This is a genomic window from Acidovorax sp. Root267 (assembly GCF_001429215.1).
In the GTDB taxonomy this organism is placed as follows: domain Bacteria; phylum Pseudomonadota; class Gammaproteobacteria; order Burkholderiales; family Burkholderiaceae_C; genus Acidovorax; species Acidovorax radicis.
On the sequence record NZ_LMJC01000012.1, the window covers coordinates 1 to 228,784 of the forward strand.

Genomic DNA, 228,784 nt, shown 5'->3' on the forward strand with positions numbered 1-228,784 from the left:
ATTACGCGAGGATCTTGGCCACGACGCCAGCGCCCACGGTACGGCCACCTTCGCGGATAGCGAAGCGCAGGCCTTCTTCCATGGCGATGGGGTTGATCAGCTTCACAGTGATCGACACGTTGTCACCAGGCATGACCATTTCCTTGTCGGCTGGCAGCTCGATGGCACCAGTGACGTCGGTCGTGCGGAAGTAGAACTGAGGACGGTAGTTGTTGAAGAAAGGCGTGTGACGGCCGCCTTCGTCCTTGCTCAGAACGTACACCTCAGCGGTGAAGTGGGTGTGGGGCTTGATCGAGCCGGGCTTGCACAGCACTTGGCCGCGTTCCACGTCTTCGCGCTTGGTGCCGCGCAGCAGCAGGCCRACGTTGTCGCCAGCCTGGCCTTGGTCCAGCAGYTTGCGGAACATTTCCACGCCGGTGCAGGTGGTCTTGACGGTGTCCTTGATACCGACGATTTCGATTTCTTCGCCGACCTTGACAATACCGCGTTCGATACGRCCGGTCACCACGGTGCCGCGACCGGAGATCGAGAACACGTCTTCCACAGGCATCAGGAAGGCGCCGTCCACAGCGCGCTCTGGCGTGGGGATGTAGGTGTCCAGGGCTTCGGCCAGCTTCATGATGGCTTCTTCACCCAGAGGACCCTTGTCGCCTTCCAGGGCGAGCTTGGCRGAACCGCGAATGATCGGGGTGTCGTCGCCAGGGAAGTTGTACTTGTCGAGGAGCTCGCGCACTTCCATTTCGACGAGTTCCAGCAGTTCTTCGTCGTCCACCATGTCGCACTTGTTCAGGAACACGATGATGTAAGGCACGCCCACCTGGCGGGCCAGCAGGATGTGCTCACGGGTCTGGGGCATGGGGCCGTCAGCRGCCGAGCACACCAGAATGGCGCCGTCCATCTGGGCAGCGCCGGTGATCATGTTCTTCACATAGTCGGCGTGGCCTGGGCAGTCCACGTGGGCGTAGTGGCGGTTGGCCGTTTCGTATTCCACGTGGGCGGTGTTGATCGTGATACCGCGGGCCTTTTCTTCGGGCGCYGCATCGATCTGGTCGTATGCCTTGGCTTCGCCGCCGAACTTGGAGGACAGCACGGTAGCAATCGCTGCCGTCAGCGTCGTCTTGCCGTGGTCCACGTGGCCGATCGTGCCCACGTTGACGTGAGCATCGATCTGGTCGTATGCCTTGGCTTCGCCGCCGAACTTGGAGGACAGCACGGTAGCAATCGCTGCCGTCAGCGTCGTCTTGCCGTGGTCCACGTGGCCGATCGTGCCCACGTTGACGTGGGGCTTGGTCCGTTCGAATTTACCTTTTGCCATTTTGAATCTCCAAAGAGCAATGCCTGTGTTGGGGTTTAACGTCTGCACCCGATTGCTGGTTCGTCCCGCACAGGGCAACGGGACGGCACCGGGTCGCAGATTGCAAGAATATTGCTACTGTTTTAATAGCTGTTTGCGCTTGATAGACAAGCGCCAACGGCCATTTTTAATCAAAAATCAAGGATGAAAACCTGCCAGGGCAGGCCTTCATCCAAAGCGCATTACTTGGCGCGTGCAGCCATGATGGCTTCCGACACGTTGCGAGGCGCTTCGCTGTAGTGCTTGAATTCCATCGAGTACGTGGCGCGACCTTGCGTTGCGGAACGCAGCGTGGTCGAGTAGCCGAACATTTCCGACAGAGGCACTTCGGCGCGGATGGCCTTGCCACCGCCAGGAATGTCTTCCATGCCTTGCACCATGCCGCGGCGCGAGGACAGGTCGCCCATCACGTTGCCGGCGTAGTCTTCAGGCGTTTCCACTTCCACGGCCATCATGGGTTCAAGAATCACGGGACCAGCCTTGCGGCAGCCTTCCTTGAAGCCAAAGATGGCAGCCATCTTGAAGGCGAGTTCGTTCGAGTCCACATCGTGGTACGAACCGAAGTGCAGCGTGACCTTGACGTCCACCACGGGGTAGCCAGCCAGCACGCCTTGCGTGACGGCTTCGTTGATGCCCTTTTCGACCGCAGGGATGAATTCACGAGGAACCACACCACCCTTGATCGCGTCGACGAACTCGATGCCCTTGCCAGCTTCGTTGGGTTCGATCTTGAGCACGACGTGACCGTACTGGCCCTTACCGCCGGACTGGCGCACGAACTTGCCTTCGGCTTCTTCCACCGTCTTGCGGATGGTTTCGCGGTAGGCAACCTGGGGCTTGCCCACATTGGCTTCCACGCCGAATTCACGCTTCATGCGGTCGACGATGATTTCCAGATGCAGCTCGCCCATACCGGCGATCAGCGTCTGGCCCGATTCTTCATCGGTCTTCACGCGGAAGGATGGATCTTCAGCGGCCAGGCGTTGCAGGGCGATGCCCATCTTTTCTTGGTCGGCCTTGGTCTTGGGCTCCACAGCCTGCGTGATCACAGGCTCAGGGAACACCATGCGCTCCAGAATGATCTGGGAGTCGATGTCGCTCAGCGTTTCGCCAGTCGTCACGTCCTTCAGGCCCACGCAGGCAGCGATGTCGCCAGCGCGAATTTCTTCGACTTCCTGGCGCTCATTCGCGTGCATCTGCACGATACGGCCAATGCGTTCCTTCTTGCCCTTGATCGGGTTGTAGACGGTGTCGCCCTTGGTCAGCACGCCCGAGTACACGCGCACGAAGGTCAGCTGACCCACGAACGGGTCGGTCATCAGCTTGAATGCCAGTGCCGAGAACTTTTCGCCGTCATCCGCCTTGCGGGTCACGGGGTTTTCGTCTTCGTCGGTACCCGTCACGTCCGCGATGTCCGTGGGTGCTGGCAGGTAGTCGATGACGGCGTCCAGCATGCGCTGCACACCCTTGTTCTTGAACGCAGTGCCGCACAGCATCGGGTGGATTTCCGTGGCGATGGTGCGGGTGCGCAGACCGAACTTGATCTCGTCTTCGGAGAGGTCACCCTCTTCGAGGTACTTGTTCATCAGCTCTTCAGAGGCTTCAGCAGCAGCTTCCACCATCTTTTCGCGCCATTCCTTGGCCGATTCGAGCAGCTCAGCCGGAATTTCTTCGTAGCTGAACTTCATGCCCTGGGATGCTTCATCCCAGATGATGGCCTTCATCTTCAGCAGATCGACCACGCCGGTGAACTTGTCTTCCGCGCCAATCGGGATCACCACGGGCACGGGGTTGGCCTTCAGGCGCAGCTTCATCTGGTCATAGACCTTGAAGAAGTTGGCACCCGTACGGTCCATCTTGTTCACGAATGCCAGACGTGGCACCTTGTACTTGTTGGCCTGGCGCCAGACGGTTTCCGACTGGGGCTGCACGCCGCCCACGGCGCAGTACACCATGCAGGCGCCGTCGAGCACGCGCATGGAACGCTCCACTTCAATCGTGAAGTCCACGTGGCCGGGGGTGTCGATGATGTTGAAACGGTGCTCAGGGTAGGAGTTGTCCATACCCTTCCAGAAGCAGGTCGTGGCAGCCGAGGTGATCGTGATGCCGCGCTCTTGCTCTTGCTCCATCCAGTCCATGGTGGCAGCGCCATCGTGCACTTCACCAATCTTATGGCTCACGCCCGTGTAGAACAGGATACGTTCGGTGGTCGTGGTCTTGCCAGCGTCAATGTGGGCCGAGATACCGATATTGCGGTAGCGCTCGATGGGAGTCTTGCGAGCCATGGTGGATCCTTGGATGGGTCGTGTTATTCGGGGGACGGGGCCGCCATTGTGGCGCTGCAGCCCGTCAATTTTGTGACCGCCTCAATCGCCACAAGGCTGCAGGCAAAAATGCCGGCAGCCTTGCGCTTGACGACGAAGCGATGCGTCGATTTAGAAGCGGAAGTGGCTGAATGCCTTGTTGGCTTCGGCCATGCGGTGAACTTCGTCACGCTTCTTCATGGCACCACCACGGCCTTCGGTCGCTTCGAGCAGCTCGTTGGCCAGGCGCTGGGCCATCGACTTTTCGCCGCGCTTGCGGGCAGCTTCCTTGATCCAGCGCATCGACAGGGCCAGACGGCGCACGGGGCGCACTTCCACGGGCACCTGGTAGTTCGCACCGCCGACGCGGCGCGACTTCACTTCGACCATGGGCTTCACGTTGTTGATGGCAACGGTGAAGGCTTCCAGAGGGTCCTTGTCAGGGTGCTTCTTTTCGATCAGTTCCAGGGCACCGTAAATGATGCGCTCTGCAACAGCTTTCTTGCCGCCTTCCATGATCACGTTCATGAATTTGGACAGCTCTACATTGCCGAACTTAGGATCCGGCAGGATTTCACGTTTGGGGACTTCGCGACGACGTGGCATTTTTTCACCTCATATTGCTTCAGTTGGCATCTTTTCAGACACCGCGAGATTCATTCAGAACCCCACTTACTCGACCCACACGGAACACACCGCGCTTGGGGTCACTTCGTTTGACTGCGCCTGCCTGGCGAATCAAACACCGATGGAGACACAACCGCCAGGGCTTATTTGGCCTTTGGCTTCTTGGCACCGTACTTGGAGCGCGATTGCTTGCGGTCTTTCACGCCTTGCAAATCGAGCGAACCGCGCACGATGTGGTAACGCACACCGGGCAAGTCCTTGACACGACCGCCGCGAACCAGCACGACGCTGTGTTCTTGCAGGTTGTGGCCTTCGCCGCCGATGTAGGAAATGACTTCGAAACCGTTGGTCAGGCGAACCTTGGCGACCTTCCGCAGAGCGGAGTTAGGCTTCTTAGGCGTCGTGGTGTACACACGTGTGCACACACCGCGGCGCTGGGGAGAGTTTTCCATCGCAGGGCTCTTGGACTTGATCTTTTCGACCTCGCGCCCCTGACGGACTAGTTGATTGATGGTTGGCATGAATACGTCCCTAAACGTAAAAAACGAAAACGTGAAACCCTTCGGAATTTCCGAAAAGCCTTCTAATGTAGCAGCAAGGGTGTAAAGAGGCAAGCCGCAGCGGCTTTCTCAAAAAACCACGCCACACGGATGGCCTGAACCTGCCATTGCCGACGGCCGTCGAAAGCGCACGGCAAATGTGAGGGCAGCCGCGCAAGGGCCGCCCCGCCGCACTGGCTGCGTCCCTCTTCCCGAATGGCGCAGCCATTCGAGAGAAGGGGTGAAGGCGCGAAAGCGCCTCAGGGGGTTGCACCCTATTTAATCCAAAGCCGGATCGCGTCCCAGGCACGCCCCAGGATGCCCGCCTGCTCCACACCTTCCAGCGCCACCAGGGGCACTTCGGCCAGGGCCTGCTCGCCCAGGAGCACCTTCAGGGTGCCCACGGACTGGCCCTTGGTGAATGGAGCGACCAGCGGATCAGGGCGCGCGATCTGGGTGGTGATCTTGCCGGCGCTGCCCGCAGGCACCGCCACCACGATGGCATCCTCGCGCCCGATCTTGAGGGTGTTTTCCGTGCCCTTCCAGACGGCGGGCGTGGCCACGGGTTTGCTGGCGTCGAACAGCTTGACGGCTTCAAATGCGGTATAGCCCCAGTTCAGCAGCTTCTGGCTTTCGTTCGCGCGCGCGTTTTCGCTGGTGGCGCCGAGCACGATGGACAGCAGGCGGCGCTGGCCCACGCCCGGGAACTCACGCTTGGACGTGGCCACCAGGCAGTAGCCGGCGGCAGCAGTGTGGCCGGTCTTGAGGCCATCCACCGTCGGGTCGCGGAACAGCAGCGAGTTGCGGTTGCTGCCGTTCGACGCAGGGGTGCCCGGGTAGCTGTACTGCTTGGTGGAGTAGTAGTGCATGTACTCCGGGAAGTCCTTCATCAGCCGCGTGGCCAGCACCGAGAGGTCGCGCGCCGTGGTCGTGTGGCCGGGTTCAGTCAGGCCTTCTGGGTTCTTGTAGCTCGTGCCTTTCATGCCCAGGGCCTGGGCTTGGTCGTTCATGAGCTTGACGAAGTTCTCGGCCGTGCCGCCCACGCCCTCGGCCAGGGCCATGGTCGCGTCGTTGCCCGACTGGACGATCATGCCCTTGATGAGGTCTTCCACGGGGACCTGCATCTTGGGGTCGATGAACATGCGCGAGCCGGGCATCTTCCAGGCGCGCACGCTCACGGGCAGCTTCTGGTCCAGCGCGATTTTCTTGGCGCGCAGGGCGTCGAACACCAGGTAGCCCGTCATGAGCTTGGTCAGCGAGGCCTGCTCCACGGGGGCGTCGATGTCCTTGGCTGCCAGCACCTGATTGGCCGTTACGTCCACCAGCAGATACGTGCGCGCAGCAATTTCAGGGGGCTGGGGCGCCTGGGCAAGGGCTCCGAAGGCGGCTGTCGCCACGGCAGCAACGACGGCCAGGGATCGCAGCGCGGACAAGATTCGTTTCATGGGCAATAAGGGGCTGGAGAGGCTTAAAAAAGGAGAGGAAGAGAGGGAGGGGACGGGCCATGCGCACGGCGCGAGCGCCCGGCGAACCGGCATGGGCCAGGGCGTTCAGCCCCTCGATTGCAGGTGGCGCACCACCAGATTTTTCAAAAGCGGCAATTGTCCGTGAAAGAAATGCCCCCCTGCGGGAATGACTGTGACAGGCAGTATCTGGGGCCGTGCCCAGTCCATCACGGCGGCCAGCGGCACGGTGTCGTCGTGCTCGCCGTGCACGACCAGGGTGCGCAGATGCGCGTCGGGCGGCACGGGGGCAACGGTGAAACGGCTGGCGGCCGTGCCCACCAGCACTGCGTGGTCTACGCGGCCCTGCGGCCAAAGGGTGGCCAGCGCGTGGCTCGTGACAAACGCGCCAAACGAGAATCCCGCCAGCGCGATGCGCGGCCCGTCGGCGCCACCAGGCGCCACCTGCTCCACCACGGCCAGCAGGTCCTGCAGCTCGCCCTGGCCTTCGTCGTACACACCTTCGGTGCCACCCACACCGCGGAAATTGAAGCGCACGGCCGTCCAGCCACACTGCACAAAGGCGCGCGCCAGCGTCTGCACGACCTTGTTGTCCATGGTGCCGCCAAACAGCGGGTGGGGGTGCGCAATGATGGCCACGCCACGGGGCGCAGCAGCACCGTCAGCCAGCGTGGCAGCGTCACGCACGGCCTCGATGGCGCCTGCGGGGCCGGACAGGGTCAGGCGTTCGGTCTGGGCATTCACGGATTTACTACCAAATTAATAGCTGACAGCGCATTACAGATAAGCGCTGGGAGCCAAAATCATTCAAAAATGGAACGACGAGACGGATGGAGGCGCATTCAGCGGCCAAGTTCCGCCGGCGTGACCAGGCGCTCCACCACCTGGCCGTTCTTGAGGTGCGATTCGACGATCTCGTCGATGTCGGCGGTATCCACATAGGTGTACCAGGTGCCCTCGGGGTAGACCACCGCGACGGGGCCAGCCGCGCACCGGTCCAGGCAACCGGCCTTGTTCACGCGCACCTTGCCGGCCCCCGCCAGGCCTGCCGCCTTGACCTGGGCCTTGCAGCGGTCGAAACCCGCCTGGGCGTTGTGGTGGGCGCAGCTGTCCTCACCGTTGGTGCGTTCGTTTAGGCAGAAGAAGATGTGGCGCTGGTAGTAGCCGGGCGCTGCGGCCGGTGCGGGGGTGGTGTCGCTCATCCCTGCATTTTACGAACCCACGCCGCGAGAGAGGGGAAGGCGGCTCAGGGAGCGCCCTCTCTCCTCGACACGCGCAGCAGCACATAAAGCAGCGTGGCATAGGGCCACAGCCACCCCAGCCACTGGCCCAGGCCGTAAAAGCGGATGAACCGGCCCTGCTCCCAGATCTGCAGCGTCTGCGCAAAATAGGCGCTGGTGGGCGCCTGGTTGAGCAGCGCCAGGTGCCAGACCAGGGCCACCAGCAGCACGGCGGCGCAGGCACGCCGAGGCAGGGCCAGCAGCAGCACCGCCAGCGCCAGCGCGCCCCACACGCCCACCCGCGTGGGCAGGCCCATCCACTCCCAGGCATGCACGGGGCCCCAGCTCAGGGCCGCCGACAGCGCGGTCAGCGTGACCCCCACGGCGACAACACCCAGGGCAAACAGCGCGCGCCGGCCCACGGAGCGGATCACGCAGTAGCCCAGCAGGCACGGCGCCAGCAGGCCCAGCGTCACGCACAGCAGTTCTCCGCTGGGGGAAAGGGGGTCGAACACGGCCTCGCGCAGCGGCAGCCAGTCCAGAAAGGGGGTGTCTTCCAGCACCTCGATGAGCGCTGCCTCCAGCCGTTCCAGCACCTGCCCCAGCCCGAACGGCACGGCCGCCGGGAACAGCAGCGCCAGGGGCCACAGGGCCAGCAGCACGATGGCGCCGCTGGCGTCCTGCACAAACCAGCGCCCTCTGAAATCGCTCCAGCGGTCGATGGCGCCCAGGCGCTCCAGCAGCGCGGCGCTCAGCGCCCCCGCCAGGGTGCCCGCCGCGTTGAGCAGCAAGTCCAGATTGGAGGGCACGCGCCGGGGCAGGTAGATCTGCAGGAACTCCATGGCCAGCGACAGCAGCATGCCCACTAGCGTGGCCAGCAGCACGGCGCCACGCCCCCAGCCCGAGCGCAACATGGCCAGCACCAGCAAAAAACCCAGCGGCGCATAACCCACGACATTGGTGGCGATGTCAAAGCCCGTCCAATACGGCGGGGGCAACGGTGCCAGCAGGAACACCAGGGGGTCAATGCCCTGGGCGCGCCAACCGTCAAACGGAAACAGACTGGCAAAGACGATAAGCGCCGTGTAGATCAGCGCCAGGGGCCAGGCGGAGGTCTTGGGCACCGACACCGCTTTCAGGCTATGGGTTGTTCAGTGCGCACCGTGGCCCGCAGCGCATGCAACAGGCGCTGCACAAGCGCAGGACGCCAAGCAAGGGCCGCCCCGCAGCGAGGGCGTAGTCCCCCTGCCCGCAGTGCGCAGCGCTGCGAGAGCGGGGGGAAGTCGCACAGCACCTCAGGGGGGTGTTCCATGTCAGAACGGCTTGACCACCACCAGCACCACCGCAACCAGCAGCAGCACCACGGGCACCTCGTTGAACCAGCGGAACCACGCATGGCTCCTGCGGCTGGTGCCATCGGCCAGCTTGCGCAGCAGCACGCCGCAGGCGTGGTGGTAGCCGATCACCAGCAGCACCACCGCCAGCTTGGCGTGCATCCAGCCATTGCCAGGGCCCCGGCCGATGCCATAGCCCATCCACAGCCACGCGCCCAGCGCCAGCGCGGGCACGGCCAGCAGCGTGGTAAAGCGCAGAAGCTTCCTGGCCATGAGCAGCAGGCGGTCACGCTCGGCGGCCGAGCCCGGCGCCACCATCGCCAGGTTGACGAAGATGCGCGGCAGGTAGAAAAGACCAGCAAACCAGCTGGCCACGAAGACGATGTGAAAGGCTTTGACCCAGAGCATGGAGGCAGTTTAAGGGCCCGTGCCGGCCGCCCAGGGCCGCGCCAAAAAAAAGCCCGGCAAATCCGCCGGGCCGGGAAAGCCTGTTTTGCATCGCTGCAACCCGAGGCCCCGCTCAGGGAGGGAAAGCGGGGGGCGGCAAGCCGCCCGGCGCCAATTTAGCACCGGGCAAGGGGTGTTACAAGCGGCATTTTCAATGTGAGAGGGCGTCGCAATGATGTTTGAAACCGGCGCGCCCCATGCCAGCGCACCCGTGGATCCGGCTTCGCCGGTCCAGGGGGTGCGTCCCCCTTTGGGGGAAGCCGCGCAGCGGCTCAGGGGGATAATCTCGCGATGCATCTCCAAAGCCCTGCCCCCTTCCCCCAGAACCGCCCGCGCCGCCTGCGCCGCGATGCGTTTACGCGCAACCTGGTGCGCGAAAACGCCGTCACGCCACACGACCTGATCTACCCCGTGTTCGTACACGAGGGCCAAGGCCGCAGCGAGGCCGTGACCTCCATGCCCGGCGTGGACCGCCTGAGCCTGGATCTGCTGCTGGCGGTGGCCGAGGACTGCGTGAAACTGGGCATTCCGGTGCTGGCGCTGTTCCCGGCGATCGACCCGTCGCTCAAGACGCCCGATGGCAAAGAGGCGCTGAACCCCGACGGCCTGATCCCGCGCGTGGTGCGGGCGCTCAAGAAGGAATTCCCCGCCCTGGGCGTGATGACCGATGTGGCGCTGGACCCGTACACCAGCCACGGCCAGGACGGCGTGCTGGACGCCACCGGCTACATCATCAATGACGAGACGGTGGAGATCCTCACCGGCCAGGCACTCACGCATGCCGAGGCGGGCGTGGACATCGTCGCGCCCAGCGACATGATGGACGGCCGCATTGGCGCGATCCGCGAGGCGCTGGAGGTGCAGGGCCATATCCACACCCGCATCATGGCCTACAGCGCCAAGTACGCGAGCGCCTTCTACGGCCCCTTCCGCGACGCCGTGGGCACGCGCGGCGCCCTGGGCAAGGCCGACAAGAACGTCTACCAGATGGACCCCGGCAACAGCGACGAGGCCCTGCGCGAGGTGGCCATCGACATCGCCGAAGGTGCCGACATGGTGATGGTCAAGCCCGGCATGCCCTACCTGGACATCGTGCGCCGCGTGAAGGACGAGTTCCACGTGCCCACGTTCGCCTACCAGGTCAGCGGCGAGTACGCCATGATCAAGGCCGCTGCCGCGAATGGCTGGCTCGATCACGACGCCGTGATGATGGAAAGCCTGCTGGCCTTCAAGCGCGCAGGCGCCGATGGTGTGCTGACCTACTTTGCGCGCGATGCTGCGCGATTGCTCCGAAAATAATAGCAACTAGCGCTTAATGGACAAGCGCTAGAGGCATTTTTTATTGCTCAACCGGGGTTGCATGCGTATTTTTCACATCCACAGCGGCGGCGTCCAGGAGCTCACCGAGCTGCCCACGCAGATGCCCGCCCAGGGTTTTGTCTGGATCGCCTGCGCGCGCCCGGCCTTCCAGGCGCGGCTGGCCGAGATCCAGGCGAGCCTGCAGACCCTGGTGGGGCTGCAGCTGGTGGACCTGCACGTGTCCGACCTGCTCAACGCACAACTGCCCTCGCACTACGACTACACCTCGCAATACGACCTGCTGGTGTTCCGCCGCCTGGCCACCTTGAATGGCGACGCCCCGGACGCACCCAGCGCGGCGGGCGCCGGTGCGCCCCCATCGCTCAAACGCAGCGGCCCGCCCGTGCTGCGCCGCATCGACACCAGCCCGGTGGGTTTTGCCGTGTTCGACCAGCTGCTGCTGACCGTGCACCCCGCAGACTGCGCGGTGCGCGACGCCTATGCCACACGCCTGCTGGCCTCGCTGCCCACCAGCCCCAGCGAAGGCCGCAGCAGCCCCGTGCCCGGCGCCCGCGTGCCCACCAGCCCGGCCGACCTGATGCTGCGCGTGGTCAACCTGATGGTGGATGGCTACCTGGACCTGCGCCGCGAACTCACGCGCCAGCTCGACCACTGGCAAAACGAACTGCTCAAGCCCCGCGCACGCTACGTGAACTGGACATCGCTGCTCGAAGCCCGCCTGTCGCTGCACATGCTGGACGAGATCTGCGAAGACCAGCGCACCGCCGTGCAGGACTGGATCGACGCGCTGGAAACCTGGGCCCTGCCCGAGACCCCGCTCGGCCTGCGCGAGCTGGACCTGCTCAAGGTGCGCAGCCGCGATGTGCTGGAGCACATCGAACGTGTGGTGCACCACGTGCGCCGGCTGGAGCAAAGCACCGAAACCGCCGTGCAGATGCACTTCAGCGTGCAGAGCAACCGCACCAACGACATCATGCGCACGCTGACCGCACTGACGGCGGTGTTCCTGCCGCTCAATCTGATTGCGGGCATCTTCGGCATGAACTTCGAGTTCTTGCCGCTCATCCACAAGGCCGATGGGTTCTGGTGGGCGCTGGGGTCGATGGTGTTCATCGCCCTGTCGCTGGTGATGCTGTTCTGGCGCAAGCGGTATCTGGCGAGGACGAGGTGACCGTGCCAGCAAAAGCCCGCAGCTGACACAGCAGCACAAGCCCTTCCCGCCCGACGTTCACCGCACCAGCGGCCACGCAGCCGTCAACCTGCCAATGCCAGGGCCAGTGGTTGCCGTGCGCGAAAAGCCCATTTCGGCCCCAGACGGAAGGCCTCCAGCCTGCGCGAGGAAGCGGTAGCAAAAAAGAGGTCTTCGGACAAATGGAGGCGTTCAAATACCCGCCGCTGGCGCACCGAGCGGCGGCGCAGATCCCCCTCAAAGGCATTGCCGTCACCGCGCGATTGTTCGAACAATGCTGCCGCGCGCGCCAGGTTCTGCAGCGCTAGGGGTGTCAATGCCGGCACGGCACGCGGTGCGGACAAACGGGCCTGCGCGATAAACGGGTTTTGCCCCACCAGCAACCCCCATGGCCGACGGCCCTCGACGGGGTCGACACTCAAGGCCTCCAGCTTGGTCAAACCGAAGTCGCGCGCCAGCGTCAGCCGCACGGCCAGCCAGGGATCGGCTTGACGCACTTGCTCAATCGCCTCGCGCGCTACGGATTCACTCCCCTGCAGCGGCAGCACCAGTGAGCCCAACAGGCGCTGCGCGTGCGTATCGCCCTGGTTGGCAGCGGCATGCAGCCACGCAATGGCCTGCTCCGACTCCACCACCGAGTTCGACGCGCGCAGTATCAAAGCCCCCAGCTTGCGCTGCGCCTCGGATTGCCCAGCCATTGCCGCTTTCTCCAGGAAGAAGCGGGCCATCTGCGGGTTGGATACCGACGAGCGGTGGTCTGCATGCGTCGCGTACAGGGCAAGCCATGCATCGTCCCGGCCCGCGTCCGCAGCGCGCAACAACAAGGCCACGCCTTTGCGCAGGTTCAGCGACGTGGCCAGCCGCGCTGGCGCCAGCGTGCCGCTGTCAATTCCGCAACGCGCACGGCCCAGCAGGCACGCAGCGTCCCGATCCCCGCGTACGACAGCCAGCTCCAGACTGGCCTCAATCTGGTCAGGAGCCAGCCCGCGCAAGGAGTGTTTCTCGCGCTCGGCCCACAAGACCGCCGCCACGACCAGGTCCGACAGGGCGTGTGTCAAGCGCGGCGCCACCATCAGCGCCACCCGCAGGCAATCGACCAGTTGGTCCAGTCCCCCTTCTTCACGCGCCTGGCGCGCAGCGATCACCGCGACCTGCACCACGTCCACTGCGGCGCTGGATTGGATCGATTCCACCATCGCCTCCAGGGCGCGGTCCGAGCGTGCACCCTCCACGGCCGCCATGACCTGGCAGGCCTCGACGTGCCCGGCTGCGGCGGCGGTCTCCAGCCACGACTGCCCCGCCGTGACGGAGCTGCGCGTCAACGCCATCCACACGCCCAGCTTAAACTGCGCCAAGGGGCTTCCCGCAGCGGCAGCCTTGTGTAATGCATCTTCCTGTTTCAGGTCCAGCAAATCCTGCAGCGGCAAACTCTCTGCAATGGCACACGCGGTTTCTGGCAGCTCACGGACGCTGGGGTGTGAGAGGTACTCGATCCCCGTGGCCACATGGCGCGGGAAGCCATCGCCCCCCACCAAATAACGTCGGCCCGCTTTGCTGCGGGCGGCGGGATCGCCCTGGCGGGCCAGGGTCAGCAATTGAATGTCTTGTCGGCGCATGCTTGGCTCTCTTCAACGTGTTGCGGGGGCGGCACACCAAAGTGGCTTTTGGCACGCAAACTGGCAAACACCCCCTGCTTTGGACAGGTTTGAAGAATAGAAACGCACGCCTGACAGCGGGATTGCGCGCACATGACATCTCTGTAATGAACCGCCTGGCCTGCCCGCGACCCATGCAAAAAAGCCCGCATCCCCTGGGGGATGCGGGCCAATCGTTTACCTTGGAGACAATTGCCCATCGCAATGGGCAAGAGGAAGACCGCCTGGGGTCTTAGAACGTGTGGCGCAGGCCGAAGTCCAGGCCCTTGGAGTTGTCACCTGCACTGGTCTTGGCACCGTTCAGTGCAAGCGCAGAACCGTTCTTGTTCTTCAGGTACGCGAAGGTGGTGTACAGGGCAGTGCGCTTGGACAGGTTGTGCACGTACCCCACGGCAAACTTGTTCGCCTGCACATTGGTGTCCTGAACGCTGACGCGGGACCACGAAGCGCGGACCAGGCCAACGCTGCCCACGGGAGCCGTTGCGCCGATCATGTAGTGGCGAGCTTTCTCGTCGCGGGCCTTGGACTCATCCTGCCCAGCTTCAACCAGCAGCTTTGCCACACCGAAATCGTAAGAACCTCCGATGTTGGCATTCGTCACGTCGCCATACGCACCAAGGCTGGACACCGAGCCGTAGCTCACGCCCACATTGAGGGGGCCGTTTTCATAGCCAGCGCGCAACCCATAACCATTGCCGTCATTGGAGCCATTGGCGGCCTCGCCACGGTAGTACTGCACCTGGCCAAAGAACCCACCCAGATTCCTGGGCGTGAAGTACGACACGGAATTGCTGGTACGCGTCTGCATGGCATAGCCGTAGTTGCTGCCCAGCGAAGTCGTCTTCAGAAGAGCGCCGACGCCGTTGTCGCCGAATGCGTCGTAGATGTTGTTGTAGGTCGCAGTGAAATCACGGCCCAGGCGAACTTCGCCCCAGAGGTCATCCATCAGGCTGATGGTCGAGCGACGGTTGAAGTTGAAGGTGTTGCCGACGCCTGTACCGTCGTCCAGGTTGTAACCGGCTTCCAGCCAGAAGCCAGCCTTCATGCCACCACCAAGATCTTCAATACCTCGAAAACCGAGGCGGTTGGAAGCCAGACCGCCGCTGCCCACGCTGGTCCGGTTCGTCTCACTGCCGCGGCCCACCTGAACCGCCACGTCGGCCACGCCAAACAGCGTGACAGACGATTGTGCATAAGAGGTTGCGCTGATGGCTGCAAGCACAGCCAATGTGGCGAATTTTTTCATGGTCATCCTTGTTAAGTGGGTTCAATCGGAGTCATGTCCCACGCCTTGTTGGCAGGACATGGTGCAAGCGTAGGCATTGCACCCTCGTGCCCACAGACCGCAGAGCGCAATCACGGGGGACATGCATGCACCCCCCCCTCGGTTTGGGACAACGCCGTTTCACAGGTGCCACACTCCCTCCGAATTGAAAAGCTGTTTGCAATCCCCCGGGAGGCGTGCAGCGGTTTGGCGGGATGGGTACGCCAGACACGGTGTGCAGTAGATAGCTTGGACGTGCAAAACCGCTGCAACAGCAGAGACCGACTGCAAACACCACGGCCCGAAAGGTTGCCGCGAAATCGGGTGATGGGACACAACCGCTGATTGCACAAGGGCTAGCGCAAACGGCGCACCAGAAGCATCCGCGAGGATCATGGTCGCGCTCCAAACCAATCCTCCCGCGAGACCGCACACAAGCTCTCACGACTGTTCGTGAATTCGCAACAGTGCATTTCGATCCAGCAAGCTTCTCAAATCCACACGCACCTTCAACAATCCACCAAAGTCAATCCGCAGCTTCCCTCCGTCAGTCTGCACTCCACCTTTTTGTCCCTTGAGAAACCGCCGGGATCTCGTCACATGCGCTTGCTTTCTATTGAAGACGAACGATCAACCGCTGCTTACCTGTACAAGGGCTTGACCGAGCATGGCCATGTCGTAGACACGGCATTCGACGGGGTGGAAGGCCTGCACCTGGCCACCTCAGGGCACTACGACCTTATCCTGCTCGATGTGGGGCTGCCGGGCGCCAGCGGCTGGGATGTGCTGCAGGGCATTCGCACACAACAACAGACACCGGTGTTTTTCATATCGGGCCGCGACGAGGTCGAAGATCGCGTCAAGGGGCTGCTGCTGGGTGCCGACGACTACATGGTCAAGCCCTTTGCGTTTTCCGAACTGCTGGCACGCATCCAGGTGGTGGCGCGCCGCCGCGCCCCCATGTCCGCACCAGAGGGCGTGCTGCGCGTGGGCGAGCTGGAGGTCGATACCGCGCGCCGGCGCGTCAAGCGAGGCACGCTGCGCATTGACCTCACCACCCAGGAGTTCGTGCTACTGGACTACCTGGCCCGCCATGCCGGGCAGGTCGTGTCGCGCACCCTGATCGCGCAAAACGTGTGGGACATGCACTTTGACAGCGACACCAATGTGGTCGATGTGGCGGTGCGCCGACTGCGCGCCAAGATCGACGAGCCCTTCGCCGAGAAGCTCATTCACACCGTCAGGGGCGTCGGCTATGTCCTCGAACTCCGAAACAACGCCTAGGGCGAGGACTTTCCTGCGGCGCTCTCTGCCCCTGAAGATCGCGCTGGCGATTTCTTCGATCACCCTGCTGTTGATCACGGCCAGCTTCTGGATGGTGATCTACCTGCTGGGCCAGGATTTCAACGACCTCCAGCCTCTGCTCGCCAGCAACGGAGGCATGGTCCATATCCCTGCAGAGGATTTGCACGCGCGGGGCCATGCCTTTGCCCTGCGCTCATGGCGTGTTTTTGCCATCACGCTGGGCGTCGGCGCGCTGGCCGCGAGCCTCTTCGCTTGGTGCACGGCCAGGCTCATCCTGTCCTCGGCCCACCGCCTGGCCAACACGGCCAACCGCATCAGCGCCCACGCCTTGCACGAACGGCTGGCCCCCGAGAACAACATTGCCGAGCTGGAACCCGTGGCCCGCGCGTTCAACCACATGCTCGACCGGCTGCAGGATTCCTTCACCCGCCTGTCGGGTGTGTCGTCCGACATTGCGCACGATCTGCGCACTCCCATCCACCGCCTCCTGATGGTTGCCCAGGTGACGCTGGACCGCCCCCGCAGTGCGGAGGAATACCGTGCGGTGATCGAGTCGGCCGTGCCAGCGTATGAGCGCATGGGGCGGATGATCGAGAACATCCTGTTCCTCGCGCGCGCCGAGAGCCAGCAAAGCGCCGTTCATGCCACCTTCATCCCGCTGGAGCAACGGCTGGGGGCCACCGCAGCCTTCTTCGAACTGCTCGCCCAGGAGCGGGGTTTGGAGCTGGCGCTCCAGGTGGACCAGAGCGCCCATGTCTGGGCTGATGACACCCTGCTCACCCGCGCCACCGGCAACCTGCTGACCAATGCCATTCGCCATGCCCGCCCAGGCAGCACGGTTGCGCTCTCAGGATCGGTGGCATCGAATGGTGGCTGCCATATTTCGGTCTCCAACGAGGGCGAACCCATCGCCCTCCAGCACCAAGCCAGGATTTTTGAACGCGCATACCGGGTCGAAAGTCAGAGCAACGAAGAAGCACCCGGCGTTGGCCTGGGGCTGGCCATCGTAAAAAGCACAATGGAATTACATGGAGGCTTGGTCTACGTGCGCAGCGCCCCAGGCCATCCGACGGTGTTCACCCTGTGGTTCCCGCCACCGCCGCCGCGTGCACCGGGGGCTGGGCCATCGCGCGGGCGTATCAGCCGGTAGCACGGGGTGCGATCGGGGCTGGGACCGTGGGTCGCAAGATCAGCGCAGCGCCGTGACGCCAAACAACCCCACCCCGTTGTCCCACGCCACCTTGCGCGCCACATCGGTAGGCAGGCCGCCCAGCCACTGGCGGTAGCCCTGCATCAGGTTTTCGTAGTGCTGCCAGCGCTGGTTGACCCAGGTGTCCGAGCCGATCACGAAGCGCGTGGGGTACTTGAGCAGCAGCGCACGCCAAGCGGGGCACAACTGGTTGTCGTCGCACACCAAGCCGGGGCGGTACGAGAGTTCGCCCACCAGGCCGGGGTAGCGCGCCATCAGCGCATCCACCCGCTCCACCGGCGCGCCGCCGATGCCGGTGTGGGCCCAGATCAGGCGCGCCTTCTGGCCCTTCGACGGGGTGTGGGCCATCAGCAGGTCGATGGCGACATCATCCACATGGGCCAGCACCACCAGGTCACGCTCTTCGGCCAGGGCCATGAGCTTCTGGGCCACGGGGCCGTTGGCATTGGCGCTGTCGTACAGGTGGAACTCGCCAATGCCCCGATACGGCCCCGCCGCCGTGCCGCGCGCCAGCTCGGTCTGCACCATGGTGTAGATGCTCTCGTCGGCAAACCAGCCGGTGTAGTCCGCCCGGTTGCGGTACAGCCGCACAAAGGGCACGACGGTGACACCCGCCTCACGCGTCTGCGGCAGGCCCGCCAGGGTGAGCGAACCCGCGTTGGGCCGCGAATTGGCCACGATGGCGCGCACGCCGCTGGCCTTCATGCGCGCGAGCACATCGGCGGGCGGGTGGGGGCCGGTTTTGCCGTCCCACGCTTCCTCGTTGTAGTGCAGGTGCGCATCGAACAGGGGGCCGGTGTAGTCGGCCGCGTGGGCCTGAAATCCAAATGCTATTAAAACAATAGCTGCCATCGATTTACAGGCAAGCGGTAGCGGCCAAATTTGCCTCAAAACCTGGATATACGTCGAACTCGCCATGGCGGCCTCCAAACATTGAGCAGTTCATCGCTGCGCCCTGGCGCCTGCAATGGGCGCGCCCCCGCCAGAGACGCCAAACAAGGGCCGCCCCGCAGCGACGGCGTCGTCCCCCTTGGGGGAAGGCGCGCAGCGCCTCAGGGGGGATTCCAATTCATGCGAGGTGTTTGTCGAAGAACGCCAGGGTGCGATCACGCGCCGTCATGGCCGCAGGCTCGTCGTAGCTGCCGCGTTGGTCGCAGTTGAAGCCATGGTCGGCTGCGTAGATGTGCACCTCGGCACCCGGCTGTGCGCGGGCAAAAGCCTGCACGCTATCCACCGGGATCCAGTGGTCGCGCTCGCCAAAGTGGGCCAGCACGGGCACGCGGGGCTGGCGCGCGGCTTCGTCGGGGCTGGTCATGCCGCCGCCGTAGTAGGGCACGGCGGCCGACAGGCCGGTGAGCGTACAAGCCGCACGCCAGGTGAGCAGTCCACCCCAGCAAAAGCCCACGATGCCCACCTTGCGGCCGCTTTGCGCAGCGGCGTAGTCGATAGCGGCCTGGATGTCGGGCATCACGCCAGGGGCGGGCAGCGCCTCCACCGCCGTCTTCAGGCCCATGCCGGCCTGCATGTCGTCGCCGGTGTAGCCCAGTTCCACGCCGGGTTTCACACGGTGGAAGGTCGAAGGCGCCACCGCCAGGTAGCCACGTGCCGCGAAGCGGTCGGCCACGGCGCGGATGTGGGAGTTCACGCCAAAAATCTCTTGCAGCACCACTACGGCGCCACGCGGTGCGGCATCGGGCTGGGCCACCCAGGCCGGAAATACAAAACCGTCACCCGAAGTCAGATCGACAAACTGTCCCATGCTGCAATCTCCTTGATAAAAAATGCGCTGGAGTGGCGGTGCACCTGCTGCAAACCGCTGCCCGCAGCACCCAGAACCTGTTCCAATGCGCCATTCTTGCAGGAGACCCCGATTTCATGGACAAGATCGCCTTAATCACCGGTGCCAGCCGAGGCATTGGCGCTGCCACCGCCCTACTGGCGGCACGCCAAGGCTGGGCGGTGGCGGTGAACTACCAGGGCAACCAGGCCGCCGCCGATGCGGTGGTGCAGCAGATCCGCGCCGCAGGCGGCACCGCACTGGCCGTGCAGGCCGATGTGGCTGACGAAGCCCAGGTACTGGCCATGTTTGCCACCATCGACGCGCAACTGGGCCGCATCACCGCACTGGTAAACAACGCAGGCGTGGTGGACACCACCCAGCGGGTGGACGAGATGAGCGTGGCGCGCCTGCGCCGCATGTTCGACATCAACGTGATCGGCAGCTTCATCTGCGCCCGCGAGGCTGTGCGCCGCATGAGCACGCACCATGGCGGCGCTGGCGGGGCCATCGTCAATGTCTCCAGCGCCGCGTCACGCCTGGGTTCGGCCCACCAGTATGTGGACTACGCGGCGGCCAAGGGCGCCATCGACACCTTCACCGTGGGCCTGGCGCGCGAGGTGGCGGCCGAAGGCATCCGCGTGAACGCCGTGCGCCCGGGCCTCATCGAGACCGACATCCACGCCAGCGGCGGCCTGCCCGACCGCGTGCGCGACCTGGCCCACCAGGTGCCCATGTTGCGCGGCGGCACGGCCGAAGAGGTGGCCGAGGCCATCGTGTGGCTGATGTCGGATGCTTCGCCTTACACCACCATGTCCCTTTTAGAAGTCTCCGGAGGCCGTTAATGGATCTCAAACCGCTCATTACCTTGCTGGCCATCGTGAACCCGCTGGCCATCGTTCCGTTCTTCATCCACTACACCCAGGGCTTTTCGTACGCGCAGCGGCGCCGCACCATCCGGGTGGCCAGCTTCAGCGTGTTCTGCGTGATTGCGGCCTGTGCGCTGCTGGGCCTGCAGATCCTCGACTTTTTCAACATCTCGTTGCAGAGCTTTCAGGTGGGCGGCGGCATGCTGCTGCTCATCAGCGCGATGAACATGCTCAACGCCCAGCCCGCTGAGGCCAAGCCCAGCACCAATGAATACGAAGAAGGAGCCGAGAAGGCAGCAGCGGGCAGCAGCATTGCCGTGGTGCCACTCACCATCCCGCTGCTCACCGGCCCGGCCAGCATGTCCACCGTGGTGATCTATGCCGACCGCGCGCAAGGCGTGTGGCAGACCGCCACGCTGGTGGGCTACGGCGTGGTCATCGCGCTGGCCACCGCGGTGTGTTTTTCGCTGGCCGACCCGATTGCGCGCGTACTGGGCAAGACCGGCATCAACGTGATGACCCGGCTGATGGGCCTGATCCTGGCCGCGCTGGCGGTGGAGGTGATGGCCGACGGGCTGGGCAAGATTTTCCCCGTACTGATCGCGCGCTGACCGTCCATGTCTGCCCGGCTGCTGCTCCTCGAAGACGACCCCGCTATTGCCCGCACCGTGGCCTATGCGCTGGAACGCGACGGGCTGCTGGTGACGCACAGCCTGCTGGTGAACGATGCGCGCCAGCAGCTGCAGCGCGCACGTTTTGACCTGCTGGTGCTGGACGTGGGCCTGCCCGACGGCAGTGGACTGGACCTGCTGCGCGACGTGCGCAATGCGCCGCCCACCGCCGCCCTGCCCGTGCTCATGCTCAGCGCCCACGGCGAAGAAATCGACCGCGTGCTGGGCCTGGAACTGGGCGCCGATGACTACCTGACCAAACCCTTCAGCCCGCGCGAACTGGCCGCGCGCGTGAAGGCGCTGCTACGCCGCGCGGGTCACGGAAACGGCAACGGCCACCCGGCAGCGCCCGCCGCCACGGCCGCCGCACTGTTCCACGACGACGAGACGGGCCAGCGCATCAGCCTGCGCGGCCAGGCCCTGCCACTGACCCGGCGCGAGTACCGCCTGCTGTCCCACCTGCTGCGCGGCGCAGGCCGCATCCACTCGCGCGACGCCCTGCTGGCCGCCGCCTGGGGCGACGACAGCGAAAGCACCGACCGCACGGTGGACACGCACATCAAGACCCTGCGCGCCAAGCTGCGCGAGCTGGACCCAGCGCGCGAATACATCAGCACGCACCGGGGCATGGGGTATTGCATCGATCTTTGATTCCCAATGGGCCCGTCGGTTGAGTCCATGCAAATGCACGTACTTACGGGTGAAGGAAATGGAGCCCCGCGCACCACGCTGGAATGGAGCGTGACGATCCAAGTGACAACCTCACCGCATGGAACGTGGGCAACCCCCTCGGCACCCAAAGATGCAGTGCGCACCCAGACCGTGCCCTCAAGCGAGAGAGCGTCCAAGGCATCCCCTCAACAGGCATCCACAACTCCGCCGCTACTCACGACCCAGGGTGTGCAGGCCATATCCTGCCTGCCACTGAAAACTGTGCACGCTTGGGCAGCAGGCTGGACGGGCGGGTCACCCGGTGGGTTGGGGATGCAGAGGCTGAGCAACGCTGCGCCCTGAGCGCCCCAGCCCTGCAGGCCTCAGAAACGATGGCGAATCGACAGTGCCAGGCTATTGACGTCTTTTCCGGGCGCTGCCGCAACGCCACCCAGAAATCCGTTGCCGCCCAACATGTCTTGCGACGTGTTCTTGTTGTTCAGGTGTGTGAGTACGGCATTCAGGTCGGTGCGCTTGGACAGTGCATAGGTGTAAGCCACCCCATACGACGCACGATCCGCATTGAACGGGCGTTTGTCGTTCATGTTGTTGTACGCCACGGTCACTGCGTGCACGCCGCTGGTGATGCGGTAGCCAACCTGGAACAGGCGTGCGTCTTGCCGGAAACCTTGAATGAAGGCGTTTTGCACCAGGCCGGCCACTGGTGCCGTGGCAGGGTTGGCAGACAGGACTGCGGAAATGCCGGACAGGTTGGTGGGATGGTCGTCCTTGATGACGCTGAATTGGCCCGACAGGGTGCCCGGCCCGACATCCAGCGTCGCGCCGAGGACAGCGGTCGTCAGCGACTTTTCACCCAGTTCGTTGTTGCGTGTGTTGTAACCGCCGCCGAACGAATAGCCGTTGCCGTTGTACATGGCCATGGCACCCCACAGCCGCCCAGCGCTCGAACGGCCAGCGACTTCCCCGGCTGCGTACATCGCGGTGGCGGTGAATCCGTTCAATTGCAGACCGTACTGGAGTGAGTTGTTCACGCGGATATCGAACGAAGCCGGAATCGCCACCAACTGTCCCAGTGACAGGCTGGACTCGGTCTTCATCGCGTCAAAGTTGGCGTTGGCCAAGTAGCCCGGTGTGTACTGTCGCCCGAATGTGAAGGCACCGAACGGGGTGATCAGGCCGGTGAATACTTGCCGATCAAAGAAGTTGTTGCCCAAGTTGACGCCCACGGAACTACCGATCTGGGCGGCCACTGCGGACACAGCAGGCTGAAGCGCAGCGGGCAGGCCCAACGATCCAGCGTTGCTGAGTCGGTCCGGCAGCCGCCCTTGGGAAATGGGGCGGTTGCCCAGTGCGCCGGTGTCAGCTTCGAGCCGCGATTCGAGCGTGAAGACGGCGCGGTATCCACCGCCCAGGTCTTCATTTCCCTTGAATCCGAGGCGCGAACCTTGCATGTTCCCACTGGTAAGGCTGGTCTTAGAGCCGCCGGGTGCTCCGGTGACATGGTGGATGCCAACGTCGACGATGCCGTACATCGTCACACTGCTCCCGTCAGCCGCGCTTTGCGCCATGCCAAACGACGAAAAGCACCCAAGCACGGCCGCTGATAGGGCACGCATTTTGTTCATAACTTGTCTCCTGTTGCTGCATGAAATTGGCAGAAGCCCACGCCACACCGTGGGCAGCTCCGGGTTCAGCCTAGGTGACATGTCTCAAGCGGTAACAGCGGGTAGCACGGGATCGCTGGAGCAGCCCGGTCGTACCGACCTGTTTTCGAGCGAAAACGTTGCGCGCTTGCAACTTAGTTAGGCCACACAACAGGCTTTGCGTCCCCACGGTGCATCCCGTGCCAGATGGCAAGGACTGCGTCGCAGCATCACGCACAGGAAGCCCGCATCGCGCTTCCTGGCCAAATTCACCTTGCGATTCAACCGCCTGTACGATCTGAGCAGCATGTCCGCCAGGCGTGCTACGCACTACCCGTCCCCCACATCGTCTTGCTCCATACCGATACTCAGCGCTTCTGAAACGCTTTGCCGGTCAAGATTTTTTAAGAGAACTGCCCCATGCGCCTGGGCATCCGCCTGCTGTTCGCCTTCTTCCTGATCAACGGCATCGCCGCGTTTTTTGTGCTGCGCGTGTTCATGGCCGAGATCAAACCCAGCGTGCGCGAGGTGATGGAGGACATGATGGTGGACACGGCCAACATCCTGGCCGAGCTGGCCAGCGATGACCTGGCGGCCGGGCGGCTGGCGACGGGGGCCGACAACAGCAGCCACAGCCCGTTTGCGCAGCATGTGCGCCGCTATGCCACGCGGCCCATCGACGCAGCGATCTGGGGGTTTTCCAAGCAGTCGCTGGACTACCGCATCTACGTGACCGACACCACGGGACGTGTGCTGTTCGACTCCGAAAACCGCGCCATCGGCGCCGACTACTCGCAGTGGCGCGACGTGGCCCGCACGCTGCGGGGCGAGTACGGCGCGCGCTCCACGCGCGATGTGGAGGACGACGACACCAGCGGCGTGATGCATGTGGCCGCCCCCATCTATGTGCAGGCGCCCGAGGGCCGCAAGATCGCCGGTGTGTTGACCGTGGCCAAACCCACGCGCACCGTGCAGCGCTTCATCGACCGCGCCGAGCAAAAGGTGTTCATGGGCGGGCTGCTGCTGCTGGCCCTCTCGGCAGCCGTGGGCGTGGCGGTGACGCTGTGGATGGTGTGGAACGTGCGCCGCCTGCGCGACTACGCCTTGAGCGTGCAGGGCCCGGCCGATGGCGAGCGCCATGATCCCGGCACCCCGCCCACCACGGCGCTGGCCGTGCCCGAGGTGCCGGGCGAACTGGGAGACCTGGCCCGCGCCATGGACCGCATGCGCGCTCGGCTGGAAGGGCGCGACTACATCGAAGGCTATGTGCGCGCCCTCACGCACGAACTCAAAAGCCCCGTGGCCGCCATCCGCGGCGCGGGCGAGCTGCTGCAGGACGACCTACCCACCGCCGACCGCGCCGAATTCGCGACCCAGGTGGTGCAGCAAAGCGAGCGCCTGCAGCGCATCATCGACCGCCTGCTGGAGCTGTCCAAACTGGAGCAGCGCCACCACGCCGAGGGCCGCGCGCCCGTGGCCCTGCAGGCCTGCGCCGAGGCCGCCATCGGCCAGGCGCGCGCGCGCGCTGCGCAACGCGGCATCACCCTGGCCCTGGTGGGCGCGGGCCGCAGCGGCCCGTGGGAAGCCGAGCTGGTGACCATGGCGCTGACCAATTTGCTCGACAACGCCATCGACTTTGCGCCCGCAGGCAGTACGGTGCAGGTGGAACTGGACAGCGCCACCGTGGCCGTGCGGGACAGTGGCCCGGGCGTGCCCGACTACGCGCTGCCCCGGCTGGGCGAACGCTTCTTCACCACGGCACGGCCGGGCGGAGATCGCAGCGGATCGGGCCTGGGGCTGGCCATCGTCAAGCGCGTGATGGCGCTGCACGGGGGGCAGATGGTGGTGCGCAACACAGCGCCCGGACTGTGGGTGGCACTGGAGTTTCCCGCCAGCTAATGCGAGCGGCGCAGGTGCACGGCCAGGGCCACCACCAGCAAGGCCAGCGCCACCCCATCCACCCGCACGACCATCACCAGTGGAGCGCTGAGGCCGCTGCCCCGCTGCAGCCACGACAGCAGCAGAAAAGACACCACGCTCACCAGCCCCGCCACCAGGGCCAGCCGATGGAGTTCGGCTCGCGTGGCGGCATACCCCATGAAGGCGGCCAGCAGCCCGAAAAGGACGGCCCGGTGCCGCAGCAGCAACTCCACGCCTGCATCCTGCACCGGGGTGCCGTACAGCTGCGCCAGCTTGCCCGCCCCCAGCACGCCCACCAGCGGCAGGGCATGGACCACTGCCACCAAGACCAGAACCACCGGAACCACATGACGCATGCCGAACCCCTCGTTGCAATGCGCCGTTTGTAGGCGCAAGGGGCGCGGCCGTCGATGACCTGGCAGGTCATGGCGATACGGGCAGCCCCGACTTCACACTGGCCTCACAAACTTCATAGCGCCCTCACACCGGGCCACAACACTGCCCCCACAACATCATTTGTGGAGGATCTCTTGTTCAAACACCCCCTGTTCACCAAACTGGCCGCGCTGGCCGCCATCACCGTGCTGCTGCTCTTTGGCCTCGGCATGATCGAAGACGTGGTGCGCGACCGGCTGCGCTACCGCAGCATCACCGCGCAGAGCGTGGCCGAAAGCCTGGCCGGGCCGCAGACGCTGATGGGCCCGATGATCCACAGCGCCTGTGTGGAGAGCTGGGAGGTAGAGACCGGCAAGGGCGACGAGCGCCGCATGGTGGAGCAGCGCCGCGAGTTCCTGCTGACCGCCATGCCCGAGCAGCTCAAGCTCACCACCGGCGCCGCGATGGAGGAGCGTTCGCGCGGGCTGCACAAGGTGAACACCTTCAACCTCAAGGCCCACGTGACGGCGCAATGGGGGTCACTGGCAAGCCTGGTACCGCAGAGCAGCATGAAAAACTCGCGCATGCATTGCGGCGCCCCCATCGTCATGATGGCCGTGGGGGATGCGCGCGGCATCCGCACCGCGCAGTTCACCATGGACTCGCATGCCCTGGCCCTCAAGCCCGGCACCTTCCACCCCACTTACAGCCGGGGCCTGCACGCCGTGTTGCCTGAAGCGGTGCGCGGCAAGGCCGACGGGCTGACCGCCACGCTGGACCTGGAACTGGTGGGCACCGAGCGCCTGGCCTTCGTGCCGCTGGGCGGCAACACCGAAGTGCAGATGACCAGTGGCTGGCCCCACCCTTCGTTTGGGGGCCGCTTTCTGCCAGCGGAGCGCGAGGTCAAGAAGACCGGTTTTTCGGCCCAGTGGCGCTTGTCGTCGCTGGCCACCACGGCGCAGGCCGATATCGCCAACGGCAAGCGCATCTGCCTGGGGGGTTCGGACGACGGCAACCGCAGCGACTACGTGCCCGGCGAAGCCACCCCCGGCGACTGCGCCGACAGCTTCAGCGTGGCCTTCATCGACCCTGTGAACCCCTATTCGCTGTCTGACCGCGCCACCAAGTACGGCGTGCTGTTCATTGCCCTGACCTTCGTGGCCGTGGGCCTGTTCGAGCTGATGAAGAAGCTGCGCGTGCACCCGGTGCAGTACCTGCTGGTGGGCAGTGCGTTGTGCAGCTTCTTCCTGCTGCTGGTGAGCCTGTCTGAGCACCTGCCGTTTGGCATCTCGTACGCCGTCGCCGCCAGCGCCTGCGTGCTGCTGCTCGCCTACTACGCGAGCCACATGCTGGGCAGCCTGGCGCGGGGCATTCCGCTGGGCGGGGGCATCGCGGTGCTGTATGGGCTGCTGTACGTGCTGCTGCAGCTGGAGCAGACGGCCCTGGCGGTGGGTGCGATTGCGCTGTTCCTGGTGCTGGCGGCCGTGATGGTGGCGACCCGCAAGGTGAACTGGTACGGGTTGTCGCAGGGCACCACCCCGCCACGCCGCCCCACGGCCCCACCCGTTGCGCGCCCCACCACGCCCCCAGCGAGCGCCGTATGACAACACACACCACGCCCCGGTCTTGGGCGCAGCACCTGGCCGGCCCGGCGGCAGGCGCCGGAGCGCACCCACCTACCTTGACACTGGCAGAGGCCGAGCGCGTGCAGCGCCACCGCGACCAGCTGATGGCCGCCCTGCGGGCACAAGACCGGGTGGCGCTGGTCAGCGCCAAGCAGCAGGTGCTGGAGGCCGCGTTTTGCCCGCGCAGCGATCCCAGCCCTGTGGGTGTGCAGGATTCACCCGCCATGCGCCGGGCCCTGCGGGATCTGTCCTGGCGCATGGCGGCCCTGCTGCTGCCCCGCAGCCCGGGGCACTGAGACACTGAGGCAGTGCTGGAATTTTGATGAAAATTGGCTCCAGCGCTTTAGAGAAAAGCGCTATTAGCTATCAAAATGGAAGCAAATCGCTGCGCAGGGCCCTACACCACCACCGTTCGGTTGCGGCCTTCGCGCTTGGCGGCATAGAGCGCCGAATCCAGCGCGCACAGGGTGATGTCGAGCGGGCGCAGGGGATCAAAGTTGGACAGCCCCATGCTCACCGTCAGCATCAGCGGTGGCTCCACGCCAGGCACCGGGTGGGCAGCCAGCGCGGCATGCACGCGCTGCGCCACCGCCTGGGCCTGGTCGACCCGGGTGGCGGGCAACAGGGCCAGAAACTCCTCGCCACCCCATCGGCTCACCACATCGGCCGCGCGGAACACGTCGCGGCAGAGCGTGGCCACAAGCTGCAAGGCCTGGTCACCCACATGGTGGCCGTGCACGTCGTTGACACGCTTGAAGTGGTCGATGTCCATCATCAGCAGGCAGGCGGGTTCGCCGTCGCGCTGCAAAAGGGCCTGCTCCTGCACAAGGCGCGCGGTGAACGAGCGGCGGTTGGCCAGGGTGGTGAGCACGTCGGTATGGGCCAGCACGGCCATCTGGCGGCGCGCTTCTTCCAGCTCCACCAGCATCTGGCCCTGGCGGTCGTTGGCGCGCTTGAGCTCCAGCAGGCGGATCACCTGGCGCGCCAGCGCGGACAACATGTCCTGCGCTTTCTGGGACAGCTGGCGCGGCCGGTGGTCCAGCACGCAGAGCGTGCCCAGGGCATAACCATCGGGCGTGACCAAGGGCGCCCCGGCATAGAACCGCAAGGGGTTTTCCTGGGTCACGATGCTGAAGTGGGCAAAACGCGCATCCTGCGCGAGGTCGGGCACGATGAACACACCGGGCTGCCGCACTGCGTAGCGACACACGGACTGGTCCAGCGGGGTTTCCCGCAGCGGGAGCCCCACCGATGCCTTGAACCACTGGCGGTGGCTGTCCAGCAGGCTGATCAGGGCCACCGGGGCTTCGCACACATGGGCCGCAATCTCGGCCAACTCATCGTAGGCAGGCTCCATCGGCGTGTCGAGAATGCCGTAGCGCTGCAGGGCCTGCAGGCTTGCGGCGCCGTCGTACAGCGCCACCGTGGAAGAGATTTCGGCCATGGAGCAAAGCGGTCATGCCGCCCACCTTTGCCTAGAGACTTGGCAGCATGCCACACCGGCGCAGCCCACGCACGGGTGAAAGCACGCTTGCGCCGCGCCATGGCTGGCCGCGTGGGCGGACCGGCAGGCAGCGGCGCTGTGCGCCCGGCTCTCAAAACGTGTTCACGAGCTCAGGCCATTGCTGCGGGTTCGGCGGCGGCAACACCGGCCGAGGTATCGGAGCAGGTCGATCCACCACAACCCTGGATCAGTTCGCCCGGCAGCGCGTGCGGCGCATGCACCACGCCCGAGACCGGGTCAAACCCCACGCGGCGCAGGTGAAGGGCCAGCGCCGCGTCCATGCTCTGGGCGTGCTGCGGAAACCACAGCGCCAGCTCGCTGGCCATCACCCGCAGAACCTGGAGGTCGCCCTGCTCGGCCCGCACCACCCCTTCGCGCATGACCTGCAGCACCACCCTGTGCTGCATGCTGTGGCAGTTGCCCGAGGCAAAGCGGGTGGACGCCATCCAGGCATCCTCTTGCGCAAAATGGTGGTCGGTGTGCTCCACCAGAGCGTGCCAAGCGGAGAGCAACTGCCCATCCTCAGCCCGGCGCACGGCGGCCAGCAGATCCACGAATTCGCGGTGGGTGTCGTCCATCAGGGGCAGGTCCAGGGCCAGCGCGTCCGACCATTCGAGTTGTGCCATGCGAATCCCTTTGCAGCGAGACAAAAACAGGGCGCGAGCTTAGGCCGCCAGCCAACAGGGCGTGTTGATGCAGGTCAGTTCGGCGCCAACCGCGCGGCACCATTCGGCCCCCACAACAAAAAATGCCCCGCACGGGGCGGGGCATTTTTAAGACTGCCAGCGGCTGGGAGTACCGGCCACTGTGCGGTCCACAGGGGATCAGCTCTTGCCGTACATGCGCTTCATGTCGTCCACACACTTGGACTTGGCATCACCCGACAGCGCATCGCAGCGCTCCTTGGCGGCCTTGTAGTTGGCGTCGTTCTTTTCTGCGTTGGCATCCTTGCGGGCCTCCGCCACGGCAGCGCCCTTTTCGGCAGCGTTGTCCGCGGGCTTGGCCTGCACCGCGGCGACCTTGGCATCTTCCTTGGCCTTCACATGGGCAGCCTTGGCGTCCTTTTCACAGACATCCTTTTCATTGCCCTTCAGGTCATCGCATTTTTCCTTGGCGACGGAGTAGGCTGCATCAGCACGGGCTTCAGCGACCTTCTGGGTGGCTTTGGCGCTGGGCTTGTACTGGGCTTCGAGTTCGGCCTTGGCCACGTCTTCCTTGCCCTTGGCTTCCTTCACACAGATGTCCTTGGCGTTGGCCGACAGGGCATCACACTTTTGCTTGTCGGCCTTGTAGGCGGCCGAGATCTGGTCCTTGGCGGCCTTGTGTTCAGGGGCTGTCATGGCGAAGGCAGAGGTTGCCAGCAGGCCAGCAGCCACGGAAGCGATCAGAGTTCGTGCGAATTTCATGGGTTTCTCCTCGAATTGGATAGGTAGGGGATAGGGAGCAGGCCGGTGCGAAGGTGCGCCTGCCGCCTGCTGGTTGCCCGTGCGGCTCAGGCGCAGGGGGCTGGCCCCGGCACCAGACCCCGGTCAGTCGTTGAAGCGAAAGTCAGGGTGGCGGTCCTGCCACTCCTTGAGCTGCTTTTCGGCGGCGTCGCGGGCAATGCCCTGGCGCTCTTGCAGCTTGCCCAGGAACTGCTCGCGCTTGCCGTCGATGACGTCAAAGTCATCGTTCGTGAGCTTGCCCCACTGTTCAATCATCTTGCCCTTGAACTGCTTCCAGTTGCCCTTGACGGTGTCTTCATTCATGGTCTTCATCCTTGAGAGTGGCTCGCTGCGGCCATGCCACCGATATGGCGGTAAACGGTGCCGGACAGCGATGAGCCCACTGTAGAAACACTGCAGTGCGCCGCGCGTAGGCTCCCGGTGGCAGCGAACGTCGGCCTCTGGACTACACCGCTGCCGGACAAGCCGCCGCAGGGTGCGCAGCAAGATCCGGCGGGAATACGCCCTAGTCGAAACCAGCCTCTTTGCGTAAACCGTTGCATTTGGTGACTGTTGTAGTCATTCATAACGATTTAGCCCAACAGGCTCTCAGTTGCAAATCCATACACTTGGACCAGGCCTTGGCATCCATGGCAGAGCTACCGAAGCGCACCGTCCATGCATGCAGGGCGCCTGATAGCTCTGCGTGTGGTGTTGCTCCCGCTACCAACAACTAGCAGACCCACCATGACACTGATGAAAGAGGAACCTCGCGCAGCGGCGCCTGCCGAAGTTGCAGAGGGAATCGACACCGCGCAGGCGGCTCCACGCCCGGCCCCGTTGCCCAAGGAAGCCACGCTCGCCGCCCTGATGGCCAGCGTGGCGCTGGCAGCCTGCGGTGGCGGCGACGCAGCCGATGACACCGTGAGCCCGCCCGCCACGCCCGCTCCAGGGACCACACCGACCCCCACGCCAGGCCCGGCCCCTACCCCCGGCCCGGCCCCCACACCCAGCCCCACGACTCCCCCTTCCCCCGGGCCTGCACCGGCGCCCGGGCCCACGCCCGCGCCGGGGCCATCGACTCCACCGCCCCCGCCGCCTCCACCGGCCCCGGGTGCGGGCTCCTACACGTACACAAAGGCCGGCACCGATTCGGAGGCGGCCCGCTTCCTGCTGCAAGCGCAGTTCTCGGCCTCGACGGGCGAGATTGCCACCCTGCGCGCCGGCACCTACGACGGCTGGATCAACAACCAGTTCAGCCTGCCCGTTGGCACCAAGGGGTGGGACTGGCTGAACCAGCGCGGCTACAACACGGTGGACAACACTACGTCGTACTACGACAACACCTACCCGGGCGACTGCATGATCTGGCAGCAGCTCATGACGTCCACCGACGGGCTGCGCAAACGCGTGGCCCTCGCGCTGTCCGAAATCTGCGTGGTATCGCTCTCGGGCCTGGACTTCAGCTGGCGCAGCCACGCCATCGCCCACTATTGGGACCAGCTCGTGGCCAATGCCTTCGGCAACTTCCGCCAGCTGCTGGAGGACGTGACCCTCAACCCCGCGATGGGCTACTACCTCAACACGCGCGGCAACCAGAAGGAAAACCCCTCCACGGGCCGCCAGCCCGACGAGAACTATGCGCGCGAGATCCTCCAGCTGATGTCCATCGGGCTCGTGGACCTCAACCAGGACGGCACGGCCAAGCGCGATGGCTCGGGCCAAGTGGTCGACAGCTATACCCAAAGCGACATCACCAACCTGGCACGCGTGTTCACGGGCTACGACTACGACCAGTCGCAAAACGTGCAGACCACCGTGCCGGGTACCACGCGCACCGTGCCCAGCACCCATTTCACGCGGCTGCCCATGGCACTCACCGAGTCGCGGCACTCCACGCTGGCCGCCACCTTCCTGGGCACCACCGTTGCCGCCGGCACCCCCGGCGCGGCGGCGCTCAAGACCGCGCTGGACACCATCTTCAACCACCCCAACGTGGGGCCGTTCATCGGCAAGCAGCTGATTCAGCGCCTGGTCACCAGCAACCCATCGCCGGGCTACGTGAGCCGCGTGGCCGCCGCCTTCAACAACAACGGTGTCGGCGTGCGCGGTGACATGCGCGCCGTGGTCAAGGCGGTTTTGCTGGACAACGAGGCCCGCGGGCCCGCCGGGCTCACGGACTCCATGTTCGGCCGACTGCGCGAACCCATGTTGCGCTTCGTGCAGTGGGGCCGCACGTTCGGCATCGCTTCGCAATATGGCAGCTGGAAGATCGGCGACCTCAGCTCGGCGGGTTCGCGCCTGGCGCAGAGCCCGCTGCGCTCGCCGTCGGTGTTCAACTTCTTCCGGCCGGGCTATGTGCCGCCCTCGACCGCTCTGGCCACGGCGGGCGCCGTGGCGCCGGAGTTCCAGCTCGTCAACGAAAGCAGCGTGGGCGGCTACCTCAACTACATGCAGGGCGTGATCCGCAACGGCATCTTCGTGAACGCGCCAGACCTGCCCAACAACGGCAGCACCAGCAACAACGGCGTCGACATCAAGGCGGCCTACACCAACGAACTGGCCATCGTGGCCGATGCCGACGCGCTGGTCGACCGGGTCAACCTGCTCATGACAGGCGGCCAACTGTCTGCGGCCACCATCAAGCTCATCGCGGATGCCCTCAAGACCACGGCCGTCACGGCCGCGAGCGCGGACAACGCCAAGCGCGACCGCGTGGCGGCCGCGATTTTCCTCGTCATGGCCTCGGCCGAATACCTGATCCAGAAATAAGGCGCGCCGCCATGCATCTCCTCCAACCCGAACTCCACTCCCGCCGCGCTTTCCTGCGCCGCTCGGCCCAGCTGGGCATGGCGGGCACGGCCCTGCCCTTTGCGCTCAATCTCGCGGCCGTTGGCGAGGCCGCAGCCTTCACGGCCACGGATTACAAGGCGCTGGTCTGCGTCTTCCTGTACGGCGGCAATGACTACGGCAACACTGTCATCACCTACGACGACGACAGCTACAACAAGTACAACGCCATCCGTGGCGGCGGGGCCGGCCAGACGGCCGGTGGCATCGCCCTGGCCAAGTCCGCGCTCACGCCCACGCTGCTCACCCCCACCACGCCGCTGGCCGGGGGGCGCCAGTACGCACTGCACCCCGCGATGACCGGGCTGACGAACCTGTTCAACACCGGCAAGGCCGCCGTGCAGCTGAACGTGGGTCCCCTGGTGGTGCCACTCACCCGTGCGCAGTACAGCAGCAGCAACCGCACGCTGTACCCGCTGCCCCCCAAGCTGTTCTCGCACAACGACCAGCAGTCGGTCTGGCAGTCGTCTTCGCCCGAAGGCTCCACCGTGGGCTGGGGCGGCAACATCGGCGACCTGGCGCTGTCCTCCAACGGCAGTTCGCTGTTCACCTGCATCTCCGTCACGGGCAATGCGGTGTTCCTCTCGGGTGACTCCGCGCTGCAGTACCAGGTCAGCACCAACGGCGCGATCGCGATCAACGGCGTCAAGAACAACGTCTACGGCTCCACGGCCGTGCGCGCGGCACTCAGCTCGTTGATCCAGCAAAACAGCGGCCAGACGCTGGAAAACGAATACAACCGCGTCACCGCGCGGGCCGTGGGCGCAGAAGCCTCCATCACCTCGGGGCTGGCCGGGGTCAACCTGGCCACGGCCTTCCCCTCCAGCAATTCGCTCGCCGACCAGCTCAAGATGGTCGCCCGCCTCATCGGCGCGCGCACCACATTGGGCAGCAAACGGCAGGTCTTCATGGTGTCGCTCGGCGGCTTCGACCTGCACGACAACCTGATCTCGCAGCAGCCCACGCTCATGCAGCGCGTGAGCGAAGCCATGACCGCGTTCTACAACGCCACTGTCGAACTGGGCGTGGCCGACAAGGTGACGGCGTTCACGGCCTCGGACTTCGGCCGCACGCTCAGCTCCAACGGCGACGGCTCGGACCACGGCTGGGGCAGCCACCATCTCATGGTGGGTGGTGCGGTCAAGGGCAAGGCCTTCTACGGCAAGGCGCCACCGGTCAGCATCACCAACACCGCCGATGCCAACGACCAATGGCATGTGGGCCAGGGTCGCCTGCTGCCCAGCACCTCGGTGGACCAATACGCGGCCACGCTGGCCAGCTGGTTCGGCGTGAGCAACAGCGAACTGCCGGGTGTGCTGCCCAACCTGAGCCACTTCGGCGGGGCCGACTACCCGACCAACCTGGGCTTTATGGCTTGATGTGAAACATCCCCCGAGCGGCTGTGCCGCTCGGGGCGGGCCTTGGCTTGCTGCCCTTGCCCAAGGCGGCGCCAGTTTCACTGGCCGCCCGGAAGCTGCGAGCCCCAATAATGGGGGCATGACCACTTCCTCCGCTCCCTCGCCCCGTCCCCGTGTTGTCATCATCGGCTGCGGCTTCGGCGGCCTTGAAGCCGCCCGTGCGCTGCGTGGTGCCGCACTGGACGTGACGCTCATCGACAAGACCAACCACCACCTCTTTCAGCCCCTGCTCTACCAGGTCGCCACCGCCGGGCTGTCGGCCCCGGCCATCGCGGCGCCCATCCGCCACCTGTTTCGCCAGCAGCCCAACGTCACGACCTTGCTGGGCGAGGTCACGCACATCGATGTGGCGGCACGCACCGTACACCTGAAGGGCGGACCCCATCCCTCCGCACCCCAGCCCTACGACCACCTCATCGTCGCGGCCGGTGCCACGCACAGCTACTTCGGCCGGGACGCCTGGGCCACCCACGCGCCCGGGCTCAAGACGCTGGACGATGCCTTCGAGATCCGCCGCCGCATCCTGCTGGCCTTCGAGGCCGCCGAAAAAGAGACGGACCCTGTGCGCCGCGCCGACTGGCTCAACTTTGTGGTCGTCGGCGCCGGCCCCACGGGCGTGGAGATGGCGGGCACCCTGGCCGAGATCGCACGCCACACGCTGCCGGGCGAGTTCCGGCACATCGACCCGGCCAGCGCAAAAATCATCCTGCTCGAAGGCGGCGCCCGCGTGCTCCAGTCCATGCCGGAGACGCTGAGCCAGCGCGCCAGGGAGCAGCTGGAAAAGCTGGGGGTGGAAGTGCGCCTCAACGCCCGCGTTACCGCCATTGACGCCGAGGGACTGATGGTCGAATCGCCATCCAGCGCTGATTCATCAGGCGCAAATAGCTATCAAATCAAGAGCAAGTGCATTGTCTGGGCTGCGGGCGTGGCCGCTTCTGCGCTGGGCCGCCAGCTGGCCGAGGCCACCGGGTGCACCACCGACCGCGCTGGCCGCGTGGTCGTGGCGCCCGACCTCACGCTGCCCGGCCACCCCGAGATCAGCGTGATCGGCGACCTGGCTGCGGCCAAGAGCCACGCGCCCGGCCAGGAGCCGACGCCTGTCCCCGGTGTATCCCCCGGCGCCAAGCAGATGGGCCGGGCCGCCGCCGCCAACATCCTGCGCCGGCTCAGCGGCCAGCCCGCGCAGCCGTTCCGCTACAGCGACTACGGCAACCTGGCCACCATCGGCCGCAACTCCGCCGTGGTGGACCTCACCTCGCCCGCCGGGCCGGTGCGGTTCTCAGGCTACTTTGCGTGGCTGTTCTGGCTCTTCGCGCACGTCTACTTCCTGATCGGCTTTCGCAACCGCCTGGTGGTGCTGCTGGACTGGGCCTGGGCGTACTGGAGCTTTGCGCGCTATGCGCGGGTGGTGACGGGAATCGAGGGGCAGCCTTCGGTGGCCGCTGCGCCTGTGTCGAAGCCCCCCCAAAAACCCCAGCCGTAGGCCGCAGCACCACAGCGGGAGTGCGCCGTCCCGCCCCGCCTGCGTACCGACGTTCCAAGGACCTGATTCAGCCGCGCGCCCCGGCGGCGCCCTGCGGGCCCCGGATGTGCGCGATCAGTTCCGCCAGCTTGAGCTTGCTGGCCATCTTGTGCCGCAAGGTCTTGAGCTCTGCCATCACGGTCTGCAACTCGCCGGGTGTGGGCTGCAGGGGCCGCAGGCACTGGGCGAGCACCGGCACTACCTCGCGCCGCATGAACCGCCCGCCCGCCAGCACCATCTGCACGATCACGAGCAGCACGCCCAGGGCCATGAACACCAGCACCGCCAGGTCGGACGAGTCGGGAGACAGCTTGTGCACGATGGCGGGCCCTGCAATCATCAGGCCCAGCGCGACGAGGGCGGAGATGCCGACCTCCTTGTCGAAATGGGTGGATGCAAAACGCTTTTCGACCTTGGGCGACAGCAGCAGAAATGGGCTGCGGATTAGCGCCTTGCGGTCATCGGCGTGCAGGGCGCGCGGGTCTGCGCGCAACTGCCGCTCCAGGTCCAGCCGCTCCTTCCAGGCCTGCTCCAGGTCCGGAAAGGTCTGCCGGGCCAACTCGGGCAAAGGCGCGGGCTTGGGTGCCACTGCAGCGTAATGGGTGGGCTCGGCGCTGAACGAGGTGTCGCACCGCACGCAGGTGCGCTCGTAGCCCACCAGCTCTCCCTGGCTCACCGTGATGTAGTACACGTGCCCCGCAGACCCCAGGCGCCGCAGCACGAACGGGCGCGGCTTGCGGCAGATGGGACAAAAATCGGCCACATGGCCGAGTTTTCGATAGACGAGCTTCTTCCCCCAGACGATGAACATGGCGTCCCTCTCGATGTGTTGTGTGATTTTTGGATGCGGGAAGCGACATGGTACGCACTGCGGCGGCCGTTGGAAATGTGCCCGTGCCCACGCCAGCACACCACCCAGACATGCGCGATGCGCTGGACTTCGGTCCAGCGATTGGGGGGACTCCCCCCAAGGAAACACCCGCTCCATGGCCTGCGCCCCGCCGCGCTCCTTGGGGCAAGTCTGTGCAGCGTCTTGCGGCTCAGCCCGGCGGGCTGCTCCGCCGCGTCATTGGCGGACGTCGCCCACCTGTTCCACCCACGCGGCCAGTTCCTGCGCCACCTGGGTGGATGCCTCGGCCAGTGCGGCCACGCCGCCCGCAGCGTCGGCACTGCGCGCGGGGGTGCGCGCGATGAACACGCGCTGGCCGCGCAGCACTTCACCAGACAGCGTCAGGTCCACCACCGTGGCGCGCAGGCGCACCACGCCCGCACTCTCGGTCGGCTGGACGAAGATGTGGCTGAACTCTTCCAGCTCCACGCGCAACACCGAAGGCAGCCGGTTGCCCTGGGCCGTATCGCGTGCCTGGGCCGCAGCATCGTCGGCCTTGAGCACCGCACGCCGCTGGCCCAGGTGTTCACGCAGGCGCTGCTGCAGCAACTGCGCAGGCGGCTGGCTCCAGCGGGCCTGGCTGTACGGGCGCAGCTGCTGGGTGTCGGAATAGGCCAGGCGGTAGAGCACGGCATTGCTCCCTTCGGGCAGGCCGGGGGCCTCCACATCGGCCAGCGCCAGGGGTGGCAGGGGCGCGCGGCGGTCGGTGGGCACCGGGGCAAGTGCGCCGGGGCCAAAGTCATACAGTGCGGGGCGCGATGGCGGGCTGGGCAGCGCCGAGCAGCCTGCGATGCCGAGCACCACCACAGAAAAAATAGAGGCAAACAGACCTCTAGCGCTTGACTGATATGCGTTAGCAGCTATGTTTTTAATAGTATTGGTCATAAACGCTCCTCACGGTGCGGCAAAGCCCTGTTCACCCGGGCCGGGCGGGATGCGGCCAGACCCATAGATGAACAGCTGCGGGTTGTCAGTGACGCCGCCCGCTGTGCGGCTGAGCTGGCGCGCCGCGCGCGAGGTGTCGTCGGCGGCACGGTTCAGGCGCGGCAGCGTGGTGGTGCTGAACTGGTCGGCCGCGCGGGCGAGGGACTGCGTGCCGATGGTGATCTGGTCGATGGGGCCACCCTCCGCCCCCAGGCGCTGCGTGGTCTTGCTGACGTCGGCCGCCAGCACCGACACGCTGGCGCCGGCCTGCTGCAGCGACTGCAGGGTCTTGCGGGCATCGCTGGCCAGCGGGGGCAGCGCGGCCAGGGCCGGGTCCAGGCGCTGGGCCACGGTGGCATCGAGCCGCTGGGTCAATGTGTTCACGCTGCCTGCCGCCTGGGCAATGTTGCCCAGAGCCTCCGTCAGCTTCTGCTGGTTGGTGTCGCCCAGCAGCTGGTTGATGCGGCGCGTGGCTTCGTCCACCTGGGCGAGGATGGCGGGTGCCTGCTCGGCGAGCTTGCCAAACGGCGACGGCTTGATGGGCAGGCGCGGCAGGCCGCTGGGGCCCGGAGGCAGCTCGGGGTAGGGCTTGTCGGCGTCGTCCAGCAGGACGTGGGCCAGGCCCGTCACGCCCTGGTAGCCCAGCACGGCGAAGGTGGTGGGGCTGATGGGCGCCTGCTCGTTGACCGCAATGCGGATGAGCACGTTGCCCGTCACCTGCGGGTCGAAGCCGATGCGCGTGACCTTGCCCACGGCCACGCCCTTGTAGCGCACGGCGGCCTGGGGCTGCAGCCCGCTCACGCCGTCCTTGGTGGACAGCTCGTACTGCTCGTAGTTGGCGCTGTCGCGCGTGAGCCAGATGGCCAGGCCCGCCAGCATGGCGGCCACCACCAGCACAAAGATGCCTGCGGCGAGGGCGTGGGATTTGTTTTCCATCAGGTGGGTTCCTTGTCGGGCGTGGGCGCGACGGCGGTCTGTGCCACGGCGTGCTCCACGGATTGCACCGGGGCCATGGCGCGCTGGCCACGTTCACCCAGGAAGAAGTGTTCGATGAACGGGTGCTGGAAATGCGCCACCTCGTGCGGCGGTCCGGTGACGATGACCTTTTTATCGGCCAGCACGGCCACGCGGGTGCTCAGCGCAAACAGCGTATCCAGGTCGTGCGTGACCATGACCACCGTGAGCCCCAGTGCGGCCCGCAGCTCGCGCAGCAAGGCACAGAAGTCGTCGGAGCTGCTCGGGTCGAGCCCGGCCGTGGGTTCGTCGAGCAGCAGCAGCGGCGGGTCCATGATGAGCGCGCGCGCCAATGCCACGCGCTTGACCATGCCGCCCGACAGGTCTGCCGGCATGCGCGTGGCGTGCTCGGGCTGAAGGCCCACCATCTGCAGCTTGACCAGCGCGGCATCGCGCACCAGGTCGTCGGGCAGGGTGCCCTGCTCGCGCAGCGCAAACGCCACGTTGTCGAGCACGTTGAAAGCCGAGAACAGCGCGCCGTGCTGGAACAGCATGCCCACGCGGCTGGCCGCGCCCTCGCGCCCCATTTCAGACGCCGGGCGCCCCAGCACCGTGACCTGGCCCCGCGCCGGCCGGGCCAGGCCCAGGATCTGGCGCAGCAGCACCGTCTTGCCCGTGCCCGAGCCCCCCACCAGCGACAGCATCTCGCCACGCTGCACGGTGAAGTTCAGGTCCTGGTGCACGGTGAAGGCTTCGTCGCCCTTGCCGAACACCGTCCACAGGCCTTGCACGTCCACGATGGGCGGCTCGCCGGGCGCGACGGCGATGTGTTCGGGCTTGGCGATGCGCTCAGTCATATGCCGATGTTTTTGAAAGCCACCGCAAACAAAGCGTCCACGATGATGACCATGGTGATCGACGTGACCACCGAGGCCGTGGTGCCTTCGCCCAGGCTCTGGGTGTTGGGCTTCACGCGCAGGCCCCAGTGGCAGCCGATGAGCGCGATGAACGCTCCAAACACCACCGACTTGGCCATGGCCAGGCCCAGGTTGCCGATCTTGACGGCGGCGGGCAGGGCCTGCACGAAGTAGCCCGGCGAGATGTCCATGGCCACGTCGGCCGCCAGCATGCCGCCCGCCAGCGCGGCCAGCGTGGTCCACACGCTGATGAGCGGCATCGCCAGCGCCAGCGCAATGGTGCGGGGCATCACCAGCCGAAAGCCGTGGGGAATGCCCATCACGCGCATGGCATCGAGCTCTTCGGTCACGCGCATCACGCCGATCTGCGCGGTGATCGACGAGCCCGAGCGCCCTGCCACCAGGATGGCGGCCAGCATCGGCCCCAGCTCGCGGATGAGCGAGATGCCCAGGATGTTGACGATGAACGACTCAGCACCAAACTGCCGCAGCTGCAGGCTCATCAGGTAGGCCAGCACCACGCCGATGAGAAAGCCTACCAGCGCCGTGATGGGCAGGGCCGTGGCCCCCATGCGGTACAGGTGGCCAGAGACGTCGCGCCACGGACCCCGGCGCGGGGCACGCGCCAGGCGACCCAGGTCCAGTACCAGCCGGCCGACCATTTCGAGCATGTGGCGGGCATGGTCCACGCCGTGCAGCACCAGCACCCCGAGGTGGTCCACCTGCTCGCCCAGCCGCCAGGGCTCGGTCGGCGGCGCGGTGCAGGTGAACTGCGCCACGCGCGCAAGCATGTCGCGCTGTGCGTCGGTGCAGGCCAGGCGCTCGGGCCAGGCATGCTGCCAGTGGTTCCACAGCAACTGGGCGCCCACGTGGTCCAGCCACTGCAGCTGCGTCAGGTCCCAGCCCAGCGTGGGTGCGGCCGGGTGGCTGCGCAGTTGGCCCGACACGGCCTCCCACTGCGCCCCGGTTCCCAGCTCGGCCGCGCCCCAGCGCCCATGCAGCTGCGCACAAGGCCCCTGGGGCGTATCGGCGCTAACAATGCGAGGAGCGGGGTCGGTCATGAACTGGGCAGCGCGGGCCGCCAAGAATGAAAGGGAGGGTGCATGGTAGCGGAGCCAGCGGCAGGCGGCGCGTAGGATTTATGCCCGCACAGGCCGTGCGCCAAGCACAGGTGGGCCAAGAATGCGTGAAATTAATATCAAACAGGCCGCCAGCGCTTTATCAATAAGCGCTGATAGCTATACATTTAATAGCAATAGGCACTGACCCTCTCGACACACCCGGCGCCGTCCGCACAATGGCCCTCCGTCTCCTTCCACACATTGCCACCGCCCCCTGCCCATGAGCGACCACACCACGTTTGACACCATCATCATTGGCGGCGGCACGGCCGGCGCCCTGCTCGCCAACCGCCTGAGCGCCGACGGCCGCTACCGGGTGCTGTTGATCGAAGCCGGCCGCAAGGACGACTACCACTGGATCCACATCCCCGTGGGCTATCTGTACTGCATCGGCAACCCGCGCACCGACTGGCTCTACAACACCGAACCCGACGCGGGCCTGAACGGCCGCACGCTGCGCTACCCGCGCGGCAAGACGCTGGGCGGCTGCAGCAGCATCAACGGCATGATCTACATGCGCGGCCAGGCCCGCGACTACGACCAGTGGGCCGAGCTGACCGGCGACGCCAGCTGGCGCTGGGACAACGCCCTGCCCTACTTCCGCCGCCACGAGGACCACTGGCGCCTGGACCAGCCCGGCGGCGTGAATGAAAATTTCAAACGCCTGCACGGCAACAAGGTCACCGGCAGCACCGGCGAGTGGCGGGTCGAAAAGCAGCGCCTGCGCTGGGATGTGCTCGACGCGTTTTCCCAGGCAGCGCAGCAGGCCGGCATCCCCGCCACCGACGACTTCAACGGCGGCAGCAACGAAGGCGTGGGCTACTTCGAGGTCAACCAGAAAAGCGGCTGGCGCTGGAACACGGCCAAGGCCTTTTTGCGGCCCACGTGCTACGGCCGCCCCAACTTCGAGATGTGGACCAGCGCGCAGGCCGCCAAGCTCGTCATCGAGACGCAGCCCGACGGCAGCAAGCGCTGCACCGGCGTGTTGGTGTGGGACGGCCAGGAGATGGTCACGGCGCATGCCTCAGGCGAGGTCATCCTGAGCGCGGGCGCGGTCAACTCACCGCAGCTGCTGCAGCTGTCGGGCATCGGCCCCGCCGCGCTGCTGCGCCAGCACGGCATCGACGTGGTGCACGACCTGCCCGGCGTGGGCGCCAACCTGCAAGACCATCTGCAGATCCGCGCGGTGTTCAAGGTCAACGGCGTGGCCACGCTCAACACCATGGCCAGCTCGCTCTGGGGCAAGGCCAAGATCGGGCTCGAATACGCGACCAAACGCAGTGGCCCCATGAGCATGGCGCCCTCGCAGCTGGGGGCCTTCACGCGCAGCAGCGCGGACCAGCCCTACCCGAACATCGAGTACCACGTGCAGCCGCTGTCGCTTGACGCGTTTGGCGAGCCGCTGCACAGCTTTCCGGCCTTCACGGCCAGCGTGTGCAACCTCAACCCCACAAGCCGGGGCACGGTGAACATCAAGAACGCCGACTTCAAGGCCGCCCCCGCCATTGCGCCCAACTACCTGAGCACCGCCGAAGACCGCCAGGTGGCCGCCGACAGCCTGCGCGTCACGCGCCGCATCGTGGCCCAGCCCGCACTGGCCAAGTACCAGCCCGAGGAGTGGAAGCCCGGCGTGCAGTTTGAAAGCGACGAAGACCTGGCGCGCCTGGCCGGTGACATTGCCACCACGATCTTCCACCCCGTGGGCACGACGAAGATGGGGCGGGATGAAGACCCGATGGCGGTGCTGGACTCCCAACTGCGTGTGCGCGGCATTGCGGGCCTGCGGGTGGTGGATGCAGGGGCGATGCCCACCATCACCAGCGGCAACACCAACTCGCCCACCCTGATGCTGGCCGAGAAGGCAGCGGAGTGGATCATCCAGGCGCGGCGCGCGGCATAAGCGTGGGTACCATCGCGCCCATGTACTCCTCCACCTTCATCTTTGCCACCAAACAGTTCGACGACGCCTTCCACCGCCTGGACGAGGCGATTGCCACCGCCGCCCGCTCCATCGACGGCTACCTGGGCGAGGAGTCGTGGGAGGACACGGGCAAGGGCCTCGTGTCCAACGTGTATTACTGGCAATCGCTCGAGGCCCTGCAGGCCCTGATGCAACACCCCACCCACCTGAAGGCCAAGGCGGCGCAAGCGCAGTGGCTCAACGGCTACCAGGTCGTCATCTCGCAGGTGATGCGCACCTATGGCGACGACAAGCTGGTCGGGCTGCTGCCCACGGCGGGCCTGTTCGTGCAGGGCGCGGCAGCGCACTGATCCCGCCCAGCCCCAGTCATACCCCGGCCACACGGCCGCGGCGCGGTCAGCGGATTCCCCCCACATACCGAGGCACTTCGGGCGCTGGCTCGGGTGCGGGCGGCGGCGCCATGCGCTGGCGCACGGCCTGCGTGGCCACATCCAGCAAGGGACGGCGCGGCGCAGCGGGTGGGGCGGCATGGATGGCCAGGTCCAGGCGGTCGGCCCACTCGACCAGCTCTGGAACGTTGTCCTCCTGGGCACGCCGGCGTGCGAAACGCACGATCTCCAGCGCATATTCGGCGTTGGCCGCCATCCATTCGGTGTCGGTCACGCGCCCCGTCTTGCGGCGCAGCAGCACATGCAGGTGGGCGGCAATGGCGAGCTTGTCGGAATCGGGCATGGTCGGCTCCTTGTGGCATTTCAGTCATCCATGGCGCTGACCGGCGCGGCCCAAGCGCGGGCAGCCGCGCAAGGGCCGCCCCGCCGCGCTGGCTGCGTCCCCCTGCCCGCATTGCGCAGCAATGCGAGAGCGGGGGGAAGGCCCGCAGGGCCTCAGGGGGGTGGACTTCATTAACTCCCCAGGCGCTCACGGTGCTGCGCGATGTCGAGCCCGGTCTGCTCGCTCTGCTCATCCACCCGCAGGCCCACGGCGAAATTGGTGATCCACAGCAGCACGGCGGTCGCAACGAGGCTGTAGGCCATCACCGCCCCCACGCCAATGGCCTGGGTGAGCAGGCTGCCGGAGACACCCCCCACGGTGCGGCTGGCCAGCACGCCGGTGAGCAGCGAGCCCACGATGCCGCCGATGCCATGCACCCCAAACACATCGAGCGAATCGTCGGCGCGCAGCAGGCGCTTGAGCCCCGTGGCGCCCCAGTAGCATGCCAGCCCGGCCACCAGGCCAATCGCCACCGCCGAGCGCAGCGTGACAAACCCCGCCGCCGGCGTGATGGCCACCAGCCCCGCCACCAGGCCAGAGCACAGCCCCAGCAGGGACGGCCGCCCGCGCACCACCCATTCGCCCAGCATCCACGACAAGGCCCCGGCCGCTGCGGCCAGGTGCGTCACCGCCATCGCCAGCCCGGCGCGCCCGTCGGCGGCCACGGCAGAGCCCGCGTTGAAGCCGAACCAGCCCACCCACAGCAGGCCCGCACCGGCCATGGTGAGTCCCAGGTTGTAGGGCTCGAACGGCTCACGCCCGTAGCCAGTGCGCCGCCCGAGGAACCACGCACACACCAGCCCGGCCACGCCCGCATTCACGTGCACCACCGAGCCCCCGGCAAAGTCCAGCGCGCCCATCTGGGCCAGCCAGCCCCCTGGCTCCCACACCCAATGCGCCACCGGGGCGTAGACCAGCAGGGTCCACAGGCTGATGAAGATCAGCATGGCGGAAAACCGCATGCGCTCGACAAACGCCCCTACCAGCAGCGCGGCGGTGATGATGGCAAACGTGAGCTGGAACATGGCGTACACCGACTCGGGGATGTGCGGTGCCACATGGCTCACGGCCAGCTTGCCGCCAGCGAGCTGAAAGTCCAGGCCCGCAAAGCCGATGCGCTCCCATCCCCCCAGCCAAGGGCTGCCCGGGGTGAAGGCCAGCGAGTAGCCCGCCCCAAACCACAGCAGGCTGACCAGCGCCGCAATGGCGACCACACTGGCCATGGTGTTGAGCACGTTCTTCTTGCGCACCATGCCCGCGTAGAACAGGGCAATGCCCGGCAGCGTCATCAGCAGGACCAGCGCCGTGGAGGTCATCATCCACGCGGTATCTGCCGCGCTGATGGTGGTCTGCGCCACCAGCCCGGGGCGGGTCAGGGGCGGGGATGGCACTGCCGCCACCGCACCCGCTGCATCGAGCGCCGTCTGGGCCAATGCGCTGGCGCACAGGCCCAGACACAACGACACGACCACAAAGAACCGGTGGTTGACTGCCCGCATGGCGGCTCCCTTTCGCAAATTGTTACAAGCGCAATTGCACGAGCCGTGCCAACCCAAACACCCTGTTTTCGCCCCCCTGCGGCGCGTTCACCGCCCCACAACGGGGGCGGGAAACCCCCAATGCACCAGCGAAGTGCAGTCGTTACAGTTGCGGCACTCGAAAGCGCGCTTCGGTGTGCCAAGCGAGGGGCCCGAGGAGACATCCTTTCTACCAATAATCAAATTTCAAGCACCCAACGAGGTGCGGTTTTTTTCCAGGCGCTGGCGATCCCAGCGCCTTTTTCTTGCCTGTTCCACGCTGGCCTCCCTTTCGCCAATGCCTTGGGAGGTCCTGAATCCATAGCAGACAAGCTGCGAAAATCCTGCGATGGAATGGATTTTTATTACCCTGGCCTCGCTGCTGGCAGGTTTTGTGGATGCGATCGTGGGTGGGGGCGGGCTGGTGATGGTGCCGGCGCTGTTTGCGGCTTTTCCCGGGGCCCCTCCGGCCACGCTGCTGGGCACCAACAAGGCCGCCTCGGTGTGGGGCACGGCCATGGCCACCTGGCAGTACAGCCGTCGCGTGCAGGTCCGCTGGTCGGCCATGCTGCCTGCCGCCGCTGCGGGTTTTGCGGGTTCGTTTGCCGGCGCCTGGGCTGTCACGGTGATGTCGGCCGATTTCCTTCGCAAGCTGCTGCCCCTGGTGCTGCTGGGGGTGCTGGTCTACACGCTGGCCAAGAAGGAGTTGGGGCGGCACCACACCCCACGTTTTGTGGGCGGCACCGAAGTGCTGGTGGCCAGCCTGATCGGCGTGCTCATCGGCTTTTATGACGGCTTCTTCGGCCCGGGCACCGGCAGCTTTTTTGTCTTCCTGTTCGTGCGGCTGCTGGGCTATGACTTCCTCAACGCCTCGGCCTCGGCCAAGCTGCTCAACTGCGCCACGAACGTCGCCGCCATTGCGCTGTTTGCCGCCAAGGGCCATGTGTGGTGGCACTTTGCGGTGACATTGGCCATCGCCAATGTGGTGGGCAGCCTGCTGGGCACGCACCTGGCGCTCAAGCACGGCACGGGTTTCGTGCGTGGCATCTTCATCGTGGTGGTGAGCACGCTGATCCTCAAGACGGGTTACGACGCGTTCCTGCGCTAGCGGAGGCCCAAAGGGGCTCGTGCCCCCGGATGGCATCATGCTTGCTAAGCTGGGCAGGCCTACCACCAGGGCGCCCCGAGGTCATCGGGGTTGCCCTGCATGGCCCGAATGCGAACGCCCGTCCTATAATTTCTGCGCATTTCCGTTTGATGACGAGGCCCATCGCTGTTGGCGATGCCTGCATTCACCCGCTCCGGCCTGCCTACCCGCATGCCGGATTTTTTGTACCTGAACCACCCCCACAGGAACCCTGCCATGAAGTTTTTCAAGTCTGCCGTTGTCACCGCCGTGGCGCTGTGCGCCGCCCTCGCCGTCCAGGCCCGCACGCTGGATGAAATCAAGAAAGACGGCAAGATCATCGTGGCCACCGAAGGCCAGTTCGCGCCGTTCAACTTCTTTGAAGGCACCAAGCTCACGGGTTTCGAGGTGGAAGTGGCCGAGCTGGTGGTCAAGAAGATGGGCCTGAAGCTCGAATGGAAGACCCTGGGGTTTGACGCGCTGCTGACCGGCCTGGGCCAAAGCCGCTGGGACGCCGTGATCGCATCGCACGGCGTGACCGAAGAGCGCTCCAAGGCTGTCACGTTTGCCAACCCCCACTACTGCTCGGGCGGCATCATCGTGGCGATGGACGCAAAGATCCGCAACGCTCAGGACCTCTCGGGCAAGGTGGTGGCCGTGCAGACCGGCACCAGCTACCTCGAGCAAGTGAAAAAGGTCAGCGGCGTGAAGGAAGTGAAGAACTTTCCGCAGGACACCGACGCCCAGCGCGCCCTGATCTCCAAGCGCGTGGACGCGTGGGTCAGCGACAAGTTCGTGGCCAAGGAAGCCGCCGCCAAGAACGCCAAGGCCGGTTTCAAGCTGGGCGACATGCTGTTCATTGAACGCATCGCCCCCGCAATGGCCAAGGGCAACACCGACCTGGCCGATGCCTGGAACAAGGCGTTTGCCGAAGTGCTGGCCGACGGCAGCTACGCCACGGTCTCCAAGAAGTACTTCAAAGAAGACGTGCGCTGCAACTGAGTTAAAAATACGTGATGGGGTGCGCAGGGCCTGGCCCTTGGCGCACCCTTTGCTGTTTCTAGCGGCGTCACCCTGGTCCTGCCGCTGGCCCGATTCCAACCAAGACCTTCCGGTCGTCTGATCCATGCTTCTCGCTCTTTGGCCACAAGGCTGGTCCCGACAGCAGCGCAGCAATGCCACGCTGGTCGCTGCACTGGTGGTGATGGTGCTGGCCCTCTCGTTGCTGGGCCAATTGCTGTCGTTCTTCCCCGACCCCATCGGCCCCAACGCCCAGGCGTTTTCCGAAGGTGCGCGCACCACGCTGTGGCTCACGCTGGTCAGTGGTGCCGTGGGCCTGGTGCTGGGCACGGCGGCGGCGCTCGCCCGCACCGCCCGCTGGACGCCCGTGCGCTGGGTTGCTGGCGTGTACATCTGGGCCATCCGCGGCACGCCACTGCTGGTGCAGATTTTGTTTGTGTACTTTGCCCTTCCGGTGCTGGTGCCGGGGCTGAATTTGCCCGACTTTGCCGCGGCCGTGGTGGCCCTGGGGCTGAACGTGGGCGCCTACAACGCCGAAGCACTGCGCGCAGGCCTGCTGGCCGTGCCCCGCGGGCAGACCGAGGCGGCCAGGGCGCTGGGCCTGGGGAGGGTGCATGTATTTCTGGACGTGGTGTTTCCGCAGGCGTTCAAGATTTCGCTGCCGCCGCTGGTGAGCAACTTTGTGGCGCTGCTCAAGGATTCGTCGCTGGCTTATGCGATTGGTGTGGTGGAGTTGACCAACGTGGGCAACCGCATCCAGTCGGCCACTTTCCAGCCCATTGCCACGCTGACCACGGTGGCCGTCACCTACCTGCTGCTGACCACTCTGGTCACGCAGATCTCCAACGCTGTGGAATACCGCTTTGACGTGGAAGGGCGCAACCAATGACCGCGACCCACCAGCCCAAGCCCTACATCGTGGCCGAACGGGTGTGCAAGTCGTTTGGCGCGCACCAGGTGCTCAAGGATGTCTCCACCGTGTTCCACACCGGCGAGGTGACGGTCATCATCGGCGCGTCGGGCTCGGGCAAGAGCACGCTGCTGCGCGCCATCAACCGGCTGGAGCCCCACGACAGCGGGCGCATCACCATCGACGGCGTGGAGGTCTGCGACGACCTCGGCACGCTGCAGCGCCAGCGCTGCGAAGTGGGCATGGTGTTCCAGCAGTTCAACCTGTTCGGCCACATGAGTGTGCTGGACAACGTGACGCTGGCCCCCCGCCGCATTCGCCGCACGCCGCGCGCCCAGGCTAACGAGGAAGCCATGCAGCTGCTGCGCCGCGTGGGCATGCAGGACCACGCACACAAGTACCCCTGGCAACTGTCGGGCGGGCAGCAGCAGCGCGTGGCCATTGCGCGGGCGCTGGCCATGCAGCCCAAGGTCATGCTGTTTGACGAGCCCACGTCGGCGCTCGACCCCGAGATGGTCAAGGAAGTGCTGGACGTGATGCGCGGCCTCGCACGCGGCGGCATGACGATGATTGTGGTCACCCACGAAATGGGCTTTGCCCGCGAGGTGGCCGACCGGGTGATGTTCTTCGACCAGGGCCGCATCGCGCACGACGCGCCGCCGCAGGAGTTCTTCGGCAACCCGGCCAACGACCGCATCCGCGCCTTTCTGGGCCAGGTCAGCCACTGACCCGCGTCCGAGCCGCTCTGCAGCGCAGAGGCCGCCGGGCAACCGGCGGCCCTTTTTTCTTTTGGTTTTGGGGAATTCTTCCGATGCGTACTGAACGTTGGGGCCTGATGGCCCTGCTGGTTGTCACGGTGGTGTGGGGCACCACCTTCCCGGCGATGAAACTGCTCTCGGCGCAGCTCGATGCGCTGCAGATCATCTGGCTGCGTTTTGTGATCGCGCTGGTGGTGCTGGCGCCGCTGTGGCGCGGCATGCTGCGGCACGAACGGCGCTGGGGTTGCGCCCTGGGCCTGCTGCTGTTCCTGGCGTTCTGGCTGCAGATCGAAGGGCTGGCGCGCACCAGCAGCAACCGCAACGCGTTTGTCACCGGGCTCAACGTGCTGGTGGTGCCCCTGATCGCCATGGCCTTCCTGGGCCGGCGCTATGGCTGGCGGCTGTGGGCGGCGTGCGCCCTGGCGTGTGCAGGCATGGCGCTGATGTTCCATGAGAACGAGCCCTGGAACCTGGGCGATACGCTGACGCTGGCCAGCACCGTGTTCTACGCGCTGTACATCCTGGCGCTGGAGGAATGCGCGCGCCGCACGGCGGCGCAGCCGCTGCGGGCCACGCGCATGGCCGCCGCACAAGCCACGGTGATGGCGCTGGCCTCCACCGCGCTGCTGCTGGCGCAGGGCGGTGGCATGGACTGGCTGCGCTCCACGGCAGACCTGCCTGTGGATGCCTTGCTGGCGCTGCTCTATCTGGGCCTGCTCGCCAGCGTGGTGGTGGTGACGCTGCAGGCCTGGGGCCAGCAGCGCGTGGATGCCATGCGCAGCGCCATCGTGTTCGGCCTGGAACCTGTGTTCGCAGCCCTGACGGCCTGGGCGCTGCTGGGCGAAAGGCTGGGTTGGGCGGGGCTCGGCGGTGCCGCCCTGATCGTGGCAGCGCTGGTGTTCAGCCAGATCCAGCCCGCTGGGCGGGCCGGCACCGTGCAACGGGCCTGACGGAGCGGGACGGAGCGGGACGGAGCGGGACGGAGACCGGTTGGGAACGAAAATCTTACTAAAAATAGGCTCTGGCGCTTATCTGTATTGCGCTACCAGCTATCTTTTTTGAACCAATTGCTTAGGGAGCGATCATCTGCACTTCGCTCGCCTTGCGTGGCTTGCCAATCGGCGCGGAGGCCAGGCCTTTCTGCACGGCAGCCAGATCTTCCTCGTTGGGGTATTCGCCCAGCAGCCAGTAGTCAAACACCCGGCGCGCGATGGGGGCGGCATGGGCCGCGCCGAAGCCGGCGTTTTCCACAATCGCCGCGAGCACAATGCTGGGGTTTTCGGCCGGGGCAAAGGCGGTAAACAGCGAATGGTCGCGTTGGTGTTCTTCGAGGGACTTCGCGTTGTATTTGACGTTCTGCCCCATGGTCACCGCTTGGGCGGTGCCGGTCTTGCCACCGGCCGTGTACGGCGCCCCGGCAAACACGCGCGTGCCGGTGCCGCCCTTGTTCACGGCGACCATGGCGTTGCGCACGATGTCCACGTTCTTGGGCAGAAAACCCAGGTCTACGCCAGGGGGCTGGTGGATCTCGGTGATGGCCCCCGTAACCGCATTCTTCACGGCCTTGGCCATGTGCGGCCGGTAACGAATGCCGCCGTTGGACAGCGTGGCCTGCGCCAGCGCCAGCTGCAGCATGGTGAAGTTGTTGTAGCCCTGGCCAATGCCCAGCGACACGGTTTCGCCAGGAAACCAGCGCTTCATTTCGGGACGCTTGTAGGCATTGCGTTTCCACTCGGTGCTGGGCAAGGTGCCCCGCACCTCGCCATTGAGGTCGATGCCCGTGGCCTGCCCAAGGCCCAGCGGCTTCATGAAGTCATGGATGGCATCCACACCCATCTCCACCGCCAGCGAGTAGAAGTAGGTGTTGCTCGATTGCTGGATGGCGCGGTGCATGTCCACCCCGCCCAGCCCACCTTCATGGCTGCGGAAGGTGTGGCCGCCGAAGGTGTAGAAGCCCGGATCGTTGACCACCAGGCTGGGCGAGCGCTTGCCCAGCTGCAGCGCCGCCAGCGCCATGAAGGGCTTGTAGGTGGAGCCTGGCGGGTAGGTGCCGCGCATGGCGCGGTTGAGCAGAGGCTTGTCGATGGATTCGTTGAGCGCCGTCCAGTTCTCCACGTCAATCCCCTCGACAAAAAGATTGGGGTCGAACGTGGGCTTGCTGACCAAAGCCAGGATCTCACCGTTGCGCGGGTCGATGGCCACCAGCGCACCCCGGCGGTTGCCGTACATGTCTTCAATGAGCTTTTGCAGCTTGATGTCGATGGACAGCATCACGCTGTCACCAGGCGTGGCCGCGTGGCTGGACAGCTTGCGCACCGCCCGCCCGCCCGCCGACGTTTCCATCTGCTCGACCCCGGTGGCGCCATGCAGGGCGGACTCGAAACTCTGCTCGATGCCCAGCTTGCCGATGTATTCCGTACCCCGGTAGTTGGCTTCGTCCTCGGAATCCTGGATGCGCGCCTTCTCGGTCTGGTTGATGCGGCCGATGTAGCCGATGGCATGGCTGGCCACATCGCCCATGGGATAGTTGCGGAACAGGCGCGCCTTGATGTCCACACCCGGGAAGCGGTAGCGCTGGGCGGTAAAACGCGCAACCTCCTGGTCGGTCAGGCGCGTGCGGATGGGCAGGGACTCGAAGTTGCGCGACTCTTCCATGAGCCGCTTGAAGCGGCGGCGGTCACGGCTCTGGATCTCCACCACCTTGGACAGCTCATCGATGGTCTCGTCCAGCACCCCCGCGCGCGAAGGCGTGATCTCCAGCGTGTAGGCCGAATAGTTGGTGGCCAGCACCACGCCGTTGCGGTCCAGGATGAGCCCCCGGTTGGGCACGATGGGCACGACGGCCGTCCGGTTGCTCTCCGCCTGCGCCGCCAGGTCTTCGTGCCGGACCACCTGCAGATACACCAGCCGGGCAGCGATGAGGCAAAACGCAAAAAACACCAGGGCGCCGATGACCAGCGCCCGCATCCGAAAGCGCGAAGCATCGGCTTCGCTGCTGCGCACCTCGGTCACGCCCTACCCCCCATTCGGGCACACGCAGGCCCGTGCTTACCGTCCACGGGCAAATACGGACCGTTGGCAAAACGCGCTGGCATCAAGGAAGGCATGGGCTACAGAGGCCGGTTCTGGTCGCGGTCGGGCGGGCGTCGCTGCGGGGCCAGCAGCACCCAGCTGGCCAGAGGCCACAGCAGGGCCTCCAGCACTGGCGCGAGAAAACTCCACAGCCCCGGGAATATGCCCCCGGACGCCATCCGCAGCAAGAGCTCGATGGCGTGGGCGAGGGCAAACAGGGGCAACACCTGCAAGGCCTGCGACGGCACACTGAACCACAGCAGGCGGCGGTGGATGGCAATCGCGCCAAACGACAGCACGGTGTAGGACAGCGCATGCTGGCCCAGCAGCGCCGACTGGCTCACATCCATGCACAGGCCCAGCAGGAACGCCACGCCCATGCCGATGCGCAGTGGCTGGTGCACGCCCCAGAAGACCAGCAGCACCATCAGCACATCGGGCGTCCAGACGATGCGACCCAGTGGCAGCATGTTGATGGCCAGCCCCACAGCCAGGCTGGCGACAATAAATACCGGGTTGACCGGAAGCAGCAGCGGCTCGCCGCGCGGCATGATCATCGCGCGCTCCCTTTCGAAAGGGGTTCACCCTTTCGCAGGCCGTGGTCCAGCCACCGCCTCCTTGACACGTACTTCGTCATCCCCGGCGCCCTCCGCGTTTCGCGGGCGCGGGGTGCGCGGGCTCCGGCCGCGGCAGTGCGTTCTCGGCCAAGGGCTGGAGGACCACCACGTGGCGTGCCCCCTGCACCTGGGCCAGGGGCGTGCAGTAGACCCTGGCGAAGGCGGAGTCGGCCCGGCGCTCCACCCGCAGCACCCGTGCCACGGGCAGGCCCGAGGGGTACAAACCGTCCACGCCGCTGGTCGTCAGCAGGTCATCCTCGCGCACGTCGGCATTTGCAGGCATGAAGCGCAGCTCCATGCCGCCGCCGTGTCCGGCCACGGGATCGCCATAGGCCACCCCGCGCGCGCCCGTGCGAACGTTCAGCACGGGAATGGCCTGGTCGCGATCCACCAGCAAAGTGACTTCGCTCACGAGCGGAAAAACCCGCGTGACCTGGCCCAGCACGCCCGCCTCGTCCATCACCGGGGCACCCAACATCACGCCGCCCATCTGCCCGCGGTCGATCACCACGCGGCGCGTATAGGGGTCGGCCGTGTCATAGATCACCTCTGCGGCCTGCGCCGGGGTTTCCAGGCGGTCGCGCAGCGCCAAGAGCTGTCGCAGCCTCCCGTTTTCCAGGGCCAGTTGTTCCGCCTGGTTGGCGCGCTGGCCCATCAGGGTCATCTTCTGGCGCGCGGCATCCAGCCCTTCCTGGGCGGTCTGCAGCGACTGGAAGTAGTCCGCACCGTGGCTCGCAAACTCCACGGGTTTGAGCATCAGCCATTGCACCGGATAGAGCACGGTGGCCACCGCTTGCCGAAAAGGCCCGGTGAGCTGAAAGCGCGCATCGGCCACCATGAGAAACAGCGCCAGCGCGCTGTAGACGGCCAAACGCGACAGGGCCGAAGGGCCCTGTTTGAAGAAAGGGGGAGCGCTGCGCTCAAGAGTACCCAGTGGCATCGTGCGAAGCGGTCAGGATCTGCCGCGTGGAGGCAACTCCACGGGCATGTGCTCAGACAGAAGCAATGGAGCAGGTGCGGTCATGCAGTTCAGAGCGAAAAAGTGCCTGCAGCATACAGGCCCGCAGGCTTACTCGCTCGTGAAAATGCTACCCAGGCGGTCCATGCGCTCCAGCGCAATGCCGCAGCCGCGCACCACGCAGGTCAGCGGGTCTTCCGCCACCAGCACCGGCAGGCCGGTTTCTTCGGCCAGCAGGCGATCCAGGTCGCGCAACAGCGCGCCACCACCGGTCAGCATCATGCCGCGGTCGGCGATGTCGGCGCCCAGCTCGGGCGGGGTCTGCTCCAGCGCGTTCTTCACGGCGGAGACGATCTGGTTAAGCGGGTCGGTCAGCGCCTCCAGCACTTCGTTGCTGGAAATGGTGAAGCTGCGCGGTACGCCTTCGGACAGGTTGCGGCCCTTGACCTCCATCTCGCGCACTTCCGAACCAGGGAAGGCCGAGCCAATGCTCTTCTTGATGGCCTCGGCCGTAGGTTCGCCGATCAGCATGCCGTAGTTGCGGCGGATGTAGCTGATGATGGCTTCGTCAAACTTGTCGCCACCGACGCGGACGCTGCCCTTGTAGACCATGCCGCCCAGCGAAATCACCCCGACTTCGGTGGTGCCACCGCCGATGTCCACGACCATGGAGCCCGAGGCTTCGGACACCGGAAGGCCCGCACCGATACCGGCGGCCATGGGTTCTTCGATCAGATAGACGGCAGTAGCGCCAGCGGCTTCTGCGGCGTCCTTGATGGCGCGGCGCTCGACCTGGGTAGAGCCGCAGGGAACGCAGATGATGATGCGCGGGCTGGGGGTGAACAGCGTGCGCGGGTGCACCATCTTGATGAACTGCTTGATCATCTGTTCGGTGATCACGAAGTCAGCAATCACGCCGTCCTTCATGGGCCGGATGGCCTCGATATTGCCAGGCACCTTGCCCAGCATGGCTTTCGCCTCGCGGCCTACCGCCTGAATGACTTTCTTGCCGTGCGGCCCGCCTTCGTGGCGGATGGCGACGACGGAAGGTTCGTCAAGCACAATGCCCTTGTCGCGGGCGAAAATGAGGGTGTTGGCGGTGCCAAGGTCAATGGCAAGGTCGGTGGAGAAATACCGACGGAAAGCTCCGAACATTCAAAAATCCTCTCAGGCACGGCATGCACGTCGGCCTGCCATCGCCAGGTGTGTCAGGGTGTGGGTGGGGGTCAAAAATCGCTTTTTTCGCACAAAAACCGGCAGTGAAGGGGGTATTGCGGCAAAGCCGGGATAATACCCCATCCCCTGTGAATAACTCCCTCCGGCGCGGCCCGGATCACAGCTTTACTTCTGGTTTCTCTAGATTCTCCTCCCTATGGCACTGACCCCCCAGGACATCGGCCGCATCGCCAATTTGGCACGGCTTGAGCTGACACCCTCCGAAAGTGAGCGCATGCTGACCCAGCTCAATGGCTTCTTTGACATCGTGGAACAAATGCGGGCTGTGGATACCTCGGGCATCACGCCCCTGGCGCACCCCGTCGCTGCCATCCAGGACGTGGCTTTGCGGCTGCGCGAGGACGTGGCCAGCGAGCCCAACCAGCGTGAAGCCAACCAGAAGAGCGCACCCGCTGTAGAGCGCGGCCTGTTCCTCGTCCCCAAAGTGATCGAGTGAGACGCGCATGAGCACAACAACGACCAAAGCCCTGCACGACCTGGGCGTTTCCGAGCTGGCCACCGGCCTGCGCAACAAGCAATTTTCTGCCGTCGAAGCCGCCCAGCACTTCCTGGCCCGCGCCAAAGCGCACCAGAATCTGGGCGCCTATGTGGCCCTGAACGAAGACGCCACCCTGGCCCAGGCCCAGGCCGCCGATGCGCGCCTTGCCGCTGGCACGGCGGGCGCACTGGAAGGTGTGCCGATTGCCCACAAGGACATCTTCGTCACGCGCGACTTCCCCAGCACGGCGGGCTCCAAGATGCTCGCCGGCTACCAGTCGCCCTTTGATGCCACCGTCGTCACCAAGCTGGCCGATGCGGGCGCCGTGACGCTGGGCAAGCTCAACTGCGACGAGTTCGCGATGGGTTCGTCCAACGAGAACTCCGCAGTCGCCCCTGTGGGGTTTGGCGCCCCGGCCCCCGTGCGCAACCCCTGGGACACCAGCCGCATCCCCGGCGGCTCGTCGGGCGGCAGCGCCGTGGCCGTGGCCGCGCGCCTGGCCCCGGCCGTCACCGGCACCGACACTGGCGGCTCCATCCGCCAGCCCGCATCGTTTTGTGGCATCACCGGCATCAAGCCCACCTATGGCCGCGCCAGCCGCTACGGCATGATCGCCTTTGCGTCCAGCCTCGACCAGGCTGGCCCCATGGCCCGCTCGGCCGAAGACTGCGCGCTGCTGCTGTCCGCCATGTGCGGCCCCGACCCGGACCGCGACTCCACGTCGCTCGACGTGCCTGCCGAGAACTTCAGAGCGAAGCTCAACGACAGCATTGACGGCCTGCGCATCGGCATCCCCGCCGAGTTCTTTGGCGAAGGCCTGGCGCCCGATGTGCGCGCCGCCGTGGATGCCGCCCTGAAGGAATACGAAAAGCTCGGCGCCAAGCTCGTGCCCATCAGCCTGCCGCGCACCGAGCTGTCCATCCCCGTGTACTACATCATTGCCCCCGCCGAAGCCTCGTCCAACCTCAGCCGCTTCGACGGCGTGAAGTTCGGCCACCGCGCCAAGGACTACACCGACCTGGTAGACATGTACAAGAAGACCCGCGCCGAAGGTTTTGGCGACGAGGTCAAGCGCCGCATCATGATCGGCGCCTATGTGCTGAGTCACGGCTACTACGACGCCTATTACCTGCAGGCGCAGAAGATCCGCCGCATGATCGCCGACGACTTCCAGAACGCGTTCAAGAGCTGCGACCTCATCGCCGGCCCCGTGGCCCCCACCGTGGCCTGGAAGCTGGGCGAGCATGGCGCCGACCCGCTGGCCGACTACCTGGCCGACATCTTCACCCTGCCCGGCTCGCTGGCCGGCCTGCCCGGCATGAGCGTGCCTGCAGGTTTTGGCGAAGGGGGTTTGCCCGTGGGGCTGCAGCTGATTGGCAACTACTTCCAGGAAGCCCGCCTTCTGAACGCTGCGCACCGCCTGCAGCAAGCCACTGATTTCCACCTCCGCCAACCCGGAGGTCTGTGACATGACGACGACCAGCAAATTGATCCACGGCTACGAAGTTGTCATCGGCTTCGAAACCCACACCCAGCTTGCCACGCAGAGCAAGATCTTCAGCCGCGCGCCCACCGCCTTTGGCGCCGAGCCCAACACCCAGGCCTGCGCGGTGGACCTGGCCCTGCCCGGCACGCTGCCCGTGATGAACCGCGAGGCAGTGGCCTGCGCTATCAAATTAGGACTGGCTCTGGGCTCCCACATTGCGCCAGTGAGTATTTTTGCCCGTAAAAACTACTTCTACCCCGACCTGCCTAAGGGCTACCAGATCAGCCAGTTCGAGATCCCGGTGGTGCAGGGCGGCGAGGTGGAGTTTTTCCTCGGCGACGAAAAGAAAACCGTGCGCCTGGTGCGCGCCCATCTCGAAGAAGACGCGGGCAAATCGCTGCACGAAGACTTCATCGGCCAAAGCGGCATCGATCTGAACCGCGCCGGCACGCCATTGCTGGAGATCGTGACCGAGCCCGACATGCGTTCGTCCGACGAAGCCGTGGCCTATGCGAAAGAGTTGCACAAGATCGTGACCTGGATCGGCATCTGCGACGGCAACATGCAGGAAGGCAGCTTCCGCTGTGATGCCAATGTGTCCGTCCGCAAGCCCGGCTGCCCGTTGGGCACACGCCGCGAGATCAAGAACCTGAACTCGTTCAAGTTCATGCAGCAGGCCATTGACTACGAGATCCGCTGGCAGATCGACCAGATCGAGGACGGCCACGCCATCCAGCAGGCCACCGTGCTTTTCGACCCGGATACGGGCGAAACACGCGCCATGCGGACCAAGGAAGACGCGGCGGATTACCGCTACTTCCCTGATCCGGATCTGCCTCCGCTACACATTTTAGAGCAATGGGTGCAGGAACAACGTGCGCTGATGGCCGAATTGCCCCGCACTATGGCCGCGCGTTTTGTGGCGGACTATGGCCTGCCCGAATATGACGCCACCACACTTACACAGAGCAAGGCGATGGCGGCCTATTTTGAGGCAGCAGCCAAGGCCTGCGGTCAGCCCAAGCTGGCCAGCAACTGGATCATGGGCGAAGTGTCACGGCGCATGAACCTGGGAGAGATCGGCATCGAGAAAGCGCCGGTCACTTCGGTGCAACTGGCTGCGCTGATTGGCCGGATCGCCGATGGCACGATTTCCAACAATGCAGCGAAGCAGGTGTTTGATGCATTGTGGGAAGGTGAAGCTGCAGACGTGGATACCCTCATTGAGTCCAAAGGCCTCAAGCAGATGAACGACTCCGGCGCGCTGGAGAAAATCATCGACGAGGTGATTGCCGCCAACCCCGACAACGTGGCCCAGTTCCGCGCGGGCAAGGACAAGGCGTTCAATGCACTGGTGGGCCAGGCGATGAAGGCCAGCAAGGGCAAGGCGAACCCGCAACAGGTCAACGACCTGCTGCGTGCCAAGCTGGCGGGCTGACTTCAACACCTGTAAACACTGGCGCAAAGAACAAAGGGGTCCGCGAGGCCCCTTTGTTTTTTTATCCTGAAGTCGGTTCTTTAAGTGATTTTCGCGGCGCGGGCTCTGGGCAGATCAGCCCCCCAACCTCGTCTATCGAGCTCCCGACGCAGGAGGCACCGCGCTGGCAGAGGGTTTCGCAGCCGCTGCGGGGGACACGCGCTGAGGATCCCACAGCTTGCGCAGCTGGGCCAGTTCAGCGTCAAAGCGCTGGTGCACGCGGCGCTTTTCCTGGTCCTGCCCCGCAATGAAGCGCTGCTGCTCGGCAAGGCTGTCGTCAATCTCAGCGATTTTGCGGCGCAGCGTCATGGGCGCCTTGTTGGGATCCTTCTGGTAGAACTCCATCTCCACATCGAGCTTCTTGCGCTCAGCTTTCAGCTCGACTATGCGTTTTTCTGCGGTAGCCGTGACATCGTCCACCAGCTGGATGGCTGCAGTGCGCTCCACATCATGGGCCGGTTTGTCGGGGTAGCGGGCGACAAGAACGCGTTCACGCCGGCGCTCTTCGACAATGCGGGACCGCTCCTCGGCGTCCTTGCGGTTCTGGGCGTCCTGGGCGGCACGCTCCAGCTCCGTGAGCGAGGGTCCGATCTGGCGGCGTGTGGTGCCCGAGGGGCTGAGTTCGCGCTGCTCCCGGTCCAGGCATTCCGGAATAGGCCGGTCGGCCGTCAGCCGGCGCCCGTTGCGGTCCACACACGTGTAGATACCGCCAGTCGCACCTTGCTGCGACTGCGCCGAGGCCAGCTCCACGCCCAGGGTAAGCAGCACCAACCCGCCCATGATCCACGCCGACTTGCTCAAATCATCTACCCTTCGTTAACGCCGTACCGCTGGCGGTAGGCCAGCACTTTTTCGTGATGCGAGCGCATCCCCTCTTCCCCGTTTTGCGAGAGATACAGCAATAAGTCTGCCAGCCGGGCGATGGCACACACCTGCATGCCCAGCTGATCGCGCACGTACTGCACCGCGCTATGGTCCACATCTTGGCCATTCTCTGTGGCTTTTTCCTGGCGGTCCAGCGCAATTGCAACCGCATGCGGCGTGGCACCGGCGGCCTGGATGATCGCAATGGATTCGCGGGCAGCGGTCCCTGCCGACATGACGTCATCCACGATCAGCACCCGGCCTTTCAAGGGGGCACCCACCAGCGTGCCGCCCTCGCCATGGTCCTTGGCCTCCTTGCGGTTGTAGGCAAAAGGCACGTTGCGCCCCAGCCGGGCCAGCTCCACCGCGACCGTGGCCGCCAGGGGAATGCCCTTGTAGGCCGGGCCAAAAACCATGTCGAATTCGATGCCGCTGGCCAGCAGGGCTTTTGCATAGAATTCCGCCAGCCGCCCCATCTTGCGGCCATCGTCGAACAGGCCTGCGTTGAAGAAATATGGGCTCAGGCGCCCCGCCTTGGTCTTGAATTCACCGAACCGCAGCACGCCCGATTCGACGGCAAAACGTACAAAATCCTGCGCCAGCTGGCCCTGTCCAGAGGTTTGCGCGCCAACATCCACCATGGGGAATTCCTTGTTCAAGTTAACCAGCCTCAATCTCAATGGCATCCGCTCGGCCACCAGCAAAGGCGTGGAAAGCTGGATGGCAGCCACGCGGCCGGATTGTATTTGTGTACAGGAAGTGAAGGCCCAGGCGGCCGACATGGCCAACCGCTTCGAGCGCATGGCCGGCCTGCAAGGCCACTTCCACTATGCCCAGAAAAAAGGCTATTCCGGCGTGGGCGTCTACACGCGGCACGAGCCTTCGGATGTAGTCATTGGCTATGGCTCTGAAGAGTTCGATACAGAAGGCCGCTATGTGGAGCTGCGTTTCGACACGCCGGCCCGCAAGCTGTCGATCATCAGCGCGTACTTTCCGAGCGGCTCGTCGGGCGAGGAGCGCCAGCAGGCCAAGTTCCGGTTTCTGGCCGAGATCCATCCCCACCTGATGAAAGTCAAGGGCGAACGTGACTTCATTCTGTGCGGCGACATCAATATTGCGCACCAGCAAATTGACCTCAAAAACTGGCGCAGCAACCAGAAAAACAGTGGTTTTTTGCCCGAAGAACGGGCCTGGATGACAAAGTTGTTGCACACAACTGATGAAGGCGGCGGCATCATAGACGTTTACCGCCAGTTACAACCTACCGCCACGGACACCGCCTACACATGGTGGAGCAACCGGGGGCAGGCGTATGCCAACAACGTGGGGTGGCGGCTGGACTACCACCTGGCCACCCCCGCGCTCGCGGCGCTGGCACGTGCTGAATCCATCTACAAAAGTGAAAAGTTCTCGGACCACGCGCCCATCACGGTGGACTATGACTTCAGCCTTTGACGATGCCCGCCTCTGACCACTGATGCCCGACACCGCAGCCCCCACCGCCCCCCCGCCCCACGGTTTCCGCCCCGCCAACGCGGAATCCTTGTGGAGACAGCTCTCCACCCCCCATCCCACCGTTGGCAAGGCGCGCCACCTGGGGGAGGCGCTGGTCCATGCGGGCATGCTGTCCCCCTCGGCCCTGGAAGACGGCCTCAAGAAGCAGTTGCAGGAGCGCGGCGCCGGGCAACACCGGCTGATCGGGCAGATCCTGGTGGAAGGCGGCGTCCTCACCCAGGAGCAGCTGCGCCAGGTCATTGCCGCATGGCTGGGCGAGTACACCGTACACCCAGGCGACATTGCGCCAGAAGCGACGGCCCTGGCCCTGGTGCCACGCGCAGTGGCAGAGCGTGAATCCGTGCTGCCGCTGATCGCCCGCGAAGACGCGCTGGTGTTGCTCATGGCCGATCCCTGTGACCGCGTGCTGCTGGACGAACTGCGGTTTCTCACACAGCGCCGGCTCCTTCCGCTGCAGGCCGCACCGGGCACGCTGATGCCCGCCATCCACCGCGCCTACCGCACCCAGCCCGGTGGCGGCGCCGACGCGGCCACCGCCGCACGCGCCACCTCCCGCGAGCTGGCGGCAAACCTCGGCAGCACGGCCCCGGACGCGGACTCCGAACAGGCCGACGTGATCAGCGAGTCGGACAACACCCTGGTACGGCTCATCAATTCGGTGATCGACGAAGCCATCCACCACCGCGCCTCCGACATCCACATTGAGACCGAGCCCGCTCCGCAGAACGTGCGCATCCGCCTGCGCATCGACGGCGACCTCACGCCCTACCTGGAGCTGCCGGCACGCTACCGCTTCGCGATGGTGGCGCGCATCAAGATCATGGCGGGCATGGACATCTCGGAGCACCGCAAGCCCCAGGACGGCAAGATCGACTTCGCCCGCTTCGGCGGCCCGCCGGTGGAGCTGCGCGTGGTTACCGTGCCCACCTCGCGCGGGCTGGAAGACGTGGTGCTGCGCCTGCTGGCCGGTGCCAAGCCGCTGCCGCTGGAGAACATCGGCCTGAGCCCGCCCAACCTGCAGGCCCTGCGGGCGGTGGTGCAAAAGAGTTACGGCCTGGTGCTGGTGTGCGGCCCCACGGGCTGTGGCAAGACGACCACGCTGCACTCGGTGGTGCACGACATCAACACCGCCGGCCGCAAGATCTGGACGGCCGAAGACCCCATCGAGATCACGCAGGAGGGCCTGCGCCAGGTGCAGGTGAACCCGCGCATCGGCTGGACTTTTGCAGCCGCAATGCGCACCTTTCTGCGCGCCGACCCGGACGTCATCATGATCGGCGAGATGCGCGACGAGGAAACCGCGCGCATCGCCATCGAGGCCTCACTCACCGGCCACCTGGTGCTGTCCACCCTGCACACCAACTCGGCGCCCGAGAGCATTGCGCGGCTGCTCGAGATGGGCCTGGACCCGTTCAACTTCTCGGATTCTCTGCTTGCCATCCTGGCCCAGCGCCTGGTGCGCCGCCTGTGCACGGCCTGCCGCGAGCCGCGGGTGGCCGACCACGACACGCTGCTGGGCCTGGCGTCGCAGTACCTGGACAGTGGCACCCGCAACACGCCCGAGGCCTGCGAGGCGCAGGTGGCGCGCTGGCGCCAGCAGCATGGCGGCGCACAGGGCGAGCTGCGCCTGTGGCGGCACGTGGGCTGCACGAAGTGCGACGGCCACGGCTACCACGGCCGGCTGGGCATCCATGAGCTGATGCTGAGCGACGAGGCCATCCGCCAGCACATCCGCCACCGCGCCCCCGCCTCGGACATCCGCCATTCGGCACTGGCCGCGGGCATGCTGACGCTGCGCCAGGACGGCATCGAGAAGGTGCTGCAGGGGTTGACCGACATGTCGGAAGTGGTGGCGGCAACCAACCTGTGATGTGCGCCCACTCCGGCGATGGCTACCGCTGGAAAAATGTGAAAAAAAGGCCAATGGCGCTTAACGAATAAGCGCCAACAGCTATCAAAAAATGAGCGTCATCCGGATTGAGCCCCGCTCGCCGACTTGTTCACGCCGTCGCCTCAGCGATCCAGCTCGTAGTGAAACACCTTGGCAATGATCTGCCAGCGCCCATCGACATGGATCAGGGTCAGCAGGTCGGTGAAGTGCTTGGGCAGGATGGCGCATTCGACCTTGGCCAGGGCGGTCACCGGCCCGGCAAATTCAATCGACAGGATGCGCTCCTGCACCGTCTCGCCCCGGCTCGCGGGCGAGGGGCGCTGGTCCACGATGGGGAAATACTCCTCCATGCGCAGGATCACCGCAGGCTCGGCCGTGGCGCAGGCATAGACCGCCTGCGGGTGGAACACGCGGCGCAGGCGCTGGGTATCGCTGTGGCACAGGCCGTCGAAATACTCCTGCAGCACGGCGGCGACTGCGTCGAAGCGCGGATCACTCATGGCGCGCTCCCGTCGGTGGCGGCGCGAGCGCGCTGGCGCCGCACGGTCACCGTCTCACCGGCCACCCCCCAGTTGTCGGTCTCGACCTCGTCGATCACGACAAAGGTGGTGGCAGGCTCCTTGTTCAGAACGCGCACCAGTAAATCGGTCGCACCCTGGATCAGTGCGGCCTTTTGCGCACTGCTGACACCTTCGCGGGTCACTTTGATGTTGATGTAAGGCATGGCGTGTTCCTTGTGGATGGATGAATGAACGGCGTCTCAGCCCAGCAACCCTTCGGCCCGCATCGCGGCCTGTACCGCGGGGCGCGCGGCCACACGGCGCATGAACGCCTGCAGATGGGCCAGGTCGCTGATGTCCAGCTTCACGAACTTGGCCCAGCCCAGCACCACAAAAAGATAGGCGTCGGCCGCCGTGAAGTGTTCCCCCGTCAGGTAGTTGCCGTCCTGCAGCTGCGCGTCCAGCCACTCCATCTTCTTGCGCAGCAGGGCGGCCAGCGCGGCCTTGGCGTTGTCGTCCAGCCCGGCGTGGAACAGGGGCGTGAAGGACTTGTGCAGCTCGGTGCTGACGTAGTTCTGCCACTCCATCACCCGGTAGCGCGCCCGCGTGCCGGCGGCCGGCATCAGTTGCGTGGCCTGGGCCTGGTCGGCGATGTATTGCGCAATGACCGGGCCTTCGGTGAGGCGGGAGCCGTCGTCCAGCTCCAGCACGGGCACCTGGCCTTTGGGGTTGATCGCATAGAAATCCTGCCCATCGGCCGTCTGGTGGCGCGCGGTATCGACCTTCTCCAGCGCAAACGGCAAGCCACATTCCAGCAGCAGGATGTGGGGCGACAAGGAGCAGGCGGCGGGGGAAAAGTACAGCTTCATGGGGAGGCCTTGGGGGCGTGGTGGAAAGGTGAAGCGATGGTATTGGCGATGCAAACAGCAATAAACTAGACACCAGTAATTTCACTGATTACATGAAGTAATAAACAAGACATGGCGCGCCAATTTGACGACCTGAAGCTGGGCAGCATCGAGCTGTTCTGCCTGACCGCCCAGTGGCAAAGCTTCACGGCCGCCGCCCAGGCGGCCGGGCTGACGGCGGCGGCGGTGAGCCGATCCGTGGCACGCATGGAGGCGCGCCTGGGCGTGCGCCTGTTCCAGCGCACGACACGCCAGGTGCGGCTGACCGACGCCGGCAAGCGCTACTACGAGCAATGCCGCCAGGCGCTGGGGCAGCTGGCCGAGGCAGAACGCGAGCTGTCAGGCCAGCAACAAAGCCCGGCGGGCCTCGTCCGCTTCAGCCTGCCCACCTCCTATGGGCACTGCCGCATCCTGCCCCTGCTGCCCGCATTTGCGCAGGCCTACCCCGGCGTGGAGCTGGAGCTGCAGTTGAGCAACCGCAACGTGGACTTCACCGAGGAAGGCTTTGACCTGGCCGTGCGCGGTCGCGCACCCATCGACTCGGGGCTGGTGGCACGCAAGCTGGAGGACGCCGCCCTGGTGGTGGTCGCCGCCCCGGCGTATCTGGCGCGTTGCGGCACGCCACACGAAGCGGCCGACCTGGCGGCGCACGAATGCATCCAGTTTGTGCTGCCCAGCAGCGGGCAGGCGGTGGCGTGGATACTGCGCGACGCGGCCGGGCGCGATATGGAGGTGCCCACCCAAGGCCGCCTGCGCTGCGCCGATGACATCCTGGGCCCCGTGACCCTGGCGCGTGCCGGCGCAGGGCTGCTGCAGACCTACCGGTTCATTGTGGAAGCCGACCTGCACAGCGGTGCCTTGCAGGAGGTGCTGCCCGCACATGCCGGTGCCTCCCGCCCGTTTTCGTTGCTGTACCCCGCCAACCGGCACATGCCGCTGCGCGTGCGGGTGCTGGTGGATTTCCTCGTTGATCGGCTGGCGCGGGCTTGACCCTGTCCCGTCCGCCATGCGCCAGACCCGCAAAATACACAAAACCAATCCTCACCCACCATGCTCCGCTACCTCACCGTCCCTGTTACTGCGTTCCAGCAAAACTGCTCCCTCGTCTGGTGCGACGCCACCCACAAAGCCGCCGTGATCGACCCCGGCGGTGACCTGGATGTGCTGCTGGCAGAAATCCAGCGCCTTGACCTCACGCTCGAACAGATCTGGCTCACCCACGCCCACATCGACCACGCGGGCGGCACGGGCGAGCTGGCAGAGCGGCTTTCGCTGCCCATCGTCGGCCCTCACCCGGGCGACCAGTTCTGGATTGACGGCCTGCCGCAGCAAAGCGCGATGTTTGGTTTTCCGCCCGCCCAGCACTTCACGCCCACGCGCTGGCTGCACGACGGCGACACGGTGCAGATTGGCGACGAGACGCTGAATGTGCGCCACTGCCCCGGCCACACCCCTGGGCATGTGGTGTTCCATGCGCCGCAGATTGACCGTGCTTTTGTGGGCGATGTGCTGTTTGCCGGCAGCATGGGGCGCACCGACTTCCCGCAGGGCAACCACCAGCAGCTCATCGACAGCATCACCCAGCGCCTGTGGCCCATGGGCAACCAGACGGTGTTCATCCCTGGGCACGGTCCTGAGAGCACGTTCGGGCGTGAGCGCCAAAGCAACCCCTATGTGGGTGGGACGTGAGTCGGTTTTTGGCGTTTTCGGGCTCTAGCGCTTTCCCAGAAAGCGCAGACAGCTATTATTTTTGAAGTAGCCCTGTGCCTCTGCGCGTGCCGCAGGGGCCAGCGTGCCCACCAGGACGCATGCCGGCCCCTGCAATGCGGCGTCAGAAATCGAACGAGGCCGACAGGCGCACGGCGCGTGGCGCACCCACGTTCACCCGGCCCGCACCCCAGATACTTTCAAAGTAAGCGCGGTTGGTGGGGTTGGTCACCGTGGCGCGCAGCACCACGGGTTGTGCGCCAAAACGCGTCGCATAGCGGGCGCCCACATCCAGCGTGGTCCAGGACGGCAGCTTCACGCTGTTGTCGCCCGTGAGCCACTGTGCACCCGTGTGGTTCACCCGGCCGTTCACCGACAGGCCCTGCACACCAGGGATGGCCCAGTCCGCGCCCAGGTTCAGCGTGAGCTTGGGCACGCCAAACTGCGCACGGCCCTGGTTCACGCCCTTGGCGGTCTGGGTCTGCTCGGTCTCGGTGTAGGCCGCGCCACCCAGCAGCGTGAGGGCCGGGGTCAGCTGGCCGAACACGTTCCACTCCACGCCCCGGTTGCGCTGCTCGCCGTCCAGCACCTGGCGGTTGTTGGCTTCGATCAGGGCAGGCTTGCTGATCTGGAACAGGCTCACCGTCTGCGTCAGGCTGCCCGCCACCCACTTCACGCCCACCTCGGCCTGCTTGCTCTTGTAGGGCTTGAAGGTCTCGCCCTCGTTGGCATAGGGCGCCTTCACGGTGGTGCCGGCGCTCAGGCCTTCCACGTAGTTGCCGTACAGCGAAACGTTCTCGCCCCAGGGCTTGGCGACCACGCCCACCAGTGGGGTCACGGCGCTCTCCTTGTACTTGTTGAGCTTCTGGTTGACCTGCTGCGCGCGCACGCCCAGGGTGAGCTGCACCCTGTCGTCGGCGAACGCCAGTGTGTCCACCACGCTCATTGCAGTCATCACGTCGTCGTTGAGGGGGTTGTAGGTGGAAGCCGCCCCGCCCGGCGGCATCGCAATGGGCCGGGGGTTGTAGATGTTGCTGTTGATGGCGGCCGTGCCATTGGCCCGGCTGCCACCCTGGTAGCTCATCACGTTGGCGGCCAGCGTCAGCTTGTGGGCCACGGCGCCGGTGCTGAACTGGCCGCGCACGCCCAACTCGGCCGTGGTGGTATCGTACTCGCCCCAGGAGTTGTAGGCCGTGCCCGTGGCGTTGCCCGAAGCCGCGTTCGCCGCCGTCCACACCGGGCGCGTGCCGAAAATGAAGCCGTCGTATGCATGCTCGGCCTTGCCCGCCGATGCAAACGCCGTCCAGCCGGTATTGATCCGCGCCTGGCCGCGCACGATGAGGCCCTGCGTCAGCGTATTGCTGTAGACGCCTTCGCCGTAGAAGAAGTTGGTAGAACCATCGGGTGCCTTGGGCACCGTGGTCCAGCCCGTGATGATGGGCTGCATGGGCGAGCCCTTGCGCACCTTGTTCTTCAGCGAATAGGCATCGGCCTCCACGTTCCAGCCTTCGCCCTGGTAGTCCAGCGCCAGGTGGCCGATCTCGCGCGCCTTGGTCTGGTGGTCCAGCCAGGTCTCGCCGCCCGACAGCACGCCGTTGACACGCACGCCCAGGCGCTGGCCTTCGCCGAAGCGGCGCGACACGTCGGCGTGCACGCCCACGTTCGATTTGGACGAATAGGTGGTGGTCACGCGTGTGAGCGGCTCCTTGCCCGCGCGCTTGGGCACGAGGTTGATGGCGCCACCCACATCACCTGACGGCGGCAGCCCCATCATCATGGCGCCGGGGCCCTTGAGCACTTCCACGCGCTCGAAGATCTCGGTGGGCGTGTTCTGCTCGGGCGCGAGGCCGTAGGCACCATTGATGGCCATGGAACTGGCGCCCACGCCGAAGCCCCGGATGATGAAGTTCTCGACGATGTGCCCTTCGTTGGTGGTGGTGCGCACCGAAGGGTCGTTCTTGAGCACGGCGCCCACGGTCTGCGCCTGCTGGTCGGCAATGCCTTCGGCGGTGTAGCCCGTCATGTTGAAGGGCGTGTCCATCACGCCCACATTGCCCAGCACCCCCAGGCGCGTGCCCCGGGCCACCTGGCCACCGGGCGCGGCAGCGGGCAGGCTTTCGGGAGTCTCGGCCGCCGCGTTCACGGTCACTTCCTTGAGCACCACCGGGGCTGCCGGGCTTTGCGCCCAGGCTGCGCCGGCACTGGCGAACAAGGTCCACGCACAGGCCCGGGCGGCCTGGCGCAAGGCAAAAGGGTGTGCCGGGGTGGCACCCCGGGATGGGCGGCGAGTCTGCATAGAGAAAGTCCTGAATCAAAAACGGTAGAAAAAGGGAACGCCACCCCGCCAACGGACTGCAAACAAGAATGAGTGCGATTTCACCCAGGACACAGACCCGCTCCAGGACGGAGCGGTAACAACGAAGTGCCCGGGACGTGTTGCAAGGCGTGCCGACTTGTTACATCCGGCATGCAGCGATGGTTCCACGCGGCCCGTGGACCTGTGTTTGCACGGTCAACAAAGATGTTTGCGGCACCCGCGCTGCCCGCAAAGAGCACATGGCCAAGCTACGTTGGAAGCGCCTTCCTGGGGAAGCGCACTGCCATGGAATCCTGGGCTTCGAATCTCCCCACGCGCCTGCAGCGGGCGCGGCCCCGCCAGGGCCGCCGCGCAAGGGCCGCCCCGCCGCGCTGGCGGCGTCCCCCTCTGGGGGAAGGCGCCGCAGGCGACTCAGGGGGTTTCAGATTCGTGCCCGGGCCAGCTTGGGCGGCATGCCAAAGCGCTTGCGGTACGCCGTGGCGAAGTTGGCGGCGCTGTTGTAGCCCGCGACCAACGCCGCCTGCCCTACCGTCAGGCCGTCGCATTCCAGCGCGTGGCGCGCCCGCTGCAGACGGTGTTCGCGCACAAAGTCGAACACCGTGGTGCCATACACCGCGCGGAAGTGCCGCTGCAGCGTGTTGGCATTGGTGCCTGCCTGGCGCGCCAGCGCATCGAGCGACATGTCCATCGCACCGTCGGTCTGCAAGAAGGCGTGCAGCGCGCGCATGCGCTGGTGCTCATGGGGCAGCAAGCGCAGTGCCGCCGCGGCCGGTGCCGGGGCGGGCGCGGGCGCTGGGGCTGGCCCCGGGGCGTGCTGCGCCAGGCTGCCCAGGGCTTCGCCCACCAGTTCCAGCGCGCGGCTTTCCAGGTACAGGTGCAGCAGCAGGGGGCTCAGGTCCGGCGCATGGGTGATCTGCTCTGCCAGCGCGGCAATGCGGGGCGACGGCTGCCAGTGGTGCATGGCCAGGTGCTGGCGGCGAAAGGCCTCGATGGCATCGGACGCTACGGGCCCAGCCACCTGCTCCAGCCACTCGCCCCCCAGGCCCACGCTCACCCGGCGCGCGTAGGCCCCCCGGCGGGCGCGGCGCTCGAAGCGCTCGGGCTGGGCCACTGACACCAGCAGCGCGCGCGGCAGCCCTGGCTCCCGGGGGCGTTGGGCAGTAGCGCTCGACAGCGCCACGCGTCGCGGGCCATAGCTCACGTCCACCGAGCCCTCCAGCAGCAGCACGATGCGCAGCCCCGCATCCATGTCGCCACTGGCGGTGAAGTCCTGCGCGTCGGCCGCATCGTCGGCGTGCAGGTGCAGCCCGGGGCGCAAGACCCGCACCCGCTGCAGATGGCGCTGCAGCGACGCCTGCATGCCCTCCGACGGCGGTGCCGCTGGCTGGACATTCAAGGGGCTGACAACGGACATGGGCGCAGGTGCGAGGAGATGCAAAAAGGTGTGGATGAAAGCGCAGTGAAAAGGTGCAGGCCCGGGGTTGGCAAGGGATGTACCCGAACCACACCGGCCACGCCTGACGTTTGCGCAAAGGTTTTTCTCCACGGGGCAAACACGGCAGGCACCGCGCCATGGGATGCTAGCAACTTGCGATAATAAATGCAAATGATTCTCAATATTGCTTGTTGCCTGGGAGCTTCTTCAGCGGGCCCCCAGGCCCTCGCAGCCGTCCATGACCTTCACACTCCCCCGTTTTTTCGGCTCCCTGGGCGTTGCGCTCTGCGCCGTGCTCATCACCACAGCCCCGGTACAGGCCCAGGGCACACCCCAGACCGTCACCGACCTGGCAGGCCGCACCGTCACCCTGCCCGCCAAGGTGGACCGCATCCTGCTGGGTGAAGGCCGGCTGTTGCCTGCACTGGGCGTGTTCGAGCGCGACGACGTGGCACGCCGCCTGGTGGGCATGATGGGCGACTACGAAACGCTGGACCCCGCCGGCTATGCGCAGTGGCGCAGCCGCTTCCCGCAACTCGACAAGGTGCCCCGCGTGGGCCGCAACAACGCCGGCAGCTTCAGCGACGAGCAGGCGATAGCGCTGCGCCCGCAGGTCGCCATCCTGGGCCTGGCCAGTGGCCATGGGCCGAGCAAGAACGACCGCGAGACCCTGGCCCGGCTGGAGGCGGCCGGCATCGCCGTAGTGTTCATCGACTTCCGCCATGACCCGCTCAGGAACACGCCGCGCAGCATGGAACTGCTGGGCGCCGTGCTGGGCAAGCGCAAGGAGGCCGACGCTTTCAACACCCTGTGGCGGGCCCAGCTCGAACGGGTCGAGTCTCGCCTGCGCACCCTGCCGGCCGGCACCCGCCACCCCAGTGTGTTCCTCGAAAACCGGGTAGGGCTGGCCGACGACTGCTGCGCCACCATGGTGGGCCTGGTGGGCGTGCTGCTCGATGCCGCTGGCGCCGAGAACGTGGCGCGTGGCCGCATTCCGGGCGAGCATGGCACGCTCAACCCCGAGTTCCTGATCGCCACGCAGCCCCGGCTGTACATCGGCACCGGCATCGGCAGCATGGCCACTACCGAGAAGTCGCCTCTGCGCATCGTGCTGGGCGCCGACGCCACGCCCGAGGCGGCCCGCGCGTCGCTGGCGCGTGCCACCCAGCGCAGAGGCATCGCCCAGCTGGAGGCCGTGCAGCAGAACGGGCGCGCCCACGCCATCTGGCACCACTACTACAACTCCCCCTTCAACGTGGTGGCGGTGCAGGTGTTCGCCAAATGGCTGCACCCCGCGCTGTTCGCCGACCTGGACCCGCGTGCCACGCTGCAGACCCTGTTCACCCAGTTCCAGCCCATACCGCTGACCGGCGTGTACTGGACCAGCCTCTGATGCCCGTGCCCCTGTCCCCACAGAGTACGCGCCGCGCACTGCTTGCCGCAGGCGCCGGTGCGAGCCTGGGCTTGCTGGGTGGGTGCGCCCACGGCAAGGCTACGGCGCCACCGCTGCTGCAGGCTGCACCCGCCCAGCTGCCGGGCACGCACCAGCAGGATCTGCGCGACCCGGCCAGCGGCCGCACCTGGCGCATCTGGGTGCAGCAGCCTGCAGGCCCCACGCCCGCCACGGGGTACCCGGTGCTGTACCTGCTCGACGGCAACGCCGCCTTTGCACTGGCGGCCCAGCTGGCCCGCAACAGCGCGGGGAGGCCCGGAGACATGGGCACCGACAGCACCATCGTGGTCGGCATCGGCCACCCTGGTGACGCCGTGATCCACCCCGCAGAACGCCAGCGCGACTACACACCTCCCGTGCCCGGCAGCACGGCCACGCCCGAAGCAGGCGGCGCTGACATCCTGCTCGACTTCATTGCGTGCGAGTTGCAGCCGCGCGTGGCGCATGCCTTTGCCATTGACCCGCAGCGCCAGACCCTGAGCGGGCATTCGTTCGGCGGCTTGCTGGTGCTGCACGCGCTGTTCACGCGCCCCGCGCAGTTCACGCGGTACGCAGCCACCAGCCCCTCGGTGTGGTGGAACGGCGCACAGCTTCTGCGCACGGCCGGGCAGTTCGCACAGGTCCACGCGATGGCGCCGCGCCCCTTCCGGGCGCAGTTGCTGCTGCGCGTGGGCAGCCTGGAACAGGCGCAGACGGCACCCACCGCAGCCCGCTCTGCCATACAGGTCGAGCGCCGCATGGTCGAGCGCACCCTGGCGCTGGCCGACCAGCTGGGCGCGCTGCAGTGGCCCGAGCTGCGCGTGGACATGGCCGTGCTGCCCGGCCTGGACCATGGCAGCGCCATGGCCCCGGGGCTCATCGACGCCCTGGCATTGGCCCAGCAGCCCCGCTGAAAAACACGGACGCTCTGAAACCCTTTCGCGCACCACACGCCCTATACCGGAATTGCCTCCGTTGAACCCAGCCACTGCCTCTCCCTTGCCCGTAGCCATGGCCTCCACCGATTCGCTCGCGCAGCGCTACGGGCATTTCGTGCGCCGGCGTCTGCTGCTGCTGGCCACCTTGCTGGCCGTGCTGTGCGCCAGCGCCGTGGCCGACATTGCACTCGGGCCCTCCACCTTCGCGTTTGCCGACGTGCTGCGCGGCCTCTTCGCACCCGACGCCCTGCCGCAAGCGCAGCAGGTCATCCTGTGGGAAGTGCGCCTGCCCTATGCAGTGATGGCCGTGCTGGTGGGCGCCAGCCTGGGCCTGGCCGGGGCCGAGATGCAGACCGCGCTCAACAACCCGCTGGCCAGCCCGTTCACGCTGGGCGTGTCGGCCGCCGCGGCGGTGGGCGCGTCAGCGGCCGTGGTCAGCGGTTTCACGCTGCTGGCCTGGGGCGAGAACCTCGCGGTGCCGCTGTGCGCCTTTGCTGGAGCGGCGTGTGCCACGGCGTTGATCCAGCTGCTGGCTTGGCGCCAGGGCGCCAGCGTGGACACGGTGGTGTTGTTCGGCATCGCGCTGCTGTTCAGCTTCGAGGCGCTGCTGTGGCTGCTGCAGTTCATTGCCGACAGCAACGCGCTGCAGCAGATCGTGTTCTGGACCATGGGCAGCCTGGGCCGCGCCACCTGGACCAAGATCGGCATCGTGGGCACCGTGCTGGCGCTGTGCATGCTTTGGTCGGCGCACCAGGCCTGGGCCCTCACGGCGCTGCGCGCGGGCGAGGACCAGGCGCGCAGCTTCGGCATCGCGGTGGAGCGGCTGCGCCTGGTGACACTGCTGCGCGTAAGCCTGCTGGCGGCCACCGCCCTGTCGTTCGTGGGCACCATCGGCTTCGTGGGCCTGGTGGGACCACACATCGCGCGCATGCTGCTGGGCGAAGACCACCGCTACTACCTGCCGGGCAGCGCGCTGGCCGGGGCGCTGATGCTGTCGCTCGCGTCCATCCTGAGCAAGGCGCTGGTGCCCGGCGTGGTGCTGCCCATCGGCATCATCACCGCGCTGGTGGGCGTGCCGCTGTTCATGGTGCTGGTGCTGCGCCAAAGAAGGGCTGCATGAAGCACCGCCTGAGCCGCTGCGCGTCTTCCCCCTCTCTCACATTGCTGCGCAATGCGGGAGGGGGACGCCCCCAGCGGGGCGGGGCGGCCGTTGCGCGGGGGCGCTGGCCTGGGCCGCGCCAGTTTCATTGGCGGCTGAGGGTGCGTAGCGCCATGAAGGCTTGATATGACAACGGGCCTGACCCTCGAACAACTCACCGCCGGCTACCCCGGCCGGGCCGTGCTGCAGGGCGTGGACCTGCCTGCCGTGCCCGCCGGCACCCTGGTGGCCGTGGTGGGCCCCAATGCCGTGGGCAAGTCCACGCTGCTCAAGGCCGTGGCCGGGCTGCGGCCCGCACAGGGGCGCGTGCTGCTGGAAGGGACCGACCTGGCCATGCTGGCCCCGCGCGAACGCCTGCGCCGCGTGGGCTACCTGCCCCAGGCGCTGCCGCAGAGCACCTCGCTCGTGGCCTACGAGACCTGGCAGAGCGCCCTGCGCGCCGGCCGCAGCGAATGGAGCACCGCGCAGCGCGAGGCGGCCATCGAGTCGGTGGTGGCGGCGCTGGGGCTGCAGGCGCTGGCGCTGCGCCGGCTCGACGAGCTGTCGGGCGGCCAGCGCCAGATGGTGGGCCTGGCCCAGGTCATCGTGCGCGCGCCGCGCCTGCTGCTGCTGGACGAACCCACCAGCGCCCTCGACCTGCGCTGGCAGCTGCAGGTGCTGCAGGCCGTGCGCGCCATGGTGCAGCAGCAGGGCTCGATCGGCCTGGTGGCCGTGCACGACCTGAACCTGGCCCTGCGCTTTTGCCAGCACGTGCTGGTGCTGGGCGGCGGCACGGTGCTGGCTGCCGGCGAGCCCGCGCAGGTGCTCACCCCTGCCCTGCTGCAGCGTGCCTATGGCGTCGAGGCCCGCGTGGAGCGCTGCTCGAAAGGCAATTTGCTGGTGTTGGCCGATGCAGCGCTGCCACTGTCCGAACCCTTTTCCCCCACAACAACATCGCCGCACCCATGATGCAACGCCAGGGCCACCTGCCCACCACCGAGGCCAGCCGCTACCTGCAGCGCCTGTGTTACCACTTCACCCGCAAGATCCGCGTGACCTACGACGCACACCATGGCGAGGCCCACTTTCCCTGGGGCCTGTGCGTGTTGCGCGCGGATACCGAGGCCTTGCGTTTCGTCTGCAGCGCCGAGGACGACGCCAGCCTGGCGCGCGTGCAGTTCGCCATCGACTCGCATGTGGAGCTGTTCTCGCGCAAGAGCCCCATGGCCGTGTGCTGGCAGCCGGCGCAGACCGGCCCAGGCGCTGGCGTCGCGCCAGAAATTTGAACAAAATCAGGCCCTAGCGCTTATTCAGAAAGCGCTGGTAGCTATCAAATTTGATAGATCCAGGCACACAGGGGCGCCCGACAGGTCAGCCGCGTTGGGCGGCTTGGTAGAGGCCCTGCACCTTCGGCACGTTCATTTCCAATTCCTTGATGCGCGCCGGACCCGAGGGGTGGGTGGAGAGGAAGGCCAGCCCGCCCTGCTTGTTGCCGCTGGCGTTGCCCATCTTTTGCCACAGGCTCACGGCCGCCGAAGGCTGGTAGCCCGCGCGGGCGGCCAGCTCCAGCCCCACCAGGTCGGCATCGGTCTCGTCCGACCGGCTGAACTGCAACGTGAGCAGTTGCCCGCCCAGGCTGGCAGCCGCATTGCCCAGGTCTCCCAGGCCGAGCAGCTGCGAGCCCAGGCGCAGCGCCAGGTTGGTGCCCTGCGTCTTGGCGATGCGCTCACGCGCATGCTCGCGCAGCGCGTGGGCCATTTCGTGGCCCATGATCATCGCGGCTTCGTCGTCGGTGAGCTTGAGCTGGTCGAGGATGCCGGTATAGAACGCAATCTTGCCGCCGGGCATGCAGAACGCATTGATCTGCTGGCTGCCAATGAGGTTGACCTCCCAGCGCCACTGCCTGGCGCGCTCGTTCCAGGGCGTGGCGTGCGGGATCAGCCGCTTGGCAATGGCGTGCAGGCGCTGCAGCTGCGGGTGGTTGTCGGGCGCCAGCGCACGTTTGGCCTTGGCCTGCTGCAGCATCTGCTGGTACTGCTGGGCTGCAGAGTTTTCCAGCGTCTCGGCGGGCACCAGCTTGCGCAGGCTGGACGCGGTACCCACATCCACCTGCGCCAGCACCGGCGCCGCAGCGCTGACACCTGCCGCCAGCAGGAAGGCGCGGCGCGCCGACCACGGGGACGAGGGCGCAACAGAGGGAGCGGGGCAGAAAAGACACATACAAGGCGATCCCAGAAGGAATAATGAGCAGAGCTGGCACACAACACACCAGAGTCTGCCGCGCAGATGGAGGCCGACAGACTGGCTACAAGGGTGTGTCGGCGATGATAGACAAAACCCACGCTCGCCCATGTCAGACACCTCCACATCTTCCCGCCCCAGCCTCGCACCCAGCACCGCCCCGGACAAGCCCCCGCGCACGCCCTGGCTGCAGACGCTGCGCGTGTACCTGGAGCCCGCCAGCCTGCGCATGCTCACGCTCGGGTTCTCCGCCGGGCTGCCATTGCTGCTGGTGCTGGGCACGCTGAGCTTTCGCCTGCGCGAAGCGGGCATTGACCGCAGCACCATTGGGTATCTGAGCTGGGTGGGCCTGGCCTACGGCTTCAAGTGGGTGTGGGCGCCGCTGGTGGACCGCATGCCGATCCCGCTGCTCACCCAGGCGCTGGGGCGCCGCCGCAGCTGGCTGCTGCTGTCGCAGGCACTCATCGTAGGCGGGCTCATCGGCATGGCGCTGGCCGACCCGCGCCAGACGCTGGGACCCATCGTGTGGTGCGCGCTCGCGGTGGCGTTTGGCTCAGCCACGCAGGACATTGCGTTGGATGCGTTTCGCATCGAATCTGCCGACGCCAATCACCAGGCCGCGCTGGCAGCCTCGTACCAGACAGGCTACCGCCTGGCCATGATCTGGGCCGGTGCGGGCGTGTTGTGGATTGCGGCGCGCTCCGAAGTGGCCCCTGCGGTGGGGCAGCTGGTAGCGCAAGGCGCGGCCGCGTACCAGAACGGCGCCTGGCAGGCGGCCTACCTGGCCATGGCGGCGTCAATGGCGGTGGGCGTGATCACCGTGCTGTTCTCGCGCGAGCCTGCGCCGCGGGCCCCCGCTGATGAGCGGCTGGAGTTGAGCCAGGCCATCACCCGGCTGGCGCTGAAGGGCGTGCCGCTCTGGGCACTGTTGGTGGTGCCTATGGTGGCTGTGGCGATCAGGCTTGGAAATCTGCCCATGTTGCTGGTGCATTCGTTTTCACCGCCCGGGTGGCTCGCGGCCTTCGCGGGCATTGCCAGCACCGGCTTGGCCCTGCTTGTGCTCGGGTATTGGCTGCGCTCTCTTGCTCGCAAGGACGTTCGGGTACCCGCGCCGGCGGCGCTGCGCCCGTCCTTGGCTTGGCTGGAAATTGCGGTATTCAACCCCTTCAAGGACTTTATCCAGCGCTATGGCAAACATGCCTTGCTGATCCTGGCGCTCATTGCCGTGTACCGCATCAGCGATGTGGTGATGGGCATCATGGCCAACCCGTTCTATGTGGACATGGGCTTCACCAAGGACGAGGTGGCGGCCGTCACCAAGGTGTACGGCGTGATCATGACGCTGGCCGGTGCCTTTGTGGGCGGCGTGCTGTCGATGCGTTTTGGCGTGATGCGCATCCTGATGCTGGGCGCCATCCTGAGCGCCGCCAGCAACCTGCTGTTCGCCTGGCTGGCGGGCCACGGGCACGACGTGACCGCGCTGATCGCCGTGGTCTCGGCCGACAACCTGGCCAGCGGGATTGCCTCGGCCGCGTTCATCGCCTACCTGTCGAGCCTCACCAACGTGAGCTACTCGGCCACGCAGTACGCACTGTTCAGCTCGATGATGCTGCTGCTGCCCAAATTTGTAGCGGGCTTCTCGGGCGACTATGTGAATGCCTTCGGCTACGCGCACTTCTTCACGGCCACCGCGATGCTGGGGCTGCCGGTGCTGGTGCTGGTATGGCTGGCTGCACGGGTTCGGGCGCCATCGGCAACGCCACCCGCACACAGGTCCCCTGACCCGGCGCAGCCGTGATCTCCAGCTGCGCGCCAATGGCCTGCGCCCTGGCCCGCATGTTGGCCAGCCCCTGCCCTCCAAGCTGGGCCGAACGCTCCATGCCGACTCCGTTGTCGGCAATCTCCAGCACCAGATGCGGCGGCTGGCCCGGCCCATCCTGATGGCGGGCACTCACCCGCACGGTGCTGGCCTGCGCGTGCCGCAGCACGTTGGTGAATGCCTCCAGCAGGAGGCGTTGGATCTGCAGCACCATGTGCGGCGTGAGACTTTCTAGGGCGGGGAGCTCCTCCACCTGCCAATCCACCTGGATGCCTGTGGCCGCCAGGCGCGGTTGCATCCGGTAGCGCAGCGTGGCCAGTACCGTAGCCAGATCACCACCCACCGGCTGGATGGCATCCACGGCCATGCGCAGTTCATCCAGCGCAGCATTCGCGTGCTCGCGCAGCTGGGCGTTGGTGCGGCCTTTGCCAATGAGGCTGAGCAACCCCACCAGTTGCGAACCCACGCCGTCGTGAATGTCGCGCATGATGCGCTGGCGCTCCAGGAGCGCGGCATGCTGGGCGTGCTCCTGCTGCAACAGGGCGTAGCTGACCTGCAGCTCCTGCTCGCGCTGGCGAACCTTCTCGTCCAGCGAATTGCTCAAGCCCTGGTAGGCACGCACCTGCCGGGCGTAGCGGTTCAGGATGAGCCATCCCATGAGCAGCACGAACAGCATGGTGGCCAGTGGCAGATAAGAAGAACGGCCCACACTTTCTGTGGACACCCGAATTTCCAGGAAATCGTAAAGTCCTGCGCCGATGGGAATAAAGCTGGCAAGACACAACGCGATGGCTTCTGGCTGCCGGGCCACCAGCGCCTCTCGTGCCGCAACGGCATACGCCCAGAATGCAGGCACAAACAGCAGTGCCAGGGCGGCAGTCCAGCACCAGGGCTGCCCAAACCCAAAGCCCCCCACGACCAGTGACGCCTCGGCGGCCAGCAGCATCCAAAAGCCCCGCCTGGCCCCCACACCGTCCCGGCCCACCAGCGCCAAGGCGAAGCGCACCAACAACAGCATGTGAACCGTCAACGAGAAAGCCACGATGCCGCCCCATAGCGGCCACCCCAGGGGGGATGTCTCCCACAGCCGATCGCCATACCGCAGCATCCCGAACGGCGCGCAAAGCGCAAAATAGCCATACACAGGCTCGCGATTCAGGTGCCACAGCCCCCCGGCAACCACGCCCGTGAGTGCCAGCGCAAACACCACGGCCACCGCGCCCCACTGCCGCCAGATATAGCGCTCGCGGTATTGCGGCAGCAACGTGGCCTCTGGCCCGAAACGTGGCGCGGCCAACCCTCCCCAACGTACGGGTTGCACCGCCACACGCACCTCCAGCGCCGTGGAAGCGGTGCTGGAAAGGAGGCTTGTAGGTACAGGCACCCACAGCGGCGCCTTGGTTGCATCGTTGCGGCTGTCTCCGAGAACGCCGCGATGCGCTATCAGATCCCCCCCCACATATATTTCCACCTGGTTTCCCACACGAGGGAAATAAAGACCCCGCAGCACGCCGTCCGGGGCGACCGGGGGCAGGACGAGCTGGTAGCGGGCGCGCCCTGCCAGCCCTGGATAGGCCTTGTCCCAAAGATGAGGAAGTTTCACCTGTCCTGACCAGGCCGGAGCCCCCTCCGGCTCCAGGTACGCCTGCGCAATGTCAATCGTGTCCGCACCCACCTGCGCCTGCACCGCGCTGCACAGAAGCATCGACAAAGCCACCACCACACGCCATGCCCACGCACGCCCCAAGCACGGGAGCTTGCTACAACAGCCCCAGCTGTCGTGCCTCAAAAATCGCTTCCGTCTTTGAGTGAACGGCCAATTTGTTGTAGATATTCTTGACATGGGATTGGACGGTGGACGGCGCGATGCCAAGGATCTCTGCGGCTTCGGCATAGGTAAATCCGCGTGCGAGTTTGGCCAGAATTTCCCTCTCGCGCACCGTCAAGGTTTCGGCGACTGGCAATGGCCCCTGTGGCAAGGGCACAGGGGACAGCCGGGCCAGCAGCTGACGCGCAATGATGGGCGTCATCGGGGAACCCCCTGCGTTGAGGCTCAGCACATGTTCCGCCAGATCGTCTTCGGTGCCATCCTTGAGCAGGTAGCCGCGTGCGCCCGCCTCGAAAGCGCGCATCATGTTCGCCTCGTCGCCAAACATGGTGATGACCATGATCTCGGTACCTGGAGACAATTTCTGGCACTGGCGGATCACTTCCAGACCCGATCCATCCGGCAGACCGAGATCCACCAGGAGCACATCCACACTGTTCTCGCGCAACCAGGCGACCATCTCGCTCACTGTGGCCGCGGCATAGGCCAGACACAGGCGCTTTGCACGCGCGAGCGCCCGTGCAAAGCGCTCACGGGTGCGCGGGTCGTCTTCCACGATAGCGACGGAAATGCCCAGGTCTTGCACGGCGGAGCGGTGCTCGGAGGATTTCATGCAGGGGCCCGAGCCTTGGTCTCTGGCTGCAAAGCCCCATTCACCGCCATTTCAGCGCCCTCTTGCCGCACATCCCTGACCTGCGGCCTACGCATTGAATCCAGGGGGTTCGCCGCGTCCATGTAGGAGGTGAAGACGATTTTCATGCGCTTAAGCGTAGAGGCAAAGCAGGGGACGCACAAGAAGCCGCAGCTCCCATGTTCATGGCATGCGCACATTTCGTGGTTTGGAGAAAGTCAGATCAACGGGTGACCAAGGGCACGCCTGGCGGAGCCTTGTCGCCAACGGCCGTGACCCGCAGTGGTGCTTCATCCATCAAAGGCCGTCCCGGCACACCTGCTCCAGATGCAAAGGTGGCGTGGAGCGGCACGATGGTCATCGGCGAAACCACATGCACAACACCTTCTGCGAGGCACTTGGGCGCCAAAGCCTGGAGGTCATGTGCATCCAGCGGGGCTTACCACCGGACTGCATCCAACCCGTGCTGCCAAGGGCACGTTTTCACGCTCCCCCAGGGGAGCTTTTTTTATTGCGCTCCATTGACCGTTGGCTCCCGTCCAAGCACGGCACGCCGGGATGTGCTTTACGGAAGCTTTACCTGGCCGATAAAACCGCGTGACGGCCCGTCGCCACCATGAGAGGCACCCCCCACTACACTGCCCCCATGAGCTCCCAACTGCTGATGATCGAAGACGACGCCCGCCTCGCACAGATGGTGGGCGAGTACCTGGGCCAGTCGGGCCTGCAGGTCACGCACCGTGCGGACGGCAAAAGTGGCCTGGCGCAGCTGCAGGGGCCCGATGCCGGGCCACTGCCCGACCTGGTGATCCTCGATCTCATGCTGCCCGACATGGACGGCCTGGAAGTGTGCCGTCGCATCCGCTCGCTGCAAGGCAACGCGGCCCAGGTGCCGGTGCTCATGCTCACCGCCAAGGGCGACCCCATGGACCGCATCATTGGCCTGGAGCTGGGCGCCGACGACTATCTGCCTAAGCCTTTTGAACCCCGCGAGCTGCTGGCCCGCATCCGCGCCATCCTGCGCCGCCGCACCGATGGCGGCAACGCGGCGGCGGCCACGCAGGTGCTGCGCTTCGGCACACTGGAGATCGACCGCGACGCTCGCACCGTGACCGTGGCAGGCGAGCTGGCCGACCTCACCTCCTACCAATTCGATTTGCTCGTGGCGCTCGCCGAGCGCGCGGGCCGCGTGCTCACGCGCGACCAGATCATGGAGGCCGTGCGCGGCCGCGAGCTGGAGGCGTTTGACCGCTCCATCGACGTGCACATGGGCCGCATCCGTGCCGCCATCGAGGCCGACGCCAAGAACCCGCGCCGCATCCTCACCGTGCGCGGCGTGGGCTATGTATTCGCGAAACAACAAGACTGACCGGTGGAGCGCGGCCTTGCCACGGCGCGCACCCCCGCTTTGCTGAATGTCCCTCTCCACCCCCTTTTCCCGCCGCCTGTACCTGCGCATCTGGCTCGCCGTGGTCGGCGGCATCGCGGTGCTCACGCTGACCGTAGGCTGGGCCTGGCGCATGGCCGAGGAGCAGAAGGCACAGACCACGCAGCCGTTTGTGCCGCCCTCGCGCGAGATGGTGCTGCGCGACCCCACGGGCAACCTGGTGCTGAAGGGCCTGGCCACACGCCAGCCCACGGAACCCGGCGAAGGGGCCGAGTTCCATATTGAGTCCGACACGGGCCAGTCCTTCACGCTCCAGATGGCGCCCCGCCAGCCCCGGGGTGACCGAGGCGGCGGCCGGCCGGGAGGCGGGGGCCCCAACCAGGGCGACGCCGCGTTCTGGACCCGCCCGCCGTTTGGCTTCCTGTGGCTCCTAGGCATCGTGGGCCTGGCCGTGGCCGTGGGCGTGTACCCCATCATCCGGCGCCTCACGCTGCGGCTGGAAGCGCTGCAGCGCAGCGTGCAGAAGTTTGGCGAGGGCGACTTGTCGGTGCGTGTGCCCGAGCAGGGGCAGGACGAGGTGGCCGACCTCGCGCGCCAGTTCAACGCCGCCGCGGCGCGCGTGGAAACGCTGGTCAAGTCGCACAAATCCCTGCTGGCCAACGCCTCGCACGAACTGCGCTCGCCGCTCACCCGCATCCGCATGGGCATGGAGCTGATGGGTGGGCAGCAGCCCTCGCCCGCCTTCCGTGAGGAGATCCTGCGCAACATCGCCGAGCTGGACCAGCTGGTGGACGAAATCCTGCTGGCCAGCCGCCTGGATGCGCGCGAGGCCGATGTGGGCACCGTGGAGCTGGTCGACCTGATTGGCCTGGCCGCCGAGGAATGCGCGCGCGTGGATGCCGACCTGGATGTGAGTTCGGATTCAGTGGATGTGCGCGGCGTCTCCAAGCTGCTGCGCCGCGCCATCCGCAACCTGCTGGAGAATGCACGCCGCTACAGCACGGGTGACATCACCGTGGCGGTGCTCCGCCGCCAGGGCCATGCCGAAGTGCGCGTGAGCGACCGGGGGCCGGGCGTGCCTGTGACCCACCGCGAACGCATCTTCGAGCCCTTCTATCGGCTGCCCGGCGCCAGCGAACGCGCCGGGGGCGTGGGCCTGGGGCTGGCACTGGTGCGGTCCATTGCGGGGCGCCACAACGGCACCGTGCACTGCGAAGACCGCGAGGGCGGCGGCGCCTGCTTCGTGCTGCGGTTGCCGGTCAGCACGGCTGGCGCCAGCGCCACGCCATGAAGCCATAAATCACCGCCCCCATCACCAGCATCGAGCCCGCCACGGCGAGCGCCCAATCGAACCCCTGCGCCTGAGAGCCCGCGCGCGCCAGCAGCGCAGCCGCCATGGGCGGCCCCACGATCTGGCCGATGCCATACAGCGCGGTCATCAAGCCCGTGAAACCTGCGCCCGCTTGCGGCCACTGGTGGCGGGCCTCCTGCAGCGCAAAGAACGTGATGGCTGTGAAGGGCAGGCCCAGGAGCAGACTGCCGAGCGCAAAGCCCGCAGGCCCGGGCCACAACACGCCCAGTGCCACACCGCCGGCCTGCAGCACATAGGCCACGGCCAGCAGCAGGCGCCGGTCCCGCCCGGGGCTGATGCGCGTGGAGAGCAGCGCGCCCAGCGCCACGCCCGCACCAAAGATCGGCCAGAACAGATCAGGCCACACCGACCCCGCTGGCAAGGCGGCGCGCGCGATGACCGGCAGGAACGTGGCGGTGACGATGTAGCCCAGGCCGGCAAGGCCATACGCGGCGGCCAGCAGCGACCGCTCGGCTGCAGGGCGCGGTGGGGGCATGGACAACCCGGTGGCGGCGGCGCCGGATGTACCGGTGGCTGACGCATCGCCATCGTGAAAGACGCGCCATGCACCCGTGCACAGCACCGCCGCCAGCACCGCAAAGGCCGCCCAGCCCGTGGCAGCGCTCCAGCCCGCCGCCACCATGGCGCTGGTCAGCAAACCGGTGATGACAATACCCAGCCCCGGCCCGCAGAAGATCAACCCACCCCAGGCCGGGCGCCCCAGGTGCGCCAACCGCCCCATGCACCAGTTGGCCGTGCCCAGAAAAACCAGCGCGCTGGCCACGCCCGCCAGCAGGCGCAGCAGCGGCCAAGACACCGGCCACGGCAGGGCCAGCAGCCCTGTGAGCAGCACCGTGGCAACCAGCCCGCCACGCACTAGGGCCGCATTGCCGGGCACCGCGCCCACGCGCCGGCCCAGCCAGGGCAACGCCATGTACAAGAGCGCCCCCGCCAGGTAGCCGGCGTAGTTGGCCGTGGCCAGCCAGCTGCCGGCGGCGATGTCCACCACGCCGTCGTGCAGCATCATGGGCAAGAGCGGGGTGAAGGCGAAGCGGCCGATGCCCATGGCCGCGGCCAGTGCGGCCATGCCGGCCAGGGCCACGCGCAGCGCTGCGGCGCCGTCGGTGTGCGGATGATCGGCGGAGGGAGAAAAAGACGCCTGGGTCACGGTGCAGGGTGGTGGAGGGTTGCCACGGCGGTGGAGGGTGTTTATCATCTTAACAAGAGATTGAATTTTTGTGATTCATACTTTTTAAAGATGGACAAAGCCCCGCCCCTTCTGGACCTCGCCACCCTCGACATCTTCCGCACCGTGGCGGCAGAGGGCAGCGTCACGCGCGCGGCCGAGCGGCTGTCGCGTGTGCAGTCCAACGTGACGACGCGGGTGCGCCAGCTGGAGGCCGACCTGGGCACGCCGCTCTTCCTGCGCGAGGGCAAGCGCATGGCGCTCACGCCCGAGGGCCAGGTGCTGCTGGGCTATGCCGACCGGCTGCTCGCGCTGGCCGAGGAGGCGCGGCAGGCGCTGCAACCCGGCCCGCCCGCCGGGCGCCTGCGCCTGGGGTCGATGGAAAGCACGGCCGCCAGCCGCCTGCCCGCGCCGCTGGCGCGGCTGCACAGCCGATGGCCCGGCGTGGCGCTGGAGCTGACGACCGCCGCGACCCGCGTGCTGGTGGAGCGCCTGCGCGCGCACGCGCTCGACGCGGTGCTGGTGGCCTGGCCGCCAGGCCAGCCCGCAGACCCGGCCCTGGAAACCCGGCCGGTGTTCACTGAAGAGCTGCTGCTGGTCCTGCCCGCCGGACACCCGCCCGCCGCCGGCCCCGACCAGGTGCAGCCCGGCACGCTGGCGGTGTTCGAGCCCGGCTGCACCTACCGCCGCATCGCGCAGGAGTGGTTTGCGCCGCGGCGGCAGCCGATGCAGTTGCTGGAGCTGGGCTCGTACCACGCCATCCTGGCCAGTGTGGCGGGCGGCGGCTGCGCGGGCATCGTGCCGCGCTCGGTGCTCAGCATCTCGCCCCACGCGGCATTGCTGAGCCAGCAGCCGATCACCACCATCACCACCTTGCTGGCCTGGCGCCAGGGCTACCGCTCGGCCGCGCTCGATGCGCTGCAGCAGGTGCTGGTCGAGTGACCGCCTTCAGCTCGTTTCCTCCTTTATTTCCTTCTTTCTTTCACGGAACGTCACCATGCCCGACCGCAGCCTGCGCACCGCCCTCTCCCTTCGCCTGCCCATCGTGCAGGGGCCCATGACCGGCGCCGACACGCCGGCCCTGGCAGCGGCCGTGTCCGCGGCGGGCGGGCTGGGCACACTGGGCTGCGGCATGCGCTCGCCGGCGGCCATGGCCGAGGCCGCCGCCGAGGTGCGCCGCCGCACGGATCGGCCCTTCGGCCTCAACCTCTTCGTGCAGGACACACCCGCGCCCGATGCCGCCACCGTCGACCAGGCACTGGCGCGCGTGGCGCCGCTGTACGCCGAGTTCGGCCTGCAGGCCGCCGTGCCTGCGCGCTGGTGCGAGGACTTCCATGCGCAGTTCGATGCGATGGTCGAGGCACGGCCCGCGGTGGCCAGCTTCACCTTCGGCATCCTCACGGCCGCGCAGGTCGAGCGCCTGCACAGCGCAGGCTGCTACGTGATCGGCACCGCCACGACGGTCGCCGAAGCGCTGGCCTGGGCCGACGTGGGGGCCGACGCGGTCTGCGCATCGGGCATGGAAGCCGGCGGCCACCGCGGCACCTTTTTGCCCACGGGCCGCGCGCAGGCCGAAGGGCTGGCGCCCGCGGACTCCGCCGTGCGTGCAGGAGCGCCCTCGCAGGCCGACTTCGCCGCATCGATGGTGGGCGTGATGGCGCTGGTGCCGCAGTGCGTCGATGCGCTGCGCCCCCGCGGCGTGCCCGTGATCGCGGCCGGCAGCATCATGGATGGCCGCGGCATCGCCGCGGCGCAGGCGCTGGGGGCCGAGGCGGTACAGATGGGCACCGCCTTCCTCGCCTGCGACGAGTCCGGCATCGGCCGCGCCTACCGCGACGCCATGGTGAACGCCATCGCCACCGACACGCGCACCACCCGCATCTTCTCGGGCCGCCCGGCGCGCGGCATCGTCAACCCCATGCTGCAGAAGCTGCACGCCCACGAGACCGACGTGCCGGCCTACCCCGTGCAGAACGCCCTCACCGGTGCCCTGCGCCGCGCCAGCGCCGAGGCAGGCCGCGCCGACCACCTCTCGCTGTGGGCCGGCCAGGGTGTGGCCGGGGTGCGCCCCATGCCCGCCGCAGCGCTGGTGGCCGCACTGGAAGCGGAATGGCGGGCTACGCTGGCCGGAATGGCGGCACAACTCACCGCACAGTAAAGCTATTCGATTGATAGCAGATACCGCTTGATAGACAAGCGGTATCTGCCATTTTTGTTTCCAAGCGAGCCCCCAATACCGGCGCGCCCCTAACGCCAGTGCACCCGCGGAACCGGCTTTGCCGGGCCACTGGGTGCGTCCCCCTCCGGGGGAAGGCGCGCAGCGCCTCAGGGGGCTTCACTGCCTCCAGGGCAGTTCGCGTGCAGGCCCCAGGATGACAGGGGGCTGGGCGTTGATCTTTTCACCGGCCAGCACGCGCTCGTACATCCGCAGGTAATTGCGCGCCATGCGCTCGGCGCCAAAGTGGTCGACCACGTGCTGGTGGCAGGCCCGGGCGTCGAAGCGGTTGTTGCGCACCGCCTCGGCCAGCACGTTCGCCTCGGCCGACAGCACGCCGCAGTGCAGCGGCACCAGCTCGGGCAGCGCGCCGTACGGCGTGGAGAACACCGGGCACCCGAAGTACAGGCTCTCGATCACCGCCAGGCCGAAGGGCTCGTGCCAGCGCACCGGAAAGATGAGCCCGCGCGATGCGTTGAGCAGCCCGGTCTTCTGCGTGCCGCCCACCATGCCGTGGAAATGAATCTTGCGCGACAGCGTCCAGCGAAAGCCCCGCTTGAAGTTGATGCGCGTGCCGCCCAGCACATCGAGCTCCACACCCGCGCGCAGTGCCACCTTGATCGCGCCGCGCACGTTCTTCACACCCCAGGCCGCCTTGCCCAGGAAGTGGTAGCGCGGACGCGGCAGGCCAAAGTCCACCGGGCCGTAGCCGCTCCAGTCCAGGCCGTTGTAGACGAACTCGGTAGAGCCGTACCGCGCAGCGTGGTCGCGCGAGAGGAACACGGTGTTCAGCGGCAGCGGCTTAGGCTTGCGCGCGTTGCCGTGCTCGGTCACCAGGTACGGCTTGGCCAGCTCGGTGCGGGGGTTGAACTGGAAATGCGTGATGTCCACGCCCTTCGGGATCTGCCCCTCCCACGGCTCGTCGGGGCGGATGGGCAGCACGTCGCCGAAGTCGCAGGTCGAGCCCTCGGGCACCAGGTAGCTCACCCGGTGGCCTTGCTGGACCAGGGTCTTGCCCAGGTCCCAGATCACGCGTTCGGTACCGCCATAGCCGTAGACCGGGATGGGAGAGTTGTTGACCAGCAGGATATGCATGAAGAATGCCTCTCGTCTCAGGAGTCCATGGCGCTGGGCACCGGCCGCAACGGTTGAAACTGGCGCGGCGCAAGCCAGTGCCACCGTGGCACTGGCTTTGCCAGGCCACCGGTGGCGTCCTCCTCCCGCGCAGCGTGAGAGGGGGAAGGCGCGAAGCGACTCAGAGGGTGCTTCATTTCACAGTGGGCGGGGACAGCCCATGCGCGTGCGCCGCTCATGCAGGGCTGCCAGCACCAGGGGGCACATGAAGAGGTAGAACATGTTGCCGCTGTTGTGGGCCAGGAAGACCTGCGTGAGACCGAAGCCGATGTACGACAGGGGAACCATCACACCCACCAGGCACAATGAAAGCGACTCCTTGTCCATCTTTCCAGACCCATCGCGGATGCGCCAGGCCGTGGGCCAGAACATCGCCAGCGGTATGCCGTAGAAAGCCATCAGCAGCAGCACACCGGGCAGCCCCCGCTTGGCAAACAGGTCCAGGATTTCGTTGTGCGCATGGCCAAATTCAAGCACCACCGGGTGCGCCAGCCCGGCCGCCACGCGCCGTGCCTTTTCCTCGGTATACCCTGCCCGGCCCCAGCCAGTGAAGGGCCGGTCCCAGCCCATCTGCCATGCCAGGCGCCAGTGCGCCAGCCGCTGGCCCACCGAGCTGCGGCCATCGCCGTGGTTCTGGTAGGTCTGCACTTCCTGGCGCGCCTCGTCCACCCGCTGCTCCACTGCGGGCACCTGCGACAGCGCAGCTGCGGCCAGCGCCAGCGCACACAGGCCCCAGTACACGCGGCGCTGCCCCGTGGTGCGCACCAGCAGCCACGCGCTGACCGGCAGCAGCAGCACCAGGGCCAGCCAGCCCCCACGCGACTGGGACAGCACCGACCCTGTGGCGCCCAGCAGGATGGCACTGGCCAGCAGCAGGCGCTGCCACAGCAGCCAGCGCTTCCACTGCACCACCAGCAGCAGGCCACTCATGACGGCCAACAGCATGCTCAGGTTGCCATACTGGATCGCATTGGTAAAACCACTCGCGCGGGGCAATGCCATCACGTAGGTCTGGTACAGCGCTACCAACCCACTGCCCACCGCGCCCACCGCCACGCCCATCCACAGCCAGGCGGCGCGGGGCTCGAACGTCATCAAAAAGAAGATGCAGGGCAAGGCGAGCAGGTATTTGATCGGGCGGTCCATGCTGCCCCAGCCCCAGGTGGCGCCCACATCCAGCATCCACAGCGCGGCCATGCATGAAAAAGCCGCCGTCAGCCACCAGGCGGCACGCGGTGCCGGGCGGCGCAACCACAGCGGCGCACTGGCCAGGGTGGCCAGCAGCAGCAGGACGGCACCGTAGGAATAGCCCGAGGGCAGCCACAGCGCCAGCCCCGGAACCATGAACGCACCCACACTGGCGCTGCGAGAAAACCAGCGCCGGGTGTCCTGCTGAGACGTCATCACCGAATCACCCGCCCCGTCAGGCTGTCGCGGTCGTAGTGCAGGGCGGCATAACGAAAGAAACCCTCCAGCGCCACAAACAGGCAGTACAGGAATCCCGCACCACCACACAGAAAGCCCAGGCGAAACACATACAGCCGCAGAAACATCGACAACCCCGACGCCAGGCCGCGCAGCACCCCGCCGCGCTGGCCCTTCTCGGCACGCTTGGCGGCACCCAGCATCACGTACTGGGTGAGCTTTTCCAGGCTGCCGCGCACCGTGGTGCGGGAGTAGTGCAGCAGCCGCGCCTTGATGAGGCGACGCGGCACTTCTGCGCCGCCGGGCAAGGCATGCAGCTGGGCCTGCTCGTGCACCACGCCGGTAAATTCCCGGACGAGCGCGCGCACAAACAGGCGTTCGATCTGAGATTGGGAGCGGAAATACGTGAGCTCGTGCCCATAAGCCACCATGCGCCAGCGAATGGTCCACACCGCCTGCTCGCCCGAGCGGACGATGGCTTGCAGCTCCTGGGCAAACGCAGGCGTCATCACTTCGTCGGCATCCAGGAAGAACACATAGTCGCCACGTGCATGCGCCAGCAACCGGTTGCGCTGCACAGCAAAACCCTGCCAGTCGGGGTGGCTATGGACCTCGGCGCCCAGGCGCGTGGCGATGGCCACCGTGTCGTCCGTGCTGCCACTGTCCACCACCAGCAACTGGTCGGCAAACGCGGCGCTCTTCAGGCAGGCTTCAACGCGGTGTGCCTCGTTGTGGGTCAGCACCGCAACGGTCAACGTGGGCGACACCGATGCGCCGCCGGTTGCAACTGGCATCAATCAGTGGCCAGCGTGTACGTGTTCGCCCGCCTTCAGGCGGTACACCGTCCCGCAATACGGGCACTTGGCTTCGCCCGTGCGGGCCACATCCAGGTAGACCTTGGGGTGGCTGTTCCACAGCTTCATCTCGGCCTTGGGGCTCGGGCAGAAAACACCACCCTGGGCGTTCAGGTCTTTGGCCAGCAATTCAACGGCAGCTTGCGACATAGGTATCAGTTCTCCATAGTGCATCGCGCGGGGGGCGATGCTGAAATCGGTGCGGCACACGCCCGCAGACGCAGCGCAAGGGCCGCCCTGTAGCGGTTGCGCCGTCCCCCTGCCCGGCAAAGCCGAAAGAAAGGGGATGCGGCGCGGCCGCTCAGGGGGTTGGTCAGACTTTCGCGAGCCAGTGGGCGTATTTCGGATTGCGGCCACCCACGATGTCGAAGAAGGCGCTCTGGATTTTTTCGGTGATCGGGCCGCGCGAGCCCACATAGCCCTCTTTACCCAGTTCGATGCGGTCGAGTTCGCGAATCGGCGTCACTTCGGCCGCCGTGCCGGTGAAGAAGGCCTCATCGGCGATGTACACCTCGTCGCGCGTGATGCGCTTTTGCACAATTTCCAGGCCCAGGTCCTTGGCAATGTGGAACACGGTGTTGCGGGTGATGCCGTTCAGGGCGCCGGCCGAGAGGTCGGGCGTGTAGATCACGCCATTCTTGATGACAAAGATGTTTTCGCCGGCGCCTTCGGACACAAAACCCGAGCTGTCGAGCAGCAGGGCTTCGTCGTAGCCGTCGTCCAGCGCTTCCATGTTGGCCAGGATGGAGTTGGTGTAGTTGCTCACCGCCTTGGCCTGCGTCATGGTGATGTTGACGTGGTGGCGGGTGTAGCTGCTGGTCTTGACGCGGATGCCGCGCTTCATGCCCTCTTCACCCAGATAGGCTCCCCAGGCCCAGGCGGCCACCATCAGGTGGATCTGGTTGCCCTTGGGGGAAACGCCCAGCTTTTGCGAGCCGATCCAGGTCAATGGGCGCAGATAGCACGATTCGAGCTTGTTCTCGCGCACCACGGCCTTTTGGGCCTCGTTCACCTCTTCCTTGGTGAACGGGATCTTCATGCGCAGGATCTTGGCGCTGTTGAACAGGCGTTCGGTGTGTTCTTCAAGGCGGAAGATCGCCGTGCCGTCCGCCGTGTTGTAGGCGCGCACGCCTTCGAAGGCGCCGCAGCCGTAGTGCAGGGTGTGGGTCAGCACATGGATCTTGGCGTCGCGCCAGTCGACCATCTGGCCGTCCATCCAGATCTTGCCGTCACGGTCGGCCATCGAGGGAACTACGGGGCTCATGGGAATCCTTTGGTTGCTGTGGGTCGCAAAACAGGGATTTTACGGGGCCGCCGCATGCACGGAATCCGTGCAAAAGGGTGCAGTGCAGCAAATCGCACCCCGCCGACGGCGATTGTGGCGCCCCACGGCACACAGACATTCCAGGCCCGGCTGCGCCAGTGCCTCCTTCGGCGGCTAGTCCTGCGGTGTGGCGGGTGCACTGGTATCGGGCCGCACCAGCGTCCATTTCACCAATTTGCCGTGACGGAACTCACAGGTCACGTGCGACTGGGTGCCGTCCGTCCAGCGGTACATCTCGGGGTCGGCGCCCTCTGGCGACAGCAGCTCGCCCAGCGCCTGCGTCATTGCCACCACATGCATCAGGTTCACGCCCTCGGCCAGTCGCGCATTGAGCATGACCGCGCTGCCCACATAGCCGATGGGGCGCTTGGCGGCCTTCTTCATCACATTCACCAGCCGCGTGAAATGCAGCAGGGCCCACATGACCAGCCCTCCGCCCACGGCGGCCACACCGGCCCAGCCATAGGCGTAGAAACCAAACCCGATCAGGCCCACGGCGCCCAGGGGCACCAAGATATTGCGCAAATTCATGGGTCGATTGTCTTACGGCGGAGCACACACCACGCTGTGGGGATTGCTTACAGCCCCCGCACCACGTTCATGGCCTCTTCCACCCGCTCTACGGCGTGGATGGTGAGACCTTCGATGGGCTTCTTGGGCGCGTTGGCCTTGGGCACCACGGCCACGCTGAAGCCCAGCTTGGCGGCTTCCTTCAGGCGCTCCTGCCCGCGCGGTGCGGGCCGCACCTCGCCGGCCAGGCCCACTTCGCCAAAGGCCAGGAAACCCCGCGGCAGCGCCTTGCCCCGCAGGCTGGAGGTAATGGACAACATCACCGCCAGGTCGGCCGCTGGCTCGCTGATGCGCACGCCCCCCACCGCATTCACAAACACATCCTGGTCCATACACGCCACCCCCGCGTGGCGGTGCAGCACGGCCAGCAGCATGGCCAGGCGGTCCTTGTCCAGGCCCACCGACAGGCGCCGCGGGCTGGGGCCGCCGCTGTCCACCAGGGCCTGGATCTCCACCAGCAGCGGGCGAGTGCCTTCCAGGGTGACCATCACGCAGCTGCCCGGCACGGGCTCGCTGTGCTGGCTCAGGAAGATGGCGCTGGGGTTGCTCACGCCCTTGAGGCCCTTCTCGGTCATGGCGAATACGCCGATCTCGTTGACCGCGCCAAAGCGGTTCTTGATGGCCCGCACCAGTCGGAACTGGCTGTGCGTGTCGCCCTCGAAGTACAGCACCGTGTCCACCATGTGCTCCAGCACGCGCGGCCCGGCCAGGGCGCCTTCCTTCGTCACATGCCCCACCAGCACGATGGCCACGCCCGAAGACTTGGCGCAACGTGTGAGGTGCGCCGCACATTCGCGCACCTGGGCCACCGAGCCGGGTGCGGACGTGAGCTGGTCGGAATACACCGTCTGGATGGAGTCGATCACGGCCACCGCAGGCTGCATGGACTCGATGGTGGCCAGGATTTTCTCGAGCTGGATCTCGGCCAGCACGTTGACCTGGCTGTGGTCCAGCCCCAGGCGGCGCGAGCGCAACGCCACCTGGGCGCCGCTTTCCTCGCCGGTCACATACAGCGTGGGCAGCCCGGCGCGCTGCAGGGCATCGAGCGCCTGCAGCAGCAGCGTGGATTTGCCGATGCCCGGGTCGCCGCCGATGAGCACCACGCCTCCTTCCACAATGCCGCCGCCCAGCACCCGGTCCAGTTCGTCGATGCCACTCGGTGTGCGCTCCACATCGCTGGCCTCGATGGCCGACAGGGGCATCACCGCCTGCGCCTGGGCCAGGCCCGCAAACTGCGATCCGCTGTAGCGGTTCTTGCCTGGCCCGGCCTCGGCCACCGATTCGATCAGCGTGTTCCAGGCGCCGCAGGCCGGGCATTTGCCCAGCCAGCGCGGGCTGGTGCCGCCGCACTCGGTGCAGGTGAACGTCGTTTTTTCTTTGGCCATGGCAGGTATCGGTAAGGAGCCCCGAGGTGGGGGCAGCCGACTATAGCGGCCGTGCCAACACGCGCGGGCCACAGCCCGTACGATGGCGGGCTTGGCACCGCCGCATGGAGCTCACATTGCAGACACCCAACAACCCCTTCAAACAGGCCATGGCCCAGGGCCAAGCGCAAATCGGCCTCTGGCTAGGGCTGGCCGACGCCTACAGCGCAGAAATCCTCGCGGGCACCGGCTACGACTGGCTGCTGGTCGATGGCGAACATGCGCCCAACGATGTGCGCTCCATCCTGCACCAGCTGCAAGCCATTGCCAGCGCCAGCAGCGCCCTGCCCCCGGGCGCGCAGGCGCCCCACCCCATTGCCCGCGTGCCCGTGGGCGATACCGCACTCATCAAACAGTACCTGGACATCGGCGCACAAACCCTGCTCGTGCCCATGGTGGACACCGCTGAGCAGGCGCAGCAGCTGGTGCGCGCCACGCGCTATGCGCCCGAAGGCGTGCGCGGCATGGGCAGCGCCCTGGCCCGCTCGTCGCGCTGGCAGGCCTACCCCCGGTATGTGCACGAGGCCAACCAGCAGGTCTGCCTGCTGGTCCAGGCCGAAACGGTGGAAGCGATGGGGAATCTGGATGCGATTGCCGCCACCCCGGGCGTGGACGGCGTGTTCATCGGCCCGGCCGACCTGTCAGCCTCCATGGGGCACCCCGGCAATGCCGGGCACCCCGACGTGCAGGCCGCCATCCACGATGGCATCGCCCGCATCCTGCGCGCGGGCAAGGCGCCGGGCATTCTGGCCACCACCGAATCGCAGGCGCGCCAGTGGCTGGCGGCGGGTGCCCTGTTTGTGGCTGTGGGGGTGGATACCATGCTGCTGGCCAGTGCCGCCCAGGATTTGCTCGGGCGTTTTCGCGCCGGTGCCGTGGGCACATCAGCGCGCCCGGCAGGCTACTGAAGCCCGCACGAAGCCAAACGCAACCATTCAGAACCACACTCCCTGGAAGACAAAGGCTCTACAACCATGAAAGCATGTATTTACGGCGCGGGCGCCATCGGTGGCTGGATTGCCATGGCTTTGGCCCAGGCGGGCAACCCGGTCAGCATGGTGGCGCGGGGCGACACGCTGCGCGCCCTGCAGGCCGACGGGCTGCGCATGCGGCGCGCCGATGGCACGCTGGCACAGGCGGCGGTCACCGCACACGACGACCCGGCGGCGCTGGGCGTGCAGGACCTGGTGGTGGTCGCAGTCAAGGCGCCGGGCCTGCCCGATGTGGCGCGCGCCATGGCACCGCTCATCGGGCCGGGCACCATCGTGCTCACGGCCATGAATGGCGTGCCGTGGTGGTTCCTTGACGGTTTTGGCGGCGCGGCGCAGGGCCATGCCCTGCAGTCGGTGGATGCAGGCGGCGTGATTGCCAAAGCCATCCCGGCGCGCAACGTCGTGGGCAGCGTGGTGCACACCAGCTGCTCGCTGGAATCGCCTGGTTTTGTGCGCCAGCATTTTGGCAACCGCCTCATCGTGGGCGAGCCCGATGGCAGCCGCAGCGAGCGGCTGCAGACCCTGGCCGACACGCTGCAGCGCGGTGGCATCGACGTGGAGGTGACCGACTGCATTCAGAAGGACATCTGGTTCAAGCTCTGGGGCAACCTCACCATGAACCCGATCAGCGCCCTGACGGGCGCCACCACCGACCGCATCCTGGACGACGACCTGGTGCGCGGCTTTGTCAGCGCAGTGATGCTGGAGGCCAAGGCCATTGGCGAAAAGCTGGGCCTGCCGATTGACCAGCAGCCCGAGGACCGCCACGCCGTCACGCGCAAGCTGGGTGCATTCAAGACCTCGATGCTGCAGGACGTGGAGGCCGGCAAACCCATGGAGATCGACGCGCTGGTGGGCGCCGTGCGCGAACTGGGGCAGATCACCCTTACGGCCACACCCCACACCGATGCACTGCTGGGCCTGACCCGCCTGATGGCACGCACACGAGGCCTGTACTGAAATATTTCAAGAAAATTGGCCGCTAGCGCTTATCTATCAAGCGCCAATAGCTATTTATTTCATAGCACATCAACCATGACCACTCTCACGCTCTACTACACCCCCAGCACCTGCGCGCAGGCCGTTCGCATTGCTTTGGAAGAGGCCGGCGCCCCGTACCAACTGGTGCGCGTGGACTTTGCAGCGGGCCAGCAGCGCACGCCCGAATACCTCGCCGTCAACCCCAAGGGCCGCGTGCCCGCGCTGGCCACGCCCCACGGTACCCTGACCGAAACACCCGCGCTGCTGGCCTACGTGGCGCAGAGTTTCCCCGAGGCGCGCTTGGCGCCCGCCGATGCCCACGGCTTTGCGCGCCTGCAGGAGTTCCACAGCTACCTGGCCTCCACGGTGCACATCGCCCATGCGCACCGCCCCCGCGCCAGCCGCTGGGCCGACGAGCCCGAAGCGATTGCCGCCATGCAGCGCAAGGTGCCGCAGAACATGACCGACTGCTTCAACCTGATTGAAACCCACTATCTGCCCCCTGTAGAACACGGCCCCTGGGTCATGGGCGCGCAGTACACCGTGGCCGACGGGTACCTGTTCACCATCGCCAGCTGGCTGGCAAGCGATGGTGTGGACATTGCGCTCTTTCCCAAGGTGCACGCCCACACCCAGCGCATGCTGCAACGCCCCGCCGTGCAGCGCGCCCTGGGCTGAAGGCTGCCGCGAGCGGCAAAAAAAGCCCCGGGCTCTGGCAGCACCGGGGCTTTTTTGCGGGGCGCAGGTGATCAATTCACCTTGAGATAGCGCCAGTCGATGCGGTTGTCGGCACGGTGGATGATGTCCACCTTCTTCGTCGCCGCCCACGGAATCACCTGGTTGTACAGCGGGATGTGCGACACCAGCTCGTGCTCCTTGATCAGCGCCTGCTCGATCAGCTGGTTGCGTGTTGTGGTGTCGGTTTCCTTCTTCACACGCTCGACCAGGGCGTCGATCTGCGGATCAGAGAAGCGGCCCAGGTTGAAGTTGCCATCGCCCCCCGCGCCCGTTGTGCGCACCAGCGACTGCAGGCTGTAGAACGCATCGAACGTGGGCACGCCCCAGCCCAGCAGGTAGATGCTCGCCTCGTTGCGCTGGATCATCGGGAAGTAGGTGGCAAACGGCAGCGAGCGCAGCTTGGCTTTCACGCCCACCTTGGCCCAGTGTGAGGTGATGGCCTGGCACAGCTGCTCGTCGTTGATGTAGCGGCCCGCGCTGCAGGCAAAGTCCACTTCAAAGCCGTTGGGGTAGCCCGCGTCGGCCAGCAGCTTCTGTGCGGCCTTGGGGTCGTAGGGCCAGCGCACGTCGGCCTTCTTGGTCCAGCCGTTGACCTGGTTGGCGATGAGTGTGCCGGTGGGCTGGGCCAGGCCACGCAGCACCACGCGCTGGATGGACTGGATATCGATGGCCTGGTACAGCGCCTTGCGCACGCGCAGGTCCTTGAGCGGGTTCTTGCCCTTCACGTCCGAGCCAGGCAGCTCGTCGCGGAACTGGTCCAACCCCAGAAAGATGGTGCGGTACTCCGGCCCTTCGAGCACCTGCAGGGTGGGCGTCTGCTTGATGCGCGCCAGGTCTTGCAGGCTGGGGTCGATCACAAAGTCAATCTCACCCGACAGCAGCGCCGCCGTGCGCGTGGCGTCGGCCTTGATGGGGGTGTAGACGATCTCGGTCAGGTTGGTGGGGTACTTGCCCTTGCCCCACCAGTTCGGGTTGGGCTCCAGCACCACGCGCTGGTCAGGCGTCCATTGCTTGAGCTGGTAGGGGCCGGTGCCCAGCGCGTTGCGGTGGGCATAGGTTTCGTCCTTGGTCTTGATGTCCTTGGGCTCGACCGACTTGTTCTTTTCGGCCCAGGCCTTGCTCAGAATGCGCAGCTCGGTGAGCTGGTTCACCAGCACCGGGTTGGGCAGGTCGGAGTGGATGTCGATGGTGTAGGCGTCGATCTTCTCGACCCGGTCAATGCCCTGCGTGTACACGGCAAAGTTGGAGCTTTTGGCCTTGGCCCGTTCCAGTGAGAACTTGGCATCGTCGGCCGTGAACTCGCTGCCGTCGCTGAACTTCACACCCTTGCGCAAGGTCAGGCGCAGCTGGGTGGGCTTGATGAGTTTCCACTCGGTGGCAAGCGAGGGCTCGGGCTTGAAGGTCTTGCTGTTGTATTCGACCAGTGTGTCGTACACCGCGCCGTGCATGGTGTTGTTCACGCCCACGTTCTGGGTGTGGATGTCCCAGGTGGAAATGTCCACCGAGCGGGACCAGCGGAAGGTCTTGGCCTGTGCCGCCATCGGCAGGGCGGTGGCCAGGGCGGCCGCCAGCAAAAGGGTCTTGAAACGCATGGGGGAATCACTCCAGATCAGTCAGTCCCCCACTATCGCCCAAGTCACCGTTTTGCGGAACGAACTTGTCCTTCTTAGCTTAGAACCATCACACCCGCCAAAATCATCATGGTGGCTGCAGTCACCCCGTCCAGCACCCGCCATGCGCCGGGCGATGCAAACATGGGCGCCAGCCATCGCGAGCCAAACCCGAGGGTCAGGAACCACAAGGCGCTGGCCAGCGCCCCCCCGGCGGCAAAGGTGGCCCGCCCCCAGGTGGGGTACGGGGTGGCCATGGTGCCCAGCAGCAGCACGGTGTCCAGATAGACATGGGGGTTCAGCCAGGTCAGCGCCAGCACCGTGAGCACGGTGTTGCGCATGCTGGCGCCCGGCCCGTTGGCGGACACCAGCAAATGGGCGGGCTGGAAGGCCCGGCTTGCGGCCTGCACGGCATAGGCGGCCAGAAACAGCGCTCCCGCCCAGCGCATGAACTGCGCCCACTCCGGCCGGGCCAGGAGCACGCCGCCCATGCCCCACACCCCCGCCTGCAGCAGCGCCGCATCGGACAGCGCGCACACCAGCACCACCGGCAGCACATGCTCGCGCCGCAGGCCCTGGCGCAGCACAAAGGCGTTTTGCGCGCCAATGGCCATGATCAGAATGGCCGTTGAAGTGAATCCGTGAAGAAAGGCTGGGGTGCTCATGGGCGTGGATTCTGGGCACTGCACCCTGGTCATGCCAGCTATACTTTTTAACGATCCGTCAGAATGGCTAACCACCCATGCGCCTCGACTCTGCCCAGCTCAACGCCTTTGCCACCGTGATCGACGAGGGCAGCTTCGAGCGCGCCGCCGCTGTGCTGCACGTCACGCGTTCTGCGGTGTCGCAGCGCGTCAAGCTGCTCGAAGAACGCGTGGGCCAGGTGCTGGTGCGCCGTGCCACGCCCTGCACGCCCACCGAGGCCGGGCAGGCCCTGTACCGGCACGCCCGCGAAGTGGCCCTGAGCGAGGCCGACGCGCTGGCCACCCTCGGCGGCGGGCAGCACACGTCCACGCGCCTGGCGATTGGTGTGAATGCCGACTCGCTGGCCACCTGGTTTCCCCACGCCATGGCCCAGGCCGCAGAGGGCCAAAGCATCACCTTCGACATCCATGTCGAAGACCAGGACCACTCGGCCAACCTGCTGCGCGAGGGCCGCGTGATGGCCGCCGTGACGGCCGACCCACAACCCGTGCAGGGCTGCAAGGTGCTGCCCCTGGGCACGCTGCGTTACCGCGCGCTGGCGAGCCCCGTCTTCATGGAGCGCCACTTTGCCCAGGGGGTGAACGCCGCCACCCTGGCGCAGGCGCCCATGCTGGTGTTCAACCGCAAGGACGCCCTGCAGGCGCGCTTTGTGGGGCGCATCACGCGCCGCAAACTCGCGCCGCCTGTGCACTGGCTGCCCGAGGCGAACGCGTTTGTCATGGCCTCCCGGGCTGGCCTGGGCTGGGGCATGACCCCGGACCCGATGGTGCAGCACGACCTGAAGGCCGGAACGCTGGTCGAACTGATTCCGGGCAAGCCGGTGGATGTGCCGTTGTACTGGCAATACTGGCGCCTGAACGTGCAGGCGCTGCACCACATGACCGAAGCGGTGCAGCAAGCGGCGGCGCTTACCCTGCTGCGCTGACCAGGTCTTCGTGGTGGTCTGCAGCGCCGCGCTTCCAGTAGGCAGAGATGCGCATGCGCTTGGCGTCCACGCCCGGCTTGGCCAGCACGGCACGGCGCACGGCAGCCATGTCGCTGTGCTCGCCGGCCGCCCAGATGTAGCCGGCGCCCGGTGGCAGCACCAGGGCATCCACCGCGCCGGGCAAGGAGTCCGCCCACATCACATCAAGCTGCGCGGCACTGGCCAACGCACGCTGATCTGCCGGGTTGCGCAGGTAGATACGCACCACGGCCATCGTGCTGGCGGGCAGCTCGGCCAGGCGGCGGGCAATGGCCGGCAGGGCCGACTCGTCGCCGATGAGCCAGTGCCAGTCAAAACCGGTGGGTACGACCATGCTGCCGCGCGGCCCGGCAACGCCCACCCACTGGCCCACGGCGGCGCTCGCGGCCCAGTCGGTGGCAGGGCCTGCGTCGTGCAGGGCCACCTCGATGTCCAGCTCGCCCGCAGCGGCGTCATGGCGCGCAGGGGTGTAGTCGCGCAGCACGGGGCGTGGGTCGGGGAAGACGGGGCGGCCGTCCTGCATCGACGGCAGCGACGGGCGCTCCTGGCCTGGCTGGGGCAGGATGAGCTTGAGGTGGTCGTCAAACCCCGCGCTCACAAAACCGGCCAGCTCGGGCCCGGCCAGGGTGAGCCGCACGAAACCGGGGCTGACGGCGGTGCGCCGCACCACCTGGAGGTGGCGGGCCTGCAAGGGGTGGCGAACGCGTTCGACGGCAAGGTGCGCAGCGTCGGCGCGGGATGTGGCGGTAGGCAGGGGTGCGTTCATGACTTAAAATGTTGATTTAATCAACCAATGATCTGCGAATTGGTTGATTTTGTCAACCACAAATCCCCATGACCACCCACGCGCCCGCCGATGTCTTTGAAGCCATGCACGACCTGCTGCATGTCTACCGGGCCCACATGGTGCGCACCATGGCCGCCATCCACCCCGACCTGACGCACAACGAAGTGCGGGCGCTGATGTTCGTGGGCCGCCACCCTGGCACCACGCAGCGCGAACTGGTGGCGCACAGCGGCGCGGACAAGGCGCAGGTGGCCCGCATGGTGGGCATGCTGCAGGACAAGGGCTGGCTGGAGAGCGCACCGAATGCCGAGGACAAACGCAGCCGCTGCCTGCGCCTGAGCGCCCAGGGTGCGGCCCTGCACCAAGCGCTGCGCGACGCCCGCCGGGGGCTGGCGGCGTCGCTGCTCAAAGGGTGCGACAACGCCACGCAGGCCCAGCTGCTCGCCCTGCTGGCGCAGGTACGCAGCAACCTGGACGCCATCGATACCGGCTGCCAGGGCGGCCGGGACTGCCGCCGCTAGCGACGGGAAGGAGGCGCAGGACGCCAGCCCCCCGCTCAAAGAGGAAAAATGGTGAAATTGGGATCTAGCGCTGGATATTTCTATATTTATAGCTACCAATTTAGTAGCAATTTATCTTTTCCATCACTGCCCCTGGATCACGCGCACGGCCTGGGGCAACGACTGCACGCCGGGCATGAAATGGTCGATGGTGGCACCCAGCACCACGGCGCAGACCAGCGCGCCCAGCAAGGGCTTCCAGGTCAGGCGCACGGCGGCCGTGAGCCAGCCCTCGCGCTCCACGCCCACGGCGGCCCTCGCAGTGGCCACCGAGAAGGCGATCTCCACCGCCACGGTCAGCAAGACATCCCAACCAAAAAACAGCATCGCCAGCGAGCCCGCGCCAAAAATGATCGCCGCGCCGATGAGGAAGATCGCCACCACGGGCACGACCACCACGGCGCCTTCGTCGGCGCTGCCCAGGGCGTCGGCGGCGCCACTGGCCAGGTCGCCCAGCGCGCTGGAATCGCTGCTGGAGCCCCCGCTGGACAGGCCTTGCGTCCACCCGCCGCCAAAGTCGCCGGAAGCCCCGCCACCGCCAAAATCACCGCCGCCCGTGCGCGGCAGCGGCACCTGGCCACTGCCACCGCCGGACGACCCGTTGCCAGGCCAGGACACGTCGGGCACCTCCGGACCACTGCCATCGCCACCCGTGTCGCGGTCCTGCCGCACCAGCCGCGCCGCCCAGGCCCGCAGCACCAGCAGATACCCCAGGTAGCCCACCGAGAGGGTGACGAAATACCGCAGCGCCAGCGACTCCACGCCCACCAGCATCTGCACATGCGAGGTGCACCACATCAGCAGCAACGTGAAGCTGCCGATCAGCAGCCCATGCCAGCGCAGGCTGTAGCGCTGCTGCAGGGTGCGCGCCACCGTGCCGTGGTGGGGCATGCGCACAGAGCGCCAGGTGGAAGTTTTCTTCTTGCTATTGCTGTTGCGGTCGCTGCGGGAAGTGGCCATGGAGGAAACACCTGCGGTGGAAAGAGGGGAGCGGCCAGCGGTGTTGCGTGCCGGCGCCGCGCCATTTCACACCACTTTGGCCCGGCAGTGCAGCCCCGCGCCCCGCCTTGCGTGAACTTGTCGACGGATCGGCTCAGCCGATGCCATCCACCGACACAGGCACACGCTGGGCCAACGCCGTCAGCAGCTCCCAGCTGACGGTGCCTGCAGCGCTGGCCACCTCGTCTACACCCAGCACCGTGCCGTTGCTGGCCTGGCCCCACAGCGTGACTTCCGCGCCAAACCCTGCGGCCACGCCCGCCTGTTGCAGCGGCGTGAGGTCCACCGTCACCATGTCCATGCTCACCCGCCCCACCAGCCGCGTGCGCACGCCGTTGACCAGCACCGGGGTGCCGGTATCGCAGTGGCGCGGGTAGCCGTCGGCATAGCCACAGGCCGCCACGCCGATCAAGAGCGGCCCCTCGGCCGTGAAGCGCGAGCCATAGCCCACGGTGTCGCCCGCCTGCAGTTGCTGCGTGGCGATGAGGCGGGTGGCGAGGGTCATCGTGGGGCGCATGCCCCAGTGGCTGGCGTCATGCTCCGGATAGTCGGGGGCGCTGCCATACAGCGCGATGCCAGCGCGCACCCAGTCGGCGCGCACGCGCGCGTCCGCCGCGTGGCGCAGGGTGGCGGCGCTGTTGCTCAGCGTGCGCTCACCGGGCAGGTCCTGGGCGGCGGTGTTGAACAGGGCCAACTGGTGAGCCACGCCCCGGGGGCCATCGGCGTCGCTGAAGTGGGTCATGAACGAGATCTCGTCCACCTGCGGCAGCGCGTTGAGCCGCGCCCAGGCTGCGCGAAAGCGCTGCGGCGCAAAGCCCAGCCGGTTCATGCCCGAGTTCATCTTGAGGAACACGCGGTGGGGCACCTGCGTCTTGTGGGCGGCCAGCATGTCGATCTGCTCGTCGCAATGCACCGCGTGCCACAGGCCCAGGCGCGAGCACAGTTCCAGGTCGCGTGGCTCGAACACGCCTTCGAGCAGCAGGATGGGCCCACGCCAGCCCAGCTGCCGCACGCGCTCGGCCTCGGCCAGGTCCAGCAGCGCAAAGCCGTCGGCGCCGCGCAGGCCTTCGTACGCGCGTTCGATGCCGTGCCCATAGGCATTGGCCTTGACCACGGCCCAGACCTTGGCATCGGGGGCCGCCTGTCGGACACGCTCCAGGTTGTGGTGCAGGGCTGCGGTGTGGATGGTGGCGGCAATGGGACGGGGCATGGGGTTTGACCGGGTGGGAAGCACCGGATTCTGGCACCGTGGCCGTTTATCCGCGTGATATAACCGTCCGTCACTTGCCAGGGTCCCCACATTTAACAGGGCATCAGCCGAACTGATGCAGCCAACAGCCATTCGATGAAGCGCGGTTTTTACACCATCATGTCGGCGCAGTTTTTCAGCTCGCTGGCCGACAACGCACTTTTCGTGGCCGCCGTGGAGCTTCTGCGCACAGAAGGTGCCCCCGAGTGGCAACGCGCGGCCCTGGTGCCCATGTTTGCGCTGTTCTATGTGGTGCTGGCGCCCTTCGTCGGCGCCTTTGCCGACGCCCTGCCCAAGGGCAAGGTCATGTTCGTCAGCAACGCCATCAAGGTGGTGGGCTGCCTGATGATGCTGTTCGGCTCGCACCCGCTCATTGCCTACGCGGTGGTGGGGCTGGGTGCTGCGGCCTACTCGCCCGCCAAATACGGCATCCTCACCGAGCTGTTGCCAGCCTCTCAACTGGTCAAGGCCAATGGCTGGATCGAAGGGCTCACCATCGCGTCCATCATCCTCGGGGTGCTGTTTGGCGGCCAGCTGGTGGGCCAGCACCTGTCGCGCCTGCTGCTGGGCATCGACATCCCGATGATCGACACGGGTGTGGACACGCCCGCCGAATCGGCCATTGCCGCGCTGATCGCGGTGTACGCATTGGCCGCGTGGTTCAACACCCGCATTCCACACACCGGGGTGGAGATGCGCCCCATGCGCAGCGACACGTCGCGCGGCATTTTCTCGAACGCGCTGGGCCTGCTGCCCGACTTCTGGGCCTGCAACGGCCGCCTGTGGCGCGACAAGCTCGGCCAGATCTCGCTGGCCACCACCACCCTGTTCTGGGGCGCGGGCGGCAACCTCAAGTTCATCGTGCTGGCGTGGGCCGCCGTGGCGCTGGGCTACAACACCACGCAGGCCTCGGCGCTCACCGGCGTCGTGGCCATCGGCACCGCCGTGGGGGCGGTGGTGGCCTCGATGCGCATGCGCCTGGACATGGCGACCAAGGTCATCCCCCTGGGCATCGCCATGGGGCTGCTGCTGATCCTGATGGTGTTCATCAGCAACATCTGGCTGGCGATTCCCTTCCTCATCCTGCTGGGTGGCCTGGGTGGCTACCTGGTGGTGCCCATGAATGCGCTGCTGCAGCACCGGGGCCACAACCTCATGGGCGCGGGCCGCTCGATTGCCGTGCAGAACTTCAACGAGCAGGCCTGCATCCTGGGCCTGGGCGCGTTCTACAGCCTGTCGCTCAAGCTCGGCCTGTCGGTGTTTGGCGCGATCATCACCTTCGGCCTCGTGGTGGCCGGGATCATGTGGATCATCCGCCGCTGGCACCAGCGCAACTGCGTCAACTACCGCGACGAAGTGAACCACCTGCTGCACATTGCGCGGCACGATACGCATCACTGACTCCTGATTGCGAAGCCCCCCTGTGCGGCTGCGCCGCTTCCCCCGGAGGGGGACGCACCCGGTGGCCTGGAATCACGGAAGGCTCCCCCTGAGGCGCTGCGCGCCTTCCCCCTCTCTCGCTGCGCGGGAGGTGGACGCACCCCGTGGCCTGGCAGAGCCAGTTCCACGGGTGCACTGGTAGGGGAGCGTGCCAGTTTTAACGGCTGTGCTGCGTGGAACTATTTGCTACATAATTGATAGCTATTAACGCTTATTCATCAAGCGCCAGAGCCTGTTTTTATTCTCAATGCATTCACCCCTGCCCTTTGCCGCCCTGCTGTTCAACGCTTTCGTCTGGGGCCTGGCGTGGTGGCCGTTCCAGCGCATGCACCAGGCGGGGCTGCATCCGCTGTGGGCCACGGCGTCGATGTACGCCGTGGTGCTGGTGGCGCTGCTGGCCGGGCGCCCGGGCATCTTGCGGCAGGTGCGCGACCACCCGCAGCTGTGGCTGCTGGCGCTGGCCTCGGGCCTGAACAACGTGGCCTTCAACTGGGCCGTGACCATTGGCGACGTGGTGCGCGTGATCCTGCTGTTCTACCTGATGCCCGCCTGGGCCGTGCTGCTGGCCTGGCGCATCTTGGGCGAGCGGCCCACGCCCTCGGCACTGCTGCGCCTAGCCCTGGCCTTCGCGGGCGTGGTGCTGGTGCTGTTGCCCGAGGGCGCGCCCGCGACGCGCCTGCTGCAGAACCTGAGCCTGGCCGACGGCCTGGCCCTGTTGGGCGGCTTCATGTTCGCGCTCACCAATGTCACGCTGCGCCGCCTGCACGCCGTGCCGGGGCCTGCGCGCATGGTCACCATGTTCGGCGGCTGCATGCTCATGGCGCTGGCCGTGGCCTGCGTCGGGTTGCAACTGGGCGTGGTCGAGCCCTTCCCCGCCCCCAACAACACCTGGGTCGTCACCGGCCTCCTGCTGGCGGGGGTGCTGATGCTGGGCAACTGGGCGCTGCAATTCGGCGCCGCACGCCTGGCGGCGGGCACCACGGCGCTGGTGATGCTGTCGGAGGTGATGTTTGCCAGCGTGTCGTCGGCCCTGCTTGGCGCAGCCACACTGAGCACGCGCACCGTGCTGGGTGGGGCGCTGATCCTGCTGGCGTCCTTGCTCGCGGCGCTGCAGTTTCGCCGCCCCGGCGCCACCGCCCACTGAGCGGGGCGCGCACGCCGAGAGCCAACGGCTACCATGGGGCGTCATCCCAACCCCGGAGGTTCCGCATGCCCACCAGCATCTACGACTTTGAAGCCCAGCAGATGAACGGGAAGACCGTGCCGCTTGCGCAGTACCAGGGCAAGGTGCTGCTCATCGTCAACACGGCCAGCGCCTGTGGCTTCACGCCGCAGTTCGGCGGGCTGGAAGAGCTGCACAAGGACTATGCCGACAAGGGCCTTGTGGTTCTGGGGTTCCCCTGCAACCAGTTTGGCAGCCAGGACCCCGGCAGCAACGACGAGATCGCCAGCTTCTGCCAGCTCAACTACGGCGTGAGCTTTCCGATGATGGCCAAGATCGACGTGAACGGCGCCGACGCGTCGCCCCTGTACCAGTGGCTTGCCGCCGAAGCCCCCGGGCTGCTGGGCAGCAAGGCGATCAAATGGAATTTCACCAAGTTCCTGGTCGGCAAGGATGGCCGCGTCATCCGCCGCTACGCGCCGCAGGATGCGCCGAAGAAGCTGGCAGGCGACATCGAGGCAGCGCTCGCCGCCTGACGCTCAGAGCGTGTTCAGCCTGCGGCCGCTGCCGCAGGGGGGCGCCACCGGCACAGCACGCGCTCCCGGCCCGTGGCCGGATGGGTATCGACAGCACCCTCCACCAGGCCATGCCGCGCATAAAAGCGCCTCGCACTGTGGTTGGCGGTGGCCACATGCAGGGTCCAGCCGCCTGGGCACAGGTGATGCACCTGTTGCAGCAGCGCAGCCCCCACGCCCTGGCCTTGGCAGTCGGGGTCCACAAACAGCTGGTGCAGATGGGCGTGGGCCATGTCCAGCACCAGAAACGCCGTGACCTCTTGCCCGATCGCACGTACCCGCGTCACACACGGCAGACCAAACTCCGCACGGACCCGCGCCTCCCAGTGGTCTGGTGGAGCCACCGACGCCACGGATGGGTTGGCGGAACACCAGGCCCTGCGCCATACGCGGGCCAGGCTGGCAAGGTCGGCGTCGGTCGCGGGCCGCACCAAGGGCAGGACGGTGGAATCATGGGAGTTGGACGACACGGATGCATTGTCTCCGGGCACCCCCCGAAAACCCTTCTTCCTCAGTCCCGGCTGGGCAAGTTGCGGCCCTCAACGCACCGGCGGTAGCGGGTCTGCGCGCAAACCCGCTACCGCCCCTTGGGCCATCGGCACCCTGCCTCGGCCCGGCAACCCGAACAGCGGCCGCAGCCATCCCACACGCCGCACCACAGCGGTCAGCCCCCAGCACAGAACCACCGTCCCGGCCACCAGGGCCAGCGGCTCCACCACGGGCCCCAGTTGCACAGGCGCCAGCCAGACCACCAGCACGATGATGGCCGTCTGGTGCAGCATGTACCACGGGTAGACCGACTCGCTGGCCCAGCGCAGCCAGGGCCAGGGCCGGTTGAGGCGGTGGTGGGCCCAGCCCAGGATGGCGATCAGCGCGGCCCACAGGTACACGTCCGCCAGCACGCGCAGGGGCAAGCGCGCGGCCCGAATCCCGTGCTGCTGTGCCAAGCCGAGCAGCCCCAGGTACAGCGCCAACACCCCCAGCGCCAGGGCGAGGGTGCGCCAGCGCAGGCGCACGAGTTCCGTCCACAAGCCGGTATCCAGCCCGATCCAGTAGCCGTAGACAAACACCGTGAAGTACACGGCATGCAGCCATCCGTCATGGATCAGGTCGTGGGTGGGTGGGAAATGCCGCCACAGCAGTACCGAGTACAGCGCCAGCGGCAGCACGGGCATCAGCACCAGCGCCCAGCCCCGCAGGTGGAGGAAGGCACGGCGCACACGCTGGCCGACGACAGACTCGGCCAGGGGCAGCAGCGCGGCCAGCACCACGGTGTAGACCCACAGGTAGGCCAGGTACCAGAGGTGGTTCCAGGTGACGCCCGCCTCCCAGCCATCGAACGCCCCCGCCGGCCAGGTGCTGCCAGCGTAGTAGCGCAGCAAAAAGGCGCCAAAGCCTGGCGCAATGAGGCCGTTGGCCACCCCCTGAGCATAGGGCTGGTAGGGCACGACGACCGCCATGCCGAGGGCCAGCGGGATCAGCAGGCGCAGGCTGCGCAGCCGCACCAGCCCAGGCACCGTCTGCCCCCGGCGCACCAGCCCGAAGGCCAGGCCAGAGACCAGGAACACCAGGTCCATGCGCCAGAGGTTGAGCGCCCGCATGGGGGTCTGCAGCCATTCGGCCGCGTGCGGGCTCTTGAGGTGCCAATGCCAATCGGCCACGTAATACATCGCCACGTGGTAGAGGATGACCAAGCCAAAGGCCAGCGCCCGCAGCGCGTCAATGTCATGGCGGCGGACGGGGGCGGCGGCGCAGGAAGGGGTAGACATGGCACAAGTCAGGCAGGGTGGATCACAGGGCGGGATGCTGGGCCCCCACCCCATCGTGCGGTGTTCCCAGGGGACGGGCCGGGGCGCCGCAGGGACGAGCGGCGGGTGGCAGGGACGAAAAGGAGTCGCTCCGGGGGAAACTCCCGCCCGTCGGCGCACGGCCCTGCCTACACTTGCCATCCATGACCGCCCCCGCGCCCGCCTGGATCGACCGCTACCCCCACGACCGCGCCCTGCGGCGGCGTGCCGAAGTCGGCTTCTGGGCCGTGGTGCTGCTGGTGCAGGCAGCCTTCAACACGGTGGTGACATGGATCGACCTGCGCGGCTCCGGCAGATCCGTGGCGGCGTGGGAGCCACTGCTGTGGGAGCTGTCGAGCGTGGCAGTGGTCGCAGCACTGATCCCGGCCGTGGTGGCGTTCGAGCGGCGCTTTGTGCTGCGCAGGGGCACGCTCCGGCGCCATCTGCCCTGGCATGTACTGGCCAGCGTGGTGTACTGCACCGTGCATCTGGCGGGCATGTGGGCCTTGCGCCATGCGGGCTACGCGGCCCTGGGCGAGCACTACCAGCCGCCCGGCTGGTGGACGCAGTGGGGTTATGAATATTTGAAGGATGTGCGCAGCTACACGCTTACCTTGGGTGCGCTGGTCAGCTACCGCTTCTTGCTGCTGCGCCTGCAGGGCGAGGCCCGCGTGCTGGATGCCCCCGAGCCGCCCGCAGAGCCAGAACCGCCGCTCCACACGCCGGGTGCGCCCGGGGCAGCCACGGCCACGCAAGCCCCGGCATCAACGCCCGAGGCCCCGGCCGCGCCTCCCCCCCAACGCCCCGAACGTTTCCTGGTGCGCAAGCTGCGCCGCGAATTCCTGATCGCGGCGGGCGACATCGCCTGGCTGCAGGCCGAGGCCAACTACGTGGGCCTGCATGTGAACGGCCACGACTACCTGCTGCGCTCCACGCTCACCGACTTTCTAACGCAGCTCGACCCCACACGCTTCGTGCGCGTGCACCGCAGCTACGCCGTCAATCTGGACGCCATCGCCGAGATTGAGCCGCTGGACAGCGGCGATGCGCGTCTGGTGATGAAGGATGGGAGCAGCGTGCCTTGTAGCCGGCGGTACCGGGACGGGCTGGTGACGACGGCACGATAGCGCGTGACGCATGCGAGCCGGTGCGCGCGCCTGCGCGGACCCCTCAGGCATTCAACCCGGGTGTCTGCGCAGCCGGCCACTCTGGCGGACACGAGCCCATCTCCGCCTCCACCTTGCGCAGCATGTCGGCCAGTGTCTTGCCGGGCTCCTGGCGGAACTGTTCGTCGAGCACCACCAGGTCCACGATGCGGTCGATGCGAAAGCCCCGGAAATCGCCCCGCAGCTCGCACCAGGCTGAAAGCGTCCAGACCTTGCCCCAATAAAAGCAGCCCAGCGGGCGCAGGCGGCGCAGGCTGGGACGGCCTTGGACGTCGGCGTAGTCGATCTGCACCACATGCCGGCTGTGCACCGCCTCGCGCAGAGCCTGCAGGGTGGCCTGGACGCGCGGGTCCAGTCCCACGGACGGCGCATACAGCGCCTGCGCCTCGGCCGCCACGCGCGCGGCCGGGGGCAGCACCGAAAGGATCTTGCCCAAGGCGCCTTCCACCTCGCGCGCCAGCCCGGCATCGAGCCAGGCCTGGGCCAGCCGTGCAGCGGCCACCAGCGCATTGGCTTCGCCCTGGCTGAACATGAGTGGCGGCAGCTCGAAGCCCGCGCCCAGGCGGTAGCCCACACCGGCTTCGCCCTCAATGGGCACGCCCTGGTGCTGGAGGTCCGCCACATCGCGGTAGATGGTGCGGGCCGAGACTTCGAGCCGCTCGGCCAGGAAGGCGGCGGTGGACAGGCGCCGCCCCCGGATGAGCTGGACGATCTGGAACAGGCGGTCAGCGCGGCGCATGGGATCTCGATTTTTCAGTGATTTCGGGCAATAGCGCTTGAAAAACAAGCGCTGATCGCTACTAATTTGGAAGCATGACGCCAATATGGATGGCCACCCGGTCCGGGCCTTCATAAGCTTCGAAGTCGGTGCCAAAGCGGCGTTGCACCTGCGTATTCTCGGCAAAGTAATGCCAGATGCGAACCCAGGTGTCGATCACCATCTGCGGCATGTCGCCCTGGCCGGTGAAAACCAGATAGTCGCCTTCCTGGATATCGATGCGGGCAGCGCCGGGCACGGCCTGAGCCAGATCCGGGTCAGCCACGGCCACACCGGCGGTCACATCGAAAGCGCCATGTTCGTTGGACTCGTAGCCGCTGTACACACCGAAGATACGCCCGTCGTCGCCCCGGCTGGGCAATTTGCGCTCCCAGCTCTGGCTGAAAAATCGGTCCCACAGGCCTCCGAGGCGTGCGATCGCGGGGTTCATCTCTTCGCTGTTGCGCGTGCGCACGGCAATGCCGGCCACGCTGAATGCGGGAATCTGGATGGTTGCGGGGGTGTTTGTCATGGCGGGTCCTCTCTGGTCAGTGAATGGGATCAATCGGCAGATCGATCAGGGTGTGCAGCTGCGAGGGACGAATGGTGCGGGTCTGCTACTGACACCTTGATGTCAGTAGCGTGCAGGCTCTTCAAGCCGCAGGCGGAAGGCTGCTGACACGGGGCGTCAGCAGCTTCCGCGCGGTCCGGGAGGACAGGCTGTCAGCCCTGTGGCTCCACGATGGCGGCCGTGGCCCGGCGCACCAGCGGAAGCACCAGCAGCAGCGTGGGGAACGCCACCAGCCAGGACAACGCCCAGGAGCTCATCCAGAGACGGGGCACGTCCATCGACAAGCCCACCACACGCAGGGTGCTGATCAGGGACACGATAAAGGTCATGAGCAGCGACAACAGCAGCGGCGTGACCCAGGCCGCAGAACGCGCAGGGAGCTTGCGCAGGCCGAAAAAGGTCCTGGAGGACGAGGACCCAGAGGTGCGAGGAGACGAAGGTTGGTTCATTGAAGTTCCAGAAAGCAAACCGGTCAAGCAAGGCGCCGCCCCCAGCCCGCGCACGACCTGCCGTGCCACTTGCGAACCGGGGACCACCACCCCGGCAGGGCCGGTGTTGGTTGGCGCGTTGATTGACGTAAACGCTTACGGCAACCCATGAACCGGGTCACAACTGGCATTCTAAGCCGCCCGTGCGCTACGCCTTGGGGCGCTGTGCTGCGCCCTGCAAATGGTCTGCAATGTGTGCAGCCACTGCGCCCGCGTGCGTCACGGCCAGATCGTGGCCACCGCCCACCAGCACGTGCATCCGGCTGTGGGGCAGCAGCCCGGACAAACGCTGCCCCACGGCAGTGGGGCTGATGGCATCCGCATCCCCCCACAAAAGCAGGCTGGGTGCCGGCACCGAGGGAAGGTGGGAGGACAGGTCCAGGCGCACATCGGCCAGCCACTGCGGAAACGCGGGATTGGATTGCAGGAAGCCTGGGCGCCAATCCTCGGGGTGCAGATCGTCGATGGGGATACCGCCCGAAGTCGCCACCAGCACCAGGTGCGTCAGCCACCCGGGCCGCTCCAATGCGGCCAGCAGGGCCACCACGCCTCCCATCGATTGCGCAATGAGCGCGCAGGGCCGGTCCATGTGCACCGTGGTGGCCTCCACGAGGTCCTGCATATTCCGGGCGCCCGTGGCGGGCAGGTCGGCCGGGGACGCGGCACCAAACCACGGCCAGCCGAGCAACACATGCGCCGCAGGCTGTGGCAGTGCGTCCGCCACAGGCCGCCAGAAGGCGGGGTTGCCCCCCACGCCGGGGAGAAAGATGAGTTTTTCAGGCGCACGCATCAAGATTTTTCCAACGCCCGTGCACACGGCACGACTATCAACACGCACGTGGGGTAGCACACCCTGCAGGCCAGCCTGCAGCCGGGTCAGCTATGCGCCTTCGGGCGCAGGTGTTGCTGCGGCGGCAGCGCTGGCGGCTGCGGCGGCCGCGGATGCCAGCCGGCGCGCACGCTCCAGCTGCTGCCCCACCGTGCGGGGCACCATGCCGTACATGTCGGCAAAGGCGTCCAGCGTCTGGCCGCTGGCTTCAAAGGCGCGCAGCAGGGCCTCATCCTTGGCGTTGCGCGCCGACCATTCGGCAAAGGCTTCTTCGAGGATGGCGTTGGCGGCGTCATCGCGGCTCAGCACCAGCTCGGTATACGCCTCGCGCGTGAGGCCCGAGGCCTCGAACGCGGCCATCATGCGGTTGCGCAGCTTGGGCAGCAGGTCTTCAGTGGCGCGCGCCTTCTTGCGGCGATAGACCTCCAGCAGCGCATGGTGCACATGCTCGGGGGCCATGTCTTCCACGGGTTGGCCTTGCAGGTCGTGGCGCTTGTCGCCTGCCGCCACGCTTTGCAGATAGCGCGTGGAGCGGGTGTGGATGCCCAGGGCCACCTTGAGCGCCTCGCGCTCGAACAGCTCGGGGTGCGCGGCCAGCAGGTCCTGGAAGATGCCCCGTTTGAGCGGGCGAAACACCGCACCGAACAGTGGGGGGTACAGCGCGGCCAGTTGCTCCAGCGCAGGGTGAACACGCTGGGGCGCGCGTGGGCCTGCGCCTGGTGCTGCCCCCGCGGGCACTGCGGCGTCCGCCGCACCCGGGGACACCTCGCGGCCCTCGGGCTTGCGGCGGTTGCGGCCACCACGGCGCGAGCCGCCTGTGCGCGGCTGGTTCGCCCCGGCTTCGGTTGACGCGATGGGCGCAGTGGCTGCCACGGCAGCGGCGGCCTCGGCCGCAACAGGCGCTGCCAGCGGTGCGGCAGGGGCTGTGTGGGGTTGTTCTTGTGCGGACACGGAGTCGGTCATGGCGTTGCAGTTCGGGGCAAAAATGGGGGCGACAAAACCCTCGATCATGCCAGCGTTGCGGCTACAGGCACCAAACTGCCTTTGTTGCGGCCCCATTTGCCAGCCAGCAGCCCATCACCGCATGAAAGCTCAGCCCGCGCGCATCGCCTCGTCCAGCACCTCCACCCAGTGCCGCACCGGCGTGCCTGTGCCACTTTGCAGGTGGGTGATGCAGCCGATGTTGGCCGACAGGATCATGTCGGGCGGCTGATCGCCAAAAGCCTCGCCGAGCACGCCGAGCTTGCGGTCGCGCAGCTGGTAAGACAGGTCGGGGTTGAGCACCGAATACGTGCCTGCCGAGCCGCAGCACAGGTGGGCGTCGTTGCGCGCGGTGCGCAGCTTGAAGCCGAGCTGGTTGAGGTGCGTCTCTACCCCGCCACGCAGCTTCTGGCCGTGCTGCAGCGTGCAGGGAGGGTGGTAGGCAAACAGCGTGTCGGGCCGCTGCACGCGCCCGGCGAGCTTGTCGGCCAGCTCGGGCAGCAGGGCGGGCAGCAGCTCCGAGAGGTCGCGCGTGAGGGCGCTGATGCGCTCGGCCTTGGCCGCGTACAACGGGTCGTCCTTCAGGATATGGCCGTATTCCTTGACGGTGACACCGCAGCCTGAAGCGTTCATGACGATGGCCTCCACCACGCCCGGCCCCTGCTCCACCAGCGGCCACCAGGCGTCGATGTTGGCGCGCATCTCGGCCTTGCCGCCCTCCTGGTCGTTGAGGTGGAACTTGACGGCGCCACAACAACCCGCCTTGGGCGCGATCACGGTCTGGATGCCCACGGCGTCGAGCACACGCGCGGTGGCGGTGTTGATGTTGGGCATCATGGCCGGTTGCACGCAGCCGGCCAGCAAAAGCACCTTGCGCGCATGCTCGCGCGTGGGCCAGGCCCCGGCAATTTGGGGCGCAGGCACCTTGGCCTTGAGGGATGCAGGCAGCAGGCCGCGCACCAGTTGCCCGGCCTTCATGGCGGGGGCAAACAGGGGCGAGGGCAGGCCCTCCTTCAGCGCCCAGCGCAGGGCTTTCTCGCCCACGGGGCGGGGCACTTTTTCATCGACGATCTTGCGGCCGATGTCCACCAGGTGGCCGTATTGCACGCCGCTGGGGCAGGTGCTTTCGCAGTTGCGGCAGGTCAGGCACCGGTCCAGGTGCATCTGGGTCTTGCGCGTGGGGGTCTCGCCTTCGAGCACCTGCTTGATGAGGTAGATGCGGCCGCGCGGGCCGTCCAGTTCGTCGCCCAGCAGCTGGTAGGTGGGGCAGGTGGCGGTGCAAAAGCCACAGTGCACACATTTGCGCAAGATGGATTCGGCCTCCAGGCCATCGGCGCGGGCGCGGTATTCAGGGGAGAGCTGGGTTTGCATGGTGCATGCCTGGGCGAAGAAACAGAAAATTTCAGGACGGATTCAGCGCGTGGCCGGTGGGTCAGCAGGTGGGCCCAGGGGTGGGTCGAGCGGAACATTGAGCGCGAGCGACTTTCGCAACGGGTGGCGCAGCCGGGCACGGTCGGCCCACAGCGGGGGCAGCGACAGCGCCAGCAGCACCAGCGCCAGGGGCACCACAAACACAAAACCCACATGCTTGAAGCCCGCCGCGCCCGCAATGCCGCCCACCAGGAACATGCCCACCAGCCCAGCAAACAGCCGCAACCGGGCCTGGTTGGCGCGCACCTGGGATTCGGGCGCCGTGCCGGTGCGGTTCCAGTACAGCATCTTGCCCATCTCGATGCCCAGGTCGGTCACCACCCCCGTCATGTGGGTGGTGCGGATCTGCGACGAGGACATCTTGGTCACCGTGGCGTTCTGCAGGCCCATGATGAAGGACAGCAGCAGCACCGTCATCGGCACGGCAAACGGCGTGGGCCAGCTGAGCGTGATGGCGCCCACCAGACCGAACAGCAACATGAGCACGGACTCCAGCACCAGCGGCAGCGCGAAAGTGCTGCGCAGCCTGCGCTGGCGCGCCCAGTTGATCATGATGGCGGTGGTGCCCGCGCCCGACATGAACGCCCACAGCGCGCCGATGGCACCCAGCACGATTTTCATCTGGCCCAGCACCAGGTTGTCCGCCAGCGACGACAAAAAGCCGGTCATGTGCGAGGTGTACAGGTGCACCACCAGAAAACCTCCGGCGTTGACCGCCCCGGCATTGAAGGCGAGCAACAGGCCCAGCACCCGGTTGCTGGCCACCGTGCGGTGGTGTCCTGTGAGGTGGCGAAGGCGTCGCATGGCGGAGGACGCAGTGATGGCGCGCCTACCAGGCCCGCGCCATGCGGCCGGGGTTGAAGATGCCGGCCGGGTCAAAGCTGTGCTTGAGCCGGGCGTGAATGTGCTCCAGCGCCTTGGATTGAAGGTCAAATGTGCCCCTGGCGCTTGATCCACCTGCACCAGCAGCTACAAAAACAGAAGCGTTCCCACCCACAGCCCGGGCGGCTTCGCGCAGGGCGTCGCCCGCAGCTTCGGGGGCTTGCACCCAGCGCAGCGCGCCATGCCACTCCACCAGCGGCTGCGCGCCGCCCGGCAAGCTCAGCACCGGGGCCGTGGCGGGCACCGACAGGCGCCACAGGGCATGGCCGGGCTGCGCAGCGCGGGCCGCGAACCAGGGCAGGGTCTGCTCGCGGCAGGCAGTCCAGTCGGCAGCGACCGTGGCGTTGTCCATGCGCGTGCCACCCATGGTCTTGCACGCGGCCTCCACCGCCGCCACGGCGCCACGCAGGCGCACATAGAGGGTGCCCACGCCCCCATCTTGCACCCAACAGCTGGCGTTGAGCGGCAGCGGCTGGCCGCCCCAGGCGTGCAGCTTGCGCAGGGCATCGGCCTGGTTGATGCCATCAAACCGCAGCGTGGCCTCGCCGGGCGCTACGGGCAGCACCTTGAGGCTGACCTCGGTCAGCAGGCCCAGCGTGCCCCAGGCGCCCGCCATGAGGCGCGAGACGTCATACCCCGCCACGTTCTTCATGACCTGGCCCCCAAAGGTCAGCAGCTCGGCTTTGCCATTGAGCAAGGTCACGCCCAGCAGGTAGTCGCGCACCGCCCCGACACTGGCACGTGCCGGGCCCGACAGGCCAGCAGCCACCATGCCGCCCACGGTGGCAGCGTCTGAAGGGGTTTTTGCGAAGTGCGGGGGCTCAAAGGGCAGGCACTGGCCTTGTTCGGCCAGTGCGGCCTCCAGCTCGGCCAGCGGGGTGCCCGCCCGCACAGTGACGACCAGCTCGCTGGGCTCGTAGCTCACGATGCCGCGCAGCACACGGGTGTCGAGCACTTCGCCGTGCAGCGCCAGGCCATGGAAGTCCTTGGTGCCCCCGCCGCGGATGCGCAAAGGGGTCTGGTCGGCGGCGGCGGTGCGCACACGTTCTGCGATCTGGGCAAGGGCGAAGTCCATGCCTTGCATCGTAGCGGCAGCCATGTCCGGCGCCACACAAGGAGCGCGTGAATTTTTTGAACAGCGCCTGTGCAAATGACTGGGGGGCTGCCGGGAGACGGGTCTGGGGATAGGTGTTCTGGCATGCATGCCAAAACAGGCAGCGAGCCCTCCATCGGTACGAAAAAAACCCGCCGTTGCCGGCGGGCTCAACAACCAAAGGAGTGACTCGCTTGTTCTTGTTGCGACGCTGCGGTGCCACCAGACACCGCAGCGCGTGGGGCGCAGGCGGATCAGCGGTTGTACGCTGTTTCGCCGTGCGAAGTGATGTCCAGGCCTTCGCGCTCGTCTTCTTCCGTGACACGCAGGCCGATCGTCAGGTCAACGATCTTGTACGCCACGAAGGAGACCACACCCGACCACACGATGGTCAGCAACACGGCCTTGGTCTGCGTCCAGACTTGCGCGGCGATGGAATAGTCGGCAGAGGTCACCATGGTGGCGGTCACCCAGTCGGCCACATAGCCAGGGCCACCCAGGCCAGGGGCGTTGAACACGCCGGTCAGCAGGGCACCCACGATACCGCCAATGCCATGCACGCCGAACACGTCGAGCGAATCATCCGCACCCAGCAGCTTCTTGAGGCCGTTCACACCCCACAGGCAGGCAAAGCCGCCCACGAGGCCGATCACCAACGCACCGCCGATGCCAACGTTGCCGGCAGCAGGCGTGATGGCCACGAGGCCGGCCACGGCACCCGACGCTGCACCCAGCATCGAAGCCTTGCCACGCATCAGCGCTTCACCGATAGACCATGCCAGCACGGCCGCAGCCGTGGCCACCAGCGTGTTGATGAAGGCCAGGGCGGCGAAGCCGTTGGCTTCCAGCGCAGAGCCGGCGTTGAAACCGAACCAGCCCACCCACAGCAGCGAGGCACCGACCATGGTCAGCGTCAGGCTGTGAGGCGCCATGGCTTCCTTGCCGTAGCCGATGCGCTTGCCCACCATGAACGCGCCCACCAGGCCCGCCACAGCGGCGTTGATGTGCACCACGGTACCGCCAGCGAAGTCCAGAGCACCCCACTGCCAGATCTGGCCGGCCTTGCCGGTCATGGCGTCGGCCACTTCCTTTGAGGCGTAGGCGTCAGGACCCATCCAGAACCACACCATGTGGGCGATCGGCAGGTAGCTGAAAGTGAACCACAGCACCATGAACATCATGACGGCGCTGAACTTGATGCGCTCTGCGAACGCACCGACGATCAGGGCACAGGTGATGCCGGCGAAGGTTGCCTGGAAGGCGGCGAACACCACTTCCGGAATCACGACACCCTTGCTGAACGTGGCTGCATTGGCGAAGGTGCCGGCAGCGTTGTCCCAGATGCCTTTCATGAACAGCCTGTCAAAGCCACCGATGAAGGCGCCGCCTTCGGTGAAGGCCAGGCTGTAGCCGTAGATGAACCACAGCACCACGATCAGCGAGAACGTGACCATGACCTGCATCAGCACGGACAACATGTTCTTGCTGCGCACCAGGCCGCCGTAGAACAGCGCCAGGCCGGGCAGGACCATCAGGATCACGAGGATGGTGGAGGTCATCATCCAGGCGGTATCACCCTTGTTGGGCACGGGCGCAGGCGCCTCGGCAGCGGCCGGAGCGGCAGCCGCTGCCGCAGCGGCCGGAGCGGCAGCCGCTGCCGCAGCGGGCGCCGGGGCAGCTGCCGCAGCAGGGGCTTCAGCGGCCGGAGCGGCTGCAGCAGCGGGCGCGGCGGCGGCCGGCTCGGAGGCGGCGGGCGCCTGTGCCAGGGACAGGTTGCCCATGGTCAGCAGACCCAACCCCAGAATGAAAGAAGCAAGCAGTTTTTTCATGGCGTTTCTCTTCTTGGATGTAGTACGGCCGCGCCCTTACAGCGCTTCCTTGCCGGTTTCGCCAGTGCGGATGCGCACCACCTGCTCCAGGTGGGTCACGAAGATCTTGCCGTCGCCGATCTTGCCGGTGCGGGCGGCGCTTTCGATGGACTCGATCACGCGGTCCACGAGGTCATCCGCCACGGCGGCCTCGATCTTGACCTTGGGCAGGAAGTCGACCACGTATTCCGCGCCGCGATACAGCTCGGTGTGGCCTTTTTGGCGACCGAAGCCCTTGACCTCAGTGACCGTGATGCCTTGCACGCCGATGTCCGACAGTGCTTCACGCACCTCGTCCAGCTTGAAGGGCTTGATGATGGCTGTCACCATTTTCATTTTGGTTCCTCCGACAATGGACGCACCGTGCGCCCATTGAGACTTGCTTACAGGGTTTTGGTGAGCGTGACGATCACGCGCGACTTGTTGACATGGCCGAAGAAGGCCTTCTTGTTGGCGCCCACCACGGCAGCGCCCAGCGACAGGCCGCTGCCGAAGTCATAGGCACCGCCCACGCTGTAGTCCATGTAGTTCGGCACGCCCAGGTCCTTGATGTCGCTGGCAAAACGCGTGAAGCCCACCGAGGCCTTCACAGTGACGCTGGGAGCCACTTCTTGAGCGAAGGCGAAGTTCAGGTAGCCGGTGTTGCGGCCCTTGAGGCCCGAGCCGGACTTGGCGCCAGCCCAGCCGAAGTAGTCGTTGGAGATGGTGTGCGAATACTTGGCAGTGAAGGGGCCCATGGTGGCCGCACCGTACAGCTCGGTGGTGTTGCCATTGGCGTTGCCAGGGTAGATGTAGGTCAGCGCGCCCAGGTCGAGGTCTGCGCCACCGGCCTTGAACTTGTAGCCACCGTACAGGTCGGATTCGATGGAGTTGTTGGCCAGCCAGTCCACGCTGGAGTTCCAGTTGCCCACGTACCAGCCGGAGTCACCGAAGGCGTAGTCAAAACCACCCTGGATGGCGGGCTTGACGGCTTTGGACTTGGAAACGTCCTGGTCCTGGCCACGGAACTTGTAGTTGGTGGTCAGGCTGACGTTGCCAGTGAGCTGGGCATTGGCCAGCAGGGGAAGGGTTGCAACTAGGGCAACGCCCAGGGTCTTGATGATGGCGCGGGTCATGTTTCCTCCGGTTGGACAAAGTAGGGACGAGCGCTTTAAGCACGGACCGTGCCACACGCCGGTGCATCCACCCCATCGCCGTTGCGTTGCGTTACACCGATCCCCAAGTACAGTGGCGGTGTGCGCGCAGACGATGCTGCACCTTGTTGGTGCGCGATGCAACCCGGCCGCGCTAAAAAACCATAAAACGCACCCATCTGGGGAGAAACCGCTTCATGAGTCTTGCTTTGGTGCAAAGCCGCGCCCTTCTGGGGCTGCAGGCACCTTCTGTCACCGTCGAAGTGCATCTGGCCAACGGTTTGCCCAGTTTCACTCTGGTGGGACTGGCCGAGGTGGAGGTCAAGGAAGCCCGCGAACGGGTGCGCTCGGCGTTGCAGAACGCGGGACTGGAGTTCCCCCACAACAAGCGCATCACGGTGAACCTGGCACCCGCCGATTTGCCCAAGGATTCAGGCCGTTTTGACCTGCCTATCGCGCTGGGCATCCTCGCCGCCAGCGGGCAGGTGGACGGCAGCCGCCTGGCGGGCTATGAGTTTGCGGGTGAGCTGTCGCTGTCGGGAGAGCTGCGCCCGGTGCGCGGCGCGCTGGCCACCAGCCTGGCGCTGCAGACGCAGCAGATCGACGCGCAGCTGGTGCTGCCCCCTGGCAGCGCCGAAGAGGCCGCCCTGGTGCCCGACGCACAGGTGGTGCGCGCACGCCACCTGTTGGATGTGGTGCGGGCCTTCCTGCCGCCCGGCAGCACAGCCGTGGGCGATGCGGCCGTGGACAACGACGGTTGGACGCGGCTGCAGCCCACGCCCCTGACCGCCACCACCACCGGCGCCGACATGGCCGATGTCAAAGGCCAGGCCACGGCCAAGCGCGCGCTGGAGATCGCGGCCGCCGGGGGCCACAGTGCCCTGATGGCAGGCCCGCCCGGTTCGGGCAAGTCGATGCTGGCACTGCGTTTTGCCGGACTGCTGCCCGCCATGACGGTGCAGGAAGCCCTGGAGAGCGCCGCGATTGCGAGCCTGGCCGGGCGCTTTCGGCCCGAACTCTGGGGCCACAGGCCCACGGGGTCGCCCCACCACACAGCCAGCGCCGTGGCGCTGGTGGGCGGGGGCTCGCCCCCACGCCCTGGCGAAATCTCGCTCGCGCACCACGGGGTGCTCTTCCTCGACGAGCTGCCTGAATTCCCCCGCGCCGCGCTAGAGGCGTTGCGCGAGCCGCTGGAGACAGGCCACATCACGATCTCGCGTGCAGCGCAGCGTGCGGAGTTTCCAGCGCGTTTTCAGATGATCGCGGCCATGAACCCCTGCCCCTGCGGATTCCTGGGCTCCACGCAGCGCGCGTGCCGCTGCACGCCGGACCAGGTGAACCGCTACCAGGCCAAGCTCAGTGGTCCGCTGCTGGACCGCATTGACCTGCATGTCGAGGTGCCCGCCCTGCCCGCCGAACAACTGGTGCAGGCGCCCGCCGGCGAATCCACGGCCGCGATCCGCCAGCGGGTGGAACAGGCGCGCGCCCGCGCGCTGGCCCGCCAGGGCAAGACCAACCAGGCACTGCAGGGCCAGGAGATCGACACCCATCTGCATCTGCAAGATGCCGCCGCCAAGTTCCTCAACACCGCCGCCGCGCGCCTGGGCTGGTCAGCACGCAGCACACACCGTGCGCTGAAGGTGGCGCGCACCATTGCCGACCTGGCTGGCGCACCCACCACCGAGGTGGGCCATGTGGCCGAGGCAGTGCAATACCGCCGCGTGCTGCGCAGCCCCGCCTGAAGCGCAATGGGCTCCGCAGGTGCGCCGTGTGTGGCAAGGGCCGCACACTGAATACTATTATTTTTATAGCAACAAACAGCCATCAAATAAGCGCTAACGGCTGATTTGAATCAAATTTTTCGCGAACTGCTGCGCAACCCGCGCCCACCCCCGCCACAATCGTCCCATGTCCAGCGTTCGCCCCACCAAAAAGACCACGGCCTCCATGGCCCCAACCACCCCAGCCCCTGCCTCCGAGTCCGTGGACACCGGCTTTCTGCGCACGCTGGTGGGCTACAACGCGCGGCGCGCGTCGCTCGCCGTGATCGAAGTGTTCATGGAACGCATGGCGGTGTACCGCCTGAAGGTGGTGGATTTTTCGGTGCTGTCGCTGGTCGCGCACAACCCCGGCATCACCTCGCGCCAGCTGTGCGCCACGCTCAACGTGCTGCCGCCCAATCTGGTGGGACTGATCGCCGCGCTGGAGCGGCGCGGGCTGATCGAGCGCCGCCCGCACCCCAGCGACGGCCGCGCCATGGGCCTGCATCTGACGCCTGCCGGTGTGGAGTTGACCGCGCAGGCCGAGCAGACGGCTGCGCAGCTGGAGGTGGACGCCACGGCCAGCCTTACGGGCGCCGAGCGCAAGACGCTGATCCGCCTGCTGCAGAAGGTCTACACGCAGAGCGCGTCGTAGCGCACGGGCTGGGGCTCACTGCAGCCACCAGCGGCAAAAAGCCAGCGCGCCCCTCGGGTTCGCTGGCTTTTTTTCGAGCTGGCGCTTGCTGGCCTTACGCCGCCGACCGGGGCCAGCGGCTACCAGCAGTCCTTCAAGCCTGCGCGGCCTTCGCCGCCATGGCCTGCGCCAGCCCGCCCCACTGCGCGCGGAACAGGCCCGCGTCCATGGTCTTCACGTTGCGCATGATGGGCTTGAAGCCCATGTGCGCCAGCACGTCGCGTTCCAGGTCGATGCCGGGTGCGATCTCGGTCAGCTCCAGGCCTTCGGTGGTCAGGTGGAACACGGCGCGCTCGGTAACGAACAGCACGTTCTGCTCGCGCTGCGCGGCGTCCAGCCCGTTGAAGGTGATCTGCTCGACCTTCTCGATGAACTTGCGCGAGCGGCCTTCCTTGACGATGGTGAGCTTCCCATCAGCCACTTGCACTTCCAATCCGCCCGCAGTGAAGGTGCCGCAGAACACCAGGTGCTTGGTGGACCGCGTGATGTTCACGAAGCCGCCGCAGCCCACAGGCCGGCCGTTGAACTTGCTCACGTTCACGTTGCCGTGGTTGTCGGCCTGCGCCAGGCCCAGGAAGCTCGCATCCAGACCGCCGCCGTCATAGAAGTCGAACTGCAGCGACTGCTCGATGATCGCGTCGGCGTTGTAGGCAGTGCCGAAGTCGCCCAGCTGCGCCGGGATGCCGCCGGTGATGCCGCTTTCCACGCTCAGCGTGAACTGGTCGGACACGCCCTCTTCCGCCGCCACCGACGGCACGCCCGCGGGGATGCCGATACCCAGGTTGGTGATGGCGCCGGGCGTGAGCTCCAGCGCCGTGCGGCGGGCGATGACCTTGCGCTCGTCCAGCGGCATGGGCGCCAGCGAATTGAGCGGCACACGCACATCGCCGCACAGCGCGGGGTTGAACTGCGTGGTGATGGTCTGCATGTGGTTCTCGGGCTGGCTGACCACCACATAGTCCACCGACACGCCCGGCACCTTGACCGACTTGGGATGCAGGCTGCCGGCCTTCACGATGCGCTCCACCTGCACGATCACGATGCCGCCGCTGGCCTTGGCCGCGTGGGCGATGTTGATCTGCTCGAGCAGCACGCCTTCCTTGTCCAGCGTGATGTTGCCGTTCTCGTCGGCCAGCGTGCCGCGGATGATGGCCACATCGACCTTGGGCGCGGGGTAGAACAGCCATTCCTCGCCGTTGAATTCGACGAGCTTGACCAGGTCTTCGGTGGACTTGCTGTTGAGCTTGCCGCCTTCGATGCGCGGGTCCACAAACGTGCCCAGCCCGACCTTGGTCAGCAGCCCGGGGCTGCGGCTGGCGATGTGGCGTGTGAGGTGCGACAGGCTGCCCTGCGGGAAGTTGTAGGCCTCGACCTCGCCGTCGAAGACCATCTTCATCATCTCGGCGCCCGTCTGGCCGAAGTGGCCGGCCACGGTGCGCTTGATCATGCCGGGGTGGGCAAAGTGCACCATGCCCGCGTCCTTGCTGTTGCCGATGGCGCCGCAGGCCCAGGTAGTCACGTTCTTCGGGTGGCCGGTATCGAGGAAGTTCTTTTCCACGCCCTTGAGCACTTCTTCGGGCAGGCTGGAGACGGCCAGGCCGCCCAGGAAGATGGTGGCGTTGTCGGGGATCAGGGCCCCGGCCTGGGCGGCAGTGATGATTTTCATGGTGACCTTCAATTGAAAACTATTACTTCGATAGCTGCTCGCGCTTATCCCATAAGCGCTTGAGCCCTGTTTCTCTCAAATTTCAAGCATCCGGGTTCTCGATGAGCAAGGCAATGCCTTGCCCGCCGCCCACGCACGCGCCGGAGATGCCGTAGCGCAGCCCGCGGCGGCGCAGCTCGCGCGCCAGCGTCACCGTCAGGCGCACGCCGGTGGCGGCCAGCGGGTGGCCCAGGGCGATGGCGCCGCCGTTCACGTTGAGCTTGTTCAGATCCAGGCCCAGTTCACGCCCCACGGCCAAGGTCTGCGCGCCTTGCGCTTCGTTGATTTCAAAAAGGCCGATGTCCGCGAGCGTGAGCCCCGTGCGCGCCAGCAGCGCACGGATGGCCGGCGCCGGGCCGATGCCCATGTACTCAGGTGCCACGCCCACGGCCGCGGCACCACGCAGGCGCGCCAGCGGCTTGAGACCACGCCGCTGCACATAGGCGTCGCTCGCCACGACGGCGCCGACGGCCGCGTCCACCAGGGCCGAGCTGTTGCCTGCCGTCTGCACGCCGCCGGGGTACACCGTGCGCAGGCCCGCCAGCGCCTCGACGGGCGAGGGACGCGGGTGCGTGTCGCGGTCGAGCTGCGCCACCTTGCGCGGCAGCGTGATGCCGCGCGTGGCATACCCTGCCAGCTCGAACTTCTCGCTCGTCACCGGCACGATCTCGCCGGCCAGAAAGCCATCGGCTTGGGCCTTGAGCGCCAGCTCGAACGATCGGGCCGCGTACGCGTCCACGTCTTCGCGGGTGATGCCGTACTTCTTGGCCAGGTTCTCGGCGGTTTCGATCATCGTGACGGGGCCTGCGGTGTCGATCAGCGCCTCCATCAAAAAGTCCTTGAACTCCACCGGCGCACCGAGCTTGAAGCCCGTGCGGTGCGTGTACGCGGCAATCGGGTTGCGCGTCATGGACTCGGTGCCCACCACCAGCGCCACGTCGGCATAGCCCAGCGCGATCTGATCGGCCGCCTGGCGGAACAGCTCGAAGCCCGTGCCGCAGATGCGCTGCACCAGAATGGCCGGCACGCTCTGCGGCACGCCGGCATACAGGCCGATGTGGCGCGGCAGCACGAAGGCGTCGAAGTCGGCCTGCGCCATCGACCCGGTGATGACCGAGTTCACATCGGCAGCGGGAACACCGCTGCGCTCCAGCACGGCGCGCGCCACCTTGATGCCCATGTCGGTGGGCGACACATGGCCCAGCGGCCCGCAGTAGTCGACCATGGGCGTGCGCACGCCGTCGACCAGCCAGGCGTTCAGCGGGGCAGAAAAGGAATGTTCGGTGCTTGTTGTCATGGTCAGACCTTGGTGGTTGTACTGGTTCTGCTGTCGGTCACGCGCAGCACGGTGGCGTAGCCCGTGTCGCCCGCCGCGCAGCCGGTGAACAGGCCCACGCCGCCGCCGCGCAGCACCAGCTCTTCGATCAGTTCGATGATGGCGCGCATGCCGGTGGGCGCCTGCGGGTGACCCCAGATGATCGAGCTGCCGTAGTTGTTCATGCGCTCCCACGCAAAGCCGGTGTCGCGCGCCAGCGCGATGTCGTTCACCGCAAACGGGTTGTGCGTCTTGATGGCGTGCACGTCGGCGATGGACAGGCCCGCGTGCTTCAAAGCGTTGAAGGCGGCCGGCGACGGCGCCATGGGCATGAAGCCGGCTTCGACCCGCGACATACCGAAGCCCAGGATCTCGACCTCGATGCCGGGGTCGGTGGCCACGGCACGCGCCCGGTCACGCGTGGTGACGATGGCGCCCGCATTGCCGTCGGCCGGGTGCGTCTGGCCGCCGAAGGTCACGGTGCCGCCTTCCTTCACAGGCTTCAGTTTGGCCAGGCCTTCGGCGGTGGTGGGGAAGATGCCTTCGTCCGCGGCGAGCGTGCCGGTCTGCTTGCGGAACTTCGAATCGGTGACGGGCACGTCGGCCATGTAGCGCTTTTGAAAGGCGCGGTCGTCGGCCAGCGCCGCCTGGTACTGCGTGTAGCGGTGCAGCTTGAGCGCGTGCTGCTCTTCGGTACTGATGCCGTAGCGCGCCGCCACGTTCTCGCCGGTCTGCAGCATGGGGTTCTTGGCGTAGGGGTCGTGGCCCATGTTGTCGGGCACCCAGTGCTCGGTGATGCCGTAGCCGCCAGTGCCGCTCGAATCGGGGTAGTACACCACCGGGCCGTTGGACTGGCGGTCGGCCATCACCAGCAGGGCGCTGGTGGCGGTGCCGCAGGCCACCTCTTGCGCGGCCATCTGCAGCGCGCGCACACTGGTGGCGCAGGCCTGCTGCACCGTGGGGCCGGCCACGCGGTCGATGCCCATCATGCCGGTGACCCAGGGCAGGCCGTAGAAGCTGCCCTTTTGCGGGTTGGTGATGCCGAGGATTGCCAGGTCCACCGCCGCCAGGTCGTACCCGCGCGCAGCCAGCGCCTGCTTGCCCACGGTGGCCGCCAGTGGCAGGGCATTGAGGTTGGCCAGCGAGCCTTGCCACTTGGCAAACGGGGACGACCAGTAGATACCGTAGGGGATGAAGGCGTTCATGGCGGGTCCTTGCGATGAGTCGGTGTCATTTTAGTTATTTATCATAACCATATGATGATCCCGGAAAGCTAGGGAAACCACCTAGCAAAGAGCACCATTGCGGCCTTGTTTTAGTTATTTTTGATAACCATAATTTCCCTAACTCATACACACCACCATGACCAAGCATTCCGACATCTCCCTTGAAATCCGTGGCGAACACGAGGAAATCGCGGTCATCCGCCTCACCCGCCCCGCCAAGCGCAATGCCTTGAACGACGGCCTGATCCTGGCGCTGCGGGACCTGATGGAGACGCTGCCCGCCTCCGTGGGCGCGGCGGTGATCGATGGCGAAGGCGACCATTTCTGCTCGGGCCTGGACCTGTCCGAGCTCAAGGAGCGCGATGCCGGCCAGGGCCTGCACCACTCGCGCATGTGGCACGCGGCGCTGGACCGCGTGCAGTTCGGCCCCGTGCCCGTGGTGGCGGCGCTGCACGGCGCGGTGGTGGGCGGCGGCCTGGAGCTGGCCAGCGCCTGCCACATCCGCGTGGCCGACGAGTCGACCTTCTACGCGCTGCCCGAAGGCTCGCGCGGCATCTTCGTGGGCGGCGGCGGCGCGGTACGCATTCCGCGCCTGATCGGCACGGCGCGCATGACCGACATGATGATGACCGGCCGCGTCTACAACGCCGTGGACGGCGAGCGCGTGGGCTTCGCGCAGTACCTCGTGCCCACCGGCACGGCGTTCGACAAGGCCTTCGAGCTGGCGCAGCGCATTGCGCAGAACGCGCCGCTGACCAACTACGCCTTGATGCACGCGCTGCCGCGCATCGCCGAGCAGCCGTCGGACCAGGGCCTGATGACCGAAGCCATGATGGCCGCCATCGCCCAGAGCGCTCCCGAAGCCAAGGCGCGCGTGCGGGCTTTCCTCGACGGCAAGGCCGCCAAGGTCAAGAAGGACTGAGAAAGCGGTATCGCGCCCGCGAAAAGCCTCGAAAGCACCTATGACGGCAACCAACCCCTCCCCCCGCTACCGGCCGCTGCGCTTTGGCGTGACCGAAGTCAGCACCCGGCAGGCCGACGACGGCGTGGTCTACGTGCGGGCCACGCAAGACCTGGAGGCCTACCCGCTGCGCCTGACCGACCGGCTCGCGCACTGGGCCCAGACCGCGCCCGGGCGCACCTGGATGGCCCAGCGTGTGAAGAACGCCGACGGCAGCCTGGGCGAGTGGCGCCACATCACCTACGGCCAGGCCTGGCAGGCCGCACGCAGCATTGCCCAGGCCCTGCTCGACATGCACCTGAGCGCCGAGCGCCCCGTGGCCATCCTGAGCGAGAACGACCTGGACCACGCGCTGCTGTCGCTGGGCTGCCTGGTGGCCGGCGTGCCGCAGTGCACGGTGTCCACCGCGTACTCCACCATCAGCCAGGACTTCGACAAGCTGCGCCATGTGCTGGACACGCTGACACCCGGCCTGGTGTTCGCCAGCGACGCCACGCGGTTTGCGCGCGCCATCGAGGCCACCGTGGCCGGCGACGTGCAGGTGGTGCTGGGCACCGGCAGCATCCCGGGCCGCAGCACCGTGGCCTTCAGCGCCCTGCTGGCCACCCCTGCCACGCCGGCCGTGGATGCGGCGCACGGCGCCATCACGGCCGGCAGCATCGCCAAGTTCATGTTCACCTCGGGCTCCACCAAGCTGCCCAAGGCCGTGATCGTGACGCACGGCATGTGGGCCGCCAACCTGCAGCAGATGAACCAGTCCATGCCGGTGCTGGCCGAAGAGCCCCTGGTGCTGGTGGACTGGCTGCCGTGGAACCACACCTTCGGCGGCAACCACAACTTCGGCATCGTCATCTACAACGGCGGCACGCTCTACCTCGACGAAGGCAAGCCCACGCCCAAGGGCATGGCCGAGACCATCCGCAACCTGCGCGAGATCGCGCCCACGGTGTACTTCAACGTGCCCACGGGTTTCGAGGTGATCGCGCAGACCATGAAGACCGACGCGCAGCTGCGCAAGAACCTGCTCAGCCGCGTGAAGATGTTCTTCTTTGCCGCTGCTGCGCTCTCGCAGCCCATCTGGGACTCGCTGTTCGAGAGCGCCGAGCGCGAGGTGGGCGAGCGCATCGTGATGAACACGGGCCTGGGCATGACCGAGGGCTGCCCGTTCTGCGTGGCGGTGAACAGCCCCGACGTGCAGGCCGGCGACATCGGCGTGCCCACGCCGGGACTCGAGCTCAAGCTCGTGCCCGTGGACGGCAAGGTCGAGGTGCGCTACCGCGGCCCCAACATCACGCCCGGCTACTGGCGCAATGCCGACGCCACGCGCGACGCCTTCGACGACGAGGGCTTCTACTGCTCGGGCGACGCGGTCAAGTGGATCGACGAGCACGACCTGAACAAGGGCCTGAAGTTCGACGGCCGCATTGCTGAGGACTTCAAGCTCAGTACCGGCACCTTCGTGAGCGTGGGCCCCATGCGCGCCAAGATCATCGCCGCCTGCGCGCCCTACGTGCAGGACGCGGTCATCACCGGCATCAACCTGAAAGAGATCGGCGCGCTGCTGGTGCCCACCCCCACCATCCGCACGCTCAGCGACCTGCCGGAGAGCGCCAGCCTGCACGAGGTGCTGGCGAGCGCCCCGGTGCAGCAGCACTTCCAGCAGGTGCTGGACAAGCTTTCGGCCGAGTCCACCGGCAGCGCCACCCGCGTGGCCCGCGCGCACCTGATGGCCGAGCCGCCCTCGCTCGACAAGGGCGAGGTCACCGACAAGGGCTCCATCAACCAGCGCGCCGTGCTGCAACACCGCGCGGACGTGGTGGACGCCCTGCACGGCGGCACGCTGCCCGGCACGCTGGTGCCGCGCCACTGAACGCCAAAGACACACCCAACATTTTTCTCAAGGACACACAGCATGGACATCCAAGGACAAGCCGCCATCGTGACCGGCGGCGCATCGGGCCTCGGTGAAGCCACGGCCCGCGAACTCGCCCGCCTGGGCGCCAAGGTCGCCGTGCTCGACCGCAATGCCGAGCTGGCCGAGAAGGTCGCGGCCGACATTGGCGGCGTGGCGTGCGCCTGCGACATCACCGACGCCGCCAGCGTCACCGCTGCACTGGAGAAGGCCGCTGCGGCCCACGGCCCCGCGCGCATCCTGATGAACGTGGCCGGCATCGGCAGCGCCAAGCGCATCGTGCAGCGCGACGGCAGCGCCGCGCCGCTGGAAGACTTCACGCGGGTGGTGACCATCAACCTGATCGGCAGCTACAACGTGAGCCGCCTGTTCGCCGCCGCCTGCGCGAAGCTCGACGCCCTGCCCAACGGCGAGCGCGGCGTGATGATGTTCACCGCCTCGGCCGCCGCGTTCGACGGCCAGGTGGGCCAGCAGGCCTACAGCGCCTCCAAGGGTGGCCTGGTCGGCATGACGCTGCCCATGGCGCGCGACCTGGCGCAGCACGGCATCCGCGTGTGCACCGTGGCGCCGGGCCTGTTCGCCACGCCGCTGATGAAGGAGTTGCCCGAGGCCGTGCAGCAGTCGCTGGCCGCGAGCATCCCCTTCCCCCCGCGCCTGGGCAAGCCCGAGGAGTTTGCCGAGCTGGCCTGCCACATCGTGACCAACGGGCACCTGAACGGCGAAGTCATTCGCCTCGACGGCGCCCTGCGCATGGCACCGCGATGAGAAGCCCCCCTGCGCCGCTTCGCGTCATCCCCCCAGGGGAACGCCACCGGTGGCCTGGCAAAGCCAGTTCCACGGTGGCGCTGGCTTGCGCAGCGCCAGTTTTGTGCGCCACGGGAGGCGCAGCCCAGTCGATAACAAGAGGGTGTGCAAACACCCCAGTTGATTTTTGAAAATTCCGTCAGATACACACCAGGAGACAAACCATGACCACCACACGCCGTCAATTCGTTCAGGCCCTTGGCGCCAGCGCCGCGCTGGGCGCCCTGCATCCCTTCGCCGCCCATGCGCAGGTCGAGCAGGTCAAGGTCTACTTCGGCTTTCCGGCCGGCAGCTCGGGCGACACCGTCGCGCGCCGCGTGGCCGAGAAGTGGGGCGGCACCGCGTTCAGCAAGAACGCCGGTGTGGTGGAGAACAAGCCCGGCGCAGGCGGCCGCATTGCGCTGGAGACACTGAAGGCAGCGCCTGCCGACGGCTCCGTGCTGGCCGTGGCGCAGGTGTCGGCGCTGGCCAACTACCCGCACATCTACAGCAAGATGAACTACACCGACAAGGACTTCGCGCCCGTGTCGATCGCCGCGGTGATGCACCACGGCCTGGCCGTGGGCCCCATGGTGCCGGCCAGCGTGAAGACGGTGAAGGACTTCCTGGCCTGGGCCAAGGCCAACCCCAAGGACGCGAGCTACGGCTCGCCCGGTGCGGGCTCCACGCCCCACTTCTTGGGCGCGCTCTTGGGCATCAACAGCGGCGTGGACCTGCGCCATGTGCCCTACCGCGGTTCCATCCCCGGCGTGACCGACGTGGTGGGCGGGCAGGTCGCCGCCATGGTCACGCCGCATGGCGACTTCATTGCCAACTACAAGGCCGGCAAGATCCGCATCCTGGCCACTTCGGGCCCGAAGCGCTCCATCTACGTGCCGGATGTGCCGACGTTTGCCGAACAGGGCTTCCCTGAGCTGACCACCGAAGAATGGTTTGGCTTCTACGCGCCTGCTGCGACACCCAAGCCCGTGATCGCCGCCGCCAACGCCGCCATCAACGCGGCGCTGAAGGAAAAGTCGGTCATCGACAGCCTGGCCATCGTGGGCCTGATGCCCCACGGCTCCACCCCCGAAGAGCAAGCCCGCTGGCAAAAGGCCGAGTACGACACCTGGGGTCCGCTGATCAAGAAGATCGGCTTCACCGCAGATTCTTGAGTTCCCCCTGAGCGGCTTCGCCGCTTCCCCTGAGGGAGACGCCACCCGTGGCCTGGCAAAGCCAGTTCCACGGTGGCGCTCGCCTGGGCCGCGCCCGTTTTCAAGGTTTCCAGCAAAAAGAGCCGCCAGCGCTTATCCATAGAGCGCGATAAGCTATCAAATAGTGAGCAAACCATGCCAGCACGCCAGGCCCTTGCCGACATCCAGCATCTGCTGACCCATGTGCTGCAGGCGCCCAGCCGCTGGCAGGCGCTGCCACCGTTTGCCGACACCGACGGCGAACTGGCCGCGCAGGTGCTCGACGAAGCCGCCAAGTTTGTCGACAACGCCGTGGCCCCGCTGCAGCGCATGGGCGACGAGGAGGGTTGCCGCTTCGACGCAGGCCAGGTGCACACGCCCGCAGGGTTCCGCGATGCGTACCAGGCCTTCTGGCAGGCGGGCTGGCCCTCGCTCTCGTGCGCGCCTGAGGATGGCGGCCAGGGCCTGCCGGCGGTGCTCGAATGTGTGCTGTTTGAATGGCTGGCCGGTGCCAACCACGGCTGGACCATGGCGCCGGGCCTGCTGCATGGCGCCTATGAATGCATCAAGCACCACGCCAGCGACGCACTCAAGGCGCAGTATCTGGAAAAGATCGCCACCGGCGAATGGCTGGCCACCATGTGCCTCACCGAAGCCCACGCGGGCAGCGACCTGGGCCTGGTGCGCACACGCGGCGTGCCGCAGCCCGACGGCAGTGCACGCGTGAACGGCAGCAAGATTTTTATCTCCGGCGGCGAACACGACCTGACCGACAACATCGTGCACCTGGTGCTGGCGCGGTTGCCCGACGCACCGGCGGGCCCCAAGGGGCTGTCGCTGTTCCTGGTGCCCAAGGTCTTGCCGGACGGAAAGCGCAACGCCGTGGTGTGCGAGCGCATCGAAGAAAAGATGGGCCTGCACGGCAGCCCCACCTGCGTGATGCGCTTTGACGACGCCACCGGCTGGCTGGTGGGCGAGCCGAACAAGGGTCTCAACGCCATGTTCGTGATGATGAATGCGGCGCGCCTGCACGTGGGCCTGCAGGGCATCGGCCTGCTCGAAGCCGCCTGGCAAAAGGCCAGCGCCTATGCGGCCGAGCGCCGCCAGATGCGCGCGCCCGGCGCCGCCGACACCAGCCTCATCCAGGACCACCCGGCCATCCGCCGCATCCTGCACACGCAGCGCGCCTGGATCGACGGCGGGCGCGTGCTGGCCTACCACACGGCCTTGCAGCTTGACGTGGCCAAACACCACCTCGATGCGGGCGAGCGCGCCGCGGCCCAGCGCTGGTGCGCGCTCGTCACGCCCGTGCTCAAGGCGGCACTCACCGACCAGGGGTTTCACGGCGCCAGTGCCTGCCTGCAGGTGTTTGGCGGCCACGGCTACGTGCGCGAATGGGGCATCGAGCAGATCGTGCGCGACGCGCGCGTGGCCATGATCTACGAGGGCACGAACGAGATCCAGGCCATCGACCTGCTGGTGCGCAAGGTGCTGGCCGACGGTGGCCAGGGCCTGACGGCGCTGTTGGCATCGCTGCCCGGCCCCACACCCTCCCCCGCCGCTGGTGCGCGCCGCCACGCGCTGATCGAGATCACGCAGACGCTGGCGATTGCCGCGCAGTCCGAGCCCGAGCTGCCCTATTGGGTGGCCGACGACTACCTGCGCGCCGTGGCGCTGGTGCTGCTGGACTGGGCCTGGGGCCAGATCCGCGCGGCCAGCCAAGGCGAGCGTGGGAGCGAGCCCACCGGTTCCTCCGAGCGCGGGAACGAGCCAGCGCACAACCCCGAACGCTGGAGCGCACCCGCCCAGGCCCTCACCCAGTGGGTGCTGCCCGAGTTCGACATGCGCGCCGCCATCCTGCGCCAGCGCATCGCGCAGTCCCTCGAAATCAAGACCAAATTGGCCGCCATCGCTTGATGGAAGAGCGTTAACAGCTACTCAATTTGTAGCAATCGCTTCTCTTGCCACACCAATCCCTGCTGCGCGTTGAGGCCGCGCTGCGGGTTTCCTTGGGCCTCAGATCACGGAGACAACAGCATGAATATCAAGAAAAGAAGAATGCGCATCCACCCCCTCGCCCTATCGGTCCTGCCGGCAGCTCTGCTGATCGGATGCGGAGGGGGATCGTCGGACGGGGGCCTGCCGCAACTGGCAGCGGCCAGCCCTGGGACCTTGCAGGCATGCGCGAATCTGGCCGCCACCCTGGTGCTGCCGGAGACCCGGATCATCTCGTCAGAGCTGGTCCCGCAAGGCCCCCTGACGGTACAGGGCGCAACGGCTCAAGCGCCCGCACATTGCTTGGTCAAGGGGAAGATGAAGGAACGCACCAGCCCCGTGGATGGCGCCAGCTACGCCATTGGTTTTGAGATTCGCATGCCGCAGGCGTGGAATGGCCGATTTCTGCACCAAGCCAACGGCGGGTTGGACGGGAGCGTGGTCACGGCGCTGGGAGCGGTGAGTGGGGCCGCGCCGGTCTCCCCAGCGCTGGTACAAGGTTTCGCCGTGCTCAGCTCTGACGCAGGGCATCCGGCCCCCACCCCTTTCTTCGGCGTGGACCCGCAAGCGCGGCTGGACTATGGCTACCAGGCTGTGGGCACACTCACTCCCATGGCCAAGAATCTGATCAAGAGCGCCTACGGCAAGGGCCCGGACCGCTCATACATTGCAGGTTGCTCCAACGGTGGTCGCCACGCCATGGTGGCCGCATCACGTTACGCCGACCAGTACGACGGCGTGCTGGCGGGCAACCCCGGTTTTAGCCTGCCCAAAGCCGCCACAACCCAGCTATGGAAAGCCCAGCAATACGCAAAGGTGACCACGGCCAACGACGCCGCAGGCCTGCCCAATCTCACCACCGCTGTCACCCCCGCAGAGTTCCAGCTCGTCAGCAACAAGATCCTGGCCAAATGCGACGCCCTGGACGGAGCTTCGGATGGGCTGGTGAATGACGTCGCTGCCTGCCAGACAGCCTTTAACCTGCAAAACGATGTGCCCAGTTGTACGGGTGCACGCGACGGAACCTGTCTGACGCCCGAACAGAAAACTGTTCTCTCCAGCGTTTTTGCGGGGCCCAAGAACAGCAAGGGCGAAGCGCTGTACACCGGTACCTGGTTTGACCCCGGCATCGCGGGCGCCAACTTTGCGTCATGGCACTTTGGGTCTCCCGCCACGCGGGATGCTGGCGCCGTGGCGTTCATCTTCACCTCGCCGCCATCTTCCGTGGCAGCGTTCACAGCCATCCCGGGCATGCGCTACGCGCTGGACTTCAGCATGGAAACGGACTACCCCAAGATGTTTGCCACAAGTGCTGTGTACGCAGAGGCGCCCTGGTCTTACATGACGCCACCCAACGCCTCCGACCTGAGCACGCTCAAGAACCGTGGCGCCAAGATGATGGTCTACCACGGCGTGGCTGACGGCGTGTTCTCCCCCGTAGACACCGCCGGCTGGATGGACCGCCTGCAGGCCAACCATGGCGGCAAGGCCGACGCGTTTTCCCGCCTGTTCCTGGTGCCCGGCATGAACCACTGCTCCGGTGGCCCCACCACCGACCAGTTCGACATGCTGGCCCCGCTGGTGGCCTGGGTAGAGCAAGGCAAGGCCCCCGACAGCGTGACCGCCCGTGCACGCGGTGCGGGTGCCAACGTGGTCAACGCCGAGCTGCCCGCAAGCTGGTCTGCCACCCGCACCCGCCCGCTGTGCGCCTACCCCAAGGTCGCGCGCTACAACGGCACGGGTGACATCGAAAGCGCCAGCAGCTTCAGCTGCAAATAGGGCAAGTGCGGGAAGGGCCATGGCCACCGTTCGGCCAGGGCCCTTCCCTCCCGGTCGCCCCCGTGCCACCATGGCGCGGCAGCCCCCACAACCCCCAGGAGACCACCGCATGAACACCCGCCTCCCCATGCGCCCCCGCGCTCTGGCCCCCTCTTTCACATCTTCCGCCTCTGCAGCCACGGCAGCCCTGGCGGCCGCCGCCGCGCTGCTGGCGGGCTGCAGCACCGCGCCCCGCGCCAACGTACCGCAACTGGCCGCCGCAACGCCCGCCACCTTGCAGTCCTGCACCACGCTGGCCACCAGCCTGGCGCTGGCCGACACACGCATCACCTCCGCCGAGCAGGTGCCGGAAGGCCCCCTGACCCTGCAGGGCGTGACCACCCAGGCCCCCGCGCACTGCCTCGTCAAGGGCAAGATGAAAGAGCGCACCGGCCCCGTGGATGGCGCGGCCTACGCCATCGGTTTCGAGATGCGCCTGCCCGTGGCGTGGAACGGCCGCTTTCTGCACCAGGCCAATGGCGGGCTGGACGGCAGCGTGGTGACCGCGCTGGGCTCGGTGAGCGGGGCCGCGCCAGTAGCCCCTGGCCTGGTGCAAGGCTTTGCGGTGCTCAGCTCGGACGCAGGCCATGGCGCCCCCACCCCGTTCTTCGGCCTGGACCCGCAGGCCCGGCTGGACTACGGCTACCAGGCCGTCGGCACCCTGACGCCCATGGCCAAGAACCTGATCAAGGGCGCCTACGGCAAGGCCCCGGACCGTTCGTACATCGCGGGCTGCTCCAACGGCGGGCGCCATGCCATGGTGGCCGCATCACGTTACGCCGAGCAGTACGACGGCGTGCTGGCGGGCAACCCCGGCTTCAGCCTGCCCAAGGCAGCCACGGCCCAGCTGTGGAAGGCCCAGCAATACGCCAAGGTATCCCCAGCCGGAGCCAACGGCCAGCCCGACCTGACCAAGGCCGTGAGCCCCGCCGAATTCCAGCTCATCGGCCGCAAGATCGTGGAGCGCTGCGACGCACTGGACGGCGCCACCGACGGCCAGGTGAACGACGTGCAGGCCTGCCAAACCGCGTTCAACCTGCAGCGCGACGTGCCCACCTGCACCACTACCAACACCGCGCGCGACGGCACCTGCATCTCTGCCGAGCAAAAGAACGTGCTGGCCAGCATCTTTGCCGGGCCCAAGAACAACAAGGGCGAAGCCCTGTACACCGGCACCTGGTTCGACCCCGGCGTGGCAGGCAGCAACTTTGCGTTCTGGCACTTCAACGCGCCCACCACGCGCGACGCGGGTGCCGTGGCCTTCCTGTTCACCACACCACCCTCCACCCTGGACGCCTTCAAGGCCACCACCGGCCTGCAGTACGCGCTGAACTTCAGCCTGGAGACGGACTACCCCAAGATGTTCGCCACCACGCCGGTCTATACCGAGTCATCGTGGTCGTACATGACGCCGCCCAACGCCACCGACCTGGGCGCGCTGCGCAACCGGGGCGCCAAGATGATGGTCTACCACGGCGTGGCCGACGGCGTGTTCTCGCCCATCGACACCGCCCACTGGATGGACCGCGTGCAGGCCCACCACGGCGGCAAGGCCGACGACTTTGCCCGCCTGTACCTGGTGCCCGGCATGAACCACTGCTCCGGCGGCCCCGCCACCGACCAGTTCGACATGCTGGCCCCGCTGGTGGCCTGGGTGGAACAGGGCAAGGCGCCCGACAGCGTGACGGCCAAGGCACGCGGCGCAGGGGCCAAGGTGGTGAATGCCGAGCTGCCTGCGACCTGGTCTGCCAGCCGCACCCGGCCGCTGTGTGTGTACCCGAAGGTAGCACGCTACAACGGGACGGGGGATGTGGAGAGTGCGAGCAGTTTTAGCTGCAAGTGAGGGGGATTAAAAGTGGGAAGCCCGGCTTGTGCCGGGCTTTTTCCTTGTGCGGAAGGGTGGCTAGAAGTGCTGCCTCGTGCGGCCCTGGAAGCTCAAGACTTTGCGACCCGAGCTACACACCAGTGAGAAGCGATTTACGCAGATTCATTGGCAGCTTTGCTGCAATTGCAGCCGTTCGCACCTCGGTCACAAATGGGTACTATCGGCCAGAATCGGGCTTAGGCGAAGCCCGGCGCGACACATTCGAATCTTCATATGATCTACCTAGCAATCACCTCTGAGGGCCTCTCCCAAGCGCTGCGTGTAGCAGGGAATGATGACGCGGTATGGTGTGGTGCCGATGCGATTTCAGAAACAGCATGGACCGCGTTACCCGCGCCGAAATGCACTCGTTTTGTCCACGAGTTAAGGGATCGAGTTCTGCTGGATGACGCTTTAGGCACCATCGAAGAGCATCACCCCGGGCAGACCATTTGGATCGAGGCGACATCTCCTGCATGACCAATAGCGGCCAGAAGCAGTCATCTACAGCAGCGGCCGAATATCGAGCATGCTTGACACGGACTAAGAGGATCACGAGTGAACGAATACATACTTCTGATGCATCAGGACGCTCCCGACACGGAAGCCGCCGACGATTCGAAATGCTGGGCGCAGTACATTGCAAAGCTCCGCAGCACCGGCCAATTCGATGGGGGTAGCTCGATAGGGCGTGGAGAGCGCCTCAGGAAAAATCATTCAGGTCAACCGACCGACAATGATCTGGGCGGCTTCATCCGAGTGCGTGCAGCCAGCCTCGAAAGCGCCAAAGAGTTTTTGGCAGGCAATCCAGTGTACGAGGCTGGCGGCACGGTGGAGATCCGAGAGCTGCCCCAAACCTAGTGGTACAGGTGCCGCAATACGGGGGCCGCTTTGGGGCCCTGGCTGCCGCTGATGCGATGGCTGTCATCGGCCAAGAGCGACCACCGGGAAAAGGACTAGATGAGTGTTGATAACGATCTTGTAAGCAAGCACCTGCGGCGACCCTTCAGTGCCAGGGAACGAGGCTGGACAGGGATTGGATTGGGCCTCTGTGTGGGGTTGTTGGCTTGGCAAGAATACCTCCAGCCGTCCGCGAGGCCCTTCGCGGGCAAATGGGCTTGGCTCAAAGACTTTATGTACGCGCAGTTGGGCCCCCATGGGGTTGCTGTCGGATTCGGTCTAATCGGCTTGATGCTTGCGCTATGGGGTGCTTATGAAGTGGCAACTTCGCGGCGAAATGAAGCAAACAAGCAGAGTTGATTGAGCGCTCACGAGTTTGTTCTCGGGCGTCGGCTTCGGGCCCTAAGGCGACAGTGGTAATGATGGCTCAGAGGCGTCAGCGGTACTCAGCGCTGGTCAGAGCTAGAAATAGATGTTGTGTGTTTCTTGAGCAAGTTTTCTGGACTTCGCGGACTATCTTGCTTTGCCGGTACATTGGCAGCGATTCCTGATTGCGAAAGACGAATCATGCACATGCGATACGCGGCGCTTTTGCTGCCGCTCCTACTCGTGCCTTTGCTATTCACCTCACCCGTTGCGTGCGGATGTGAGCCCGACCCAGGCTCCATGGCGGGTCAGATGTCGATCTATGTATCTCCCGGCGGCCGACCAGTATCCGCCTCTGAGAATCAATCACTCGCCAACATCGCATTTGCAGGCAAGGACATCCGCCACCTCGCCGCTGAGGGGTCTTTTCATAAAAATTGCCAGCGGACCAGCCCGACTCATCTTGAGTGCATTTATTGGAATGAAGTTGGCATCGTCTACAGCAGCGGCCGAGTGGTTCACGTGGCTGCCGATGCGACCTATCGGGTTACTGCCGTCACCGTTTCGACTATCCGAAAACTGTTTGGAGTGTCTTTCGGGTGAGGCGCTAGTCTTTTAACGGAGCCCCGCCACTTGATTCACATGCTGACAGCCTGAGTCAGCAATAGGGCTACGACCGCTTCTGGCCGATAGTACTCATTCGAGGCGGACACCGTATGCCCCAACCAGCCTGAAGCAGTCACCCCAAATACCTGCTTCTCCGCGCGCCTTGCCTAACTTTCGCAGTGGCTCAGTTCACGCCATCGATTGCCAGCCGATCACAGTACCGTGGTCCGGTCAGTCGATGACTTTGGAAGGGCTGGACCCCTGGGTTGGGGCGATTCGCACGTTGTTGGGCTGATACAGCCCAGACCGTCGCCTGAAATCAGCGACTACTCCGACGCGCCCGGCGTCCGTTCCATCAAGCCCTGCCGCTTACTGGCATCTTCTTTCGCCTTCTTCCCTTGGTCGTAATGCCACTTGATGGCGAAGAACATGCCGGTGCCGAACACGAGCACCTTGAACACAATGAAGACTATCGGGACCCAATCCATCTTTGAGATTTTCCTGGCTGTTGATGGGCACTCACTACCGCGCAGTGCACTGCCTCAAAACGCTGCGTCAGCAGCTTCATCGTGTTCAAGCCGTCGTCGAATTTCACATCGACAGCGCCGGGCAAATGATCTGAAAACTTGGTGCGATGCTATCGGGCCTGCTGGGCGAGCGTAAGCATCAGTTCTGCATAAATTTCCCGTAGCAGATGGAGACCGCTGCCGAACGCGACTGCCTGCACTCAACGCCGATCTGGGTACACAAAAAGGCTTGCATGAGGAAACCCCATGCAAGCCTTTGATTTGTGGCGTGCTACTGCCGAGTGCTCAGAACGGCAACCCCACATAGTTCTCCGCGAGCGACCCCAGCGCCTTCTCTGACGAGAACAGATACGCCAGGTCCGTGTCCTGCAGCTTCTGGTCGTAGGCCAGCGACTCGGGGAAGGTGTGCAGCATGGTCGTCATCCACCACGAGAAGCGCTGGGCCTTCCACACGCGGGCCAGGGCCTTTTCGGAATACTTGTCCAGACCGGTGCTGTCGCCATCCTTGTAGTGCGCGACCATGGCGTGATACAGGTAGTAGATGTCGGATGCCGCGCTGTTCAGGCCCCGTGCGCCGGTGGGCGGCACGATGTGGGCGGCATCGCCCGCCAGGAACAGGTTGCCGTAGCGCATGGGCTCGGCCACAAAGGAGCGCAGGGGGGCGATGGACTTTTCGATGGATGCGCCGGTGATGAGCTGCGCGGCCACCTCGGCGGGCAGGCGGCGTTTGAGCTCGGCCCAGAAGGCTTCGTCGGACCAGTCTTCCACGGTGTCCGTCAGCGGCACCTGGATGTAGTAGCGGCTCAGCACCTGCGAGCGCAGCGAGCACAGCGCAAAGCCGCGTTCGTGCTTGGCATAGATCAGCTCGGGCGAGACGGGCTTGGTGCGCGAGAGCACGCCCAGCCAGCCGAAGGGGTAGACCTTTTCGTATTCCTTGAGCACGTCGCGCGGGATGGACTTGCGGCTCACGCCGTGGAAGCCGTCGGCGCCGATGACGAAGTCGCAGTCGATACGCACCACCTCGTCGCCGTTGCGGTAGGTGACATACGGGTTGGCGCTTTTCAGGTCGTGCGGCTGCACGTCTTCGGCGTTGTGGATGACGATGCCCTTCATGCGGTCGCGCGCTTCGTACAGGTCGCGTGTCAGCTCGGTCTGGCCGTACACCACCACCGAGCTGCCGCCGCTGTACTTGTGCAAATCGACCCGGTCCATCTTGCCGTCGTGGGCGATGATGAAGCCGTCGTGGATCTCGCCTTCCTTGTCCATGCGCTCGCCGCACTGGGCCTCGCGCATGAGCGCGGCAAAGCCGTGCTCCAGCACGCCGGCGCGGATGCGGCCCAGCACGTATTCACGGCTTTGGCGCTCGAGCACGATGGTGTCGATGCCCTTGAGGTGCAAGAGCTGCGAGAGCATGAGGCCCGAGGGGCCTCCGCCGATGATGCAAACCTGGGTTTTCATGGTGTCTCCTGGTGTGGTTGGTGCGTTCATGACATGGGTCAAACGGACCACCCAAAGATACGTGGCACAGTCGCCGCGTTGAATGGACGGATGGAGCCAGAACATGCACTTTTCGAACATCGATGGCATTCGCTCGTACAGCCTGTTTGGCGAGTCGCAGCACCTGCCCGATGTGCTGCACTGCGAGACGATTGCCGAGCGTTCGGTGCTGCACGACTGGGAGCTGGCGCCGCACCGGCACACGCGGCTGCACCAGGTGCTGCTGATCACCTCGGGAGGGGGCGTGGCGCACCTGGACGGCGAGCGGATCCAGCTGTTTGCGGGGGCGCTCATCAACGTGCCGCAGGGGCATGTGCACGCATTCCGCTTTACGCAGCACACGCAGGGCTGGGTGGCCACGCTGGCGGATGAATTGATGGACGAAATTTTTGTGCGCGTGGGCGATGTGCGGCGCGACCTGGCGCGGCCCGCTGTGGCGCCTGCGCCGCCTGAACTGCACCAGGCCATGGGCCAGGTCTGGCAGGAGTTCTCGGGCCGGGCCAAGGCGCGTGCGCTGGTGCTGCGGGGCCTGAGCGCCACGCTGCTGGGCTGGGTGGCGCGGGCCATTGAGGACCACAGCCCCGACGACACCGCTGCACCAGAGTCCAGCCTGGTGCAGCGGCTGGAGGCGTTGATCGAGGCGCATTTTCTGGAGCACTGGCAGGTGGCGGACTATGCGCGGGCGCTGGCCGTTTCACCCACGCACCTGAGCCGCGTGGCGCGCGCTGCCACGGGCGTGTCGGCCCAGCGACTGGTGGAGGCGCGCCTGATGCGCGAAGCGCGGCGCAACCTGGCCTACACCCACCTGGGCGTGGCCACCATTGCCTACACGCTGGGCTATGCCGACCCGGCGTACTTCACCCGCGCATTCACGCGCGATGCAGGCTTGTCGCCCCGCAGCTTTCGCGCGCAGGTTGCAGCATCGAGCCCGGTCCGCAGCACGTGAGCCCGGTGACACGCTGCTGACACTCCGCTGTCAGTAGCCCCCGCACACCATCGAGGCTTCTTTCTTTCACACACAAGGAGCCTCCATGAAAAACGCCATCGCCTGGTTTGAAATCCCCACCACCCAACTCGACCGCGCCCAGGCCTTTTATGAAACCGTGCTGGGCCAGCCCATGCGCCGCGAGAACATGGGCCCGAGCGAAGGCGCCGTGTTTGCCTACGACGGCGCTGCAGACGGCGTGGGCGGCGCGCTGATGATGGGCCCTACGGCACCGCAGGTATCGGGCAGCGGCACACTGGTGTACTTGGATGCCTCGCCCTCGCTCGACGCCGCGCTGGAGCGCGCCGTAGCCCAGGGCGGCCAGGTAGCCCTGCCCCGCCAGGCCCTGCCGCCGGGCATGGGGTTTTTTGCACACATCCACGACCTGGATGGCAACCGCGTGGGTCTTCACGCACTTTCTTGAAGAAGGGACAACCGCATGGAAACACAGGAACTGCACCGAGGCCGCCTGATTGACCACATCCAGCTCGTCGTGCGCGACCTGGCGGCCAGCCAGGCGTTTTACACAGCCGCACTCGGGGCCCTGAAGGTGCCGATGGGTGGCGCGGACGAGGGCTATTTCTGGGCGGATGAGCTGTTTGTGTCGTCAGCAGACAGCCTCGCTGCGCAAGGCCACCTGACCGGCCGCACGCACCTGGCCTTCCAGGCGCAGGACCGGGCGATGGTGGATGCCTTCTACCAAGCCGCGCTGGCCCATGGCGGCACCGACAACGGCGCGCCCGGCGAACGCCCCTACCACCCTGGCTACTACGCCGCGTTTGTGCTGGACCCGGACGGGAACAACATCGAGGCCGTGTTCCACGGCGAGGCCCAGCGCAGCGCGCCGTCGGTCAAGGTGACGTTCTGAGGTTCTGAGGTTCTGAAGGCTGGGGCTTGTCGCCCCCCGCCGGCCCAAGCCCGTCACGGCACTATTCGCCCTCGGGACGGGCCAGGCCACGCAGCGGTATCGGCGTGGAGAACACGATGGATGTGCGTGTTTCCCCATACCCATTGATGTCCGCCAGAAACCGTTCCAGGTCCGGCAAATCGCGCGCGACCACCTGCAGCACATACGAATCGTTGCCACTGACATGGTGGCACTCCAGCACCCGCGCTGACTGACGCAGCTTGTCGATCAGCGCCTTCTTGCCGGGCTGCGGCACGTTGATGCCCACCACGGCGCGCACGCCGTAGCCGACCTTGGCGGGGTCGATGTCGGCGTGCACGCCACGCACCACCCCGGCCTCCTGCAGCCGCCGCAGGCGCTCCAGCGTGGCGGGCACCGACAGCCCTACCGTGTGCGCCAGGTCTTTGAGGGAGATACGCCCATCGGCCTGCAACGCGGTGATGAGCCGCCAAGCCTTGTCATCGACTTCCATAAAAGCCTTTATCGGTAGAAGCGGAAAAAATCGAAATCAAAATTCAACAATACCTAATTTTCTGCATTCTCCATCGCAAACCACCGCCCTAGCATTGGTGCATGGACTTCGCCTCACTCACCCTGTTTCTCCAAGCCGCCATCATTGGCGTCCTCATCGCGGCCCCCGTCGGCCCCATTGGTCTGCTGACGATGCAGCGCACCCTGGAGCGGGGACTGGCGGCCGGGCTGGCCACGGGCCTGGGCGCCGCTGCCGCAGACGCGGTGTACGGCGCCATCGGCGCCTTCAGCGTGCGCTGGCTGATCGACCTGCTCGCCAGCGCCAAGACACCGCTCGCGCTCGGCGGCGGCGCGTTGCTGCTGGTGCTGGCCTGGCGCACCTGGCATGCGCCGGCGGCCCACACCGCTGCACCGGCGCGCGATGCGCGCGGCCTGCTGGGCCTGGCTGCGGGCACCTTCGCGTTGACGCTGGCCAACCCGGCCACCATCGTTTCTTTCATCGCGGTGTTTGGGTCGCTGGGCGGTGGCCAGCAAGCCATGCCGTCCCCGCTGTGGATGGTGGCGGGCGTTCTGGCGGGCTCGGCAGCGTGGTGGCTGCTGCTGACTGGCGCGATTGCGTACCAGCGGCGGCGCTTCACGCCGACCTGGCGCCAGCGCATCAACCAGGCCTCGGCACTGCTGCTGGGCGGGTTTGCGCTGTGGCAATGGGTACAGCTCGTCTAAGAGCGTGTTTACGATCTCGCAGCCAACGAGGTAATGCTGCAAAGGTACTGACACTGCGCTGTCAGCAGCGCACCCGCACCATCACGGCTTCTTTCCCCTCAAGGAGCTTTCCATGACCGACGCCTTGTTTCAGCAAGCCCTGTGGCGGGACGCCGAGCCCATGTCCGCGGCACTGGCCCCCTTCGTGACAGAAACCCCCGCGGCCCCACCGCGCCGCAACTGGATTGCGGTGGCCAGCGCCCAGCATGCTCGCCGCGGGTGTGCAGCGCCAGGCGCAGGCTACATGCAGGTGTGCCATGGCAAGGCCGCGCCGCTCAAGCGCATCCAGCCGGGAGACCGCGTGGCCTACTACTCGCCCACGGTCACCATGGGTGGCAAGGACCGGCTGCAGGCATTTGTCTCCATCGGCATTGTTCTGGCCGGGGATCCGTATGCGTTTGACATGGGCGGCGGGTTTGTACCGTTTCGCAAGGACGTGGCCTACGTACCCGCGCGGGAGGCTGCGATTGCGCCGCTGCTCGACGACTTTGAGTTTGTGGACGACCGCACGCATTGGGGCGGCAAGTTCCGCTTTGGGCTGTTTGCCGTCAGCGACCACGACATGCGCCTTATCGCGCAGGCGATGGGGGCAGACGCCACATTGCTCCATTGGACATAGCCGCGCGCTACCGGGCGGCAAACACTGACCGGTTTGCAGAGGCGCCACATGGGGGCTGGCACCTGCCGTGGCAACACAGGCAGTACAACAAGACGGGACAACGCCGCCAGGGGAGTTTTGTGAGCCGCGCTAACACACGGCCATCAACGCATCCACAATTCTTCGTTGGGCCGCGCTCAGGGCGGCATAGCCTTCGCGCATCATGCGCAGCACGATCGCGTGGATTTCCAGTTCACCAGTAGGCATGGTCTGCTCCTTGGAGGAAAGTCTTCGGCCACCGCGCAGGCAGGCCGACGGATCACAGTGCATGTTGCAGGCTCGCAGACCTACAAGCACCCGGGCCTGCCCCGCCATGGACCAAGCCCTCATGCCACTGTGCCGAGGTAGCAGCACTGGCGGTAGCGCGATAAAAGGGGAAGTTCGCGGCTTTTTTCAGACGCCGCCCCGTGGCTGGTGCGCACCCTACATCGCCACCCGGGGGGCGCAAACACGCTCTACGGCGCAGTGGCACCCGGCACGTAAGCATCCACGATCGAGGGCTCCCGGTCTCCAGGGGCAGTGCGGGCCAGTTTGGACCATGACCAGGTTTCAACATCGGGCGCGTCGTAGGTACCGTAGGACTGGCCACCCCATGAGAAGTAAGAGCCCTTGTTCCCCGTGGAGACGGTGCGGGTGCCCACAGCCAGCGCACCATCCTTCAGCAGCGCAAGGCGAAAACCCTGGAGAACGCCCGTGCCCCCAGCATCCTTGCCCTCGGGGATGTCCTGGGGAACCACGTCGAGCATGCCGGAGGTGCAACGCGTCTGCGCGCCGCCGTAGGTGACCAGGCTCCATCGGCGAGTAAGGGAGGAGCGTATGTTGCGTGCGCGGTTGATGGTGCGCGTGCGCATGGTCATCTCCCCACCCGCCTGCTGCACCCATATCTGCATCTCGGGCCCATTGACATAAAAGGGCAGCCCGCCCTGCTCCCACCGGCGGTTGGACGGCCTGTTGCCATGCACGCCGCTGGCATCGACTGGAGGCCAGGCGTAAACCCCTTGCAGGGGCGGGCAGCCGAACCAGCTGCTCTGCACGGGGCCAAACGCCTTGGGCGGCTTGGGCGACCCTTGCAATTCAGGCCCGCAGGCCGATAGCGCCACACAACACAGTGCCAGCACAGCCACCAGGCGCGCGTGGCATACACGCGGGTGCCCGGTGCGGGGGCCACCGTGCGATGGCGGAGGGAAGGCTGGAGTCATGGTCACAGGTCTGCCGTGGTGGCCCGATTGTCGTGCCGAACGCCGCCTTGTGCGCACTCTGTTTTTGATAGCTGCCCGCGCTTATCCAACCTGCGCCAGGGCCTGAAATTTCATCAAGGATGCGCTGACCCCGCCCGCACACGCACCAGCGCCTCGGACACATCGCGCCACGCCGGGCGGCCCGGCGCATAGCGCTGGCGCATGTAGCCTGCCAACTCGGCGATTTGCGCATCGCTGAGCGCGTGGCCAAACGCGGGCATGAAACCGATGTCGCGCGTGGCGGGCTCGCGGATGCCGTGCACGATGACCTGCAGCAGGTTGTCGGGCCGGTCGCTGTGCAGGTTGCTGTTGAGGGCCAGGGGCACGTTCACGCCCAGCAGGCGCGGACCGTCGCCGTCGTGGTGGCAGGCGGCGCAGGCGCCGTCGAACAGGCGCTGGGCCTGGCCGGGCTGAGGGGCCAGCGCAGCGGCCTGGGCCACAGCGGCTTGGGCGCGCTGCTGGGGGTCAGGCACAGGCTGTGTGGCTGGCTGGGTAGCCGCGTCCGTCGCAGTGAATGAGGCCAGGTAGCTTGCCATGGCGCGGATGTCTTCGTCGGGCAAGTGGGCCAGCTCGCGCACCACGGGTGCCATGGGGCCGGAGGCGCTGCCGTGCTGCGGGCTGTGGCCGCGGCGCAGGTAGCCATACAGCGCATCGGCCGTCCAGGGCACGGGCGCCTTCGACAGGCCGGTGAGCGCAGGCGCCTCCCAGCCATCCACCATGGTGCCCGAGAGGAACGCAGCCCCTCCCAACTCGGCCCCCAGCGCATTGCGCGGCGTGTGGCAGGCGCCGCAGTGGCCCACGCCCTGCACCAGGTAGGCGCCCCGGTTCCATTCGGGCGGGCGATTCGGGTCGGGCTTGAAAGGCGTGGCGTCGTGGAACAGCGCGTTCCAGCCGGCCATCAAAGGGCGCACGCTGAAGGGGAAGGCCAGTTCCGTCTTGGGCACCTCGGCCCTCACCGCAGGCTGCGCCATGAGGTAGGCATACAGCGCGGTCAAGTCGTCGTCGCTCATCTTGGCGAACGACGTGAAAGGGAACGCGGGGTACAGGTACTTGCCGTCGCGCGAGATGCCTTCGCGCATGGCGCGCTGGAAGGCGCTGAAGGACCACTGGCCGATGCCGGTCTCGGCGTCGGGCGTGAGGTTGGTGGTGATGACCTTGCCAAAGGGGGTATCCATGGCACGGCCCCCAGTGTTGGGCGTGCCGCCTGGGGCGGTGTGGCACACCACGCAGTCGCCTGCAGCAGCCAGCAACCGGCCCCGCTCGATGGTGGCTGCGTTGTAGACCGAGGCACCCGCCGTCTGCACCACGGGTGCGATGGACGGGCGCCAGCCCAGCAGTGCCGCGCCCATGGCCAGGCCACCGGCGGCCAAGGCCAGTGCACGTGCCCAGGGGCTGCGTTGGCGCGGCCACGTGGCGCTGGCGGGCACGGCGGGCGCGGGCAGCTCCAATGTGGGCAACACCTCGGCGGGTTCTGCGGGTTGGCTACCACCCGCAGCAGCGTCGCCCGCCCCACCGGGCAGGGGATTGAGCCCGGCGCGCACCACCTCGGGGGTGAACGGCGGCGCCCGAAACCGCACGCCCGTGGCGTCGAAGATCGCGTTGGCGATCGCCGCCGTGCCGGGCACCGAGGACGACTCGCCCGAGCCCAGCGGCGCCTCGTCCTGCCGGGGCATGTGCATGACCTCGATGACGGGCACTTCGCGGAAGCTCAGGATGGGGTAGCTGCCCCATTCGCGGTTGTCCACGGCCTGCTTGATCGGCTCGAACGCCACCTGCTCCTTGAGAGCCCGGCTGGTGGTCTGCAGCACATTGCCATGTACCTGCTGCTCCACGCCCGCGGGGTTCACCATCAGGCCCGCGTCGTGCCCCACGACCACGCGGCGCACATGCACCTCGCCGGTCTTCTTGTTGACCTCCACATCGGCCACCCAAGCCGCCCAGGCTGCGCCAAAGCCGGGCCACTTGCTGTGGATGTAGCGCGCGTAGGCAAAGCCCTGGCCCTGCACCCAGTCGCCGTCCAATTCCCGCTGCAGCGGGCCGGTGCGGCGCACCCAGCCGGCTTTTTCTGCCGTGGCCTGCACCAGTTCTGCTGCGCGCGGGTCGTTGAGCAGTTGCAGGCGGAAAACGACTGGGTCCACCCCGGCGGCCGTGGCCAATTCGTCCACATAGGATTCGTGCGCAAACGAATTGGGCAGCGCCGACACCCCACGCAACCACGAGGCACGCACGATGGGTGCCATATCGTTCACGGCAACGCGCAGGTTGTCGTAGCTGTACGGCGGGCGGGCGGTGCGGTCGCCCATCTCATAGGCCTGGGCCACAGGCTCGATGGTGCGCGTAAGCAGCAGGGCCAGCGTAGGGGCGCCGTTCGACGGGTACGAGGTCTCGAAGTCGTACGCCGCCACCGAGCCATCGGCGTTGAGCCCGCCGCGCACCTGCATGAGCTGCGCCGTGCCCTTGGGCTCCCACAAATGCTCCTGCTCGCGCGTGAGCTGTACCCGCACCGGGGCGCCCACCGCGCGCGACAGCAGCGCGGCGTCTGCGGCCACGTCATCCGCGCCATTGCGGCCATAACAACCTGCGGCCTCCATGCGGATCAGGTCAATGTCCACATCGGCCAGCCCCATCAGACGCGCCAGGTCGGCGCGCAGCACGTGCGGGTTCTGCGTGCCGGCCCACACGGTCATGCGCGGGCGGCCTGCGCTGTCGCCGCTGCGCCACTCGGCCACCGCGCAGGACGGGCCGATGGAGGCGTGCATCTGGTACGGCCACACGTAGGTGCGCGGCATCGGCTGATCGGAAGCGGCCAGGGCGGCATCGACATCGCCCTCGTCCACCAGGCGGCGCTGGGTGGCAGGGTTGGCGCGAATGGCCTGCTCCAGCGCCTCGGTGCTGTCCTGGCGTGGGAAGCCGGGCCAGTCCTTCCATTGCACCTTCAGCTCGCGCAGGGCCTGCTCGGCCTGTTCCTCGCGCTCGGCAACGATGCCAACGAAGTCGCGGATGACCACCATAGCGCGGATGCCGGGGATGTGTGCGATGGACGACCGGTCCACCGATTCCAGCGTGTTGCCGATGAAATCGCCGTGGTCGGCCCCCGCATACGGCGGGCGCACCACGCGGCCGTGCAGCATGCCGGGCACACGCATGTCGTGCACAAAGACCAGCTCGCCGCTGACCTTGGCCGGAATGTCCACGCGCGGCACCGACTGGCCGACCACGCGGTAGTCCGCCGCTGGCTTGGTGGGCGTGGCATCGGCCAGTTCCAGCGTGGTGTGTGCGCCCGCGAGCAGCGGGCCATAGGCGACCTGGCGCGATGGGTCGGCTGTGAAGTGCACTACGCCCGCACGCACCTGAAGTTCATCAACCTTCACACCCAGCCGCTCTGCGGCCTGCGCCACCAGCCAGTGACGCGCCTGCGCAGCAGCGGCACGCAAAGGCTTGGCGTGGATCTGGATGGACGCACTCGCAATCGTAGCGCCCTGGTTGGGCGCACGCGTGGTGTCGCCCAGCACCATGTTGACCTTGTCGAGGGCCACGTCCAGCTCTTCGGCCACGATCTGCGCCAGCGCGGTGCGGATGCCGGTGCCCAGGTCCACGTGGCCGTTGAGCGCGGTCACGCTGCCGTCGTCCCACACGGCGATCAATATCTCCACGCCCTCGGCCGGGTTGCCCGCCACTAGGGTTGGCTGGCCCTTGACGGGCGGCGGTGCGGGCGGTGGGTTGCGCACGACCAGCAGCACGCCCGGGGCGGCATGGAAATCGGCGCGGGTGAGCGGGGTGTGGGCGCGCAGGGGCCGGGCGTTTTCGGGTGTCGCGCTCATGCCTGGGCCTCGCGCATCAGCACGGCCGCGCGCAGCACGGCACGGATGATTTCGACATGGGTGCCACAGCGGCACAGATTGCCCGACAGCTCTCGACGCACGGCGGCTTCATCGGGGTCGGGGTTTCGCTCCAGCAAGGCCACGGCCATCATCACCATGCCGTTGAGGCAGTAGCCGCACTGCGCGGCCTGCTCATCCACAAAGGCCTGCTGCACCGGGTGAAGTCCTTGGGTGCGGCTGCAGCGCCCGGGCAGCCCTTCCAGCGTGGTCACCTCGCGGCCTGCCACGCCCTGCGCCGGGATCACGCAGGCCCGCGCGGCAATCCCATCCACCAGTACCGTGCAGGCACCACACTGCCCCAGGCCGCAGCCGTACTTGGGGCCATTGAGTGCCAGGTCGTTGCGCAACACATGCAGCAGCGTGGCACCGGCCGAGGTTTTCGGCGGAAGAACACAAGGCTGGCCATTGACGACCACGGCGTGAGGCGAAGCGGGCGCGTGCATGTCTCTTTGGGGTGTCCTCAGCGTCGAAGCGACCCGGTGCGCGTGTACATCTCCAGGTCCACGAAGTTGGAGCCATTGTGGTTGTTGGGCCCATATTGCAGCGGAAAGTCGCCGATCTTGGTCGTGCCCATGTCTTCCATGGCCTTGATGAAACCCTCGCGCGTGAGGTTGCGGCCCACGCGTTTGAGGCCCTCCACAAACACGCGCGCAGCGATGTAGCCCTCCAGCATGGTGTAGCTGTCGATCTTCTCGCCCGCGTCAGTGCGGTCCTTGCGGTAGTCCACCACGATGGGCAGGCGACTGGCCTGCGGCGAGGGGACGATACTGGCCGTGACCAGCCCCTCCAGGCCACCGTTCAGGCGCTGGGCCGAGCCCGGGGCGTCGGTGATGCCAACCGAAATGGTGTATAGCGGTGCAGCGCTGCCACTGGTGCGGTAGTCGCGCAGGAACACCTCCACCATCTTGCCGGCCATGATCATCACCACGGCACCGGGCTGCGCCTTGGTGAGGGCCGCCGACTGGGCTTTGGCGTCGGTGGCGGCAATCTCCATGGGCACGGTCTCCACCACCTTGACCTTCAGCCCTTGCGCAATTTGCAGGCAGGTGTCGAGGTTGGATTTACCGAACGCGCTGTTCTGGTAAATGACAGCAATGTTATTGATGCCAAGGGTGGCCAGGTGCCCCACGATTTTGCGCAGTTCCGTTTCGTAGCTGGCGCGCACATGGAACAGGTAGCGGTTGTGGTTGGTGCGAAACGAGGTGGTGCCCACCAGTGGCGCAAACATGGGCACGCCCGCCTTCTCGGCAATGGGCATGGCGGCGATCAGATTGCCCGTGGCCACATAGCCGATCAGGGCAAAAACCTTGTCTTCATCAATGAGGCGTGTGGTGTTCTCCGCGGTTTTCTTGGGGTCGTAAGCATCGTCGTGGGAGACGAGTTCCAGCGAACGCCCCTGCACGCCACCGGTCTTGTTGACCTTGTCAAAGTAGAGCGCAATGCCCGCCTTGTAGTCCACCCCGAAATCCTTGGCAGGCCCCGTGAAAACGGCCGACTGCCCCACCTTGATGCGGGTGTCCGTCACCCCGGTCTCGGCGGCGGCCGGGCCAGCCACTGCCAGAGCAGCGGCGGCCAGGGTTGTCAGCACCACCCGGCGGTCGATGCCCCTGTCATCCATCCCACGACATTTCATGAAACGCTCCTTACATCAAAGGCGCAAGTTTCCCTGCAAGCGGAGCGGGTGTGCAACCATTTCTGCGGGGTGTTGTGAATCTGTCAAACCCTGGTACCGCCGCACCAGAGCAGTGCGCCATCAGGCGATATCGATGTCGCTGGACTGAATGCGCTTGACGCCTTTGGCCTTCATGTTTTTCCAGGCGACGTCCAGCGAGCCATTGAGGTCAATGGCCCGGCAGGCATCTTCGACCACATAAGTCTCGAAGCCCAGACGTTTTGCGTCGAGCGCCGTCCAGGCCACGCAGAAGTCGGTGGCCAGGCCGGTGACAAACACCGTCTTGATGCCACGCTGCTTCAGGTAACCCGCCAGGCCTGTGGAGGTTTTGCGGTCAGCCTCTTCAAACGCCGAATAGCTGTCCACATGCTGGTGAAAACCCTTGCGCAGAATCACCTGCGCCTGGGGCACCTTGAGGTCTTTGTGCAGGGCGGCATCGTCGGTGCCCTGCACACAATGGTCGGGCCACAGCACCTGCTGGCCGTAACTGAGCTTGGCGGTCTCGAACGGCTTCTTGCCCGCATGGGTGCTGGCAAACGAGGCGTGGCCCTGGGTGTGCCAGTCCTGTGTGACCACCACGTTTTCAAACGCCGTGGCAATGCGGTTGATGACCGGCACCACTTCGTCGCCCTTGGCCACCGGCAGGGTTCCGCCGGGGACGAAGCAGTTCTGCACATCGACCACGATGAGCGCCGCTCGCTCACCGGGCTTGATCTTGCCCGCCGCCCAGGTGGCGGGGAAACTGGCTCCGGCCACGGTGAATGCGGCCGATTGAAGAAGAACGCGACGACGCAGGGCTGTTTGCATGGTGAACACTCCGGTTGGGAACGCACTGACACATTGGCCACGGCCCGGTAGGGCCAGGCCCGGGAACGTCTTCAAACACTGAGGTAGGCCCGCCGAACTTCCTCGTTGGCGGCCAACTCGGCCATCGTGGCCTGGTAGCGGATCTGCCCCTTCTCCAGCACATAGGCGCGGTCGGACACCAGCTCCGCAAAGTGCATGTTCTGCTCGGACAGCAGAATGCTCACGCCCTGCTCTTTCAGCTCCAGGATCATGTGTGCCATCTGCTCCACGATGACGGGCGCCACGCCTTCGGAAGGCTCGTCCAGCAGCACCAGGTACGGATTGCCCATGAGCGTGCGCGCCACGGTCAACATCTGCTGCTCACCGCCGCTCATGCGCCCGCCGGGGCGCTGAGGCATTTCGCCCAGATTGGGGAAGAGCTTGAACAAGCGCTCGGGCGTCCACACAGGCGCTGCCGTGCCATCTGGCCAGTGGCGCGCGGGCTGGCGGCCCACTTCCAAGTTTTCCATCACCGTGAGGTCGGTGAACACACGGCGGTCCTCAGGCACAAAGCCCAGGCCCAGGCGCGCGGCGTCGTGCGGGTCGCTTTTGGAGATGTCCTTGCCCATGAACTGGATGCTGCCCTTGCGCTTGGCGAGCATGCCCATCAGCGTCTTGAGCGTGGTGGATTTGCCGGCGCCGTTGCGGCCCATCAGGGCCACGACTTCGCCACGGCGCACATCCAAATCCACGTCATACAGGATTTGCGCCGCGCCGTACCAGGCTTGCAGCCCCTTGGCCTGCAGCAGCAGTTCTTTGGGTTCGTTGGTCGTCATGCTCATGCGGCCTCTGCAGCAGCGGCTGCCGTTTTCTTCTCGAAGGTCTTGCCGGTGCCGAAGTAAACCTCCTGCACCTTGGGGTGGTCGCGCAGCTCCAGCGGCTTGCCCTCGGCAATGAGCCGCCCGCGCGCCAACACGATCATGCGGTCGGCATAGGCGAACACCACGTCCATGCTGTGTTCGGTGAACAGCACGGCCATGTTGCGGTCGATCACCAGTTGCTTGGTGAGCGCCATGAGCTCATTGCGCTCCTTGGGCGCCATGCCGGCGGTGGGTTCATCCATGAGCAGCAGCTTCGGGCTGTTGGCCATGGCGATGGCCAGTTCCACCCGTTTCACATCGCCATAGGCCAGCACGCTGCAGGGGCGGTCGGCTTGGGACTTCATGCCCACCTGGTCCAGCAGCGCCAGGGCTTCATCGCGCTTGTGGTCCGCGGCCTTGCGCCACATCGAGAACAAACGGCTGTCGCTGGAGATCAGTGCCATCTGCACGTTCTCCACCACCGTGAGCGAAGCAAAGGTTTCGGCGATCTGGAAGGTGCGACCCACGCCCATGCGCCAGATGTCGCGAGGCTTGCGGCCCACCAGCTCCTGGCCGTTAAGCTGGATCGAGCCCACATCGGCCGACAGCTGGCCGTTGACCATGTTGAAGGTGGTGGACTTGCCCGCGCCGTTCGGGCCGATAAGCGCCAGCAGCTCACCAGCGGCCAGCTCGAAGTGGATGCCATCCACCGCCTTGACGCCACCAAAGGATTTACCCAGGCCTGTGACTTTGAGCAAGCTCATGCCTTGCCCTCCTTCGTGTTCTTGGCTTCGCGCTGGTTGTCAAAGAGCTGCTTGATGGCGCCCGCAATGCCCTGCGGGAAGAGCAGCACCAAGATCAGGATGATGGCGCCCAGCATGGCACGCCAGTAGTCGGTATTGCGCGCCACGGTATCGTGCAGCCAGGTGAAGGTGACGGCGCCCACCACGGGGCCCGCCAGCGTCTGAATGCCACCCAGCAGCACCATCACCAGGCCATCAACCGAGCGGCCCACGTGCAGCGTCTCGGGCGAGATGCTGCCTTTGGAGAACGCGAACAGCGCGCCGCCCAGGCCGGCGAACAGGCCGGCGATCACGAAGGCCGTCCACTGCATGCGTTTCACATCGATGCCAATGGCGTCTGCACGCAGCACCGAGTCACGCCCTGCGCGCAGCGCATAACCAAAGGGCGAGAACAGCACGCGGCGCAGCAGCAGCACGCCGCCCACTACCAGGGCCAGCGTGAGGTAGTAGTAATTGCGTTTGTCCGAAAGCCACTCTGCAGGCCACACGCCCGTGAGGCCATTGCTGCCGCCCGTGAATCCATCCCATTGGTAGCAGATGGCCCAGGTGATCTGGGCAAACGCCAGCGTCAGCATGGCCAGGTAGACGCCCGACAGGCGCACACAGAACCAGCCGTAAAGCAGCGCACCCGCCGCCGCCGCCAGCGGCGCCAGCACCAGCGCCAGTTCCATGGGAATGCCCGCCGAACGCACCAGCAGCGCAGCGGCATAGGCGCCCAGGCCAAAATACGCCGCATGGCCGAACGAATGCATCCCAGCCGGGCCCATGATGAAGTGCAGGCTGGCCGCAAACAGCGCGGCGATCAGCAGGTCGATCATCAGTACCGTGAGGTACGGCGAGCCCGTGGTCAGCAACGGCAGCAGTACCAGCGCCGCCACCAGCACCGCCCCGCCGATCTTGAACCAACGCTCGGGCTCACGCAGGGGCGCTTCGGGCAGGCCGGTGTTGCGGCTCACGCCCTGTGGCTTGCCCATGAGGCCCCAGGGGCGCCAGACCAGCACCACGGCCATCACCAGAAATTCAACCACCAGCGTGAGCTTGGAGAACGACACGCTGATGCCAAAAATCTCGACGACGCCCAGCCAGATGCAGATGGCCTTGATCTCGGCGATCAGCAGCGCGGCCACATACGCGCCTGGAATGGAGCCCATGCCCCCCACCACGACCACAACAAAGGCGGCGCCGATGGTGTTGAGGTCCATCTCCAGCGTGGCCGGCTCGCGCGGCAATTGCAGCGCGCCGCCCAGGCCCGCCAGCAGCGCGCCCAGCGCGAACACCGCCGTGAACAGCCAGGCCTGGTTCACGCCCAGCGCGCTGACCATCTCGCGGTCTTGCGTGGCGGCGCGCACCAGCGTGCCCCACCGCGTGCGGGTGAGCAGCAGCCACAGCAAGCCCAGAACCACCGGCCCGACAACGATCAGAAACAGGTCGTAGGACGGAAACTGCCGACCCAAGATATTGACGGAGCCCGACAACCCCGGCGCGCGCGGACCCAGCAGCTCTTCAGGCCCCCAGAACCACAGCGCGGCGTCCTTGATGACCAGCACCAGCGCAAACGTGGCCAGCAGCTGGAACAGCTCGGGCGCCTTGTAGATGCGGCGCAACAGCACCACCTCCACCAAAGCGCCCAACGCCCCCACCACGACGGCCGCCAGCAGCAGCGCAGGCCAGAAACCCAGGCCCGTGCCCAGCTTGGCCACCAGCGAATAGGCAACGTAGATGCCCACCATGAAGAACGAGCCGTGCGCAAAGTTCACGATGCGCGTGACGCCGAAGATCAGCGAGAGCCCGGCCCCCACCAGGAACAGCGAGGAAGCCCCCGCCAGTCCGTTGAGCAGCTGAACGATAAAACTCGAAAAACTCATTCCACATCCTTCGGGGTCACGGCAAGGTCCATCCCTGCAGGTCGGCGCCTGCGCTATGGTTCAGAGATCAGGGGCAGTTGGCAGGGAGGGAGCCCTCCCCGGCCTTGCGCGGCCGTCAGTCGGCGGGGCGCATTTTCTTGACTTCGTCGTTCGAGGGCTGGACTTTGCTGCCATCCACATAGCGGTAGTCCACCATCACACCCTTGCCGCCTTCGTTCTTGGTGCGGCCCACATAGCCACCCATGGTGGACTGGTTGTCTTCGGGGCGGTAGGTGATGCGGCCAAACGGTGTAGGCACCTGCAGGCCCTTGAACGCTGCCACGAGTTTTTCGGTGTCGGTGGAACCGGCTTTCTTCATACCTTCGGCCAGCGACTTGATGGCACTGTAGCCCACGATGGAGCCCAGGCGCGGGTAGTCATTGAACTTGGCCTGGTAGGCAGTCTGAAAGGCCTTGTGCTCAGGCGTCTGGATGCCATACCAGGGGTAGCCCGTGACGATCCAGCCGTTGGGCGCTTCGTCCTTGAGCGGGTCCATGTATTCGGGCTCGCCCGTCAGCAGACTGACCACCTCACGGCCCTGGAACAGGCCACGCGTATTGCCTTCGCGCACAAACTTGGACAGGTCGGCACCGAACAGCACGTTGAAGATCGCATCGGGCTTGGCGTCGGCCAGGGCCTGCACCACGCTGCCCGAATCGACCTTGCCAAGCGGCGGCGCCTGCTCGGCCACGAACTCGACATCGGGCTGTGCAGCCTTGAGCAGCTGCTTGAACGTGGCCACCGCAGACTGGCCATACTCGTAGTTGGGGTACACCAGCGCCCAGCGCTTCTTCTTGAGGGCTGCCGCCTCGGGCACCATCATCGACACCTGCATATAGGTGGAGGGACGCAGGCGGTAGGTGTAGCGGTTGCCGTTCTGCCAGACGATCTTGTCGGTCAGTGGCTCACCCGCGAGGAAGAAGAATTTCTTTTGCTTGGCAAAGTCGGTCAACGCCAGCCCGATGTGCGAGAGGAACGAGCCAGTGAGCACATCGACCTTTTCGCGCGACACCAGTTCTTCGGCTGCGCGCACGGCGTCGCCTGGGTTGGCGTTGTCGTCGCGGATGACGAGCTGGACCTTCTTGCCCAGAACACCGCCCGCAGCGTTGATCTCATCGACCGCGAGCTCCATGCCTTTCTTGTAGGGCTCCAGGAAAGCAGGTTGCGCCTTGTAGCTGTTGATCTCGCCAATCTTGATGACATCCTGGGCGTGCACCACAGGGGCCAGCGTGAGGGCCAGCGCGGCTGCGGCCGTGGCACGCATGAGGTTTCGTCGCATCGTCATGGGGAAGCTCCTGAAAGGTGGGGTTGGGAAAGGGATCGGTGAGTGTGCTCGGGATGGTAGTGCGCGCTCAACGCAGGCCATCCTCGCCTTTGATTTCGGAAACCTGAAGACCGCCGATACGCGCCAGCGGACGACCGCTGTCGGTGACAACAACGGCCACCACAATTTCGTTGGCGCGCGGCGCGTCGGCCACACGGGCTTCCATCGCATCGAAATGGCTGCGCACATAGGCGGCATCCTTGTGGCCAAGGGGAACGTCAATCGCAGCACCCAGGCCGCCGATCTTTTTGCTCGACGGCACAAGGGCTGCGCCTTTCTCGACCGCCACACGCAGTGGCGCGCCCAGCTTCGGGTGGAGGATGGCGGCAGCATGCTCCAGCTCGCCCGCCTCGCCCACGATGGCAGCCTTGCCATAGCTGTGCGACTGGCCGGGAGCGATGCCCAGGGCCGCAACGCAGCGAGCACCCAGCAGCGCGCCCAGCTCTTCGCCGATGGCCACGAGTTCATCGAGGTTCTCGACATAGCGGCCAGCGCAGGGGTTCTCGATCACGGCCATGGCCAGCGCTTTGCGCACAGGCGGCTGCACTTCGCGCCCCATCTCCACGCGAACTTCGTCAGTCTGAACAATGATCTTCCGAATCTTGGCGGGCATGTTGTGGTCTCCTTGGGTCTTGTGTTTACGCAGTAGATCAGCGCAGGCCGTTCCACTGGCTGATGTCCGCGGCCTTCAGGCCTCCGACGCGCGCATGGATGCGAGCGCCGGTGGACATGGCCAGGATGAAGACGATTTCATCCGACACGGGCGCGCCGGGCACACGCACTTCGATGGCATCGAAATGGCTGCGCACATAGCTCGCGTTGATGTGGGTCAGTGGCACATCCAGCGCCGCGCCCGGGCCTCCCACCTTTTTGGTGGAAGGCACGATGGACAGCGCGTTGGCGGGCTGCCCCGTCTTCTCTTCGGCCTGGCCCTTGGCGTAAGCGTTGCGGTCGCCCTTCCAACCCAGCAGCTCGCGCATGGCGTACCCACCGGGCACATGCCACAGCGCGCCATGCTCCAGTTCCCCAGCCGCCCCCACGATGGCGCCCTTGCCATAGGTTTCGATGCGTTCGGCAGGCACTGCCATGGCCCTGAGAAGGCGCTGGGCCATGTCCAGCCCCACGTCCTGCAAGGCGTCCATCATGGGGAGGATGTCGGGCTCGTACCGACCCGCAAAAGGGTTGGTCAGCACCGCGCCGATGGCACCACGCAGAAGCGGCATATCGGCCACCGGCCCGAATTCGTGCCTGATTTCCTCAAGATGGGTGAAAACGCGTCGTATCTGGATCATTTTTTGAGACCTGTGCAATTCGTTAAGCAAATACTGAACCAACTTCCGATTCCGTCACCCATTCCGCCGGCCACTTTGCACCCGCAATCGCTTCTGGTGCCGCCGTTGCCACAAACTGGCCCTGGCACGCCAGGAGTGCAAACCACAGCAAGCCGCCGGACTGCAATTCTTGCGCCTTTTGCAGCCCCTGCTGCAAGGCCCGGCGCACCTGCACTTCTGGCAAAACAGGGACGTCCACAGTGACAGGAATGGCACCGAGATCGCTGTCGTCCCGCACCAAACACGCCGGCATGCGGCCAATGCGCGCATCCTGCACATTGACAGCGTTGGCCACGATGGTCGCCGCCGCATCGGCCTGCGCGGCCGTGCGCGCCAGCACCGTGACGCTGTCGGCAATGCCCAGTGACTGGCTGCGCCCGCGCCAGCCACTGGTCGCCACACCCCGCACCGGCATGGCGCTGGTGACGCGGATCTTCCCGTCGAGCACCAGGCCGCTGTGCAACTGTGCGGCACTCAGTGCTGCAATGTCAGCGTACACCCCCACAGTGACGGACCGCCCAGATGCCAGGTGCAGGGCAATATCACCCCCGTTGTTGACCCAGGCACGGTCAATGCCTGGCTGGTCATAGCCCGCCAGAATCTCCTGCGCCACGGCACCCGCCACCGCCGCCATCGACGTGATGAAGCCTGCGCGGTAAGGAGCGCACGCCTCCCACATGCGACGCGCCACCGCACCCTGCAACACACAGCGATCACCCACGGGCGCCCTCAGGCCGGGGAGTTCATCCACCAGCTCCTGCAGCAGCCCTTCAAAGCGGTGCCAAGCGCACTCGTGCGCCTGCGCCACGGCGTCGCGTTCCCCTTCAGCCTGGAGGATGAGGTCCATCGGCCCATGCTGGAAATGCCAGCGGCCATCGGGCAGGAGCTTGCGACAAGCGTTCACGGCGTGTACCCACTCAGCCTAGCAAGGGCGGACGACCCAACGGCCACGGATTGGCGGCGGGCAAGGTTTGCCACACGCGCGCCTGCGGTGCCCCGTCGTTGTGCCAGGCACCACGCTCCAACACCTCGCGCAAGCTTCGGATCTGGTCGGTATGCCCGCCCAGCGCTTCGTAGTCCGCGCGGCGCATGCTGAACTCGATGGGCGCGACGATGGCGGGCGTGGGCACGGTGCCAAAGCTGTTGTCGGGCATGCGCAGCACATCGGCCATCACCGTGATGCCGCCCCCTGGCCACACATAGGCGGGTGCGCCGCCGCAGGTCACGTTGACCAGCGCATTCTTGATGGCGCGCGTGAGCAGCACCGGGTTTTCGGTGACTCCCGCGCGGAGGCTGCCGCCTGCGCCGCCGAGGAACAACACGGAGGCCAGCGAGGGCTCGCAGTTCTCGCCGATGCGGTCCACGATGCGGCGGATTTCGGCGGGCATCTCCGCCTCCACCGGCACCAGGGCGTCGTCGAGCACATACCAGCTTGCATGCTCACCCGTGGTGGACGTCATCAAAAGGCGCAACCCGGGCCAGGCGATAGATTCGTCCCAGCCCTCGATGATCGACAGCGGGTCGGCGATGTCGGTGCCGCCCCAGCCTGTGCCGGGGTTGGCCACCTGAAAGTAACGGCCCGGCGTGGACTTGCGCCCGCGCATCTGGATACCCGAGGACTTCATGTCCAGGCAACGACCGGCCTGGTGTTCGGTCAACACACCCGTGATGTGGTCGTCCACCACCACCACCTCGTCGGCGTGGCCATAGAACTGGCGCGCAAAGATGCCGATGGCGGCGGAGCCACAGCCCACGCGCATGCGCCGCTCTGCCACACCATTGACGATGGGTGCGCGCCCCGCCTGGATCACCAGTTGGGAGCCACCGTCGATGGTGAACTCCACAGCCTGCTTGTTGCCGAGCAATTGCATCATCTCGGCTGCGATGCGGCCTTCCTTCTTGGTGCCGCCCGTGAGGTGGTGCACGCCGCCCAGCGACAGCATCTGCGAGCCATACTCCGCCGTGGTCACGTGGCCCACCACCTCGCCTTTGCAGCGCACATTGGCCTGCTCGGAGCCGAGGAAGCGGTCGGTGTCGATCTTCACCTTGAAGCTGCAGTAGCTGAAGATGCCTTCGGTGACTACGGTCACCATGTCCACGCCGTCGGTTTGGGAGCCGACAATGAACGGCGCCGGTTTGTAGTCAGGATAGGTGGTGGACGAACCCACGCCTGTGACGAACACCTCTTCCGACAGCAGCAGATCGCCAGACCAAGGCTGCGGCGCGACCGTCGGTTCCACCTCGGCACCCTCCTGCGCATCGCTCGCCCCCACACGGCCCGCAAACGGCACCAGTGTGGCCTCGCCTGCCTCCAGGGTCTTGCGCAGCAGCACCACAGGGTCCAGCCGCACCAGCACGCCGGCATGGTTGGCATAACGATCACATGCACCTGCACGGCCGTCGGAAATCTGGCACAGCACCGGACACGCATTGCACTCGACCTTGGCGGCATTCATGCGCTCATTGCGAGGCCGGGCGCGCTCAAGCACCTGCGGCAGTTCTGGCGCATCCATGCCCGGTAGACCATCGGTCTTGGTGTGTTCAGTCATCGTGGCGGCCCATTCATTGCATTGTTGCAAGTGCTTGTACGCTCATTGCATTTTGTGTAGCATTCACTTAACTTAAATGTTGTGTTCACTACATTTATCGCGAATGTAGCGCAATCGTTCATGGTCCGCAATGGTGTTTTTGCGCCCCCAAAAATGGTGCACAAGGAGCCCCAAAATGACGCACGTTGTCACTGACGCCTGTATTCGGTGCAAGTACACCGACTGCGTCGATGTCTGCCCGGTGGACTGCTTCAAGGAGGGACGGGAGTTTCTGGTCATCGACCCCGATGAATGCATCGACTGCGCCGTGTGTATTCCTGAATGCCCGGCCAACGCCATTTACGCCGATACGGACCTTCCCGCCGAGTTTGAATCTTTCCTTGAATTCAACAAAAAGCTTGCGCCTGGCCTGCCCACAATCACCAAAAGAAAGCCTCCCCTCCCAGATGCGGAACAATGGAGGGTTGTGAGCCACAAGCTTTCCGGCCTGGACATCGCGCTTTAGTGTGCTCCAGGGCCTGTACTTCAGCCAGTTTTCTTATTTGCTTCCAACTTATCCATCTAAATCACCATGAGCGCCTTTCTTGAAGAACGCGTCCTGACGGTCCACCACTGGACGGACCGCCTTTTCTCCTTCACCACCACCCGCGACACCGCCCTGCGCTTTTCCAACGGGCATTTCACGATGATCGGCCTGCGCGGCGAGAACGGCAAACCCTTGCTGCGCGCCTACAGCATCGTGAGCCCCAACTACGAAGAGCACCTGGAGTTCCTCTCCATCAAGGTGCCCGACGGCCCGCTGACCTCGCGCCTGCAGCACATCAAGGTGGGCGACACCATCGTGGTGGGCAAGAAGCCCACCGGCACCCTGCTGATCGACTACCTGCTGCCCGCCAAGCGCCTGTACATGCTGTCCACCGGCACTGGGGTGGCTCCTTTCCTGAGCCTGATCCGCGACCCGGAGACCTACGAGAAGTTCGAGGAAGTCATCCTGGTGCACGGCGTGCGTGAAGTGAAGGAACTGGCTTACCACGACTACATCACGCAGGAACTGCCGCAGCACGAGTTCCTGGGCGAGATCGTCTCCAAGCAGCTCAAGTACTACCCCACGGTGACGCGCGAAGCGTTCAAGCACCAGGGCCGTGTGACCACGGTGATCGAAAACGGCCAGATGGCGCGCGACCTCGGCCTGCCCGCACTCAACCCGGAGGAAGACCGCGTGATGATCTGCGGCAGCCCCGAGATGCTGCGCGACCTCAAACACATGATGGAAGAACGTGGCTTCAAGGAAGGCAACACCACGAAGCCCGGCGACTTCGTGATCGAACGCGCGTTCGCAGAGCAGTGATCCCCGGCTGGCCCGCCCTTTGGGGGGCCAGCTTTATCCACCAGGACCCGCCATGTCTGCCACTCCCACCAAGACCCGGACAGCGCCCACCCGCTCCACCTCTGCCCGCAAGACGGGCGTGCGCGAGCAGGCCGCACAGACCACGCGCGACAACATCCTGAAGGCGGCGACCAAGGTGTTCGCACGCTACGGCTACGAAGGCGGCAGCGTGGAGAAGATCTCCAAGGCAGCCAAGTCCTTCGACCGGATGATCTATTACTACTTCGGCAGCAAGGAAGGCCTGTTCATCGAGGTGCTGGAGGAAACCTACCGGCGCATGAACGATGCCGAGTCCAAGCTCGACCTGGATACCGGCAAACCGGTCGAGGCAATGCAGGCGGTGATCCGCTTCGTGGTGGGCTACTACCGCAAGAACCCCGAATTCATCACGCTGCTCAACACCGAGAACCTGCACAAGGGCAAGCACATCTCCAAGTCCATGCGGGCCCGTGAATACTCGTCGCCCGCCATCGAGGTGATCCGCCGCGTGCTCGAAAGCGGCCAGGCGCAGGGCCTGTTCCGCAAGGACGTGTCGGCGCGCGACGTGTATCTGCTGATCGCCGCCACGGGCTACTTCTACATGTCCAACCGCCACACGCTGTCGGCCTTTCTGGGCGAAGACCTGGAGACGCCCGACGCGCTGGCGCACTGGGAGTCCTTCGTCATCGACAGCGTGCTGCGCACCGTTGCGCCAGGCCCCAGCCTGCCCAAGGGCAAATGACGGGCTGAAGGTCGCCAGTACCCACCTCAGCATTCGGCTCAGGACACGCAGGACGCACCAGACACAACGATTTTTCTGAGCTAGGGCCGCAACGAGCCCGAGCCCCCACCCCACGAGGAGAATCCATGGCAGAAGCAGCAACCGGCGGCAAGTCGGGCAAGGTCGTCATCCAAAACATCGGTCTTTTGTTGTCGGGCGACCTGGACCGCCCCATCCTGGATGCCGACACCATCGTCGTGAACGACGGCCTCATCGCCGCAGTAGGCCGTTACAAGGACTGCGACACCAAACACGCGCAGACCGTGATCGACGCGCGCCAGACCTGCGTGGCGCCGGGTTTGATCGACAGCCACGTGCACCCGGTCTTTGGCGACTGGACGCCCCGGCAAAACCAGATCGGCTGGATCGACTCCACCATGAACGGCGGCGTGACCACCATGGTCTCGGCCGGTGAAGTGCACCTGCCGGGCCGCCCCAAGGACATCGTGGGCCTGAAGGCGCTGGCCATCACCGCGCAGCGCTCGTTCGACAACTTTCGCCCCGGTGGCGTGAAGGTGATCGCAGGCGCCCCGGTCATCGAAAAAGGCATGACCGAGCAGGACTTCAAGGACCTGGCCGACGCCGGCGTGACGCTGCTGGGCGAAGTGGGCCTGGGCTCCGTCAAGGCGGGCTACGAGGCCCAGCAGATGGTGGCCTGGGCGCGCAAGCACGGCATCCAGAGCACCATCCACACGGGCGGGCCGTCCATTCCGGGCTCGGGCCTGATCGACAAGGACGTGGTGCTGGAGGCCGATGCCGACGTGATCGGCCACATCAACGGCGGCCACACCTCGCTGCCCTGGAAGCATGTGTGCGAGCTGTGCGAGAAGTCGTCCCGCGCCATCGAACTGGTGCACAACGGCAACGAGAAGATCGCCATCCAGGCCGCGCGCGCCGCCATCGAGCTCAAGTGCCCGCACCGCGTGATCCTGGGCACCGACGGCCCGGCTGGCTCGGGCGTGCAGCCGCTGGGCATGCTGCGCATGATCGCCTTGATATCGAGCTTTGCCGACATCCCTGCCGAGCTGGTGTTCTGTTTTGCCACGGGCAATACGGCGCGAATCCGCAACCTGAACTGCGGGCTGATCGAGCCGGGCCGCGCGGCCGACTTCGTGTTCATGGACCGCGCGCAGCACACAGCGGGCGCCACGCTGCTGGAGAGCGTTCAGCTGGGCGACATCCCGGGCATCGGCATGGTGATGATCGACGGCCTGGTGCGCTGCGGCCGCAGCCGCAACACACCGCCGGCCACCGAGATCCCAGTGGTGCTGTAACCTGCCCTCCGCCCATAAAAAAGCCCGCTAACAGCGGGCTTTTTGCAGGGAGAAGCAAGGGGGATCAATACGTGTCTGCCACACGCACCGCGCCGGGCTGTGCACGTGGATAAGACTCCTCGGCGCGCAGAGCCGCACCATCGTCCACGCGGAAACCCTTGCCCTGCAGCACCACGGGTGCGCCCACGGCCGGGGGCTGGGCGCGGGTAAAGCGCCGCACCGAACCATCTTCCATGCGCACGGCGATCTGGTAGACCGTCTGCGTGCGCGTGCGTTCTTCCACCTTGTGGCCCACATAGCCGCCGCCCACGGCGCCCAGTACGGTGGCCGCCGTGCGGCCCGAGCCCTTGCCCACCTGGTTGCCCACCACGGCCCCCAGCACACCGCCCGCTACCGCCCCCACGCCCGTGGCCGGGGCCGCCTGTTGCACCGCCTGCACCGACTCCACGCGGCCACAGGTGGCACACACGGGAGCCTGTGCAGCGGTGCGCAGGGGTGGCTGCTGTTGCTGGTACTGCTGCGGGGCCTGCCCGGCATAGCCTTGCGAAGCTGCAGGCGGCTGATTTGCTGCACTATTCATAGCAATATTTCTATTACCAGAAAGCGCTGGAGCCGGTTTTTGTTGAAAATTCTCGACTCCAGTCATTCCGGACGCAGGCTGCGCCGCCACGGCCAGGGGTTGCGCGTCGGCGGTGGACTTGCCCGCGTTCTGCACCACCAGGGTCGTGCCCAGCGCCACCACGCTCACGCCCAGCACGCCGATGGCGGCCCACAGCCATTTGAGGGAGGGACCGGCCGCGCCGCCAAAGGCGCCAGCCTGCGCCACAGGAACGGCGGAAGTATTAGTGGGGGGCGAAACGATAAGGCTCATGATTTTTCTCCGGAAGGTCCAGAAAGCTCTGGATGAATGGTCGCCAGCGTAACCAGCAAGCCCGGAAATTCGGGCATAGCGGCTGTAAAGGACGTAAGAACGTGTTTACGACCTCCGAGCCGGTTGAAGACTCAACCTATTGCGGCACATGCAGACGCCCCCGCACTGCGGGCAATGCACCCAGTTCCTGAAAGGCCCGGGCGCAGCTGGCAGAAAACAGCAGCACCGCCGACGAGAAGTAGATCCACATCAGCAGCACCACCAGGGACCCCGCTGCGCCATAGGCCGACACCACCGCCGCCGTGGCCAGGTACCAGGCCAGCAGCTGCTTGCCCACCGTGAACAACGTGGCGCCCACCACGGCCCCAGCCATGATGCAGCGTGGCGGCGGCTTGGCCCCGGCGCCAATGCGCATCAGGCCCACAAACAGCGCCACGGCAAATCCAAAGGCCACCACTTCATTGACCAGCTGCATGGCAGGTGCCAACGGCGCCAACGCCAGGCGCGAGCCCGCCCAGCCCGCCAGCAGGTGGATCAGCGTGGACAGCGCCAGCGACACCAGCAACAGAAACCCCAGCGCCAGCACATAGGCCAGCCCGCGCAAGCGCAGCGATGCCATGCGCCACCAGGCGGCCCGCTGCGGCAACGGGCCCTCGCCACGCCACAGGTGCTCCAGTGCCGACTGCAATTCGACAAACACCCCCGTGGCGCCCGAGACCAGCACCACAAACCCCACCAGCGACGCCAGCCGCCCCTCGGCCGGGGCTTGGGCACTGGCCATCGCCTGCCGCACCACGTCGGCCACCTGCTGGCCCATCACAGCCTGCACCTGCGCGACGAGGTTGCTTTCCAGATAGCTGCGGTCCATCCACCAGCCCAGAACCCCCACCAGCAACAGCAACAGGGGCGCCAGACTGAGCATGCCGTAGAACGACATGGCGGCGCTCATGCGCAGCCCATCGGCATCCAACCAGAGCGTGGTGGCACGCCAGAAAGGCTGGAACAGGGTCCACACGGATTTGACAAGGCGCAGTGCGCGGCGCTTCAGGGAGGGTGCGGCCATATGCGGCAAGCCTAGGGCGACAGCCTGCGCGCGTCCATCCGCGTTTCGCTGCAACTGCAGTAGGCCTCATCCCACATCCGCCCCGGCCCTGCCAAAGTGCCCATGCCTGTTGCCCAGGCGACCCTCTGCCCGGCACAGGCGCGGGTATTCTGGAGACAAATCCCACCTGCCCAGAGACACCGCCCCATGCACCCCCACGCCCTTGCCAGCCTGCGCGCCGCACTCCAGACCCACGTCGACGAGGGCCTGCTGCCCGGCGCAGTGGCTCTGGTGCACCACCAGGGGCGCACGGTGCTGCACGAAGCCATTGGGGCCCAGCGGCCCGGGGCGGGCGCACCCGCCATGGCGCCCGACACCGTGTTCCGCATCTACTCCATGACCAAACCGATTGCCTCGCTGGCGGCGCTGATGCTCATGGAAGAAGGCCGACTGCTGCTGTCGCACCCCGTCTCGCACTACCTGCCCGCGTTTGCGGGCCAGCGGGTGTACGACGCAGCCACCGGCACCACCACGCCTGCAGCGCGCGAGGCCACGGTGCACGACCTGCTGCGCCACACCGCCGGGCTGAGCTACGCGTGGGAGGCGGGCACGGTGCCCGACCAATACCGGGCGGCACGCGTCGGCTCGCGGCGCCACAACAATGCCGAGCTGGTGGCCGCGCTGGGTCCCCTGCCACTGGTGCACCAGCCCGGCAGCCGCTGGGAATACAGCCGCGCCACCGATGTACTGGGCGCGGTGCTGGAGGTGGTCGAGGGTGCCAGCCTGGGCACCCTCCTGAAACGCCGCGTGCTGGAGCCCCTGGGCATGCACGACACCGGCTTTGTGGTGCCGCCCCACCGCCTGGCCGACCTGGCCGAGCCGTTTGCCCGGGACCCGCAGACCGGGGCCGAGGTGGCGCTGATCGACGTCTCTGCACCGCCCGCGTTTGAATCCGCTGGCGGCGGGCTGGTGTCCACCGCCAGCGACTACGCGCGCTTTTTGCAGCTGATGCTGGGCCGGGGCTCCGTCCAAGGCCCGGACGGCCGCCCCGTCCGCCTGGCCAGCCGCGCCACCGTGGATTTCATGACCGCCGACCACCTGGGCAGCATCCCCACCGCGGGCGACATCCTCCCCGCAGGCTACGGCTTTGGCCTGGGCGTGGCCGTGCGCAAGGCCACCGGCCTGGCCACCACCCCCGGTTCGGCAGGCACCTACAGCTGGAGCGGAATGGGCGGCACCTTCTTTTTGGCAGACCCCGCCGAAGACCTCTTCGCCATCCTGCTCACCCAGGCGCCCGGCCAACTGCGCACCCTCTGCGAGCTGTATCCGGCGCTGGTCTACGCCGCACTGTGAAAGCCTGAACGCTCCCCGCTGCTGCCAGGCCGCCACGGGCCAGCGCGCACCACCCCCTTACACTCGGCGTCCAGCGGCGGCTGCAGACAAACAGGCGGGCCCGCACGCACGTATACAGGACAACATCTATGCAGATTCGCTGCGCTCTGGTCGGAATGCCCGGCTCGGGCAAATCCACCATCGGCCGGCAGCTGGCCCACCGGGCAGGGGTGCCTTTCATCGACCTGGACCACCGGCTGGAACAGACCATTGGCACCACCATCCGCAGCTTCTTCGAGGCCGAAGGCGAAGCCCGCTTTCGTGACCTGGAGGCGCAGGCCCTGGTCGACGTGGCTGGGCAGCCCGGCGGCATGGTCCTGTCCACCGGAGGCGGCGCCGTGCTGCGCCCCGAAAACCGCGAAACCCTGCGCCAGTTTGGCAATGTGCTGTACCTGCGCGCATCGCCCGAAGAGATCTACCGGCGCGTCAAACACGACAAGACCCGCCCCCTGCTGCAGGGCGGCAACCCCATGGACAAGCTGCGCGACCTGTACACCCAGCGCGACGCCCTGTACCGCGAAACTGCCCACTACGTCATCGAAACCGGGCGGCCCACGGTGCACACGCTGGTCAACATGATCATGATGCAGCTGGAGATGGCGGCGGGGGCAGAGGGGGCGCCTGCAGACCGCTAATCCCCAGCGCCACTGAAGCAACTCCCATGACCGCGATTTGCAGAATTCAGTCGGACGGCGCGTCGCTGGCAGCCCTGATGGCGGGCGAGGGAACATCCGTGGTTTTTCTCCACACTGCAGTGTGCGACAAGCGCATGTGGCAGCACCAGATGAAGGCCGTGGCAGCCAGCGGCCAGCAATTGGTGGTGTACGACCGCCGGGGCATGTGATCTTCTGGGCGCCACAAGCGCACTCCTGAGCCGACACAACCATCTACGCTTCCATCGCAGACAGAAAAAAGGGGCGCAGACATCCGTCCACGCCCCCCGTCTTTGCGCCAACAGGCCGTCAAGCCCGGCTCAGCGCGCCACTTCACATCATCACGGCACCAAAGCAGCCATCTCCCCCGCTGGCACCACCCCGTAGTGGTCCAGCTGCATCGAATACTGCGCACGGCCCGAAGACAATGCGCGCAGGCTACCGATGTAGCCGAACATCTCTTTCAGCGGTACCTCGGCCTCGACCGTGGCGGCATTGCCGCGCTGGCCCTGGCCGCGCACCACGCCACGGCGACGGTTCAAATCGCCGATGCTGTCGCCCAGGTACTCGGCCGGGGTGATGACCTCCACGGCCATCACGGGTTCGAGCACCTGGGGTGCCGCTTTCGCAAAACCTTCGCGGAAGGCGGCCATGGCCGCCAGCTCGAAGGCCAGCGTGGACGAGTCGCGCTCGTGGAAGCTGCCATCCACCAGCGTGGCCACGAAGTCCACGGCAGGGAAGCCGGCGGCCACGCCTGCCAGGGCGGCGCGGCGGATGCCAGCCTCCACGGCGGGAATGAACTCGCGCGGCACTGCGCCGCCGACGATGCGGTTGTCAAAGCGGATGCCTTCGCCCCTGGGCAGGGGTTCGAGCAGCAGCCTCACCTCGGCAAACTGGCCGGGTCCGCCCGATTGCTTCTTGTGTACATGGTGTACCTCCACACTCTTCGAAATGGTTTCGCGGTAGGCCACCTGGGGGCGGCCGACCGACACATTGACGCCGTGGCGCGCGCGCAGCTTCTCGATCGAGACTTCGAGCTGCAGCTCGCCCATGCCCGACAGGATGGTCTGACCGGATTCGGCGTCGTGCTGCAGCCTGAGGCTCGGGTCCTCGCGCAGCAGGGACTGCAGGGCCTTGGACAGGCCTTGCTGGTCCGCGCTCGCCTTGGGCTCGATGGCCACGTGGATCACCGGCTCGGGCACGCTGATCTGCTCCAGCACCACGGGGTGGGCCGGGTCGCTCAGCGTGTGCCCCGTGAGGGTGTCCTTGAGGCCCACGACGGCGGCGATGTCACCCGCCACCAGCTCGTCGCGCTCGATGTGCTTGTCGGCATGCACTTCGTACAGGCGCGACACGCGCTCGGTCTTGCCCGTGCTGGTGTTGAGCACCACGTCGCCCCGGCCCAGCCGGCCGCTGTAGACGCGCACGAACACCTTGGCGCCATGGTCGTCGGTGACGACCTTGAACGCCAGGGCCGCGAACGGGTCGGTGGCAGAAGCTGGCTTCTCACTGCCTTCACGCATGATGTCGTCCGGCGAGGGCAGGTAGTCCACCACGGCGTCGAGCAGAGGCTCCACGCCACGGTTCTTGAAGGCCGAGCCGGCGAGCGCGGGCACGAAGGCGCCTGCCAGCACACCCTTGCGGATGGCGGCACGCAACACGTCCACAGCGATCTCCTCACCGTTCACGTAGGCCTGCAGCGCGGCTTCGTCCTGCTCCACGGCGGCCTCGACCAGGCGGGCGCGGCTGCGCACGGCTTGCTCAAGCAGCTCGGCGGGCACATCGGCTTCGCGATACGGGGCACTTGCGTCGTCACGGTCCCAGATGCGGGCGCGCAGGCTTAGCAAGTCCACCACGCCACGGAAGTCGCCTTCCGCACCGATGGGGATCTGCATCGGCACCACGCGCACGCCCAGGCGCTCTTCCATCATGGCCACCACGCGGTGGAAGTCGGCGCCCACGCGGTCGAGCTTGTTGATGAACGCGATGCGGGGCACGCGGTACTTGTCGGCCAGGCGCCAGTTGGTCTCGGTCTGCGGCTCCACGCCGGCCACGCCATCGAACACGACGACCGCACCGTCGAGCACGCGCAGCGAGCGGTTCACCTCGATGTTGAAGTCGATGTGGCCGGGCGTGTCGATCAGGTTGAGCTGCGTGCCCTTCCAGTGCACGGTGACGGCCGCGCTGTTGATGGTGATGCCGCGCTGTTGCTCCTGTGGGTCGAAGTCCATCTGCGCCGTGCCGTCGTGCACTTCGCCGATGCGGTGGCTTTCGCCTGTGTAGAACAGGATGCGTTCGGTGGTCGTGGTCTTGCCCGCATCGACATGGGCGATGACGCCGAGGTTGCGCAGATGGGCGTTGCTGGTATGGCGTGAATTCTTGGTCATGGCGAATCTTTCAATCTTTCTTGCGGCTGCACTCGGCTCTGCGAGCAGCTGCCGCCTGGTTGGCTTTGCGCCAGCCCAGGCCTGAAGGATTCGCCTGGTCGCTAGCGTCTGGGATGTGTGCTGTCGCCGGAGCCCGGGCGCACGGGGCTCATGCTCCGGCGGTCGGGAATCGTGGCGATCAACTTGTCGTAGGTACGCATAGGTTGGTGTGAAGTAAGTAAGTCGGAAAACAAAAAACCCCGGGAGGGACAAAGCCTGCCGGGGTCTTTTGGGTCCGGAAGGCGCAAGGCCCTCCGACACGCGATCAGGGGGCGCAACTAGGTGGCGAACGATGCCTTGATCACGTTGGTGAGGATTTTCATAAAGGCGAATTATCCTCCTCGCGCAGCAAGCTTGCAAGCGACCCACCTGTGCTTGCCACTCTCAGGCTGGCAGCAGCCGCGCCACCCGCGAGCAACCACCGCCTGCCGCTGCCGGAGCAGACAGTGGTCGCCGCTGCACGCATGCCGGTTCAAGGAAAGAACCGCTTCAGCGCATCTTCAAATGCGGGCACATCCGCACCCACGTGCGAGGTGCTGTACTCGGCCTTGAGCATCACCAGGCCCGGCAGGTTCTGCGAGGCCATCTGGTTGAAAAGAGGGATGCTTATCAGCGGATGGTTGCCACCGCTTGCCCCCGCGAGCAACAAGGTCGTGGGCAAGGGCTTGCCGTCGATCTGTTTTTCAAACGCCAACACCCCCGCAGGGCTGGTGTGCTCCCCCACGCTGCACTCGGTCGAGAGGTAGTGTGAAAAGCTGGGCGGCACACCCGCACGGGCCTCCAGTATCAGCGCCGCCACCACAAAGTAGCCGCCATGGGACAAGCCCGACAACACCCGGCGTTTGGGGTCGGCACGGTACTGCCGCTCGATGGCTGGCGCCAGTTCTTTCACAAGGAAGTCGAGGTACTTGGCTGCGCCCGGCATGAGGAAGTCGGTGCCCCGCCAGGCAGTGCCGCCAATGCCGACCAGAATGGCCTGGGTCCCCCGCCGCTGCAGCACCTCCTTGAAGGTGTCGAAGCGGGAGCGATTGGGGCCGCCGTACTGGGCATCACCCTCGGTTGCATAGATGACGGGTAGGGTCGCCGTGCCCGTGGCGTATGACTCGGGCAAGAAAACCTGAACAGGGTAGGTGCTGCCATTGGAGGCCGACTTGATGGTGGAGTTGATCACCTGGCCCACCGGCGCGGGTGCTTCTCCATCGCCAGAGCCTCCGCCCCCGCACGCTGCCAAAGCGGCGGCTACTGCCGCAGTGAGCGCAGCGCGGCGCGTTTGCTGGAATCTTGTGTTCATGGGTGTCCTCCTGTCGCGCCATTGTGGCAGCGCGACATTGCGTTGGCGCTGCTGGCCAGAGCACGCGTCCCCTTGTACCGCCCAAGCCGTCAAAATCACCCTTCGTCCTGCACCGCGCGGATGCAGGTGTCCATCTCAGTTTTGGAGACCCTCACCATGCCCAGCAAAAACACCATCTGCCTCTGGTTCAATGGCAACGCCCTGGATGCCGCCACGTTCTATGCTGCCACCTTCCCTGACAGCGCCGTAGGCCGTGTGATGCACGCGCCGGGGGACTACCCTGCGGGCCAGCAGGGCGACGTATTGACGGTGGAGTTCACCGTGCTGGGCATTCCGTGCCTGGGGCTCAACGGGGGCCCGGCGTTTGTGCACAGCGAGGCGTTTTCATTTCAGGTGGCGACGGACGACCAGGCCGAGACGGACCGACTGTGGAGCGCCATCGTTGACAACGGTGGCCAGGAAAGCGCTTGCGGCTGGTGCAAGGACCAGTGGGGGCTGTCGTGGCAGATCACGCCACGGGTGTTGACACAGGCCGTCACCGACCCCGACAGAGCGGCTGCCAAGCGTGCGTTCGACGCGATGATGGAGATGCGCAAGATCGACATTGCAGCCATTGAGGCGGCTTGGCGCGGGTGATTGCCATCTGGCTGGTTTCGGCCGCTTTTTTGAGGTGATGTTGAGTCCAAAATGGCCTCTAGCGCTTGTCCATCAAGCGCTATCAGCTATTCATTCAATAGCACCACACCTCCACCCTGCCCCACCACCGGCGCGTGCTGCGCCATCAGCCCCACCACCCAGTCGATAAACACCCGCACCTTGGCGCTCACGTGGCGGTTGGGCGGGTAGGCCACGTACAGCGGCATGGGGTCCATCGCCCAGTGTTCAAACAGGGGCACCAGCTCGCCGCGGGCCAGGTGGGGCTGGGCCATGTAGCTGGGCAGCCAGAGCAACCCCATGCCCGCCAGGCCTGCGGCCAGGTAGGCGTTGCCATCATCCAGCGCGCACACGTAGCGGCCTTGCACCTGCACACTTTCCGCGCCCCGGCGCATGGCGTAGGGCACAGGGCGGCCGGTGCGGGCCCACAGGAATCCAACGGTGCGGTGGTGCGTGTCGGCGTCATCCAGCACCTGCGGGTGCGTGGGGGTGCCTGCCCGATGCAGGTAGCTGGGGGCGGCGAACACGCGCAGGGAGAGGTCGCCCACGTGGCGCGCGACAAGAGACGGGTCGGTGATGGTGCCGCCGCGCACCACGCAGTCCACGTTGTCGGCCACCATGTCCACGCGACGGTCGCTCACACCCATGTCAAGCTGGATGTCGGGGTATTGCGCGTGGAACGCAGGCAGCGCGGGGACGAGGATGAGGCGGGCCAGCGGGCTGGGCACGTCCACCCGCAGGCGGCCCCGGGGCGCGGCGGATGCGGTGGAGAGGCTGGTCTCTGCGTCGTCCAGATCGGCCAGCAGGCGCACCACGCGCTCGTAGTAGGCAGCGCCGTCGGCCGTGACCTGCACGCGGCGTGTGGTGCGGTGGAGCAGCTTCACGCGCAGGCGGGCCTCGAGCTGCTGCACCAGCTGCGTGGCGGTGGTGCGGCTCATGTGCAGGGTGTGAGCGGCTTTGGTGAAGCTGCCGGACTCCACCACGCGGGCAAAGGCCTGCATTGCGTCAAAACGGTCCATGGCGGGCCCATCGTTCAAAGATTGTTTGGATTCTAAGAACAGTGGTGGGCAGAGTTGCCTGTTTATCGGCCGGGCGCGTTTTCCTACAGTGCCTTCATCGTTAACCACGGGCCAATTTGCTGGCCCCACTGAAGGAGTTCTCTCATGCCACCACGCGATGTTGTCTTCCCAGCCGGTCGCCAAGCGCTGTACGAACGTAACCGCTATTCGCCAGCGGTGCGGTCCCACGGTTTTCTGTTCGTGTCGGGCCAGGTAGGCAGCCGCGAAGATGGCTCGCCCGAGCCCGACCTGAAGGCGCAGGTGCGGCTGGCGTTCACCAACCTGAACGCAGTGCTGCAGGCGGCGGGCTGCACGTTTGACGATGTGGTGGACGTGACGATGTTTGTGGTCAACCCCGAAGCGAACTTCGAGACCGTCTGGGGCGTCGTGCCCGAGTTCTGGGGCGAGGCGCCCTACCCCACGCTGACGGGCATCGGGGTGACCTGGCTGTATGGGTTTCAGTTTGAGATCAAGGTGATCGCGAAGCTGCCGGACAGCCGGGGCTGATTGGATTGCCTGGAGAAATCTGGATGAAATTCATGGTCCCTGCAGCAGCGAGCAGCCCCCACTACCGCGCCTGCAACCGCCCCTCAAACACACAGGCAGCGCCCCGATAGGCACCGCAACCCGTCTCGGACACCCAGGCCCGGCGCCCGTCGACATCCACCCGCACTCGGACCTCGCAAGCGGCAGCGTCGAGTTCGGGTCGGTAGGGCTTGAGCACCAAAGTGCCTCGTTGCCACTGCCCCAGGCTGTCCAGACCGCCGCTGCACTGCGGCGATCCAACCGTGAGCGCTGCCGCCACAGCGCCGCGTTCAGCATCCAACACGATCAGTCGTAACTGCAACTGCCCCACCAAGGCCGGGCCTTCCCACTGCGCCGCCAGGCGGCTGGCTGGCAAGGTCGAACTGGCGGCAAGAGCAGGCGCCTGCGCCTGGGCCCAGCAGACGGGCTGGGCCAGTGCCAGCGCGGCCCACAGCGCTTTTCGTGCTCCAGCACACGCCACGCTGCGCGCCACGGCACCAAAACGTACAAGGGGACGAAGTCGGGCGGACAAGGTACAAGTCATGGCAGGGGTCGGACGTTTCAACGGAAGTTGGCGGGCACTATGCGCTGCTCAATGTACTGCCACAGGTACGCCGTGTAAGCCTTGGCTGCACTGCCGTCGTGGGCGTCGATCATCGCCTGGCGCTTGTCGGCATCAGCCACGTGGTTTTTAAGCAGGCTTTCAGCGCGCGCATCGGTCAGCGTGCCTTTGAGGATTTGCGCGGCACCATTCGCCCCCTCGTGGTGGACCAGATAGATGTACTGCGCTTTCTTATCTGCGGGCAGATCGGCAGGCACCAGAGGGGTGCCATCGTCGTTGGTGCGGGCGCTCAGTTGGGTGAAGTAACCCTTGTCCAGCTCAGCCGCAGCCACGATGGAGGTGGTGGCGTCAAAGCGCAAGTCCAGCAGCGCAGCCCGGTCCACCACCTGGTTGGCATCGTTCACCTGCCCCAGGGACTTGGCCTGTTCATTGACGTAGCTGCCCGGCTTGGTGGCCGATTCGATCCAGGTGCTTTCCAGAAATTGCGTCAAGCCCCCAGCCTTGCTGGTGGTGTTGTAGCTCTGCGGGTCCCAGGTGGCCGAGAGTTCACGGCGCAGGGCCTTCCACTCGGCGGCCCCCGCCTTGTCCAGCTTGGCTTTGGGGTCCAGCTGCGGATGCAGCTCGCCAAAAAAGCGCTGGTTGGTGGCATCGTCCAGACGCTTGCCGCGCAGCGGGCCCGCTTCTGCAGATATCACGGCCGCAATCGTGGCGCGTGGGTAGCCCGTGCGATCCGCAGCCAAGGTAATGGCGTCGCGGTAAATCTCGTTCACGCCCAGGCGCAATGGATCGGTCCGGTCGCGCTCGGCATTCCGCAACGCGGTCAAGGCATTGGGCGCAGGCACGGTGCCAGCCCCCCAGAACGGCGTGGAGTTGGCGCTTTGCGCGGTGTTGCTGCTGGCGGTGGGGAGGGTATCGGCCTGCGCCAGCATCAAGCCGGATTGCAAAGACGTCGAGATGTTTTCGTTGGCAAAGCCCGTCTCCTGAGACAAACTGGGGTCCGTAGGCGCTGCAGCAGCGCCACTGCCGGAAAGTGCCCAAGTACTGGTGTTGGTATTGATTTGCATGGTGAAGAGCTGTCGGTATTGATCCATCCCTGGGCACGATGGGCACGGGGCCTCGGTCCATCCCTTGGGGCATCTGCCAATTGATGCAGCCATGAGGGATGAACGTGATTGAACCGGTTTTACCTTCGTATAGCTATACAGGAGATTCCTAGCTAGGAATCTCCCTAGCTGGGAAGAACACCTACCCATAGAGAGAAGAACCGCCTGGCCACACCAAGGCTGGGGACGGAGCCCTGCGTTCGATCTAGCGGGAATTCTGTCCAGGAGCCTTGATCGGGCAGCCCGAGCTTTCGCCCTGCCTGTCGAGGGGCTGTTCAGCGGAAACGCCCTGGCTTGGACAGGCCCAGCCCGAACGGGTGGAGGGAAACGGGCGGGACGAAGGACGAGGGCAACCAGTGCGACACGAGGTCACGAGGTCACGAGGTCCTCAAAATCAAGCCGAATTGGCGTCCAGTGGTTTACCCACAAACGCAAGCTGACACACAATTAATAGCAAAGGCATCCCACGGCAGCAACGGCATCACAGATTCGGCGCCAGCAACCGCTCCAACACCTTCTCGTCCATGCCCCGGCGCTGAGCCATGTCGTGCAACTGGTCTTCACCGATCTTGCCGACGTTGAAATACACCGCGTCGGGGTGGCCGATGTAGAAGCCACTCACGCTGGCGGCGGGCATCATGGCCAGGCTTTCCGTCAGGGTCATGCCTACTTCTTCACACTGCAGCACGCGGAACAGCTCGCTTTTGGCGCTGTGGTCCGGGCAGGCGGGGTAGCCGGGCGCGGGGCGGATGCCGTGGTACTTCTCGGCAATCATGTCGTCGTTGCTCAGCGCTTCGCCAGCGGCATAGCCCCACAGGTCGGTGCGCACGCGGTGGTGCAAGGCTTCGGCAAAGGCTTCGGCCAGGCGGTCGGCCAGGCTCTTGAACATGATGGCGGAGTAGTCGTCCAGCGCGTCGATGAAGGCCTTTTCCTTCCTCTCGATGCCCAGGCCCGCCGTGACCGCGAACATGCCTGCGTAGTCGGCAATGCCGCTGGACTTGGGCGCGACGAAGTCGGCCAGGCAGCGGCTGGGGCGCGTCACGCCGTCGATGGTGTGTTTCTCGGCCTGCTGGCGCAGGCCGTACCAGGTCATGGCGACCTCGGTGCGGGTGTCGTCGGTGTAGAACTCGATGTCGTCGTCGTTCACGCTGTTGGCCGGGTACAGGCCCATCACGCCGCTGGCGGTCAGCCACCGGCCCTCGATGATCTTCTTGAGCATGGCCTGGGCGTCGGCGAATACGCGCGTGGCCTCCACGCCCACCACCTCGTCGGTCAGGATGGCGGGGTACGGGCCGGCCAGGTCCCAGGTCTGGAAGAACGGGCCCCAGTCGATGTACTTGGCCAGCTCGGCCAGGTCGAAGTTCTTGAATACCCGGCGGCCCAACGCACGCGGCACAGCGGGCTGGTAGGCGGCCAAGTCCACGGGTGTCTTGTTGGCGCGGATCTTGGCCAGGGGCCACAGGGGTGTGGCCTTTTTGTTGGCGTGCTGGGTGCGCACCTTGTCGTAGTCCGCGTTCAACTCATCCACGTAGTTCTGCACGCCGTCGCCCAGCAGGCTCTGCGCCACGCTCACGCTGCGCGAGGCATCGGGCACGTAGACCACGGGACCTTCGTAGTGCGGCGCGATCTTGACGGCGGTGTGCACGCGGCTGGTGGTGGCGCCGCCGATGAGCAGCGGAATCTTCTTGATGCGGAAGTGCTCGTCCTTCTGCATCTCGCCCGCCACGTACTGCATCTCTTCGAGGCTAGGGGTGATCAGGCCCGACAGGCCCACGATGTCGGCCCCCTCGACCTTGGCACGCGCCAAAATTTCGTGGCAGGGCACCATCACGCCCATGTTCACCACCTCGAAGTTGTTGCACTGGAGCACGACGGTGACGATGTTCTTGCCGATGTCGTGTACGTCGCCCTTGACGGTGGCAATGACGATCTTGCCCTTGCTGCGCACGTCGCGCCCGGCCAGCTCGTCCTGGCGCTTTTCTTCTTCGATGTAGGGGATCAGGTGGGCCACGGCGCTCTTCATCACGCGGGCGCTTTTCACCACCTGAGGCAAGAACATCTTGCCGGCGCCGAACAGGTCGCCCACGACGTTCATGCCGTCCATCAGCGGGCCTTCGATCACATGCAGCGGGCGGCCGCCCTTGGCCAGGATGGCGCAGTAGGCCTCTTCGGTGTCTTCGACGATGAAATCGGTGATGCCGTGCACCAGCGCATGCGACAGGCGCTCGCCCACGGTGCGCGGGGCCTCGGGCGTGCCGCGCCATTCGAGCTTCTTGCTCTCGTCCTTGGCGCCGCTCTTGGCGGTCTCGGCCACTTCCACCAAGCGCTCGCCGGCATCGGGGCGGCGGTTGAGGACCACGTCCTCGACGCGTTCGCGCAGCGTGGGCTCCAGGTCATCGTAGACGCCGACCATGCCGGCGTTGACGATGCCCATGTCCATTCCGGCCTGGATCGCGTGGTACAGGAACACGGTGTGGATGGCCTCGCGCACCGGGTCGTTGCCGCGGAAGCTGAAGCTCACGTTGGAAACACCGCCCGAGACCTTGGCACCGGGCAGGTTCTGCTTGATCCAGCGCACGGCCTCGATGAAGTCGACCGCGTAGTTGTTGTGCTCCTCGATGCCGGTGGCCACCGCGAAGATGTTGGGGTCGAAGATGATGTCCTCGGGCGGGAAATCCACCTCGTCGACCAGCACGCGGTAGGCGCGCTCGCAGATCTCGATCTTGCGCTCGAAGGTGTCGGCCTGGCCCTTCTCGTCGAAGGCCATGACCACGGCGGCCGCGCCATAGCGCTTGACCAGGCGCGCCTCGTGCTTGAACTTGTCGATCCCCTCTTTCATGGAGATGGAGTTCACGATGCCCTTACCCTGGATGCAGCGCAGACCGGCCTCGATCACCTCCCACTTGGAGCTGTCCACCATGATGGGCACGCGCGCGATGTCGGGCTCGGACGCGATGAGCTGCAGAAAGCGCACCATGGCCGCCTTGCTGTCGAGCATGGCCTCGTCCATGTTGATGTCGATGACCTGCGCGCCGTTCTCCACCTGCTGGCGCGCCACGGCCAGCGCCTCTTCGTACTGGCCGTTCAAAATCATGCGCGCGAACGCCTTGGAGCCGGTGACGTTGGTGCGCTCGCCGATGTTGACGAACAAGGTGCCCTCGCCAATGGAGACGGGCTCCAGGCCAGACAGTTTCATGGGGGGCAGGGATACAGCGGACATAGGACTTACTCACTCACCTGTGCAGCAGGAACAGCGGAAAAACAGGTGAGCGTCGTTGCGGTGTACGGTGGGGTGCGCGGGACCCAAGCCTGACGAATCGCCATGCACTCAACCGGGCATGGCAAGTCGCTGCAACGCTCCTTGGGCCGAGGAGCGATTGTAGTTGCCCGTCTGCGGTCAGCGCACTGGGCGGCGGCCCCGGAATGCGGCCAGCAGCATCAAGCCCACCATCAGCCACAGAGCCCACTCGGACAGCGACGGAATCGCGCTCGCGGCCACTGCGGCGATGGTGTCGGTATCGGTGGCGCTGTTGTTGCCCGGGTTGGGGTCGGTCACCCCCCCTGAGGCCGTGACCGTCGCGGTGTTGACCAGCGTCCCCGTCGCCGACGCGCTCACCGTGGCAGTGACGGTGTAGGTCACCGATCCACCCGCAGGCAGGTTGACGACATCGTTGATGCTGCCGCTGCCCGCTGCCGTGCAAGTGCCGCCGCCGGAGCCCACGCAGGTCCAGGTACCAGTGAGCACGGCAGGCAGGGTGTCTGCCACCGTCGTGCCCGGGGCGTTGGACGGGCCGGCGTTGCTGGCGATGATGGTGTAGATCACCGACCCGCCGGGGTTCGCCGTGGTCACGCCATCGGTCTTGGTAATGGCCAGATCGGCCTGCGATGCGATGGTGTCGGAATCCGTGGCACTGTTGTTGCCCGGGTTGGGGTCGGTCACTCCGCCCGGCGCGGTCACCGTCGCGGTATTGACCAGCGTTCCGCTGGCCGCTGCGCTCACGGTGGCAGTCACCGTATAGGTCACCGATCCCCCCGCAGGCAAGTTGGCGGTGTCGTTGATGTTGCCGCTGCCTGCTGCTGTGCACGTGCCGCCGCCCGCACCCACGCAGGTCCAGGTGCCCGTCAGCGCAGCGGGGAACGTATCCGCTACCGCCGCGCCAGGGGCATTGGACGGGCCCGCGTTGCTGGCGGTGATGGTGTAGGTGACCGAGCCACCCGGGATGGCCGTGGTCACGCCGTCCGTTTTGGTGATGGACAGATCGGCCTGCGGCGTGATGGTGTCGGAGTCGGTTGCGCTGTTGTTGCCTGGGACAGGATCGGTCACCCCGCCCGGCGCTGTCACCGTCGCGGTGTTGGTCAATGTCCCTGTGGCTGCACCGCTCACCGTGGCGCTGACGGTGTACGTCACCGATCCCCCTGCGGGCAGGTTGACGGTGTCGTTGATGTTGCCGCTGCCTGCTGCCGTGCAGGTGCCGCCGCCCGCACCCACGCAGGTCCAGGTGCCCGTGAGCGCCGCCGGGAAGGTGTCGGCCACCGTGGCCCCCGGTGCATTGGACGGCCCGGCATTGCTCGCGGTGATGGTGTAGGTGACCGAGCCACCCGGCGTGGCCGTGGTCACCCCGTCGGTCTTGGTGATGGACAGATCGGCCTGGGGAGTGAGTGTGTCGGAGTCGGTGGCGCTGTTGTTGGCAGGGACAGGGTCGTTCACGGCGGACGTCACTGTCGCGGTATTGGTCAGTGTCCCGGTCGCCGAACCGTTGATCGTGGCGCTGACCGTGTAGGTGACCGATCCCCCCGCCGGCAGGTTGACGCTGTCATTGATGTTGCCGCTGCCCGCCGCCGTGCAGGTGCCGCCGCCCGCGCCCACGCAGGTCCAGGTGCCGGTGAGCACGGCGGGAAACGTATCCGCCACCGTCGCGCCAGGGGCATTGGACGGGCCGGCGTTGCTCGCGGTGATGGTGTAGGTCACCGATCCGCCCGGGACGGCCGTGGTCACGCCATCGGTTTTGGTGATGGACAGGTCCGCATCTTGGGCATGCACTGTGGTCGCAGCCACCGTGGCCAACAAGAACGCAGTGAGCCACAGCAAAACACGTTGGAGCATGGGGAAGTCCCGAGTCGGAGTGGAAGGGTGGCAAAGTGTAACGCCACGTTTCTACCCGGAACTTTCACGCACGGAGGCGCACGCCAACCCCAGTCCCGCGCTGGAAGCGCTTGATCCGCGCTCAACGCACCGGCAGGAACTGCAGGAAGGTGCCGCCCACAATGCCCTGCACATAGCTGATGGCCGCGCGGCGGTACTTTTCGGTGGTCAGGGCGGCGAGCAGGTCAAGCCGCGCGATGACCTTGCCAAACTCGCGCTCGAAGCTCAGGTTGCGGCCCTGGTGCCCGATTTCGTCCGCCAGCAGCAGCGGCTGGCCCTGGGCATTGCGGCGCTGGGCCAGCAGCCACACAGCGCTTTCCACATTGCGGGCGGCGTTGTAGAGGTGCTGTGCATCCACACCGTCGAGCAAAAAGAACTCCGTCTTGCCGCCATGGGCTGTGATGATCATGTCGGCCGTGGCATGGATGAAGGCCGCCACGCGGTCCCCGGTGAACTCCGGCGCCAGTGCAAAGCCCATCGCGGCGATGTCGCGGCGCCCTTGCAGCGGCGCCCAGGGCTGGCGCTGCAGGATGGCCACGCGCACCTGCTCGGCGGCGTGCTCGCGGCTGGTGGTGCTGGTTTTTCGCCATTCGGCGGGGTTGCGGCGGTAGAGCTTGTCCATCAGCCTGAACAAGCCTTCCAGGTTCTCCTGCATGGCCAGCGTGGCCAGCCGATTCATGTCGGACTGGGCCAGTTCGGCGGGCGAGGCAGACGCGCCCTTGACCTCACCGCGTGGCGTGGGCGCATTCGCCGCGCAGCCTGCGAGCACGGTGCACAGCAGTGCACACGATGACATCCACAGGAGAGAAAAGAGCGGCCCACGCATGGGGGCCGATTATCGGGCGCAGTGTGGGCGCCTCACAGCCGGTTAACACTGTTTGAAGATCTCAGGCCACTGCCCTGAATCCCGTTGCCTCAGCAGCGGCCCGCGCTGTCGGGGTTGGGGATGCCCTCAATCGGGCACTCCTCGGTGCCCACCATGGACCGGGTGATAGCTTCCACAGCCTCGCGCGTGCCTTCGGGGTCATGCACCCAGCGGTTGTAAAAGTCATACGGGCAGGCGGCTACACCCTGGTCCCCACCGCCGGAGTTGATCAGCCCTGTGTATCCCCGGTGCAGCAGTTTGAAGAGGTGGTTCTCGGACTGCCCATTCTTGCGGAAGTCGCGGATCAGGCTTTTTGACAACGCGGCGTACTGCACACCGTATTCCTCCTCGCCGCATTCGCCCAGCGTGCGGCCATCAAAACCGATCAGGGCGCTGTGGCCGAAGTAGCTGTACACGCCGTCAAACCCGGCAGCATTGGCCACGGCCACGTAGGTGTTGTTGGCAAAGGCCATGGCCTTGCTCATCAGAATCTGCTGCTCCTTGGCGGGGTACATGTAGCCCTGGCAGCGCACGATGAGTTCGGCGCCCTTCATGGCGCAGTCGCGCCAGATCTCGGGGTAGTTGCCGTCATCGCAGATGATGAGGCTGATCTTCAGGCCCTTGGGGCCTTCGCTGACGTAGGTGGTGTCCCCGGGATACCAGCCTTCGATGGGCGTCCACGGCATGATCTTGCGGTACTTCTGCACAACCTCGCCCTGATCGTTCATGAGGATCAGGGTGTTGTACGGCACCTTGTGCGGATGCTCCTCGTGGCGCTCGCCAGTGAGCGAGAACACGCCCCACACCTTGGCCTTGCGACAGGCGGCGGCGAAGATTTCGGTCTCTTCACCCGGTACGGTGGCCGCCGTGTCCATCATCTCCTGAGCGTCGTACATGATGCCGTGGGTGCTGTACTCCGGAAAGATCACCAGGTCCATGCCGGGCAGTCCGGTCTTCATACCCACCAGCATGTCTGCGATCTTGCGCGCATTGTCCAGCACCTCGGCCTTGCTGTGCAGGCGCGGCATCTTGTAGTTGACCACCGCCACGCCGACGGTGTCCTTGCTGCTTGAGATATCGCCGTGAATCATGGTGAAGCATCCCTATCAATGAGAAATCATCCAGGGCCGTTTGCTCGGAAACGCCTTGGCGCCGCTGGGCGCTGTCATCGTCGCCTTGCGGCTCTGTGATGACGAACAGCAACCACAGCCCGCTGGGTGTCTGAGGTGGGCGTAGTCGCCCGAGCGCTGCGGCTCGTGCCGCGCGCGCTCGTTGGTGGCGATGGCGCTGCGCGCCGACGCACTCATGAGCGCCAGACGTGGTGCGGTGGAAAACACGCGCGGCGATGCTGCGCCGCAGTCCGGGCAGGCAGCGGGTTCGTTGCGGTCTGCCAGCAGGCGGAAGGCATCAAACCCGCCACACTGGGCACAGGCGTAGTCGTAGGTGGGCATGGCCGGTTCTTTCTGGAAAAGGCGCCAAGATAGGTCAGACCAGATCGGGCGACAGCGGCATCGCCACCGAGCCATCCAGGTGCTTGATGGGCCCTGCTGCACTGGGGTTGATGTCAAAGTCAAAGATCTGCGTGGGCAGCCACAGCGTGGCGCAGGCATTGGGCACATCCACCACACCGCTGATGTGGCCCTGCACGGGCGCCGTGCCCAGAATGGAATACGCCTGCGCGCCCGAGTAGCCGAACTTCTTGAGGTACTCGATGGCGTTCAGGCAGGCCTGGCGGTAGGCCACGTTCACGTCCAGGTAGTACTGCTTGCCACTCTCGTCCACGCTGATGCCCTCGAAGATCAGGTAGTCGTTGTAGGTGGGCGTGATGGGGCTGGGCTTGAAGATGGGGTTCTTGATGCCGTACTTGGCCATGCCGCCCTTGATGAGCGTGACCTTCATGTGCACCCAGCCTGCCATCTCGATGGCGCCGCAGAAGGTGATCTCGCCGTCGCCCTGGCTGAAATGCAGGTCGCCCACCGACAGCCCGGCGCCGTCTACATACACCGGGAAGAACACCTTGGCGCCGCGCGACAAATCCTTGATGTCGCAGTTGCCACCATGCTCGCGCGGGGGCACCGTGCGGGCGCCTTCGGCAGCCGCTTTGGCCTTGGCATCGCCCGTGAGGCGACCCATGTGGGCCGTGCCCGCCGAGGGTGGGTTGGCCAGTCCGGCCGTGGGGTCTGAGTCGATGAGCGCCTGCTCGCGCGCATTCCACTGCTCCAGCATCTTGCGGTCGGGCAGGCAGCCAATCAGGCCGGGGTGGATGAGCCCCGCGTACTTCACGCCCGGCACATGGCGTGAACTGGTGAACATGCCATGAAAGTCCCAGATGGACTTTTGCGCCTGCGGGAAGTGCTCGGTCAAGAAGCCGCCGCCGTTGTTCTTGCTGAAAAAGCCGTTGAACCCCCACAGGCTGTCCTGCTTGGCGCCAATGTCCAGCAGGTCCACCACCAGCAGGTCACCGGGCTCGGCCCCCTTCACGCCCACGGGGCCGCTGAGGTAGTGCACCGTCGTCAGGTCAATGTCGCGCACGTCGTCCGCGCTGTCGTTGTTTTGGATGAAACCGCCGGTCCAGTCAAACGTCTCCAGCACAAACTCATCGCCCGGGTTGACCCAGCAGGCCATGGGAATGTCTGGGTGCCAGCGGTTGTGGATATTTTCGTTCTCGGTGGGCGACTTGCTCAGATCGACCTTGATCAGGGTTTCAGCCATGGCGTGCTCCTTGGAAGGGGTGGGTGGACAGAGGAAAAAGTGGGGGAAGAGAGTCCAGGGCTTGCACGGCAAGCGGCCTGCGAAACTGTCACGGCGAAGGCCAGTGCCCCCGCGCTGGGGGCGCCCCCCTCCCGCAGCGCGCAGCGATGCGAGAGAGGGGAAAGGCGCGAAGCGACACAGGGGTGCCTCATACAGACAAATAAGCTTTGATGCGTTGCTGGTCGGTGTCGGCACGCGCTGTCTCATGCACCAGGCGGCCGCCCTCGATAACGAACAGCCGGTCGGCCACGTCCATGGCAAACGACAGCACCTGCTCGCTCACCACGATGGTGATCTGGCGCAGCTTGCGGATCTCGTTGAGCGCCTTGGCGATGTCCTTGATGATGGAAGGCTGGATGCCCTCGGTGGGCTCGTCGAGCAGCAGCACCTTGGGGTCGGTGACGAGCGCTCGCGCAATGGCCAGTTGCTGCTGCTGCCCGCCCGATAGGTTGCCTCCCTTGCGCCGACGCATGTCCCACAGCACGGGAAACAGTGCGTAGATGTCTTCGGGAATCTGTCGCGTCTTGGAGTTTTCCAGCCCGGTCTCGATGTTCTCTTCGACCGTGAGGGTCGGGAAGATCATGCGACCTTGCGGCACATAGGCGATGCCCTTGGCCACGCGGCGAAAGCTCTCGTCCTTCGTCACGTCCTGGCCTGCCACGGTGATCTGGCCGCTCTTGACGGGCATCACACCCATGAGGCTTTTGAACAGCGTGGTTTTGCCCATGCCATTGCGGCCCATGATGGCCACGGTCTCGTTGGCACGGCCGTCAAACGAGATGCCGTGCAGCGCCTCGCTCTGGCCGTAGGCCACAAACAGATCTTTGACTTCCAGCATGCGATGCTCCTGTGAAGGAATGGGTTGCTCAGTGGCCCAGGTACACGTCGATGACCTTGGGGTCCGCTTGCACCTTCTCCATGGGGCCTTCGGCCAGGATCTTTCCCTGGTGCATCACAGTGACCTTGTGGGCAATGCGCTTGACGAACTCCATGTCGTGCTCAATGACGATCACCGCGCGGTTCTTGCAGATGCGCTGCAGCAGCTCGGCCGTCAGCTCGCGCTCGCGCGCGCTCATGCCGGCAATCGGCTCGTCCAGCATCAGCAGCTCTGGCTCCTGCATCAACAGCATGCCGATCTCCAGCCACTGTTTTTGCCCGTGGCTCAGCAAGCCGGCCTCGGTATCGAGCTTGTCGCCGAGGCCAATGTCTTCGGCCACCACCTGCACACGCGCCTTGACCTCATCGGTGCACTTGAACGCCAGCGCTCCCAGCACCGAGCGGCCTGCGGGGTAAGACACCTCCAGGTTCTGGAAGACCGACAGGTTCTCGTAGATCGAGGGCGTCTGGAACTTGCGCCCGATGCCCAGGCGCACACGCTTGTGCTCGGCCATGCGGGTGAGTTCTTCGTTCTTGAACTTGATGCTGCCGCCCGTGGCGCGGGTCTTGCCGCAGATCAGATCAAGCAGCGTGGTCTTGCCCGCGCCGTTGGGGCCGATGATCACGCGCAGCTCGTTCTTGTCGATGTACAGCGTGAGGTCGTCGATGGCCTTGAAGCCGTCGAACGACACGGTCAGGTCTTCCACGGCCAGGGCAAAGTCGGTGTTGCTCATGAGGGGTGCTCCGGTGGGTTCAGACGCCCTGGCGGCTCACGCCGTCAGGCAGCACAGCAGACGGTGCGGGCGACGATGCCGCCGGTGCAGACGTTGGCCCAGCATCCGCAGGCGGGCGCGCTGCGGGTGGTCGGCCTTGCACCGATGCCTGGCGCAGTGCTTCGCGGCGGCCCTTCCACCACGGCACCACATGGCTCTCCCACAGGCCCGCCAGGCCCATGGGGAAAGCCATGGTCACGCCGATGAAAAGCCCGGCCATGAGGAACAGCCACAGCTCGGGAAAGCTCTCCGAAAAATACGTCTTGCCCGCGTTCACCAGCAAGGTGCCATACACCGCGCCCACCAGGCTCATGCGCCCGCCCACGGCGGCGTAGATCACCATCTCGATGGACGGCACGATGCCTACAAAACTGGGCGACATGAAGCCCACCTGCAGCGAGAACATGGCGCCCCCGATGCCCGACAGCGCGGCGGCCAGGCAGAAGGTAAAGACCTTGAAATTGGCCACGTCGTAGCCCGAAAAGCGCACGCGGTCTTCCTTGTCGCGCATGGCCAGCAGCAGCGTGCCCACCTTGCCGGTCTGTATCCAGCGGCACAGGATGATGGAGCCGATGAGCAGCGCCACACACACGTAGTACAGGATGTATTTGGCGCTGTCGGTGCGCGTGTCCCAGCCCCACAGGGTCTTCAGATCCGTCATACCGTTCACGCCACCGGTGTAGCCCTGCTGGCCGATGATGAGCACCGTCAGAATCAGCGCCACGGCCTGCGTGATGATGGCGAAATACACACCGCCCACGCGGCGCTTGAACATCGCAAAGCTGATGATCCAGGCCAGCAGCGTGGGCACGACGATGACCGCCGCCAGCGCAAACGGCAGGCTCTTGAACGGAATCCAGAAGCTGGGCAGTTCGGTGATCTGGTTCCAGTCCATGAAGTCTGGAATGCCGGGCGTGGACTGGATCTTGGTGCTGATGGGGTCGGAGGCTTCGAGCTTGAGGAACATGGCCATGGCATAGCCCCCCAGGCCAAAGAACACGCCCTGCCCCAGGCTGAGCACGCCACCGTAGCCCCACACCATCACGAGGCCGATAGCGACGAACGCATAGGTGAGGTACTTGCCCACCAGGTTCAGCCGAAAGATGTCGAGTGCCAGCGGCAGCACCACGGCGAGCAGCACGGTGAGCAGTACCAGGCTGGCGAGCTGGTAGCGCAGGATCCAGGCTTTGAGGGCGTTCATGCGGAGACTCCGGTGGGCTCGAAGGAAATGGACAGTTGAGCGAATTTCATCGGCGAACTTTGGAGGCGAACAAGCCCTGTGGCCGCACCATCAGGATCAGCACGATCAGCGACAGCGTGATCATCTTGGCCATGGAGCCCGCCATGAAGAACTCGGTGATCGACTGCGTTTGCGCAATCCCGAAGGCCGACACCACAGTGCCCAGCAGGCTGGCCGCGCCGCCAAACGTCACCACCAGGAAGGCGTCCACGATGTAGAGCGAGCCCGACGTGGGGCCGGTGGAACCGATGGTGGTAAACGCCGCGCCCGCCACCCCGGCAATGCCACAGCCAATGGCAAAGGTCAGGCGGTCGGTCTTCTGGGTGTCGATGCCGATGGCGTTGGCCATGACGCGGTTGCTCACCGTGGCGCGCACCCGCAGACCCCAGCGGCTTCTGTGCAGGGCCAGCAGCACGCCCCCTGTGACCACTGCCGTCAGCGCCAGCACAAACAGGCCATTGATCGGGATGTCCAGCCCCTCGGCGGGCGCCCACGAACCCAGCAGCCAGTCGGGCAAGGTCGGGCTGACCTCCTTGGGGCCGATGAAGGTGCGAAACGATTGCTGCAGGGCCAGGCTGATGCCCCAGGTGGCCAGCAGGGTGTCGAGCGGGCGCTTGTACAGGTGGCGGATCAGTCCCCACTCCACCAGCCAGCCCGCCACAAACGCAAAGCCGAAGGCCGCCACGATGGCCAGCGGAAAGTAATACGGAATCATTTGCGGCGCATGGTTGGCCGCGAGGGTGGAGCCCAGGTAGATCGTGTAGGCGCCGATGGTCATGAACTCGCCATGGGCCATGTTGATCACGCCCATCTGCCCAAAGATGATGGCCAGCCCCAGCCCCATGAGCAGCAGCACGGCAAACAGGCTCAGCCCCGCAAAGCCCTGCATCAGGCCGATGTTCATCATTTCGGAAAAGGTCATGTGCAGCTCCTGCCTGGCGCGGCTGTGGAAGATGGACGGCGGGTGGCATTGGGCATCCCCTTGCGAGGGACACTGAGGAAAGGCCGCCCCTCCCCGAGGATGTCGTCTCCCTCCCGCGCAGCGAGAGAGGGGTGAGGCGGCGCAAGCCGCTCAGGGGGTGCCTTCTTACTGATATCCCTTGGGGAATGGGTCGGGCTTGATCAGCGCAGGCGACTCGGACACCACCTTGAACGAGGCGTCCGGCATGCCCATGGCGATGCGCGACTTGCTCCAGAGGTGGTGGTTAGCGTCCACCTTCACATAGCCCTCAGGCGCGGTGGTCAGCTCAATGCCGGGCGATGCGGCCACCACCTTGTCCACGTCAAAGCTCTTGGCTTTTTCAACCGCGGCCTTCCACAGCCAGGGGCCCAGGTAGCCCGCCTGCGTCACGTCGCCAATCACGGCGTCCTTGCCGTACTTGGCCTTGAAGGCAGCCACAAACTTCTTGTTGTTCTCGTTGTCGAGTGACTGGAAGTACTTCATCGACGAGTAGAACCCGTTGAAGTTCTCGCCGCCCACGCCGGTCATTTCGTCTTCGGTGACCGACAGCGTGACCAGCAGCTGCTTGTCGCCCGTGATGCCCGCGGCCTTGAGCGCCTTGTAGAACGCCACGTTGGAGCCGCCCACCACCGCCACAAACAGGCAATCGGGCTTTTGCACCTTGATCTTGTTCATCAGCGAGCCGAAGTTGGTGCTGCCCAGCGGGTAGTACTCCTCGCCGACGACCTTGCCCTTCTGGAAGTTCTCGATGTGCTTGCGCGCAATCTTCATCGAGGTGCGGGGCCAGATGTAGTCGGAGCCGATGAGGAAGAAGGTCTTGGCCTTCTTCTCGGTCTTGGCCCATTCCAGGCTGTACAGAATCTGCTGGGTGGCTTCCTGGCCGGTGTAGATCACGTTCTTGGATTGCTCCAGGCCTTCATAGAACGTGGGGTAGTAGAGCAGGCCGTTTTCTTTCTCGAACACCGGCAGCACTGCCTTGCGCGAGGCGCTGGTCCAGCAGCCAAACACGGCGGCACAGCGGTCGTTGATGAGCAGCTTTTTGGACTTCTCGGCAAACGTGGGCCAGTCGGAGGCGCCGTCTTCCTTGATGACCTTGATCTTGCGGCCCAGCACACCGCCCATGGCGTTGATCTGGTCAATGGCGAGTTGCTCGGCCTGGATGGAGCCCGTTTCGGAAATCGCCATGGTGCCGGTGGCGGAGTGCAGCTGGCCCACGGTGACTTCAGTGTCGGTGATGGCCAGCTTGGTGGTGTTGACCTGCGCAGTGGGCTGGCCAAAAGACCAAGCAGGCAGGCCCGCCACGGATGCGGCGCCCAGCGCCTGCAGGATGCGACGGCGGCCGGGTTCAGCCTGGGCGGATTCACTAAAGCGGGGGTCGGACGGGTGGCTCATGAAGACGCTCCTTGCAGGATCGGTGTGAATGAAGGGACGGGACGGAAGCGGGTTGTTTGCGCTGTGGAATGAAGGTTAGGGACAACCCTTGAATGCGCCCATACGTCAATTAACGTAGTGCTGCGTACGCATTCCGATGCGAGCCCTGCACAGGGACCTGCACATGGTCCAGTGCAGGGCAATGCGTGCCCATGCAACGCCCCAACGCGGTGCGCGCCTAGAACGCTTCTTGCTTTGTGCTGGGCATGGCCTCACCACATGCACCCGATGCCCAGAGCGCACCACAAACGATTTTTCGTTTCCGGCGCGAGTACAACGCCTGGGTGGCCGACGAGACCATGGAGGACTACGCGCTGCGCTACACGCCCAAGAGCTTTCGGCGCTGGAGCGAATTCCGCGTGGCGAACACGGCGTTTGGTTCGCTGTCGTTCCTTGCGCTGGAGGCCATTGGTGGGGCGATTGCGCTGAACTACGGCTTCAGCAATGCCATGTGGGCCATCCTCACCGTGGGTCTGCTGATCTTTCTGACGGGCCTGCCCATTGCCTACTATGCAGCGCGCTATGGGCTGGACATGGACCTGCTCACGCGGGGCGCAGGTTTTGGCTACCTGGGCTCCACCATCACGTCGCTGATCTACGCGGTGTTCACCTTCATCTTCTTTGCGCTGGAGGCGGCCATCATGGCGCTGGCGCTGCAGATGGTGGTGGAGTGGCCGCTGGAGTGGTGCTACATCGCGTCGTCGCTGGTGGTCCTGCCGCTGGCCATGCGCGGAATCACGCTTATATCGCGCCTGCAGGCCTGGACGCAGCCGCTGTGGCTGTTCTTGCTGCTGCTGCCCTTTGTGTGGATTGCGCTGGCCCAGCCCCAGCTGTACCGCGACTTTGCGGGACTGTCGGGCCTCAAGAGCGGCAGCAGCCAGTTCGACCCGCTCATGTTTGGTGCAGCCGCGGCGGTGATCTTTTCACTGGTGGTGCAGATTGGCGAGCAAGTGGACTTTTTGCGCTTTCTGCCCGAGCGCACTGCCGCCAACCGCCTGCGCTGGTGGGGCGCGGTGCTGGTGGCGGGGCCGGGCTGGGTGGTGATGGGCATGCTCAAGATGGCGGGTGGGGCCTTTCTGGCGTTTGCCGCGCTGCAGTTCGAGGTGGGCGCCCAGCGCGCGGCCGAGCCCACGCAGATGTTCCTCGCAGGCTTTCACCAGGTCATGCAGGCGCTGGGCCTGCCGGGCCTGGCGGTGGCCGTGACGGTGGTGTTTGTGGTGGTCTCTCAGATCAAGATCAACCTCACCAACGCCTACGCGGGCTCGCTGGCGTGGTCCAACTTTTTTGCGCGCGTGACCCGCAGCCACCCCGGGCGCGTGGTGTGGCTGGTGTTCAACGTGTTGATTGCCACCTTGCTGATGACGCTCGGGGTGTTTGGCGCGCTGGAGAAAGTGCTGGCTGTGTACAGCAACGTGGCCATTGCCTGGGTGGGAGCGCTGGTGGCCGACCTCGTCATCAACAAGCCGCTGGGTCTGTCGCCCAAAGGCATCGAGTTTCGGCGCGCGCACCTGTATGACTTCAACCCCGTGGGCCTGGGCGCCATGGTGCTGGCAGCCACGGTGGCCTGCTGTGCCTATGCAGGGCTGCTGGGCGAAGAAGCGGCCGCGTTTTCGCCCTTCATTGCGCTGGTGCTGTCGATGGCGCTGGCGCCGCTGCTGGCCTGGCTGACGCAGGGCCGCTACTACCTGGCGCGCGCTCCGGGCAACGAGTGGCGGCGCGGCGAGATCGTGCGCTGCGCCGTGTGCGAGAACCAGTTCGAATCCGAAGACATGGCGCGCTGTCCGGCCTATGCTGCGCCCATCTGCTCGCTGTGCTGCTCGCTCGAATCGCGCTGCCACGACCGCTGCAAGACCGGCTCGCGCGCCGCCGACCAGTTGCGCAGCGTGGTGGAAGCCTTGCTGCCGCAGCGCTGGGCCATCAAGGTGAACTTTCGCCTGGGGCAGTACCTGATGGTGATGGTGTCGCTGTGCGCGGTGATGGCGTTTCTGGTGGGCGTGGTGTATGTGCAGGAAAGCCTGCAGGCGCCGGTGCCCGGCCAAATGCTACAGATGCCGTTTCTCAAGGTGTTTGCGCTGCTGGCGCTGCTGGCCGCCGTGTGCGCGTGGTGGGTGGTGCTGAGCACCGACAGCCGGCGCATGGCGCAGGATGAATCGGAGCGCCAGACTCAGCTGTTGCTGCAGGAGATCGAGGCGCACAAGCGCACCGATGCCGAGCTGCAGGCCGCCAAGGACCAGGCCGAATCGGCCAGCCTGGCCAAGACGCGCTACGTGGCCGGCATGACGCACGAGCTGCGTTCGCCGCTCAACAGCATCCTCGGCTACACCCAGATCCTGCTCAAGAACCCGCACACCGAGGGCTGGATGCGCGAGACGTTGTCGACCATGCAGCACAGCGGCCAGCACATGCATGCGCTCATCGATGGATCGCTGGAGCTGGCGCGCATCGAGGCGGGGCGCTTGCGGCTGGACATGGCCCCGCTGCCGCTGCCCGAGCTGATCGAGAACATCGAAGCCATGCTGCGCCCGCAGGCCGAGGCCAAGGGCCTGCACTTTGTGGTGGAGACACTGGGCACCATGCCAGGCTGGATACGGGCCGACGCCAAGCGGCTGCGGCAGATTCTGATCAACCTGCTGTCCAACGCCGTGCGGTTTACCGAGCGCGGCGAGGTGCGGCTGCGCATGGACTTTCGCCAGCACGTCTCGCGCATCGAAGTCATCGACACCGGCATCGGCATCGAACCGCAAGACCTGGAGCGCATCTTTGTGCCGTTTGAGCGCGGCAGCGCCGGGCGCCGCGCCAGCGAGGCGGGCACGGGCCTGGGCCTGACCATCACGCACCTGCTTGCCGAACTGATGGGTGGCCAGCTCACGCTGACCAGCACCCCGGGCCAGGGCAGCACCTTTACCGTGCGGCTGTACCTGCCCAGCATTGCGGTAGACCCGGCCTGGACCACGCCCAGCCGCGCCACGCTGCGCCCCGTGATCGGCTACCTGGCGCCCCGGCGCACGCTGCTGGTGGTGGACGACCAGCCCCTGCAGCGCCAGCTGCTGGCCGGCCTGCTGGTGCCCCTGGGTTTTGAGGTGCGCGAGGCCGCCAGCGGGCGCGAATGCATCGAGATCGTGCGCCAGACACCGCCCGACCTGGTGCTGCTCGATATCACCATGGACGACCTGGACGGCTGGCAGACCGCCGCCCTGCTGCGCGAGTTGCGGCCTGCGTCCGAGCTGCCCATCGTGTTCGTTTCGGCCAATCTGTTCGAGCACGAGGCCTCACGATTGGCGGCGCAGCAATGCCAGGCTTTTGTCGGCAAGCCGGTGATCGAATCCGAACTGCTCCAGGCGCTGGAGCACGCGCTGCAGCTGGAATGGGTGCGCGACAACACGCCGCTTGCGCCCAGCCCCGAGCCCGCCGCGGGCCCCGCCAACCCCAACGACACCCCGGCCACGCTGCCCGACGAACTGCGCGAAGACCTGACCCGCCTGGCGCGGTCTGGCCAGGCCGCCGCGCTGCGCGAGCGGCTGCGGCGCGCACGCGGCGATCTGCCCGGCCATGCTGCCACGCTGGCGTTGCTACAGGCCAGTGCCGACCGCTTCGACTTTGAGACCCTGGCCCACCACCTGCGCGAGCCCGAAGAGGGAACCCTATGAACGACGAATCCCATCCAGGCCAGCAGGTCAGCCAGCGCGTGATCCTGGTGGTGGACGACGCACTCGACACCCTGCGCATGCTGTGCGACGCCCTGGCCGCCGAGGGCTACGCCGTGCTGGCCGCGCGCGACGCCGAAGAAGCCCTGCAGCGCTTTGACCTGACCGTGCCCGACGGCGTGCTGCTGGACGCGGTGATGCCCGGCATGGACGGCTTTGCGCTGTGCCGCCAGCTGAAAGCCACACCGCCCTGGTCGCACGTGCCGGTGGTGTTCATGACGGGCTTGTCGGACACCGAGCAGATCCTGCGGGGCTTTGCCAGTGGCGGGGTGGACTATGTGGTCAAGCCCCTGCGCATCCCGGAGGTGCTGGCCCGCCTGGCCACCCATGTGCGCAACGCCCAGGCCACGCGGCTGGCGCGCGAGGCGGTCGACGTGGCCGGGCTGGGCGTGGTGGTGCTGGACGGCCAGGGCCGCGTGGCCTGGCGTTCACCCCAAGCATTGCGCTGGCTGGAAGCCGCCTTTGCCGCCGACCCCGCCCCCGCAGATGCCGCCGCTGCCTGGCTGGTGCGCGCGCAAGCCACCGGCGACCAGACCCTGGCGCTGGCCGACGGCCGCCAGTTGCTGGCCCGCCATCTGGGCGCGAGCGGTCTGGCCGAGTCGATGCTGCTGCTCAGCCGCACCACGCCCGAGGCCACCGCCCCGCGCCACCTGCAGCAGGTCGCGCTGACCCCACGCGAGACCGAGGTGCTGTCCTGGCTGAGCAAGGGCAAGACCAACCGCGACATCGCCGACATCCTGGGCATGAGCCCGCGCACGGTGAACAAGCACCTGGAGCACATTTTTGAAAAGCTGGGGGTGGAGACACGCACCGCCGCTGCGGCCATTGCGGGGCAGTTGTTGCAAGTCTGAGTTCGGATTTTCCGGATGGGCCACACCTGCCCCTATTCCTGCGAGCTGAGCCTGCCAATGCCAGGGCGCTGTTTGCGAACAGCCCTTCGACGGGCTCAGGGCGAACGATTCGTCCGATATTCCTGAGCCAGCGCCACATCAGGTGGTTTATGGTTCAAATTGGCATCTGGCGCTTGTCTGTCGAGATTTTATAGCTATTAAATCAATAGCGAAATATCTTACAACCTCAAACAGACACTGGCGCCATGGCCGACGCCGGCAGGCCGAACAGGTGGTCGAACACCCAGTTGAAAACAAAGGTGTAACAAAGGAAGAACACGATCAGCCCCAGGTCCATCACAAACGCGTGCCACAGGCTGATGCCGAACCACCAGGCAAACAGCGGCACGAGGGTGAAGACCAGCCCGCCTTCAAAACCGATGGCATGCGCCACGCGCCGCGCAACGCTGCGACCGCGCACGGGCTGGCGAGCTTCCCAGCGCTCAAACGCCCAGTTGAAGACGATGTTCCAGACGATGGCAATCACCGAGGCTGCCACGGCCACCACGCTCGAATGGCCCGCACCCTGGCCCGAGAGCAGGGCCAGCCCGGCCGTGGCAGCCGCGATCGCGATCAGCTCGTACAGGCTCACATAGATCAGTCGGCGCTTGAGGCCCTGCAGGCTGAAAAGGGTGGGTTGCTTGTCCATGGGGGTGACTTTATGTGCCTGCAGCTGATATATAAAGTCAGCTTGTTTCAGTTTATTTGATAGATCACACCCATGGCCTTCTCATCCGACAGCGTGCAGGTGTTCCTGGCAGCGCTGGACCACGGCTCTTTTTCGGCGGCGGCGCGGGCGCTGTCGCGGGTGCCGTCGGCCGTGAGCATGACCATTGCCCACCTGGAAGCCGAGCTGGATGTGCAGCTGTTTGACCGCAGCGGCCGCGAGCCCCGGCCCACCGCCGCCGCACGCGCGCTGGAACCGCAGGCCCGGTTGCTCGCCGGGCAGCTGCAGCAGCTCAACGCACAGGCGCTGGCGCTGACGCAGGGCCTGGAAGAGCGGCTGACGCTGGCCATCGCCCCCGAGCTGCTGGCCGCCCGATGGACGGGCCCGCTGGCCACGCTGGCATCGGAATACCCGCTGCTGCAGGTGGAGGTGCTGACTGCCCCGCAGGTGGATGCGCTGGCGCTGCTGCACAGCGGCCGCGCACAGCTGGCGCTGGTGTTCGAGCGGCCCAGCATCGACGGGCGTGAGGGTTTTCAGGAGGTGGGCACCGAAACCCTGGTGGCGGTGATGGCGCCGGACCATGCGGTATTGCAGGGCGCGCGGGCATCAGCCCTGGCCCGGGGCGAGCCGCCTGAGCGCGCCATGCTGCGCGAAGAACACCTGACCACCACGCGCCAGATCGTGGTGGCCAGCCGTGACTTGGCACAGACCGATCCGCGTTTTGTGTTTGCCCGCCACCACTGGCGCACCGACAACCACCTGGCCGCGCTGGGGATGATCGAAGCGGGCCTCGGCTGGGGCTGGCAGCCCCGCGCGCTGGTGCAGCCGCGCATCGAGGCGGGGCGGCTGGTGGAGATGCCGTTTGAGAACCTGAGCAACGGCACCGCACTGTGGGTGGATGTGGTGTGGTCGAAGGAGCGGCCGCTGGGCCTGGGCGCGGCGCGTTTTGTGGCGCTGATGGCCACGGCGGCCAAGGCAGCGGCCCGCTGAGCGTCTCCTGCAAGGCAGACGCTGCCCGCCCGCATGCGGACCCAGAAGGCAAGGGAGCGTTACCGCAAAAGCAAATGCGAATTGTTTGTATTTGCATAGATAATGGCGGCCTTTCATTCGCACCCCGCCCGCGCCCCGTTCAACACGACCTCTCTCCCGTGCGGCGGTTTGCACGGCGCGCGGGAGCAAGCCCCGCCGTTTTCTCTCTCTACCGATCTGCACCATGCATCCCTCGATTCCCCGGCCCGCCCGGCAGGCTGCTACGGCCCGCACCACCCTGGCGCTGTGCGCCTTTACCGCCAGCGCCGCCATGGCCCAGACGGCACCCCCTGTTTCATCGGCTCTACCGACCGACGCCGTCCCCACCAGCCCCGCCCTGTCGGAAGTGCAGGTGCGTGACAGCAGCGCCACCACCGGCTACCAGGGCGCGCAGCGCAACACCGCAGCCACACGCACCGACACGCCGCTGATCGAAACCCCGCAGTCCGTGCGCGTGGTGCCCCAGCAGCTGATGGAAGACCTGGGCGCCACGCGCCTAGCCGACACCGTGGACTATGTGAGCGGCATCACCCGCCTGAACGACTTTGGCGGCACCTGGGACAACTATGCGATCCGTGGCTTCAGCAACACCGACGGCGGCCAGCTGCTCAACGGCTTTGCCTCCAACCGGGGCTATGGTCCACAGCGCGACGTGAGCTCGGTCGAGCGCCTTGAATTTCTCAAAGGCCCGGCGGCCGCGCTGTACGGCAGCAGCGAACCCGGCGGCACGCTCAACATCGTCACCAAAAAGCCGCAATTCACCGCGGCCCACAAGGCGGGCGTGCAGGTGGGCGGCCAGGGCTATCGCCGTGCCACGCTCGACACCACCGGGCCGCTGGGCGCCAACGTGGCCTACCGTCTGAACGTGGCGGCCGAAGATGGCGCCAGCCGCACCGCGCTGGTGGACAACCGCAAGCTGGTGGTGGCCCCGTCCATCACCTGGAACCTGGGCGCCAACACGGTGCTGAACTACGAGGCGGAGTTCATCCGCATCCGCACCCCGCTGGACCGGGGCATCGTGCAGGTGCGCGGCAACGTGGGCGCGCTGCCGTCCGACCGCTACCTGGGCGACCCCAGCCGGGAGAACCTTCATGTCAATGGCGACACGCACCAGCTGACGCTGGACCACGACCTGGGCCAGGGCTGGCGCACGCGCCTGGGCGCGTCGTACCGCGAAACGGACCTGTATGGCCCGGCCATCGACCTCACGGGCGCGCTGGCTGCCGACGGCCGCACCCTAACGCGCCGCGACAGCTGGCGCAGCCTGCCAGCGCGCGATACATCGCTGCAGGGCGAGGTCGAAGGCAAGCTGCAAGCGGGCGGCTTTACCCACACCGTGCTGGCCGGCGTGGAGACCTGGCGCCTGACTGCGGCGCAGGACATCCGCTACTCCAGCCTGGCCAGCCAGCCGTTTGCCATCGACATCTACAACCCGGTCTACAACCAGCCCGTGGGCAACCTCACGCCGGGCTTTGATCTGGTGGACAAGACCCGCGCCACGGGCCTGTTTGTGCAAGACCAGATCGACCTGTCCGAAAAATGGAAGCTGCTGGCCGGCGTGCGTTTTGACCGCTTCCACCAGGACAGCGAAAACCGCCTGACTGCCAGCCGACAGGTGCAGGAGCACTCGGCCGCCACGCCGCGCATAGGGCTGACCTACCTCGTCAACCCGAACACGTCGATTTATGCCTCGGCCGGGCGATCCTTCCGCCCCAATGCGGGCACCGATGAAAGCGGCAAAGCGTTTGACCCACAAAAGGGTCAGGCGCTGGAGCTGGGCGCCAAGTGGCAGTCGGCCGACCAGCGCCTGAACGCGAGCGTGGCGCTGTTCGACATCCGCAAGACCAACGTGCTCACGCGCAGCCCCACCAACGCCAACTTCAGCATCGCCGCGGGCGAAGTGCAAAGCCGCGGCCTGGAGCTGGATGTGGCCGGGCAGATCGACGCGCATTGGCGCATGACGGCCAACTTTGCCTACACCGACACCGAGGTGACCCGCGACAACAACGCCGCGCTGCTGGGCAAGCGCCTGCTTAACGTGCCGCGCGTGAGCGCCGGGCTGTTTGCCATCCGCGAAGACCAGGCGCCCTGGGGCGGCCGCTACGGCGTGGGCGGCGGCCTGGTGCATGTGGGCGAACGCACGGGCACTGCCACCGACACCTACCGCCTGCCGGCCTACACCACGGCGCGCATCACCGGCTACTGGCAGATCGACAAGCGCACGCGGCTGACGCTGGACGTGCACAACCTCTTCAACAAGACCTACACCACCGCCTCGTGGGGCGCGCTCACTGTCATTCCGGGACCGGCACGGCAGGTGGTGGCCGGAGTGCAAGTAGCTTTTTAGGTCAAATTTAGGCCTAGCGCTTGATCCATAAGCGCTATTAGCTACATATTTAATAGCAAACAGGTTCCGCCGCCTGCACGAAGCTGCGGCGCTCGCCGTCCTCGGGCACCCACAGCCGGTGCGCCCAGCCGCCCTGCTCGGCCAGCGCTCGCACCGCCGTGCGGGTGGTGGGGCAGTGGTCCAGCGCCTGCAGGTGGTTGACCACCAGCAGGCCGGGGGTCAACGCCGCGGCCTCGGCCATGTCGGCGGCGTCCATCAGGATCTCTGCGCCCACGTCAAAGCGGGCGCCCCCGGCCGGCAGCACGGCGACATCGGGCCGCAGCTGCGCGAGACACTCGGCCACGCCAGGGGTGAGCATGGTGTCGCCTGCCAGGTACACGCTGGGCTCGCCGGGCAGCTCCAGCAGGTAGCCATGCCCATGCTCCATGAAGCGGCCCACCCAGCCGGGGCCGTGCACACAGGCAATGGGCGTGATGTGGCCGCCCAGCGCAAACGGCTGGCGCACCGCACCTGACAGCGGCAACACGCTGAGGCCCCGCTGCGCCAGGTAGGCCGTATCGCGCGGCATGCAGACCACGGGGATTTGCCGCTCGCGCAGAAAACGCTTGCCCGCGCGGTCCAGGTGGTCAAAGTGGCCGCGCTGGCAGTGGGTGATGAGGGCGTGGGTCACGCGCTCCAGCGCTTCGTCCGTGCCCGCAGGCAGATCAACGATCGGGTTGCGCTGGCGGCCTGCGCCCAGGTAGCGCAGCGCGGGCAAGGTGCCACGGGGCGCGAGCATCGGGTCCACCAGCAGCCCCACGGGGCGGCCTTCTGCGGAGGTGAATTCAAGAAGCAAGGTGGCGTTGCGCAATTGGGTGATCTGCATGGGGTGGGCTCCGAAGCCAGTGGGTGTGCAGTGGATTGTTGGGATTCGAGCGCCCGGCGAGAATGGCCTGTTTTGACAATTTCTTTCCATTTCAAGCCATACCGTCTCGCCGAATGCCCCGTGCCGCCGCCCCACCCCCACCACCCCTGCGCCTGGCACTGCTGCTGTACCCCGGCTGCATGCCCGCAGGCCTCTTTGCCACCGCCGACCTGGCCCGCGCCGCGAACCTGCGCGCGCAGCGCGCGGTCATCACCACCTGCTGGGCCGGTGCAGACCAGCAGCCCGTGCCCACCTGGCAAGGCCCTGCCCTCACGCCCAGCGTGGCCCTGGCGCAGGCCGAGGTGGACGCGGTGCTGGTGCCCGGCCTGTGGCTGTCTTCGCCCGATGGACTGCAGATGCCGCAGCTGCAACAGCAGATCGCGCCCGCCATCGCAGCACTGCGAGCCCTGCCCCGCCGCACCCAGGTGTGGAGCTATTGCGCGGGCGTGGCGCTGGCAGCGGCCAGCGGCCGGATGCGCGGGCGCGGCGCCACGGCCACCTGGTGGCTGCGGGCCCCGCTGCAGCAGCAGTTTGGCGCGGTGCACTGGCGCTTTGACGAGCCTTTGGTGGAAGACGGCCCCATCACCACCGCTGCAGGCGCCAACGGCTACCTACCCCTGATGCTGCACGCGCTGGCAACGCGCCTGGATGCCGCAGCCCTGGCGGATCTGCAGTCGCTGCTGATGCTGCCCCGCCCACGCACGACCCACCCGGCGTTTGCCGGGCACGACCTCATGGCAACGGCCGACGCCGAACTGCGGCGCGCGATGCTGTGGGTGCAGCGTTGCCCCGCCAGCGCCCTGCGCCTGCCCGCGCTGGCCGATGCGCTGGGCCTGTCGCCCCGCACGCTGGCACGGCGGGTGCAGGCGCACACGGGGCTTTCTGCCGCGCACTGGATGCGGCGCATCAAGCTGCGGCAGGTGAGCGAGGCCCTGTGCGACACCCCCCTGCCGCTCAAGCGCATTGCCGAAGACCTGGGCTTTGCCAGCGAGGCGGGCCTGCACCGCGCTTTTCAGCAGGCCACGGGGCAGACGCCGCTGGCCTACCGCATGGCGCACGGCTGAGAAGCTACGAGCGAGTCCGCCACACCCTCGGGCACTTCAGCGCCGGGGGGACGGAGCGAAGTCACGCGCCGCACGTTTTGCGAACCGTTGGCACACCACCGCCGGGGCGCAGTGTTCCAATGGGGCCATCTGCCGCATTGCCCGGAGCCCCCATGCCGTTTCCCCTTGATTCGAGCCAATCCTCCCTGTGGCAGCGCTGCCTGCCCTGGCAACCCGGCCCCGCCGAGCCAGCAACCCAAGGGCGGCGCAGCAAGGCCCCACCGACTGCCGTATCGCTGGAAGATTTCGACCCTGGCGCCAAACCGTTTTCGCTGGGCAGCAAGTCCGAGGACAAGGCGGCGGTCGATGCACTGGCTGCCGAGCTCGACACGCTGCAGAACCTGCTCTACGCAGACAAGCGCCACAAGCTGCTGGTGGTGCTGCAAGGCACCGACACCTCGGGCAAGGACGGCACGATCCGTGGCGTGTTTGGCCGCATGAGCGCCCTGGGCGTGCACGCCGTCGGCTGGAAAGCCCCCACCGAAGCCGAGCGAGCCCACGATTACCTCTGGCGCATCCACCAGCAGGTGCCGCAGGCGGGTGACATCACCGTGTTCAACCGCAGCCACTACGAGGACGTGCTGGTGCCCGTGGTCAACGGCTGGATCACGCCCGCGCAGCACCAGCAGCGGCTGGCGCACATCAACGACTTCGAGCGCATGCTCAGCGAGACGGGCACCATCGTGCTCAAGTTCCTGCTGCACATCGGCTTTGACGAGCAGCGCGAACGGCTGCAGGAGCGCCTGGACGACCCCACCAAGCACTGGAAGTTCAGCATGGGCGATATCGAGGTGCGCAAGCAGTGGGCGCAGTACCAAGATGCCTATGGCACCCTGCTGGCCGCCACCCACACGCCCTGGGCTCCTTGGACCATCGTGCCTTCCAACTCCAAGACCCACCGCAACCTGATGATCGCCACGGTGCTGCGCGATCTGCTGCAGAACCTGGACCTGCGCTACCCCGCCGGCGACCCCGCGCTGGCCCGTTTCACGGTCGAATAACACCTTTGTGCGGCAGTGCACCACGCTGCCTTTTCAGCGCATTCATTAGCCACACTTTTGCTGCAGCGCCGCATTGGGCGGTGTTTTCCCGCGGTTATGCATTATTTGCATAGCGCCCAAACACTACGGCCTTAGACAGCGTGCGGCGGCAGGCATAAGCTTCGCAGCCTGAACTGATCCCACAAGGAATTCACCATGTCTTCACCCACTGGTGCTGCTGGCACCACCCACACCCTGCCCTCGTATCTGCAGGCCGACCACCTCGGCCCCTGGGGCAACTACCTGCAGCAGGTAGACCGCGTCACCCCCTACCTGGGCAGCCTGGCGCGTTGGGTGGAAACGCTCAAGCGCCCCAAGCGCATCCTGATCGTGGACGTACCGATCGAGCTGGACAACGGCACCATCGCCCACTACGAGGGCTACCGCGTGCAGCACAACCTGAGCCGCGGCCCCGGCAAGGGCGGCGTGCGTTTTCACCAGGATGTGACGCTGTCGGAAGTGATGGCCCTGTCGGCCTGGATGTCGGTCAAGAACGCCGCAGTGAACGTGCCCTACGGCGGTGCCAAGGGCGGCATCCGCGTGGACCCCAAGAAGCTCTCGATGGGTGAACTGGAGCGCCTGACGCGCCGCTACACCAGCGAGATCGGCCTGCTGATCGGCCCGTCCAAGGACATCCCCGCACCTGACGTGAACACCAACGGCCAGATCATGGCCTGGATGATGGACACGTATTCGATGAACACCGGCGCCACCGCCACCGGCGTGGTCACCGGCAAGCCCGTGGACCTGGGCGGCTCGCTGGGCCGTGTCGAGGCCACCGGCCGCGGCGTGTACACCGTGGGCGTGGAAGCCGCCAAGCTGACCGGGCTGGCGCTCGACGGCGCCCGCGTGGCGGTGCAGGGCTTTGGCAACGTGGGCGGCATTGCCGCCAAGCTGTTTGCCGAAGCAGGCGCCAAGGTGGTGGCCGTGCAGGACCACACCGGCACCATCTTCAACAGCAAGGGCGTGGATGTGCCCGCGCTGCTGGCGCATGTGAAGACCCGTGGTGGCGTGGGCGGCTTTGCCGGCGCCGATGTGATGAAGGCCGAGGAGTTCTGGGGCGTGGATTGCGAGATCCTGATTCCTGCCGCGCTGGAAGGCCAGATCACCAAGGACAACGCGGGCCAGATCAAGGCCAAGCTCGTGATCGAAGGCGCCAACGGCCCCACGACCACCGAGGCCGACGACATCCTGCACGACAAGGGTGTGCTGGTGCTACCCGACGTGATCGCCAACGCCGGCGGCGTGACGGTGAGCTATTTCGAATGGGTGCAGGACTTCTCCAGTTTCTTCTGGAGCGAGGACGAAATCAACGCGCGCCTGGTGCGCATCATGCAAGAGGCTTTTTCCGGCATCTGGCAAGTAGCCCAGGAGCACAAGGTGAGCCTGCGCACCGCCACCTTCATCGTGGCCTGCCAGCGCATCCTGCATGCGCGCGAAATGCGCGGACTGTATCCGTGATTCCCCCTGTGTCGCCTTCGGCGCCTTCCCCCTGAGGGGGACGCCACCCGTGGCCTGGCAAAGCCAGTTCCACGGTGGCACTGGTCTGGATTGAGCACTCTCCACAGGCCCTGCCGTCATCCGTGTCTCCCGCCCCACCCCGGCGGTAAGTCCCTCACAAAACCGCCAGTGCCGCGATCCGGCCCTGGCGGTTTTTTTGCTTTCATCCGTGCTGGCACACATGCTCTGTGGCGCGGCAGCGACGGTGCTGGAATGCCGTGTGCCGTTGGCTGGTCCAAACCGACCGCACAGACGTGCCAGCAACAACAAGATACGCGTACATACAAATTGTGGCGGCTTGCAACCTGCCCCCATGAAAAACTGGTCGGCCATGCCTTCTCTCGGAGACTTCCGTGGCCCTTCCATCCCTGCGCAGCCTGGTGGTGCGCTTTCTGCTCAGCCGCCTGCGCACGGCACGGTCGGTGGCGCGCCTGGCGTACCGCCGCAATGCCCACAAGCCTGCGCTCATCGACCGGCGTGGCACCCTCACCTACGCACAGCTGCAAGAACGTGTAGAGCGGCTGCAGGCCTGGATGCAGGCGCAGGGCGTGAAGAAGGGCGACGTCGTGTTCACCCTGCTGCCCGAGACCGGCGAACAGTATGAAACCCGGCTCGCCACGTTCGAGAACGGCACCATCTTCGCGAGCTTTCACAAACACCTGCCGGCCGATGCGGCGCTGGCCACCATGGTGCGCGTCAAGCCCGTGGTGCTCATCCACGACCCGCTGCTGAGCGCGCCCATCCTCCAGGCCGTGCGCGAACAACTGCCAGGGATACACCTGCTGGCGCTGGGCGAAGACTACGAGCAGGCGCTGGCGCAGCACGCCCCCGCACCCGGCACGGCCACGCTGCACGAAGACGATATCTTTGCGCTGCACATGACCTCGGGCACCACGGGGCTGCCCAAATCCATCGGCTACAGCAACCGCAAGTACCTCGACAGCGTGCGGCTGATCTCCCGGTCCATCGACTTCCGGCCCCCCGCCAGCCGCCAGGATGTGAACATGCTGGGCTTGCCACTCACGGGGCCGGGTTCCGGCCTGGTGCTGCCCACCTTGCTGGCGGGCGCCACGCTGGTGATGCCGGAAGACTTCAGCGCCGCTACCCTGGCCGCGTTGATCCAGAAGCACCACGTCTCCCGCGCCTTTCTGTCGCCCTCGGCCATCATCGACCTGCTCGACGAGCCCACGCTGGGCCAGTACGACCTCTCGTCCCTCACGCACGTGCCCTACGGTTCCGAGATGATGCCGGCGCCCAAGATCGCTGAGGCCATCCGCCGCTTCGGGCCGATCTTCCAGCAAGGCTACGGTTGCCTGGAGGCGCTGCCGCCCATCACCTGGCTGCTGCCCCACCAGCATGTGGACGCGCAGGGCCAGCCACTGGGCAATGACATCCTCTCCACCGTGGGCCGGGTGATGCCCGGGGTGCAGGTGGTCATCCGCGACGAACAGTTCGCGCCCTTGCCGCTGGGCCAGATGGGCCTCATCACCGTGTTGACACCGGTGCGTTTTGACGGCTACTGGCTCGACCCCGAAAAAACCCAGGAGACGCTGCGCGATGGCTGGGTGGTGATGGGCGATGTGGGTTACTTCGACGCAGCCGGCTACCTCCATGTGCTGGGCCGCAGCGCCGACCGTGTCCTGCGCCATGGGCAGTGGCTCAACCCCCGCGAGGTGGAAGAGGTGGCGCACACGCACCCCGCCGTCAAGGAGGCGTGCCTGGTGCAGCATGGCGCCACGGCCGTGCTGGTGCTGAGCCTGCGCCAGAGCTGGCGCACCGGGCACGACCGGCTGGCGCTGGAGCACGACATTGCCCAATACTTGGCGCACAAGCTGCCCACCGCCCAACAGCCCGACGATGTGCGCATCGTCGAAGAGATCCCCCGCAGCTTCCTCAACAAGATGCTGCGCCGCGAGGTGCGCCTGATGCTAGAGGCAGCCCCGCCCCGCGTGGCCCATGCCCCCGCCACCGCAAGCCCAACGGCGCCTCTTTCGGCCGCGCATCCATGACGGGCCCAGCCACCCGGCTCACGCTGGGCACCAAGCTGAGCTACGCCACCGGCAATGTCGGCCTGCAGATGCTGATTGCCGCCATGAACTTCATGCTCATGATCTTCTACACCGACGTGGCCCTGGTGGCGCCCGCCGTGGCGGGTGCGGCCCTGCTGGTGGGCAAGGTGTGGGACACCGTCAACGATCCGCTTTTTGGCTGGGTGACCGACCGCACACGCTCGCGCCATGGCCGCCACCGGGTCTACCTGATCTACGGCGCGCTCCCGCTCGGCGTGGCGGCGGCAGCTGTATGGATGATGCCGCCGGGCCTCAGCCCCTGGGCCGCCTTCCTGTGGATCGCCCTGACCTACACGGTGTTCGACACGCTCATGACCCTGGTGCAGCTGCCCTACCAGGCCATGGCCGCCAACATGACCCGCGACTACGACGAGCGCACCAGCCTCACAGCCTACGCGTCAATGGGCGCCCTGCTGGGGTTTTTTGCGGGCAGCGTGTTCATGCCGATGCTGGTCCGGGCAGCGCCGGACGCCCGCACGGGCTATGCGCTGGCGGGCTCGTGCTTCGGGCTGGTCGCAGGCGTGGCGATGGCCGTGGTGGCCTGGCGCGTGCGCGAACCAGCGGGCGATCCGGTGCGGCCCGCCGACGCCGATAGCCCCGCGATGTGGGAGTCCGTGCGCGAAACCTTGCGGACCACGCTGCACAACCGCCCCTTCCTGATGCTCATGTCCGCCGCAACGCTGGTGCGCCTGGGCCTGACGCTGGTGCAGGCCTCGCTCGCATATTTCGTGATCTACCAGCTGCAGGGTGACAAGGGCGACCTGCCCCGCTTCATGGGCACCCTGCTGGGCGTGGTGGGCCTGTCGCTCTTCGTATGGAAGCGCGTGGTGGACCGCTGGGAAAAGAACCTGGCCTACATCCTGGGCCTGGTGTTCTGCGCGGCCGGGCTGGTGGCGCTGTACTGGGTGGGCCCGGGTGACCAGCGCCTGGTCACGGCCATCTTGGTGGTGGTCGGTATCGGCATGGGTTCGCACTGGATCGTGCCTTTTGCCATGGTGCCCGACACCATCGACCACGGCCACATGCAGACCGGCGAGCGCAAGACCGGCATGTACTACGGCCTGTATGGCCTGATGGACAAACTGGCGCGCACGCTGGCCACCGTGCTGGTGGCAGGCATGCTGGACCTGACGGGCTACGTACCCAACGTGGCGCAGTCCGCCACGGCGCTGCAGGGCATCACGCTGATGACGGGCATCCTGCCAGCGGTGTGCCTGGTGCTGGCGATTCCGCTGCTGGTGGCCTATCCGATCACCCGATCGCGCCACGCAGAGATCTTGCGCCACAGTGGCACGCCCTGAGAACCTGCAGACGACCGGGCGTGCACGGCTGGCCGCAAGCCGGGTGTTGCCAGATCATTCCAGCCAGCGGACGTTCTGCAGAATCTCGTCGAAGAAGCTGCGCAAAGTGGCGGCAGGCATGCTGTAGGGGTCAAAGTCGGCGGTCCCGGAGTATTTCAGGAACATCTGACGGTTGGCCTCAAGCGAAGCGATCAGTCCCATCGACCAGCCGGTGAAGCGCCGATGAGGGATCTCGCTCAAATCGAGGACCGCCGTGTCGCGGTGGCGGCCGTCCTTCAGCAGACGGTGGTACAGCGCGTTGACGGCAGCACGGTCACCTTCGAGCAGCTGCAGAAAGATGCCGTTGTTCAGGCACAGGGCTCCCGTGATCCCGGCGCGGGTGTTGTTGCGCTGTGATGCCCCCAGGATGTCCTTGACGTCTGCAGGTCCCAGCACACGCGAAGACCGGCTCGCGTAGATCAGTTGTATCAACATGTATGTCTCCAAAACGCCGAGTGTGTCAGCGCTGGCCCCGCTGGGTTGCCTGCGGTGGGATAACCCCTCAAAACCCGTCGGAGAATCCCACCGAAGCCTCTTGGCCCACCACAGACGGCGCCTGCGTGGAGGGTCTTTGCGCACAGCGGCACCGCTGCCCGAGGGGATCGTGTAACTTCCAGCAGCCCAACTCGGTATGACACCCATGACGGAACTGCCGCCCCCCAAGCCTGCCGACGGAACCCAGATACAGGCGGCGCTTTGCAACCCCCAGCGCCTGGCTGCGGTGCGCGAAACCGGCTTGCTGGACAGCATCGCCGAAGAGAGTTTTGACCGATTGACCCGACTGGCCTCCAAGATCACCGGGGCTCCTGTCACCTTCATATCGCTGGTGGACTCCCGCCGCGATTTCTACAAAAGCACGTTTGGCATGGGCGCGCCGTTGAACACCCAGCGGCAGCTCACCGGGCGGACCTTCTGCCACTACGCCATGGTTTCCGAAGGCCCCCTGGTGCTGGAAGATGCCACTGTGCTGCCGGTATTTCGAGACGTCCCCACCGTGGCGTCACTGGGGGTGCGCGCCTATGCCGGCATTCCCCTGAAAAACGAAGCTGGCGAGGTGCTTGGCAGTTTCTGCGCCGTGGATTTCAAGCCCAAGCAATGGACGCAGCAGGACATCGAAGTCCTGGTCGAACTGGCCCACTCCACGATGCGCGAGATCCGGCTGCGCAGGGCGCTGCAAAGCGCCGAGACGCTCAACCAGCAGCTGCTCCAGCAACTCCAAAAGGTGGACGAACTGAACCTGGCCCTCAACGAGCTGGCCCGGACCGACCCGCTGACGGGCCTGCGCAATCGGCGCGCGTTCGATGACAGCCTGGAACTGGAGCTGGCCGTGGTGGAGCGCACGCGCTCGCCCCTGAGCCTGCTCATGCTGGACGTGGACCATTTCAAGCAGATCAATGACAACTTCGGCCACGCCGCGGGAGACAAGGTGCTGCGGTCGATCGCGCAAGTGTTGAGCGGTTGCGTCAGGATCATCGATATCGTGGCCCGTGTGGGGGGAGAAGAATTCGCGGTGATCCTTCCCCACACCGACGCGACCGGCGCACACGAAGTCGCCCAGAGAATGCGCGTTGCGGTGGCCCAGGCGAGCTGGCTGTGCCAGCCCACCACCATCAGCATCGGTGCGGCCAGCCTGCGAGACGCAGAGAGTGCCCGCAGCCTCTTCGCGCGGGCTGATGCAGCGCTGTACGCAGCGAAAAGATCCGGAAGAAATCGCGTGGTGGCAGCATAGGCTGGCACACCAGGTTTTCACAGGGGCCTTCCTTCTTGCTTCAACCCTTGAAAGCAATGCTATGCCAAGAATGTGCGCTCAGCGGGGCGAGATATCGAAGGCCGAGGCGTCCACCGCGGCCACCGAACGAAAGGCGGGTCTGGCAAACAGATAGCCTTGCATCAGGCTGATCCCCACATCCCACAGGAAGTCGCGTTCTGCGGGTGTTTCGATACCTTCGGCGACGACCTTGATGTTCATCTCCTCGCACAGGCGCACCAGGCTGCGCACGATGGCCTGGCGGGCGCGGTTGGTGTCCACGTTGCGGATGAGGTCCATGTCGATCTTGATGATGTCGGGCTGAAAATCCGACAATAGCTTCATGCCTGCGTAGCCCGCTCCGAAATCGTCAATGGCAGTCTGGAAGCCGCAGCGCTTGTACTCGCGCAGGATCTGTGCAAACCAGGGGCCGTCCTCGATGCGCTCGCCCTCGGTCACCTCGAAGATGATCTGCTCCAGCGGAAAGCCATGCGCTCTGGCCGCCTCCAGGGTCGTGCGGATGCACACCTCGGGCTTGTAGATCGCGTTGGGCAGGAAATTGATCGACACCGGCTGCGCCAGTCCCAGCTCGGCCGCGCCCTTGATGGCCTTCACCCGGCAGGCCTGGTCAAAGCGATAGCGGTTGTGGTCGTTGACCTGCGACAGCACAGTCATCGCGCCCTCGCCACCAGGCCCTCTCACCAACGCTTCGTGTGCAAAGACCGCGCGGCGCCCCACGTCCACGATGGGCTGGTAGGCATAGTCAAACTGAAACCCCAGCCCCACGGCCTTTCCGCAGTCCTCGCAGTCTTGCGAAGTGCCGCCGAGCGGGATGAAATCAGCAGGAAACGAAGAATTGGCCTGGGAGGAACGAAGCGCGCGCATGGCTCGGATTTTCCATTCGATTCAAAAATGATGGCGTGGGGTGGAATTTGACCTCATGCAGGCCTCTGCCTGCAAATGTCCGTGTGCGATTTCAGACCTTGGGGCTGCACCCCGATTCGACGACCACCGTTTCAACACAAGCAGCGATTTGAAGCCCTGAGAACGTCTTCACGGTCTTGCAGGGGATCGTCAACACGTTCTCAGGCACTGGGCGTTGGCCCCACCGGCTCGGGCGGCAGCACGCCACGCATCGCCAGGCAAAACGGCTGCGCGCATTCGGCCCGCGCGGCGTAGGGGCAGCCCACCGTCTCGCACAGGCCTGACGCCCCGTTGCGCGCCCGGTCTTCCTCGCGCGGCACCTGCCCGCTGGCCTGCAGCACGGCCATCTGCGTCCAGGGGTCCATGCGCAGTTGCGTCAGCATGTCGCGGCCATACACGGTGGCGGGCAATTGCGGCTGGAAATCCATCACCAGCAAGGCACTGGTGCGGGGGGCCGACGCCTCAAGACCCTGCAACACCAGCGCAAGCACCCCGGATTGCAGCGACTGCGCATTCCCCGTGAACGGCACCTGCAGCAGCGGCACCGCAGGGGGCACGGCAGCGGCCGCCGTGGACGCAGCAAATGCCGACGCCGCCGCACCCGAGGGCGCCTGCGACGCCAGCCACGGCACCGGAACGCGCAAGGTCAGCGCAAAGCCGCGCGGGCCTTCGGGCGTCTGCACGCTGCCCTGGCGCACCAGCCAGGTCTGCAGCGGGGGAGCATCAGCGTCCACCGCACCGCTTTCCAGCGCCTGCGCCAGCCCGATGGGCCAGGGCTGGGCGGCCGTGACCCGCTGGGGCGCCCCGCTGCCCGCCGTGAGCTGCGCCACCAGCGCACCCACCATGCGCATCAGCGGCGTGCCCAGCCCTGTGGCAGGCCAGTCGGCGCCCGACACCGATGTGGCAGAAGGGGCGGACACGGCGGGTGCCGGCGCTGGCGCCCCGACGGGCAGCGGCGGTGGTGACAAAGGCCCCCGCAGTGCACCACCGGGCCGGGCACCCGAGGCGGCAGCTGCGGCGGCACGGTCTGCCCCTTCGCGCCGTGGGTCAAAACCTGCACCGAGCTGCTCGCGCGCCTGGGCCGAGATGCTGGCCTTGTCGGCCGGGGCAGGCAAAGGCCCAGCGGGGGGGCTGGGCGAGGTGGGTGTGGGCGGGGGCGCGCTCGGGTCGGCCGTGGGCAGCGGTGCGGGCGCTGGGGTGGGCTTGTCCAGCCCCAGCAACGTCGACTGCCGCTGCAGCGCCGCCTCGGCCAGAAACTGGGCCACGGGCGGCAGCGCGCTGCGGGAGGGGTCGATGGGAAGGGCCATACCGTACGTGCAGAGGGATGCCCGATTCTGTAGCGATTCGACCGGCGTGAACAGGGCGCGCCGCCCACAGCGCGGCAGCTCACCAAAACGCTATTAAATACATAGCTCAAAATACAATACAGTAAAGCGCCAGCGGTCTATTTGATTCAAAATTTGATCGCCCCGCTGGTCCGCCCAACGCCAGCACCCCGTGGTTTCAAACCCCGCCATGCCCCAGCACCCCACCCTCCGGTTATCCGACAACACGCCAGGCCCTAGACCAGCGCCTCACCGCTGGGTCGCACCCGCCCTGCTGGGCGCGGTGGCGGGATTTCTGCTGTTCAGCGCGTGGATCTTTGCACCGGGCTGGGAGCGCGCATTCCGCTCCGACAACTCGCCCGCATCGTGGCTGTCGAGTGCGCTGCTGCTCACGCTGTGCATCACCGCGCTGCGCCTGACGGCCGAGCGCTGCCTGCCCTGGCGGCTGGGCGTGTGGCTGGTGCTGGCCTTCGGCGCGCTGGCGCTGGACGAGCAGTTCATGCTGCATGAGTTGTGGAAGTTCCGCTGCCACGAATGGACCGATGCCTGTCGCTGGAGCGCCGTGCGCGAGGCACCGATGCTCGCGGTGGCCGGGGTGGGCTTGGTCACGCTGGCCTGGCTGCACCGGGCTCTGTCGCACCGCAGCACCCGCGGCCTGCTGTGGGCCGGTTTTGCCGTGGGGCTGGCGGCGATCGCGGTGGACCAGTGGCCCGAGGTGCAGCCACATTGGCCCTGGTTGCCAGAGCTGCCGGAGTTGCTGGCCACGCTGGCCACGCTGGAAGAGGCGTTGGAGGTGATGGCGGAGGCGCTGGTGCTGGGGGCGTTGTTGCGGCAGCCCCAGGTGGGCGGCAAGCCGCAGTAAAGGGCTGGGTGCGCGCCTCAGTCCCCCGTGCGCCGCCACACCAGCCCCAGCGCCCTTACTTTTTGCCAGGCACTGGCGCGTTCGTCCGAGAGCACGTCCAAAAAGTCTGACAAGCGCTTGGACTTGGCCATGGTGTACACCGTCAGCGAGGTGGTCAACACAAACACGAGGGCAAAAATCCCCAGCTTGCGACCTACCGGGGCATCGGCCTCGGCCAGCAGGTTCATGCCCAGGAAACCCGTGGTCACGGTGCCGATCAGGCCAAAGATGGTCACGACCGTCAGCCGCACGACGGTGTTGGCCTGGCGGCGCAGGCTGTCGGCGTCCAGGTACTGGTTCATCTCGCCAATGCGCTCCTTGACCTCCGTGTACAGCGGGTCCAGCCCGAGATGGTGGGCGCACATGTGAAACAGCGCGCGCACCTGGGCCTGCTCGGACACCTCGTGAAACCAGTAGCGGTGCGTGAAGCGCAGAAAACTGGCAAAACTGTCGCGGATGGTGCGCTTGAAGCGGCGCACGCTGGCGGCGTCGGCAATGTCCAGATTTTTCAGCGCCTCGGCCAGCCGGTCCGAGAACATCAGCAGCGCCGCTTTCTGGAAATGCGCAATCAGGAACAGCAAAAAATGCTGGTGCCGGAACTGCGCCAGCACCCCCCGGTCGCGGCAGACAAAAAACGGGCTGTTGGCATCGCCCAGCACCAGCAGCGAATGGCCGCTGCACAGATAGCGTGTGTGGGGGGCAGCGCCGCTGCCGCTCCAGAACCGGTCGTAGCAGAACCGCTTTTCAAAGTCGGCCAGGTGCTCTTCGGCATACGGCAGGCTGGCGTCGTCGCCCGGCCTGGCCGCCCCGGTCACCAGTCCGAGTCGGACAAAGTCGCTGCGGCTCAAGGCGCGGGGGTCATCCAGCGCCAGAAAGGCCAGCTGCGGCATGCGGTAGTACTCGATCTGGCGATAGCGCAAGGGGCCGCTGCGCTCGGAATGGTCACTCACCAGGGGCTCCAGCAGCCAGGCCCAATGGGCCGCGATGCGCGGGGCACGATAGCTGCTGACATGGGCCATGAAAAGGTCGCGCTGGTTGGCGTCGGACTGGGCCAGCACCTGCCCGGCGGCGTCCAGCCATTCGGCGCTGTACAGGCAATGCTGGGCATGGCCGTCCGCATCCCAGCTGGCGGGGTAGCCACGGCCGAAGCGGTACAGCAGCTCCTGCGCCTGGGGCAGCGCCAGGTCGCGGGCGCTGACCTCGACATTGAGCAGCACCAGATCCAGGTCGAGAAAAAAGTACAGGTCCACATGGACGATGTCGAGCGTGATCGGCGGCGTGCCGGGATGCAGCACTGCCCGCACGGCGCTGACGTCGCTGCGCCGGAACACCCGCATCGGCGAGCCCGTGGCGCTGCTGCCTTTCTGGCTGCGGCCTTCGCCATACAGGAAGCGCTGCACATAGGGCAGGAAGGTCACGAATTCGTTGTAGTGGCGTTCGTGAAAACGGCCGCTGTCGCCGGTGAATTCATCCACCACCTCGCGCCAGGGCGAGGCCTCGCCCATGTCCGCCAGCACCTGCCAGGGCTTGGCGTGCCGCCCCTCGGAGCCCCGCACCGGCATCAGGCGCAGGGGCCACAACAGGACCTGGCGCAACTCTCGCACGCAGGCGGGATGGGACTCAGCGGACATGGAAGGGCCTTTCGTGGGGGTCGGGGCTGCATGCCAGGCGCTGGCGGCAGACCCCATGGGCGATCTCTGAACGATGCTACCCAAAACAGCCGGGGACAGGGGGCCTGCACAGGCCATCGGCAGGTTTCGGGCCACAGCGGGCCGCCCCGCAGGGCCCGCTCACGTGCACTCCTGATCCACCCAGTACCCCGCCCGGAACCACTGGCCGTTGATGTTCAAGTACCACCGCCAGTCAAAAACCGGCTCAAAGCTTATGCCACCCGGCGCAGGGGTATCGATGCGCAGGATGTCCGCCACACCGTCGCGGTCCACGTCGATCTCGTGCACCATCACTGCCGTGTTCTTGCGCTGGGGCTTGTCGCGGATGGGCGGGTCGGCGGGTTGCATCCAGCTCGTGGCATAGCGGCGGGTCTTTACCTTCACGGCATCGGGCGGCAGCTTGCCGGGCACGACCAGGCGGACCAGCACCTCGGCGGTGTCGGACAGTTTGGCGTAGCCACGCACTGGGACCGTTTCGTCCTCGCGCGGGTCGTCGAAGCCCTTGCCGGGGTAATGGCCGCCGCAGTAGTGGTCGGCATTGCTGATGTCCCAATAGCGCTGGCGCAGGGCCCGTGCGCCAACCAGCCCCTGGTGGGTGATGGCATACAGGGTGAGCGCGGGGGCAAAGGCCAGGTCGGCAGACCCCACGTCCCAGAAGCCGGTCACAAACTCGATCTCGGGCCCCATGTGGCGGTTGAAGCTGCCATGCGGCGCGCCGGTGGGGACCACGCTGATGCGGGTTCCCGCCACCGCCGCCAGGCCATCGGCATCCGTTTCGTGCAGCAGGGCCACGCTGGCGTGGGTGCGGAAGTACGACGGGGCAATCGCGGGCAGAACGGGCCGCGTGGCGAGGGGAGCCACGGCGGGGATGTGGTCCACCGCGCGGGTGGCCAGCTTCAGGTCGACGAGCGGGGCCACGGGCTCGCCCCGGTTGATCTCCTGGTCCGGCCGCAGCTGCACCCCCGCGCGCAGCAGCTTCTTGGCGGCTTCGAACTCGGGGCGTACCGGGTACACCACGGGCGCCTCGGGCGGGTGGGTCTTGGTCAGGGCGCTGATCTGCAGCGATGTCGGCCGGGGCAAGGCGTTGCCATAGGCACGCAGCCGGTTGGGCGATGGTGCCACCCAGAAGGCGCGGGCTGCGTCCTTGCCCGCCTGGGCCAGGGTCAGGGGCTGGTCAGACAGCAGATTGCAGGACACATGGGCTTGCAACGGTGCCGCCAATGCGGGGCCGAGGCGCACATCGCCCCGGTAGAGCACGGCGCACCAGCCGTCGCGCTCGGCAAGCTGGTCCAGCGCGGTGTTGGCCGGCACCTGGGCCAGCACGCTGGCTTGGGCCTGGGCCGACTCGCGCAGGTTGACCCAGGAGCCCTGTACATAGCGCACCTTGGCGGGCGCCAACTGCGGCGCGCCTGCAGTGGAGCCCTGCGCCAGGGCGCTGGCGCTGGCAAGCGCGGCCACAACCGACAGTGCCCAAGCAGGCGCTCGGCTGCGATGGTGTGTCCACATGGTGGTGCGCCCCGCTCAGGCCACGGCGGCAGGTTCGGCCGCCGCGGGCGCAGCCGGTGCCTCCACCACGCGGGCCAGCAGCGCGCCGGTATAGCGCGCAGGCAGCGGAATCCACACGCGCACCGGGTTGCCTTGCGCCACCGCCACCGGTTGGCCTTCCGCATTGCGCATCTGGTCCAGCCGCACGGTGATGTTGCCGCTGGGGTGCACCACTTCGATCAGGTCGTCCACCGCAAAGTGGTTCTTGGTTTCGACCAACACCCAGTCGCCTTGCAGCCCCACTTCGGCCTGCCCCTCGGCGCCCAGCACCTCGCCCGCAAACTGGCTGCGCTGCGTGGCCGAGTGGCCGTTGATGTAGTTCTGGTAGTCGTTGCTGGGGCGGCGCTCCAGCAGGCCGCCGGTGTAGCCGCGGTTGGACAGGCCTTCGAGCTCAATCAGCAGTTCGGGGTTGAAGGGGCGGCCCGCCACGGCGTCGTCGATGGCGCGGCGGTAGACCTGGGCAGTGCGGGCCACGTAGTACAGGCTCTTGGTGCGGCCTTCGATCTTGAGCGAATCGACGCCGATCTGCGCCAGGCGGGCCACGTGCTCCACCGCGCGCAGGTCCTTGCTGTTCATGATGTAGGTGCCGTGCTCGTCTTCCATGATGGGCATCATCTGCCCAGGGCGGCCGGCCTCTTCGATGAGGTAGACCTTGTCGGCCTTGGGGTGGCGCTCGCCGTTGCCGGTGGTGGAGGCGAAGGCCTGCTCGGCCTTTTGCTGCGCGGCCTCGAAGTTGAAGTCGCCTTCCATTTTTTGCGCAATGGCTTCGCCCGTGGTGGCGTCGATGTCGGCGTCGTGGGTGGCGTAGTTCCAGCGGCAGGCGTTGGTGCAGGTGCCCTGGTTGGGGTCGCGGTGGTTGAAGTAGCCGCTGAGCAAACACCGGCCCGAATACGCGATGCACAGCGCGCCGTGCACGAACACTTCCAGCTCCATGTCGGGGCATTCCTGGCGGATCTTTTCGATCTCGTCCAGACTCAGTTCGCGCGAGAGGATGACGCGCTCCACGCCCATCTTCTGCCAGAACTTCACCGCCGCCCAGTTGGTGGTGTTGGCCTGCACCGAGAGGTGCACCACCTGCTCGGGCCACTTCTCCTTGACCATCATGATCAGGCCCGCGTCGGCCATGATGAGGGCATCCGGCTTGCAGTCGATCACGGGCTCGATGTCGCGCAGATAGGTGCGGATCTTGTCGTTGTGCGCAATCAGGTTGCTCGTCACAAAGAACTTCTTGCCGCGTGCGTGGGCCTCGTCAATGCCCTGCTTGATCTGCTCCAGGCGGAACTCGTTGTTGCGCGCACGCAGGCTGTAGCGCGGCTGGCCTGCGTATACGGCGTCGGCGCCAAAGTCGTAGGCGGCGCGCATCTTGTCGAGCGAGCCGGCGGGCAACAGCAGTTCGGGGGCTTTGAGGGTGGTCATGGGGTGGCCCAATCTAAAAATCATCGGGGGTCAGGTTCAGCGGGGCATGGCGGGCATCAGCGGCAGGCCCGCCAGCGTGCCCACGGCCTGCGCCGGAAACTCTTCGGCATCGAACGCCTTGTCGCCATCGGCGTCCTGCACGCCATTGGGCACCAACCCCTTGAAGTCGAACTGGCGCGGGTCCATGAAGTGCGAAGGCACCAGGTTGCGCAGCGCCACGGCCATGTTTTCGATGCGGCCGGGGTACAGCTGCTGCCAGTCGCGCAGCATCTGGCCGATCTGCTTGCGCTGCAGATTCTCCTGGCTGCCGCACAGCGTGCACGGGATGATGGGAAAGGCGCGGATGTCCGCCCAGCGGCTGAGGTCGTCTTCGGCCACGTAGGCCAGCGGGCGGATGATGAGGTGGTCGCCGCGGTCGCTCTGCACCTTGGGCGGCATGCCCTTGAGCTTGCCGCCGAAGAACATGTTGAGAAAGAAGGTCTGCAGCATGTCGTCGCGATGGTGGCCGAGCGCGATCTTGGTGGCGCCCAGTTCGTCGGCCACGCGGTACAAAATGCCCCGGCGCAGGCGGCTGCACAGGCTGCACATGGTCTTGCCTTCGGGGATGTGCTCCTTGACGACGCTGTACGTGTCCTGCGTTTCGATATGAAAGGGCACACCCACCTTTGTCAAATACTCGGGCAACACATGGGCCGGAAAACCCGGCTGCTTCTGGTCGAGGTTGACGGCGATCAGCTCAAACTTGTTGCCGTTGCGCTGCTGCAGCAAACGCAGCACGTCGAGCATGGCGTAGCTGTCCTTGCCGCCGGAGACGCACACCATGACCTTGTCGCCGTCTTCGATGAGGCCGAAGTCGCCAATGGCCTGGGCGACCTGGCGCACCAGGCGCTTTTCGAGCTTGAGCGCGGCGTGGGCAGCGGCTTTGTCGGCGGCCTCAGCAACAGGGGTGTCGGGCAAGGTGGCGGTAACGGACATGGGGAGCGGGCCGGGGTTCTGGCAAAGAGTGCGGGCGAAAGTTCAACCGAAGGCGTAAGGGTGCCGCAGAGTCATGCGCCCGGCAATGCGCCACCGCAGAGCAGTGACTATTTAATTGCTACGTTTTATATAGCTATTAGCGCTTTCTGGATAAGCGCTAGAGGCCAATTTTTCTCGAAATTCAGGCTTCAGCAGGGTAGAACATCTTGCGCGTGGGCACGTTTGCAACCGCCTTGGCGATGGCGCCAATGTGGTCGGGCGTGGTGCCGCAGCAGCCGCCCAGGATGTTGACCAGCCCCTCGGCCGCGAACTCGTGCACCAGGCGGCTGGTGATCTCGGGCGTTTCGTCGAAGCCGGTGTCGCTCATGGGGTTGGGCAGGCCGGCGTTGGGGTAGCAGCTGATGAAGGTGTCCTCGGCCACGCGGTTCAGCTCCTGGATGTAAGGGCGCATCAGCGTGGCGCCCAGGGCGCAATTGAGGCCGATGGCCAGCGGGCGGGAGTGGCGCACGCTGTTCCAGAAGGCAGTCACCGTCTGTCCGCTGAGGATGCGGCCCGAAGCGTCGGTGACCGTGCCGCTGATGATCAGGGGCAAGCGCTGGCCGCTGTTCTCAAAAAATTCGTCGATGGCGAACAGCGCGGCCTTGGCGTTGAGCGTGTCAAAAATCGTCTCGACCAGCAGCACGTCGGAGCCGCCCTCGACCAGCGCTTCGGTCTGCTCGTAGTACGCGGCGCGCAATTGCTCGAAATCGACATTGCGCGCGCCGGGGTCGTTCACGTCGGGGCTGATGCTGGCCGTCTTGGGCGTGGGGCCCAGGGCGCCGGCGACGAAGCGGGGCTTGTCGGGCGTGGAATATTTGTCGCAGGCGGCGCGGGCCAGCTGGGCGGACTTGAGATTCATCTCGCGCGCCAGCTCGGCCATCTTGTAGTCCTCCTGCGCGATGGTCGTCGCGCCGAAGGTGTTGGTCTCGATCAGGTCCGCGCCAGCGGCCAGGTAGCGCTCGTGGATGTCGGTGATCACGTCGGGCCGGGTGAGGCTGAGCAACTCGTTGTTGCCCTTCACGTCGCGCGGGAAGTCCTTGAAGCGGTCCCCCACACTGCCCGGGCCGGTGTAGCCCTCGCCCCGGTACTGCGCCTCGCCCAGCTTGAAGCGCTGGATCATGGTGCCCATGGCGCCGTCGAGGATGACGATGCGTTGGGCGAGGATGTCGGGCAGCTGCGCGGCGCGGGTGTAGTGAAGGGCTTGCATAGCCCCCTATTGTAGAAAGCGCGGCCCTGCCACGGTGCAGCGCACAATATGGGCCTTCGGTGTGTGCGCCGGTCGCCCCACAAGCACCCTTCGCCAGACACCAAAATAGCCGTCAAATCAGCTTGTAGCGCTTATCCAAAAAGCACTAAAAGCTATCAAATTCAGAGCATTCGTTTGTCTTCTCGCCTGTCCTCCGCTGTGTCCCCTGCCCACACCGTCCTGCACGACGTTTTTGGCTACGAGCAGTTTCGCGGCCCCCAGCAGGACATCGTCGAGCATGTGATCGGCGGCAGCGACGCGCTGGTGTTGATGCCCACGGGTGGCGGCAAGTCGCTGTGCTACCAGGTGCCGGCCATCGTGCGCCAGCAGCAGGGGCGCGGGGTGACCATCGTGATCTCACCGCTGATCGCGCTGATGCACGACCAGGTGGGCGCGCTGCACGAGGCAGGGGTGGATGCCGCCTTTTTGAACTCCACGCTGAGTTTTGACGAGGCGCAGGATGTGGAGCTGCGCCTGCAGACCGGCGATATCACGCTGCTGTATGCGGCGCCCGAGCGGCTGAACACGCCACGTTTTCTGGGCCTGCTCGACAGCCTGTACCAGGGCGGGCATCTCTCGCTGTTCGCCATTGACGAGGCGCACTGCGTCAGCCAGTGGGGCCACGACTTTCGCCCGGAGTACCGCGCGCTCACGGTGCTGCATGAGCGTTATTCTGGGGTGCCGCGCATTGCGCTTACCGCTACGGCGGATGACCTTACACGTGCCGACATCATCGAGCGGCTGCAGCTGGAGGACGCGCGGCTGTTCATCAGCAGCTTTGACCGGCCCAATATCCGCTACCGCATTGAAGAGAAGAAGGATGTCACCACCCAACTGCTGCGCTTCATCGAGCGCGAGCATGCGGGGGAGGCGGGCGTGGTGTATTGCCAGTCGCGCAAGCGGGTGGAAGAACTCGCGGCCACGCTGAGTGATGCAGGCCTGAATGCCCTGCCCTACCACGCGGGCCTGGACACCAAAGTGCGCCAGAAGAACCAGGACCGCTTTCTGCGCGAAGAAGGCATCGTGATGGTGGCGACCATTGCGTTTGGCATGGGCATCGACAAACCCGACGTGCGTTTTGTGGCCCATGTGGACATGCCCAAGAACATCGAGGGCTACTACCAGGAGACGGGCCGTGCGGGCCGCGACGGGCTGAATGCGGACGCCTGGATGGCCTACGGCCTGAACGACGTAGTGAACCAGCGCCGCATGATCGATGAGAGCCCGGCGGGTGAAGAATTCAAGGCGGCATTGCGCGGCAAGCTGGATGCGCTGCTGGCGTTGGCTGAAGCCACCGATTGCCGCCGCGTGCGGCTGCTGGCGTATTTTGGTGAAGCCTCGACGCCTTGCGGCAACTGCGACAACTGCCTGAGCCCACCCGCCGTGTGGGATGCGACCGATGCAGCGCGCAAATTGCTGTCCACCATCTACCGCGTGAACCAGGCCAGCGGCATCAGCTTTGGCACCGGGCACATCATGGACATCTTGCGCGGCAAGAAGACCGAGAAGGTGGAGCAGTTCGGGCACGAAAAGCTCTCGACCTTCGGCATCGGCGCGGACCTGTCAGAGCCCCAGCTGCGCGGCGTGCTGCGCCAACTGATCGCCACCGGCGCTGTGGGCCTGCAGAAGGTGATGCTCGACAGCGGGTTCAGTTTTGACACGCTGTGCCTAACCGAAGGCTCGCGCGCCGTGCTGAAGGGCGAGATGCCTGTGCAGCTTCGCGAATCGGTGTCGTCGGCGCCTGCCAAACGCACCCGTACACGCAAAGGCACTGGCAGCGCCCCACCCGCCGCAGCCGCCAACCTGGGGCCGGACGCACAGGTGCGGTTCATCAATCTCAAGGCCTGGCGCGCTGAGGTGGCGCGCGAACACAACCTGCCTGCGTATGTGATCTTTCACGATGCCACGTTGGCGGCGATTGCAGAGCGCGCCCCGGCATCGCTGGAAGACCTGCAAGGCATCAGCGGGATGGGGGCGAAGAAGCTGGAGGCCTATGGGGCGGAGGTGTTGCGGGTGGTGGGCGCAGGCTGAGCACGGCCGCCTTACCCGCGCGGAGCCTGCAGGGTGTGGGCATGCGCGCGCGCGATGTTCCTGAAGCCTTCCGAAATCCGCCCGTCCAGGGACGCTTCACGCCAGAACGCCAGTGCCAGCGTCTGGGCCTCGGGCCACACATCGAGCGTGGCCGCCGTGGGCACTTTTTTCTCCAGGGCCAGGTCCTGTGGGACCAGCTCACCCGCGATGGGCATGTACAACATGGGCAGCACGTCGTAGGCGGGTGACAGGCGCCAGTCGTCCTCGACCAGCACCAGGGAGATGTTGCCGTAGTGCCGGTCGGTATTGCCAATCAGCACGCCGTAGGCCTCGAGCAGGCGCAAGGCACGCGCATCCTCAGGGGTCAGCAGGCCGCGTGCCTGCATGCGCAGTGCAGTGGCGGCCCAGTGGTCCATCTCGCCCACGTACTGTGCGTCGTAGACCATCAGCGACACCATGCCGATGCGTCCGGGCGGCGGGCCATGCAGCCTGCCCACCCACGGTGAGCACCGGTCAAAACGTTCGGATTCAAGAAAGACCCGGCCCTCGCGCACAAAGACCGCCGTGTTTGCGGCGGGCAGGCCGGCCTGGCCCAGCACCTTGAGGGCCAGGTGTTCGCACAGCAGCAGGTCGCGCGTGCGCTGGTCGGCCGGGCTGTCCCCGCTGCTGGAGAATTTCACGATCACGCTGCGCCCCTGCGTGATGCAGCAGAACTTGGGCTGCTCACCGCCGGCCGAAGAGCCCGGTAGCTGCCCTTGCAGCGCGCTGCGGGCGAGCTGGGGATAGTCGTCCGCCGAGGTGGCGCGCACCAGGCGTTGGCCCAGGGTGTGAAATCGCTCCAGCGACGCATTGCCCACGAGCAGGTTGCCTGGCAGGTCCTCGCCGCGCAGCGCCAGGGCGCGCAGCACATCGTCGTCGGACCAGTGGCGCGGATCCACAGGCAACTGCAGATCCGGGTGCAGCTGCGTAAAGTTGCGGCCCATGAAGCCCTGGGGCCGCATGTCGGCCAGAAACCAGGGCAGGCTGTCGTGGCGCTCGCTCACACCGTCTTCTTCGTCCACCCAGAACGCACCACCCGGCAGGGGCACCATGCGGCCAAAGGGGGCGGGGACCCCGGCGGTATTCACCCGCATGATGGGGATGTCGTCGCCCACGCCCGCCACCGAGCGCGGCAGCAGATAGCGCTGCGATCGCGCCGCGCCCACCTTGCGGACCTGGCCCGTGCGTACCAGCGGCATGAGGGCGCGCGACACCGTGGGCTGGCTGACGCCCAGGTCGGCCACCAGGGCAGCACTCGTTGCCACGCCGCCATGGCGGCGCAAGACGGCCAAAAGGTTTTCAGCGTGGGGCGTCGGGCGATTCATGCATGATTATATGAATAGATAAAAATGCCACAAATCCCTAATGAAAAGCATATTTATGAATAGATATTTTTGCTCCTCGCAATGACTAGGAAGCCCATGTCCGCAGGGCCCGGATGCCGTCAGAAAACCGCCGCAACGTGGGCGTGCTGTCGCCCGGCGGCACCATCAGTTCAATGAGCTGGAAGCGCCCGCGCTCGGAAAACGCGGCATCGAGCGCCGCCTTGAACTGGGCGCGCGTGTGCACCCGGTGGCCGCGCCCGCCCAGCGCGTCGGCAGCATCGGCCAGGTGCCAGTCGCCGAGCGCGGCGCAGCGCGACGTGGTCTGGAACGCGCGGATCATCTCCCAGGTCTGGTTGTTGAGCACGATGGCGATGGGGTCCAGCCCCAGGCGCGGGCAATTGCCCAGCTCCCAGCCCGTCATCTGGAAGGCGCCGTCGCCCACCAGGATCAGGCTGCGCTGGCCCGTGGCCACCTGGGCGCCAATGCCGGCCGGCACCCCGAACCCCATCGACGCGTAGTAGCCCGGCGCCACCAGCGGCGTGGGCAGCAGCTCCATGGCGGCGAACAGGCAGTCGCCGATGTCCGAGACGATGTTCATGGGGCCGTGCGTGCGGATGCGGTCGTTGAGCGCGCGGGAGAGGTCGGCCGCACACACGGGCGCATCGTCGGCCACCAGGCCTTCGGGGCAGATGGGCGGGGGGGGCAGCGCGCGTGCCGTCGCTACGCCCGCTGCCGGGGCACGGGCCAGCAACGCCTCCACCAGCGCGGCCAGGGGGATGTCCGGGTACAGGTGGTGGCCCACGCGCGCCTCGCGGTGCGCGGCGATCAGCGCGCGGCGGAAGTCCATGCGCTGGGCGCTCACGCCGAAGTTGCTGTCCGACAGGATGGCGCCCAGCATCACGGGCAGGTCGGAATCGTCCAGCAGCGCGCTGGTCTCCGGTGCGCCCGCCACGCCCAGGTAGGTGCCGTGGAAGGGCACGCCGGCATGCCCCGCGTCCTCGGCCAGCAGGCCCCGGCCCATGAAGGTGGTGAGCACGGGCAGCTGCAGGCGGCGCGCGAGTTCGGCCACGCGGGCTTCCAGGCCAAAGCGGCGCACCTCCACGTCCACCACCAGCACGGGGCGCCGGGCCGCCTGGATGCGGGCCATCCATTCGTCGGCGCATTCGGCCACGGCGGCTGCGTTGAACGGGCTGGGGGGCAGCACCGGCACCTCGGCCATGGGGTGCAGCGTCATGTCGCGCGGCACCTCGATGAGCACGGGCTGCGAGTATTCGCGGCAGCTGCGCAGCACGCGGGCAAGGTCGGCTGGCGCGGTGGCGGGGTCGGACAGGCGCACCTGGTCGCAGGTGATCTCGCGGAAGATGCGCCACTGCGAATCGACATGGCGCACCTGGTGGTGCAGCACCAGGCCGGAATGAGCCTCGACCTCGCCGGGGCAGCCGGCCAGCACCACCAGCGGCGAGCGCTCGGCATAGGCCCCCGCCACCGCATTGACCACGTTGAGCGCGCCCGCGCCGTAGGTGACAGCCACCACGCCCAGCCCGCAGTGCATGCGCGCGGCGGCATCGGCGGCAAAACCCAGCGAGGGTTCGTGGCTGAGCGTGACCAGCGGCAGGATGCCGCTTTCCTCGATCTGCGCGAACAAGGGCAGGATGAAATCACCGGGGATGCCGAAGATCTCGCGCGCGCCGTGGGTTTTGAGCGCGTGCAGCAGCTGGAGGCCGAGGGGGTTCATGGAGGATTTCCTGACAAGGTGGTGCCGGTGTGCGGCGGTGGCGCGAATGATCCGCGCGGGCCGCGCAAAGCACCTCTGACGCGCATCAAAGCGTGTGCAACAGCGGCCGTATTTGCAGGTTCATTTCATGCAGGGATCTGCAACGCAGGAAATCTGCGCCCGGCGCTCACACCCGGCGCAAGGTGAATCCGGAAAACAGCGCGGCCAGTTGCTGCTGGTGTGTGGGCGCCAGCGCCCAGGCCGGGGCGCCGAGCACGCGGCATTCCTGCAGCGCCCAATGCCGCACCCCGCGCGCGGCCAGGGCCTGGGCCAGTTCCAGCAGTTCGTCCACACCAAACAAGCCTGCGTGCCAGGTGGTGCGGCATTCGTGGTCGATGCCATGGGCCAGCATGGCATCGAGCGCGGCCCAGGCGCGCGCGCCGCTGCCGGGGGTGGCGGTGATGGCGTCATAGCGCTGCGGCAGGGCCTTGATGTCCAGCCCCACCCAGTGGAGGCGCGGCAGCAGTGCCGCCAGCCGCCCGGGGTACATGCCGCCGGTGTGCAGCGCGGTCTGCAGGCCCAGTGCGCGCACGGCATCCACCGCAGCGGGCAGCGCGGCTTGCAGCGTCGGCTCGCCGCCCGAAAACACCACGCCGTCGAGCAGGCCCCGGCGGCTGTGCAGAAACTGCAGCGCCTGGTCCCACGGCAACGCCGGGGGCGCGGCGGCGTCGAGCAGCCCGGGATTGTGGCAGTAGCCGCAGCGCCAGGGGCAACCCTGGCAATAGAAAACGGCCGCGAGGCGGCCGGGGAAATCGATGGTGGTCAGCGGCGTGAGGCCGCCCAGGCGCAGGGCGGCGGCACCGGGCTCAGCAGCCGTTGCAGCTGGAGCCACGGTGCATTTCGGCGAAGAAGCGGCGTTCGGCATGCTCGCCCTGTTTGCCGGTATTGAAGCTGGCCACGGGGCGGTGGTAGCCCATGACGCGGGTCCAGACCTCGCAGGGCTGGCGCTCGTCGTCGGTGAGCTGCACGGCGGCGGCGCTGGAGATGGCGATGTGTTCGGTGGCGGAGAAATGGCTCATGCCGGGGTCCTTTCGGGGGTGGAGGAAATGATTTGCTTCTGTTTTGATAGCTACTTGCGCTTGACTATCAAGCGCCAGGGCCACTTTTTGCTCAAAATCTGGTGTGGTGTTGCATGCTTGACGGCACATTTAAAACCGATGGATTTTTGGTCAGGGCAAGGCGCAAGCCACAGCGATACCCGTAGGTATCGCGAGGATTTGCAACGCAGCCCTGGCCGAAAAGACGCGGTTTTAAGTGCCGGATAGCGTGCAACACCACACTAAGCAACCAGACGCCGCCGCTTGGCGTCCAGCCGCTCTTCGTCGCAGCGCGGGCAGAACGGGTGCTCGCCCGCCAGGTAGCCGTGGGTGGGGCAGATCGAGAACGTGGGCGTGACGGTGATGTAGGGCAGGCGAAACCGTGTGAGCGCGCGCCGCACCAGATCGCGGCAGGCCGCGCCGCTGGACAAGCGCTCGCCCATGTACAGATGCAGCACGGTGCCGCCGGTGTATTTGGATTGCAGCGTCTCCTGGCGCATCAGGGCCTCGAACGGGTCGTCGGTGAAGCCCACGGGCAGCTGCGAGGAGTTGGTGTAGTAGGGCTGCTGCTCCGTGCCGGCCTGCAGGATGCCGGGCCAGCGCTTTTTGTCTTCCTTCGCGAAGCGGTAGGTCGTGCCTTCGGCGGGTGTGGCCTCCAGGTTGTAGAGGTGGCCGGTTTCCTCCTGGAAGGCGGTCATGCGCTCGCGCACGTGGTCGAGCAGGCGCACGGCAAACGCGTGGCCCCACTCGCTGGTGATGTCGTGCTGGTCCGCCGTGAAGTTGCGGATCATCTCGTTGATGCCGTTCACGCCCAGCGTGGAAAAGTGGTTGCGCAGCGTGCCCAGATACCGCTTGGTGTAGGGGAACAAGCCCTGGTCCATCAGGCGCTGGATGAGCTTGCGCTTGGTCTCCAGGCTTTGTTGGCCCAGTTCCAGCAGGCGGTCGAGTGCGGCGAGCAAACCCGCTTCGTCGCCCGCGTGCTGGTAGCCCAGCCGTGCGCAGTTGATGGTGACCACGCCCAGGCTGCCCGTCTGCTCGGCGCTGCCGAACAGGCCGTTGCCGCGCTTCAAGAGCTCGCGCAAATCGAGCTGCAGGCGGCAGCACATGGAGCGCACCATGTTGGGCTCCAGCTCGGAGTTGATGAAGTTCTGGAAGTACGGCAGACCGTACTTGGCTGTCATGTCGAACAGCAGCTGCGCGTTCTCGCTCTCCCAGGGGAAGTCCTTGGTGATGTTGTAGGTGGGGATGGGGAAGGTGAACACGCGGCCCTTGGCGTCGCCCGTGGTCATGACGTCGATGTAGGCGCGGTTGATGAGGTCCATCTCGGCCTGCAGGTCGCCATACGCGAAGGGCATCTCCTGGCCCGCGATCACGGGCACCTGCTCGCACAGGTCTTCGGGGCAGGTCCAGTCGAAGGTGAGGTTGGTGAACGGCGTCTGCGTGCCCCAGCGCGAGGGCACGTTGAGGTTGTAGACCAGCTCCTGGATGCACTGGCGCACGGCGGCGTAGTCCATGGCATCGATGCGCACAAACGGCGCCATGTAGGTGTCGAACGACGAGAACGCCTGCGCGCCCGCCCACTCGTTTTGCAGCGTGCCCAGGAAGTTCACGATCTGTCCCACGGCGGAACTCATGTGTTTGGGCGGCCCCGCCTCCACCTTGCCCGGCACGCCGTTGAGCCCCTCGTGCAGCAGTGTGCGCAGCGACCAGCCTGCGCAGTAGCCGCTGAGCATGTCGAGGTCGTGGATGTGGATATCGCCATTGCGGTGCGCCTCGCCGATCTCGGGCGTGTAGACGTGCGACAGCCAGTAGTTGGCCGTGACCTTCCCTGCCACGTTCAGGATCAGCCCGCCCAGCGAATAGCCCTGGTTGGCGTTGGCGTTCACGCGCCAGTCGGCACGCGTGAGGTATTCATTGATGGAGCTTTCCACATCGACCAGCGTCTGCCTATCGGCGCGCAGCGTGGCGTGCTGCTCGCGGTAGACGATGTAGGCGCGCGCCGTGGCCAGGTGGTTGGCGGCGATCAGCGTCTGCTCGGCCACGTCCTGGATTTGCTCCACCGTGGGGGCTTCGCCCTGGAAGCGGTGGATCAGCACCTTGGTGACCTGCGCGGTGAGCAGCGCCGCTTCTTCGGCGCCATATTCGCCCGAGGCCTGGCCCGCACTGGCCAGCGCTGCGCGGATGCGTTCGGCGTCAAAAGGAACACGCTGGCCACTGCGCAACACAACATCGCGGGGCAAGGTGACAAGGGTGGGCGCCATGGGTTCGACCAATCTATGGAACGGATTAAAAACACTACCTATGGTGTCCACGATACCCATCGAACACTATAGGTAGTTTGATCCAACACAATCGAGGCGGTAAGCAGGGGTAAAAAAAATGCCGGCACAAAGGCCGGCGAAAGGGAGGTGCCGTCAGGCCCTACCGATGGATGGGGGTACGTGTGATGGCACGCTGGCGCACCAGGGGTGCGTAAGAAAAGGGTGGGTTGTTTTTCTTTGGGGGGTTGTGGGCCGTGGGGGCCACACCGCTGCGGCCGGGCTGCGCTCTCGTTGGCGCTCAATGGCAGGCGGCGGTTTCTTCCTCCTCGATGCGGGGATAGAAGTCGTGGTCTTCGCGCTGCATGCGCTCGAACACCCGGCGCAGCACCACATTGGCCTCGTCCCGAAAGCCCTGCGCATCGCGGCGCACGTTCTCGGCCGTGTTCCAGCGGCGCGCAAAGGCGTCGTAGGCGCTGGCAATCGAGGCCATCTCGCTCTGGTACTGGCGGCCCAGGCGCGCCAGTTCGGGGTTGGCGCCACGCTGCAGTGCGGGGTAGAGCACCTGGTCTTCCACGGCCAGGTGCAGCTTGATGGTGCCGCTCATGGCCACGATGCCCTGCGCGATGGCGCGGGCATTGCCTTCCACGCCCGCCTGGGCCAGGGCGCGCAAGGTGGCGATGCTGCGCAGGATGTCGGTGTGCTGGTGCTTGAATTTGTCGAGGTTCATGCTCACTCCTTGTGGGATGAATGAAGGGCCTGCGCTGCCGCCGAGGTGGTGACGGCAGCGCGCGGCGCGGATCAGCGGCGGGACTCCGCCAGGTAAACCCCTGCGGTGGCTGCCGGGGCGCGCGAACCGAACACACCGCTCACCACCTGCCAGGCCATGGCCAGCGCGCCAACGATGAAGACCACGTCGCCGAAGGTGCGCACCCAGCGCAGCGTCTGGATGAAGGGCTGTTGCATGAACTCCTCGCCCCGGGCGTACCACAGGCCTTCGCTCACGCTGGCATGGAACTGGAACAGGGCAATGGGGAACAGGCTGGTGGCGATCATCAGCACCAGGCCGGCGTTGAGCCACCAGAAGCCCGTCTTCATGAGCCGCTCGCTGAACACCAGCTGCGGCCGGATGTAGCGCAGCACCAGCAGCGTGAAGCCGAGCGCCAGGAAGCCATACACCCCGAACAGCGCGGCGTGGGCATGCACCGGCGTGGTGTTCAGGCCCTGCACGTAGTACAGCGAGATGGGCGGGTTGATCATGAAGCCGAAGACACCCGCGCCCAGCATGTTCCAGAAGGCCACGGCCACGAAGCACATCAGCGGCCAGCGCAGGCGGGCCATCCAGGGCGTGCGGTGCTGCAGGCGCCAGTGTTCCCAGGCCTCGTGGCCCAGCACGACCAGCGGCACCACTTCGAGCGCGCTGAAGGCTGCGCCCACCGCCATCACCGGGGTGGTGGTGCCTGCAAAGTACAGGTGGTGGAAGGTGCCGGGCACGCCGCCCAGCATGAACAGCGAGGCCGAGGCCAGGCTGGCCGTGGTGGCCATGCGCACCGACACCAGCCCCAGCGTCGAGAAGATGAAGGCCAGCGCCGTGGTGGCGAAGACTTCGAAGAAGCCCTCCACCCACAGGTGCACCACCCACCAGCGCCAGTACTCCATCACCGACAGGTGGGTGCGTTCGCCGTAGAAGAAACCCGCACCGTAGAAGAGGCCGATGGCCACCACCGACGCCGTCAGCAGCGCCAGCAGGTTCTTGTCGCCGCCGGGAGTGCGCAGCGCCGGCACGATGCCGCGCAGCATGAGCACCAGCCAGAAGGCGATGCCGGTGAACTTGCCGATCTGCCACAGGCGGCCCAGGTCCACGTATTCATAGCCCTGGTGGCCCAGCCAGAAGTTCCACTCGGGCGGCATGATCTGCGCGATGGCCAGGTAGTTGCCGGTGAACGAGCCCACGACCACCACCACCAGCGCCCAGAACAGGATGTCCACGCCCAGCTTCTGGTAGGCCGGGTCCTTGCCGCCGTTGATGAGCGGCGCGAGGAACAGGCCGGCAGCCAGGAAGCCCGTGGCGATCCAGAACAGCGCGCTCTGGATGTGCCAGGTGCGCACCAGCGAATACGGGAACCACTGCGACACGTTGATGCCGTAGAACTGCTGGCCTTCCACCGTGTAGTGGGCCGTGAAGCCGCCCAGCAGCACCTGGAAGCTGAACAGCGCCACGATGAGGAACAAATACTTGCCCAGGGCGCGCTGCGAGGGCGTGAGCGGCACGCGCGAGAGTGGGTCGTGCTGGGGTGGCGTGGGTTCCACCTCGTCGTGCTTGCGCAGGAAGGACCAGCCCCACACGAGGAAGCCCACGCCCGCCATCATCACGACCACGCTCATCACCGACCAGACCATGTTCTCGGCCGTGGGCTTGTTGCCTATGAGTGGCTCGTGCGGCCAGTTGTTGGTGTAGGTGGCCGTGGTGCCGGGGCGCTCGGTGGCGGCGGCCCAGGCCGTCCAGAAGAAGAAACCTGTCATCTGCGCGCGCCGCTCGGCGCTGGGCAGGGTGTTCTCCTTCATGGCGAAGTGCTCGCGGGTCTTGTGCAGCGCGGGCACGTCGCTGAAAAGCTGGTCGTAGTACAGCGCGGTCATCGCGATCGCGTCGGCCCGCACCGAGGACACCGTGGCCACACCCGTCTCGGGGTGGTAGGTGTTGGTGCGGTACTCGGTCTTCATGCGGTCGCGCAGCACGGCCTGGGCTGGGGCGTCGAGCTCGGCAAAGGGCTTGCCGTGCGCACGCTCGGCGGCGACGTCAAGCCAGTTGAGCAGCTCGCGGTGCAGCCAGTCGGCTGTCCAGTCGGGCGCCTGGTAGGCGCCGTGGCCCCAGATGGAGCCCAGCTGCATGCCCCCCACCGACTGCCAGGCGGTCTGGCCGTCGAGGATGCTGTCGTGGGTGAAAAGCACTTCACCCCCTGCCGTGGCGATCTTCGCGGGGATGGGCGGCGCGGTGCGGTAGACCTCGGCACCGTAGTAGCCCAGCAGGCTGAAGGTGACGATGAGCACGCCGATCAGCGTGAACCAGAGCTTGCGGTAGTTACCCATGGCGGGCCTCCTGCTTCAACAGAACAACAACGAAGGGGCGGCGCCAGCGTGCGCTGGCGGCATGGGGTCGGGGTCTTGTGGTCATGGCTTTTCGGAACGAGTGAATCGGTGTCACTGCCCACATTGCAAGCGCTGGGCCAGAGCTTCTGGCCCATCAAATCAACCACTTACACCAATCGTGGTCTTTTTTACCATCCACATATAGGGTCTAATTCACCCATTAAAGGTAAATATCACCATGGACCACCGCCCCCTGCTGGCCGACCTGGCCACCGATCTGCCCCAGGCCGTGCGCCTGCAGCGGCTGGTGGACCACCTGCGCACGCGCTTTCATTCCGGCGCCGTGGCGCTGCTGCAGCTGGAGGAAGACCACCTGCGCCCCGTGGCCGTGGAAGGCCTGGTGCGGGAGGCGCTGGGCCGGCGCTTTGTGGTCAGCCAGCACCCCCGGCTCGCGGCCATCCTGGCGCGGCGTGAGGTGACCTGCTTTGACCACGACAGCACCCTGCCCGACCCCTACGACGGCCTGCTCGACACCCTGGTGGGCGAGCCCCTGCCCGTGCACGACTGCATGGGCGTGAGCCTGTGGGTGGACGGCCAGCCCTGGGGTGTGCTGACGCTCGACGCACTGCAGACCGGCACCTTTGGCGAGGCCGCACGTGCTGCGCTGGCCGACTGCAAGGTGCTGGTGGAGGCGGCCGTGCGCATCTCGCGGCTGGAGCGCGAGGTGCAGGCGCTGCGCAGCGCCCCCCACACCCGCAGCGCCGACGACGAGCGCACCACCCGCGCGGGCGATGGCGACATGGAGATCGTCGGCCAGAGCGAGCCCCTGCTGCGCCTGCTACACGAGCTGGAGGTGGTGGCGGGCTCGGACCTGCCCGTGTTGCTGCTGGGTGAGACCGGCGTGGGCAAGGAGCTGTTCGCGCGCCTGCTGCACCGCCAGTCCACGCGCCGCACCAAGCCCCTGGTGCACGTGAACTGCGCGGCGCTGCCCGAGTCACTGGCCGAGAGCGAGCTCTTCGGCCACGTGCGCGGCGCGTTCTCCGGCGCGGTGGCCGACCGGCCGGGGCGCTTCGAGGCGGCCGAGGGCGGCACGCTGTTCCTCGACGAGGTGGGCGAGCTGCCGCTGG

The 228,784-nt window shown here is 66.2% G+C and carries 205 protein-coding genes and 1 riboswitch (1 of these 206 cut by a window edge); of the genes, 85 read left to right on the top strand and 120 right to left on the bottom strand.

Going from position 1 to position 228,784, the window contains the following annotated elements:
• Position 1 precedes the first annotated feature (1 nt).
• The 9 genes from tuf to ASE39_RS09600 form a co-directional block, all read right to left on the bottom strand.
• Positions 2-1,315, bottom strand: a complete 1,314-nt coding sequence (tuf, locus tag ASE39_RS09560) for an elongation factor Tu (RefSeq protein ID WP_082615384.1) — start codon at positions 1,313-1,315, stop codon at positions 2-4.
• Between the two features lie 221 nt (positions 1,316-1,536).
• Positions 1,537-3,639 (bottom strand): elongation factor G, encoded by a 2,103-nt coding sequence (fusA, locus tag ASE39_RS09565; protein WP_010467140.1) that lies wholly within the window; start codon positions 3,637-3,639, stop codon positions 1,537-1,539.
• Positions 3,640-3,789: 150 nt separating this feature from the next.
• Positions 3,790-4,263, bottom strand: coding sequence for a 30S ribosomal protein S7 (rpsG, locus tag ASE39_RS09570; RefSeq protein ID WP_005798541.1), 474 nt, complete (start codon positions 4,261-4,263; stop codon positions 3,790-3,792).
• 164 nt (positions 4,264-4,427) lie between these two features.
• The gene (rpsL, locus tag ASE39_RS09575) at positions 4,428-4,805 is read right to left on the bottom strand and encodes a 30S ribosomal protein S12 (protein ID WP_007851137.1); all 378 of its coding nucleotides are present in this window, start codon (positions 4,803-4,805) and stop codon (positions 4,428-4,430) included.
• Positions 4,806-5,098: 293 nt separating this feature from the next.
• Positions 5,099-6,268: a D-alanyl-D-alanine carboxypeptidase family protein gene (locus tag ASE39_RS09580; RefSeq protein ID WP_057271001.1), complete on the bottom strand. Its 1,170-nt coding sequence runs from the start codon at positions 6,266-6,268 to the stop codon at positions 5,099-5,101.
• Positions 6,269-6,373: 105 nt separating this feature from the next.
• A complete protein-coding gene (locus tag ASE39_RS09585) occupies positions 6,374-7,030 on the bottom strand; it encodes an alpha/beta hydrolase (protein WP_057271002.1) in 657 nt (218 codons plus the stop codon).
• A gap of 98 nt (positions 7,031-7,128) precedes the next feature.
• A complete protein-coding gene (locus tag ASE39_RS09590; RefSeq protein WP_010467130.1) occupies positions 7,129-7,488 on the bottom strand; it encodes a ferredoxin in 360 nt (119 codons plus the stop codon).
• Between the two features lie 44 nt (positions 7,489-7,532).
• Positions 7,533-8,630 carry a VanZ family protein gene (locus ASE39_RS09595; RefSeq protein ID WP_029414397.1) on the bottom strand — a complete coding sequence of 366 codons (1,098 nt, stop codon included), beginning with the start codon at positions 8,628-8,630 and terminating at the stop codon, positions 7,533-7,535.
• Between the two features lie 189 nt (positions 8,631-8,819).
• Positions 8,820-9,248 carry a CopD family protein gene (locus tag ASE39_RS09600; RefSeq protein ID WP_057271003.1) on the bottom strand — a complete coding sequence of 143 codons (429 nt, stop codon included), beginning with the start codon at positions 9,246-9,248 and terminating at the stop codon, positions 8,820-8,822.
• A gap of 330 nt (positions 9,249-9,578) precedes the next feature.
• Between ASE39_RS09600 and hemB the strand changes: the two genes are divergently transcribed.
• Positions 9,579-10,586 carry a porphobilinogen synthase gene (gene hemB / locus ASE39_RS09605; protein ID WP_010467124.1) on the top strand — a complete coding sequence of 336 codons (1,008 nt, stop codon included), beginning with the start codon at positions 9,579-9,581 and terminating at the stop codon, positions 10,584-10,586.
• A 61-nt stretch (positions 10,587-10,647) separates the two neighbouring features.
• Entirely contained in the window at positions 10,648-11,778 is a 1,131-nt protein-coding gene (locus tag ASE39_RS09610) for a magnesium transporter CorA family protein (protein WP_057228427.1), read from the top strand.
• An 83-nt stretch (positions 11,779-11,861) separates the two neighbouring features.
• Here ASE39_RS09610 and ASE39_RS09615 read toward each other — a convergent pair whose 3' ends face one another.
• On the bottom strand, positions 11,862-13,412 hold the full coding sequence (locus tag ASE39_RS09615) for a sel1 repeat family protein (RefSeq protein WP_140426283.1): 1,551 nt from the start codon (positions 13,410-13,412) through the stop codon (positions 11,862-11,864).
• A gap of 271 nt (positions 13,413-13,683) precedes the next feature.
• On the bottom strand, positions 13,684-14,697 hold the full coding sequence (locus tag ASE39_RS09620; RefSeq protein ID WP_057228604.1) for a porin: 1,014 nt from the start codon (positions 14,695-14,697) through the stop codon (positions 13,684-13,686).
• A 618-nt stretch (positions 14,698-15,315) separates the two neighbouring features.
• On the opposite strand from ASE39_RS09620, the gene ASE39_RS09625 reads away from it, so the two are divergent.
• Both ASE39_RS09625 and ASE39_RS09630 read left to right on the top strand, forming a co-directional pair.
• Positions 15,316-15,999: a heavy metal response regulator transcription factor gene (locus ASE39_RS09625; protein ID WP_057228422.1), complete on the top strand. Its 684-nt coding sequence runs from the start codon at positions 15,316-15,318 to the stop codon at positions 15,997-15,999.
• Entirely contained in the window at positions 15,971-17,170 is a 1,200-nt protein-coding gene (locus tag ASE39_RS09630; protein ID WP_158004179.1) for a heavy metal sensor histidine kinase, read from the top strand. The genes ASE39_RS09625 and ASE39_RS09630 overlap by 29 nt, the downstream gene beginning before the upstream one ends.
• Positions 17,171-17,209: 39 nt before the next feature.
• On the opposite strand, the gene ASE39_RS09635 is transcribed toward ASE39_RS09630, so the two are convergent.
• Together ASE39_RS09635 and ASE39_RS09640 are read right to left on the bottom strand one after the other, a co-directional pair.
• Positions 17,210-18,082 (bottom strand): amidohydrolase, encoded by an 873-nt coding sequence (locus ASE39_RS09635; RefSeq protein ID WP_057271004.1) that lies wholly within the window; start codon positions 18,080-18,082, stop codon positions 17,210-17,212.
• Positions 18,083-18,299: 217 nt separating this feature from the next.
• Complete coding sequence (locus tag ASE39_RS09640) at positions 18,300-18,989, bottom strand: dienelactone hydrolase family protein (RefSeq protein ID WP_057271005.1); 690 nt, start codon at positions 18,987-18,989, stop codon at positions 18,300-18,302.
• A 116-nt stretch (positions 18,990-19,105) separates the two neighbouring features.
• On the opposite strand from ASE39_RS09640, the gene ASE39_RS09645 reads away from it, so the two are divergent.
• The 3 genes from ASE39_RS09645 to ASE39_RS09655 are packed head-to-tail and all read left to right on the top strand — an operon-like array spanning position 19,106 to position 21,198.
• Positions 19,106-19,852 (top strand): SDR family oxidoreductase, encoded by a 747-nt coding sequence (locus tag ASE39_RS09645; protein WP_057271425.1) that lies wholly within the window; start codon positions 19,106-19,108, stop codon positions 19,850-19,852.
• Positions 19,852-20,487 (top strand): MarC family protein, encoded by a 636-nt coding sequence (locus ASE39_RS09650; protein ID WP_057228413.1) that lies wholly within the window; start codon positions 19,852-19,854, stop codon positions 20,485-20,487. Before ASE39_RS09645 ends, ASE39_RS09650 begins: the two co-directional genes overlap by 1 nt.
• 6 nt (positions 20,488-20,493) lie before the next feature.
• Positions 20,494-21,198 carry a winged helix-turn-helix domain-containing protein gene (locus tag ASE39_RS09655; protein WP_057228411.1) on the top strand — a complete coding sequence of 235 codons (705 nt, stop codon included), beginning with the start codon at positions 20,494-20,496 and terminating at the stop codon, positions 21,196-21,198.
• A gap of 383 nt (positions 21,199-21,581) precedes the next feature.
• Here ASE39_RS09655 and ASE39_RS09660 read toward each other — a convergent pair whose 3' ends face one another.
• Entirely contained in the window at positions 21,582-22,844 is a 1,263-nt protein-coding gene (locus ASE39_RS09660; RefSeq protein WP_057271006.1) for a porin, read from the bottom strand.
• Between the two features lie 438 nt (positions 22,845-23,282).
• Between ASE39_RS09660 and creC the strand changes: the two genes are divergently transcribed.
• Complete coding sequence (gene creC, locus ASE39_RS09665; RefSeq protein WP_057271007.1) at positions 23,283-24,761, top strand: two-component system sensor histidine kinase CreC; 1,479 nt, start codon at positions 23,283-23,285, stop codon at positions 24,759-24,761.
• Here the strand turns inward: creC and ASE39_RS09670 are convergent.
• Positions 24,758-25,138: a hypothetical protein gene (locus tag ASE39_RS09670; protein WP_010467105.1), complete on the bottom strand. Its 381-nt coding sequence runs from the start codon at positions 25,136-25,138 to the stop codon at positions 24,758-24,760. The genes creC and ASE39_RS09670 overlap by 4 nt on opposite strands.
• A gap of 174 nt (positions 25,139-25,312) precedes the next feature.
• Here ASE39_RS09670 and creD point away from each other — a divergent pair, with 174 nt between their 5' ends.
• A complete protein-coding gene (creD, locus tag ASE39_RS09675; RefSeq protein ID WP_057271008.1) occupies positions 25,313-26,761 on the top strand; it encodes a cell envelope integrity protein CreD in 1,449 nt (482 codons plus the stop codon).
• On the top strand, positions 26,758-27,078 hold the full coding sequence (locus ASE39_RS09680; RefSeq protein WP_081474711.1) for a hypothetical protein: 321 nt from the start codon (positions 26,758-26,760) through the stop codon (positions 27,076-27,078). The genes creD and ASE39_RS09680 overlap by 4 nt, the downstream gene beginning before the upstream one ends.
• Before the next feature lie 101 nt (positions 27,079-27,179).
• Here ASE39_RS09680 and ASE39_RS09685 read toward each other — a convergent pair whose 3' ends face one another.
• From ASE39_RS09685 to ASE39_RS09700, 4 genes are all read right to left on the bottom strand, one after another.
• Positions 27,180-28,226 carry a diguanylate cyclase gene (locus ASE39_RS09685; protein ID WP_057271009.1) on the bottom strand — a complete coding sequence of 349 codons (1,047 nt, stop codon included), beginning with the start codon at positions 28,224-28,226 and terminating at the stop codon, positions 27,180-27,182.
• Positions 28,227-28,396: 170 nt separating this feature from the next.
• Positions 28,397-28,912, bottom strand: coding sequence for a hemerythrin domain-containing protein (locus tag ASE39_RS09690; RefSeq protein WP_057271010.1), 516 nt, complete (start codon positions 28,910-28,912; stop codon positions 28,397-28,399).
• Positions 28,913-29,110: 198 nt separating this feature from the next.
• A complete protein-coding gene (locus tag ASE39_RS09695; RefSeq protein ID WP_010467099.1) occupies positions 29,111-29,692 on the bottom strand; it encodes a hypothetical protein in 582 nt (193 codons plus the stop codon).
• Positions 29,693-29,815: 123 nt separating this feature from the next.
• Positions 29,816-30,034: a CsbD family protein gene (locus tag ASE39_RS09700; RefSeq protein WP_010467098.1), complete on the bottom strand. Its 219-nt coding sequence runs from the start codon at positions 30,032-30,034 to the stop codon at positions 29,816-29,818.
• A 423-nt stretch (positions 30,035-30,457) separates the two neighbouring features.
• Here ASE39_RS09700 and ASE39_RS09705 point away from each other — a divergent pair, with 423 nt between their 5' ends.
• From ASE39_RS09705 to ASE39_RS09715, 3 genes are all read left to right on the top strand, one after another.
• Positions 30,458-32,482: a DUF1800 domain-containing protein gene (locus ASE39_RS09705; protein WP_057271011.1), complete on the top strand. Its 2,025-nt coding sequence runs from the start codon at positions 30,458-30,460 to the stop codon at positions 32,480-32,482.
• Positions 32,483-32,493: 11 nt separating this feature from the next.
• Positions 32,494-33,939, top strand: a complete 1,446-nt coding sequence (locus ASE39_RS09710; protein WP_010467095.1) for a DUF1501 domain-containing protein — start codon at positions 32,494-32,496, stop codon at positions 33,937-33,939.
• A 118-nt stretch (positions 33,940-34,057) separates the two neighbouring features.
• Positions 34,058-35,461, top strand: a complete 1,404-nt coding sequence (locus ASE39_RS09715) for an NAD(P)/FAD-dependent oxidoreductase (protein WP_057271012.1) — start codon at positions 34,058-34,060, stop codon at positions 35,459-35,461.
• Between the two features lie 67 nt (positions 35,462-35,528).
• On the opposite strand, the gene ASE39_RS09720 is transcribed toward ASE39_RS09715, so the two are convergent.
• The 5 genes from ASE39_RS09720 to ASE39_RS09740 form a co-directional block, all read right to left on the bottom strand.
• On the bottom strand, positions 35,529-36,311 hold the full coding sequence (locus ASE39_RS09720; protein WP_057271013.1) for a hypothetical protein: 783 nt from the start codon (positions 36,309-36,311) through the stop codon (positions 35,529-35,531).
• 255 nt (positions 36,312-36,566) lie between these two features.
• Complete coding sequence (locus ASE39_RS09725) at positions 36,567-37,274, bottom strand: ABC-type transport auxiliary lipoprotein family protein (RefSeq protein WP_029414394.1); 708 nt, start codon at positions 37,272-37,274, stop codon at positions 36,567-36,569.
• 9 nt (positions 37,275-37,283) lie between these two features.
• Complete coding sequence (locus ASE39_RS09730) at positions 37,284-38,249, bottom strand: MlaD family protein (protein WP_010467087.1); 966 nt, start codon at positions 38,247-38,249, stop codon at positions 37,284-37,286.
• The gene (locus ASE39_RS09735) at positions 38,249-39,124 is read right to left on the bottom strand and encodes an ATP-binding cassette domain-containing protein (RefSeq protein WP_057271014.1); all 876 of its coding nucleotides are present in this window, start codon (positions 39,122-39,124) and stop codon (positions 38,249-38,251) included. The genes ASE39_RS09730 and ASE39_RS09735 overlap by 1 nt, the downstream gene beginning before the upstream one ends.
• Positions 39,121-40,245 carry an ABC transporter permease gene (locus ASE39_RS09740; RefSeq protein ID WP_057228602.1) on the bottom strand — a complete coding sequence of 375 codons (1,125 nt, stop codon included), beginning with the start codon at positions 40,243-40,245 and terminating at the stop codon, positions 39,121-39,123. The genes ASE39_RS09735 and ASE39_RS09740 overlap by 4 nt, the downstream gene beginning before the upstream one ends.
• 280 nt (positions 40,246-40,525) lie before the next feature.
• On the opposite strand from ASE39_RS09740, the gene ASE39_RS09745 reads away from it, so the two are divergent.
• Both ASE39_RS09745 and ASE39_RS09750 read left to right on the top strand, forming a co-directional pair.
• Positions 40,526-42,205 carry a GMC family oxidoreductase N-terminal domain-containing protein gene (locus tag ASE39_RS09745; protein ID WP_057271015.1) on the top strand — a complete coding sequence of 560 codons (1,680 nt, stop codon included), beginning with the start codon at positions 40,526-40,528 and terminating at the stop codon, positions 42,203-42,205.
• Between the two features lie 20 nt (positions 42,206-42,225).
• The gene (locus ASE39_RS09750) at positions 42,226-42,576 is read left to right on the top strand and encodes an antibiotic biosynthesis monooxygenase (RefSeq protein WP_057228599.1); all 351 of its coding nucleotides are present in this window, start codon (positions 42,226-42,228) and stop codon (positions 42,574-42,576) included.
• A gap of 46 nt (positions 42,577-42,622) precedes the next feature.
• Here ASE39_RS09750 and ASE39_RS09755 read toward each other — a convergent pair whose 3' ends face one another.
• Together ASE39_RS09755 and ASE39_RS09760 are read right to left on the bottom strand one after the other, a co-directional pair.
• Entirely contained in the window at positions 42,623-42,958 is a 336-nt protein-coding gene (locus tag ASE39_RS09755; protein ID WP_057228385.1) for a hypothetical protein, read from the bottom strand.
• A gap of 170 nt (positions 42,959-43,128) precedes the next feature.
• The gene (locus tag ASE39_RS09760; protein WP_010467076.1) at positions 43,129-44,496 is read right to left on the bottom strand and encodes an ammonium transporter; all 1,368 of its coding nucleotides are present in this window, start codon (positions 44,494-44,496) and stop codon (positions 43,129-43,131) included.
• Between the two features lie 367 nt (positions 44,497-44,863).
• Between ASE39_RS09760 and ASE39_RS09765 the strand changes: the two genes are divergently transcribed.
• The 5 genes from ASE39_RS09765 (at position 44,864) to ASE39_RS09785 (ending at position 49,278) form a co-directional block, all read left to right on the top strand.
• The gene (locus tag ASE39_RS09765; RefSeq protein WP_057271016.1) at positions 44,864-45,622 is read left to right on the top strand and encodes a TSUP family transporter; all 759 of its coding nucleotides are present in this window, start codon (positions 44,864-44,866) and stop codon (positions 45,620-45,622) included.
• Between the two features lie 255 nt (positions 45,623-45,877).
• The gene (locus tag ASE39_RS09770; protein ID WP_010467071.1) at positions 45,878-46,642 is read left to right on the top strand and encodes an ABC transporter substrate-binding protein; all 765 of its coding nucleotides are present in this window, start codon (positions 45,878-45,880) and stop codon (positions 46,640-46,642) included.
• Positions 46,643-46,766: 124 nt separating this feature from the next.
• Complete coding sequence (locus ASE39_RS09775; protein ID WP_057271017.1) at positions 46,767-47,549, top strand: amino acid ABC transporter permease; 783 nt, start codon at positions 46,767-46,769, stop codon at positions 47,547-47,549.
• Complete coding sequence (locus ASE39_RS09780; RefSeq protein WP_057271018.1) at positions 47,546-48,298, top strand: amino acid ABC transporter ATP-binding protein; 753 nt, start codon at positions 47,546-47,548, stop codon at positions 48,296-48,298. The genes ASE39_RS09775 and ASE39_RS09780 overlap by 4 nt, the downstream gene beginning before the upstream one ends.
• 83 nt (positions 48,299-48,381) lie before the next feature.
• A complete protein-coding gene (locus ASE39_RS09785; RefSeq protein WP_035198701.1) occupies positions 48,382-49,278 on the top strand; it encodes a DMT family transporter in 897 nt (298 codons plus the stop codon).
• Positions 49,279-49,399: 121 nt separating this feature from the next.
• Here the strand turns inward: ASE39_RS09785 and mrdA are convergent, their stop codons facing one another.
• The 4 genes from mrdA to ASE39_RS09805 form a co-directional block, all read right to left on the bottom strand.
• Positions 49,400-51,340 carry a penicillin-binding protein 2 gene (gene mrdA / locus ASE39_RS09790; RefSeq protein ID WP_057271019.1) on the bottom strand — a complete coding sequence of 647 codons (1,941 nt, stop codon included), beginning with the start codon at positions 51,338-51,340 and terminating at the stop codon, positions 49,400-49,402.
• Positions 51,341-51,438: 98 nt separating this feature from the next.
• On the bottom strand, positions 51,439-51,957 hold the full coding sequence (gene mreD, locus ASE39_RS09795) for a rod shape-determining protein MreD (RefSeq protein WP_010467061.1): 519 nt from the start codon (positions 51,955-51,957) through the stop codon (positions 51,439-51,441).
• Between the two features lie 76 nt (positions 51,958-52,033).
• A complete protein-coding gene (gene mreC / locus ASE39_RS09800) occupies positions 52,034-52,957 on the bottom strand; it encodes a rod shape-determining protein MreC (protein ID WP_010467059.1) in 924 nt (307 codons plus the stop codon).
• Positions 52,958-53,086: 129 nt separating this feature from the next.
• Positions 53,087-54,130, bottom strand: coding sequence for a rod shape-determining protein (locus tag ASE39_RS09805; protein ID WP_010467056.1), 1,044 nt, complete (start codon positions 54,128-54,130; stop codon positions 53,087-53,089).
• A gap of 217 nt (positions 54,131-54,347) precedes the next feature.
• Here ASE39_RS09805 and gatC point away from each other — a divergent pair, with 217 nt between their 5' ends.
• From gatC to gatB, 3 genes are read left to right on the top strand one after another with little or no spacing between them, the layout of a single operon-like run.
• Positions 54,348-54,647 (top strand): Asp-tRNA(Asn)/Glu-tRNA(Gln) amidotransferase subunit GatC, encoded by a 300-nt coding sequence (gene gatC / locus ASE39_RS09810; RefSeq protein WP_010467054.1) that lies wholly within the window; start codon positions 54,348-54,350, stop codon positions 54,645-54,647.
• Positions 54,648-54,654: 7 nt separating this feature from the next.
• On the top strand, positions 54,655-56,157 hold the full coding sequence (gene gatA, locus ASE39_RS09815) for an Asp-tRNA(Asn)/Glu-tRNA(Gln) amidotransferase subunit GatA (RefSeq protein ID WP_057271020.1): 1,503 nt from the start codon (positions 54,655-54,657) through the stop codon (positions 56,155-56,157).
• A gap of 1 nt (position 56,158) precedes the next feature.
• A complete protein-coding gene (gene gatB / locus ASE39_RS09820; RefSeq protein ID WP_057271021.1) occupies positions 56,159-57,613 on the top strand; it encodes an Asp-tRNA(Asn)/Glu-tRNA(Gln) amidotransferase subunit GatB in 1,455 nt (484 codons plus the stop codon).
• Between the two features lie 132 nt (positions 57,614-57,745).
• On the opposite strand, the gene ASE39_RS09825 is transcribed toward gatB, so the two are convergent.
• Both ASE39_RS09825 and pyrE read right to left on the bottom strand, forming a co-directional pair.
• Positions 57,746-58,453: a DUF4124 domain-containing protein gene (locus tag ASE39_RS09825; RefSeq protein ID WP_140426740.1), complete on the bottom strand. Its 708-nt coding sequence runs from the start codon at positions 58,451-58,453 to the stop codon at positions 57,746-57,748.
• 5 nt (positions 58,454-58,458) lie between these two features.
• Complete coding sequence (gene pyrE / locus ASE39_RS09830; protein ID WP_057271023.1) at positions 58,459-59,157, bottom strand: orotate phosphoribosyltransferase; 699 nt, start codon at positions 59,155-59,157, stop codon at positions 58,459-58,461.
• Between the two features lie 10 nt (positions 59,158-59,167).
• On the opposite strand from pyrE, the gene ASE39_RS09835 reads away from it, so the two are divergent.
• Both ASE39_RS09835 and ASE39_RS09840 read left to right on the top strand, forming a co-directional pair.
• Positions 59,168-59,971, top strand: a complete 804-nt coding sequence (locus ASE39_RS09835) for an exodeoxyribonuclease III (RefSeq protein ID WP_057271426.1) — start codon at positions 59,168-59,170, stop codon at positions 59,969-59,971.
• Between the two features lie 22 nt (positions 59,972-59,993).
• The gene (locus ASE39_RS09840) at positions 59,994-61,901 is read left to right on the top strand and encodes a GspE/PulE family protein (protein WP_057271024.1); all 1,908 of its coding nucleotides are present in this window, start codon (positions 59,994-59,996) and stop codon (positions 61,899-61,901) included.
• Between the two features lie 143 nt (positions 61,902-62,044).
• Here the strand turns inward: ASE39_RS09840 and ASE39_RS09845 are convergent, their stop codons facing one another.
• Genes ASE39_RS09845 through gstA form a run of 3 tightly spaced genes read right to left on the bottom strand, consistent with a single transcriptional unit; the run spans position 62,045 to position 63,291 of the window.
• Positions 62,045-62,422: a nuclear transport factor 2 family protein gene (locus tag ASE39_RS09845; RefSeq protein WP_057271025.1), complete on the bottom strand. Its 378-nt coding sequence runs from the start codon at positions 62,420-62,422 to the stop codon at positions 62,045-62,047.
• Positions 62,419-62,646: a 4-oxalocrotonate tautomerase family protein gene (locus ASE39_RS09850; protein WP_010467040.1), complete on the bottom strand. Its 228-nt coding sequence runs from the start codon at positions 62,644-62,646 to the stop codon at positions 62,419-62,421. Before ASE39_RS09850 ends, ASE39_RS09845 begins: the two co-directional genes overlap by 4 nt.
• Positions 62,647-62,682: 36 nt before the next feature.
• Positions 62,683-63,291 (bottom strand): glutathione transferase GstA, encoded by a 609-nt coding sequence (gstA, locus tag ASE39_RS09855; protein WP_057271026.1) that lies wholly within the window; start codon positions 63,289-63,291, stop codon positions 62,683-62,685.
• A gap of 111 nt (positions 63,292-63,402) precedes the next feature.
• Here gstA and ASE39_RS09860 point away from each other — a divergent pair, with 111 nt between their 5' ends.
• Together ASE39_RS09860 and ASE39_RS09865 are read left to right on the top strand one after the other, a co-directional pair.
• The gene (locus ASE39_RS09860; RefSeq protein WP_010467037.1) at positions 63,403-64,320 is read left to right on the top strand and encodes a LysR family transcriptional regulator; all 918 of its coding nucleotides are present in this window, start codon (positions 63,403-63,405) and stop codon (positions 64,318-64,320) included.
• Positions 64,321-64,380: 60 nt separating this feature from the next.
• The gene (locus tag ASE39_RS09865) at positions 64,381-65,019 is read left to right on the top strand and encodes an MBL fold metallo-hydrolase (RefSeq protein ID WP_010467036.1); all 639 of its coding nucleotides are present in this window, start codon (positions 64,381-64,383) and stop codon (positions 65,017-65,019) included.
• 142 nt (positions 65,020-65,161) lie between these two features.
• On the opposite strand, the gene ASE39_RS09870 is transcribed toward ASE39_RS09865, so the two are convergent.
• A complete protein-coding gene (locus ASE39_RS09870) occupies positions 65,162-67,333 on the bottom strand; it encodes a TonB-dependent siderophore receptor (RefSeq protein ID WP_057271027.1) in 2,172 nt (723 codons plus the stop codon).
• A gap of 442 nt (positions 67,334-67,775) precedes the next feature.
• Positions 67,776-68,768 (bottom strand): helix-turn-helix transcriptional regulator, encoded by a 993-nt coding sequence (locus ASE39_RS09875; protein WP_242421401.1) that lies wholly within the window; start codon positions 68,766-68,768, stop codon positions 67,776-67,778.
• Positions 68,769-69,027: 259 nt separating this feature from the next.
• Here ASE39_RS09875 and ASE39_RS09880 point away from each other — a divergent pair, with 259 nt between their 5' ends.
• The 5 genes from ASE39_RS09880 (at position 69,028) to ASE39_RS09900 (ending at position 73,583) form a co-directional block, all read left to right on the top strand.
• Positions 69,028-70,182, top strand: coding sequence for an ABC transporter substrate-binding protein (locus ASE39_RS09880; protein ID WP_057271029.1), 1,155 nt, complete (start codon positions 69,028-69,030; stop codon positions 70,180-70,182).
• Positions 70,182-71,135, top strand: a complete 954-nt coding sequence (locus tag ASE39_RS09885; RefSeq protein WP_057271030.1) for an alpha/beta hydrolase-fold protein — start codon at positions 70,182-70,184, stop codon at positions 71,133-71,135. The genes ASE39_RS09880 and ASE39_RS09885 overlap by 1 nt, the downstream gene beginning before the upstream one ends.
• Before the next feature lie 97 nt (positions 71,136-71,232).
• Positions 71,233-72,279 (top strand): iron ABC transporter permease, encoded by a 1,047-nt coding sequence (locus tag ASE39_RS09890; protein WP_057271031.1) that lies wholly within the window; start codon positions 71,233-71,235, stop codon positions 72,277-72,279.
• Positions 72,280-72,444: 165 nt separating this feature from the next.
• The gene (locus ASE39_RS09895) at positions 72,445-73,266 is read left to right on the top strand and encodes an ABC transporter ATP-binding protein (RefSeq protein WP_057271032.1); all 822 of its coding nucleotides are present in this window, start codon (positions 72,445-72,447) and stop codon (positions 73,264-73,266) included.
• Positions 73,263-73,583 carry a DUF2218 domain-containing protein gene (locus ASE39_RS09900; RefSeq protein WP_057271033.1) on the top strand — a complete coding sequence of 107 codons (321 nt, stop codon included), beginning with the start codon at positions 73,263-73,265 and terminating at the stop codon, positions 73,581-73,583. Before ASE39_RS09895 ends, ASE39_RS09900 begins: the two co-directional genes overlap by 4 nt.
• Positions 73,584-73,668: 85 nt before the next feature.
• Here ASE39_RS09900 and ASE39_RS09905 read toward each other — a convergent pair whose 3' ends face one another.
• Entirely contained in the window at positions 73,669-74,517 is an 849-nt protein-coding gene (locus ASE39_RS09905; RefSeq protein ID WP_050812579.1) for a M48 family metallopeptidase, read from the bottom strand.
• Positions 74,518-74,647: 130 nt separating this feature from the next.
• Between ASE39_RS09905 and ASE39_RS09910 the strand changes: the two genes are divergently transcribed.
• Complete coding sequence (locus ASE39_RS09910; RefSeq protein ID WP_057271034.1) at positions 74,648-76,336, top strand: MFS transporter; 1,689 nt, start codon at positions 74,648-74,650, stop codon at positions 76,334-76,336.
• Here the strand turns inward: ASE39_RS09910 and ASE39_RS25795 are convergent.
• Both ASE39_RS25795 and ASE39_RS09920 read right to left on the bottom strand, forming a co-directional pair.
• On the bottom strand, positions 76,218-78,062 hold the full coding sequence (locus ASE39_RS25795) for a sensor histidine kinase (RefSeq protein ID WP_082615385.1): 1,845 nt from the start codon (positions 78,060-78,062) through the stop codon (positions 76,218-76,220). The genes ASE39_RS09910 and ASE39_RS25795 overlap by 119 nt on opposite strands.
• 55 nt (positions 78,063-78,117) lie before the next feature.
• Positions 78,118-78,771, bottom strand: coding sequence for a response regulator transcription factor (locus ASE39_RS09920; protein ID WP_029414389.1), 654 nt, complete (start codon positions 78,769-78,771; stop codon positions 78,118-78,120).
• A gap of 691 nt (positions 78,772-79,462) precedes the next feature.
• Between ASE39_RS09920 and ASE39_RS09925 the strand changes: the two genes are divergently transcribed.
• Positions 79,463-80,185, top strand: coding sequence for a response regulator transcription factor (locus ASE39_RS09925; protein ID WP_010467012.1), 723 nt, complete (start codon positions 79,463-79,465; stop codon positions 80,183-80,185).
• Between the two features lie 46 nt (positions 80,186-80,231).
• Positions 80,232-81,494, top strand: a complete 1,263-nt coding sequence (locus ASE39_RS09930) for an ATP-binding protein (protein ID WP_010467011.1) — start codon at positions 80,232-80,234, stop codon at positions 81,492-81,494.
• Here the strand turns inward: ASE39_RS09930 and ASE39_RS09935 are convergent.
• On the bottom strand, positions 81,463-82,641 hold the full coding sequence (locus tag ASE39_RS09935; RefSeq protein ID WP_057271427.1) for a YbfB/YjiJ family MFS transporter: 1,179 nt from the start codon (positions 82,639-82,641) through the stop codon (positions 81,463-81,465). The genes ASE39_RS09930 and ASE39_RS09935 overlap by 32 nt on opposite strands.
• 171 nt (positions 82,642-82,812) lie before the next feature.
• Between ASE39_RS09935 and ASE39_RS09940 the strand changes: the two genes are divergently transcribed.
• The gene (locus tag ASE39_RS09940; protein ID WP_199864263.1) at positions 82,813-83,682 is read left to right on the top strand and encodes a LysR substrate-binding domain-containing protein; all 870 of its coding nucleotides are present in this window, start codon (positions 82,813-82,815) and stop codon (positions 83,680-83,682) included.
• Between the two features lie 55 nt (positions 83,683-83,737).
• Positions 83,738-84,898, top strand: coding sequence for a nitronate monooxygenase (locus ASE39_RS09945; RefSeq protein ID WP_057271035.1), 1,161 nt, complete (start codon positions 83,738-83,740; stop codon positions 84,896-84,898).
• 177 nt (positions 84,899-85,075) lie between these two features.
• Here the strand turns inward: ASE39_RS09945 and ASE39_RS09950 are convergent, their stop codons facing one another.
• From ASE39_RS09950 to radA, 7 genes are all read right to left on the bottom strand, one after another.
• Positions 85,076-86,050 carry a glycosyltransferase gene (locus ASE39_RS09950; RefSeq protein WP_057271036.1) on the bottom strand — a complete coding sequence of 325 codons (975 nt, stop codon included), beginning with the start codon at positions 86,048-86,050 and terminating at the stop codon, positions 85,076-85,078.
• Positions 86,051-86,227: 177 nt separating this feature from the next.
• The gene (locus tag ASE39_RS09955; protein ID WP_010466995.1) at positions 86,228-87,493 is read right to left on the bottom strand and encodes an O-antigen ligase; all 1,266 of its coding nucleotides are present in this window, start codon (positions 87,491-87,493) and stop codon (positions 86,228-86,230) included.
• Positions 87,493-88,308, bottom strand: coding sequence for a glycosyltransferase family 2 protein (locus ASE39_RS09960; RefSeq protein WP_057271037.1), 816 nt, complete (start codon positions 88,306-88,308; stop codon positions 87,493-87,495). The genes ASE39_RS09955 and ASE39_RS09960 overlap by 1 nt, the downstream gene beginning before the upstream one ends.
• Positions 88,309-88,311: 3 nt before the next feature.
• Positions 88,312-88,518, bottom strand: a complete 207-nt coding sequence (locus ASE39_RS09965; RefSeq protein WP_010466991.1) for a zinc-finger domain-containing protein — start codon at positions 88,516-88,518, stop codon at positions 88,312-88,314.
• A gap of 163 nt (positions 88,519-88,681) precedes the next feature.
• Positions 88,682-89,632, bottom strand: a complete 951-nt coding sequence (locus ASE39_RS09970; RefSeq protein ID WP_010466988.1) for a branched-chain amino acid transaminase — start codon at positions 89,630-89,632, stop codon at positions 88,682-88,684.
• A 174-nt stretch (positions 89,633-89,806) separates the two neighbouring features.
• Positions 89,807-90,223 carry a hypothetical protein gene (locus ASE39_RS09975; protein WP_057228210.1) on the bottom strand — a complete coding sequence of 139 codons (417 nt, stop codon included), beginning with the start codon at positions 90,221-90,223 and terminating at the stop codon, positions 89,807-89,809.
• Between the two features lie 47 nt (positions 90,224-90,270).
• A complete protein-coding gene (radA, locus tag ASE39_RS09980; protein ID WP_010466975.1) occupies positions 90,271-91,647 on the bottom strand; it encodes a DNA repair protein RadA in 1,377 nt (458 codons plus the stop codon).
• 116 nt (positions 91,648-91,763) lie between these two features.
• On the opposite strand from radA, the gene hpaI reads away from it, so the two are divergent.
• The 3 genes from hpaI to ASE39_RS09995 all read left to right on the top strand — a co-directional run bounded on the left by hpaI (position 91,764) and on the right by ASE39_RS09995 (position 94,337).
• Positions 91,764-92,594, top strand: coding sequence for a 4-hydroxy-2-oxoheptanedioate aldolase (hpaI, locus tag ASE39_RS09985; RefSeq protein WP_057271429.1), 831 nt, complete (start codon positions 91,764-91,766; stop codon positions 92,592-92,594).
• Positions 92,595-92,660: 66 nt separating this feature from the next.
• Complete coding sequence (locus ASE39_RS09990; protein ID WP_010466972.1) at positions 92,661-93,638, top strand: 2-dehydropantoate 2-reductase; 978 nt, start codon at positions 92,661-92,663, stop codon at positions 93,636-93,638.
• A 75-nt stretch (positions 93,639-93,713) separates the two neighbouring features.
• Positions 93,714-94,337 carry a glutathione S-transferase family protein gene (locus ASE39_RS09995; RefSeq protein ID WP_057271038.1) on the top strand — a complete coding sequence of 208 codons (624 nt, stop codon included), beginning with the start codon at positions 93,714-93,716 and terminating at the stop codon, positions 94,335-94,337.
• Between the two features lie 71 nt (positions 94,338-94,408).
• Here the strand turns inward: ASE39_RS09995 and ASE39_RS10000 are convergent, their stop codons facing one another.
• Positions 94,409-95,989: an ABC transporter substrate-binding protein gene (locus ASE39_RS10000; protein ID WP_057271039.1), complete on the bottom strand. Its 1,581-nt coding sequence runs from the start codon at positions 95,987-95,989 to the stop codon at positions 94,409-94,411.
• Positions 95,990-96,063: 74 nt separating this feature from the next.
• On the bottom strand, positions 96,064-96,672 hold the full coding sequence (locus ASE39_RS10005; RefSeq protein ID WP_057271430.1) for a LysE/ArgO family amino acid transporter: 609 nt from the start codon (positions 96,670-96,672) through the stop codon (positions 96,064-96,066).
• 77 nt (positions 96,673-96,749) lie between these two features.
• On the opposite strand from ASE39_RS10005, the gene ASE39_RS10010 reads away from it, so the two are divergent.
• Entirely contained in the window at positions 96,750-97,637 is an 888-nt protein-coding gene (locus ASE39_RS10010; RefSeq protein ID WP_010466966.1) for a LysR family transcriptional regulator ArgP, read from the top strand.
• On the opposite strand, the gene ASE39_RS10015 is transcribed toward ASE39_RS10010, so the two are convergent.
• A complete protein-coding gene (locus ASE39_RS10015) occupies positions 97,621-98,442 on the bottom strand; it encodes a siderophore-interacting protein (RefSeq protein WP_057271040.1) in 822 nt (273 codons plus the stop codon). The genes ASE39_RS10010 and ASE39_RS10015 overlap by 17 nt on opposite strands.
• A 68-nt stretch (positions 98,443-98,510) precedes the next feature.
• On the opposite strand from ASE39_RS10015, the gene ASE39_RS10020 reads away from it, so the two are divergent.
• Positions 98,511-98,984 carry a MarR family transcriptional regulator gene (locus ASE39_RS10020; protein WP_010466963.1) on the top strand — a complete coding sequence of 158 codons (474 nt, stop codon included), beginning with the start codon at positions 98,511-98,513 and terminating at the stop codon, positions 98,982-98,984.
• Between the two features lie 123 nt (positions 98,985-99,107).
• Here the strand turns inward: ASE39_RS10020 and ASE39_RS10025 are convergent, their stop codons facing one another.
• Complete coding sequence (locus tag ASE39_RS10025) at positions 99,108-99,983, bottom strand: hypothetical protein (RefSeq protein ID WP_010466962.1); 876 nt, start codon at positions 99,981-99,983, stop codon at positions 99,108-99,110.
• Between the two features lie 133 nt (positions 99,984-100,116).
• Positions 100,117-101,232, bottom strand: a complete 1,116-nt coding sequence (gene alr / locus ASE39_RS10030) for an alanine racemase (protein ID WP_057271041.1) — start codon at positions 101,230-101,232, stop codon at positions 100,117-100,119.
• Positions 101,233-101,367: 135 nt separating this feature from the next.
• On the opposite strand from alr, the gene lplT reads away from it, so the two are divergent.
• The 3 genes from lplT (at position 101,368) to ASE39_RS10045 (ending at position 104,409) form a co-directional block, all read left to right on the top strand.
• Positions 101,368-102,672 carry a lysophospholipid transporter LplT gene (gene lplT / locus ASE39_RS10035; RefSeq protein WP_057271042.1) on the top strand — a complete coding sequence of 435 codons (1,305 nt, stop codon included), beginning with the start codon at positions 101,368-101,370 and terminating at the stop codon, positions 102,670-102,672.
• Between the two features lie 286 nt (positions 102,673-102,958).
• Positions 102,959-103,855: a DMT family transporter gene (locus ASE39_RS10040; protein WP_057271043.1), complete on the top strand. Its 897-nt coding sequence runs from the start codon at positions 102,959-102,961 to the stop codon at positions 103,853-103,855.
• A gap of 65 nt (positions 103,856-103,920) precedes the next feature.
• Entirely contained in the window at positions 103,921-104,409 is a 489-nt protein-coding gene (locus ASE39_RS10045) for a glutathione peroxidase (protein WP_057271044.1), read from the top strand.
• Positions 104,410-104,423: 14 nt separating this feature from the next.
• On the opposite strand, the gene ASE39_RS10050 is transcribed toward ASE39_RS10045, so the two are convergent.
• A complete protein-coding gene (locus ASE39_RS10050) occupies positions 104,424-104,918 on the bottom strand; it encodes a GNAT family N-acetyltransferase (protein WP_242421402.1) in 495 nt (164 codons plus the stop codon).
• A gap of 69 nt (positions 104,919-104,987) precedes the next feature.
• Entirely contained in the window at positions 104,988-106,217 is a 1,230-nt protein-coding gene (locus ASE39_RS10055; protein ID WP_010466955.1) for an acyltransferase, read from the bottom strand.
• 182 nt (positions 106,218-106,399) lie between these two features.
• On the opposite strand from ASE39_RS10055, the gene ASE39_RS10060 reads away from it, so the two are divergent.
• Positions 106,400-107,362, top strand: coding sequence for a LytTR family DNA-binding domain-containing protein (locus tag ASE39_RS10060; RefSeq protein WP_010466954.1), 963 nt, complete (start codon positions 106,400-106,402; stop codon positions 107,360-107,362).
• Between the two features lie 43 nt (positions 107,363-107,405).
• On the opposite strand, the gene ASE39_RS10065 is transcribed toward ASE39_RS10060, so the two are convergent.
• From ASE39_RS10065 to ASE39_RS10115, 11 genes are all read right to left on the bottom strand, one after another.
• Positions 107,406-108,140: a YafY family protein gene (locus ASE39_RS10065; protein WP_010466953.1), complete on the bottom strand. Its 735-nt coding sequence runs from the start codon at positions 108,138-108,140 to the stop codon at positions 107,406-107,408.
• Positions 108,141-108,201: 61 nt separating this feature from the next.
• On the bottom strand, positions 108,202-108,690 hold the full coding sequence (locus ASE39_RS10070; RefSeq protein WP_010466952.1) for a GyrI-like domain-containing protein: 489 nt from the start codon (positions 108,688-108,690) through the stop codon (positions 108,202-108,204).
• Between the two features lie 191 nt (positions 108,691-108,881).
• On the bottom strand, positions 108,882-109,178 hold the full coding sequence (locus ASE39_RS10075) for a DUF2798 domain-containing protein (protein WP_192426480.1): 297 nt from the start codon (positions 109,176-109,178) through the stop codon (positions 108,882-108,884).
• A 187-nt stretch (positions 109,179-109,365) separates the two neighbouring features.
• Positions 109,366-110,007, bottom strand: a complete 642-nt coding sequence (locus tag ASE39_RS10080) for an alpha/beta hydrolase (protein ID WP_057271046.1) — start codon at positions 110,005-110,007, stop codon at positions 109,366-109,368.
• Between the two features lie 90 nt (positions 110,008-110,097).
• A complete protein-coding gene (locus tag ASE39_RS10085; protein WP_057271431.1) occupies positions 110,098-111,009 on the bottom strand; it encodes a ProQ/FINO family protein in 912 nt (303 codons plus the stop codon).
• 129 nt (positions 111,010-111,138) lie between these two features.
• Positions 111,139-112,398: a glycolate oxidase subunit GlcF gene (gene glcF / locus ASE39_RS10090; protein WP_057271047.1), complete on the bottom strand. Its 1,260-nt coding sequence runs from the start codon at positions 112,396-112,398 to the stop codon at positions 111,139-111,141.
• 42 nt (positions 112,399-112,440) lie between these two features.
• Positions 112,441-113,262: a YoaK family protein gene (locus tag ASE39_RS10095; RefSeq protein ID WP_035198711.1), complete on the bottom strand. Its 822-nt coding sequence runs from the start codon at positions 113,260-113,262 to the stop codon at positions 112,441-112,443.
• A 25-nt stretch (positions 113,263-113,287) separates the two neighbouring features.
• Complete coding sequence (gene glcE, locus ASE39_RS10100; RefSeq protein WP_057271048.1) at positions 113,288-114,424, bottom strand: glycolate oxidase subunit GlcE; 1,137 nt, start codon at positions 114,422-114,424, stop codon at positions 113,288-113,290.
• 263 nt (positions 114,425-114,687) lie between these two features.
• Positions 114,688-116,262, bottom strand: coding sequence for an ammonium transporter (gene amt / locus ASE39_RS10105; RefSeq protein ID WP_057271049.1), 1,575 nt, complete (start codon positions 116,260-116,262; stop codon positions 114,688-114,690).
• A gap of 36 nt (positions 116,263-116,298) precedes the next feature.
• Positions 116,299-116,637: a P-II family nitrogen regulator gene (gene glnK / locus ASE39_RS10110; RefSeq protein WP_010466918.1), complete on the bottom strand. Its 339-nt coding sequence runs from the start codon at positions 116,635-116,637 to the stop codon at positions 116,299-116,301.
• 47 nt (positions 116,638-116,684) lie between these two features.
• Positions 116,685-117,416 carry a TorF family putative porin gene (locus tag ASE39_RS10115; protein ID WP_010466916.1) on the bottom strand — a complete coding sequence of 244 codons (732 nt, stop codon included), beginning with the start codon at positions 117,414-117,416 and terminating at the stop codon, positions 116,685-116,687.
• A 215-nt stretch (positions 117,417-117,631) separates the two neighbouring features.
• On the opposite strand from ASE39_RS10115, the gene ASE39_RS10120 reads away from it, so the two are divergent.
• Both ASE39_RS10120 and ASE39_RS10125 read left to right on the top strand, forming a co-directional pair.
• Complete coding sequence (locus ASE39_RS10120) at positions 117,632-119,176, top strand: YifB family Mg chelatase-like AAA ATPase (protein ID WP_057271050.1); 1,545 nt, start codon at positions 117,632-117,634, stop codon at positions 119,174-119,176.
• A gap of 205 nt (positions 119,177-119,381) precedes the next feature.
• On the top strand, positions 119,382-119,849 hold the full coding sequence (locus tag ASE39_RS10125) for a MarR family transcriptional regulator (RefSeq protein ID WP_241777061.1): 468 nt from the start codon (positions 119,382-119,384) through the stop codon (positions 119,847-119,849).
• A gap of 133 nt (positions 119,850-119,982) precedes the next feature.
• Here ASE39_RS10125 and ASE39_RS10130 read toward each other — a convergent pair whose 3' ends face one another.
• The 3 genes from ASE39_RS10130 to ASE39_RS10140 all read right to left on the bottom strand — a co-directional run bounded on the left by ASE39_RS10130 (position 119,983) and on the right by ASE39_RS10140 (position 124,113).
• Positions 119,983-121,554, bottom strand: a complete 1,572-nt coding sequence (locus ASE39_RS10130; protein WP_057228573.1) for an acyl CoA:acetate/3-ketoacid CoA transferase — start codon at positions 121,552-121,554, stop codon at positions 119,983-119,985.
• A gap of 82 nt (positions 121,555-121,636) precedes the next feature.
• Positions 121,637-122,890, bottom strand: coding sequence for a thiolase family protein (locus ASE39_RS10135; RefSeq protein WP_057271051.1), 1,254 nt, complete (start codon positions 122,888-122,890; stop codon positions 121,637-121,639).
• Positions 122,891-122,892: 2 nt separating this feature from the next.
• On the bottom strand, positions 122,893-124,113 hold the full coding sequence (locus ASE39_RS10140; protein WP_057271052.1) for a thiolase family protein: 1,221 nt from the start codon (positions 124,111-124,113) through the stop codon (positions 122,893-122,895).
• Between the two features lie 157 nt (positions 124,114-124,270).
• On the opposite strand from ASE39_RS10140, the gene ASE39_RS10145 reads away from it, so the two are divergent.
• From ASE39_RS10145 to ASE39_RS26355, 10 genes are all read left to right on the top strand, one after another.
• Positions 124,271-125,056 (top strand): crotonase/enoyl-CoA hydratase family protein, encoded by a 786-nt coding sequence (locus tag ASE39_RS10145; protein WP_010466905.1) that lies wholly within the window; start codon positions 124,271-124,273, stop codon positions 125,054-125,056.
• A 40-nt stretch (positions 125,057-125,096) separates the two neighbouring features.
• Positions 125,097-126,965 carry a feruloyl-CoA synthase gene (locus ASE39_RS10150; protein WP_057271053.1) on the top strand — a complete coding sequence of 623 codons (1,869 nt, stop codon included), beginning with the start codon at positions 125,097-125,099 and terminating at the stop codon, positions 126,963-126,965.
• Positions 126,966-127,007: 42 nt separating this feature from the next.
• Positions 127,008-127,772, top strand: coding sequence for an SDR family NAD(P)-dependent oxidoreductase (locus ASE39_RS10155; RefSeq protein ID WP_057271054.1), 765 nt, complete (start codon positions 127,008-127,010; stop codon positions 127,770-127,772).
• Between the two features lie 203 nt (positions 127,773-127,975).
• Positions 127,976-128,965 carry a Bug family tripartite tricarboxylate transporter substrate binding protein gene (locus ASE39_RS10160; RefSeq protein ID WP_010466902.1) on the top strand — a complete coding sequence of 330 codons (990 nt, stop codon included), beginning with the start codon at positions 127,976-127,978 and terminating at the stop codon, positions 128,963-128,965.
• Positions 128,966-129,139: 174 nt separating this feature from the next.
• Positions 129,140-130,900, top strand: a complete 1,761-nt coding sequence (locus ASE39_RS10165) for an acyl-CoA dehydrogenase family protein (RefSeq protein WP_057271055.1) — start codon at positions 129,140-129,142, stop codon at positions 130,898-130,900.
• A 141-nt stretch (positions 130,901-131,041) separates the two neighbouring features.
• Positions 131,042-132,757: a tannase/feruloyl esterase family alpha/beta hydrolase gene (locus ASE39_RS10170; RefSeq protein WP_082615386.1), complete on the top strand. Its 1,716-nt coding sequence runs from the start codon at positions 131,042-131,044 to the stop codon at positions 132,755-132,757.
• A gap of 109 nt (positions 132,758-132,866) precedes the next feature.
• The gene (locus ASE39_RS10175) at positions 132,867-134,639 is read left to right on the top strand and encodes a tannase/feruloyl esterase family alpha/beta hydrolase (RefSeq protein ID WP_082615387.1); all 1,773 of its coding nucleotides are present in this window, start codon (positions 132,867-132,869) and stop codon (positions 134,637-134,639) included.
• A gap of 255 nt (positions 134,640-134,894) precedes the next feature.
• Positions 134,895-135,140 carry a hypothetical protein gene (locus tag ASE39_RS25800; protein ID WP_082615388.1) on the top strand — a complete coding sequence of 82 codons (246 nt, stop codon included), beginning with the start codon at positions 134,895-134,897 and terminating at the stop codon, positions 135,138-135,140.
• 99 nt (positions 135,141-135,239) lie between these two features.
• On the top strand, positions 135,240-135,521 hold the full coding sequence (locus ASE39_RS10180) for a YciI family protein (RefSeq protein ID WP_225584742.1): 282 nt from the start codon (positions 135,240-135,242) through the stop codon (positions 135,519-135,521).
• 717 nt (positions 135,522-136,238) lie between these two features.
• Positions 136,239-136,529 (top strand): hypothetical protein, encoded by a 291-nt coding sequence (locus tag ASE39_RS26355; protein WP_140426742.1) that lies wholly within the window; start codon positions 136,239-136,241, stop codon positions 136,527-136,529.
• Positions 136,530-136,858: 329 nt separating this feature from the next.
• Here ASE39_RS26355 and ASE39_RS26880 read toward each other — a convergent pair whose 3' ends face one another.
• Together ASE39_RS26880 and pobA are read right to left on the bottom strand one after the other, a co-directional pair.
• Positions 136,859-137,020, bottom strand: coding sequence for a hypothetical protein (locus ASE39_RS26880; protein WP_199864264.1), 162 nt, complete (start codon positions 137,018-137,020; stop codon positions 136,859-136,861).
• A gap of 324 nt (positions 137,021-137,344) precedes the next feature.
• On the bottom strand, positions 137,345-138,517 hold the full coding sequence (pobA, locus tag ASE39_RS10185) for a 4-hydroxybenzoate 3-monooxygenase (protein WP_057271057.1): 1,173 nt from the start codon (positions 138,515-138,517) through the stop codon (positions 137,345-137,347).
• Between the two features lie 103 nt (positions 138,518-138,620).
• Between pobA and ASE39_RS10190 the strand changes: the two genes are divergently transcribed.
• From ASE39_RS10190 to ASE39_RS10200, 3 genes are all read left to right on the top strand, one after another.
• Positions 138,621-139,502 carry a helix-turn-helix domain-containing protein gene (locus ASE39_RS10190; protein WP_082615389.1) on the top strand — a complete coding sequence of 294 codons (882 nt, stop codon included), beginning with the start codon at positions 138,621-138,623 and terminating at the stop codon, positions 139,500-139,502.
• A gap of 85 nt (positions 139,503-139,587) precedes the next feature.
• The gene (locus ASE39_RS10195; protein WP_010466874.1) at positions 139,588-139,965 is read left to right on the top strand and encodes a VOC family protein; all 378 of its coding nucleotides are present in this window, start codon (positions 139,588-139,590) and stop codon (positions 139,963-139,965) included.
• Positions 139,966-139,980: 15 nt separating this feature from the next.
• Entirely contained in the window at positions 139,981-140,409 is a 429-nt protein-coding gene (locus ASE39_RS10200; protein ID WP_057228150.1) for a VOC family protein, read from the top strand.
• Between the two features lie 61 nt (positions 140,410-140,470).
• On the opposite strand, the gene ASE39_RS10205 is transcribed toward ASE39_RS10200, so the two are convergent.
• Entirely contained in the window at positions 140,471-140,920 is a 450-nt protein-coding gene (locus tag ASE39_RS10205; protein ID WP_057228147.1) for an Lrp/AsnC family transcriptional regulator, read from the bottom strand.
• A gap of 101 nt (positions 140,921-141,021) precedes the next feature.
• Here ASE39_RS10205 and ASE39_RS10210 point away from each other — a divergent pair, with 101 nt between their 5' ends.
• Both ASE39_RS10210 and ASE39_RS10215 read left to right on the top strand, forming a co-directional pair.
• Positions 141,022-141,642 (top strand): LysE family transporter, encoded by a 621-nt coding sequence (locus ASE39_RS10210; RefSeq protein ID WP_057271059.1) that lies wholly within the window; start codon positions 141,022-141,024, stop codon positions 141,640-141,642.
• A gap of 112 nt (positions 141,643-141,754) precedes the next feature.
• On the top strand, positions 141,755-142,300 hold the full coding sequence (locus ASE39_RS10215; RefSeq protein WP_082615390.1) for an EVE domain-containing protein: 546 nt from the start codon (positions 141,755-141,757) through the stop codon (positions 142,298-142,300).
• Between the two features lie 494 nt (positions 142,301-142,794).
• On the opposite strand, the gene ASE39_RS10220 is transcribed toward ASE39_RS10215, so the two are convergent.
• From ASE39_RS10220 to ASE39_RS10280, 13 genes are all read right to left on the bottom strand, one after another.
• Positions 142,795-143,538 carry a hypothetical protein gene (locus ASE39_RS10220; RefSeq protein ID WP_082615391.1) on the bottom strand — a complete coding sequence of 248 codons (744 nt, stop codon included), beginning with the start codon at positions 143,536-143,538 and terminating at the stop codon, positions 142,795-142,797.
• Between the two features lie 113 nt (positions 143,539-143,651).
• Positions 143,652-147,398: a molybdopterin cofactor-binding domain-containing protein gene (locus ASE39_RS10225; protein WP_057271060.1), complete on the bottom strand. Its 3,747-nt coding sequence runs from the start codon at positions 147,396-147,398 to the stop codon at positions 143,652-143,654.
• Positions 147,395-147,901 (bottom strand): (2Fe-2S)-binding protein, encoded by a 507-nt coding sequence (locus tag ASE39_RS10230; RefSeq protein ID WP_057271061.1) that lies wholly within the window; start codon positions 147,899-147,901, stop codon positions 147,395-147,397. The genes ASE39_RS10225 and ASE39_RS10230 overlap by 4 nt, the downstream gene beginning before the upstream one ends.
• 17 nt (positions 147,902-147,918) lie before the next feature.
• A complete protein-coding gene (locus ASE39_RS10235) occupies positions 147,919-149,091 on the bottom strand; it encodes an ABC transporter substrate-binding protein (RefSeq protein WP_198928124.1) in 1,173 nt (390 codons plus the stop codon).
• 120 nt (positions 149,092-149,211) lie between these two features.
• Positions 149,212-149,937: a bifunctional nicotinamidase/pyrazinamidase gene (gene pncA, locus ASE39_RS10240; RefSeq protein ID WP_199864265.1), complete on the bottom strand. Its 726-nt coding sequence runs from the start codon at positions 149,935-149,937 to the stop codon at positions 149,212-149,214.
• Positions 149,938-150,008: 71 nt separating this feature from the next.
• Complete coding sequence (locus tag ASE39_RS10245; protein WP_057228137.1) at positions 150,009-150,752, bottom strand: ABC transporter ATP-binding protein; 744 nt, start codon at positions 150,750-150,752, stop codon at positions 150,009-150,011.
• A 2-nt stretch (positions 150,753-150,754) separates the two neighbouring features.
• A complete protein-coding gene (locus ASE39_RS10250; RefSeq protein ID WP_010466855.1) occupies positions 150,755-151,540 on the bottom strand; it encodes an ABC transporter ATP-binding protein in 786 nt (261 codons plus the stop codon).
• Positions 151,537-153,444, bottom strand: a complete 1,908-nt coding sequence (locus ASE39_RS10255) for an ABC transporter permease (protein WP_057271062.1) — start codon at positions 153,442-153,444, stop codon at positions 151,537-151,539. Before ASE39_RS10255 ends, ASE39_RS10250 begins: the two co-directional genes overlap by 4 nt.
• Before the next feature lie 115 nt (positions 153,445-153,559).
• The gene (locus ASE39_RS10260; protein ID WP_057228130.1) at positions 153,560-154,768 is read right to left on the bottom strand and encodes an ABC transporter substrate-binding protein; all 1,209 of its coding nucleotides are present in this window, start codon (positions 154,766-154,768) and stop codon (positions 153,560-153,562) included.
• A gap of 67 nt (positions 154,769-154,835) precedes the next feature.
• Positions 154,836-155,420, bottom strand: coding sequence for an amino acid synthesis family protein (locus ASE39_RS10265; protein ID WP_010466852.1), 585 nt, complete (start codon positions 155,418-155,420; stop codon positions 154,836-154,838).
• A 37-nt stretch (positions 155,421-155,457) separates the two neighbouring features.
• Positions 155,458-156,099: an amino acid synthesis family protein gene (locus tag ASE39_RS10270; RefSeq protein WP_029414376.1), complete on the bottom strand. Its 642-nt coding sequence runs from the start codon at positions 156,097-156,099 to the stop codon at positions 155,458-155,460.
• 22 nt (positions 156,100-156,121) lie between these two features.
• The gene (locus ASE39_RS10275) at positions 156,122-157,042 is read right to left on the bottom strand and encodes a UPF0280 family protein (RefSeq protein WP_057271063.1); all 921 of its coding nucleotides are present in this window, start codon (positions 157,040-157,042) and stop codon (positions 156,122-156,124) included.
• A gap of 13 nt (positions 157,043-157,055) precedes the next feature.
• The gene (locus tag ASE39_RS10280; RefSeq protein ID WP_057271064.1) at positions 157,056-158,687 is read right to left on the bottom strand and encodes a hypothetical protein; all 1,632 of its coding nucleotides are present in this window, start codon (positions 158,685-158,687) and stop codon (positions 157,056-157,058) included.
• A gap of 175 nt (positions 158,688-158,862) precedes the next feature.
• On the opposite strand from ASE39_RS10280, the gene fdxA reads away from it, so the two are divergent.
• The 4 genes from fdxA (at position 158,863) to ASE39_RS10300 (ending at position 162,108) form a co-directional block, all read left to right on the top strand.
• On the top strand, positions 158,863-159,192 hold the full coding sequence (fdxA, locus tag ASE39_RS10285) for a ferredoxin FdxA (protein ID WP_010466846.1): 330 nt from the start codon (positions 158,863-158,865) through the stop codon (positions 159,190-159,192).
• Between the two features lie 66 nt (positions 159,193-159,258).
• Positions 159,259-160,035, top strand: coding sequence for a ferredoxin--NADP reductase (locus ASE39_RS10290; RefSeq protein WP_010466844.1), 777 nt, complete (start codon positions 159,259-159,261; stop codon positions 160,033-160,035).
• Positions 160,036-160,087: 52 nt separating this feature from the next.
• Complete coding sequence (locus ASE39_RS10295) at positions 160,088-160,795, top strand: TetR/AcrR family transcriptional regulator (protein ID WP_010466842.1); 708 nt, start codon at positions 160,088-160,090, stop codon at positions 160,793-160,795.
• Positions 160,796-160,920: 125 nt separating this feature from the next.
• Positions 160,921-162,108, top strand: a complete 1,188-nt coding sequence (locus tag ASE39_RS10300; protein WP_057271065.1) for an amidohydrolase family protein — start codon at positions 160,921-160,923, stop codon at positions 162,106-162,108.
• Between the two features lie 64 nt (positions 162,109-162,172).
• Here ASE39_RS10300 and ASE39_RS10305 read toward each other — a convergent pair whose 3' ends face one another.
• Together ASE39_RS10305 and ASE39_RS10310 are read right to left on the bottom strand one after the other, a co-directional pair.
• Positions 162,173-162,979, bottom strand: coding sequence for a glycine zipper 2TM domain-containing protein (locus ASE39_RS10305; protein WP_029414374.1), 807 nt, complete (start codon positions 162,977-162,979; stop codon positions 162,173-162,175).
• A 136-nt stretch (positions 162,980-163,115) separates the two neighbouring features.
• Positions 163,116-164,042 carry a YihY/virulence factor BrkB family protein gene (locus ASE39_RS10310; RefSeq protein WP_010466836.1) on the bottom strand — a complete coding sequence of 309 codons (927 nt, stop codon included), beginning with the start codon at positions 164,040-164,042 and terminating at the stop codon, positions 163,116-163,118.
• 186 nt (positions 164,043-164,228) lie between these two features.
• Between ASE39_RS10310 and ASE39_RS10315 the strand changes: the two genes are divergently transcribed.
• The 3 genes from ASE39_RS10315 to ASE39_RS26360 all read left to right on the top strand — a co-directional run bounded on the left by ASE39_RS10315 (position 164,229) and on the right by ASE39_RS26360 (position 166,257).
• A complete protein-coding gene (locus ASE39_RS10315) occupies positions 164,229-165,374 on the top strand; it encodes a serine hydrolase domain-containing protein (protein ID WP_057271066.1) in 1,146 nt (381 codons plus the stop codon).
• Positions 165,375-165,502: 128 nt separating this feature from the next.
• On the top strand, positions 165,503-166,048 hold the full coding sequence (locus tag ASE39_RS10320) for a shikimate kinase (RefSeq protein WP_057271067.1): 546 nt from the start codon (positions 165,503-165,505) through the stop codon (positions 166,046-166,048).
• Positions 166,049-166,074: 26 nt separating this feature from the next.
• Positions 166,075-166,257, top strand: coding sequence for a hypothetical protein (locus ASE39_RS26360; RefSeq protein ID WP_140426743.1), 183 nt, complete (start codon positions 166,075-166,077; stop codon positions 166,255-166,257).
• Positions 166,258-166,407: 150 nt separating this feature from the next.
• On the opposite strand, the gene fusA (ASE39_RS10325) is transcribed toward ASE39_RS26360, so the two are convergent.
• Both fusA (ASE39_RS10325) and ASE39_RS10330 read right to left on the bottom strand, forming a co-directional pair.
• Entirely contained in the window at positions 166,408-168,453 is a 2,046-nt protein-coding gene (gene fusA, locus ASE39_RS10325; RefSeq protein ID WP_057271068.1) for an elongation factor G, read from the bottom strand.
• 511 nt (positions 168,454-168,964) lie between these two features.
• Positions 168,965-169,783: an alpha/beta hydrolase-fold protein gene (locus tag ASE39_RS10330; protein WP_082615392.1), complete on the bottom strand. Its 819-nt coding sequence runs from the start codon at positions 169,781-169,783 to the stop codon at positions 168,965-168,967.
• 156 nt (positions 169,784-169,939) lie between these two features.
• On the opposite strand from ASE39_RS10330, the gene ASE39_RS10335 reads away from it, so the two are divergent.
• Positions 169,940-170,419: a VOC family protein gene (locus ASE39_RS10335; protein WP_057271436.1), complete on the top strand. Its 480-nt coding sequence runs from the start codon at positions 169,940-169,942 to the stop codon at positions 170,417-170,419.
• Positions 170,420-170,505: 86 nt separating this feature from the next.
• Here the strand turns inward: ASE39_RS10335 and ASE39_RS10340 are convergent, their stop codons facing one another.
• Complete coding sequence (locus ASE39_RS10340) at positions 170,506-171,456, bottom strand: LysR family transcriptional regulator (RefSeq protein ID WP_057271070.1); 951 nt, start codon at positions 171,454-171,456, stop codon at positions 170,506-170,508.
• A gap of 144 nt (positions 171,457-171,600) precedes the next feature.
• On the opposite strand from ASE39_RS10340, the gene ASE39_RS10345 reads away from it, so the two are divergent.
• On the top strand, positions 171,601-172,002 hold the full coding sequence (locus ASE39_RS10345; protein WP_057228107.1) for a RidA family protein: 402 nt from the start codon (positions 171,601-171,603) through the stop codon (positions 172,000-172,002).
• Between the two features lie 61 nt (positions 172,003-172,063).
• Here ASE39_RS10345 and ASE39_RS10350 read toward each other — a convergent pair whose 3' ends face one another.
• From ASE39_RS10350 to urtA, 13 genes are all read right to left on the bottom strand, one after another.
• Positions 172,064-172,564 (bottom strand): hypothetical protein, encoded by a 501-nt coding sequence (locus ASE39_RS10350; protein WP_140426744.1) that lies wholly within the window; start codon positions 172,562-172,564, stop codon positions 172,064-172,066.
• A 17-nt stretch (positions 172,565-172,581) separates the two neighbouring features.
• On the bottom strand, positions 172,582-173,646 hold the full coding sequence (locus ASE39_RS10355; RefSeq protein WP_057271072.1) for a hypothetical protein: 1,065 nt from the start codon (positions 173,644-173,646) through the stop codon (positions 172,582-172,584).
• Positions 173,647-174,166: 520 nt separating this feature from the next.
• Positions 174,167-176,881 (bottom strand): methionine synthase, encoded by a 2,715-nt coding sequence (gene metH / locus ASE39_RS10360; protein ID WP_242421403.1) that lies wholly within the window; start codon positions 176,879-176,881, stop codon positions 174,167-174,169.
• A gap of 64 nt (positions 176,882-176,945) precedes the next feature.
• Positions 176,946-177,054, bottom strand: a riboswitch (S-adenosyl-L-homocysteine riboswitch).
• 28 nt (positions 177,055-177,082) lie between these two features.
• Complete coding sequence (locus tag ASE39_RS10365; RefSeq protein WP_057271073.1) at positions 177,083-178,789, bottom strand: IPTL-CTERM sorting domain-containing protein; 1,707 nt, start codon at positions 178,787-178,789, stop codon at positions 177,083-177,085.
• 121 nt (positions 178,790-178,910) lie between these two features.
• The gene (locus tag ASE39_RS10370; RefSeq protein WP_057271074.1) at positions 178,911-179,654 is read right to left on the bottom strand and encodes a hypothetical protein; all 744 of its coding nucleotides are present in this window, start codon (positions 179,652-179,654) and stop codon (positions 178,911-178,913) included.
• 89 nt (positions 179,655-179,743) lie between these two features.
• On the bottom strand, positions 179,744-180,784 hold the full coding sequence (locus ASE39_RS10375; protein WP_057271075.1) for an aliphatic amidase: 1,041 nt from the start codon (positions 180,782-180,784) through the stop codon (positions 179,744-179,746).
• Between the two features lie 15 nt (positions 180,785-180,799).
• Positions 180,800-181,144: a zinc ribbon domain-containing protein gene (locus ASE39_RS10380; RefSeq protein ID WP_057271076.1), complete on the bottom strand. Its 345-nt coding sequence runs from the start codon at positions 181,142-181,144 to the stop codon at positions 180,800-180,802.
• Between the two features lie 34 nt (positions 181,145-181,178).
• Positions 181,179-182,405 carry a formamidase gene (gene fmdA, locus ASE39_RS10385; RefSeq protein WP_057271077.1) on the bottom strand — a complete coding sequence of 409 codons (1,227 nt, stop codon included), beginning with the start codon at positions 182,403-182,405 and terminating at the stop codon, positions 181,179-181,181.
• Between the two features lie 187 nt (positions 182,406-182,592).
• Entirely contained in the window at positions 182,593-183,282 is a 690-nt protein-coding gene (gene urtE, locus ASE39_RS10390) for an urea ABC transporter ATP-binding subunit UrtE (RefSeq protein WP_057228091.1), read from the bottom strand.
• 28 nt (positions 183,283-183,310) lie between these two features.
• Positions 183,311-184,054, bottom strand: coding sequence for an urea ABC transporter ATP-binding protein UrtD (urtD, locus tag ASE39_RS10395; RefSeq protein ID WP_057228089.1), 744 nt, complete (start codon positions 184,052-184,054; stop codon positions 183,311-183,313).
• Positions 184,055-184,073: 19 nt separating this feature from the next.
• A complete protein-coding gene (gene urtC, locus ASE39_RS10400) occupies positions 184,074-185,294 on the bottom strand; it encodes an urea ABC transporter permease subunit UrtC (RefSeq protein WP_057271078.1) in 1,221 nt (406 codons plus the stop codon).
• Between the two features lie 46 nt (positions 185,295-185,340).
• Positions 185,341-186,255 carry an urea ABC transporter permease subunit UrtB gene (gene urtB / locus ASE39_RS10405; RefSeq protein WP_057271079.1) on the bottom strand — a complete coding sequence of 305 codons (915 nt, stop codon included), beginning with the start codon at positions 186,253-186,255 and terminating at the stop codon, positions 185,341-185,343.
• Between the two features lie 165 nt (positions 186,256-186,420).
• Positions 186,421-187,686, bottom strand: coding sequence for an urea ABC transporter substrate-binding protein (gene urtA, locus ASE39_RS10410; protein ID WP_057271080.1), 1,266 nt, complete (start codon positions 187,684-187,686; stop codon positions 186,421-186,423).
• Positions 187,687-187,931: 245 nt separating this feature from the next.
• On the opposite strand from urtA, the gene ASE39_RS10415 reads away from it, so the two are divergent.
• Both ASE39_RS10415 and ASE39_RS10420 read left to right on the top strand, forming a co-directional pair.
• Positions 187,932-191,372 carry an ATP-binding protein gene (locus tag ASE39_RS10415; protein WP_057271081.1) on the top strand — a complete coding sequence of 1,147 codons (3,441 nt, stop codon included), beginning with the start codon at positions 187,932-187,934 and terminating at the stop codon, positions 191,370-191,372.
• Complete coding sequence (locus tag ASE39_RS10420) at positions 191,369-192,280, top strand: response regulator (RefSeq protein ID WP_057271082.1); 912 nt, start codon at positions 191,369-191,371, stop codon at positions 192,278-192,280. The genes ASE39_RS10415 and ASE39_RS10420 overlap by 4 nt, the downstream gene beginning before the upstream one ends.
• 226 nt (positions 192,281-192,506) lie before the next feature.
• Here ASE39_RS10420 and ASE39_RS10425 read toward each other — a convergent pair whose 3' ends face one another.
• Positions 192,507-192,968 (bottom strand): PACE efflux transporter, encoded by a 462-nt coding sequence (locus tag ASE39_RS10425; protein WP_057271083.1) that lies wholly within the window; start codon positions 192,966-192,968, stop codon positions 192,507-192,509.
• A gap of 72 nt (positions 192,969-193,040) precedes the next feature.
• Between ASE39_RS10425 and ASE39_RS10430 the strand changes: the two genes are divergently transcribed.
• Together ASE39_RS10430 and ASE39_RS10435 are read left to right on the top strand one after the other, a co-directional pair.
• Entirely contained in the window at positions 193,041-193,976 is a 936-nt protein-coding gene (locus tag ASE39_RS10430; protein WP_057228078.1) for a LysR family transcriptional regulator, read from the top strand.
• A gap of 223 nt (positions 193,977-194,199) precedes the next feature.
• The gene (locus ASE39_RS10435; protein ID WP_057271084.1) at positions 194,200-196,362 is read left to right on the top strand and encodes a TonB-dependent siderophore receptor; all 2,163 of its coding nucleotides are present in this window, start codon (positions 194,200-194,202) and stop codon (positions 196,360-196,362) included.
• A gap of 49 nt (positions 196,363-196,411) precedes the next feature.
• On the opposite strand, the gene ASE39_RS10440 is transcribed toward ASE39_RS10435, so the two are convergent.
• A complete protein-coding gene (locus ASE39_RS10440; protein ID WP_057271085.1) occupies positions 196,412-197,227 on the bottom strand; it encodes an MBL fold metallo-hydrolase in 816 nt (271 codons plus the stop codon).
• Positions 197,228-197,340: 113 nt separating this feature from the next.
• On the opposite strand from ASE39_RS10440, the gene ASE39_RS10445 reads away from it, so the two are divergent.
• From ASE39_RS10445 to ASE39_RS10465, 5 genes are all read left to right on the top strand, one after another.
• Positions 197,341-198,330, top strand: a complete 990-nt coding sequence (locus tag ASE39_RS10445; RefSeq protein WP_057271086.1) for a helix-turn-helix domain-containing protein — start codon at positions 197,341-197,343, stop codon at positions 198,328-198,330.
• Positions 198,331-198,482: 152 nt separating this feature from the next.
• Positions 198,483-199,370, top strand: a complete 888-nt coding sequence (locus tag ASE39_RS10450; RefSeq protein WP_057271087.1) for a PPK2 family polyphosphate kinase — start codon at positions 198,483-198,485, stop codon at positions 199,368-199,370.
• A gap of 195 nt (positions 199,371-199,565) precedes the next feature.
• Complete coding sequence (locus tag ASE39_RS10455; RefSeq protein ID WP_057271088.1) at positions 199,566-200,870, top strand: Glu/Leu/Phe/Val dehydrogenase; 1,305 nt, start codon at positions 199,566-199,568, stop codon at positions 200,868-200,870.
• A gap of 392 nt (positions 200,871-201,262) precedes the next feature.
• On the top strand, positions 201,263-202,918 hold the full coding sequence (locus ASE39_RS10460; protein WP_057271089.1) for a class I adenylate-forming enzyme family protein: 1,656 nt from the start codon (positions 201,263-201,265) through the stop codon (positions 202,916-202,918).
• Positions 202,915-204,279: a glycoside-pentoside-hexuronide (GPH):cation symporter gene (locus ASE39_RS10465; RefSeq protein WP_057271090.1), complete on the top strand. Its 1,365-nt coding sequence runs from the start codon at positions 202,915-202,917 to the stop codon at positions 204,277-204,279. Before ASE39_RS10460 ends, ASE39_RS10465 begins: the two co-directional genes overlap by 4 nt.
• Before the next feature lie 54 nt (positions 204,280-204,333).
• Here the strand turns inward: ASE39_RS10465 and ASE39_RS10470 are convergent, their stop codons facing one another.
• Positions 204,334-204,753 (bottom strand): BLUF domain-containing protein, encoded by a 420-nt coding sequence (locus ASE39_RS10470; protein WP_010465348.1) that lies wholly within the window; start codon positions 204,751-204,753, stop codon positions 204,334-204,336.
• 196 nt (positions 204,754-204,949) lie between these two features.
• Between ASE39_RS10470 and ASE39_RS10475 the strand changes: the two genes are divergently transcribed.
• A complete protein-coding gene (locus tag ASE39_RS10475; protein ID WP_225584866.1) occupies positions 204,950-206,047 on the top strand; it encodes a sensor domain-containing diguanylate cyclase in 1,098 nt (365 codons plus the stop codon).
• A gap of 78 nt (positions 206,048-206,125) precedes the next feature.
• On the opposite strand, the gene ASE39_RS10480 is transcribed toward ASE39_RS10475, so the two are convergent.
• Both ASE39_RS10480 and ASE39_RS10485 read right to left on the bottom strand, forming a co-directional pair.
• Entirely contained in the window at positions 206,126-206,950 is an 825-nt protein-coding gene (locus ASE39_RS10480; protein ID WP_057271092.1) for an EAL domain-containing protein, read from the bottom strand.
• A 200-nt stretch (positions 206,951-207,150) separates the two neighbouring features.
• Positions 207,151-208,296, bottom strand: a complete 1,146-nt coding sequence (locus tag ASE39_RS10485; protein WP_057271093.1) for a hypothetical protein — start codon at positions 208,294-208,296, stop codon at positions 207,151-207,153.
• A gap of 208 nt (positions 208,297-208,504) precedes the next feature.
• Between ASE39_RS10485 and ASE39_RS10490 the strand changes: the two genes are divergently transcribed.
• Positions 208,505-209,176: a hypothetical protein gene (locus tag ASE39_RS10490; protein WP_057271094.1), complete on the top strand. Its 672-nt coding sequence runs from the start codon at positions 208,505-208,507 to the stop codon at positions 209,174-209,176.
• Between the two features lie 17 nt (positions 209,177-209,193).
• On the opposite strand, the gene ASE39_RS10495 is transcribed toward ASE39_RS10490, so the two are convergent.
• The 5 genes from ASE39_RS10495 to ASE39_RS10515 all read right to left on the bottom strand — a co-directional run bounded on the left by ASE39_RS10495 (position 209,194) and on the right by ASE39_RS10515 (position 216,067).
• The gene (locus ASE39_RS10495) at positions 209,194-210,846 is read right to left on the bottom strand and encodes a hypothetical protein (protein WP_010465338.1); all 1,653 of its coding nucleotides are present in this window, start codon (positions 210,844-210,846) and stop codon (positions 209,194-209,196) included.
• 159 nt (positions 210,847-211,005) lie between these two features.
• Entirely contained in the window at positions 211,006-212,391 is a 1,386-nt protein-coding gene (locus ASE39_RS10500) for a hypothetical protein (protein WP_057271095.1), read from the bottom strand.
• Between the two features lie 15 nt (positions 212,392-212,406).
• Positions 212,407-213,846 (bottom strand): tRNA 5-hydroxyuridine modification protein YegQ, encoded by a 1,440-nt coding sequence (gene yegQ / locus ASE39_RS10505; protein WP_057271096.1) that lies wholly within the window; start codon positions 213,844-213,846, stop codon positions 212,407-212,409.
• Positions 213,847-213,882: 36 nt separating this feature from the next.
• Positions 213,883-214,821 carry a tRNA 2-thiocytidine(32) synthetase TtcA gene (gene ttcA / locus ASE39_RS10510; RefSeq protein ID WP_057271097.1) on the bottom strand — a complete coding sequence of 313 codons (939 nt, stop codon included), beginning with the start codon at positions 214,819-214,821 and terminating at the stop codon, positions 213,883-213,885.
• Between the two features lie 181 nt (positions 214,822-215,002).
• Positions 215,003-216,067 (bottom strand): homocysteine S-methyltransferase family protein, encoded by a 1,065-nt coding sequence (locus ASE39_RS10515; protein WP_010465332.1) that lies wholly within the window; start codon positions 216,065-216,067, stop codon positions 215,003-215,005.
• A gap of 198 nt (positions 216,068-216,265) precedes the next feature.
• Here ASE39_RS10515 and recQ point away from each other — a divergent pair, with 198 nt between their 5' ends.
• Positions 216,266-218,137 (top strand): DNA helicase RecQ, encoded by a 1,872-nt coding sequence (gene recQ, locus ASE39_RS10520; RefSeq protein WP_057271098.1) that lies wholly within the window; start codon positions 216,266-216,268, stop codon positions 218,135-218,137.
• Between the two features lie 11 nt (positions 218,138-218,148).
• On the opposite strand, the gene yjjJ is transcribed toward recQ, so the two are convergent.
• The 7 genes from yjjJ to ASE39_RS10555 form a co-directional block, all read right to left on the bottom strand.
• Positions 218,149-219,501: a type II toxin-antitoxin system HipA family toxin YjjJ gene (gene yjjJ / locus ASE39_RS10525; protein WP_057271099.1), complete on the bottom strand. Its 1,353-nt coding sequence runs from the start codon at positions 219,499-219,501 to the stop codon at positions 218,149-218,151.
• An 85-nt stretch (positions 219,502-219,586) separates the two neighbouring features.
• Positions 219,587-221,236, bottom strand: a complete 1,650-nt coding sequence (gene ipdC / locus ASE39_RS10530; RefSeq protein ID WP_057271100.1) for an indolepyruvate/phenylpyruvate decarboxylase — start codon at positions 221,234-221,236, stop codon at positions 219,587-219,589.
• Positions 221,237-221,402: 166 nt separating this feature from the next.
• Positions 221,403-222,107, bottom strand: coding sequence for an anaerobic ribonucleoside-triphosphate reductase activating protein (locus tag ASE39_RS10535; protein ID WP_140426745.1), 705 nt, complete (start codon positions 222,105-222,107; stop codon positions 221,403-221,405).
• A complete protein-coding gene (gene nrdD, locus ASE39_RS10540; RefSeq protein WP_057271102.1) occupies positions 222,082-222,294 on the bottom strand; it encodes an anaerobic ribonucleoside-triphosphate reductase in 213 nt (70 codons plus the stop codon). The genes ASE39_RS10535 and nrdD overlap by 26 nt, the downstream gene beginning before the upstream one ends.
• Before the next feature lie 260 nt (positions 222,295-222,554).
• A complete protein-coding gene (locus ASE39_RS10545; protein ID WP_057271103.1) occupies positions 222,555-224,573 on the bottom strand; it encodes a ribonucleoside triphosphate reductase in 2,019 nt (672 codons plus the stop codon).
• 298 nt (positions 224,574-224,871) lie between these two features.
• Positions 224,872-225,300 carry a hemerythrin domain-containing protein gene (locus ASE39_RS10550; RefSeq protein ID WP_057271104.1) on the bottom strand — a complete coding sequence of 143 codons (429 nt, stop codon included), beginning with the start codon at positions 225,298-225,300 and terminating at the stop codon, positions 224,872-224,874.
• 71 nt (positions 225,301-225,371) lie between these two features.
• Positions 225,372-227,657, bottom strand: coding sequence for a nitric-oxide reductase large subunit (locus tag ASE39_RS10555; RefSeq protein WP_057271105.1), 2,286 nt, complete (start codon positions 227,655-227,657; stop codon positions 225,372-225,374).
• Positions 227,658-227,895: 238 nt separating this feature from the next.
• Here ASE39_RS10555 and norR point away from each other — a divergent pair, with 238 nt between their 5' ends.
• On the top strand, positions 227,896-228,784 hold the 5' portion of the coding sequence (norR, locus tag ASE39_RS10560) for a nitric oxide reductase transcriptional regulator NorR (RefSeq protein ID WP_057228034.1). Its footprint extends 677 nt past the window's final position; the window shows 889 of its 1,566 coding nt (coding positions 1-889); it begins with the start codon at positions 227,896-227,898; its stop codon lies beyond the right edge, outside the window.

Coding starts and splice junctions, on each gene's coding strand:
- fusA (WP_010467140.1), bottom strand. CDS start 3,639: ATGGCTCGCAAGACTCCCATCGAGCGCTACCGCAATATCGGTATCTCG.
- rpsG (WP_005798541.1), bottom strand. CDS start 4,263: ATGCCACGTCGTCGCGAAGTCCCCAAACGTGAAATCCTGCCGGATCCT.
- rpsL (WP_007851137.1), bottom strand. CDS start 4,805: ATGCCAACCATCAATCAACTAGTCCGTCAGGGGCGCGAGGTCGAAAAG.
- ASE39_RS09580 (WP_057271001.1), bottom strand. CDS start 6,268: ATGAAACGAATCTTGTCCGCGCTGCGATCCCTGGCCGTCGTTGCTGCC.
- ASE39_RS09590 (WP_010467130.1), bottom strand. CDS start 7,488: ATGAGCGACACCACCCCCGCACCGGCCGCAGCGCCCGGCTACTACCAG.
- ASE39_RS09600 (WP_057271003.1), bottom strand. CDS start 9,248: ATGCTCTGGGTCAAAGCCTTTCACATCGTCTTCGTGGCCAGCTGGTTT.
- hemB (WP_010467124.1), top strand. CDS start 9,579: ATGCATCTCCAAAGCCCTGCCCCCTTCCCCCAGAACCGCCCGCGCCGC.
- ASE39_RS09610 (WP_057228427.1), top strand. CDS start 10,648: ATGCGTATTTTTCACATCCACAGCGGCGGCGTCCAGGAGCTCACCGAG.
- ASE39_RS09615 (WP_140426283.1), bottom strand. CDS start 13,412: ATGCGCCGACAAGACATTCAATTGCTGACCCTGGCCCGCCAGGGCGAT.
- ASE39_RS09620 (WP_057228604.1), bottom strand. CDS start 14,697: ATGAAAAAATTCGCCACATTGGCTGTGCTTGCAGCCATCAGCGCAACC.
- ASE39_RS09625 (WP_057228422.1), top strand. CDS start 15,316: ATGCGCTTGCTTTCTATTGAAGACGAACGATCAACCGCTGCTTACCTG.
- ASE39_RS09630 (WP_158004179.1), top strand. CDS start 15,971: ATGTCCTCGAACTCCGAAACAACGCCTAGGGCGAGGACTTTCCTGCGG.
- ASE39_RS09635 (WP_057271004.1), bottom strand. CDS start 18,082: ATGGCAGCTATTGTTTTAATAGCATTTGGATTTCAGGCCCACGCGGCC.
- ASE39_RS09640 (WP_057271005.1), bottom strand. CDS start 18,989: ATGGGACAGTTTGTCGATCTGACTTCGGGTGACGGTTTTGTATTTCCG.
- ASE39_RS09645 (WP_057271425.1), top strand. CDS start 19,106: ATGGACAAGATCGCCTTAATCACCGGTGCCAGCCGAGGCATTGGCGCT.
- ASE39_RS09650 (WP_057228413.1), top strand. CDS start 19,852: ATGGATCTCAAACCGCTCATTACCTTGCTGGCCATCGTGAACCCGCTG.
- ASE39_RS09655 (WP_057228411.1), top strand. CDS start 20,494: ATGTCTGCCCGGCTGCTGCTCCTCGAAGACGACCCCGCTATTGCCCGC.
- ASE39_RS09660 (WP_057271006.1), bottom strand. CDS start 22,844: ATGAACAAAATGCGTGCCCTATCAGCGGCCGTGCTTGGGTGCTTTTCG.
- creC (WP_057271007.1), top strand. CDS start 23,283: ATGCGCCTGGGCATCCGCCTGCTGTTCGCCTTCTTCCTGATCAACGGC.
- ASE39_RS09670 (WP_010467105.1), bottom strand. CDS start 25,138: ATGCGTCATGTGGTTCCGGTGGTTCTGGTCTTGGTGGCAGTGGTCCAT.
- ASE39_RS09680 (WP_081474711.1), top strand. CDS start 26,758: ATGACAACACACACCACGCCCCGGTCTTGGGCGCAGCACCTGGCCGGC.
- ASE39_RS09685 (WP_057271009.1), bottom strand. CDS start 28,226: ATGGCCGAAATCTCTTCCACGGTGGCGCTGTACGACGGCGCCGCAAGC.
- ASE39_RS09690 (WP_057271010.1), bottom strand. CDS start 28,912: ATGGCACAACTCGAATGGTCGGACGCGCTGGCCCTGGACCTGCCCCTG.
- ASE39_RS09695 (WP_010467099.1), bottom strand. CDS start 29,692: ATGAAATTCGCACGAACTCTGATCGCTTCCGTGGCTGCTGGCCTGCTG.
- ASE39_RS09700 (WP_010467098.1), bottom strand. CDS start 30,034: ATGAATGAAGACACCGTCAAGGGCAACTGGAAGCAGTTCAAGGGCAAG.
- ASE39_RS09705 (WP_057271011.1), top strand. CDS start 30,458: ATGACACTGATGAAAGAGGAACCTCGCGCAGCGGCGCCTGCCGAAGTT.
- ASE39_RS09710 (WP_010467095.1), top strand. CDS start 32,494: ATGCATCTCCTCCAACCCGAACTCCACTCCCGCCGCGCTTTCCTGCGC.
- ASE39_RS09715 (WP_057271012.1), top strand. CDS start 34,058: ATGACCACTTCCTCCGCTCCCTCGCCCCGTCCCCGTGTTGTCATCATC.
- ASE39_RS09720 (WP_057271013.1), bottom strand. CDS start 36,311: ATGTTCATCGTCTGGGGGAAGAAGCTCGTCTATCGAAAACTCGGCCAT.
- ASE39_RS09725 (WP_029414394.1), bottom strand. CDS start 37,274: ATGACCAATACTATTAAAAACATAGCTGCTAACGCATATCAGTCAAGC.
- ASE39_RS09730 (WP_010467087.1), bottom strand. CDS start 38,249: ATGGAAAACAAATCCCACGCCCTCGCCGCAGGCATCTTTGTGCTGGTG.
- ASE39_RS09735 (WP_057271014.1), bottom strand. CDS start 39,124: ATGACTGAGCGCATCGCCAAGCCCGAACACATCGCCGTCGCGCCCGGC.
- ASE39_RS09740 (WP_057228602.1), bottom strand. CDS start 40,245: ATGACCGACCCCGCTCCTCGCATTGTTAGCGCCGATACGCCCCAGGGG.
- ASE39_RS09745 (WP_057271015.1), top strand. CDS start 40,526: ATGAGCGACCACACCACGTTTGACACCATCATCATTGGCGGCGGCACG.
- ASE39_RS09750 (WP_057228599.1), top strand. CDS start 42,226: ATGTACTCCTCCACCTTCATCTTTGCCACCAAACAGTTCGACGACGCC.
- ASE39_RS09755 (WP_057228385.1), bottom strand. CDS start 42,958: ATGCCCGATTCCGACAAGCTCGCCATTGCCGCCCACCTGCATGTGCTG.
- ASE39_RS09760 (WP_010467076.1), bottom strand. CDS start 44,496: ATGCGGGCAGTCAACCACCGGTTCTTTGTGGTCGTGTCGTTGTGTCTG.
- ASE39_RS09765 (WP_057271016.1), top strand. CDS start 44,864: ATGGAATGGATTTTTATTACCCTGGCCTCGCTGCTGGCAGGTTTTGTG.
- ASE39_RS09770 (WP_010467071.1), top strand. CDS start 45,878: ATGAAGTTTTTCAAGTCTGCCGTTGTCACCGCCGTGGCGCTGTGCGCC.
- ASE39_RS09775 (WP_057271017.1), top strand. CDS start 46,767: ATGCTTCTCGCTCTTTGGCCACAAGGCTGGTCCCGACAGCAGCGCAGC.
- ASE39_RS09780 (WP_057271018.1), top strand. CDS start 47,546: ATGACCGCGACCCACCAGCCCAAGCCCTACATCGTGGCCGAACGGGTG.
- ASE39_RS09785 (WP_035198701.1), top strand. CDS start 48,382: ATGCGTACTGAACGTTGGGGCCTGATGGCCCTGCTGGTTGTCACGGTG.
- mreD (WP_010467061.1), bottom strand. CDS start 51,957: ATGATCATGCCGCGCGGCGAGCCGCTGCTGCTTCCGGTCAACCCGGTA.
- mreC (WP_010467059.1), bottom strand. CDS start 52,957: ATGCCACTGGGTACTCTTGAGCGCAGCGCTCCCCCTTTCTTCAAACAG.
- ASE39_RS09805 (WP_010467056.1), bottom strand. CDS start 54,130: ATGTTCGGAGCTTTCCGTCGGTATTTCTCCACCGACCTTGCCATTGAC.
- gatC (WP_010467054.1), top strand. CDS start 54,348: ATGGCACTGACCCCCCAGGACATCGGCCGCATCGCCAATTTGGCACGG.
- gatA (WP_057271020.1), top strand. CDS start 54,655: ATGAGCACAACAACGACCAAAGCCCTGCACGACCTGGGCGTTTCCGAG.
- gatB (WP_057271021.1), top strand. CDS start 56,159: ATGACGACGACCAGCAAATTGATCCACGGCTACGAAGTTGTCATCGGC.
- pyrE (WP_057271023.1), bottom strand. CDS start 59,157: ATGGTGGATGTTGGCGCGCAAACCTCTGGACAGGGCCAGCTGGCGCAG.
- ASE39_RS09840 (WP_057271024.1), top strand. CDS start 59,994: ATGCCCGACACCGCAGCCCCCACCGCCCCCCCGCCCCACGGTTTCCGC.
- ASE39_RS09845 (WP_057271025.1), bottom strand. CDS start 62,422: ATGAGTGATCCGCGCTTCGACGCAGTCGCCGCCGTGCTGCAGGAGTAT.
- ASE39_RS09850 (WP_010467040.1), bottom strand. CDS start 62,646: ATGCCTTACATCAACATCAAAGTGACCCGCGAAGGTGTCAGCAGTGCG.
- gstA (WP_057271026.1), bottom strand. CDS start 63,291: ATGAAGCTGTACTTTTCCCCCGCCGCCTGCTCCTTGTCGCCCCACATC.
- ASE39_RS09860 (WP_010467037.1), top strand. CDS start 63,403: ATGGCGCGCCAATTTGACGACCTGAAGCTGGGCAGCATCGAGCTGTTC.
- ASE39_RS09865 (WP_010467036.1), top strand. CDS start 64,381: ATGCTCCGCTACCTCACCGTCCCTGTTACTGCGTTCCAGCAAAACTGC.
- ASE39_RS09870 (WP_057271027.1), bottom strand. CDS start 67,333: ATGCAGACTCGCCGCCCATCCCGGGGTGCCACCCCGGCACACCCTTTT.
- ASE39_RS09875 (WP_242421401.1), bottom strand. CDS start 68,768: ATGTCCGTTGTCAGCCCCTTGAATGTCCAGCCAGCGGCACCGCCGTCG.
- ASE39_RS09880 (WP_057271029.1), top strand. CDS start 69,028: ATGACCTTCACACTCCCCCGTTTTTTCGGCTCCCTGGGCGTTGCGCTC.
- ASE39_RS09885 (WP_057271030.1), top strand. CDS start 70,182: ATGCCCGTGCCCCTGTCCCCACAGAGTACGCGCCGCGCACTGCTTGCC.
- ASE39_RS09890 (WP_057271031.1), top strand. CDS start 71,233: ATGGCCTCCACCGATTCGCTCGCGCAGCGCTACGGGCATTTCGTGCGC.
- ASE39_RS09895 (WP_057271032.1), top strand. CDS start 72,445: ATGACAACGGGCCTGACCCTCGAACAACTCACCGCCGGCTACCCCGGC.
- ASE39_RS09900 (WP_057271033.1), top strand. CDS start 73,263: ATGATGCAACGCCAGGGCCACCTGCCCACCACCGAGGCCAGCCGCTAC.
- ASE39_RS09905 (WP_050812579.1), bottom strand. CDS start 74,517: ATGTGTCTTTTCTGCCCCGCTCCCTCTGTTGCGCCCTCGTCCCCGTGG.
- ASE39_RS09910 (WP_057271034.1), top strand. CDS start 74,648: ATGTCAGACACCTCCACATCTTCCCGCCCCAGCCTCGCACCCAGCACC.
- ASE39_RS25795 (WP_082615385.1), bottom strand. CDS start 78,062: ATGCTTCTGTGCAGCGCGGTGCAGGCGCAGGTGGGTGCGGACACGATT.
- ASE39_RS09925 (WP_010467012.1), top strand. CDS start 79,463: ATGAGCTCCCAACTGCTGATGATCGAAGACGACGCCCGCCTCGCACAG.
- ASE39_RS09930 (WP_010467011.1), top strand. CDS start 80,232: ATGTCCCTCTCCACCCCCTTTTCCCGCCGCCTGTACCTGCGCATCTGG.
- ASE39_RS09935 (WP_057271427.1), bottom strand. CDS start 82,641: ATGGCCGCACTGGCCGCGGCCATGGGCATCGGCCGCTTCGCCTTCACC.
- ASE39_RS09940 (WP_199864263.1), top strand. CDS start 82,813: ATGGACAAAGCCCCGCCCCTTCTGGACCTCGCCACCCTCGACATCTTC.
- ASE39_RS09945 (WP_057271035.1), top strand. CDS start 83,738: ATGCCCGACCGCAGCCTGCGCACCGCCCTCTCCCTTCGCCTGCCCATC.
- ASE39_RS09950 (WP_057271036.1), bottom strand. CDS start 86,050: ATGCATATCCTGCTGGTCAACAACTCTCCCATCCCGGTCTACGGCTAT.
- ASE39_RS09955 (WP_010466995.1), bottom strand. CDS start 87,493: ATGACGTCTCAGCAGGACACCCGGCGCTGGTTTTCTCGCAGCGCCAGT.
- ASE39_RS09960 (WP_057271037.1), bottom strand. CDS start 88,308: ATGCCAGTTGCAACCGGCGGCGCATCGGTGTCGCCCACGTTGACCGTT.
- ASE39_RS09965 (WP_010466991.1), bottom strand. CDS start 88,518: ATGTCGCAAGCTGCCGTTGAATTGCTGGCCAAAGACCTGAACGCCCAG.
- ASE39_RS09970 (WP_010466988.1), bottom strand. CDS start 89,632: ATGAGCCCCGTAGTTCCCTCGATGGCCGACCGTGACGGCAAGATCTGG.
- ASE39_RS09975 (WP_057228210.1), bottom strand. CDS start 90,223: ATGAATTTGCGCAATATCTTGGTGCCCCTGGGCGCCGTGGGCCTGATC.
- radA (WP_010466975.1), bottom strand. CDS start 91,647: ATGGCCAAAGAAAAAACGACGTTCACCTGCACCGAGTGCGGCGGCACC.
- ASE39_RS09990 (WP_010466972.1), top strand. CDS start 92,661: ATGAAAGCATGTATTTACGGCGCGGGCGCCATCGGTGGCTGGATTGCC.
- ASE39_RS09995 (WP_057271038.1), top strand. CDS start 93,714: ATGACCACTCTCACGCTCTACTACACCCCCAGCACCTGCGCGCAGGCC.
- ASE39_RS10000 (WP_057271039.1), bottom strand. CDS start 95,989: ATGCGTTTCAAGACCCTTTTGCTGGCGGCCGCCCTGGCCACCGCCCTG.
- ASE39_RS10005 (WP_057271430.1), bottom strand. CDS start 96,672: ATGAGCACCCCAGCCTTTCTTCACGGATTCACTTCAACGGCCATTCTG.
- ASE39_RS10010 (WP_010466966.1), top strand. CDS start 96,750: ATGCGCCTCGACTCTGCCCAGCTCAACGCCTTTGCCACCGTGATCGAC.
- ASE39_RS10015 (WP_057271040.1), bottom strand. CDS start 98,442: ATGAACGCACCCCTGCCTACCGCCACATCCCGCGCCGACGCTGCGCAC.
- ASE39_RS10020 (WP_010466963.1), top strand. CDS start 98,511: ATGACCACCCACGCGCCCGCCGATGTCTTTGAAGCCATGCACGACCTG.
- ASE39_RS10025 (WP_010466962.1), bottom strand. CDS start 99,983: ATGGCCACTTCCCGCAGCGACCGCAACAGCAATAGCAAGAAGAAAACT.
- alr (WP_057271041.1), bottom strand. CDS start 101,232: ATGCCCCGTCCCATTGCCGCCACCATCCACACCGCAGCCCTGCACCAC.
- lplT (WP_057271042.1), top strand. CDS start 101,368: ATGAAGCGCGGTTTTTACACCATCATGTCGGCGCAGTTTTTCAGCTCG.
- ASE39_RS10040 (WP_057271043.1), top strand. CDS start 102,959: ATGCATTCACCCCTGCCCTTTGCCGCCCTGCTGTTCAACGCTTTCGTC.
- ASE39_RS10045 (WP_057271044.1), top strand. CDS start 103,921: ATGCCCACCAGCATCTACGACTTTGAAGCCCAGCAGATGAACGGGAAG.
- ASE39_RS10055 (WP_010466955.1), bottom strand. CDS start 106,217: ATGTCTACCCCTTCCTGCGCCGCCGCCCCCGTCCGCCGCCATGACATT.
- ASE39_RS10060 (WP_010466954.1), top strand. CDS start 106,400: ATGACCGCCCCCGCGCCCGCCTGGATCGACCGCTACCCCCACGACCGC.
- ASE39_RS10065 (WP_010466953.1), bottom strand. CDS start 108,140: ATGCGCCGCGCTGACCGCCTGTTCCAGATCGTCCAGCTCATCCGGGGG.
- ASE39_RS10070 (WP_010466952.1), bottom strand. CDS start 108,690: ATGACAAACACCCCCGCAACCATCCAGATTCCCGCATTCAGCGTGGCC.
- ASE39_RS10075 (WP_192426480.1), bottom strand. CDS start 109,178: ATGAACCAACCTTCGTCTCCTCGCACCTCTGGGTCCTCGTCCTCCAGG.
- ASE39_RS10080 (WP_057271046.1), bottom strand. CDS start 110,007: ATGCGTGCGCCTGAAAAACTCATCTTTCTCCCCGGCGTGGGGGGCAAC.
- ASE39_RS10085 (WP_057271431.1), bottom strand. CDS start 111,009: ATGACCGACTCCGTGTCCGCACAAGAACAACCCCACACAGCCCCTGCC.
- glcF (WP_057271047.1), bottom strand. CDS start 112,398: ATGCAAACCCAGCTCTCCCCTGAATACCGCGCCCGCGCCGATGGCCTG.
- ASE39_RS10095 (WP_035198711.1), bottom strand. CDS start 113,262: ATGCGACGCCTTCGCCACCTCACAGGACACCACCGCACGGTGGCCAGC.
- glcE (WP_057271048.1), bottom strand. CDS start 114,424: ATGCAAGGCATGGACTTCGCCCTTGCCCAGATCGCAGAACGTGTGCGC.
- amt (WP_057271049.1), bottom strand. CDS start 116,262: ATGAAAAAACTGCTTGCTTCTTTCATTCTGGGGTTGGGTCTGCTGACC.
- glnK (WP_010466918.1), bottom strand. CDS start 116,637: ATGAAAATGGTGACAGCCATCATCAAGCCCTTCAAGCTGGACGAGGTG.
- ASE39_RS10115 (WP_010466916.1), bottom strand. CDS start 117,416: ATGACCCGCGCCATCATCAAGACCCTGGGCGTTGCCCTAGTTGCAACC.
- ASE39_RS10120 (WP_057271050.1), top strand. CDS start 117,632: ATGAGTCTTGCTTTGGTGCAAAGCCGCGCCCTTCTGGGGCTGCAGGCA.
- ASE39_RS10125 (WP_241777061.1), top strand. CDS start 119,382: ATGGCCCCAACCACCCCAGCCCCTGCCTCCGAGTCCGTGGACACCGGC.
- ASE39_RS10130 (WP_057228573.1), bottom strand. CDS start 121,554: ATGAAAATCATCACTGCCGCCCAGGCCGGGGCCCTGATCCCCGACAAC.
- ASE39_RS10135 (WP_057271051.1), bottom strand. CDS start 122,890: ATGACAACAAGCACCGAACATTCCTTTTCTGCCCCGCTGAACGCCTGG.
- ASE39_RS10140 (WP_057271052.1), bottom strand. CDS start 124,113: ATGAACGCCTTCATCCCCTACGGTATCTACTGGTCGTCCCCGTTTGCC.
- ASE39_RS10145 (WP_010466905.1), top strand. CDS start 124,271: ATGACCAAGCATTCCGACATCTCCCTTGAAATCCGTGGCGAACACGAG.
- ASE39_RS10150 (WP_057271053.1), top strand. CDS start 125,097: ATGACGGCAACCAACCCCTCCCCCCGCTACCGGCCGCTGCGCTTTGGC.
- ASE39_RS10155 (WP_057271054.1), top strand. CDS start 127,008: ATGGACATCCAAGGACAAGCCGCCATCGTGACCGGCGGCGCATCGGGC.
- ASE39_RS10160 (WP_010466902.1), top strand. CDS start 127,976: ATGACCACCACACGCCGTCAATTCGTTCAGGCCCTTGGCGCCAGCGCC.
- ASE39_RS10165 (WP_057271055.1), top strand. CDS start 129,140: ATGCCAGCACGCCAGGCCCTTGCCGACATCCAGCATCTGCTGACCCAT.
- ASE39_RS10170 (WP_082615386.1), top strand. CDS start 131,042: ATGCGCATCCACCCCCTCGCCCTATCGGTCCTGCCGGCAGCTCTGCTG.
- ASE39_RS10175 (WP_082615387.1), top strand. CDS start 132,867: ATGAACACCCGCCTCCCCATGCGCCCCCGCGCTCTGGCCCCCTCTTTC.
- ASE39_RS25800 (WP_082615388.1), top strand. CDS start 134,895: ATGATCTACCTAGCAATCACCTCTGAGGGCCTCTCCCAAGCGCTGCGT.
- ASE39_RS10180 (WP_225584742.1), top strand. CDS start 135,240: ATGCATCAGGACGCTCCCGACACGGAAGCCGCCGACGATTCGAAATGC.
- ASE39_RS26355 (WP_140426742.1), top strand. CDS start 136,239: ATGTCGATCTATGTATCTCCCGGCGGCCGACCAGTATCCGCCTCTGAG.
- ASE39_RS26880 (WP_199864264.1), bottom strand. CDS start 137,020: ATGGATTGGGTCCCGATAGTCTTCATTGTGTTCAAGGTGCTCGTGTTC.
- pobA (WP_057271057.1), bottom strand. CDS start 138,517: ATGAAAACCCAGGTTTGCATCATCGGCGGAGGCCCCTCGGGCCTCATG.
- ASE39_RS10190 (WP_082615389.1), top strand. CDS start 138,621: ATGCACTTTTCGAACATCGATGGCATTCGCTCGTACAGCCTGTTTGGC.
- ASE39_RS10195 (WP_010466874.1), top strand. CDS start 139,588: ATGAAAAACGCCATCGCCTGGTTTGAAATCCCCACCACCCAACTCGAC.
- ASE39_RS10200 (WP_057228150.1), top strand. CDS start 139,981: ATGGAAACACAGGAACTGCACCGAGGCCGCCTGATTGACCACATCCAG.
- ASE39_RS10205 (WP_057228147.1), bottom strand. CDS start 140,920: ATGGAAGTCGATGACAAGGCTTGGCGGCTCATCACCGCGTTGCAGGCC.
- ASE39_RS10210 (WP_057271059.1), top strand. CDS start 141,022: ATGGACTTCGCCTCACTCACCCTGTTTCTCCAAGCCGCCATCATTGGC.
- ASE39_RS10215 (WP_082615390.1), top strand. CDS start 141,755: ATGACCGACGCCTTGTTTCAGCAAGCCCTGTGGCGGGACGCCGAGCCC.
- ASE39_RS10220 (WP_082615391.1), bottom strand. CDS start 143,538: ATGACTCCAGCCTTCCCTCCGCCATCGCACGGTGGCCCCCGCACCGGG.
- ASE39_RS10225 (WP_057271060.1), bottom strand. CDS start 147,398: ATGAGCGCGACACCCGAAAACGCCCGGCCCCTGCGCGCCCACACCCCG.
- ASE39_RS10230 (WP_057271061.1), bottom strand. CDS start 147,901: ATGCACGCGCCCGCTTCGCCTCACGCCGTGGTCGTCAATGGCCAGCCT.
- ASE39_RS10235 (WP_198928124.1), bottom strand. CDS start 149,091: ATGAAATGTCGTGGGATGGATGACAGGGGCATCGACCGCCGGGTGGTG.
- pncA (WP_199864265.1), bottom strand. CDS start 149,937: ATGCAAACAGCCCTGCGTCGTCGCGTTCTTCTTCAATCGGCCGCATTC.
- ASE39_RS10245 (WP_057228137.1), bottom strand. CDS start 150,752: ATGACGACCAACGAACCCAAAGAACTGCTGCTGCAGGCCAAGGGGCTG.
- ASE39_RS10250 (WP_010466855.1), bottom strand. CDS start 151,540: ATGAGCTTGCTCAAAGTCACAGGCCTGGGTAAATCCTTTGGTGGCGTC.
- ASE39_RS10255 (WP_057271062.1), bottom strand. CDS start 153,444: ATGAGTTTTTCGAGTTTTATCGTTCAGCTGCTCAACGGACTGGCGGGG.
- ASE39_RS10260 (WP_057228130.1), bottom strand. CDS start 154,768: ATGACGATGCGACGAAACCTCATGCGTGCCACGGCCGCAGCCGCGCTG.
- ASE39_RS10265 (WP_010466852.1), bottom strand. CDS start 155,420: ATGCCCGCCAAGATTCGGAAGATCATTGTTCAGACTGACGAAGTTCGC.
- ASE39_RS10270 (WP_029414376.1), bottom strand. CDS start 156,099: ATGATCCAGATACGACGCGTTTTCACCCATCTTGAGGAAATCAGGCAC.
- ASE39_RS10280 (WP_057271064.1), bottom strand. CDS start 158,687: ATGACTGAACACACCAAGACCGATGGTCTACCGGGCATGGATGCGCCA.
- fdxA (WP_010466846.1), top strand. CDS start 158,863: ATGACGCACGTTGTCACTGACGCCTGTATTCGGTGCAAGTACACCGAC.
- ASE39_RS10290 (WP_010466844.1), top strand. CDS start 159,259: ATGAGCGCCTTTCTTGAAGAACGCGTCCTGACGGTCCACCACTGGACG.
- ASE39_RS10295 (WP_010466842.1), top strand. CDS start 160,088: ATGTCTGCCACTCCCACCAAGACCCGGACAGCGCCCACCCGCTCCACC.
- ASE39_RS10300 (WP_057271065.1), top strand. CDS start 160,921: ATGGCAGAAGCAGCAACCGGCGGCAAGTCGGGCAAGGTCGTCATCCAA.
- ASE39_RS10305 (WP_029414374.1), bottom strand. CDS start 162,979: ATGAGCCTTATCGTTTCGCCCCCCACTAATACTTCCGCCGTTCCTGTG.
- ASE39_RS10310 (WP_010466836.1), bottom strand. CDS start 164,042: ATGGCCGCACCCTCCCTGAAGCGCCGCGCACTGCGCCTTGTCAAATCC.
- ASE39_RS10315 (WP_057271066.1), top strand. CDS start 164,229: ATGCACCCCCACGCCCTTGCCAGCCTGCGCGCCGCACTCCAGACCCAC.
- ASE39_RS10320 (WP_057271067.1), top strand. CDS start 165,503: ATGCAGATTCGCTGCGCTCTGGTCGGAATGCCCGGCTCGGGCAAATCC.
- ASE39_RS26360 (WP_140426743.1), top strand. CDS start 166,075: ATGACCGCGATTTGCAGAATTCAGTCGGACGGCGCGTCGCTGGCAGCC.
- fusA (WP_057271068.1), bottom strand. CDS start 168,453: ATGACCAAGAATTCACGCCATACCAGCAACGCCCATCTGCGCAACCTC.
- ASE39_RS10330 (WP_082615392.1), bottom strand. CDS start 169,783: ATGAACACAAGATTCCAGCAAACGCGCCGCGCTGCGCTCACTGCGGCA.
- ASE39_RS10335 (WP_057271436.1), top strand. CDS start 169,940: ATGCCCAGCAAAAACACCATCTGCCTCTGGTTCAATGGCAACGCCCTG.
- ASE39_RS10340 (WP_057271070.1), bottom strand. CDS start 171,456: ATGGACCGTTTTGACGCAATGCAGGCCTTTGCCCGCGTGGTGGAGTCC.
- ASE39_RS10345 (WP_057228107.1), top strand. CDS start 171,601: ATGCCACCACGCGATGTTGTCTTCCCAGCCGGTCGCCAAGCGCTGTAC.
- ASE39_RS10350 (WP_140426744.1), bottom strand. CDS start 172,564: ATGACTTGTACCTTGTCCGCCCGACTTCGTCCCCTTGTACGTTTTGGT.
- ASE39_RS10355 (WP_057271072.1), bottom strand. CDS start 173,646: ATGCAAATCAATACCAACACCAGTACTTGGGCACTTTCCGGCAGTGGC.
- metH (WP_242421403.1), bottom strand. CDS start 176,881: ATGAAACTGTCTGGCCTGGAGCCCGTCTCCATTGGCGAGGGCACCTTG.
- ASE39_RS10365 (WP_057271073.1), bottom strand. CDS start 178,789: ATGCTCCAACGTGTTTTGCTGTGGCTCACTGCGTTCTTGTTGGCCACG.
- ASE39_RS10370 (WP_057271074.1), bottom strand. CDS start 179,654: ATGCGTGGGCCGCTCTTTTCTCTCCTGTGGATGTCATCGTGTGCACTG.
- ASE39_RS10375 (WP_057271075.1), bottom strand. CDS start 180,784: ATGATTCACGGCGATATCTCAAGCAGCAAGGACACCGTCGGCGTGGCG.
- ASE39_RS10380 (WP_057271076.1), bottom strand. CDS start 181,144: ATGCCCACCTACGACTACGCCTGTGCCCAGTGTGGCGGGTTTGATGCC.
- fmdA (WP_057271077.1), bottom strand. CDS start 182,405: ATGGCTGAAACCCTGATCAAGGTCGATCTGAGCAAGTCGCCCACCGAG.
- urtE (WP_057228091.1), bottom strand. CDS start 183,282: ATGCTGGAAGTCAAAGATCTGTTTGTGGCCTACGGCCAGAGCGAGGCG.
- urtD (WP_057228089.1), bottom strand. CDS start 184,054: ATGAGCAACACCGACTTTGCCCTGGCCGTGGAAGACCTGACCGTGTCG.
- urtC (WP_057271078.1), bottom strand. CDS start 185,294: ATGAACGCCCTCAAAGCCTGGATCCTGCGCTACCAGCTCGCCAGCCTG.
- urtB (WP_057271079.1), bottom strand. CDS start 186,255: ATGACCTTTTCCGAAATGATGAACATCGGCCTGATGCAGGGCTTTGCG.
- urtA (WP_057271080.1), bottom strand. CDS start 187,686: ATGAGCCACCCGTCCGACCCCCGCTTTAGTGAATCCGCCCAGGCTGAA.
- ASE39_RS10415 (WP_057271081.1), top strand. CDS start 187,932: ATGGCCTCACCACATGCACCCGATGCCCAGAGCGCACCACAAACGATT.
- ASE39_RS10420 (WP_057271082.1), top strand. CDS start 191,369: ATGAACGACGAATCCCATCCAGGCCAGCAGGTCAGCCAGCGCGTGATC.
- ASE39_RS10425 (WP_057271083.1), bottom strand. CDS start 192,968: ATGGACAAGCAACCCACCCTTTTCAGCCTGCAGGGCCTCAAGCGCCGA.
- ASE39_RS10430 (WP_057228078.1), top strand. CDS start 193,041: ATGGCCTTCTCATCCGACAGCGTGCAGGTGTTCCTGGCAGCGCTGGAC.
- ASE39_RS10435 (WP_057271084.1), top strand. CDS start 194,200: ATGCATCCCTCGATTCCCCGGCCCGCCCGGCAGGCTGCTACGGCCCGC.
- ASE39_RS10440 (WP_057271085.1), bottom strand. CDS start 197,227: ATGCAGATCACCCAATTGCGCAACGCCACCTTGCTTCTTGAATTCACC.
- ASE39_RS10445 (WP_057271086.1), top strand. CDS start 197,341: ATGCCCCGTGCCGCCGCCCCACCCCCACCACCCCTGCGCCTGGCACTG.
- ASE39_RS10450 (WP_057271087.1), top strand. CDS start 198,483: ATGCCGTTTCCCCTTGATTCGAGCCAATCCTCCCTGTGGCAGCGCTGC.
- ASE39_RS10455 (WP_057271088.1), top strand. CDS start 199,566: ATGTCTTCACCCACTGGTGCTGCTGGCACCACCCACACCCTGCCCTCG.
- ASE39_RS10465 (WP_057271090.1), top strand. CDS start 202,915: ATGACGGGCCCAGCCACCCGGCTCACGCTGGGCACCAAGCTGAGCTAC.
- ASE39_RS10470 (WP_010465348.1), bottom strand. CDS start 204,753: ATGTTGATACAACTGATCTACGCGAGCCGGTCTTCGCGTGTGCTGGGA.
- ASE39_RS10475 (WP_225584866.1), top strand. CDS start 204,950: ATGACACCCATGACGGAACTGCCGCCCCCCAAGCCTGCCGACGGAACC.
- ASE39_RS10480 (WP_057271092.1), bottom strand. CDS start 206,950: ATGCGCGCGCTTCGTTCCTCCCAGGCCAATTCTTCGTTTCCTGCTGAT.
- ASE39_RS10485 (WP_057271093.1), bottom strand. CDS start 208,296: ATGGCCCTTCCCATCGACCCCTCCCGCAGCGCGCTGCCGCCCGTGGCC.
- ASE39_RS10490 (WP_057271094.1), top strand. CDS start 208,505: ATGCCCCAGCACCCCACCCTCCGGTTATCCGACAACACGCCAGGCCCT.
- ASE39_RS10495 (WP_010465338.1), bottom strand. CDS start 210,846: ATGTCCGCTGAGTCCCATCCCGCCTGCGTGCGAGAGTTGCGCCAGGTC.
- ASE39_RS10500 (WP_057271095.1), bottom strand. CDS start 212,391: ATGTGGACACACCATCGCAGCCGAGCGCCTGCTTGGGCACTGTCGGTT.
- yegQ (WP_057271096.1), bottom strand. CDS start 213,846: ATGACCACCCTCAAAGCCCCCGAACTGCTGTTGCCCGCCGGCTCGCTC.
- ttcA (WP_057271097.1), bottom strand. CDS start 214,821: ATGTCCGTTACCGCCACCTTGCCCGACACCCCTGTTGCTGAGGCCGCC.
- ASE39_RS10515 (WP_010465332.1), bottom strand. CDS start 216,067: ATGCAAGCCCTTCACTACACCCGCGCCGCGCAGCTGCCCGACATCCTC.
- yjjJ (WP_057271099.1), bottom strand. CDS start 219,501: ATGAATCGCCCGACGCCCCACGCTGAAAACCTTTTGGCCGTCTTGCGC.
- ipdC (WP_057271100.1), bottom strand. CDS start 221,236: ATGAACCCCCTCGGCCTCCAGCTGCTGCACGCGCTCAAAACCCACGGC.
- nrdD (WP_057271102.1), bottom strand. CDS start 222,294: ATGAGCCATTTCTCCGCCACCGAACACATCGCCATCTCCAGCGCCGCC.
- ASE39_RS10545 (WP_057271103.1), bottom strand. CDS start 224,573: ATGGCGCCCACCCTTGTCACCTTGCCCCGCGATGTTGTGTTGCGCAGT.
- ASE39_RS10550 (WP_057271104.1), bottom strand. CDS start 225,300: ATGAACCTCGACAAATTCAAGCACCAGCACACCGACATCCTGCGCAGC.
- ASE39_RS10555 (WP_057271105.1), bottom strand. CDS start 227,657: ATGGGTAACTACCGCAAGCTCTGGTTCACGCTGATCGGCGTGCTCATC.